The sequence below is a fragment of the Halorussus aquaticus genome, from assembly GCF_024218795.1.
GTDB classification, from domain to species: domain Archaea; phylum Halobacteriota; class Halobacteria; order Halobacteriales; family Haladaptataceae; genus Halorussus; species Halorussus aquaticus.
In genome coordinates this window covers 938,865-1,161,643 of sequence record NZ_CP100400.1, presented here as the reverse complement: position 1 = coordinate 1,161,643, position 222,779 = coordinate 938,865, and the positions used below count along the sequence as shown (strand labels likewise).

Sequence of the window (222,779 nt, the reverse complement as noted above, 5' to 3'; positions counted from 1 at the left end):
CAGCGTGAGCAACACGTCCTCGAAGGTCAGGATGGCGGTCAACACGGTCGCGCCGAAGACGGTGCCCGCGATGCCCGTCTCCGCCACGACGACGCCCGACCCCGTCTCCAACAGCATCGAGGCGAAGACGATTCCCCCGAGCGCCACGAGGGCCAGCGTCACCCAGAGCCACCCGGCCCCGGTGCGACCCGCGACCACGCGGTCCTCCGGAATCTCCGCCACCGAAGAGGGCACGGAAACCCCGCCGTCGGTCCGCTCCGCTTCCCGACGAGAATCGCGCTCGCTTCGCTCGCGCTCACCGCCATCAGTCCGCTCTGCTTCCTGATGAGTATCGCGCTCGCTTCGCTCGCGCTCACCCCCGTCGGAGCGTATCGACGCGCCGAGGTCGGTAGTGCGGAAGACGGGCGTGTCGCGCCGGTACTCCCGGACGAGGATGTAACCGAACGCCAGAGCGAACGCGCCGACGAGCAGGAGTCCGTGGACGAACGTCAGCGTGCCCGCGAAGACGAACGGCACGACGAACACCGGCGCGAGCGCGAACAGCACGAGGTAGTCGGTCGGCAGGTCGACGGAGAACGGTCGCACGACGGCGGCGACGGCGAGCGTGACGCCGACGATGGCGAGCGCCGTCCCGAGCGCGGTTCCGAGCGCCGCGCCTTCGAGGTTCCCGCCCGAGAGGACGAGCGCCAGCACCGTGTCGTCGAGTTCGACCCCGGTGAACAGGATGGCGAGACCGAACAGCGACACCCGCAGGCCGAACGCCGCGCGCATCAGGTAGCTGATGAGTCGGTTGACGCTGGCGGTCAGTAGGAGACCGCCCGCCGCGAGCACGAGTACCGCGCCGACCAGTCCGTGTCCCGCGACGGCGCTCTCGACGAGTCCCTCGATGCCGCCCTCGCCCTCGTCGCCGTCCGCGGCGTCGCTCGCCTGTCCGTCCTGTGCCAGCGCGGGCGCGACCGGACTCGCGACGACCACGACGAGCAACGCGACTACGGCCACCCCGACGCCGACCCCCCAGTGTGACATGTGCCGTTCTACCACGCGGAGCCTCATGTAGCTTCGAGTCCGCGTAGACGAGTCCGTTGAAAAGTTCTACACGCGTCCGGCGAGCGCGCCGGAGTCGTCCGCCTGCGTCTCGCCGACCGACACACAAAACATATCGCCGGGAAAGCCGAACTACCTCGTCATGACCGACGCTCACAGCGCCGAGGCGGAACCCGACGACGACTCCGAAGCCGAGGCGAGCGCCGTCGAACTCGACTTCGGCGAGACCGGTCGCATCCCCGCGATCGCACAGGACGCCGACACCGGCGAGGTGTTGATGCTCGCGTACGTCACCCCCGAGGCCGTCGAGCAGACCCGCGAGACGGGACTGGCTCACTACTACTCCCGGAGTCGCGAGGAGTTGTGGCAGAAGGGCGCGACCAGCGGGCACGTCCAGCACGTCCGGGAAGTCCGGGCCGACTGCGACGGCGACGCGCTGCTCTATCTCGTCGAACAGGAGGGCGGCGCGTGCCACACCGGCTACGAGTCGTGTTTCCACCGGACGCTCGACGGCGAGGTCGTCGGCGAGAAGGTCTTCGACCCGGACGACGTGTACGAATGACGGACTCACGAGCGCACAACTGACAACGATGAGCGAATCACAGACCGCGACGACCACGACCGACCTGCCCGCCGAGTTCGCCGACGCCGACGCCGCCTACCGCGACGTGGACGCCGAAATCGCCGACTACGGCGAGGAGACCGTCGAAACGGTTGCCGACGCCTACGACCGGGCGACCGACCTCCTCGACCGCTACGAAGGGCAGGCGACCGGCACGGGCAAGGAGAACTTCCGGAACTTCATCCAGTTTCAGGAGCAGTTCGCGTCGCTGGTCGAGGGCCTGCCCGACGACCTCCCCGAGCGCGGCGCCTTCGAGGCGGCCAACGACCGGTTCGACAAGCGCCGACTCAGCGACGAGGATTTCGAGCGCGCCCGCGCTGACCTCGAACCCGCGGGCGAGGTCGCCGGACTCCTCGCCGAGCGCGCAGCGGCCCTCGAACGCTACCACGAGGTCCGACGCGACGTGGGCCACGCCATCGCGGACCTCCGAGAGGAAATCGCCGAGCGCGAACGACTGGTGGAACTCGGCGACGCCGACCTCGACGCGCCGGTCGAGGAGATTCGGGACCCCATCGAGCGCTACGACGAGTCCGTGGACGAGGCGTTCGAGGCGTTCAAGTCGGCGGCCAGCGCCCGTGAGGTGCTGGAGTTCGTGGCTACGACCGACGACTACCCGCTGGTCGAGTTCCGGGACCCGCCCGAGAGCCTGCGGGAGTACGTCGAGAACCACGAGACCGGGACCGAACCTATCTCGGACCTGTTGAAGTACGCCCGGTACTCGAACTCGAAGCTCGACCACTACGTCGAGAGTCCCGCCGCGCTGAAGCGCGCGGTGGCGACCAACGAGACCTACCTCGAACGACTCGACGCCGAACCCCTGCAACTGGAGTGGCCGCCCCGGCCCGCCGCGGAACTGCGCTGGCGCGTCGAGGAACTAGTGTCGGTCGTCTCGCGGTTCGCGCCCGACGACGTCGTCGCGGACCTGCGCGAGGTCCTGTCGGTGGTCCACGACACCGAGCGGTTCGAGCGCCTGCGGACCGCCGCGGAGGCGAAGACCGAACTCTCGGACGCGGAGCGCGAGAAGGTGGCAAGCGGTGCGGTGGAGGACGAACTGGCCGACCTCCGCGAGCGGAAAGAGCGGTTAGAAGAGGCGCTGGCGGAGTATCCCGAGCGGTAGCCTCAGACCTCTGCTTTCGCCGCCCGCAACTGGCCTTCGAGTTCCTCGGCCAGTTCCTCGGCGCGGGCCTCGTCGCGGGCCTCGGCGTAGATGCGGACCATCGGTTCGGTGCCGCTGGGGCGAGCCAGCACCCACGCGTCGCCGTAATCGACGCGGTAGCCGTCGAGCGTCGTGGTTTCGGCCTCCGAGTTCCGGGCCTCGCGCTCGGCCGCGTCCAGCAGGGCCTCGCGCTCGGCGTCGTCGTCGTATTCGATGTTTATGCGGACGTTGTAGTAGCCGCCGTACGGCGCGACGACTTCGCTGGCCGGGCGGTCGGCGAGGAGTTCCAAGAACTGCGCGGCGGTGTACGCGCCGTCGCGCGCGAGTCGGTAGTCCGGGAAGAAGATGCCGCCGTTGCCCTCGCCCGCGACCGGGACCGACTTGCCCTGATTCTGGAGTTCGCGGATGCGGGTGATGATGTTAGTCGAACCGATGGGCGTGAGTTCGAGGTAGGCGTCCCGCTCGTCGGCCACGTCCACGAGGCGCTGGGAGACGTTGACCGCCGAGACGACCGAGTCGCCAGCGTCGAGTTTCGCGGCGGCGAGCGCCGCGAGCGTGGCGTCGCCCTCGACGTACTCGCCGTTCTCGTCGTAGAAGATGGCGCGGTCGGCGTCGCCGTCGTGGGCGATTCCCACGTCGGCGTCGGTCGCCTGTACGAGTCGGCCGAGGTCGCCGAGGTTCTCGGGGACGGGTTCGGGGTCCCGGCCGGGGAAGTGGCCGTCGGGTTGGCTGTTGGCGGTGACGACTCGACAGCCGAGTTTGCGGAAGAACTCCGGGGTGGTGAGCGAGCCAGCGCCGTGACCGGGGTCCAGCGCGACCGTGAGGTCGGCGTCGGCTATCTTCTCGCGGTCCACCGCGTCGAGCAGGCCGTCGACGTACGCTCGGCGAGCGCCCTCGACCTCACGGCTCTCGCCGGTCTCGCTCCAGCGGGCGGTGTCGAACTTCTCGGCGAGGAACTTCTGTTCGATGCGCTCTAGCTCCTCGACCGTGAGTTCCACCCCGTCGGCCCCGATTAGCTTGACGCCGTTGTACTGCGGCGGGTTGTGCGAGGCGGTTATCATCACGACCGGGGTCTCCTCGCGCTCGGCGTACGCCTGCGCGCCCGGCGTCGGGATGATTCCGAGTCTGTCCACGTCGGCACCGACGCTGGCGAGACCACTGGCGGCGGCGTCCGAGAGCATCTTCCCGGTGGCACGAGTGTCGCGTGCGACCGCTACTCGGTCGGCCCGCCACACCGTCCCCGCGGCCTTGGCGACTTTGAGTACGAACTCGGGGGTCAGCGCCTCGTTGGCGACCCCGCGAGTTCCGCTCGACCCGAAAACTTTCATGTCCGAGGGTGAGGACCCGCGGGCAAAAGTTATTCCGGAGCGCGCCGCGGTGAGGGAGTCGTTCACTACGTTAGACTGTTGACGGGTCGGCCGTGCGAGCGGACAGTCGAGCGAGGAAGTGAGCCGTCGATGACACCGACCGGCTGACGCGTCACTGACGGCGACTGTCCGACGCGTTGACGCCACGGCCACCCGGCGCGTGCGGCGCGGCCTCCGTGCCGCGTCCGACCGCGCGAGGGGGTGGCCGCGTTCGTGCGGCCGCCGAGGATGGGGAGGTCTGAGAGGTCTGCTGTAGCGGTGCTGTGCGGTCGCAGTGCGGGAGGCTCCTCGGTTCAAGCCCCGAAGCTAGCTCCGTACCGTCCACTGTGCTCCGTACCGTCCACTGCGCTCCCTACCACCCACTGTGCCCCCTACCGCCCGCTGTTGTTCTACTCCGGGTCTTCCCGCCAACTCCTCCGGCCACTTGTCGCCGTCCCACTCCGCCGGTTCGCCACTCCACGCCGACTTCCCCTCGAGGCAGGACCCAAAACCGACGCCGAGACGAGACCCGGAACCCGAACGTTTTCACGCCTCTCCGACCCTGTTTCGAGCATGGGCATCAGCATCGACGAGAAGCGGGTGTACGACGCCAGCGAGGGACCGACGCCGGTGTACGTCGTCGGCGAGTTCGGCGTGGCCCGCGTGGACACCTCTGACGACCTCGTGGGCGAGTTCGGACTGGCCCACCAGTGTTCGGCGCGCGACGCCGCGGGGGCGGGCGGTCGCCTCGCGGTCGCGACCGACGAGGACGTGCTGGTCGGCGTGTTCGGAGACGAAAGCGGAACTACGGGCGACGACGGAAGCGAGAGCCAGCGCGGGGGCGGCGCGGAGTTCCGCGGTCTCGGCGTCGGCCCGGCCGCGGCCGTCGGACTCGTCGAGGACGGCGGACTGCTCGTCGCCCGCGACGACGGGAGCGTCCTCCGCGGCGGCGAAGGCGACTGGACCGAACTCGGCGAACTGGCCGACGTGCGGGCCATCGACCGCGAGTTCGTCGCCGCGGCGTCGGGCGTCTACCGGGCGACCGGCGACGAACTGCGTCACGTCGGTCTCGAAGACGCCCGGGACGTGGCCGCGGGTGCGGTCCCGCTGGCGGCGACCGGCGAGGGTCTCTACCGACTCGGGAACGGGTGGCTGGACGAACTCGACGGCGAGTTCCGGGCGGTCAGCGCCGCGGACACCGAAATCGAGGACGCCGGAACTGGACCGCTCGACTGGGCACACGCCGCGGGCGAGGACGGTCTGTTCGCCCGCGAGGACGGCGAGTGGAGCGAGGCGGCGCTGCCGGTCGAGGAGCGCGTGGTCGCGGTGGACCACGGCGAGGGGGCCTACGCGGTCACCGCGACCGGGACGTTCCTGCTGTCGGTCGGCGACGGGTGGCGACACCAGATACTCGGCCTCCGCGGCGTGCGGGCCGTCGCCGCGCCGTAGAGAGAGCGACGGTCGGTTTCTGCGGACGCTCCGTCCGTGTCCGGCGACGAGAGCGGAACGGTCTCGGATTGAAAACCGATTTATCCGCCGACGTACACCCCTCGCACATGATTATCAGCGGGTCAACCTCGCAGGTCCTCGCGGCCGAACTCGCGGCCGAGTCGGACGAACCCCTCGCCAGCGTCGAGTACGACCGATTCCCCGACGGCGAACTGCTGGCGGCCGCGCCCGGGTTCGCCGAGTCCGACGACGACCGGGCCGTCGTCGTCGCGTCGACCGTCTCCGCGGACGCCCACGTCGAACTGCTCCAACTGCAGGACGCCGCCCGCGAGTGGGGCGCGTCGGAAGTCGTGACCGTCCTGCCGTACATGGGCTACGCCCGACAGGACGAGGCCTTCGAGTCGGGCCACCCGGTCTCGGCCCGGGCGGTCGCGCGGGCCATCTCCTCTGGCACCGACCGCGTGCTCACGGTCAACCCCCACGAGAACGCGGTCTGTGACTTCTTCGAGGTACCCGCCGAACCCGTGGACGCCGCCGGACGACTCGCCGACCCGCTCCCGGCCGACCTCTCGGACCCAGTGTTCCTCTCGCCCGACGAGGGCGCGCTGGGCATCGCCGAGTCTGCGCGGGACGCCTACGGTTCGGGGGACACCGACTACTTCGAGAAAACGCGCCACTCCGGCACCGAGGTGGAACTCACGCCGAGCGACACCGACGTGTCGGGCCGCGACGTGGTCGTGACCGACGACATCATCGCCACCGGGTCCACTATGTCCGGTGCGGTCGAGATTCTGGCGGAGAAGGGGGCCTCGCGGGTGTTCGTGACCTGCGTCCACCCGATGCTGGCGTCGAACGCGGTGACGAAGCTCTCGAAGGCGGGCGTCGAGGCGATTTACGGGACCGACACCATCGAGCGACCGGTGAGCGAGGTGTCCGTGGCGTCTGCAATCGCGGAGAAGTTGTAGGAGCGATTCGGCGGCAGTCTGGGAGATGCGGAGGACCGTGGCGGGATAGCGTGTTCGATTCTGACGGGATTCGAGTGCGGTTGTGCGGATACTCAGCAGTCGTCCAGAGGGTTGCGCGAGACGTGTAGGGTCAACAACTCCTTGTTCGTAGACCGAGTAACGGAGCTATGGGCATCTCGGACAACTTGGAGGAAGTGGAACCGACGATACTTATCGGAATCGGATTCGTCCTCTTTCTGATTCCCGAGCCTGCGACCTCAACGCTCGGTATCGGTTTGATGTTGTTAGGTATCGTCTGGTGGATTCAGTGGGCGTAATCGAGGGAACAGCCGTCGTCGAATATGCACCTGAAAGCTCGTCAGTTGCTGAACGAACGCTCTGAATTGAGCGAGAACTATGCCGATGATTCTGAATTAGGAAACCGTGTTACTACCTACGGGTGATAGTAGAACTACCGTTGTTCTATCCGGTTCAAGGACAGCGGCGGACTTATGCCTCGCTACGGCCGAGTACGTACATGAGTATTATCGGCAGTTTCAGCATCCCTACCGAGGCATTTGCGTTAGAAGAGGCTCTCTCAACTGTTCCGGAGATGACCATCGAGGCGGACCGATTGGCGTCGCACAGTCCGAAGGCGGTGTTCCCGTTTATTTGGGCAAAAGGTGGTGATTTCGACCGATTCTCTCGTGCACTGGAGAACGACCCGACGGTCACGGTGGCCGAGATCGTCGAGGAGACGGACGACGAAGTGCTGTACCGACTCGAATGGACCGACGCCTTTTGCGGCCTCGTCCACGAGATTATCGACCACCACGCGGCAATCGTGGAGGCGACCGCACGCGACGACCGATGGAGTCTCCGGTTACGGTTTGCCAAGGACGATATGGTGTCCTCGTTCCAGAGTCACTTTCGGGAAAGAGGCCACAGGTTCGAGGTCAATCAACTCACTCACCCGTCGCAACCGCGTCAACGCGAGTTCGGCCTGACCGCAGAACAGTACGAAGCCCTCGTTGCAGCAGTAAACGAGGGTTACTTCACCATCCCACGAACTGCCTCCGTGGAGGACGTGGGTGAGACGTTAGGTATCTCCGCTAATGCCGTCTCCCAGCGAATACGACGCGGTTGTGAGACACTGATTCGGTCCACGTTGACTATTCCCGACGGCGCCGAGCAGACGTAACCGAGCCGCCGGTACTTAAATGGCGTTACGTGTGAGACTATCGGCTGATTCCTGCACGGATCGTTTCAGTAAACGATGCCAAAAGCAGGTAATCAGCCGATACGTGATTCCGGTTTTTCACTATCGAACGACTCCAACGTAAGCACAGACGCCCTCCTCGACAGACTATCACACCCTGTTCGCCGGAACGTTCTGACATACCGTCACGACGAGGACGACGACGTGGGTGAATTGGCCGAACTCGCCGGTTGGGTGCTGGCGCGAGATACCAACGACTCTGACAATCAGCAGGAGGCCGTGGAGATTTCCTTCCATCATACTCGTCTCCCGAAGTTGGCTACGAGTGGAGCGATTGATTCTACTTCTCGAAGTAATCCCGTCCGTTCTCACGGTCAGACAGAACTCGGGCAACAAACTGCGCTCGTTGACGAGAGAGTTGGAGACGTCTCATGACCTCGGGCCAGGAGGGGATGGCGGCAGTCGAACAGTTGGAGGAGGCGCTACGGGCAGACGACGGAGACGTGAAGAACTTCCATATTCGAGAAGCAATTCAACTCCTGCACATTGCAGACAAGGCGGTTGCGGTGGACCCTGACAGCGCGAACGAGATGGCTGAGTGAGCAAGTCGGTCGCTCATAACCGGAATTAGACATCGGACTCTATCGAAATTATTCCACTCTGTCAGTAATTGAGATGCACGATGCGTGGTGCGTATCTCGCGCGCCGTGAAGCAACTATTGTTGAAGAAACGCTCTGTATTCAGCACGCCGCTCTAGAGAACCACTTGGTGGAGTGTCGAAAACTGTGAACACACCCTCGCTTGCTCGAACTTCACCCCCTCCGAGAACCGCCGGAGCCGAAACGGCGGGACTCCGTCGGCTCCTCCCCTACGCCTCGGCTTCCGCCAGCGGAGCCACGGCAATCTCCATCTCGACGCCTTCCACGTCCCACGTCTTCCGGTGGCCGTCCTCCACGTCGCCCACCTCGTCGGCGCGGACCTCGCCCTTCACGAGGTCCATGCGCTCGGCCACGAGGTCGGCCACGCGCTCGTCGCTTACGTCGAGTTCGACGCGGACGCGCTCCTCGATGTCGAGGTCCATCTGCTTGCGCATCTCTTGGACGCGCCGGATGACCTCGCGGGCGTAGCCCTCGCTCTCGATGTCCTCGGTGAGTTCGGTGTCCACGTAGACGACGCCGCGCCGGTCGCCGTCGGTGTCGAAGCCGACGCCGGTGACGCCCTCGGGCGTCTGGGTGACGAACTCGACCATCTCGTCGGTCAGGTCCACGTCCATGCCGGTCTCGGACTCGACCGCCGCTTCGAGCGCGTCGAGGCTGGGGTCATCGACGCGGGCGGCGTTGAGCGCCTGCATGACGCGTCCGGCGTCGTCGCCGAACGCCGGGCCGAGGACGCTCATGTCGGCCTCGGCGCTGTACTGGAGTTCGCCCCAGTCGTCCCCGGGCGCGACGACCTGAATCTCGCGGGCGTTGAGGCGGTCGGCGAGCAGGTCGCGGTGGCGCTCGACGGCTTCGACCGTGCGTTCGTCGTCGGCATTGACCACGACGCGCGTGACCGGCCAGCGGAGTTTGCGTTCGGCCTGCTGGCGGGCGTTCGACCCGGCCTCCTCGACGGCCCGCAGGAGCGCCACGTCGGTCTCCAACTGCTCGTCGGCCCAGTACTCGTCGGTCTCGGGCCAGTCGCACATGTGGACCGTGTCGTAGCCCGAGTCGCCGGTGAGGTTCTGGTAGACCTCCTCGGCGACGAAGGGAGCGTAGGGCGCGAACAGCGTGGCGAGGTTCGACAGCACCTCGTAGAAGGTGGCGTACGCGGCCTGCTTGCTCGCGCTGTCGTCCTCCTCCCACATGCGCTCGCGGACGACCTGAATGTAGAACCGCGACACGTCCTCGACGACGAACTCCAGCAGGACCTCCAGCGCCTTGTCCTGTCGGAACTCCTCCCAGTGGTCGGTCATCTCGCCGACGACCGACTGGAGGCGCGCCAGTACCCACTCGTCCACGAGTTCGAGGTCCTCGTCCACCGCGTCGAGGGTCGTCTCGTCCGGGTCGAACTCGTCGAGGCGCATGTACGGGAGCGGGAACCGGAACACGTTCCAGAAGATGTTGAGGTCCCGCTGCATGTTCTGCATCTCGTCCCACGAGAACCGCATGTCGTCGCCCTGCGGGTTCTGGTAGAGCAGGAACGTTCGCATCGGGTCCGCGCCGTGGCGCTCGATGGCCTCGTCGGGCGCGACGATGTTGCCGATGGACTTGGACATCTTCCGACCGTCCTCGGCGAGCGCCCACCCGTGCATCACGACGTCGTCGTAGGGGACTTCGCCGACGGCGGCGGTGCCCATGCCGAGTTGTGACCAGAACCACCCGCGGGTCTGGTCGTGGGCCTCCATGATGAGGTCGGCGGGCCAGAGTTCCTCGAACTGCTCCTGCTCGCTCGGGTAGTTGAGGGTGCCCCACGAGGCCACCGAGGAGTCGAGCCACACGTCGAACACGTCGTCGACGCGGGTGTAGGTCGTGCCGTCCTCGGTGATGGTGAGGTCGTCTACCGTCCCCTTGTGGAGGTCCACGTCCTCGGGGTCCACGTCCTGGTCGACGCGCTCGGCCAACTCCTCGCGGGTGCCCACGACGACCACGTCGTCCATCCCGCCGTCCCAGTTCTCGGGCGTCCAGATGGGGATGGGGATGCCCCAGTAGCGCTGACGCGAGACGTTCCAGTCGGGCGCGTCCTCCACGAAGTCGCGGAAGCGGTTGTCCCGCGCCCAGTCGGGGTGCCACTGGCTGTCCTCGACGTTGTCGAGCAGTTCGTCCTTGATGTCGGTGATAGTGATGAACCACTGGTCGGTGACTATCTGGATGATGCCGGTGTCACAGCGCCAACAGTGGCCGTAACTGTGGGTCACGGTGTCCGACGAGAGCATCAGGCCCGCGTCTTCGAGGTCACTGATAATCTCCTCGTCGGCGTCCTTGACGTACTGCCCGGCGTACTTCCCGGCGGCGTCGCCGTAGACCCCGTCGCTCCCGACCGGACAGAAGATGTCGAGACCGAGTTCCGTGCCGCGCTCGAAGTCCTCCTCACCGTGGCCCGGCGCGGAGTGGACGAGACCGGTGCGGTCGACCTCCACGTAGTCGGCCGTGTACACCTGTAGCGCGTCCTCGCCGGTGGCGTGGTCGGGGACCTCCTCGTCGAGCGGGTGGTCGTACTCCCAGCCGACCATCTCCTCGCCGGTGAACTCGTCTTCGACCTCGTAGTCGTCGTAGCGGCCCTTCTTCAGGACCTCCTCGACGCACCCGTCCGCAAGGTAGAGAACTTCCTCTTCGCCGTCTCTGGTTGCGCGGACCTGCTGGTAGGTCACGTCGCCGTCCACCGCGACGAAGGTGTTGGCGGGGATGGTCCACGGGGTCGTGGTCCAGATGACGAGGTGCCCCTCTCGCTCGCGGAGGGGGAACTTGACGTAGATGGAGGGGTCCTCCACGTCCTCGTACTCAACCTCGTTGTTGGCGATGGCGGTCTCACAGCGCGGGCACTGGGAGATGGAGCGCTGGCCCTGTTCGACCAGTCCGCGCTCGTGGGCCTGCTCGAAGCCCCACCACGCGGCCTCCATGTACTCGGGGTTGACCGTCTTGTAGGGGTCGTCCCAGTCCATCCAGACGCCGAAGGACTTGAAGTCCTCCTGAAGGCCCTCCAACTGTTCCTCGGCGAACTGCTTGCACTCTTGGATGAAGTTCTCCTCGCCGAACTCCTCGATGTCCTTCTTGTTCTCGAAGCCGAGTCGCTCCTCGACTTTCGTCTCGATGGGGAGACCGTGCATGTCGTAGCCCGGCCGGTCGGTCACGTCGTGGCCCTGCATCCGCAGGTAGCGGATGTACGCGTCCTTCAGCGTCTTGTTCCACGTCGTTCCCATGTGGGCCGCGCCGGAGGTGTACGGCGGCCCGTCCACGAAGAAGTACGGCTCCTCGTCGGCGCGATGCTCCTTTGCCTTTCGGTAGGCGTCCACGTCGTCCCAGTAGTCGAACACCCGGTCTTCGACCGTTTGGGGTTCGTACTGGTCCGCGACTTCGCCGAACCTGCTCATACCTGTTCTGTGCTCCCCCGAAGTTAAATCGGGTTCGGTTGTGCAGTTCGGTCTGCCCCCGCCCGCAGTGGAGAGAGAGACCGACTCTCGAACGACGTCGAGGAGTGGTTGGGCGACCGAAGCGAAGACCGGTCGGCGGGCGACGCCGAAGCCGACGAGTCCGCGGAGTCGGACAATCGCGGCGCGCTGGAGACGCTGCGAGAGCGATACGCCCGGGGCGAACTCACCGACGAGCAGTTCGAACGAAAGGTGGAGCGACTCCTCGATACGGAGTCGCTGGAGGACGTCGAAGACCGCGCCCGGGTCCGCGAAGAAGAGACCAACTCCGTCTAGCGGTCCTCGTGGACAGGCGGTCTCGGTTCGGTCCCACGAGAGACGACGGTTCAGTCTCGGTTCAGAGAACGTCGTCGAGTTGCCAGAGCGTAGATACCTCGTACGTCGGAGTGACGTGCGCCTCGCTCTCGAATCGGTCGGTCCGCCGCAAGAGCGCCGAGTCGATACCGGCGTTGTCGGCCGCCTCGACGTCCACCGAACGGTCGCCGACGTACAGGGCCGTCTCGGCGTCGAGCGTCTCCATCGCGGCCTCGATGTTCTGCGGGTCGGGTTTGCGGCGTTCGAGTCCCGACGGCGTGAACCGACAGCCCCGAACCGTCTCGAAGAAGTCCGTCAGGTCGAACTGGCGCAGCAGAAACGAGAGCACGCGGGGGTGGTTGTCGCTGACGATACCGAGCGAGTAGTTCAGGTCGCGAATCGCGGTGACGTCGTCGTAGCGCGACCGGACTCCCGACCGAATCTCGGACAGTTGCGCTCGAATCGCCTCCCGCGCGGCCTCCGCGCAGAAGGTGTCGCGCTCGATTCCGGCCGCACGACAGCGGTCGGTGATGGCCGAGAGGTTCCCCCCGAAGAAGTCGGCGACGACGTTCTCCGGCGGTGCGGACAGTTCGAATCGTCGCTGGACGCGGCGCATCGCGGCCGTCATGGTCTCTCGGTCGGGCATCTCCGCGATGACGCCGTCACAATCGAACAGTACCGCGTCGTAGGTCATCGTGATTCGATGGAATCGCGCCGGGGCATAAAACCCTGTCCGAAGCGATGCGCTCGGCGAGAGCGCAGTTCACCCGTCGAGTAGGGAAGCCTCAATCTTCTTACCCTGCGCTCACGAACCCTCAGACAGACCCATGAGCGACGACTGCATCTTCTGCCAGATAGTCGAGGGCGACATCCCGAGTCGAACCGTGTTCGAGGACGACACCGCGATGGCCTTCCTCGACGCGAATCCGCTCGCGCCGGGCCACACGCTGGTCATTCCGAAGGAACACCACGAGACGCTCGAAGAGACGCCCGAAGACGTGGCCGCCCACGTCTTCGGCGTGCTCCACCGCCTCAACACCGCGGTCGAACACGCCGTGGACGCCGACGGGACCAACGTCGCGTTCAACAACGGCGAGGCCGCCGGGCAGGAAGTTCCGCACGTCCACGGCCACATCATCCCGCGGTTCGAGGGCGACGGCGGGAACCCCATCCACGCCGTCGCGGGCCAGCGTCCGGACCTCACCGACGAGGAGTTGGACGAAATCGCCGACGAGATTCACACGCAGCGCGACTGAGAGACGCGAGTAGCCCGGTCCGAACGAACCGTCCGTCCGGAGTACCCGACCGAAGCGCAGCCTTTTGTATCATGACGGACAACTCCGAATCAATGACCTACTCGACTGCCGCGCTCGTCGGTGCGACCGGCGGCGCGGGCGCGACTCGGCTCGCCGTCGAACTCGGCGCGACCCTCGCCCGCGACGGCCGCGAGGTGGCGATTCTCGACGCCGCGTTCGCCACCGAGGGACTGGCCCGCCACGTCTCGGGCCGCATCGACACCGACGTGACCGCGCTCCTGACCGAGGACGAGTCGCTCGAAGCGGACCGACTGCTCTCGGAAGGTCTCCGGGAACATCCCGCGACCGCCGACCTCGCGGGCAGACTCGCGCTCTGTCCGGCCCACGCGCCCTTCGAGCGACTGGCTCGCGCGAAGACCCCCGACGCCGCCCGGCGGTTCGAGACCCTACTCGGCGAGGCCGCGGCGGCGTTCGACCACGTGTTGGTGGACGCGCCGCCCGTCGCGGCGAATCAGGCCGTCGCCGCGGTTACCGCGGCCGAACGAGTCACTGTCGTCGCGCCCGCGAGCGAGCGCGGGGTGGACGCGCTCCAGCGCGCTCGCGGCCGGGTCGCCGACGTGGGTGCGGACGTGGACGCCGTAGTGGCCAACCGCGCCGAACCCGAGCATCCGGTCCGGAGCGCGGACGCCGCGGTTCCGGAGAGCGACGCGCGGACCGTCGAGGGAGTTCCGGCCAGCGCGCCGGACCCGGAAACGGCCTTCGCGCCCGCCGTCGCTCGCGCCGCGGAGGTCGTCTTCGACGACGAGTTGGGACTGGAGTTCGAGGACAACGGACTGTTCGACTTCGACGCGAACGAACTGGTGCCGGACGCGCTCGACTGATTCCGGACGCGGGAACTGATTGCACAGGATTGCCGGACGAACTCGCTCGTTCTACGGCGAGGGTTCGACGACGGCCCGACCGAGACCCCTACAGCAGGTCGGTCGTGGACTCTCTCGTTCCGCGACCGACGATTCGTCGATACCCCCTACAGCAGGTCGCTCGCGGACTCTCTCGTTCCGCGACCGACGATTCGTCGATACCCCCTACAGCAGGTCGGTCGCGGAACTCATCGTCCCGGCCAGCGCGTCCCGCTTTCGGACCGCGGCGTCCCCGTCGCGGGCGAACGCCCCTTCCACGAGGTCGCTCGCGCCCGGAATCGGGTCGTGCGTCTCGACGAACGTCGCCAGCGCGAACTCCGTCTCGTTCGCGCCCGCAAGTTCGCGTGCCTCGGTCCGCGAGAGGTCGGCCGAGAGCCAGTCGCCGATGATACGGTGGGCCTCCGGAGTCAGCGGCGAGACGCCCTCGCATCCGAGTAGGTGGAGCGTCTTGGCCGCGGTCATCGGAGCGACCCCGGCCTCGTGGGCGCTATCGCCGACCGACCGGCCGGAGGTGTGACCCTCGACTATCGCGGCCGCGGAGGCGGCGTCGCAGGGCAGGTCGTCGGCGAACTCGGTGAGTCGCTCCCGGAGGTCGGCGTCGCCGTTCGCGGTGGCGTCCACCGACGCGACGCCGCGATCGCGCTGCTCGGTGGTGACTTCCAGTCCGTCGGCGATGTCCGAGAGCGGCATGCGAGTAGATTGTCACGTCATCGACTTAAATTCGGTCGTTGGAAACCGGAATCGAGACCGTCGCGGTCGGCAGAGCCTACCGATTACCGGTACGTTCTTCGGCGGGGTTCGGGGCGTTTCGCGGTGCATCGGCTTTCCTTTAAATAGGATATCGGGCGAAGTTTCGACTGTGATGAGCGAAGCACACGCGACGGCACGAACCTGTCCCGAATGCAACGGCCGACTGACTCCCGACAGCGACGAGACGGTCTGTGCGGACTGCGGTCTCGTCGTCTCGGAGGACCGTATCGACCGCGGCCCGGAGTGGCGGTCGTTCGAGGACGACGACACCTCCGAGAAGCGCACCGGCGCGCCGCTCACCCGGTCGCGCCACGACCGCGGACTGACGACCGAAATCGGCCACGACGGCGACTTGCGGTTGACGGGGCGCAAGCGACGGCGAGTCGCGCGGATGCGTAAGCACCACGAGCGCTCCCGAATCGGGTCGAAGACGGAGCGGAATCAGGTGTACGCGTTCACCGAGATTCGGCGACTCGTGAGCGCGCTCGACCTCTCGCGGAACGTCCGGGACCGGGCCTGCGTCCTGTTCGAGTCGGCCCAGTCGGAAGACCTGCTCCGGGGGCGGTCGCTGGAGGGCTTCACGGCCGCCGCGGTGTACGCGACCTGCCGGACCGCCTCGGTCTCGCGCACGCTCGACGAGGTGCTGGACGTGGCGCGAGCGAGACGGGACGAACTCAAGGCGGCGTACGGCGCGATGAACCGCGAACTCGGACTGCCGACCGGTCCCATCGACCCGAAGGAGTACCTGCCGCGGTTCGCCAGCAGACTCGACCTGCCGACCGACATCGAGCGCGAGGCGGCCGAACTGGTCGAACGCGGTTACGAGGAGAATCTGGTCTCGGGCCGGAACCCCGGCGGATTCGCCGCGGCGTGTCTGTACACCGTGGCTCGCGGGACGCGCCACCGAATGACCCAGAAGGAGGCCGCCGAGGTGGCCGACGTGACCGCCGTGACGCTCCGGTCGTCGTACCGAGACCTACGGGACTGACGACGGTTCCTCGGTCGCGAGACGCGTCTGTTCTGCGAGGTCAGCGAAGCACTTAGCGACGCGGCACCCGGGAGAAAACGCCGACACCGGCGAGCAGTTGCGCTGTGCCCGGCGAACGCGGTCGTCGTCGGGAATCGGCACGACCGGCGCACCAAGCGCCCGGCGGACGCAGTCGGTCGGCGGCCGGTCGCCGGTTCGGTTCAGCGCGACGGCGGCCAGTCCCGCGTCGAGTTCGCGGGCGAGTTCGCGCGTCCGGAGGGCGTCGGCCAGCGCGAACTCGCGGGGCGACGTGACGAGGACGGTCGCCGCTGCCGCGAGCAGGGGCATCCCCGCGTCGGCGGCCATCCCCGCGGGACAGTCGATGACGACGGTCCCGTAAGCGTCTTCGACTGTCTGGACCGCCGCGACGAGACCGGTCACGTCTCCGGCGCGCGCTCCGGCGAGCGTGCGACCGCACGGGAGCAGGCGCACGGGACCGCCCTCGCGGACCGCTTCGAGCGGGTCGGCCCGGTCGGCCAGCACGTCGTGGAGGTCCGGACCGCGACGCGCGGCGAGGTCGGCCATAGCGAGGTCGGCGTCCACGACCACGGCGTCCAGTTCCGCGCCGAGATTGAGCGCGACGGTGGACTTGCCGACGCCGCCTTTCCCGCCCGCGACGGCCAGTATCACGGCGACCTCCGCGAGCGCCGGGCGCGAAGACGCTCGACGCGACGAGCGACGGCCGCGAGCGCGGCCACGTGCTCGGGCGTCGGTTGCGAGGGCACGACCGAGTCGGTCTCGCCCTCGGCCCGCGCCTCGACGGCCGAGAGCCACGCTTCGACCGCGCCGGGTATCGGCGATTCCGGAGTCGCCGTCTCACGCTCGGGGTTCGACTCCGCGGCGGGCACGGCGTCGGCGGGCGGCCGGGGGTCTCCGAGCGCACGGACGACGCCCTCGGGAGTCGCGTCGTCCCCGAAGGTGTCGGAGTCGGCCTCGCCCTCGGATTCTCCGGCGCGCTCGGTCCAGACGAGTTCGGCCGGGGGACGGTCTTCGGCCGGACGTTCGACCTCGGTCGGGGGTTCGACTTCGACCGCTGACTCGGCGGACGCAGGAGTCGCGTATCCCAGCGCGCGCCGGTCCTCGGCCGCGACGACGCCCTCGAAACCGCCGTCGTCCCACCCCGCGGCGGGGACGCCTTCGCGGCGTGGCGGCCAGACCGGCCCGTCGAGGCGGTTCCCGACCCTGACCCGGCGGGCGGTGGTCGACGGGTTCCGGACGACGAGTTCCACGAGCGTGACTCCGGCGTGCGACTCGGCGCGACAGTCGAGTTCGACCATGGCCGGGGTTCGTCGCGTCTTCGGTGATAAAGTTGGGCGGGGGAGCATGCTAAAGCCGAATCACGGGGCCGTCCAGCCACTCGGCGACCTCGGCCGCGCTCTCGAAGGGGTCGGTCTCGCGGGCCAGCACGACCGGGGCGTCGTACGCCGCCACGCGGGCGACGGCGAGCGCCGCTTCGACCACCTCCCCGAGGTCGTCGTCCGGAACAGCGTCGCGGGCGTCGGCGAACGCGTCCCGCACCTCGTCGGCGAGGTGTTCGCGGGCGGCCCGCCGGAGGTTGTCCGCGCGGTCGGCGAGTCGGAGGCGCTCGCGTCTGCGCTGGCGGTTGGCCCGCGCTCGGTCGCGGGCCTCGGTCAGTGCCTGTTCGGCCGCGATGCGCTCGGTCCGGACCTCCGAGAGGCGGCGAGTCGCGTCGGCGAGTTCGGTCTCGGCGTCGGCGGGGTCCGCGTCGGCGTCGCGGAGCGCCTGCACCCGACCGCGGAGGGTAGCGACGCGCTCGCGCATCTCCTCGGTGGCGTCGCTGGCGTCCGCGACCCGGCGGCGGGCGCGTTCGAGGTCGGTTTCCGGCACGTCGAGCGCGTCACGACGCTCCCGAACCGCGGCGAGTTCGTCGGCCTGCGGAGCAGTGTAGCCCCGGGTTCGGGCGGCCGCCGCGAGCGCGGACCGGACCGAGAGGTCCATGTCGGCGCGAATCACGCCGACGTGGTCGTGGACGGGACCGGGGTCCGGGCAGTCGATAGCGAGCGCGCTATCTCGCTCGCCACCGCAGTCGCTCTCGACGGTACAGTCACGGTCGAAATCTCCGCCGCCATCGCCGCGAATCACACCGGCCACGTCGCGCAAAGAGAGGGCGTCGGACAGCGGTTCGCCGACGCCCTCCGCTCGACAGTCGGAGACGCGTCGGAGGTCGACCGCCCGACCGGTCCGAACTGCTCCGGCGACGCGCACCTTCATAGCTCGGCGTCGCGCATCGAGTCGGGGTCCGGATAGTCGGTTCCGACCGCGAACTTGGCGTACGACGTGCTCGGATGCTCGCGGTCCTCGTAGGCGGCGGCCGCGTTCCGAACTCGCTCGGAGACGGCCTCGAACTCGTTGAACGGCGCGGTCCGTTCGACCTGTACGTCCTCGGCGTGTTTGGCCCGGAGTCGGAGCGCTAAGAACGCACCCAGTTCGGTCGCTTCCAACAGCGCCGCTCGGCCGAACCGCTGGACGACGGTCTCCTCGTGGCCGTTGCAGACGTTTCGGAGGGTCTGTCGCGCGGCCTGCGAGTACGTGACGACCAACAACACGGCAATAGATTGTCCCCCGACTCGGTATAAAATTACGCTATCCGTCTTCGAGTATCAACCGACAGTTATCGACTTCGGACGCTCCACTCGCCGTCGTCGAACTCGACGACGGTGTCGAACAGGGACGTGAGCGTACTGACGGTCTGGGTGTCGCACGCGTCGGGGTCGAGGTGGAAGTGCGCGGTCACGTCGGCCGCGGCGAACCGGCCCGTCAGCACGTGAAGGAACTTGTAGACGGTCTGGAGGTCGGCGTACTGGAGCAGGGCGGTCAGCGAGTCGAAGCAAGCGACGGTCCGCCCGTCGAACGTGTCCCATCCTTGGAGAATCTCGCTCAGTTTGATTCCGAGACCCGTCAGGTCGCTCGGATTCGACAGCGTCTCGACGACCTCGTCGCCCGTCTCCGAAGTGGTGTCGCTACCGGCGTGGGCCGTCGCCGAGCGAGTCGTATCGCCGACACTGACTAACCGCATGTTCCGGGGACGCTCTCCCGTGCGTGTGAGCCAATCGCGGATACACGTGTCCGGCGACCGGGTGTACGTGACCCACAGGACGTTCTCTTCCGAAGTGTCGTCGAAGGCGAGGAGGTCGAGACACGCGTCCTCGGTCGCCGAGTGAATCGACGGTGCGAGTAGCAGGACGCAGTCTCCCTGCTCGACGTCGGATTCGAACGACTCGTCTTCGTCGTGGCCCTTCGTTTGCATCAGTATTCCCGTTGGTTTGCTCCGTTTCGACCGCGACGTAGCGGTCCGTCTGAACGAGTTTTTCTAAGGGAACCTAGTTTATTTATTTTCCCCTCTGAATTACCCGATTAGTGACCTATCAGCCGAGTTGCTCGACTTCGAACGTCACGTCGGCCGCGTCGATCCGCTCGTTCACGCGCTCTCGGGCCTGAGCGGGCGATTCGGCGACGACCACGAGTCCGTCGGCGCGCTCGGCACCCGAGGCGCGATAGGCTGACAGGTCCCCGTCCTCGAACTCGGTGGCGTAGGTCCGCAGCACGTTCACGACGCGACGCTCGGTCGCGCCGAGGTCGGCCTCGCCCGACTCGAAGTCGGCCAGCGCGTCCTCGACGTTCCGGAGGGCGGAGATTCGGTCCATGGTCCTCAGGTCGTCCGCAGGTGGTCGGTCGAGGGTTCGTACACCTCGCCCTTCTGTTTGAGTTTGTCTATCTCGTGTTCGGCCTTCGACTGCTCCATGCCGATCTCGTCGGCGCGAGCCATCACCTCGTCCACCGGCGCGCCCTCCTCGTAGTCCTCCTCGATTTCGCCGATGAGTTGTTTCAGGTTCTTGATGCGGTCGCGCTGGGACTTCGACTGGCCGGTCTCGACCACGTCGGCGTCGAACTGACCGGTCTCGGGGTCCACGCCGATGTCTTGGAGGCACGAGCGAGTGATTCGCACGGAGCGTTCGGCGTCCTCGATTTTCACCTCGTCCGAGAGGCGGACGCGGGCGCTGGCCTCCGCGAGTCGTACCAGCGCCTCCAGTTTCCGGGCTGTCACGGGGACGGGCGCGTCCTCGTCGGCCCCCTTCGTCCGGAGGTCCACGTAGAAGTCCCGGATGCGCTCCATCGCCTCGTCGGTCATCGTCGGGAAGCAGTTGCGCTTCGAGTAGGCGATGTACTTCCGGAGGAGGTCGGGTTCGATGGCGGGCGCGACCTCTTGGGTCTCGTTGTCCACCTCCGCCTGCGAGATGTTCGGCGCGCTCATCTCCGTGCGCTGGGTGTTCAACTGCCCCGCGTAGTTCGTCTGCAGGATGTGTTCGGCCAGTCGCTTGTCCTCCTCCTCGTCGGGTTGGTCGGTGACGGTGAAGATGAGGTCGAACCGGGAGATGAGCGCGGGTTCGAGGTCTATCTGCTCGCCGATGGGTTCGTACTGGTCGAACCGGCCGTACTTGGGGTTCGCGGCCCCGAGCAGCGAGCATCGGGACTTGAGGGTGGCGTTGATTCCGGCCTTCGACACCGAAATCTTCTGCTGTTCGAGCGCCTCGTGCATCGCGCTCCTGTCGTCCGGGGCCATCTTGTCGAGTTCGTCCACCGCGGCGATGCCCTTGTCCGCGAGGACGAGCGCGCCCGCTTCGAGGGTCCACTGCTGGCCGTCGCCGAAGTCGTCGCGGACCGCGGCGGCGGTGAGACCGGCGGACGAGGACCCCTTGCCGGAGGTGTACACCGACCGCGGCGCGATGTTCTGGACGTACGAAATCATCTGGCTCTTACCCGTACCGGGGTCACCTATCAACAGCATGTGGAGGTCACCCCGAATCCGGGACTCGTCGGGCAGATGCTTGGTCACACCCGAGAACAGTTGGAGAATCATCGCCAGTTTCTCCTCGTCGTAGCCGTAGATGGCCGGGGCCATCGAATCGACCATCTGCTCGTAGATGCCCTCTTCCTGCGAGAGTTCGACGATTTCCTTCTTGTCCTCGTCGGTGATGTCCATCTCCTCGAACTCCTCGTCCTCGATGGTCACCGAGATGCCGTCCATGTACACGTCGAACACCGCGGACTTGTCCTGCTCGCTCCCCTGCTGTTCGAGGTGGAGGATGCCCGTGACCTTCACGTGGTCGCCGGGGGTCACATCGCCGGTGATGTCGTCCTCGATGTGAACGTCGAGACTCTTCGGCGTCTCGCCGCCGCGGAGTCCCTCGGGACTCTCCTGAATGCGGAGTTTCTGGGAGTCCACGAACTCGGACTGGTCGAAGTTTATCTGGAACGGTCCCTGTCGCTCACAGCCCTGACACTCGTGGGGTTCCTGGAAGTCGCCGCTGCTCTGGGGGATGTACGTCAGCGTGCCGCAGCGCTGGCACTCGAAGGCGGCCTCCTGAATCTTGGGTCGCACGTCGGTCGCCTTCCGGACGATGCCCTGCACGCTGACCAGCGTGTTGACGTGCCGGGCGCGAATCTCGCGGATGTCGGTCTGCTGGTCCAGATTCTCGATTCGGACGTGGGCCTGCCCCAGACTCACGTCCACCGGGAGGTCGTAGAGGCGGAGCGCTTCCTCGGCGTACTCGCGCAACTGTTCGGGTTTCGAGACGAAGTCGTCTGCGAGGTCGGAGTCGTACCGATAGAGTTCGGTCCAATCGACGTGGAGCGAGCGCTGTTCGTTCGGATAGTTCTGGGCGAGTTCGCCGATTTCGTCGCTGTAGTACCGCCGGTAGAACTGCTCGAAGTTATCAATCAGCTCCGTGTTCTCCGCGCGAGCCATTCAAAGAACTCGTAGTTCCTCCTTCGATAAGAACCTTCGTAAAGCAGAGCGGAAGTGAAGCCGCCGTCTCTCCCACGGAGGGCGGCGCTACCCGCCGGAGAGGACGACGTTACCCGCCGAGATAGAGCTGCGACACTTCCTCGTTGTCGATGAGGTCGGCCGCGGCGTTCTCGAAGCGGACCGAACCTTGGTCGAGGACGTAGCCGCGGTCGGAGATACCGAGACCCTTCGTGGCGTTCTGCTCGACCATGAGAATCGCGGTGTCCATCTCGTTGACGGCCTGCACGTGTCCGAACACGTCGTCGGCGGTGTTCGGCGCGAGTCCGGCCGACGGTTCGTCGATGAGGAGGACGTCCGGTTCCATCACGAGCGCCCGAGCGAACGCCAGCACCTGTCGCTGTCCGCCCGAGAGGGTGTTGGCCTTCGCCGACCGCTTCTGGTCGAGGATGTCGAAGCGGTCGTACAGGTCCGCGATGACCTCCGAGAGACCGTCCTCGCGGGCGACGCCGCCCATTCGGAGGTTCTCGTCGATGGTGAGCGACCCGAACACGTTGTCGGTCTGGGGCACGTAGCCGATGCCCTCCCGGACGATGTCTTCGGGGGCCATCCCGCCGATTTCGCGGCCGTGATACTCGACGGTTCCCGCCCACGGCGTCAGCATGCCGAAGGCCGTCTTGAGGACGGTCGATTTGCCAGCGCCGTTCGGACCGATGAGACAGACGATTTCGTCGGCGTCGAGGTGTATCGAGCAGTCGTCGAGCACCTGCACCTCGCCGTAGCCGCTGTCCACGCCCGACAGTTCGAGAACGTGGTCGCTCACGTGCCACCTCCCAGATACGCCTCGACGACGCGGTCGTCGGACTGCACCTCGTCGGGGGTTCCCTCCATGAGAACGCTCCCGCGGTCTAACACCACCACCGGGTCTGCGAGATTCATGACGAACTCCATGTCGTGTTCGATGAGCAGGAACGTCGTCCCCTGCTCGTTGAGTCGGCGAACCTGCTCGGCGAGTTTGTTCCGGAGCGTCGGGTTGACGCCCGCGACCGGTTCGTCCAGCAGGAGGACCTCCGGTTCGGCCAGCATCGCGCGGGCCAGTTCGACCAGTTTCATCTGCCCGCCCGAGAGGTCCGTCGCCGGTTGCGTGGCGAGGTGATCGATCTCGAACTCCTCCAAGATTCGCTGGGCGTCGGCGAGGTTGCGCGACTCGCTCTCGGCGACTTCGCCCGGCGAGGTGAACAGTTTCACGAACGACTCGCCGGGTTGCTTTCGCGGTCCCACCAGCATCGCCTCGCGGACCGTCATTCCCTCCAGTTTCCGGGGGGTCTGGAACGTCCGAATCAGTCCGTGGTCGGCCACTTCGTACGGTTCCGCGCCGGTGACGTCGGTCCCGTTGACCTCGACGCGCCCGGCGTCGGGTTCGTAGAATCCCGAGATGAGGTTGAATATCGTGGACTTACCGGCACCGTTCGGACCGATGAGACCGGTGATGGTCCCGCGTTCGACCTCGAAGGTGGCGTGGTCGGTGGCGACCAGTCCGCCGAACGACTTCTGGAGGTCGTCCACGCGCAGGACGACGTTCTCCTTCGAGAGGTTCGCGCCCAGACGCGGGTCGGTCGCGGATTCGAGGTCACTCACCGTCGCCACCTCCCTTGGCGTCGCGGACGCCGGAGTCTGGCCGGGACGGCGCGCCGTCGACGGCGTCGGGCCAGATGAGTTCGCGCTGGGGCGGCAGGATGCCCTCCGGTCGGACCCGCATCAGCGCGATGATGAGGACGCCGATTATCAGTAGCCGCAGCGGCGCGGGGTCGAAGGGAACCTGAAGATGAACGAGATATCCGCCGAGTTCGAACATCAGTTCGAGTTCGTTGAGGAACCGGGTGCCCTCGCGGATGGCGACGATGACGAACCCGCCGAACAGCGCGCCGCGGTTCGAACCGCTGCCGCCGAGGATGACCGCGACCCAGACGTAGAACGTCGTCACGGGGTCGAGGTCGCCGGGGCTGACGAACAGGTTCAGGTGGGCGTAGAAGACGCCCGCCAGCGCCATTATCAGACTGCCGAGGACGAACGACTGCATCTTGAACGAGTAGGTGTTCTTCCCCAGCGCCCGCGCGAGGTCCTCGTCGGACCGAATCGTCCGCAGGACGCGACCCCACGGCGAGCGGTGGGCGCGCTTGAGGACCGCGTAGGTGACGCTGACGAACGTCACGACGAGCGCGACGTTCAACAGCGCGTTCCAGAACGGCGTTTCGAGGACGATTCGAGCGCCGGGGAGCGCGACCTCCAGTCCGGGCATCGCGCTCGGGAACGTGTCCAGCAGCGGCCACCCCTCGAAGAAACTCGGGATGCCGCGGACGCCCGCGCTCCCGTTGGTCCACTGGCGTTCGTTGAGGACGACGAGTCGGACGACCTCGGCCAGTCCGAGCGACGCGATGGCGAGGTAGTCCGCGCGGAGACGGAGCGTCGGCACGCCGATGAGGACCGCCAGCAGGCCCGCGACGACGAGCGCGACCACGAGTCCGACGAGCGGGCTGTACCCCCCGGCGATGGGGGACGTACTCGCGCTCATGAGCGCGGTGCCGTACGCGCCGATACCGAAGAACGCCGCGACGCTGAAGTTGATCAGTCCGGAGAACCCCCACTGGGAGTTCAGTCCGAACGACAGCAGCGAGTACATCCCCGCGAGACCGACGAGATACAGGAAGTACGTCGGCGCGAGTCCGCCCGAGAGCAGGCCGAACAGCAGCAGCGCTGCGAACCCGACGACGAAGGCGAGGACGCCCTGTTCGGGTCGCGTGAGGTCCGCCCAGTACTCGGTCGGGTCGGTGAGTGCGCCCATCTCAGGTCGCCTCCTGTGCGATTCCGTTGGGACGGACGAGCAGCACGGCCACCATGATGACGAACGCGATGGCGTTGGCGTACTCGATGCCGACGGGAAGCACCGGCGTCAACTGGTTTATCATGCCGATGAGGAGTCCGCCGAGCATCGCCCCGTAGACGGAGCCGATACCGCCGAGGATGACTGCCGCGAAGATGAGCAGCAGCAGGTCGAACCCCATCCGCGGCGCGAGCTGGTTGTAGAGACCGAGGAACACGCCGCCAGCACCGGCTAGTCCGGCGCCGATAATCCACGTCCACAGTTTGATGCGGTCGGTGCGGATACCGCTCACGCGGGCGAGGTCGGGGTTGTCCGCCATCGCGCGCATCTTCCGACCGAGGTCGCTGTGCTGGAGCAGGACGTGAAGCCCGCTCACCAGCACGAGCGCCGAGACGGCGATTGCCACGTCGTGTTGGGTGACGCGGATTCCGTAGGGGACGAGCCACTCGATGGGCCGGAGCGGTCGGATGTCGTACCGGGTGAAGTCCGCGCCGAACCCCATCTGAATCACCGCGCGGTAGACGAAGGCGACGCCGATGGACGTTATCAGCAGTCCGATGGAGCCGACGTCGAGCGGTTCGTAGACGACCTTCTCGGTGACGACGGCGACGACTGCCGCCACGGCGATACCGACCAGCAGCGCGACGAAGAAGCCCAGCGGAAGTCCGAACACGGCTCCGCCGAGGCCGCCGACGGCCCCGAAGGTGACCAGCGCCGAGTACGCCCCGATGGTCATCGTGTCGCCGTGGGCGAAGTTCGCGAAGTCGGCGATGCTGTAGACGAGCGACAGCCCGATACTCCCGAGGACGATGATGCTGCTGAATATCAGCCCGTTGACGAAGTGTTCTAGAAGGGCCATTGGGTGCTTACGACTCGATGAAGCCGGTTCCGACGTAGTCGTGGTTCTCGACGGTGAGAATCTGGAGATAGCCCACGGGGTCGCCGTTCTCGTCGAAGTCGATGGGACCGCTGACGCCCTGATAGTCCACGTCATCCACGCCACCGCCGTCGGAGAGAATCTTGCTCGCGGCCTCGAAGGAGGTCACCTTCTGGCCCTCCGGCCGAGTCACCTCGCGGACGGTCTTCTGGAGCGCCTTGCCGGTGAACTCGTCGGCGGCCTGAATCGACAGGGCTGCCGTGACGACGCAGTCGTAGGCGTAGGCCGACCACGCGGTCGGTTCCTCGCCGTACTCCTCTTTGAACGCGCTGGCGAACTCCTTGTAGTTGTCCTGGTCAACCGGGGCCGACGGCACCACGATTTTCATGCCGTCCATGCTCCCTTTCGGGGTGTTCTCGAGGACGTTGTCGCCCGAGACGGAGTCGGCACCGTAGAACTGCGCCTCGTAGCCGCTGGAGTAGGCCTCGTTCACCATCGTGGCGAACTCCGCCTGATAGGTGATGAACAGCCACGCGTCGGCACCGGAACTGTTCATCTCCGAGACGACGCCCGAGTAGGACTGCTGCTTCTGGTCGTGGGGGTTCTTGTAGGCTATCTCGCCGTCGTAGGACTGCTCGAACGCGTCGGCGAGGCTCTGCCCGTAGTCGTTGTTGACGTAGGTGACGGCGACTTCGTCGTAGCCGTCGTCCGCGATGATGTTCGACAGCGCGGTCGATTGGGTGCGACCGGTCGGCGACATCCGGAGCAGACCGGGGAAGTCGGTGAGACTCAGTCCCGTGGAGTTCTGGCTCAGTTGGACGACGTCGGTGCCCTGAACGACGCTCTCGTAGATGGCCAGCGAGACGCCGGACCCGACGGACCCGATGAGGAAGGGGACCTGATTCTGGTTCACCAGCTTCTGGGCGGCCGAGACGCCGCCCTGACTCTCCGACTCGGAGTCCTCGACGATTATCTTGAGGTCTCGTCCGTTGATGCCCACGTCGTTCACTCGCTTCAGTGCGAGGTCCTTCCCGCGCTGATTGCGCTCGCCGAACGCCGACAGCGAACCGGTGAGCGAATCCACCATCCCGATGGCGTAGGGGCCGCCGTTGCTTCCGCTTTCGGTCGTCCCGTCGGTTTCGGTCGTCCCGTCGGTTTCGGTCTCCGTCGTCTCCTCGGACCCGTCGTCCGTCGAACTCACGCAACCGGCCAACGCGGTGACGCCCGCGCCGCCCGCGGCCTTCAGCAGCGTCCGCCGGTCGATGATATCCACGATGTTTCGTGACATTACGTCTATGTGGAGTTGTACCACGAGGGGGTTAACCCCGGCCCGACCATGGTCGGGCATCCCGGTAGAGCAACTGAAAGTCGCGAAAACGCTGTTTTCGTGTATTCACGGGACTAGCACTTATACTCACCGGCCGTTCGCTGTAACTTATGGTCGGGTTCCCGTATAGGTGGGTCGCGTCTCTAGTGTGCGTCGTGATACCACCGATTGCCAACGACTTCGTCGCAGGCGAGACGCCCGAGTCGGCGCTGACCCACGTGGACGGCGTGAACGACCGAGGCGTGGCGGCCATCCTGAATCTGCTCGGCGAACACTACGAGGACCGCCCGCCCGCGGACGCCGACGCCGACGCGTACGTCGAACTCGCGGCGGCCATCGCCGACCGGGGGTCCGACGCCTGCATCTCCGTCAAGCCGAGCCAGATCGGACTCGGCGTCGGCGACTCCGTCTTCCGGGAGAACCTCGCGCGAATCGTGGACGCCGCCGACTGCTTCGTCTGGATAGACATGGAGGACCACGAGACGACGGACGTGACGCTGGACGCTTTCGAACGACACGCCCGCGAGACGGACGGCCGCGTCGGCGTCTGCGTGCAGGCGAATCTGAAGCGGACCCGCGACGACCTCGAACGACTCGCCGACGTGCCGGGCAAGGTGCGCCTCGTCAAGGGCGCGTACGACGAGTCGGCGGAAATCGCCTACAAGAAGAAAGCGCGCGTGGACGAGTCGTACCGAGACCTCCTCTCGTTCATGTTCCGCGAGTTCGACGACGGCGTCGCCGTCGGCAGTCACGACCCCGCGATGATAGACCTCGCGCGAGAACTCCACGACGAACACGGGACGCCCTACGAGGTGCAGATGCTGATGGGCGTCCGCGAGCGGGCGCAGTTCGACCTCGCCGAGGACGTCGAGGTCTACCAGTACGTCCCCTACGGGAGCAAGTGGTTCTCCTACTTCTACCGCCGCATCCGCGAGCGGAAATCGAACGCGCTGTTCGCGCTGCGGGCCATCGTCGGGCGCTGAACTGTGGTCGGGGGTATCTAGAGGAGGCTACGGGTCGAGAAGTTTCGACTCGGCTTTCCGGAGGTGTTCGAGCAGCGTCGTCTTCGAGACGTCGAGGTCGTCGGCCAGTTCGCGGGTCGAGGTCCCGCGGGGCCACTCGTAGTACCCCGTCTCGCGGGCGTGCTCGAAGACCTTCCGCTGGGTAGTCGTGAGCGTGTCGAGTCGCTGGTCGCGCGGGGACCGGCCGTTGGCGTCGGCGGCCGTGATGGAGTCGATGCTCACCTCGGCGCCCGCCTGCTCGCGGACGGTCTGCAGCGCGTCCTCGATGCCGGACCGTTCGCCCGCGAACCCGACGTGCCACTCCTCCCTGCCGTTCTCGATTCGGACCGGCGCGCTGTGGACGAATCCGTTCTCCAGTAACGTGGGACAGACCATGTCGTCGGGGTCGTACTCCAAGAAGAACTCCCGGACCACGTTGCCCGGCGCGTTGCGCGCGCGGCCGAAGCGCTCCTGCAGTTCCAGCAGTTCCCCGGCGCGGTCGGACGCGCGGATGGCGTCGAAGAGGCGTTCGACCTCTGCCTCCGTCTCGCCGAAGGCCGTGAAGAGACCGTTGACCGACGACGGTCGGTCCTCGGTCGTCGGGGAGTTGTAAATCGCGTGCGCCAACACGCCGCCGCCGGTCCGTTCGGTCGCCTCGATGGCCCAGCAGTTCGGATGCCACAAGTCGAGCGTCAGTCTCGTTCCCGGTATCTGTTCCGCGATAGTCATCCCTGATATAGGCCTCACGCACTATTGCGTGTGTCGGTCCAACGAGGATGCGCCCGACCATGGTCGGGGACGCGTCGGACGGGACTGTCGACCGGACTCGCGACGCGACGGGTCCGGACGCCTCGCCCGTCCATGGTCGGCGGGGGAATTTGGCGCTCTCCCACCAGACGAACACCACGAACACCGATGGCAGACGCACACCGACACTACATCGACGGCGAATGGGTCACCGGCGAGAGTTCCGACACGTTCACGAGTCAGAACCCCGCGACCGGCGAAGCGCTCGGCGAGTTCTACCACGGAACGCCCGGGGACGTAGAACGCGCCGTCGAGGCCGCCGACGAGGCGTTCGAGGAGTGGCGCGAACTCTCCCGCATCGACCGCGCGGAGTACCTCTGGGACGTGTATCACGCGCTCAAGGAGCGAACGGACGAACTCGGCAGAATCGTGAGCCAAGAGTGCGGCAAGGAGATTTCGGAGGGGCGCGCCGACGTGGTCGAGGCCGCCCACATGGTCGAGTGGGCCGCGGGCGACGCCCGCCACCCCAAGGGCGACATCGTCCCGTCGGAAATCGCCGCGAAGGACGCCTACATGCGCCGGAAGCCCCGCGGCGTCACGGGGTGCATCACGCCGTGGAACTTCCCGGTCGCGATTCCGTACTGGCACATGGCGGTCGCGCTGGTCGAGGGCAACACCGTCGTGTTCAAACCCGCCGAGCAGACGCCCGAGTGCGCCCACGTCGTCGCGGAACTGTTCGCCGAGGCGGGTCTCCCGGACGGCGTCTTCAACATGGTACAGGGCTTCGGCGACGTCGGCAACGCCATCGTCGAGTCCGACGACGTGGACACGGTGCTGTTCACCGGGTCGGCGGAGGTCGGCCACAGCATCGGGGAGTCGGTCGCCGCCGACCCCGGCAAGCGGGTGGCGTGCGAGATGGGCGGGAAGAACGCCGTCGTCGTCACCGACGAGGCGGACCTCGACGTCGCAGTCCACAGCGCGGTGATGTCCTCGTTCAAGACGACGGGCCAGCGCTGCGTCTCCAGCGAGCGCCTCGTCGTCCACACGGACGTGTACGACGAGTTCAAGGACCGTTTCGTCGAGGCCGCCTCCCGAGTCGCGGTCGGCGACCCGCTAGACGAGGACACCTTCATGGGGCCGCTGGTCGAGGCGGCCCACCGCCAGAAGGTGGCGAACTACAACGAACTCGCGAGAGAGGAGGGCGTGAACGTCCTCGTCGATAGGACGGACCTCGACGCCGACGAGATTCCCGACGGCCACGAGGACGGCCACTGGGTCGGTCCGTTCGTCTACGAGGCGGACCCCGACGCCGACCTGCGTTGCACCCACGAGGAGGTGTTCGGCCCGCACGTCGCGCTCCTCGAGTACGAGGGCGGTATCGAACGCGCCGTCGAAATCCAGAACGACACGGAGTACGGACTGGCGGGGGCGGTCATCTCGGAGAACTACCGGCAGATAAACTACTACCGCGACCACGCCGAAGTCGGTCTCGCGTACGGCAACCTGCCGTGCATCGGCGCGGAGGTCCAACTGCCGTTCGGCGGCGTCAAGAAGTCCGGCAACGGCTACCCCAGCGCCCGCGAGGTCATCGAAGCCGTCACCGACCGGACCGCGTGGACGCTGAACAACAGCACGGACATCGAGATGGCGCAAGGTCTCTCGGCCGAGGTCACGACCGATGACGACGAGTGAGTCCGCCGACGGGTCTCGGCCGCCCTGCCCGCAGTGCGACGCCGCGGTCCGATTCCGCACCGGAATCGAGACCTGCGAGCAGTGCGGATGGGTTCGGGTGCAGGGTGCCGACTGAAGCGGAGTAGTCGCGGCCGCGGCCCGACTCCGAATCCGCGGATCGGAGGTGTTTTGTGTCGATACGCGAAATGGACACGTAGACGGCACGGTCAGCAGTACCTTTCAGCCCGCGTGGTTTCCACGTGTGGTCACCGCTGACTGACCTACTCCGTCTGTTGAAAGACCACGAGCGGCGGCTATTGCTCTATCCGGAGTACTCCACACTGCCAGCATCAGGTGTTCACAGTATCGAAATTTCCGCAAAACAGTCGTGTTTAGACGGCATGGGACCGCCCGGATTTGAACCGGGGTTATCGGCACCCAAGGCCGAAAGGATACCAAGCTACCCCACGGTCCCGCACCAGTTAGTAGCGCGCCAGTGTATGTAAAGGATTTCGTTTGTGGCGTGTCGTCCCAGATACGTCACGGCGTCACGCCCCATATCGCGGCGATACCGAGCGTCGTGGTGATAGCGAACAGGATTTGGAGGGGTGCGCCCACCCGAACGTAGTCGGTGAACTTGTACCCGCCCGGCCCGTAGACGAAGAGATTCGTCTGGTAGCCGACCGGCGTCATGAACGCCGTCGAAGCCGCGAACGTGACCGCGAGGACGAACGCGAAGGCGTTGGCGTCGAGTTGGACGGCCGCCTCCGCGGCCACCGGAATCATCAGCACGACGCTGGCGTTGTTGCTGACGATGTTCGTCAACACCGCCGTCACGACGTAGAACAGGCCGAGGACCGCTATCGGCGGGAAGAAGTCGGCCGACAGCACGAGCAGGTCGGCGATCAGGTTGGCCGCGCCGGTCTCCTCCATGGCGATGCCGAGCGGGATGACGCCCGCGAGCAGGAAGATGACCTCCCACTCCACGGCGTCGTAGACCTCCGGCGGTTCGAGGACGCCCGTCACGACCATCACCAGCGCGCCCGCGAGCGCCGAGACCATGATGGGGAGCACGTCGAGGGCGGCCAGCGCGACCACGGCCGCGACGATACCCACCGCGAGCGGAATCTTCGATTCCCGGTAATCGGGTCGTTCGACCTCTTGGGCCACGATGAAGTCGCGGTTGACGTTCAGACGCGAGATGCTGTCGGGCGTCGCGTAGACGAGCAGGGTGTCGCCGACCTGCAACTCGGCGTGGTCCATGCGCTTGCGGATGAACTCGGGACCGCGCCGGAGCGCGAGGACCGTCGCGTCGTAGCGCTCGCGGAAGTTCGCAGTCGCGAGCGTCTTACCCATCAGCGACGACCGGGGCGCGACGACTACCTCCACCAGATTCCGTTCCTCGTTCGCGGTTTCGAGTTCCTCCTCGGTCACGTCGACGTTCGGGACCAGCGCCAACCCCTCGGCGTCGATGAGGTCGAGGAGCGTGTCGCGGTCGGTCCGGACCGCGAAGATGTCGTCGGCCTGAATCTCCTTGGGACCGAGCGGTTCGGCGAACGACTGCCCGCCGCGGACGAGTTGGACGAGGTCCACGTCGAAGTCGATGTCGGCGAGCGCGTCCCCGACGGTCCGACCGACCAGCGGCGAGTCGCCGCGGACGACCACTTCGGTCAGGTACTCCTCCAACTCGAACTCCTCGGTGAGGTCGTCCTCCGGCGGGATGCGAGCGGGCGTGAGCCACCGACCGAGGGTCATCAGGTACGCCGTGCCGACTATCGAGACGAGGACGCCGAGCGAGGTGAACTCGAACATCGAGAAGGCGTGGAGATCGCCGAACGCCGCCGGGTTCTGCTCGCCGAGGCGGGCCGCGAGGTCGCTGGCGAGGATGTTGGTCGAAGTCCCGATGAGCGTGAGCGTCCCGCCGAACATCGAGGCGTACGAGAGCGGGAGCAGCAGTTTCGAGGGAGAGGTGTTGCCCTCGTGGGCGAGGTCAGTCACCATCGGCATGAGGATGGCGACCGCCGCGGTGTTGTTGATGAACCCCGAGATGGAACCGACGACGCCGATGGTCGCGCCGAGTTGCCGGGTCTCGTCGTCTTTCGTGAACGCCGCTATCTTCCGGCCCAGAATCTGGACGACCCCGGTCCGTTGGACGCCGTAACTCAAGATGAACATCGCGAGGACGGTGATAGTCGCGGAACTGGCGAACCCCGAGACGCCTTCCGCGGGCGAGACCCGCGTCCACGGTTCCAGCACCATCAGCGCCACCATGATGCCGATAGCGGTGATGTCGATGGGGACGGGTTCGGTGGCGAACAGCACCAGCGCTACGAGGATGACGAGAAAGACGACAGCGATGCCCGGCGTCAGCGAGAGTACCACGTCGGAGTACAAGTCGCGGCGAGGTCAAAAAAGATACGACCGCCGACCGCGGCCTTCGCTACCGGTTTTCCCACACCGTGACGCGACCGTCGCCCGTGACAACGACTAGATAGTCGTCGATGGAGAACTCGAACTGCCAGTGGCCGTCCGACGACCGGCGCTCGAACAGCGCGTCGAGGGCTTCGAGGTCCACCGCGTCGTAGAGTTCGAGGTCACAGTCGGTCGGGTCCACGCCGTGAGCGGTGGCCACCGCGTCGATTACCGTCTCGCTGAGTGCCGCCGACCCGTCTGCGTCGTGGGTCGTCTCGTACGCCGCGGACCGTTCGCGACGCGACCGGTCGTCGTGTGCTGTCGCCATCGGTACGAAGTTGCATGTTCCGGTACATTAAAACCCGTCAGACTGGCGTCAGACGCTGACGGTAAAAGGGGCGACGCGTCGAGCGATAGGAGTCGAGGTCCGAAGTCGGAGGTTCGCGTCCGAGACGGTCGTCACGCGTCACCGGGAGGGGTCACTCCTCTTCGCCGTGGAGTTCGAGTTCGGCCACGATTTCGAAGGGATGGCTGTCCTTGCGAATCCCGTCGAGAATCTTGAACGCCTCGTCGGGCGCGAGGAAGTGGCTGGTGACGACCCGGCCGAGGTCGGTGGGTTCCAGTCCGTCGATGAACCCGTACTCCAGCAGTTTGCCGAGGGCGTGCTTGGTCGGGATTTCGCCGATCATTCGGTCGCCGAGTCGCTTGGCCTGGTTCCCGGCGACCGTGATGTTCGCCAGCGTCTCCTCGACCGCGGCGCTCTCGTCGTAGAGGGTCTGGACGTCCTCCATCTCGCCTTTCAGGAGTTTGAACGCCACTTCGTCCTCGCTCATCTCCATGCTGTTGTGGTACGCCGCGTCGGGTTCGACGAGGACGTACACCCTCCCGCGGTCGTGGTAGTCCGGACGACCCGCGCGCCCGAGCATCTGGTGGAACTCCTGCACGGAGAGCCACTCGATGCCCATGGCGAGCGTGTCGAAGATGACCTGCGAAGCGGGGAAGTCCACCCCGGCCGCGAGCGCCGCCGTCGTCACGACCGCCGCGAGGTCTTGGTCGGCGAACATCCGCTCGACCTTCTTCCGGCGACCGTAGTCGAGACCGGCGTGGTAGGGCGCGGAACTGTACTCCAACTGGCGGGACATCTCGTGACACCGCCGCCGGGAGTTGGTGAAGATGATGGTCTGGCCCCGGTAGCCCTGCGAGGACTTGGTGTCGTACTCGCGCTTGACCAGTTTGTTCTCGATGTCGGGTTTCTCCTTGCCGTCGGCGAAGGTGACGTGGCGTTCGAGCGGAACCGGACGCTCCTCGTACTCCACGAGGTTGGCCTCCAGCGACGCCGCGAGACTCGACGGGTTGCCGACCGTCGCAGAGAGGTAGACCCACTGCGCGCCGCCGTAGTCGTCGCGCCGACTGGCGCGCGTCTCGGCGTAGTGCTTGAGGCGCGCGATGAGACCGTCGAGGCGGTGGCCGCGCTCCTGTTCCTTGAGGGTGTGGACCTCGTCGATGACGACGGTCCCGATGTCGCCGAGGTCCCGGCCGGTCCGGAGCGCGTGGTCGACGCCCTCGTAGGTGCCGACGATGACGTCGGCGCTCGGGTCGAAGGCGTGGCCGTCGTCCCGGACTCGGCTCGCGCCCACGCGGATGGTCACGTCCACGAGGTCGCCGTACTCCTCCTCGAAGTCCTCGTGCTTCTGGTTGGCGAGCGCGACGAGCGGAACCAGAAAGAGCATCTTCCCCTTCCCGTTCAGCACGCGGTCGATGCCGGTCATCTCGCCGACCAGCGTCTTCCCGGTCGCGGTGGCGCTCACGACGAGTTGGTCATCGCCGTCGAGCAGGCCGTTCTGGACCGCGAGGCTCTGGACGGGAAGCAGTTCCTCGAACCGGGGTTCCAGCAGGTCTTGGATGCCCGGATGGAGGTTCAGCGAATCGACGCGGATGTTGTCCACGTCCTCGACGTTGGCGCTTATCTCGTCGAACTTGGTGAGGTCGGGGTCGAGTTGTCCCTTCAGCAGGTTCGTGATGCGTTCGAGGTCCTGCACGTCCAGCAGGAGGTCTTCGAGGCGGTCCTGCGCTTCGCGGGTCATGTCGCCGCGGAACGAGAGTTCGCGCTCCAACTCCTCTTTCGCGCAGTCGGGACAGATGTACTCGCTGCCCGCGTCGATAGCCGTCTCGCTCGTGATGGGCGAGTAGTGGCCGCTCGACGCGCAGAATCGGCACGTTCGGACGGCCTTGGCGTCAAGTTGGTAGGCGTCGAGCATCTCCTGTAGCTCCTCGCGGCCCGCCGCGGAGGTCTGCTGAGAGATGCGGATGCGGTCGGCTCTGCGTGCGATTTCCACGAACTCGTCGGGGCTTCGCGGTTCCTCGCTCGTCCCGCGCTTGATGCGGAACCGGCCGGGCCGCGGCCCGGCGCTCGTCTCCTGCAGTTCGAGTTTGGCTCGGAAGACGCGTTCGCCGTCCCGGTTCACGACCGCGGTGTAGTGACCGGACGACTCGTGGAGGAACAGCGCGTCCACCTGTGGGACCTGCTTCGACACGTTATCCGGTAATAGCTCGCGGTATTTGAGCAGTTCGGAACCGCGGATTCGGTCGTCCCTCGCGCGCCGTCCGCGACTCGTGTCGGGACTGTAGTTCGCGACGGGAGTTCGACCGTGGCGGGGGAAAGGCGAGGAAACGCGGCCATACCGGTGGTTAAGCTCGCAATAACGGACGGGACGTGGCCGTTATTCTCGCGATACTCCGCGGCAACCGGCAAATAACAAAGACTCCATCGTGGTAAGCCCCGACCGCGACCAGATGGACTAACTATGAGGGGGAGACACAACACGCGGTTACCTGAGCGGTTCGACGAGCAAGTGACGCTTGAGATAGACGACGCGGACGGCACGCCGACGGTCCGAATGCAGGACGAGTCGGCCGCCGACGCGTGGATTTCCGCTGACATTCAGGCCCTCGTCTCGCTTCCGGAGTACGAATAGCTTCTAAACGGTGGCGCTCACTCTACCAGTTCTATCTCGTCGTCGCCGTTCGGCACGGCGCAGATGAACGCGCCCGGTTCGTCGCCCTCGTTGCGGTACCAGTGGACGACGCCCGCGGGGATGAGCAGCGAATCGCCTTCGCTGACGGTATGTTCTTCGTCCCCGATTCCGACCGTGTACTCGCCCGAGAGGACGTACTGCTCGTGTTCGACCTCGTTCGTGTGTTCGGGTACCTCCGCGCCGGGGTCGAGTTCGAACCGCCGGATGGCGAAGTTGGGCGCGCCGCGACTCTCGTCGATGAGGACGCCCTTCCGCATACCGTCGGCCGCGCCGACCGCTTCGTACTCGACGTCCTCGCTTCGGCGAATCAGTGGCTTGGGTTGCTGGCTCATGTCCGAGGCTACGCGGGCGAGTGGTAAAAGGTTGCGTCGAAAGGCGAGACGAGAAGTAGGCGGACTTCCGTTGGTATTATTTTACTTTTCGAGCGATACGTATTCGACACGATGTTGGACGTGCGCATCGACGAACTGGAGACGGAAGACGAGTGGAAAGAGGCGTTTCCGGTAATGCGACAGCTCTGGAAAGACACGAGTCACGAGTTCACGCGTGATTCGTTCGTCGAACTCCTCCACGAGTTAACGGAGATAGAAGGGTACCGATTGTTCGGCCTGTTCGTCGACGAGACCATCGTCGCCCTCGCTGGCGCGTCTCTCCGCATGAGTGCGTGGTACGGGCGGTACCTGTGGGTATACGACCTCGTGACGGACGCGGACCATCGCTCGCGCGGCTACGGAAAACAGCTCCTCTCGCACCTGAAACGCTGGGCGGAGAACCGGCAGTGTGAGACCATAGCTCTTGCCTCCGGGCTCGACAGGGAGAACGCGCACCGATTCTACGAGAACGCGAACATGGAGAAGTCCAGCTACGTCTTCAAACAGACGTTGAATCGGTGATCAGCGGGGTCCCCGCAGAAATTTCGATGGCGATGTGAGGACACGCACGGTGGCGACTGCTATCCGAGATGAGGGATTTTCACGGAGTCGAACGAGAGTCTATCAGTCCGACCGCGGCGCTTCCGACAGTTCCGCGTACGGCGTGAACCCGTCGTCGGGAGTCACAAGTCCCGACTGGAGCGCGCACGCCGCCGCCCCGAGACCTCGCGACGAAAGCGGCCCGCGGCGCACGCACCGGAACGCGATGTTCTTGGCCGCGTTGTAGTCGTCGTGGGCCGACGCCTCGCACTTCAGGCACTCGAACTGGTTCTCGTCGAGATTCCGGTTCTGCGGATGCGTGAACCCGCACTCCATGCACCGCTGGCTGGTGTACTCCGGGTTCACTTCCACGACTGCGATGCCGCGCTCGGCCGCCCGGTACTCCACGAACGAGAGGAGTCGCTCGAACAGCCACTCCTGAAACGGCCCGGCCTCGGGGAGCATCTCGACGACCTCGTTCCGTTCGCCGAACGCGACGAGTTCGCAGTCGTACCGTTCGGCCTCGGCGACGATGCCGTTCGCCACCTCGTGGAGGCGCTGACGGACGAACCTGTCGAGGCGGTTGCCCGTCTGTCGCAGGGTCCGGGCCGCGCTCCTCGTGCCGGTCGCCTCCAGCGACGCCTGCACGCGCTCGAACTCCTCGCGGCGGTGGTTCAGTTCGCCCGCGTCGAAGAACTGGGCGGTGCTGGTGACCGCGAGGTTTTCGACGCCGAGGTCCACGCCGAGGACCGTCGCGCCCTCCGTCGGCGGGTCGATGGCGGGCTTGGGCGTCCGGAACCCGACGTGGAAGTCGAACTCCCCGTCGCGGTAGTGGAGCGTGCTCTTCGCCGGTTCCCACTCCTCGTCGTCGAGATACTGCGACTGATACCCGCCGTCTGCAGGGAGTTTCAGGTCGCACCGGACGCGCTCGCCGGTCGTGGTGAGGCTGACCGTCCGGTCGTCGAACACCGTCATCGTCCGGGTGTCGAACGCCACGGTCGGCGTCGTGAACTCGGGCTTCTGGCCCTCGCGCTTCCGGGCGCGCTTGATGGCCTCGGCCGCGCGGTGGGTCGCCAGTACCGCGTGTTGACTGCCGAGGGCGGTCTCCTCGCGCAGGCGGTCGTACGTGAGCTGTTGGACTTCGCTTCTCGTGTGACAGACACCCCACGCCTCGTTGACTGCGAGTTGACAACCGCGTTTCCACTCCGCGACCAACTCCCGAAGCCGTGTGGCGTCCGTCGGAGACACGGAAAGTCCGGTGACTGCCGTCCGTCTACAATACTCGGTGTCTGCCACGTTGTACGTCAGTGTCTCAGGGGGCCTCTTGAATACTTTGGCTTGGCCGTAAAGCCTAAGTTAAACGCGTTGATGGCTTCCGAAATCCGGCGGGGAGAGTCCTCCGGCCCCACTGTTAATAGTCTGCCACGGGTACTCACACGTATGAGAAGTTTCACCGTCGGTCGGGCGTTCGGCATCCCCATCAAACTCGACCTGACGTTTCTCCTCATCCTGCCGGTGTTCGCGTGGCTCATCGGCTCGCAGGTCGGACTCTGGGTGGAAAACCTGAACCTATTTCTCGACCCGAGTCTCAGCAGCGAGACGCTCACCGCGGGGAATCTGGAGTGGATACTCGGGGCCGTGGCCGCCGTCGGCCTGTTCGTCGGGGTGGTTCTCCACGAACTCGGCCACTCGCTGGTCGCCATGCGCTACGGCTTCCCCATCGAGTCCATCACGCTGTGGATATTCGGTGGTATCGCCAAACTCACGGAGCAACCAGAGGACTGGCGGGAGGAACTCCTCATCGCCATCGCGGGTCCCGCGGTCAGCATCGCGCTGGGCGTCGTCTCGTACCTCGCGGTCCTCGTGACTCCCGGCGGGTTCTCGACCGTCCGATTCCTCTTCGGCTACCTCGCGCTGATGAACTTCACGCTGGCGGCGTTCAACCTCCTCCCGGGGTTCCCGATGGACGGCGGCCGGGTCCTCCGCGCGCTCCTCGCTCGCAACCGGGGGTTCTCCGACGCGACCCAGACCGCCGCCGAGGTGGGGAAACTGTTCGCCATCCTGCTCGGACTCGTCGGCCTGTTCGGCGGTAACTGGGTCCTCATCGGCATCGCGTTCTTCATCTACATCGGCGCGACTAGCGAGGCCCAGCAGACCGTGATGAACGCGGCGTTTCGGGACGTGCGCGTCCGGGACGTGATGACCGACGCGGACGACCTGCGGACGGTCGAACCCGACACCTCCGTCGCCGACCTGATGGAGACGATGTTCCGCCAGCGCCACACCGGCTACCCGGTCGTCGAGAACGGCGAACTCGTCGGGATGGTCACGCTCGAAGACGCCCGGGAGGTGCCGGAAGTCGAGCGCGACGCCTTCACCGTCGAGGACGTGATGTCCACCGACCTGAAGACGATTCCGGCCTCGGACGACGCGATGTCGGCGTTCGAGCGGATTCAGGAACACGGCATCGGTCGCCTGCTGGTCATCGACGCCGACGGCGAACTCGCGGGACTGATATCCAGAACCGACCTCATGACCGCCTTCGACATCATCCAGAAGAGCGGTCGGGCCGACCGCATCACGCCGAGTGACCAGCCCGTTACCGAGCGCGAACAGCCTTCGCAGTAGCCGACGCGGCATCACGAACAGCACGGGCCAGAGATTCGGAATCGTATTCTTTTCTTAACATCTTCCCAATTTATAGTAGTTTTATTACATTTATGGTTCCGATAATTAGGGGCGAGTAAGAAACCTACCTAGGAAATTTTATATAACCTCGGTAGAAAGCCACCCGCTGTGACTGATACGCCCGGTGAGACACGTCGCGAGCGAGGCGACCGCTCGTGGCGATTGACCAGCATCGTAGCGGCGTTGTTGCTACTGACCGCCGGGTGCACTGCGGGTCCGTCGGCGACCTCGACGAGTACGGCCCCGCCAACTGCGGACTCGGCGACCGCGACGAGTACGGCCCCGGACGGACCACCGACGGACGACGGCGAGAACGCGACGAAGAGACACCCCTCCCTCGACTCCCGACTCGTCAGACTCCTGAACGCGACCGACAGGAGCGCGTACGCGGCGCGTAACGGCCTGACGTTCAGGAACGGGAGTGTCCTCGTTATCGTCGAACTCCGTCAGAATCGGACGCTACCCGCCGGGTTCACCGAGGACGTGCGAACGCGGCACGGCCGCCTCGTTCAGGCCAGCGTCCCCGCCTCGACGCTCCGCTCGCTCGCCGACCACGCGAACGTGAGTTACGTCCGCCCGCCCCGCCAGCCGGTGACCGAAGCCCCTTCTCAGGAGACCCCCGGAAATGACACGACCAACTCGTAGCTACGCGGCAGTCGCCGTGGTACTGTTGTTGATTACCGCGACGTTCGCGCCCGTCGTGACCGTCAGCGCGTTGCCGTCGGTCGGGTCCGGACCGCCGGTGACCCACGGCGTGGCCGCGTCGACCGCCGGTAACGACGCGACGACTACCCCGACGGAGACTACTTCGACCACGACGACGGCGACCACCACGGCCACCGGCGGGGACGGAACGACGACCGACGTCGCGGAGACGACCACTTCGACCGCAACGTCCGGTGGAGACGGCCTGCCCGGTATGGAGGACTCGCGGCGGTCGAACGAGTCGAAATCGAACGGCAAGGTGTCTTCCCGAGTCGCCGATATCGTGGCGAACGCCGGGTCGGGTTCGACGGACTCCGAACTCGTGGCCCAGAGCCGAGACGGAACGACGTTCGTCACCGTCGTCCTCGAAGCCGCGCCGGGTCGCGGCGACGACGCGGTTGCCGCGGCCCGCCGTTCCGGCGGCCGGGTCGAACAGCGATACGAGAATCTCGTCAGGGCGCGACTTCCGGCCCCGGCGGTCAAGGCGGTCGCAAACGCATCGGCGATTCAGTTCGTCCGCACGCCGCGACGCCCAAAAGTGACTGACGTGACCAGCGACGGGGGACTGGGCGACATGAACGTCGGAGGCGTCCACCAGAAGGGTTCACCGGGGAGAACACCACTGTCGCGGTCATCGACCTCGGGTTCAACTCGCAGAACTCCGAGATAGCCGACAACGTGGTGAAGACGATGGACACGTACGACGGGGACTTTCAGGACGTGTCCGACCAACACGGGACCGCCGTCTCCGAACTCATCGTCGATACGGCCCCGAACGTCTCGCTCGTCCTCATCGACGTCTCGACCGGGATGGGCATCATGGAGGCGGCGGACTACGTGGACAACCACCCCTCTATCGACGCGGTGTCGATGTCGCTCGGCTTCCGGAGCGGTCCCTTCGACGGGAGTTCGACGCTCGACCAGCGCATCGCCACCTCGGTGGACCGCGGGACCCCGTGGTTCATCTCGGCGGGGAACGCAGGCGGTGGGAAGCACCTCGACACCACGTGGAGCGACAGTGACGGGGACAGGTTCCTGAACTTCGCCGGGGGAGACGAGACGCTGAACGTCACGGCTCCGTGCACCGGGTGTAGCGTTAGCGTCTCGGTTAACTGGAACGACTACCCGGACAGCAATCAGGACTACGACGTGTTACTGTACGACGACAACGGAAACGTCCTCGACGAGAGTCAGACCTCGCAAACCGGGAGCCAACCCCCCGAAGAGTTCGTCTCCGGGTCCTCGTCTGCGGGACCGCTACACGTCGCAATCAGAAAGGAGAGCGCCAGCGGTACCGCCAGATTCCAGATATTCAGCAACGACGGCACGAACCTCGAGTACAGTTCGAGCGCCACCAGTCTCACCCGCCCGGCGACCGAGGAGAAGGCGGTCACGGTCGGCGCGATGTACTACTACGACGACAACCTCGAAGCCTTCTCGTCGCGCGGTCCCACGGTGGACGACCGGCGAGGCGTGGACATCACCGCACCCGACGGCGTCCAGACGACGGTCTACGACCAGTTCTTCGGCACGTCGGCGGCGGCCCCCTACACCGCGGGCGTGGCGGCGCTCGTCGAAGGCGCGACGAGGAGAGACCTCAGTCCGTTGGAGATAGAGAACGCGCTCACGAGTACGGCGGTCGAGATGAAGGGCGACGAACCCAACTCGCAGACCGGGTACGGACTGGTGAACGCCGAGGCGGCGGTCGAGGCGACCACCGAACCCGAGGCGTCCGCCCCCGACAAGTTCGACTTCGGCGCGTTCGACACCGGGAGCGTCGAGTCCGACAACGTGACTGTCGTGAACACCGGGATAGCACCGCTGAATCTGACCGACGTGTCGCTGTCGGCGTCGAGCGCGTTCACCGTGACGAGCGGCGGGTCGGGCGGCGTCGTTCGACCCGGCGAGTCCCACAACGTCACCGTGGAGTTCGCACCGAGTTCGTACGGCGAGAAGTCGGCGACGCTCAGCGTCTCGCACAACGACACCGACGCGTCCCCGACGGAAGTGACCGTCTCGGGAACCGGTCTCGCGCCGGTCGCAACCGTCGGCCAGACCAGTGTCGGCTACGGCGACGTCGGAGTCCTCGGCGAGGGTCGGTCCGCCGACGTGGTCCTCACGAACGACGGTAACGTTCCGCTGAACGTGACGACTCTGCAGGTGTCCGGAACCAACGCGAGCGAGTTCCGGATTAGCGGCGGTGACGCGACGCCCGTCGTCGCTCCGGGCGAGAGCCACGCGGTGACGGTCTCGTTCGACCCGGAGACGATGGGGGAGAAGTCCGCGACGCTCTCGTTCGAACACAACGACTCGGACACCTCGCCGACGACCGTCTCGCTCGCCGGGACGGGGGTGGACGCGAGCGGACCCGTGCTCGGGAACGCTACGGTCACCGACGCGACGGACGGTAACGGCGTCGTCGCCGACGGCGATACGGTGTCGGTCGCAGCGAACGCGTCCGACGTACTCGGCGACGTGAGTTCGGTGACCGTGAACGGGTCGGCGTTCGGAGTGGGGAACGTCTCCCTGACCGACGACGACGCGGACGGGCGGTACGACGCGACGGTCACCGTGAACGCGTCGGAGGGTGCCGCGGACGGCGAGTACGTCGTCGAGGTGGCCGCCAGCGACGGCGCCGGTAACTGGAACGCGACCGCGGCGGGGACCCTGACGCTCGACACGACGGGTCCCGAACTGACGATAGGAGACCCGGCGAACGGGAGCGCGACCAACGCCAGCGCGATATCGCTCGCCGGGACGGTCGGGGACGCTCACTCGGCGGTCGCCGGAGTCGAGTTCGAAGCGAACGGGACGTGGTACGACGCCGCGGTGGACGCGAACGGAACGTGGGAGAACACCACCGAGACCCTCGGGAGCGAAGGGACCTACGTCGTCCGCGTTCGAGCGACCGACGTCGCCGGGAACCTCGCCTCGGAGAACGTGACCGTGTTCGTGGACCGGACGGACCCGACGCTCACCGACGCGTCGCTCGGCCGAACCAGCCAGATTCGGCCGGAGGAGAGCATCACGGTGGCGACGAACGCGTCCGACTCGTTCACCGGAGTCGCTGAAGTCGTCACGGACGACGGCGCGCTCTCGGCGTCGAACGACGCAGGGAGCGACTGGGACGGGAGCGTCGAAGCGAACGCGAGTCTCGGGGACCACTCGGTCACCGTCACGGTCAGCGACGCCGCGGGGAACACCGTCGAGAAGACGCTCCCGTACGAGGTCGGCGTCCACGCGAATCTGACCCGGAGCGACGCCGCGAACGACAGCACGCTCGTCGCGCGTCCGGAACGGGGTGCCGTCGAGAACGTCACCATCGACGTGACCGGCGCGTCGGACAACGAGTCGCTGATAGCCGGGGCCGCGAGGACCAACCCCACCGGCGTCGCCGCGCCCGACGCGGCCGAACTCTCGTTCCCGCAGGTCGAGACCTCCGTCGCCAACGCGAACATCTCGAACGCCTCGTTCGCGGTGACGGTGCCGCGGTCCCGCGTCGAGTCGCAGTTCGCGCTGCTGGACACGGTGACGTTCTGGGTCCACGAGGACGGGACGTGGACCCGGACGAACGGGACGCTGGTCGAGCAGAACGGGACGAGTCTCACGTACGCGGTGGCGACGCGTCACTTCTCGACGTTCGCGGTCACCGCCGACGCGGACTCGACGAAGCCGACGATTTCGTCGGTCGGACCCGCGGGCGGTAGCACCGCCGACAGTCACGACGTGAGCGTGACCGCCGACTACGCCGACGACTACGCGGGCGTGGACCCCGCGAACGTCACCCTCTCGGTGGACGGCGAGGCGGCGACGAGCGAGGCGACCATCGACGCCGACGGACTGGCGTACGACGCGAACCTCTCGGACGGGACCCACAACGTGACGCTCAGCGTGCCGGACCGAAACGGTAACGTCCGGACGCGGAGTTGGTCGTTCGAGGTGGACACTTCCAGCGGTGGCGGCGGCGGTGGTGGTGGCGGCGGCGGCGGTGGCGGCGACCCGCCCGAACCCGTGGTGCAGGTGAAACTGACCGACGTGACCGCGAGCAGCGTCCGGGCCGAGGTCATCAGCGCCCGGGCGGGAGCGGCCGGAGAGGTGTCGGTAGACGGCGGCATCGGCGCGGGCGAGGTGACCGTGCGCTCGGTGTCCGTCCGACCGAAGAGCCGAGAAGCGACGTCGCGATTCCTCGTGGACGCCAGCGTCACCGAGACGCCGCCGGACGGCGCGAACGCGCCCGACGTCGCCACCCTCGGCTACCTCCGCGTGGGGACGACGTACATCTCCGACTCGGCGCTGTCGGCGGTCGGCGTCGAGTTCGCGGTGCCCGCCGACGCCACCGCAGTGCCCGAGAACGTCGCGCTCTACCGACTGTCGGACGGCAGTTGGACGCGGGTCGAGACGTCGGTCGCTGGCGAGCGTGACGGTCGGTATGTGCTGAAAGCGAGCGCGTCCGGAACCGGCCTGTTCGCGGTCGGCGTCGCGTCCGCGGAGACCGCCGTCACCGACGCGTCCGTGGACGCCGACAGCGTGGAATCTGGCGAGAGCGTGACCGTCACGGCCACCGTGGAGAACGCGGGGTCCGGGACGGGGACGACGACGGCGGAGTTGACCGTCGATGGCGAGACGGTTCGGACGAAGCAGGTATCGGTGTCGGCGGGCGGTTCCGAGACCGTCACGTTCGAGGTGGCGCTCGACTCGGCGGGCGACCACGAACTCGCTGTCAACGGCGTCTCGGCCGGGTCGGTTTCGGTCGCCGGAGCCACGACCGAGGCGGGTCTGAGCGAGTCTGACGAACGCGGGAGCGAGGCGGACGGAGTCGGCAGCGAAGGCGCTATCCCCGGGTTCGGTCCGGTTACTGCGCTCGTCGCGCTGCTCGCCGGACTGCTAGCGGTTCGGTGGGATGGGCGTTCCCCGTAGGCGATTCGCCTCGGGAGGGAACTTTATCCCCGCGACGAACTCAGTGGTCACCATGTGCGGCAGAACCTCCCTGTTCGCTCCGCCGGACCTCGTCGCCGACCGGTTCGGCGCCGAACCGGTCCGACCGCTAGAACCGAGGTACAACGTCGCTCCCGGACAGCGACATCCCGTCGTCCGAAACGACGACACCGACGCCATCCGGTTTCCGACGTGGGGGTTAGTTCCCGAGTGGGCCGACGGGTCGCCGTCCTCGGGCCACATGAACGCCCGCGCCGAGACGCTGGCCGAGAAGCCGAGTTTCCGCGAGGCGTTCGCCGAGCGCCGGTGTCTCGTCCTCGCGGACGGGTTCTACGACTGGAAGGAGACTCCGACCGGCACGCAACCCTACCGCATCGAGCGCGCCGACCGTGACCCGTTCGCCTTCGCGGGCCTGTGGGAACCCCGGAGCGACGGGAGCGGAACCGACGCCACGTTCACCGTCGTCACGACAGAACCGAACGCCACGGTCGAACCGATACACCACCGGATGCCGGTTATCCTGAACCGCGAGGAGGAGCGTCGGTGGCTCCGGGGCGGCGACGATGGGACCGATACCGAGGACCTCGCGGACCTGCTCGACCCCTACCCCGCTTCGGAGATGCGCGCCTACCCGGTCTCGTCGGCGGTCAACGACCCGGACAACGACGACCCGTCGATAATCGAGGAAGTCGCCGCCGAGGAGGACGTGCAGACCGGACTCGACGAGTTCTGAAAACGGGCGCACGACGGTCCCCCTTCGTTTCGAGTGGAGGTTCCTGTGCGCCGTGCAGTCGAGAATGGAGTCGTCCGCGTCGCGGAACCGAAAGAGGATAGCGAGACTGTACGGCCTCCCGGAACGAGAACTTTCGTGGGAGGGTTGGTGACACGACGGCGGGAAGCCAACCCGCCACCAGAGCCTCCGGCGTCGCCGGGTCGAGCCGTAACCTTGCACGCTCTGCGCCCAAATCGCCGGGCGCATCTCCGTCTAATGCCCGGTTCGGACTTTGTTATGGGCCGTGTTCGCGCCCGAAGGAGGTGGTTGTAAAGAGTGTAGCAGGTGGCTGAAACGCAGTCCGGTCTCTTCAGAGGACTGGTCCGCCCGCGGTAGAGCAAGCACACGCTACGCGGTACTCGAAGTGTTGCTCGCGGAAGAAGGTCCAGGTGCGAGAATCGAACCGGAGCGAGACGTGCTCGCTTCGCTGCGCGCGACTCGCAGAGTTCGATTCTCTCCGGAGGACTGCTCCGCTCGCGGTAGAGCAAGCACACGCTACGCGGTACTCGAAGTGTTGCTCGCGGAAGAAGGTCCAGGTGCGAGAATCGAACCCGCGTCTCAGCCTCCACAAGGCTGAAGGATGGTCCACTACCCCAACCCGGACACGCAGGTGGTGGTAATGTCCTGCGATTAAAATACGTTACGACTCTGCGCGATACTGCCAGACGGTGACAGAGTCGGGTCGGAATCGGGGCGTCGGCGTCGCTCGGGCGACGACACGCTTTTCAGCGCCAGCGCCCTATCCACGCCCAAGCGTGGCCGTCACCGACAAAATCTACGTCAAGAACCACCGCCAGATCGGCTCCCAGTTGGAGACCAACATCCCCAAGGGGGCCTTCAAAGGGGCGACCCTCGACATGCTGTTTCAGGGCGAGAACCTCGCGCAGTTGGACGACACGACGCAGGAACGCGTCCTCGACTTCGCGGAGGACTTCCTCGACTGCGACTGCCAGAGCAACCCCTACTGCGGATGCGCCGAGCGGAAGTTCATGCGCTACCTCCTCGGTCTGCGCGAGCAGGGGTTAGGTCCCGAGAGCATCGTGGACGTGATGACCGACGACTACATGGTCTACGCCTACCCCGGCGACATCCTCTCGTTCCTCGACAACTCGGTCCGGACCCTCGAAGCGGTCGAGGAGTTGGCCGACGTGGAGGGCGACGGCGAGATGGCGGAACAGGCGCGACGGAAGAAGCAGAATCTGTCGGGATAGACGGGCTACCCGAGGCGGTACGTCTCGTCGGTGTCGAGTTCGTCGTCGAGTTCTTCGAGGTGGACGACTTCCTCGGCGTCGTCGCTGGCTTCGAGTTCTCGCTGGAGTCTGCTGACGTACTCCTTGTACTCCTGTAACTGCTCGCGGAGGTGTTCGGCTTCGAGTTCGAGTCGCTCGTGTTCCCTGACGAAGCTCTTGGGCACCTCCACCTTCGGCGGGAACTCGTCGCCGACCTCCTCGCCGAGTTCGCTCTCGGGGACGACTTTCACCCGGCCGTCGTGGGCCACCAGCAGGTCCACGTAGTCGCGGAACACCGCCGACAGCGAGAGGTCGCGCTCCTCGGCTATCTCCCGGAGCGTCTCGAAGGAGTCCTCGTTGACCCGGAAGGAGATAGTTTTGTTCTTGTTGCCCATCTTGGTGAGAAGTCGCACGCGATACCACTTAAGGATTGGTCAGACGGCGGAGCGTCGAAAGTTCGGCCGAACTCTCTATCTTGGCGTCGAACACACTTGAATTCGACCCCGATTCTGTTCGGCCGAGAACGAGGTTGCTCGTCTTGAGTACCCGGTCCGTACCCGCGAACGTGATGACTCACGAGCGACGTGTCCGTCCCCTCGACCGACTCGGCGAACCGCCGAACTCGGAGGTAGAACGGTGGTAGATCCCGCGACCGCGAGCAGACTCCAGTTCGCGGTGACGACTATCGTTCACATCGTCTTCCCGGTGATGAGCATGGGTCTCGCGCCGTTCCTCGTCTACTTCACGTGGAAGGAGATTCGGACCGGCGAGACCCTCTACGAGCGACTCCGTCGGTTCTGGACCAAGATATTCGCGGTGAGCTTCGCGGTCGGGACCGTCACCGGACTCGTCCTCGAATTCGAGTTCGGCACCAACTTCGCGGCGTTCTCGGCCGCGGCCGGGGAACTGTTCGGCGGCCCGCTGGCGGTCGAGGGGATGATGGCGTTCTTCCTCGAAGCCACGTTCCTCGGGGTGTTCGTCTTCGGCCGCGAGCGCGTGAGCGACAGGCTCTACTTCCTGTCCTCGCTCATGGTCGGTCTCGGGACGTGGCTGTCGGCGGTCTGGATTCTGGTCGCCAACTCGTGGATGCAGACCCCTCGCGGCTTCGAGGTCGCCCGCCGGAGCGGCGAGATGACGATTCTGCTGACCGACCCGATAGCCGCGTACGCCAACCCGCGGTTCCCGTGGATGTTCGTCCACATGCAGAACGCGGCGGTCCTCTCGGTGGCGCTGTTCATGGCGGGCGTCGCGGCCTACCATGTCTACCGGCGCGAACACCTCGGCGTGGTGGACGGCGGGAATCTGGACGCCGAGTTCTGGCGCGCGACGCTCAAAATCGCGCTCGCGGTGCTCGTCCTCTCCGCACCCCTCCAAGTTATCCACGGCGACGCGTACGGCCGCCACGTCGCCGAGACCCAGCCCCAGAAGTTCGCGGCGATGGAGGCGGTCTGGGAGACCGACAGCTACGTCCCCGAGTACATCGTCGCGTTCCCGACCAGCGTGGACGACCTGCTGAACCCGCGGGCCAAGGACATCTTCGGCATCGGCATCCCCGGCGGGGCCTCGTGGCTCGCCTCGGGCGGGGACGCGCAGGCCGAGATAACCGGACTGAACGAGTTCGAGGGGTCGCCTCCGGTCGCCATCGTCTTCTGGGCGTTCCGGGCGATGGTCGCAATGGGCTTCTGGTTCGTCCTGCTGGCGTTCTGGGCGGGCTATCGCTGGTGGACCGGCGAACTGTTCGAGGACCGCCTGCTCCAGAAGGCGCTGATGGCGTCGTCGGTGCTGGGTATCGTCTGCGTCGAACTCGGCTGGATAGTCACCGAGGTCGGCAGACAGCCGTGGGTGATTCAGGGCGTGATGAAGACCACCGAAGGCGTCTCGCCCGGTCTCACGGCCACCGAAGCGACGCTCACGCTGGCGGGGTTCGTCGGGGGGTACGCCGTCCTGCTCTCGCTGTACACCTACGTCGTCGGGCGACTGATTCGGCGGGGACCGGAGCGACCAGAACCGGGCGAGAGCGAAGCGACGTCCGACGGCGCGCGAGCGCCAACGCCGACCCCGACGGGGGCGGGTGACGATGAGTAGCCCGCTCCTCCTCCAGACGGTGTGGTTCGGGGTCGCGCTCTCGGACCTCTGGTTCGGCGTCGTGTTCGCGTTCCTCGCGATTTTCCTGTTCCTCGACGGGTGGGACTTCGGCGTCGGGGTCGTCTTCGCCACGCGAGAGGACCACCACCAGCGCGAGCAGTGTCTCGCGGCTATCGGCCCGTTCTGGGACGGCAACGAGGTCTGGCTGGTCGTGTTCGGCGGCGGCCTGTTCGCGGCCTTCCCGCCGGTGTACGCCGCGCTGTTCAGTCGCCACTACCTCCTGCTGTTCGGGGTCTTGGCGGCGCTGGTCCTGCGCGGGATGGCCCCGGAGTTCTACGAGCAGCGCGAGGACCGGCGGTGGCGGACGTGGTGGGGCCGAGCGTTCGTCGCCGGGAGCGTCGGCGCACCGTTCCTGCTCGGAGTGTTCGCCGGGAACTGGTTGCTGGGCGTCGAGGGCGTCGCACCCGCCTCGATAATCGTGGGTCTCGCGGTCGTCGCGCTCAACGTCGCGTCCGGCGCGGCGTTCCTCCGACTGAAGACCACCGGTCCGCTGGCCGAGGAGATGGCCGACGACGGCGCTCGCGCGATGGCGGCCTACCTCGGACTGGTCACGCTGGCGCTCGGTTTGCTGGCGCTCCGTCCCGGACTCAGCGGCGCGCTCCTGTCGCCGCTTCCGGTCGCGCTCGTCGTCGGGTCGGTCCTGCTCGGTGTCGGGTACGTCGTCGCGGCTCGCCGGGACCGCCCCTACGTCGCGCTCGGCGCGTCGGGCGTCGTGACCGGTGGACTCGTCGCACTCGTCGCGGTGCTGATGTACCCCGTCGTGGAACCGGCGACCGGACTGACCGTCGAGGAGGCCGTCGTCGGGTCGCCCGCGGTCGAGTTGCTGACCGTCGGGGCCGCCGTCCTGATTCCGCTGGTGCTGACCTACTTCGGAGTGCTGTACTCGGCGTTCAGCGGCCCCATCGACCCCGAGGAGTCGTACTGACCGGCCGGAACGTTCAGGGCCGTTCCGGCCGTGGCTCCGGGGGTGACTGGTCTGGGTCTGCAGGTGGGGCTTCCGGACGTACCGGAGACCGGATACCTCGGCGTGGCCTGGAGCGTGCTGGAGTTTCTGGTCACGTTCGCGGTGGCGTACGCGGTCGGCAGGTGGGTCGTCGAACCGGGACTCGACCGCGCGCTCGACGGTTGGCGCGTCCCGAAGACCGCCGCGAACGCGTTTCTGAAGGTTCTCCACGTCGCAGTGGTCGTCGTCGCGTTCCGCCTCGCGCTCGACGTGGCCGACTACGGCTACCTGCTGTCGGTTCCGCCGACGGTGGTCGCCGCGCTGACCGTCGCAATCGGGTTCGCCAGTCGAGACATCGCCGCGAACCTCGTCGGCGGCGTCTTCATCGTGACCGACCCGGAGTTCAACATCGGTGACTGGATTCGCTGGCAGGACCGGGAGGGCGTCATCGAGGACATCAGTTTCCGGGTGACGCGCGTCCGCACGTTCGACAACGAACTCCTGACCGTCCCGAACTCCCAACTCGCCACCAGCGCCGTGGTCAACGCTGTCGCCAAGTCGCCCCGGCGCATCTCCCACACCTTCCACGTCGGCGACGACGAAGACCTCGGCGAAGTGGCGTCCATCCTCGTCGCCGAGGCGAGGGCACACGCCGACGTACTCAATCGGCCGACGCCGACAGTCCGCGTGGTCGAACTCGACGACGGTCGGGCGGGCGTGCAGGCCCGCTACTGGATATCCGAACCGTCGCGCGAGGCGTTCGTCACCATCAGGTCGGAGTATCTCGAACGAGTCAGTCGCCGGTTGAACGAGGCGGGCATCGAACTCCCGGAGAACTGGTAGGGCGGGCAGGTTCGCGGACGAGTCGTTCTCCATCTGCGGAATCACAGTCACAGAGTTCGGAGAGGGAAGTCACCGGGTTCGGAGAGAGAAGTCACAGGGTTTCCGCGAACGACCGCAGGAGTTTGTTCTCGGCGCGCCGGAGGTGTTCCTCGGCCGTCCGGCGTTCGACGCCCACCGCGGCCGCGATTTCGGCGGTCGTCGCGTCCCGAGGAATCCGGTAGTAGCCCATCTCGGTGGCGGTCACCAGCACCTCGCGCTGGCGGTCGGAGAGGTCCGGCAGGGCCGAGTCGAACGTGAGCAGCGGTCTGTCGGCCCTGACCGACCGCACCTCGCGCTTCGACTCCACGACGACCGGGAACTCCGCCGCCACGTCCCGGTAGAACGCGGTGAGGTTCGCCGGGTCGAGCGCCAGCACCCGACACCACTTCCGGCCCTCGGCGTACCTGAGCGGCGGGACGAGGAGGCAGTCGTGGACGGCCAGCGTCGCCTCGATGGGGTCGTCGCCGCGCTCTTTCAGGCAGTCGTCGGTGATGAGCAGTCGCTCGTCGCCCTCTACGATTCGCTCGCGGACCCCCACGGCGTCCTCGACGTGTGCGACGACCGCCTCGCCGCCCGCACCGCCGACGTGCAGGAGGTCGCAGTGGTCGTTGCACCAGAGTTCGACCGTCGTGTCGGTGCCCGCGGTAGCGTCGGCGTACGCGCCGGGATGTTCGATTCCGATGACCGCTTCGTGCATCTACCGGAGAAGCGGTCGCGATAGCACTTAAAGTACCCTCCTTGAGGCGGTATTCAGCTATTTGCGTCTCGCGCCCGAACACTGGAGTATGAGCGAAGGCCAACCGGAACAGACCGACGAAGAACGGGGCGATACCGAGCAAGCCACCGAAGAAGCGAACGAGGGGGCCGAGTGGAGCGTCGGCGAACCCAGCGACCAGTGGAAGGAGTACCGGGGCGCGCCGACCGGGACCGACATCGAGTGCGAGGGGTGGCGACAGGAGGCCGCGCTCCGGATGCTGAACAACAACCTCGACCCGGAAGTCGCGGAGAAACCGGAGGAATTGGTCGTCTACGGCGGCACCGGCCGGGCCGCGCGGTCGTGGGACGCCTACGACGCGATTCTGGCGGAGTTACGCGAGTTGGACGACGAGGAGACCCTGTTGGTCCAGTCCGGGAAGCCAGTCGGGCGGTTCCGGACCCACGAGCGAGCGCCCCGCGTCCTCATCGCCAACTCCAACCTCGTCGGCAAGTGGGACAACTGGGACCACTTCCACGAGTTGGAGGCGAAGGGACTCATCATGTACGGTCAGATGACCGCGGGGTCGTGGGCCTACATCGGCACGCAGGGCATCATTCAGGGCACCTACGAGACGCTGGCCGAACTCGCCGAACAGCACTACCCCGACGACGACGGTCTCCGCGGCAAAATCGTCGTGACGGGCGGACTCGGCGGGATGGGCGGGGCGCAACCCCTCGCAGTCACGATGAACCACGGGGTCTGCATCGCGGCGGAGGTAGACGAGGAGCGCATCGACCGCCGCATCGAGACGGGGTACTGTCAGGAGAAGACCGACGACCTCGACGAGGCCATCGAGAAGGCCCAAGCGGCCGCCGAGGCGGGCGAACCCTATTCGGTCGGCGTCCACGTCAACGCCGCCGACATGCTGGAGGGGATGCTCGAACGCGATTTCGTCCCCGACGTGGTCACCGACCAGACCAGCGCCCACGACGAGTTGGAGGGCTACTACCCCTCGGGCTACACGGTCGCGGAGGCCGACGAACTCCGCGAGGAGGACCCCGAGACGTACGTCGAGGAGAGCCTCGACACGATGGAGCGCCACGTGCAGGGAATCCTCGACATGCAGGACGAGGGCGCAGTCGCCTTCGAGTACGGCAACAACATCCGCGGACAGGTCGAGGACCACCGCGGGATGGACGAGGCGTTCGACTACCCCGGGTTCGTCCCGGCGTACATCCGCCCGCTGTTCTGCCGCGGGAAGGGACCGTTCAGGTGGGCCGCGCTGTCGGGCGACGAGGAGGACATCCACCGGACCGACGAGGCGGTGAAGGAGTTGTTCCCCGAGAAGGAGAACCTCCACCGCTGGATAGACCTCGCACAGGAGCAGGTCGAGTTTCAGGGGCTCCCCTCCAGAGTCTGCTGGTTGGGCTATCAAGCGGGCGATGCTCCGGAGGAGCATCGAGACGGAGGCGGTACGACCGCCGGAGCGGGCGACGACCCCGACGGCCTCACCGAGCGCGCCCGGTTCGCCCTCCGAATCAACGAACTGGTCGCCGAGGGCGACATCTCGGCCCCGGTGGTCGTCACGCGCGACCACCTCGACGCGGGGAGCGTCGCCAGCCCCAACCGCGAGACGGAGGCCATGCGCGACGGCTCAGACGCGGTCGCCGACTGGCCCATCCTGAACGCCCTGCTGAACTGCGCGGCCGGGGCCGACATCGTGTCGGTCCACGACGGCGGCGGGGTCGGCATCGGCAACGCGCTCCACGCCAACAACCACGTCGTGCTCGACGGGTCGGACCTCGCGGCCGAGAAGGCCCGGCGGGTGTTCACCACCGACCCCGGAACGGGGGTGATCCGCCACGCCGACGCGGGGTACGACGAGGCGCTCGCGGAGGCCGACGAGTCGAACGTCGCGGTACCGATGCGGGACAGAGAATGACCGAACTCCGACGAACTCACGACTGGATGGGACCCTCAAACGACTCCAACGACGAACAGTTCGGCCACGTGGTCGAACTCGCGAGCATCGCCGACGCCGACCGCTTCGACGCCGCACTGGTCGGCGAACCGTTCGACCGGGCGGTCATCGGCCGGAAGGGCGCGAGCGAGGGACCGGCCGCGCTCCGCCAGCACCTCGCGGGCACGAAGACCCACCACTTCGACGCCGGACCGGTCGGGTCGGTCGCGGACCTCGGCGACGTGACGCTGGGAGACGGACAGTCCGACTCCGGGTCGGTCGCCGACCTGCAGGAGCGCGTCCGGACCGTCACCGAGCGAGTCCACGACACCGGCGCCTTCCCGGTGTTCCTCGGCGGCGACAACTCGATGACCTACCCGAACGCCGCGCCCCTGCTCGACGAGGGAACGCTCGGCGTAATCAACTTCGACGCTCACCTCGACGTGCGGGAGGTCCGCGAGGACCGGGGACCGACCAGCGGGACGCCCTACCGCCAACTCTACGAGGACGGACTCGACGCCTACGCCTGCGTCGGCGCGCGTCACTTCGAGACCTCGACCGGATACGCGGAGTACGTCCGCGAACGGGGCGGCGAAGTCGTCACCGCCGAGGAGGTCGGCGACGACGAGGTGGCGGCCATCGACCGCGCGCTCGACGCGATGGGCGACGTGGACCGCCTCTACGTCAGCGTGGACCTCGACGTGCTGGACGCCTCGGCCGCGCCCGGCGTGAGCGCGCCCACGCCCGGCGGCATCACGACCCGGGAACTGTTCCGGACCCTGCGACTGCTCGCTAGCGGGGCGCAACGCGCCTCGGACAGTCGAGCGGGGAACCCGCGAGACAACGAGGACCGCCTCGCCGGGTTCGAGGTCGTGGAGTGCGCGCCGCCGCTCGAATCGGGCGCGACGAACCTGACCGCGACCGCCGGGGCGCGAGCCATCGCGCACCTGCTGAGCGCCCGACCGGGCGAGTCCGACGGCGCTCGCGGCACGGAGGGACGACGATGACGCTGACAGCAGTCGTCCACGACGCGGCCGAAATCGTGACGCTCGAATCCGCCGAGGACGCCGGAGACGGCGAAATCGACGAGGACGAACTCGGCATCTACACCGACGCCGCCGTCGCGGTGGAGGACGGCGAAGTCGCTCGCGTGGGGGCGACCGGTCCGGTCACCCGCGAGTTCCCGCCCGAGAACGCCGAGCACGCCATCGACGCCAGCGGGAAGTCGGTGATTCCGGGGTTCGTGGACCCCCACACCCACGCGCTGTTCGCGGGCGACCGCTCCGACGAGTTCGAAGCCAAACTGCGGGGCAAGACGTACCAAGACATCATGGAGGAGGGCGGCGGCATCCTCCGGACGGTCAGGGCGACCCGCGAGGCCGGAGACGAGGAACTGCTCGACAACCTGCTGGGCCACCTCGACACGATGCTCGCCCACGGGACCACCACGGTCGAGGTGAAGTCGGGGTACGGTCTCGACACCGAGACGGAACTCCGGATGCTGGAGGTCATCGACCGGGCCGACGACCGCCACCCCGTGGACGTGGTCCCGACGTTCATGGGCGCTCACGCCGTGCCGGAGGGCCGAGAGACCGACGAGTACGTCGAGGAGGTCGTGGACGATCAGATTCCCGCGGTCGAGTCGCAGGGCATCGCGGAGTTCTGCGACGTGTTCTGCGAGGAGGGCGTCTTCGACGTGGCGCAGTCCCGTCGCGTCTTGGAGGCCGGAACGGACGCGGGCATGACGCCGAAAGTCCACGCCGAGGAACTCGCCCACATCGGCGGGACCCAGTTGGCCGCGGAGGTCGGGGCCGCCAGCGCCGACCACCTGCTCCACTCGACCGAGGAGGACGTCGCGGCGCTCGTGGAGAGCGACGTAGTGCCGGTCCTGCTTCCCGGCACGGCGTTCGGTCTCGGCGCGGCGTACGCCGACGCGCGGGCCTTCCTCGACGCCGGGGCCGACGTGGCGATAGCGACCGACTTCAACCCCAACTGCTACAGTCAGAGCATGGGGTTCGCCGCCTCCCTCTCGTGCGTCGAGATGGGACTGACCCCCGCCGAGTCGCTCGTCGCCTCGACTACGAACGCGGCCGCCGCGCTCGACTTACCGGAGAACGTCGGCACCCTCCAAGCGGGGTCGCCCGGCGACTTGGCGGTCCTCGACGCCCCGACGTACGTCCACGTGCCGTACAACTTCGGCGTGAACGCGGTCGAGGCGGTCCTGAAGGACGGGGAGGTGGTCCACCGTGCCTGAGTCGAGTTTCGACTCCGAATCGGAACCGGTACGCGCCGACGGCGAGACCCTCGTGCCCGAGGACGTCGCTCGGGTCGCCCGCCACGACGCGCCGGTCGTGGTGACCGAGGAGACCCGAGAGAAGGTCAGAGTCGCCCGCGAGCGCGTCGAAGAAGTAGTCGAGAGCGGGGAGGTCGTCTACGGACTCAACACCGGTTTCGGCGAACTCGTGGACCAGCGCATCCCCCGCGAGGACATCGAACAGTTGCAGTTGAACCTCGTCAGGAGCCACGCCGCGGGCGCGGGCCGCGAACTGACCACCGAGGAAGTCCGTGCGATGCTGCTCGGTCGGGTCAACGCCCTCGCCAAGGGCCACTCGGGCGTCCGGGAAGTCGTGGTGGACCACCTCGTGACGATGCTCAACGAGCGCGTCCACCCGGTGGTGAAGTCACGCGGAAGCCTCGGCGCGAGCGGCGACCTCGCGCCGCTGGCGCACCTCGCGCTCGTCCTCGTCGGGGAGGGCGAGGCGGAGGTGGAAACCGAGACGGAGGACGGCGAATCGCAGACCGAGCGACTGCCCGGCGACGAAGCGCTCGCCGCCGCCGACCTCGAACCGCTCACGCTCCGCGCGAAGGAGGGTCTCGCGCTCATCAACGGGACGCAACTCTCGGCGGGACTGGCCGCGCTCGCAGTCGTGGACGCCGAGCGCGCCGTCCGGGCCGCCGACGCCGCGGGCGCGCTCACGACCGAGGTGACGATGGGCACCACCGCGTCCGCCGACGACTCCATCGCCCGCGTCCGCCCCCATCGGGGTCACGCCGAGAGCGCGCGGAACGTCAAGCGCCTCACGGCCGACTCCGAAATCGTGGAGTCCCACCGGAACTGCGACCGGGTGCAGGACGCCTACTCGATTCGGTGCCTGCCGCAGGTCCACGGCGCGGTCCGAGACGCGATACGGCACCTCCGGGAGGCCGTGGAAGTCGAGTTGAACAGCGCGACCGACAACCCGCTCATCTTCGACGCGGCGGAGGCCGACGACCGTGCGTCGGGCACCGAGAACGCCGCCGTCCTCTCGGGCGGGAACTTCCACGGCGACCCGCTGGCGCTCCCGCTGGACTACCTCACCAACGCGGTCACCGAACTGGCCGCCATCTGCGAGCGCCGCGTGGACCGGATGCTCAACCCGAACGTGCAGGAGTCCCACCTGCCGCCGTTCCTGACCGAGGGCAGCGGCCTGCGCTCGGGCTACATGATAGCCCAGTACACCGCGGCCGCGCTCCTGAACGAGAACCGCGCGACCGGGCGGCCCTCGATGGACAACACGCCGGTCAGCGGGAATCAGGAGGACCACGTGAGCATGAGCGCCCAGAGCGCCTTCGACGCCCGTGGTGCGGTCGAGAACGCGATTACGGTGGTCGGAATCGAACTGCTCTGCGGCGCGCAGGCCGCGGAGTTCGTCGGCGACGACCTCGCCCACGGCGTCGGCACCGAGGCGACCTACGAGGCGGTCAGGGACGCCGTCCCCCCGCTCGCGGAGGACCGGCCGCTCCACGAGGAGATACAGACCGCCGACGCGCTCGTCGCGTCGGGGTTGCTGGAGGAGCGCGTCGAGGACGCGCTCGGCGAGTCGCTGGCGTAGCGCCGCGGCCAGCGGGTCAGCCCAGCAGGTACTTGAGCCATCCGTTCCGTTTCACGAACTCCGTGTCTTCGAGGTACTGGTCGAGACCGAAGATGCGGCCCGCGCCGAACGCCCCGAGGCCGAACAGGAGCATTGCGTAGACGACGTGGTCGTCCACGACGAGAGCGTGAGAGAGCGGCAAGCTGGCCGCCCAGTAGAACGCCATCATCACCGCGCCCCAGAACGCGCTCCACCGGACGAACGCCCCGGCGAGCAGCGCGAGACCGACCAGCGTCAGCCCCCACTGGTTGAGCGGGTCCACGAGCCACAACCAGTCGTTGGCCAGCGCGGTCCAGAGACCGCCGAAGGGGTTCGCCTCCGGAATCCCGTGGAGCAGGAACCCCTTCGCGGACCAGGACGGGTCCAACACCTTCGTGATTCCGGCGTAGAACAGCGTCCAGCCCATCACCAGTCGGAGGCCGAACAGCGCGTAGCCGACCCACGTCTCGGAGTACCGAAAGTTGGTGTGGCGCCCGAACAGTTCCGCTTCGAGTTCACGAGTGGACATCGGTCGTCACCTCACACGTGCTAGTTGACCGGGAAACACCTTCAAAACGGGAAACGAGTCTCAGAACCTGAAAATCGGAGACCGGCTTATCCGCGACGAAGGAGAAGGCGGAGATATGTACCGGGTCTTGGCCGCGATCGGCACCGACGAGGAGCGCGCGAGAGAACAAGCCGAAACCATCGTCGATCTGCCCCGAAACGGCGACGTGGCGGTGACGCTGTTCCACGACTTCGACGGCGACAATCCCGAGGGAGCGTCGGTACAGCAGGTCGCCGCGGTCCGGCGGGCCGCCGAACGCCTCGAAGACCAGGCCATCGACGTCGGCTACGCCGAATCGAGCGGCGACGCCGCCCGGGCCGTCCTCGAAACCGCCGACGACGTCGGGGCAGACCTGCTCTGTCTCGCGCCGCGCAAGCGTACCCCGACCGGCAAGGCACTGTTCGGGAGCGTCACCCAGCAGGTGATTCTGGAGAGCGACCGGCCGGTCCTCGTTGTCGGGGCCGAGAGCGCGGGCGAATAGCCGGGCGGACGCGAAGCTACCCGACCCTGCTCGGGACCGACGACTGACGGTAGCGGCCGACCGCCGGGGTACTCACACCGATTCGGCCGACCAGCGCGCGCGGTTGGTCGTCTCGTCGTCGTCCGCTCTGTCGCGCTCGTCTCCGTCGGACTCCCCGGCGCGAGACCGCTCGGTCCCGTCGTCTCGCGCGTCGGCTCGAAAGAGACCGTGTTTCTCGCAGTCGTACACGTCTCTGGCGACGTTCTCGGCCGTCCGACCGCAGTCCGGACACGGGTGGGTGGCGTCCTCGACGTCGGCGCTGGCCTCCATCTCGTGGTACACCTCGCGCCATCCGGCGCTCGGGGACTCGCGCTCGTCAGGCATCCGGTCCTCCCTCGGTCTCGCCGACTCCGTCGGTCTCCCCCACGCCCCCGGCTTCGTCGCCGGTTCGGGCTTCGACCTCCGGCGCCGGGGCACATCGGAAGCATCCCTCGCGGAGTCGCGGGTCGGTCGTTTCGAGACCGCACCGCTCGCACCGCCAGTAGCGGTGGTCGAGTTCGCCGTCGCTGTTCCTCCCGTCGTGCGGTCCGGTGACGCTCCCGGTACTTTCTTGTAATCGTGGCGTATCCGTGGACATTGGGCTGCTCGAACTACGGGGCACGCCCAGCGTCCGGGTGCTGGTACCACCCGACGCGTTTCGAAGCGCGGTCGCTGGGCTGTTCGTTCTGCGATGCTGGCGTGATTACGGTAGTCCTGTCTCTGGTTCCCCTCCCCCGAAGGTCGGTCGCGTGTCGATTCGTCTGCCGCCTCGTCGTCTCGCCGCCTACGCCTGTGGCTCGGCTTCCGGTTCGGTCTCGGCGTCGTCGGCACCGCCTGCGTCGTCAGCCTCGTCGTCGGTCACGGCGTCGTCCGCGTCGGACTCCCCGTCCGACTCGCCTTCGAGGCTTTCGAGCGCCGAGATGACCAGTTCGTGGTAGCGGTCGAGCGGCAGGTCGTACTGCGTCTCGGCCATCCGAGCGTACTCGTTGGTCTCGTCGTCGAAGCTCTCGATTCGGTCGAGCGTCTGCTCGGCCGTCTCGACCACCCATCGGTCGCGAGTGGCCGCATCGACCAGCGTGATGGACTCGGGCCGCACGGAGACGTTGGTGTTGCCGTCGTCGGTCTCGTAGGTCCGCGGCTTGCCGGTGATGGCGACGTACGCGGGCGGTTCGAGTTCCCGAAGCATGCTCGCGGCCTCCGGCTGGTACTGCCCGGCGTAGACGAAGAACGGGTCGCCGTTCGGGTCCACGACCCGGCCCTGCCAGTACTCGCTGTCCTCGCCCACGTCCTCGGTCTCGGTCAGCGTGCCGACGACGAAGATGCGGTTCGCCCGCACTCCCGTCGGCAACAGGACGTACACCGGGGCGCGCTCTTCGTCAGATTCCTTGAACGTGTGGGTCGCGTCGTTGAACTCGCCAGCGAACACGCGGCGGGCGACCTCTCGGGTGGGTGTCTCGCTCATATCACATCGACCTCGCTTTGATGAGAACGTCCTCGGCGTCCGTCGGCCCGGCGAGTTTCTCCATCTCGTCCACGAGGAGATACCGGCCCATCGTCGGTCCGGCGACGCGGTAGTACAGTCCGAGGGTCTTCTCGCGCATCTCTTCGGCGACGACGGTCGTGTCGAGCGCGTCCATCGCCATGTCCTGTGCTTCCTGCAGACCGATACCCGTCAGGTTCTCGGTGGCTTCCTTGTCGAAGATGACCTTGTGAACCTCGGTGCCGTCGTCGATGACGCCCTTGATTCGGAGGTCGAACTCGCCTTCGACTTCGCCGTGTTCGGAACACCGTCCGTTCTGGAGGACGCGCGTGCAATCCTCCTCGGGACAGCGTTTGATGAGACCCGACCCGCTCTGGATGTCCACCAGCGCGCCTTCGACTTCGGCGGTGTCGTCGCCGACTTCGATGTCCTCGTCGGTCTCCTCGACCGTCGTCGTCCGGTTGAGTTTCACCGAGTAGTCGCCCTGATACTCGTCGGAGACGAGATTTCCGAGGTGGTAGACCGTCCCCTCCTCCAGTTCGGGGAGGTCGGAGTCGGCCCACTTGGTGAACTTGATGGTGCCCGTCTCGTCGCCGAGCAGACCGACCTGTCCGACGGCGTCGCTTCGAGGGTCCCAGAGGTCGACGACCTTGGCGGTGAGGCTGAGCCACTGCTCGTCCTCGTTCACGTCTTCGACGTTGACCTTCTCGGAGCCACCGCCGCCGCTACGGATGTCGTCTCGTTCGAGTCCCGCCTCGTCGAGGTAGTGGCTGACGACGCTGCGTCGCGCCTCTTCGAGAGGGACCCGGTACTCGTTGACGAGGTTGTCGAGGCGCTTCTCGACCTCCTCGACTGTCAGGTCCAAGTGTTCGGAGAACTGTTCGCGTACCTCTTCGGCGTGCTGGCGCACATCGCTCATGGTTGTATCCGTCTCCGCGTCGTTTTCTTCGGGAGACATGCGACGGGTTAGTGCCCTATAGTATAAAAACCTCGGTGTCCCCGGAGTGAAAGTGAAACTGAAGCCGTCACGGACGCTCCCGCGCGTTCGCCGCCGGGCGCGCGGACCGCACTCGCCTCATCGAGAGTCGAGCGCCAGCGCCGCACCGAGGGCCACCAGAACCGACCCGGAGACCCAGCGCAGACCGTCGGCGAGTCTGGGCCGAGCGCGGAACGCCGACCGCACGGTCCCCGAGAGCAGGCCGACCGTGCCGAGATAGAGCGCGGTCAGCACGGCGTAGGTCCCGCCGAGCGCCAGCATGTCGGCGGTCGGGGTGGCCCCGGAACCCGCGGCCGACCCGACGAACTGCGGGAGGAAGGCGAGGAAGAACAGGGCGACCTTCGGATTGAGGACGTTGACGGTCACGCCGCGGAGGAATCCGCTTCTGAGGTCGGGACCGGAGGCGGTGCTGGCGTCGTTGGTGGCGCTGGCGGCGCTGGTGGTCCCGGCGGCGCTGGCCGTCTCGTCGGAAGTAGCGTCGGAGAAGTCCAGTTCGTCGCCGCGCCGGAGCGTCTTCGCGCCGAGGTAGAGGAGGTAGGCCGCCCCGGCGTACTTGACCGCCGCGTAGGCGAGCGCGGACGCACGCAGGAGCGCGGCGAGACCGAGCGTGGCCGCGGTCGTGTGGACGAGGACGCCCGTGCTGACCCCGAGTGCGGAGGCGAGACCGCCGCGCCTGCCAGTCGAGACGCCCTGCGTCAGGACGAAGACCGTGTCCGGTCCCGGGGTGAGGACGAGCGCCATCGCCGCGGTGACGAACAGGAGGTAGCTGTGGAGGTCGATGCTCGGGAACATTCGGCTGACGGAAGATAGACCGTGCGAACGGTAAAGCTACCGTCTCCCGCGACCGAGCGAAAGCGACCGGACCGACTATCCCTCTCGCCCCGCTAGGTGTGACCGATGTTCTTCGGTCCGGAGTCCGCGGAGGACGAGCAAGCCGACCGCGACCTCCGAAAGGGACTCAGCGAGGGGTCGGCGGAGACGCTCAGAGCGTTCGCCCTGCTGGCGGTTCTGATTCAGGCGGCCGTCTTCGCGGTCGCGCTCGGAGCGATGCTCCTCGGGTTCCGCGGCCAGCGACTGGTCGGCGGCGCGCTGATAGGCGGCGGACTCGTCGGATTGGTGGTCGCCGGAGTTGTCTATCGCCGGGTCGAGCGCCGGACCGCGGACTGACGAACAAGCCTATCTTTCCTGACCCCCAACAGCCACGCAAATGGACGACCGCCTCGAAAGCTTCCTCCGCGCCAAAATCCGGTCCGCCGGGCGGCAGTACGCCGACGCGAAGCAGGCTTACGCCAACGCCCGCCGAGCCACGCTCGCGGACCTTCCGCAGGACGACGACGGGAGGGCTAGAATCGTCTGCCGACGGTACGCCGAGCGCCGGGCAGTCGAGTTGGACTCCGAGGCCCGACCCGCCTGCTTCGACCCGGACCACCCCGACTGCGAGGGGTGTCTCCGAGACGTGCGCGACGGCCGCATCGAGACGTGGTGAGATGGCCGGGAACACCGACGCCCTCGACCGGCCGGTCGTCGCACTCGTGATGGCAGGCGGCACCGGGACACGCCTCTACCCCGCCAGTAGGTCGGACCGACCCAAGCAGTTCCTCTCGCTCGGCGGCGTGAGCGGTGACGACTCACTCCTCCAGCAGACCGTCTCGCGGGTCGGGTTCGCGGACGAGGTGTACGTCTCGACCGGGGCGGACCACGCCGAGCGCGTTCGAAGGGACGTGCCGGAGGCGGGCGTGCTCGTGGAACCCGCGGCGAAGGACACCGGCCCGGCGCTGGTCTACGCCGCCCACCGAATCCGTGAGCAGGTCGGCGAGTGCGTCCTGCTCTGCGTGCCGAGCGACCACCTCGTCGCCGGGGCGTTCGAGTCGGCCGCCGAGACCGCACTCCGGGGTGCAGTCGAAACGGAGGGGCTGGTCGCGTTCGGCGTCGAACCCTCTCGGCCCGCGACGGGATACGGCTACATCGAGCCGACGGATACGGAGTCCGAGTGGGCAGAAATCGAGCAGTTCCGAGAGAAACCCGACGCCGAGACCGCACGCCGGTTCGTGGAGCAAGGTTTCTACTGGAACGCCGGACTGTTCGCGTGGACGCCAGAGAGTCTGCTACGGGAGGCCCGCGACTCGCCGCTCGCTCCGCTCGTCGAGGCGCTGGACGAGAGCGACCCCGAGCGCGGGTTCCGGGCGGTAGAGGCGGTCAGCATCGACTACGCCGTGATGGAACGCACCGACGACGCCTACGTCGTGCCCGCCGACTTCGAGTGGGACGACGTGGGCGCGTGGGACGCCATCGAGCGCGTGGTCGAACGCGACGACGACGGGAACGCGGTTCTGGGCGACGCCCTCCTCCTCGACGCCGAGGACAACGTTGTCGCCGCCGACGAGGAGACGCACGTCAGCACCGTCGGCGTCGAGGGGTTGGTCGTCGCGGCGTACGACGACCGGGTGCTGGTCGTGCCGAAAGACGACGCACAGCGCGTCCGCGAAGTCGTGGCGAAACTGCGCGAGCGAGGCCTGTTCTGACGGCCGGTCGAACTTTACGCGAGTCCGTGGTAGTCGCGCTGTTATGCCAGACGCACCCGACGGTGAGATAGTCGAGGAGACCGACGAGTACGTCCACGTCCGGTTCCGCGACCCGGACGAGTTCGCCGCGATTCGGACGCCCGACTGGGCCGAGAACGCGGCAGGCGACGTGGCCGAGGGGGCCGAGGTCCGGACCGGCAAACTGACCGACGAGGACGACTGGCTGGTCGAGAGCGTTCTGATTCCGGCCGGGACCGACCACGGAGAGGCCGAACGACAGGCCGAGGAGATAGTCGAGAAAATCGAGTCCTGAGTCAACTCCGGAGGCGGCCGCCGTCCACGGGGACGGCCGCGCCGTTGACGAAACTCGCGCGCTCGCTGGAGAGGAAGGCCACGGTGTCGCCGAGTTCGCGCGGGTCGCCCACGCGGTCGAGCGGGATGTCGTCGGCCCACGCGGCCAGTCCCTCGTCGTAGGTGTCGTACTCGCCGCGTTCGACCGCGGCCTCGACGAGTTCCTGAATCCGGGGCGTCTCGTGGGCACCGGGGAGGACCGCGTTGACCCGAATTTCAGGCGCGAACTCGCGGGCCTGCGTCTTCATCAGACCGATGACGCCACGCCGGACCGCGTTCGAGAGGACCAGTCCGTCGATGGCCTCCCGGACGCTGGTCGAGGTGACGTTGACGATAGTCCCAGCGTCGCTCTCGGCGAGGTGCGGATGGGCGGCCTTGGTCAACCAGACCGCGCTCATGACCAGCAGGTCGTAGGCCTCGTACCAGTCGCGCTCGGTCGTGTCGAGGAACGGACCGCTGGGCGGGCCGCCCGCCGACGTGACGACGTGGTCCAACCCGCCGAACTCCGAGACGGTGGCGTCGACCAGTGCTTCGATTTCGTCGGGGTCTGTGATGTCGGTCTGGACCGCTACCACGTCGCCGTCGCCCGCCGCGTCGATCTCCGCTTTGGCGTCCTCCAACTGCTCCTCGCCGCGAGCGCAGATGGCGACGTTCGCGCCTTCGGCCGCGAGTGCCTTCGCGGAGGCGCGACCCAGACCGCTCGAACTCGCCGTTACCAGTGCCGAGTTACCGTCTAATCCGAGGTCCATATCCGGTGTTCGGAGGCCGCGCTAAAAGGTCTCGGGGTGGCGGCCATTCGTTCGGGACGGCGAACACGTCGCTGCGGTCGCTCTCGTCGGGAAGAGAACTGAAGCGCAGGAGTATCCGGACTACCCTTCTCGTCCGACTTCCCGCGACTTTCGGACCGTCACCCTCCCGTCCGTGGTCACGCCGATGAGCAAGTCCTCGTGCACTTCTCGACCCTCCACGGCGTCCCCGGCCTCGTCGCTCACGCGCTTCATCAGCTCCGGCGCGGCGTGGTTGACCTTGACGCCCGCCTCGTCGCAGGCGTCGTAGACCCGGGACGGGACGTCGTAGAGGTCGGTGCTCGCAGACACGACCACGCGGACGGGAGCCTGTAACGCCTCGGCGAAGGCGACCGTCTCGCTCGCCTTTCGGACGTTCTCGCGGGCGCTGGCCTCGACGCTGGAGACGTTGGCGCGGGAGGTGCCCAGCGACTCGGCGATGGTCGCCTGCGCGACCCCGCGCTCACGCAGGGCCAGCACCTCGGCCTGTCGGCGGGTTAGGACGCTGGTCTCGGCGTCGAACCCCGCGCGGTCGAGTATCTCGTCCACGTCGTACTCCTCGCTCACGGCCGACCACCTCGGGTCGCGGGCCGACTCTCGGCGCGGCGTTCGGTCATACCTCTATCTACGCGCTCGTCAGGAAAAAACCCGCGACGACCGACGCCGAGACTGCGACGTGACCGCGATACTCGCAGAGAAGAACGCTGTTGGGACTGTCCATCCCGCCGTGACTGACCGACCGACCGGACGTTAGCTCCCCCAGAAGTTGTCGCGGCTCCCGAGCTGGGGTCGCGACGGCCCGTCGTCGGAGTCGTCGCCGTCGCTCTCGTCCGTCTCGTCGGTCTCCTCGACGGATTCGGCGTCCGCGTCGGTCGTTTCGTCCTCGTCCTCGTCGCCCATCGGCAGGCGTTCGAGTTCCTCACCCTGTGCGTGGTTGCCGTGGACGTTTGTAATCTTCACCTTCGCGCGAGCGTCGGGCAAGACGCCGTCTACCATGACGATGAACCCGTCGTCGGTCCGGCCGACGCCCGCGCCGCTCTCGTGGATGTCCTCTACGTCCACGACGACTTCCTCGCCCGGTTGGACTGGCGCGGTCTTGAGTTCGGAAATCGGCTGGCTGTAGTGCTGACACCACTCGGCCCCGCCGCGGTCGCCGTAGTGTTGGCAACCCATTCCCTCGATACGTTCCTGAAAACTCGGGCATTCTTCGGCGAGTGGACAGTCCGGCATGGGTGTGGGTACTGGCCGGTCTACCTAAACCTTTACGTACCGACCCAACCTTGTATAGCGTCTTCGGGAGCGGAACGACCGAAAGCTCGGACGAGCGATTCTCTTCCGGCGGTTGGACCGCTGAAGCGGCTAACTGTACTACGAGCGGACCTACTGCGCCGGAACGGGGCCTACTGCTCTAGAAACGGGACTACTCCCCGGCCACGAGGAACGTCTTGCCGCCCTTGCGTTCGAGGTAGACGTCGCCCACGTCGGCTAGCCACTCGCCGACGTACTCGTTCACGCGGTCTGTCTCGACCCCCGACACGTCGAGAATCGTCCTATCGTCGGCGTCGGCCGTGCGTTCCGCGCGAGCGAACTCGGGTATCATACCAGAGACGTATCACGGGGAGAGTATCAAGGTGAGCCACCCGGAGTGAAAGTGAAACTAACGGACGGGATCGGTGTGGAGCGCGATTCCGCGCGACGAGTCCCACGGCAGTGGAACCCATCGACAGTCGGCCGAGCGGTTCGTCGGACGCTCGTTCAGATGTAGTGGGCGGCGACGTACGTGAGCAGGGCGAGTCCGACGAACGGGATGACGTGCAACATGAGGGCGGTCACCTGAATGAGGAAGTCCGGGGGGTACGGCGACGTGAGGAGGAACAGGAAGACGAAGAACGCGATGATGACCATCGGGATGATGTTCACCGAGATGTCCAGCAACGTCTCGCGGTCGAATACGGAGTCGGCCATTGTGCCTCCTAGGGAGGTCACGGAGGCGTATAACGGCATTGGCCCTGCGTCCGCGGTTCGGCTCCGTACCCTCACTCGTAGAGCAACTGTTCGGCCTGCGTCCGCCTCCGGTCGAGGTCGAAGGCCGGGTCGATTTCGGGGTCGGCGGCCAACCGATCCAACACAAGTAGAGGGTCGGTCCCCCCGCGCTCGACGCGCTCCAGTAGGTCCGCAATCTCGCTCCGGTAGAGCGCCAGCGAGTCGAGGAGACCGACCGCGAGCGCCATCGCCACCCCCGCGTCGCCACCGGGGAACGCGTCACCGATGGCCGAGAAATCGGGGTCGTCCGTCGGCGCGGCGTCGGTCGGGTCGAGACGCAGACAGTGAGTGCAGAGCGTCGCGGACGCGCTCTCCTCTGGCAGGAACTCCCGGAGGTCTCTCGGGACGCCGAACGTCACTCGCTCGCTTCCGCAGTCCGGACAGGTCATACCGTAGAATGTTCGCGGGCCGTGAAAAACGTCCGTGACGCGACGAAGTCGCCGCCGGTACGCAGTGACTGTCTCGTGAACGAACGAAACGAGCGAGCGGGATAGGCGAGCGAGTGAGAGAGGCTGTCGTCGTCAGTCGTCTGCGGTGACGACTTCCTCTTCGGCGGCGGCCTCGGCGGCGGCCGCGGCGCGTTCCTCCTTCTCCTCTTCTTCCTTCTTGGCCTTGATCTTCTTGAGGCGGAATATCTCCTCGCGCTCCTGCTCTTCGAGTTTCTGCTCGATGTACTCCTGATTGTCCTTGAGTTCGGGCAGCAACTTGAACTCCAGCGCGTTCACGCGGCGCTTGGTGGTCTCGATTTCGGTCAGCATCTTCTTCATCGCCGTCTCGACTTCGGCCGCGAGGATGATGCTCTCCAGCAGTTCCTCGTAGGCCTCGGCGGCCTCGTCGATGCGAGCGCTGGTCCCGAGAACGCCGTACCCGCGCTCGTCGAGACCCTTGCGAACCTTGCTGGACTCGATCTGGGGCACGACGACGCCCATGATGTTCTTCGACTCGGTGGTGATTTCGGGGTGCTCTTGGAGTGCGGCCGCCGCCCCGCGGACCGCCACGTCGCCCTCCATCGCACGTGCCATGTTGATCTTCTGCTGGGCGAGTTCGTAGTTCTCCTCGAGACCCGAGCGCACGTCCTGCGCCTGATCGAGAATGTCCATGAACTCCATGATGAGACCGTCACGCTTCTTCTCCAGCGTGTCGTGGCCCCGCTCGGAGAGTTCGATGCGGTCCTCTATCTGCATCAAATTCTTCCGAGTGGGCTTGACGTCCTTGGCCATCTTAGGGGGAGTTTGTGGCTCGAAGGGGTTAACCTTTTACAGTCGGCATTACCACAGCGGACGATAGAATCCGGAGAGACATCGTTTACGAGAGGTAGTACAGATGATGAGTATCGGACAGAAATGCTTTAATTCAATTCGCCCCTATACTGTTTAATGGCAGTTCTGTTGGTCGAATCCAGTGAACAAGCGGAGATGACGCTGTTGGCCGACGCCATCGAGGAGCGAGGGCACGAGGCCGTCAGATGCGACGTGCTGGAGTGGCCGGGCGACTCGCCCATCACCGTCGCGCCGGGAACGGACGACGCCGTCTTCGGGACGACCCTCGACTACGAGGACGTGACGGGCATGTACGTCAACTGCCACCGACTCTTTCGGCCGGCAGAGCCACGGTTCAACGACCGATTGGACGAGGACTTCGCCGCGGCGCTCAACCAGATACGGGAGTATCGCGGGCTGTTCGAGAGTCTCTGTCTGACACTGCAACGGCACGGTGCCGAGGTGGTCCCGAAGGTCCGAAAGCAGAACTGGCAGGACTGGAAACCGTGGCAGTTGCACCTGTACGAGAACACCGACCTTCCCGTCCCCGACACCGTGTTTACGAACGACCCCGACGAGGTCCGGTCGTTCGCCGAGGCACACGACCGCGTGGTCTTCAAGGCGGTTACCCGAGGCGGGTCACCCCACGTCATGACCGACGACGACCTCACGGAGGAGCGCCTCGACAAACTCGCCACCGCGCCCGTTCAGTTTCAGGAGTACGTCGAGGGCGAGGACGTCCGCGTCTACGTCGTGGACGGCGAAGTCGTCGGAGCGATTCGCTACGAGAGCGACACCGACAACTTCTCGTTCAAAATCGACATCAAGGAGGGCCACAGCATCGAGACGGAGGCCGCGACGCTGTCGAACGACGTCGTAGACACCGTCACTCGGGCGGCCGAAGCGGCAGGGCTGACGTACACGGCGGCGGACGTCCGCCAGCGTCCGGACGGCTCGCACGTACTGCTCGAGTTGAACGAAGCACCGAAGTTCAGCGCCGCGGACCGCCAAGCGGACCAAGACGTCGCCGGGGCGGTCGCGGAGTTCCTGATACCGTAACTGCTCGCGACTCCGAACGATCGCCGTAAAAAACTGCGTCGAAACTATCGACGGATAGTGCGGATACTTACGTCGGACAGGCGCCGTCGCAGGTGTGTTGTATGTTTTCTCGGTGCTCGTCTTCGTCGTTGAGGTCGTTGATGTAGTGGTCCATAGTAGAACCGTCTATGCATAATATTACCACACATAAATTCTTTTTGACCGAATAGAGGCTCCAATATTTATCCCCGATTCTGTCGAGACGAAGCTGATAGAGAAATGCGACTGTGGAGGACGGGACGCGACGGCATTACGAGGTACTACGAAGACGGTACGGAGGCGAGCCTCGGCGTCGAACGGTCGGCGACTCCCCGAGACAAAGAGTGAGCGGAAAAACGACCGGGGTCAGTCCGCAGCGACTTCTTCGGCTTCTTCGTCCGCGTCTTCGGGGTAGTACTTCTCGATGAGTTCCTCGTCGATGCGGTTGAGCGCCTCCTTGGGGAGCATCCCGAGGAGGTCCCAACCGAGGTCGAGCGTCTCCTCGATGTCGCGGTTCGTGTCGAAGCCCTGATCGACGAACTCCGTCTCGAACCGGTCGGCGAAGTCGAGGTACTTGTTGTCGCGCTCGGAGAGCGCCTCGCGGCCGACGATGTTCACGAGGTCGCGCAGGTCCTCACCCTCCGCGTACGCGGCGTACATCTGGTCGGAGACGTCGCCGTGGTCCTCGCGGGTCAGGCCCTCGCCGATACCGTCGTCCATCAGGCGCGAGAGGCTCGGCAGGACGTTGATCGGCGGCGTGATGCCCTGCGAGTTGAGGTCGCGGTCGATGTAGATCTGACCCTCGGTGATGTATCCGGTCAGGTCCGGAATTGGGTGGGTGTCGTCGTCGCCGGGCATCGTGAGGATGGGAATCTGGGTGACAGATCCCTCGCGGCCCTCGATACGACCCGCACGCTCGTAGAGCTGGGCGAGGTCGGTGTACATGTACCCGGGGTAGCCACGGCGGCCCGGCACCTCTTCGCGGGCCGCACCGATTTCGCGCAGGGCCTCACAGTAGTTGGTCATGTCCGTGAGGATGACCAACACGTGGTAGCCCTTGTCGAACGCGAGGTACTCCGCAGTCGTCAGCGCGAGGCGCGGCGTGACCGTCCGCTCGACGGCGGGGTCGTCCGCGAGGTTCATGAAGACGACCGAGCGTTCGAGCGCGCCCGTGCGCTCGAAGTCCTCCATGAACTCGTTGGCCTCTTCGGCCGTGATGCCCATCGCGCCGAACACCACTGCGAACTCGGAGCCTTCGTCGTCCTCGCTCGCTTCGTCTTCTTCGGGCACGGTCGCCTGTCGCGCGATCTGGAGCGCGAGTTCGTTGTGCGGAAGCCCGGACCCGGAGAAGATGGGGAGCTTCTGGCCGCGGACCAGCGTGTTCATGCCGTCGATGGCGGAGACGCCGGTCTGGATGAACTCCTCGGGGTACTCGCGGGCGGTCGGGTTGATGGCCGCACCGACGATGTCGCGTCGGTCGTCCGGGACGATCTCCGGACCGCCGTCGATGGGGTTGCCGGAACCGTCGAGGACGCGACCGAGGAGGTCCTCGGTGACGGGCATCTTCATCGTCTCGCCGAGGAATCGGACCGACGACTTCCGGTCGATACCCTCGGTTCCCTCGAACACCTGAATCGAGACGAGTCCGTCGCTCGATTCCAGGACCTGTCCGCGCTTGGTGTCGCCGTTCGGCGTCTCGATCTCGACGATCTCGTCGTACCCGATGGGTTCGTCTACCTCCGCGAACACCAGCGGACCGCTGATCTCCGTGATTGTTTGGTACTCTTTCATGGTTTAGTAGAGGTCTCGAAGCTGTTCTTTGATGTCGTCTTCGAGGTCGGCGACGAACTCGTCGGCCTCGTCGTCGGGCGTCGTCGCAATACGGTTCAGCCGCGGGGCGGCGTCGATGTCCGTGATCTCGTCCACCGGGACGCCAGCGTCGAGTGCGTCGAACGCCTCGTCGTTGTACGTCCGGATCGCACCCATGATGAGGTAGGACTTCTCGGGCGGACAGTTGGTGTCCACGTCGTGGAGCGCGTTCTGCTGGAGGAACGCCTCGCGGATGTACCGCGCGACGTCCAGCGTCAGCTGCTGGTCCTCCGGCAGGGCGTCCTTACCGACGAGCTGGACGATCTCCTGCAGTTCGTCCTCCTCGTCGAGCACGTCCACCGCCCACTGGCGCTGTTCGGGCCAGTCCTCGGCGACGTTCTCCACGAACCACGGGTCGAGCTGCTCCTTGTAGAGCGAGTACGACTCGTTCCAGTTGATGGACGGGAAGTGACGACGCTCGGCGAGGTCCGCGTCGAGCGCCCAGAACGTCTTGACGATACGCAGCGTGTTCTGGGTGACGGGTTCCGAGAAGTCGCCGCCCGGCGGCGAAACTGCGCCGACCACGGTCACCGAGCCTTCGGTGTCGTTGATGTTGTCGAAGTAGCCTGCACGCTCGTAGAACTCCGAGAGGCGCGCGGCGAGGTAGGCGGGGTAGCCCTCTTCGCCGGGCATCTCTTCGAGGCGCGAGGAGATCTCGCGCATCGCCTCGGCCCACCGCGAGGTGGAGTCTGCCATCAGCGCCACGTCGTACCCCATGTCGCGGTAGAACTCCGCGATGGTGATCCCCGTGTACACGCAGGATTCGCGCGCCGCGACGGGCATGTTCGACGTGTTGGCGATGAGGCACGTCCGGGACATCAGCGGCTTCCCGGTGACGGGGTCTTCGAGGTTCGGGAAGTCGTCGATGACCTCGGTCATCTCGTTACCGCGCTCGCCGCATCCGATGTAGACGACGATGTCGGCGTCGGCCCACTTCGCCAACTGCTGCTGGGTCACGGTCTTACCGGACCCGAACGGACCCGGAATCGCCGCGGTACCGCCCTTCGCCAGCGGGAACAGACCGTCCTGGACGCGCTGGCCCGTCACGAGCGGCGTTCGGGGCGTCTTCTTGTCCTCGGCGGGTCGGGCCTCGCGGACCGGCCACTCCTGACGCATCGAGATCTCTTCGCCGTTGTCGAGTTCGACGATGGTCTCCTCGACGTTGTAGTCGCCGCTCTCGACGGTGACGACTTCGCCGCCCTCGGAGTCGGGCGGGACCATCACTTTGTGGTCGATGCTCTCGGTCTCGGGCACGATGCCGAGGATGTCGCCGGGTTCGACGTGGTCGCCGGGTGCGACCTCGGGCGTGAACTCCCACGTCTTTTCGAGGTCGATACCGGGGGCGTCCACACCGCGGTCGAGGAACGCGCCCATCTTGTCTTCGAGGACCGTCAGCGGGCGCTGAACGCCGTCGTAGATGGAGTCCAGCATGCCCGGACCGAGGTCCACGGACAGGGGTTCGCCGGTGTTCTCGACCGGTTCGCCCGGTGCGACGTTCGAGGTCTCCTCGTAGACCTGAATCGTCGTCAGATTCCCTTCGATCTCGATGACCTCACCCATCAGCCCTTCGTTGCCGACGTACACCACGTCGTTCATCCGGGCGTCGAGGTCAGTGGCGGTCACGACCGGTCCACTTACGCTCTCGATGACGCCGTCCTCTCGAACGGTGTCGGATTCAGTTGCTTGGCTCATTCGTTGTCACCTTGTTCGTCTTCGTCCATAAGGTCGATACCGATCGCACGCTTGATTTTGTCGCGCAGTCCGCCGCTCCCCGCGCCGCCGCCGATGGAGACCATCGTCGGTTCGACGCTCGTCTCGACCTCCTGTCGGACCTGCCGGGACAGGTAGTCGAGGTCCTCGTCGTGCATCACGACGATGCCGACGTCGTCGTCGTCGAGAACGCGGGTCACCGCGTCGTCGAGTTCCGTCTGCTTCTCGTCCTCCGGGACGTTCTCGAACTTCCGGACGCCCGCCAGACGGAACCCGGTGGTGAACTCGGGACTGCCGACGACTGCGATTTCCTGGCTCATAGCATCACCAGTTCATTTTCGATCTCGTCCTCGCTCAGTCCGGCCTCGCGGCCACGAGCGATGGCGCGGATGTTGTCCACTTCGCGCTCCTTCGCCAGCACGTAGGCCAGTACCGGACAGATCGACAGCGGGAAGACGTGCGAAAGGTGGTCCGAGTACTCCAAGAGTGCAGCGTCTAGAGCGTGCTCGAAACCGATGAGGCTGTCGGCTCGCTCCAGTTCGTCGAGCGCCGCCGAGAGGTCGTCACCGTACGTGCTGTCACGGACGAACGTGACGAGTTCGCCCACGTCGGCCGAGAGCTGGGAGAGTTCCGACGCGCGGAACAGCTCTCCGCCCTCGATGAAGTAGTCGGCGGGGTCGAGGTCCGCACCACTTCGCGCGATTCGGAGCGCGTTGCGTGCGTTTCGGAAGTCGATTTCGGCCTGCAGGAACTCGACGTACAACTGGGTCGCACGGTTGTCCGTCTGGGTTACTCCGCCGATGAGACCTTCGTAGTACGTGCGATCGACCGCGTTCTCCAGCGGAATCAGCACGCCGGTCTCCTCGTAGTCGGCGTACGCGTCGGCGAGTGCATCGCCGTAGCGCGTACGGTCGAGCATCTCCACGACGTCCTCGATGGACCCGGCTTCGGTAAGCCGGTCGAGGAACCGCCGGTCGAGTTCACCCGCGTATATCAGGTCCTCCTCGATGGCTTCACTGTCGGAGTCGGAGTAAATACCCCGGATGACCGTCTTGATGTTCCACGCGTCGAACTTCCGGAGGTATCGAGCGATGAACTCGTACAACTGACCGTCCGCCCACCGGAGCAGGTCGTTGAAGTGCTTCCCGAGGTTGCGATTGAGCGCGTGTTCGATGAGGTCTACGCCGCCGTACTTGGAGCCGAGTTCGTTGACTTCGGTTTCGTACTCGGTCTCCTCCATGTAACGAGCGATCTCACCGGGACCCATCCGAACGAGTTTCCGGTAGTCCTCGTCGTCGAACAGCGCCGCTCGCCGGGCCTGTACCCGAGCAGTGACGTATTCGTAGTTCGAGGTTCCGTTCTTCTTTTCTACGCTCATTGCTCGAAGAGACGTTTACTGATGTCCTGAAGGTTGTCCTCCCAGACGTCCTCCAGCACCGAATCGAACGTGTTGTTCACGCGCAGTCGAGACTGCTCGCTCTCGACCACGACGCCGCCGAGGCAGTCGTACTCTCCGGCGTACTCGTAGCCGTCGTAATCGGTCACGATGTCGGTGAGCAACTCGTCGTCTCCGGACTTGCCGTAAACGTGGACGGTGTCGCCCTCGTCGAACTCCTCGCTGGCAGCGTCCAGCAGTTCGCGCGTCAGTTCTTCGCGTTCGTCGCCTTCGAGGGTAGCGATACGGTCTTCGACCGTCGCTCGAACGTCCTGTAGCACGTCACGGCGGGCTTCGAGGCGCTTCTGCTTGGCCTCCAGCTTGGCGCTGGAGAGCTTCTGCTCGCGCTCTTGGGCGATTGTCTGCTCGGTTTCCCGTTCTTGCTCCGCGAGAATCTCCTCGGCATCGCTCTCGGCCTCGGAGACGATTTCGTCTGCGCGCTCATCGCCTTCCGAACGAATCTCCTTCGCGCGCTCGCGGGCTTCGTTTCGAATATCCTCAACTACCGTGTCCAAGCTCATTGATGAAGAGGGAAAGGGGGGTGCGTTTAACCGACGAAGAACGTGACCAGCGCCAGAATAACGAGCGTCTCGGGAAGGACCGTCATGATGAGGCCCGTACCGAAGAGACTCTCGTCCTCCGCGATGGCACCGATAGCCGCGCTACCGATACCGCGCTCGGCGTATCCAGCACCGATGGCCGCGAGACCGACTGCGAGCGCGGCCATACCATTTTTGGTGATGGTCGGGCCGGCAGCGGCACCGGTTTCCTGTGCAAGCAATACCGCGTCGACGAATGCAGGTGCAATTTCGAGCATAGTTTCTGCTTCTCCTGTGGCTCTCGTAACCGGACAGTCGTATTTCCCGCTACGGGAGTCATAAAGCTTCCCAAAAGAGTTCGACACCGACGCCGTTTTCGGCGGCTCAATCCGGGGTTTATGCTACCGGTTGTCAATGAATAGTAGCTAGAGCAGGTCACCGCCGAATCGAAAAAAGGGGGAAACGCGGTCAGTCCTGAGTCGTGTAGTTCCGGTCGTAGCCGAACGGCTCGTACTCCTCGCCGCCGCCTTCGTAGAACTTGCCGAAGAACTCGACGTACTCGAGACGCACCGCCTGTAGACCGGCACTGGTAATACCGAGCGCCAGCACGAGGAGGTGCCCGAAGACGAGGACGAGCAGGCCGACGAGCAGGCCGACGATACCGGAGTGAACCAGTCCGCCGAACATGTGGCTCGTCACCTCGTGACCGTGGTACATCGTTCCGACCTCGGGCATGTGGCCGATGCCGAAGTGCCACTCGGCGTGGCTACCCTCGCCCGTAACGAAGACGCCGAAGAACAGGAGGTTGACCACGAAGGCCATCCCTGCCTTGGCGAGCAGCACGGCCGCGATCCGGGTGTACGAGAGCGCGTCAGACAGGACGCTCAGGCTCTCCAGCGCGCCGATGAGGATACCGGGACCGCCGAAGTGCCGGACTTCACCCGCGATGTAGAGCACCAGTCCCAGTCCACCGAGCGCCAGACCGAGCGTGCCAACCTGCGGCGAGAAGCCGCTGAAGCCGAGCGCGAACGGCTCGCCGGCGAAGATGGTGTACAGGAAGTCGGGCTTCTGGTTGCTGGCCTGCGTGCTGAGAATCCACGTCCAGACACCTGCGAACAGCAGGACCCACGAACCGCTCTCCAGAACGGCGTCGACGGGGTCGTGGTTCAGCTCCTCGACGAAGCCGAACAGGTAGCCGACCGTCATGTGGAGGAGTCCCGCGAGTATCGAGACGACCAGCCACGTCAGCGCGTAGTCGGCGTTGACCGGCTGGAGACCCTTCTTGATCGGCGGGTGGCCGCCCCAGACGACATCCCCGAGCATGTGCAGGCCGAATATCTCACCGTACAGCACGCCGAACAGCGCCGTGAAGCCGCCCGCCCACAGCGCGATGCCGCCGAGACTCTTGATTGCGTCGTTGTCGAAGCTACTGAACAGCCAGAAGCCGATGCCCATGTACAGGAGTCCGTATCCGAGGTCCCCGATCATGAACCCGAAGAACAGCGGGAACGTCAGGAACAGGATGACCGTCGGGTCGAACTCGAAGTACTTCGGCCGGTTGATGGTCTCGACCAGCAGTTCGAACGGCTTGAACGCGCCGGGGTTGTCCTGCACGACCGGCGGTTGGTCGTCGTCCATCGTCGTGCCGCCGTCCGCGGCGACCTCGTTCGCGTCGGGGTCTTCCGGACCGTGGGCCTCGTGGGCGTCGTACGAGGCGCGTTCGAGTTCGTCCACTTCGACGTGGTCGCCGACGGTGTCGCCGAGCGCGCTCGCCAACTCGGTGTAGCGCTTGGACGGAATCCAGCCTTCGGCGACGAAAGCGTTCTCGGTGGTTGCGAAGTTGAGCGGCGCTTCGGCCTTCTGCACGTCGATGCTCAGCTTCTCCTCGGCCGCGAGCAGGAAGCCCGCGGTGTCGAATTTGACGTTTTCGAGTTCGTTCTCGACGTCGTCGAGTTCGGACTCGAGTTGCTGGCGCTCGTGTTCGAGTTCCTCGGCGTACTCTCCGGGACTTCCCTCGGCATCGGGGATTTCCAGCGCCGCGAAGTCGACGCCGACCAGCGCATCGTCGAGGGCGTCTTCGTCGGCGGCGTCTGCTGGGTACGCGAAGACGGCGACGGTGCCGTCGGCGGTGAACGTCTCGAACTCGCGGATACCGTTCGCGGTTTCGAGCGTGTCGTGGACCTCGTCGGCATCGCCCTCACCGACTGCGACCTGTAGGGTCTGGTACCCCGACAGCAGGTCGAGGTCGATACCGAGGTCGGCGAACGGCTTCACCGAGTCGAGTCGCTCCTCCACCTCGCGGAGGTCATCGTCGAGTTCGCTGCGTCGGTCTTCGAGTCGGTTGACCTCCGTCCGGACGGATTCGAGTTCGTCTTCGAGCGCTTCGTCGGTGACGATACGACTCGGCCCGGCGTCCTCCTCGTCCACGTCGAGGATGCTCTCGAGCGAACGGATGGTGACGAGTTTCTCGGATGCCTCGTCGGCCCCCTCGACCGGGTCGCCCGGTTCGAAGCCCTCCCACGAACCGTCGTAGTCCGAGAGGTGGACCAAGTTTAGTTCGTGGACAGTCTCGATGACGTCGTCCATGACGGCCCGCGAACCCGTCACGGACACCTTACTCATTCGTTCAGGTCTGAGCATGCACCGCCTCCTCGAAGAGGTCTACCACGTAGTCAGTTACTTCCTCCTCGTTCTCGCGCGCTCGCGATTCGAGTGCCTCACGCTCTTGCTCGCCCTCGGCGAGAATCTCTTCGCGCTCGGCCTCGATTTCCTCGCGAGCCTCGGCGAGACGGTCGTCGTGAAGCTCGGACGCCTCCGCCTCGGCTTCACGGCGGACTTGTTCCGCCTCTTCCCGAGCGTCGGAGATGCGCTGCTCGCGCTCCTCCTCGGCCTCGGCGACGATGTCGTCGGCCTCTTGCTCGGCCTCCTTGATTCGTTCGAGAACCTCTGGCCTCGGCATACTAATCACGCGAAACTTGCAGAACCGCGTATATACTACTTGCGAACTTTCTCCCCCACGTCACGCCAAGTGGGTTATGTTTTCACAGAACAACCACGGCTTTTACCGGAGAAAACCCGCCGGGAACCGACCCGCCAGCGAAGTAACCCGCGACGGGAATAGCAGGATTATTTGGCCAGCGGTCCGAACTGTCGGGGTAATGGGTATCCTCGAAGACAAGAGTCGCGCTCGGCTCTTCTACAAGTACCTCTCGAAGGTGTACGACACCGTCAACCCCTTCATCTGGAACGAACAGATGCGCGACGAGGCGCTGGCGATGCTGGACATTCAGGAGGGCGACCGGGTGCTGGACGTCGGTTGTGGCACCGGGTTCGCCACGGAAGGACTCCTCGAACACACCCAGAACGTCCACGGACTCGACCAGAGCGTCCACCAACTGGAGAAGGCGTGGGCCAAACTCGGCAAGCACGACCCAGTGAGTTTCTACCGCGGCGACGCCGAGCGACTGCCGTTCGAGGACGACTCCTTCGACGTCGTGTGGTCGTCGGGGTCCATCGAGTACTGGCCCGACCCGGTCGCCACGCTCCGAGATATGCGCCGGGTCGTCAAGCCCGGCGGGCAGGTCCTCGTGGTCGGCCCGAACAATCCGAAATCGTCGGTCATGCAGAAGGTGGCGAACGCCATCATGCTGTTCTACGACCGCGAGGAGGCCGACCGGATGTTCCGCGAAGCGGGGTACGTGGACGTCGAACACCGCGAGATGGGCCCCACCTACGACCCCGACGTCGCCATCACGACCGTCGCGCGCGACCCGGAAGGCGAGTAGCTACGCCTCGGTACCTTCGGGCGCGAGAATCTCCGGGCACTCACGCTGTTCCCTCGACTTCTGCGACGACGGTCGCGTTCACCGAGAACGTGACGACGACCGAGGACTCCGACGATAGCGACGGATCGTTCGTTTCAGCGAGTCGGACGCTCGCGGTTTCGCCCGCCGACCACTCCGGGTCCGTCGCGCTGTTGAACGGGCCGGTCGGACCCGAGCGGAACCCCGTCGCCGAGAAGAACGGAATCGGTGGCTGAGTATCGAGAGCGGCGTCGTCGATTCGAATCCTGACCGTCAGGTCTCGCGCGTCGAGTACGTCACCTCCGCGGTGGACGAACGTCAGTCGGTTCGCGTCGGCGTCGATTCGGAGGTCGATTGCGGCGCTCGGGACGTCCGACGGTATCGTCGTTCCGAACGCGAGACTGCCGACGGTGCCCGCGAGCGCGACCGTGACGACGAGTAGGAGGACGATACCGAGAACGGGGGAGGTGGCGCGTCCCGACACGGGGAGAGTTCGTTCCGGCTTCGGCCTTCAATCTTCGGCCGTGACGGACCGTTCGGCCTTCGACCGCCCGGAGCGGAAGGCTGGCACGACGCTACAGAGAGTCGTGTCGAGCGAAGAATACACGGAATTGGAAAGTCTGGAGATATCTTCGTAACGGAGACACCTTCAGACGAAGGGAGACGAACGATTCGGCGCTACGACGATTCGACCGGGGCGGCCGTCACGTTGACCGTCGTGAAGTCGTAGGTCGCACTCACGCGGGACGGTTCGGCCGGGCCGAGCGTCCAGAGGACGCCGTCGGAGTTGGTCCGTCCGACGGGGTCGCCAGCGATCGTTACGTCGCCCTGAACGGGTGCGCCCGTGGCGTTAGTGAGTTTCACACGGAGCGGTCCACCGGCGAACGTGCGATTGACCGTGAGGGTGACGTTCTCCGAGGTATTGCTCACCGACGGTCCCGTCGGGAGCGGCGTTTGGCCGTTCAGTTGCTTGTATTGCATCTCCCGGAAGACCGACTCCGTACCGCCGTCGTAGTATATGACGAGTTTGCCGTGCGTGTGCCTCATCTGCATCCGATAGATGTTGTTAGTGCCGTACAGCGCGTTCGTCGCAGTACTCTTCCTATGTTCGAAGGCCCAGCTATATTCGTTCACGATGCTCTTACGCGCAGACCCCATGGTCGAATTACCGGAAACAGCGGGGTTACGCCGGTCGTGGCGAACGATTTCGCGGACATACTTCCCATCAATGATAGTAGAGAGGACGATTCCACTCGGTCCGGTCGCCACGTACACCTGCGTGGCAGATTTCTGACCTCGTATCGCTGCCGCGATTCGATTCCGGACTGGACCTTCGACGGTGGTGAGTTTTCCCCGCAGCGTGTTCGCCTCGGTCTCCATCTCGAACCTCGGGACGGAGTTCGCACGTGTCCGCATCGCGGTTATCAGTTTCTGAATGTCGGCTACTTCTGCGTCGATGCTGCCTAGCGTACGAGTGTACTCACTTTTCGAGATCGTTCCGTTCGAGAACGCCCGCGTAGCCTGTTGTTCGTTCGCTTTCAGGGATATGATTCGGTTCTCGATACGGTATCTGAACCGATTCAGCGCTTGCTTCTTCTTTTCCGCACTGTTGGCGGTCTGTAGTTGCCGGTCGAGCGACTTCACGGTGAGTTTCGTCCGGAACTCGCCGCGGTCCATCGTGAGCGAACTACCGAGTGCGAGCGACGGGGAGTCGAACGCGGTACGCGCCGGGGAGGTCCCGAGCGTCAAGACGTTAGTCGTGTTTTCGCCACCGCTGGACTGTACGGTGTCGCTCCCTGTCTGCCCAGATACGGCACTCTCGGTCGAGGCGAATGGGGAGGTGTTCGGGGCGGACGCTGGTGCGGTCGGGGCCGTCGCCTGTACCGCGACTGCTCCGGGGGAGAGGGCGAGCAGTAATGCCAGCATAACGGGGGTGAATCGCATACGTACGCCTACTCGAAGGCCCATCATTAAAATATTCCCGGAACTATGAAACGCCGGACGAGCTTTCGAGAACGGACGAGACGTTTTACGGAGCGTTCTGACGTTTTATCTACGGATGGAAAGTATTTTCTTGTCGGCGCATTCACGCGATTGTATGCGGTCACTCGCCGCCCTCCTCGTCGTCCTCCTCGTCGTCAGCTCCGTCGCGGGAGTCGGAGAGAGTCGCTCGGCCGAGGACCGAGCGGTCGCCCCGCACACCGTCTCGGAGTCCGCGTCAGCCCTCGGCGCGACCAACGCCACGCAAGCGAACGCGACGGTAAGCGACACTACCGAGATGTACGTCTCCCTCCGAGAGAACGGAGACGCCCGATGGAACGTCACGCAACGTTACGTCCTCCACGGCGACCAAGAGACCGAATCGTTCCGCCAACTCGCAGAGAGGTACGAAAACGGGGGCACGAACGTCGGCCTCACGAAAGCGACGTTCCAGCGCGTGGTCGAGCGCGTGAACGCCGACTCCGACCGCCCGATGGAACTCCAGCGCGTGAGTCGGTCGGCGCAGGTCCGTAACAACGGGACCGTGGGCATCGTCTCGCTGTCGTTCACGTGGACGAACTTCACGCAGGTAAGCGAGAGTCAAATCGCCCTCGGCGACGCGTTCTGGATCGGGTCGGAGACGTGGCTTCCGGCGCTGAGCGAGGACCAGACGCTGGTGATATCGGTCCCCGACAACTACTACATCTCCGGAGCGAGTCCGTCCGGTGGCGTCATCTCCAACGGGACCGTCCTTCGGTACGAGGGTCCTCAGCAATTCGAGCGCGGTGACTTCAGGGTGACCTACTCGGCGAAAGATACGGAGAACCCTGCGAATTCACCGTGGTTGCCCGACATCTCCAGCACGTGGGGACTGCTCGTCGTGTTCCTCTTGTTCGGTGGCGGTTTCGGGGCGTACGCACTGTCACAGCGTCGCGGCGCCGACCCCGAACCGGTCGCGGACGCCGACGACCGGACGCAGTCACCGCCGACAGTCTCGGCCACCGACGACGGAGACGGAACACCGTCCGAGTCCCACGAAGACGAAGGGCCGTCTATGGAACTGTTGAGCGACGAAGAGCGCGTCCTCCACCTGCTGGAGGAGAACGACGGCCGGATGAAGCAGGGCCAAATCGTCACCGAGACCAACTGGTCGAACGCGAAGGTCTCGCAGTTACTGTCGAAGATGGACGAGAACGACGACGTGGACAAACTCCGAATCGGCCGAGAGAACCTCATCACGCTCCCCGACGAAGACGTTGCCGACGTGGAGTGACCCCGGCGGACGGAGACTGTACGGCCCTCGACGAGGACGACACTGTCGGGGAACGACACTGGCGACGTACGAAGCGGAAACGCGTGACCCGATGTCGCGCGTTTCGTAAACGTTTACCCCTGCGCCGGAGACGTATTTATTATGAAGGTCCTGGTGACTGTGAAGGAGGTCGCCGAAGTCGCTGACGACTTCGAGATAGAGGGGACCGAGGTAGACGAGCGCTACCTCGAGTACGACCTGAACGAGTGGGACGACTACGCCGTCGAGGAGGCCGTCCAGTTGAAGGAGGACGGCCCGGCCGACGAGGTCGTGACCGTTACCATCGGTCCCGAGCGCTCCGAGGAGACCATCCGGATGGCGTTAGCGAAGGGAGCGGACCGCGCGGTCCGCGTCTGGGACGACGCGCTGGAGGACGTGGACCTGCTCGACGTGGAGACCAAGACGAACCTGCTGAAGGCCGTCGTCGAGGAGGAGGACCCCGACCTCGTACTGACCGGCGTCCAGTCGGGCGACGACACGTTCGGTGCGACCGGCGTCTCGCTGGCCGACGAAATCGGCTTCCAGTGGGGCGCGGTCGTCAACGCGCTCGACTACGACGCCGACGAGAACGTCGCGCACGTCCACCGCGAACTGGAGGGCGGCGTCGAGGAACTCACCGACATCGACCTACCCGCGGTGCTGACGATTCAGACGGGTATCAACGAACCGCGCTACGCCAGTCTGCGCGGCATTCGGCAGGCCCAGAGCAAGGAAATCGCACCCAAGAGCCTCGACGACATCGGTCTCGACGCCGACGCCGTCGAGAGCGACCTCACGCTGACTTCGATGTACGAACCCGAGAGCGAGAGCGACGCCGAGATATTCGAGGGTGACGCCAGCGAGACGGCCGGACGACTCGCTGAAGTCCTCCGCGAGAAGGGGGTGGCAGAATGAGTTCGGACGTTCTCGCCGTCGCCGAACACCGCCGCGGCGAACTCCGCGACGTGAGCTACGAACTGCTGACCGCCGGACGACAGCTCGCCGACGCGACCGGCGGCGACCTCCACGTCGCCGTGGTCGGCGGCGACACCGAGTCGTTCGCCGAGGAACTCGACCGCGACGGCGTGGACGCCATCCACACCGTCTCTGAGGGCGAGGAGTTCAATCACGACGTGTACGTGCAGGCGGTCGAGGCGCTCCACGGCGAACTCGACCCGCAGGTCGTGCTGATGCCTAACAGCGTCAACGGACTCGACTACGCGCCCGCGGTGGCCAACCGACTCGACCTCCCGCTGGCGACCGACGCCGTGGACTTCGAGTACGACGACGGCCTGACCGTGACCCGCGAGATGTACGGGTCGAAGGTCGAGACGACCGTGGACGTCGGCGGCGATCAGTACGCCGTCACCATCCGCGGCGCGGAGTGGCCCGGCGCGGAGGGCGTCGGCGACGCCGACGTCGCGGAGTTCGACGCCGACATCGACACCAACACCGGTTCGACCGTCACCGGCTTCGAGGAAGTCGGCGGCGGCGACGTCGACATCAGCGAGGCCGACTTCATCGTCTCCATCGGTCGCGGTATCGAGGAGGAGGACAACCTCCCGCTCATCGAAGACCTCGTGGAGGCAACCGACGCGACGCTGGCCTCCTCGCGGCCCATCGTGGACAGCGGGTGGCTCCCGAAGAACCGGCAGGTCGGACAGTCCGGGAAGGTCGTGACGCCGGACGTCTACCTCGCCATCGGTATCTCCGGCGCGGTCCAGCACGTCGCCGGGATGAAGGGGAGCGACACCATCATCGCGGTCAACACCGACCCGAACGCGCCCATCTTCGACATCGCCGACTACGGTATCGTCGGCGACCTGTTCGACGTCGTGCCGGAACTCATCGAAGAGTTCGAGTAGATTTTCGGTCCGGATTTTCGCGCGCAACACGGATTCGGCGTAGCGTAGTATCGCCTCGTCACGTATTTGTCGTGTCAGGCCAGAGTACTTCCCGATGGCCTCTCCAGAGTCCCGGCGGGCGCTGGCGGTCGCGGCCCTCGGCGTTCTGCTACTCGCCGGTAGCCTCGCCCTCCTCGCGACGTCGCTGTCGGCCAGCACGGCCGGGAGTCAGACGGCCTCGACACCGGCGACTGCCGTCGGTCCCGAGGTCGCGGCGCTCCACGACGCAGGAGCGACCGGCGAGAACGTGACCGTCGGCGTCGTGGACGTGACCGGGTTCGACACCGACGCGACCGCACTCGACGGCAGCGTCGTGGACGCGAGGGCGTTCGGTTCCGGCGGGACGGTTCGGAACGACGGCCGAAACGCCCACGGGACCGCGGCGGCCGAGACGGTCGCCCGCGTCGCGCCCGATGCCGACCTCTATCTGGCGACGTTCGACTCGCCCGACGGGTTCCGACGAGCGGTCGAGTGGCTAGTCACCGAAGAGGTAGACGTCGTGGTCGCCCCGGTGTCGTTCTACGGGATGCCCGGCGACGGCACGTCGCCCGTCGCCGACGTCGCCCAGCGAGCGACCGACGAGGGAGTCGTCTTCGTCTCGCCGACGGGCAACCTCGCCCGGAGTCACTGGACCGGCCGGTACCGCGGCGTCGAGAACGGCACCCTCACCTTCGGCGACAGCGCGCGGAACTACGTCCGGGGAGACGGACGCGACGTGACAATCTGGCTGTCGTGGGACGACGCCCACCGCGAGCAGGACTACACCGCCGAACTCCACTGGACCGACGGCAGTCGAAGCAAACTCGTCGCGCGCTCGTCGCCGTATCCCGGCGACGGAGTGCCGAACGAGCGCATCGTCGCCCGCGTCCGGTCGGGGACGTACTACGTCACGGTCCGCGGACCGGCGAACGCGACCGGCGCACGCCTCGAACTCTCCTCGCCGACGCACGACTTCCAACACGTTCGGTCCGCGGAGAGTCTCGTCGCGCCCGCGAGCGCCCCGTCGGTCGTCACGGTCGGAGCGTACGACGCTAGCGCCCGTCGAGTCGAACCGTTCAGTTCTCGCGGGCCGACGCCCGACGGGCGCGACGGAGTGGACCTCGTCGCCCCCAGCCACCCCGACGCGGCCGACACCGACCGGTTCGTCGGTTCCTCGGCCGCTGCATCGTACGCAGGCGGCGTCGCCGCGCTGGTCCTCGACGAGCGGCCCGACCTCACCCCGCGAGCGGTCGAGCGACGACTCGAGACGACCGCGGTCGATGCGGGGCGACCCGGCGCGGACCCCGTCACGGGGCACGGGCGACTCCGGCCCGTCCGAGCGGTCGGGACGCGAAACGCGACGGGTTAAACCCGGATTTAAGCTATGAACAGGTCTTAGTGGTCGCTTTACGGAGGCTTCGACAACGACGGGATGTCACCATGCCGGGACTCATCGAACGATTGCAAGACGGGACCGCGAGCGCCGACGAGCAGTTGCGCGTCCTCGACGTGGAGGGCGAGGAGACCGACGACGTGCTCGACGCACTCGGTCCCGACACCCGCCGGGAGGTGTACCGGACCCTGTTCGACTCACCGGGCACGCCCTCCGAACTCGCCGAGCGCGTCGATACCTCGGTCCAGAACCTCCACTACCACCTCTCGACGCTGGAGGAGGCCGGACTGATAGCGCCGGTGGATACCCGCTACTCCGAGAAAGGCAACGAGATGACGGTGTACGCGCCCGCCACCGACCCCCTCGTGCTGGTCGGCGACAGCGACGTCCGACCGCAGGTCCGCCACTCGCTGGCCGACGTCGTCGGGGGTCTCGGCATCCTCGGGGCCGCCAGCCTGCTGGTCCAGTGGGGCGTCGAGCGACTCGCCAGTCCGGTAGTCGGTCGGGGGAACGTGGTGGGACCGGCGAGTCCGACCGCCGACCCGACCACGGCCCGCGAGACGCTGGCGTGGGTCGTGTTCGACCTCGCGGAACCGGGCGTCGTCTTCTTCTGCGGTTGTCTGGCCGTCGTCGCCGTCGCGGCAGTCGTGATGAATCGGTAGAGAAAAGAGGAGTCGAGCGACCGGGCGGTTCAGTTGCGGAAGAGACCGAGGACGACGCCGATTCCGACGACCGCCAGCACGCCGCCTGCCGCTATCATCCCGACGCCGCCGAGGAACTGGTCTCCGGAATCGCCGGTTTCGGAACCGTTCGCGTCGTCGCCCGCGACGGTTCCGAGCGTCGTCGAAGTAGTACTCGTCGACGCACCGGCCTGACCGTCCGACTCGGTCGCCTCCTCGAAGACGATGACGGTCCCCACGGCCGCTGCATCACCGCTGGCGTTCGGTCCGGCGAACAGTCTCACGTCGTACGAAGCGGGAGCGAGCGGCGAGTCGAGCGAGGTCTCGGCGCTCGTCTCGACGACGCGGGTTCCTCCGTCGTCGACGACGCCGAGCGTGGGCGCGTCGGTTCCCGCACGGTTGGTGTGAAACAGCACCGTCGCGTGCCCGTCGCCGTCTCGGTCGGTGACGGTCCCGTTGACGACGTAGTTGACATCCGGACCGCCGATCGAGATTGTGACGGTTTCGGCCTCGCCGAACAGCACCTTTATCGAGGCGGTCCGGTTCTGGTTCACCTCCGTGATGGCCTGTACGGCGGGTCCGTCGCCGGAGTCCAGATTCCCGCCGTCCGAGTCCGTCGCCTCCGTTTCGCAACCGCCGGAACACGTCACCCGTCCGGCGGTCTCCGCCAACACGGTCTCGTCGCGGTAGACCCTGATTTCGACGTTCTGTTCGCCCACGTCGCTCATGTCGAAGGTCGCGTTGAACGTCCCGCGGTCGGTGACCGTGGTCCGCTGGGACTTCAGGAACGTATCGCCTTCGACGTTGAGGTGGAGTTCGGTTCCGGGTTCCAGCCTCGTCTCTCCGCGAATCGTCTGATTCGGCGCGACGTCGAGGACCAGTTCTTCGCCGTCGGTGACGATGGTGGTTCCGTTTCCATCGACCGGCCCGGTCGCTTCCGGCGTCGGCGCGGTCGCGGCGGCGTCCGGGAGAGCGCCGGAGGAGAGTTGGTCCGCAGACGGTGAGACCGAGGCGGTTCCCGACGCGAACGCGGCGGTACCTGACGTGGCTACGAGGAGCGAGACCACGGCGGCGGTCAGTAATCGCGCGCTTCGGCCCGTCATCGGGTCACCTCCGTCGGCCCGAGACGTGGCGTTCTGGAAGGCGGTCCGTCGTCGGTCGTCAAGTCAGTCGGGGACATACGCGTGGATAGACGAACCGGACCGAAAAAGCTGTCACGTTATCTTAACTTGGGATTTAACCCACGGGGACGACGAATCCGAGAACCGTTCGGGTCCCACGGACTTCGTCACGTACTTGTTCTGCCGGTCCTGATTCCCGGCCAATGGATTACCCCGAGTCCCGGAGGGCACTGGTCGAGGAGCGCCTCGAAGTCGTCCTCGACCGCGTCGAACCGACGGAACTCGCCGAAGAGGTCCGCCACGTCGCGCTGTCGGGGGGCAAGCGCGTCCGGCCGACCGTCACGGTGTTGTCGTGCGAGGCCGCCGGGGGCCAAGCCGACGACGCCGTGGACTTCGCTGTCGGGGTCGAACTCGTCCACGACGCCTCGCTGGTCGTGGACGACATCATCGACCGGTCGGACACCCGCCGCGGGAGCGCGAGCGCGTGGGCCGAGTACGGCTACTCGCCCGCCATCGTCGCCAGCGACGGACTCATCGGCGAGGCCTTCGAGTTGTTCTCGCCGGACCCGCGGGCGATGGAGGCCGTCGCCGACGCGATGGTGGAACTCGGCGAGGGCGAGGCGACCGAACTCGTCGCCCGGCCGACCGACCGCGAGGGGTACATGGAACTGGCCCGCCGGAAGACGGGAGCGCTGTTCCGCGCCGCGGCCGAGTTGGGCGCTATCGCGGCCGACGCCGACCCCGCCACCGTCGAGGCGTTCGGCGAGTACGCCGAGAAGGTCGGCGTCGCGTTCCAGATTCGCGACGACGTTCTCGACACCACCGCCGACGCCGACGAACTCGGCAAGCCCACCGGCCACGACGCCGAGATGGGTCGGCCGTCTATCGTCCGCGTGACCGACTTGGACGCCGACGAGGCGGCCGCGCTGGCCCATCAGAAGTCCGACGAGGCGCTGGCCGCGCTCGACCGGGCGGCCACGCCCGACCTCGCCGCGACCGACTACCTCCGTGACCTCGCGGGGTTCGTCGTGACTCGCGAACGCTGATTCCGTTCGATGGCGAGTCCCGGACCCTCGCCGCGCGACGGTCGGTCCGCGATTTTTCCCGCCAGAATAGCGGTCAGAGAGTCACCGTTAACTCGGTTCGACTCGACCCGACTGCCGTGATTCGGCGATAGCGAACGCGAGCGTACTCGTCAGTCCGAGTAGGGTCCCGGCGGTCAGCATCACCGCGAGGTACGTCAGCGGAACCTCGTCGAGGAAGAAGGCGCTCACCGCGTGCAACACGACGGCGATGGCGAGGACGTAGAACGGCGCGTTGAGGTAGCGCCACCGGAAGCGGTCGGCCAGATACTCGTCGGTGATCTGGCCGAGACTCGTCGTGATTCCCGCGGCAGTGAACCACGTCACGGCCCCGTTGACGAGCGCCGCCAGCACTTTGAGCGGACTCATCGGACCGTTGGTCGTCGTCTCGACCGCTTTCAGCGTCTCGGCACCGCGGACGCCGCCGATGACCAGCAGGGCGGCCGCGACGACGTACGTGATGAGCGTGACCCGACCGGCGTAGAGGCTGTTTCTGGCCTTCTCGGCCGCGCGGTCGAGGACGCGCTCGACGCCGAGTCCCCGTCCGAGGACGTAGAGACCGAGCAGTCCCGAGGTGACGCCGAACACGGCCGCGCCCGGGAGACCGAACATGTCCGAGAGGATGGCCAGCGGATAGATGAGCAGCAGGATGCCCAGCGGGACGAGGATGGTCCCGCGGGTCTCGGGGTCGTCCAGCACCTGCTTGATGGTGTAGTACATCGATTCGAGGTCCTGCGCCTGCCGGACGACCACGCGGCGCACCCCGTCGATGGGCACTCGCGAGCGGATGACCGGAATCACGCTCTCGTCCTGCGCGCCGTCGGTGACGATGACCGCCTGAATCTCCTCGCTGGTCGAGAGACTGGCCAGCACCTCGTCCACCTCGTCGCCGACCGCCCGATTCGCGGCGATGTCGCCGCCCTCGGTGCCCGTGACGATTGCGACTTCGACGGTCTCGTCTTCGATTCGGTCCGCGAGGTGGACGCCCTCGAACATGACGTTCACGTCGCTGTCCTCGGGGTCAGCGGTCGCTAACGACACCGCGGCGGCTTCGACGTCGTCGCGGCCGATGACCGGCGTGTCGAAGTCGGTCTTGCGACCGAGGTCGTCGTCGAGGTCCACACACAGGACCAGCAGCATCGTTCGGGGCTATGCGTCCGGGGTTTAACTCTTTTCGGGGACGGTCTCCGGAAACTGGAACTCGGCGTCGGGCCACAGTGACGCCGGTCGATACCGTGGGAAAAGCTATCACCGGCCGAGTGGGACCCTGACGGAGCCGTTCGGCGACGAGCGAACGGAAAGTTAATATACCGACAGTTTGAGGTTGGGTTTAACAGGTTTCCGCTCAGCAATGCCCCCCACAATCGCAGTCGCCCACTATCCGGAAGGTGCCGGTCACGCCACGCGCATGCTGGCCATCGCCAACGCGATCCGGGACAGCGGTGCCGAAGTGCTGATGGCTGGCGGCGGCGCTGGCACCGAGTTCGTGTCGCTCAACGGGTACGACGAGTTCGAACCGACGACCGTCGATTACATCGACACCTATCAGGACGGGTCGCTCGGGAAGGTCCTCACACAGAGCGTCCCCGCGAGCGCTCGCCGGGTGGTCGAGTACGTGGACTGGCTCGACGAGACGGACCCGGACGCGCTGGTCACGGACGACATGTTCGCCGCGATGGCCGCGTCTCGGACGGACGTGCCGCTCTACGTCCTGAAACACGACGTTCCGGGACTGTACCGCGACCCCGTCGAGCGGAGCGGGGCACGGTTCCACACCGCGTTCCAGTCGGCGGTGACACGGGAGTTCTTCTACCCGGCCGTCTGGCCGCCCGCCGACATCGACCCCGACGGCGCGACGCGGATTCCGCCGGTCTCGCTGGAGGGCGACGGCCGCGTTCGAGACGCCGCCGACGTGGTCCTCGTGCCCAGCTACTACTCGGATTTCGACGGCGTCGCGGCGCGACTCGAACGCCGGGGTCACGACGTGCTGAACGTCGGCGGCGACGACTGGGAACCCGTCGCGTCGCTGCTGCCCCACATCAGGGACGCCGACGTGGTCGTCTGCTCGGGGTACTCCACCATCATGGACGCCGCAGTCGCCGGAACGCCCTGCGTCGTCGCCCCCGAGACCGACGAACAGGAGGCCGTCGCCGAGCAGTTGAGTCGAGGCGACGTCGAAGGATTCACCGTGGCCGAGGACACCCTCGACGTGCTGGACGCGGTGGAGTCGCCGCCCGCGGCGACCCCCTCGGACAACGGGGCCGACGTCGTCGCCGAGACGGTGGTCGGCGACGTCCGGGCGGAGTCGGCCGACAGGTCGTCCGTGTCCACCGACGAACCGGACACATCGACCGACGAACCGACCGCGTCCACCGACGGCGGGCGGTCGGCGGCCCGCGGGCGCACGCCTGCGCTCGACGCCCGAAGCGGACTGTCGGTGACCGTCCGCGCACTGCTCGGCGTCGGACTGTCGATGCGGAACGCCCGGTCCCGAATCGTCGGTCCGGCCGAACGCGCCGCGGCGGCCACGCTGAGCGCCGTCCTGCTGACGATACTGGTCGCCCAGCAGGTGGCGGCGCGGGGGACGTACACGGCCATCGAACACTCGCTGCCGACGTACGCGGGCGGCGTGTCCGGACTCTTCGTCGTCGCCGGGGCGACGCTCGTCGGACTGGCGGCGCTGGGCGCGGCCCTCGACGCCGGTCTGGTGCCGTCGGTGTTACTCGCCAGCGCCCCGGTAGTGGGGTGGGCGGTCAACCACTGGGCGACGCCGCTCGTCCCGCACTACGCGCCGACGTTCGCCGTCGAGATGGCGCTGCTCTACGGCGGTGCGTTCGGCCTCCTCGGCTATCTGCTCGGCGTCCGCGCCCGGAAACTGCGCGGTACCCTCGGTTCGATTCCCGAACACGGGTGAGTCCGGGCGTCCACCCTCGTTTCGCACGCTTTTTGAGTCTCGGCCCGTTATCCGCACCTAACGAATGATTTCGAAGGGATGCGAACAGTGCGCCAAAGGAGGCAAGATGGTACTCTTCGTCTACGGCTACTGCGACCAGCGGGACTGCTTCTACTGCCCCCTCGGCGAGAACCGCAAGAACGTCACCGACGTGTACGCCAACGAGCGGAAAGTCGAGTCCGACGAGGACGTGATTCGGGAGGCCGAGCGCATGGACGCGCTGGGCACCTCCATCACCGGCGGCGAACCGCAGGAGGCCATGGAGAAGACGTGTCGGTACCTCTCGCTGTTGAAAGACGAGTTCGGCGAGGACCACCACACTCACCTCTACACCGGCATCACGGGCGGGCGCGAGAACATGCGCCGCCTCTCGGAGGCCGGACTCGACGAGATTCGGTTCCACCCGCCGCTGGACCTCTGGGGCGACATGCACGGCACCGAGTGGGAGGAGATTCTGTACATCGCTCGCGAAGAGGGCCTGACCCCCGCCTTCGAGATTCCCGGTATCCGCGCCGAGGAGGAGTTCCTCGAATTCCTCGACGAGGGCGCGGCCGAGTTCTGCAACGTCAACGAGTTCGAGATGAGCGACGGTAACTTCCGTCGGATGCAGGAGGAAGGCTACGAACTGCAGGACGGCCACATGAGTGCCGTCGAAGGCTCCAAGGAGATTCTGGAGACGATGGGCGACCACGAGCGCGTCTACTTCTGCACCTCCGTCTTCAAGGACGCCGCTCAGCACCGCAACCGGATGAAGCGCATGGCCCGGAACATCCGCCGGGAGTTCGACGACGTGACCGACGACGGGACGCTGGTCTACGGCAAGACGTGGGAACCCGAGCGCCGCCTCGAAGAACTCGGCGTGCCCGAGGAGTTCTACACCGTCAAGTCCGACCACGTCGAACTGGCGTGGTGGCTCCTCGAAGAGATGGTCGAAGAGGGCGACGTGGAGGAGGGCGAAATCGTCGAGCAGTACCCGACCGTTGACGGGCAGGTCGTCGAGCGGACGCCGCTGGCGTGATTTTCGCGCGAACAGTTCCGTCGGTGTCTCTCGTCTCTGACATCCGTTGAAAGGCCAGCAGAGTGATGCGTGCTGGCAGAGAACATTTACTGCCGCAGAGGCGACAGCGGTCAGAATACACGGAGATTTCCGATCATGAGTCACCAACCACCGGAAGACGAGCATCACCAGCAGTCCCAGCGAGGCGGTCAGGGTGCCGACACGGCGTCCCGGGACCGCCGTCGCTCCCCGGAGTTCAGCCAGATGCAACGGGAGAAGGCCCAGCACCAGCTACGAGACCCAGAAACGGGGCGGTTCCGTTCGAAGAGCCAACAGCCGCCCCAGCCCTCCACTCACGACTCCGCGCCGCGCGACTCCGCGCTCCACGAACCCCAACCGAGTCAGACCCAACGAGAACAACACCGAGGGGAATCACCGCCGGAGGGACGACAACAACCCCGACAGCAATCGCCGGAGCCTCCGCAGCAGAGCCAGCAGGGTGGCCAGCACCAGCCTCCGCAGCAGAATCCTCGACAGCAACCCGAGCAGAGCCGCCAGTCCCGACAGAGATTTCGACAGCCTCGACAGCGACAGCCCCAGAGTGAGCAACGGGAGCGGCTGTCTCAGCAGCGGAGGCGACGGCAGTCGCGGGAGCAATCCCAGCAGCCTCGCCGACAGAGCCAGCAGCCCCAACGACAGCAGGGGCGGCCGGGACAACAGGGAACCGAACGACAGCAACCGCAGCAGCAGCCTCGACAGCGACCCCAGAAGCAACAGCCTCCACGACAGCAAGGCCAACAGCCTCGACAGCAACCACAACAGTCTCGACAACAACCGGAGCAGACCCGACAGCAACCGCGACAACAGCAAGGCTCGCAGGGCCAACAGGGTTCCCGACAGCCCCGACAGCAGTCGCATCGGTACTACAGACGATACAGACGATACTACTGGGAGTAGCAGAAGCTCCGCCGTCGAGACCGACCGAGGAGTTCGACACCGCCGCGAAGGAGCCAACGACCGGCACGAATCGTCTACAGCGGTCACGAACCGGCGTGTAAACGGCGAGCACGCGGCCGAAATCGAGCGCGGGGTTCGTGACCGCGGCGGTCCTCATCCGGGCGAGAGCAGGACCGGTGACGAGCGGCGGAATCGCGGCTTGACCCGCGTCTGCCCGGATTATCTCGTCGTTGAAAGCGTGAACGAAGCGCCGGAGCGACCGCAACAGTGCGAACCGTCAACGGGTTGTTCACGTCGGTTCTCGAACGGGGCCTACGATGGTAACGAAACGAACGGCGATAGTCGCGGCGGCACTGATTGTCGCAGTAGCCACTGCGGGGTGTTTCGGACCCGAAGAGGACGCAGCGACCACGACGGAAGCAGAGACTGAGACCACGCCAGGAGAGACAGTCGAAGCAGGCGGCGAACCCACCGCCGAACCCGCGCAGACGCCGACGGTGTTCGGAACGACGACCGGGCAGACGACGGGCGGAAATTCGACCGGCGAAACGACTACGGGAGCGAGCGAGGCATAGACGTGAGCTGAAAGGAGTCGTCGAGTTTAGACGCCGGTCGAGTAGCGCAGAATCCCGGCGACGCCGCCGAACGCGGACTGCAGCTGCTCGCCCTTCTCGAAGTCGGTCGAGATGAACTTCGTCTCGGTGCCGCGCTGTTCGGCGATGGTCATCAGGTACTCGATGGCGTCCTCGCGCTCCTGAACCTCGGCCTCGCCACCGTTCTCGCAGGTGTGGGTCGGCGTGTCCTCCCGGCGGTCGATGAACTCGAACTCCTCCTTGTCGCCGCAGTCGTAGACCACCACGTCCTTGCGGAGGTCCTCGGACAGCAGGAGACGGTCGACGGACCCCATCACGAGGTTCTGGCGAGTCGGCTCGAACCCGTAGGTGGCCTTGTTGCCGTCGTGGAGCTGCTTGAAGAACTCCTCCATCTCGTTCTTGTCCTTCATCACCTCGGCGTCCGCGAGGGCGTCCTCGGCGCTGTCCACGAGGTCGTAGAGACCCGACTCGTCGGTGTAGGCGACGTCGAACTTGCCGAGGACTTGGTCCTGAAGCTCGTGGTGGAGGTAGTCGCCGTCGAGGAACTCGTCTTTGGTCGGCGAGGGACCGCCGACGAGGAGGCCGTCCAGTTCGCCCCGCTTGGGGACGAACAGGTCGTTGGCCATCTCGGCGACCTCCTGATAGAAGTTGTCGATGGCTTCGAGGCGGAGGCGGGCGAAACGCTGGGCGGACTGACCACCTTTGCGCTGTTTACCCGGCACCAGCGAGGAGGCCGACTTGACGGGTTCGACGCGCTTGCCCTTCAGCCACCCGACGTTGGCCTCGCGCCGGTCGAGGACGATGAGACCGTAGAGGCCCTTGTCGGCCAGCATGTGTTCCAGCGGTTCGGTCAGGAACGCCGAGTCGCAGTGATAGCGGAACGACTGGATGGGTTCGGGCGGGTCCTCCAGCACCTTCGTGACCATCTCGGTCCGACCGCCGCCGGAGTCGATGGCACCGCTGAAGATGACCAGTCCGTTGTCCGGCGGATACACGTCGTAGTAACGCAGGCGGTCCTTGATGGAGGTCAGCGCGTCCTGCACGTTCGTCCGCGTCTGCTTCGACTTGATGTTAGACGCTTCGCTGTGCTCCTGAGTGACGTGACCGACCACGTCGCTGATCTGCTTGTCCGGCGGAATGTAGATAGTGACGAGTTGAGTCCCGGACCCTTCGTAGTCCCTGAGGTCCTCGATGACCTTCTGGAACTCGTACTTTTTCCTGTCGGACTGCTCGCCTTCCTGCTCGCTCATTACTTCGTTCTAGACCGGCCAGAGGGTAAGTAACCTTTGCATACAACCGTCGTATACCCCACTTTGACTGAATATACCGTCGCGTAGCCATCTCAGATTGCATCTATCATCGGGGGGCCAACTTGGACTACACGTACCGTCGCGGGAGTGGACTCGGTCGTATACGTGGACGTTCATATCCTTCGGAGAGACCCCCTCGTTCTGTGGAGTTGTCGCCGACAGGACTGGTCGAACGCTTCGGCCAACCGACCAGAATACCGCCGATGTGTCGTCTCCGACGGACTAAATTTATATGCGTGACACGGTTCGGTTGGGACAACGAGTATCATGTCCGGCACGGTATACGCGATAGCGAGCGGCAAAGGAGGTGTCGGCAAGACGACGACGGCCATCAATCTCGGCGCGATGCTGGCCGACCGGGACCACTCGGTGGTCGTCGTGGACACCGACCTCGGGATGGCGAATCTCGCGGACTTCCTCGACTTCGAGATAGAGACGCCCACGCTTCACGAGGTGTTGGCGGGCGAGGCGGCCTTCGAGGACGCCATCTACCGCGCGCCCGGTGACATCGACGTGTTGCCGAGCGCGACGGACATCGAGGCGTTCGTCAAGTCCGACCCCGCCAACCTAGAGGCGGTCGTCGCCGACCTCCGCGAGAAGTACGACTACGTCCTGCTCGACACCGGCGCGGGCGTGAGCTACGACACGCTCGTCCCGCTGGCGCTCGCGGACGCCGTGCTGCTGGTCGCCACGCCCGACGTGGCGTCGGTCCGGGACACGGCCAAGACCGGCGAACTCGCCGAGCGCGTCGAGAGCGAGGTCCGAGGTGCGGTCCTGACCCAGCGCAGCAGCGACATCCTCAACGCCGACGACGTGGAGGAGACCCTCGGGACGGACGTTCTCGCAGTCGTCCCGCAGGACGAGGCGGTTCCAATGGGCATCGACGCCGGGCGTCCGCTCGCCGCGTTCGCACCCAACGCGCCCGCCGGACAGGCCTACCGCGAACTGGCGGCGGTGCTGACCGGCGACGCCGACCCCGACCCGGAACTGGACCTCGCCGACGATACCGACGGCGAGGACGACCCCGAATCGGCCGACGAGGACGGCGCGTCCGAACCGACCGACTCGGACGACGAACTCGACGCCGACCCGTTCACCGGCGCGGAGTTGGCCGGGAACGTCCGCGACGCCATCGGCGAGGGCGACGGGACGGAGCAACTCCTCGGCGGCGAACTGGCGAACGCGGCCGACGAGATTCGGGAGCAGACGAAGGCGGGGGCGGCGACGTCGCCGGACTCCGAGACCGAACGCGGGACGGGAATCGACGCAGGCGACAGCGTAGACGAGGACGCGAGCGCAGAACGGCGCGACAGGACGAACGAGGACGGAATCGCAAGCGAGGAGAACGACGACAACGCGGGCGAAGACGACAGCGCGGGCGAAGACGGAGGTGCAGGCGAGGGCGGAAACCGAGGCGAAGACGTAAACGGAGACGAGGACGAGAGCGCGTCGTTCGGCACGAGCGAGGCCCGGAGCGTGGACGACCTCATCGACGAACACATCAGTGACGAACGTCTCGCCGACTCGAACTCTCGGGGCGGAGACGACGACCCGCTGGCACAGATGGGCGGCGACTCCTCGTCCGGCGGCGAGTCGGACACCGACTTCCTCGACGAGGACGACGACCCGCTCGCGGCCGGGGAAAGCGACGCCGCCGAGGACGGGGAGCGAGACCCCTTCGCCGACGAGGACGACCCGCTGGCCGCGGGGTCCTCGGCCGACCGGGCGGAGTCACCGACCGCGGCGGACGCGACCGAACCGGAATCGAGCGAGTCGCAGGGAGCCCCCGCGACACCCGAGAATTCGGACGAGCCGAACCCCGACCTCGGGGGGTCCGACGACCCGACGGCGGACGCGGTCCCGTTCGAAGAGAACGAACACACGGCCCCCGACGACCGCCGGGGCGAACGCGACGCGAGCGAATCCCCGCAGGGAGACGGTGAGTCCGACGAACGTGTCCCGAAAGGAGACAGTTCTGAGGACGACGAGTCGAAGGAGAGCGACGGCGTTCTGGGCCGTCTCGGGTCGCTATTCAAGTAGCACCGCCAACTTCTAAGGAGCTTCGCGGTCGCACGTATCACCATGGCAGACGATAGCTCGGTCTCGCTCTGGTGGGTGCTACTGTTCGTGTTGCTGACGCTCGCAGTCGCCGCCGGGGCGGTCCTGTTCGTCGGCGGGAACCTCGTCGTCCCGCCGGAGTTCGTGGTTCCGGTCTGACTACATTGACCGGGGCGCGGCGACGCCCAGCACCTGAAGCGCGTTGCCGACCGCGTGCTTCGACGCCGCGACCAGCGCGAGGCGGGCGTCTCGCAGGTCGTCGTCCACGTCGTCGGCCAGCACCGGGCACTCGCGGTAGAACGTGTTGAACGTATCGGCAATCTCTCGGGTGTAGGTGGCGACCACGTGCGGTTCGAGGTCCTCGGCGGCCTCCTCGATTACCGCGGGGAAGCGCGCGACGACCGCCAGCAGTTCGCGCTCGGCCTCGGTCTCCAGCAGTGAGGCGTCGAAGCCCTCGGCGACCGGGGCGGTGCTAGCGGGGTCGATTCCGGCCTCTTCTAGAATCCCGCAGCAGCGAGCGTGGACGTACTGGACGTAAGGCGCGCTCTGGGCCTCGAAGTCGAGCGCGCGGTCCCACTCGAAGGTGATGGCCTTCGTCGGTTGCTTGGAGACGATGTCGTACCGGACCGCGCCGACGCCGACCTGTTCGGCGATGCGCTCTACGTCCTCGTCGGTCAGGTCGTCGTCGCGGATGCGGTCGTCGAGTCGGGTCTCGACCTCCTCGCGGGCGCGGTCGATGGCCTCGTCGAGCAGGTCGTCCAAGTCGATGCCGGTGCCCGCGCGGGTGGACATCTTGCCCTCGGGGAGGTTGACGTAGGAGTAGATGACCTGCTGGAGGTCGTCGGTGTCGTTGCCCAGCAGTTCGAGCGTCGCGTTCATCTGGCGGGCCTGTAACTTGTGGTCCTCGCCGAGGACCGTCACGGCGCGGTCGTAGTTGTCGAACTTCCACTCGTGGTGGGCGAGGTCCCGGGTCGCGTAGAGCGTGGTGCCGTCCGACCGGAGGAACACGAAGTTCTTCTCGATGCCGAACTCCTCCAAGTCGAGTTGCCACGCGTCTTCCTCGTAGACGGCCTCGTCGAGTTCCTTCAGGCGTGAGACCACGTCGTCGGCCGACCCGTCGCGGAGGAACCGCGTCTCCTTGACGAACTCGTCGAACTCGGCGGGCAGGCGGTCCAGACTCTCACGCATCCCGCCGAGGACGGTGTCCACGACTTCCTGCACGCGCTCGTAGGTCTCCTCGTCGCCGGACTCCAGCCCCTGCATGATGGCCCGAATCTCGTCCTCGGCTTCCTCGACGTCGTCGGGGTCGCCCTCCTCCAAGAATTCGTTGCCCGTCCGGTAGTAGCGCACGAGGTCGTAGTCGGCCTTGTCGCGCTCCGGTTCCGGCAGGTCGTCCTCCTCGAAGGTCTCGTAGGCCCACGTGAAGACGGCCATCTGGCGGCCCGCGTCGTTGACGTAGTAGTGGCGGTCCACGTCGTGGCCCGCGAACGCGAGGACCCGCGCCACGGCGTCGCCGACGATGGGGTTGCGCGCCCGCCCGACGTGGACCGGACCGGTCGGGTTCGCGGAGGTGTGTTCGACCACCACGTCCTCGCCGGTCGGTTCGAGGTGGCCGAAGTCCTCTCGCTGGGCCGCCTCGGCGGTGGCCTCGTAGTAGGCGTCGCTCGGCGCGAAGTTGACGTACGGTCCTTGTGCGGTGGCGTCGGCGACGAGTTCGGACTCGCTCGCGTCGATCGCGTCGGCGAGGTCGGTCGCGACCTCCGGCGGGGGTGCGCCGACTTCCCCGGCGAGTCGGAACGCCGCGCTGGAGGCCAGCACGGCGTCCACGCCCTCGGGCGGGTCCTCGACGCCGAGGTCGTCTGTCGGGAGGTCGAGCGTGTCGAGTGCGGAGGTCAGAAGCGCCTCCACGTCGTCCCGGAACTGGAGATACATGTTACTCGTTGGTTTTCGACCGGCGGATAAATGGGTTTCTGAAGCGTGACAGTCGGTCCGCGCGGTCGGACCAGTCGGTGCCCTCGGTTCGGTACTCTCGGACGCCGTTCCCGTTACTCCCGGACGGCCCACCGAAGCGCATCGGCGAACCGGAGCGGCGAGTCGTAGCCCTCGGCGGGGTCGGCCGCGAGCGCCCGCGAGAGGACGGCGTCGAGTTCGCCGGGTCGGTCGCGGTCGGTCGCTGAGTCTCCGAGTAGGTCGGCGGCGAGTGCCGCCAGACGGTCGCTGTCGGCTGTCTCCGGGTCGTTCGGTTCCGTCGGCCCAGCGGGCGACTCGTCGCGGCGCACCGCGGCGAGTCGCCAACCGCCGACTCGAACCTCGCCGTCAGACAACCAGATGGTTCCGGGGCCGAGTGCGCCGTGCGTGACGCCGACGCGGTGAGCGCGGTGAACCGTCTCGGCCGCATCGGCGAGCGCGTGGGCGAGGTCGGCGATCGGCAGGTCCTCGGCGCGGTCGGCGAGGGACGCGTCCACCGGGTCGGTGGCGACCCACGGCGACGGTTCGGTACCCCACGTCCGGACGCCGAGAACGCCCCGAACGTCGAGGTCTACCCACGTCTCGACGGCCGCTTCGAAGGCGTCGTCCGCTATCGCGCCGGGAGTGATTCGCGTCAGCGCGACGCGGTCGCCCGCCGGGGTCCGGGCCGCGAAGACCGCTGCGGAGTCGGACTTGGCGAGGCGGTCGCCGAGTTCGAAGTCCGCGAATCCGGTCGGGGCGGCCGAGTCGTCGCGGGCGTCGCAGTCGAGGCCGCGGTGGCGGTACGCTCGCGCGAGAACCGCCGCACCGACGAGACCGCCGACCGCGAGAGCGACGGGCGAGGTGACGGTCCGGTAGGCGTCGTAGAGCGGCGTCGAACCGGGCGACGAGAGGGCGTAGATGGTGCCGGACTCGGTGACGAAGTAGACTCCGCCGTCTGTGACCTGCGTCAACCACCGCGAGCGGCCGGGATGGTCGAATCGCCACCGGAGACGGCCGCGTTTCGCGTCCAGTCCGTAGACGACCTCCGACTCACTGTCCACGACGACTGTCCCGTCAGTGACGCCGATGACGGACGCTCGCGCGTCCGCGTCCGTCGAGAAGCGCCATCGTCCGGTTCCGTCTGCGGTCGAGACAGCGTGGACGCCGCCGCGCGTACCGAAGTACGCGGTCCGGTCGTCGATTCGGGGCCAACCGACGACCGGACCGCCCGCGTCGTATCGCCAGCGTTCGGTCCCGCCAGCGGTCGAAATCGCGCGGAGTCGCCGACCGCCACCGAGGTACGCCGCGTCCTCCAGAACGACCCCGGGAAACCCCCTCTCGTCCGCGTCGGCGTCGAATCGCCACCGGAGCGCCCCGTCGTCCCGGTCGAAACCGCACAGTCGCCCGGTCTCGTAGTCCCACGCGAGCACGACGTCGTCGGTCACGTCGACGACGGAGAACCGCGGCGTCCCCTCCGCCGAGCGGTCGGCGTGCCAGCGGACGCTCCCGTCCGCGGCGGAGAGGGCGTACAGATGTCCGTGCGTCGTCCCGGCATAGAGGGTGTCGCCGCCGAGGTGCGGGTTGAACCAGAACGAGTCGTCCGGTCGGAATCGCCAACGCTCGCGTCCGTCCGACGCCGCGACCGCCGCGATGCCGTCTTCGTGGACGAAGACCGTCTCCGAAGTGACGAGCGAGACGTCCACGTGTCTCTCGGCGACGCCGCCCTCTCCGGAGTACTGCCACCGGGTGTGACCGTCGGCGGCGTCGAGCGCGTGGAGACCCGCCTCGCCTTCGGCGTAGACCACGCCCGTTCCGGGGTGTATATCGACCGGATAGTCCGCGTCGTCCCTCGCTATCCGGCGACGCCACAGTTCGGTTCCGTCCGGCGAGAACCCGCGCACGCCGGTCTCGGTCGTGAGGTAGACCGCGTCGTCGGCCGCCGACCGGCGGAGTAACGCCTCTTCGGCGTCGGTATCGACGGACCACTCGACGTCGGGGGTCGGCGCGAACGGATGGTCGGGCACGGCGTCGGTCGCGTTCCCGAGAGAGACGTTTCCGAGACTCGCCCGACGGTCGGCGGCGACCGACGGCGCGACGCCTCCCGGACCGGCGACCGTGAGAAACTCCCGTCTACTCGGCGACCAGTTCATGGTCTCGTTCGTTCAGTCGTCTCAGCGTTCCCACATGTATCTTTCTCCGAAAGCTACCTGCGGACCGTCTGGTGCCACGCCTCGTCGCGGCTTGCTGGACCGTGACGCGAGAACCAAGGCGCAACGCGAAAGCGGACGAAGAAAGAGCGTCGGCCGAGGTCGTCAGTCGGCGTCCGAACCGAAGACCGTCGGCATCGTGACCGTCGTGTGCTGAGACAGGCCGTACGCGGCCGCGACGAGTGCGAAGACACCCGCGGCGAGCAGCGGCGGCGGCGAGACGCCGTAGCCGCTGGCGAGGAACAGGCCCGTCGCCACGACCCCGCAGAGGACGGCGTACGGAATCTGCGTGTTCACGTGGTCGACGTGGTCGGCCCCGGCGAACATCGACGACAGCACCGTCGTGTCGCTGATGGGCGAACAGTGGTCGCCGAACAGCGACCCGGTGAGGATTGCGCCGATAGCGCCCGGGAGCGGTGCGCCGAGGTTGAACGCGAGGGGCACGGCCACGGGGAACATGATGCCCATCGTCCCCCACGAGGTACCGATGCTGAACGAGATGATGGCCGCGGCGAGGAAGACGACCGCGGGGAGGAGTTCGGGGGTGATGACGCCCTCCGCCACCGAGACGACGTAGGGACCGACGCCGAGCGCCTCACTGACCGACCCGATGGTCCACGCCAGCGAGAGGACGGCGACCGGGAACATCACCATCTTGAACCCCTCGAAGATGGAGTCGCTGATGTCTTCGAGTTCGACGCGAGCGTGGCCGACGAGGATGGCCAACAGGAGGGCGCAGGCCGAGAAGACGCCCCAGAGGATGGCGTCGGCCGTCGCGGCGCCCTTCAGCGCCTCGACCGGCGCGACGCCCGGCCATCCGCCGGAGGTGAGGAGTCCGAGACCCGTGACGGTCACGAGCGCCACGATGGGGGCCGCGAAGTACCACCAGCGCGAATCGACGTGGTCGGGCGTCACGATGTCCTCCTCGCGGGTCTCCAACAGCGGGTCCGCGTCGTCGCGGAGGACCTTCCCCGTCTCCTTCGCGCGCTTCTCCGCCTGCTTCATCGGGCCGAAGTTCCACCCGGTGATGACGACGATGAACACGAGCGCCACCGCGAGCAGACTGTAGAACCGGAACGGGATGCTCTGGAGGAACACCACGAACGCGCTCCGTTCGATGCCGAGCGCCGCGAACTGCTCTTTGATGAGACCGACCTCGAAGCCGACCCACGTCGAGACGACGGCGACGCTGACGACGGGAGAAGTGGTCGAGTCGAGCAGGTACGCGAGTTTCTCGCGGCTGATGTCGAACTTGTCGGTGATGGGTCGCATCACGGACCCGGTAATCATCGTACTCGCGTACGAATCCACGAAGATGAGCATCCCGAGGATGCTCGTCCCGAGTTCCGCCTGACGTCGGGTCCGAATCCGCGAGATGATGCGGTCTGCGAGGGCCTTCATGCCCCCGGAGAGGAATATCATCCCGAGCATCGCGCCCGAGAGGAACGTGAACAACAGGAGTTTGCTGTTGAACGATGCGGTGATGTTGTCGATGACCAACTGGAGGGAGTGAGCCGCCCCGACGACCGGGTTCCACCCCATCAGGATGGTCGCACCTATCCAGATGCCCGAGAACAGTGAGAGTAACACCTGTCTGCTCACCAGCGTCAGCACGATGGCGAGGAGTGCCGGAAGCAGACTGATGATACCGTACGTTTCAGATGCCATTACGGTCAAGGGATTTTTAGAGCGGTAGGTTAAATCTTGTCCAATTATCCCGGCAGGAATAGTGTTATTTATCCACCATTTTCGGGATTTCTGTAGTATAGTTTTAGTTCGAGGGGCCGCCAGACGTTCGGATCGGTCGCGAACAGACGCGGCCCGGCGGGACCGCCGGAGGAAAGAACGTTTTAGCCTCGGCCCACATCTCTCTCACAATGAGCGAATCGGACACCGTCGAGGAGACCTCGACGAGCAATCGAGACTCGCGGAGTTCGGACGACGGTCCCAAACAGGTGGACTCCCCGGACTACCACAGCGAGAACCACACCGCGGCCCAGACCTGCGGATGGACCGCCAACGCCCTGCGCGGAGAGGGGAAGTGTTACAAGAACATTTTCTACGGGATAGAGTCCCACCGGTGCATCCAGATGACGCCCGTGGTCAAGTGCAACGAGCGGTGCGTCTTCTGCTGGCGGGACCACGCGGGCCACGCGTACGAACTCGGGGACGTGGAGTGGGACGACCCGGAGGCGGTCGTGGACGCCAGCATCGAACTCCAGAAGAAACTCCTCTCGGGGTTCGGCGGCAACGACGAGGTGCCCCGCGAGCGATTCGAGGAGAGCATGGAACCCCGCCACGTCGCCATCAGCCTCGACGGCGAACCGACGCTCTACCCCTACCTGCCCGAACTCATCGAGGCGTTCCACGACCGCGACATCACCACGTTCCTCGTGAGCAACGGGACTCGGCCCGAAGTCATCCGGGAGTGTGACCCGACGCAACTCTACGTCAGCGTGGACGCTCCCGAGCGCCACACCTTCGACGAGGTGGTGAAGGCGATGGAGGACGACGCGTGGGAGAAGTTGGTCGAGACGATGGACGTACTGGCCGAGAAGGACGAGACCCGGACCGTCCTCCGGACGACGCTGGTCGGCGGGGAGAACGTCCACCACCCCGACTGGTACGCCGGGTTCTACCGGCGCGCCGACCCCGACTTCGTGGAACTCAAGTCCTACATGCACGTCGGGGAGTCGCGTGACCGAGTGGCCAGAGAGTCGATGCTCGACCACGAGGACGTGATGGCGTTCGCCGAGCAGATTCAGGAACACATGCCCGACCACGAGTACCTGAAGGAGGTGCCCGTCTCGCGGGTCGCCCTGCTGTCGAAGACCGACGACACGTGGGTTCCGAAACTCGAGAAGGACAGCGAGTTCTGGGCGCGGGACGCGTTTGCCGGGGACTAATTAGCTTTTAGCAAGTTTGACCGCTTTCTCGGTCAGGCGGTATCGGTAAGCTTGTCTTCTAAAGATGATTTTATCGTATTCCTCTCGCTTGGTTATAGATTCGCTTCGTTCTATTGCTTCGATAGCTGCGTTTAGCTTTTCAAGAGAGTTCCCTTTCCGGAGATATGGTTCCACTTTCTCTGGCATAATGCTAAATTCTTCTGCAAGGATACTGCGAAGCGTTCTTCCTGCACCGTCTGTTACAGCAATCGCTCCTTCTTCAGAGAACTGTGACTTTCTAGCGAAGTGGGGTTCTTCATCGATGTGGGCGATTAGACCTTCGAGATTTTGCTTGACTTCCTCTTCAATTCGACCATTAACAATTTCATCAGTCCGTTCACTAATTACATAGAAATCCGGTCCCGGCGGTGAAACCCTTTGAACGAGGTCGATTTCCGAAAGATGGTTTAGTATCGTCCCAAGAGTAAATTCGAGTTCGACATCTAAATGCGATTCCATTTCACTCCTTTTTAGGCCCTCGTGATCTGGTCCGGTTTCTGCTTCGAATAATGCCATTACCAACTTCACTTGGTCATCGACGCTTCGTGTCTTTCCTTTTCTATCCCGAATTTCTTCTTCTACCTTTGGTATCTGCTTACTGTCGTTCGAAAATGGTTCTCTAACAGCTTTCGGGAGTTCAGGCCGGGGTGCGTTCTCGTGACGTTTTATTTTCTCCGACTTCCGGGTATTCTTGTACAACGCTTGGGCTACAGGAACACCTCGGAGATAGTTGTACTCGTGGAGAATCTCAACGCCGCGTTCAGTGAAGCCGTAGAACTTCGAGGGAAGGTCTCGCTTGTTCACACTCGGCTCGTAGCGATACACGTCTAGAACCCCTGCCTCGACGAGATTATCGAGTTGGTCACCGATAGCCGCCTTGCTCTTCGGAATCATGTAATCTAGCTCGTCGAGTGATGGGAGATGTTCCGGGTGGCCGAGGACGTACTGAACGATGAGGTGGCGTGTCTCCTGCGAGAGGAGGTCGAAGATACGCCGTTGCTCCTCGAACGGCCCGGACTGATTAGCCGACGAGCTATCGCTCATGCAACACACTTCGAAGGGACAGTGAATAATACTTTGGGTCAACCAATTTGGTTTTCCGCACGATAGGCAAACTAGTTGGAAAAGTATAAGCAGATGCGGTGCGGGATTTAATCCGATGGCGGACCCTTCGGTACCACCGAACGCAGACGAAATCGAGGCCGCCGTAGACCAAGCCCTCCACGGTCTCGAATTAGAACCGCACGAGACTGCGGACATTCTCGGGTTCGCAAACGAGGAACTCCCGCACTTGCAGACGCCGGAAACGTCCTACTTCGTCCTCGGGAGCTACAAGAAACCGTACATCCGTCGTCTTCGGAAAGTCGAGAACGAACTGAACAAGCGACTGAGCGCCTACGCCTTCGTGATGGGTGACCTCCGGCAAATCGGACTCGACCGACTCCCCGAGTTCCGAATACGGTTCCACCTCTTGGCGGCGTACGCGGACTACGTCGTCGGCGTGTACGAACAGGACGCCGGAGGCGAAGTGACGGAGTTAGGAAAGATCAGCGAGACGCCCTACTTCGACAGATCGTACGTCCTCCCCCGAGACTACCGCTGGATGACCGGCGAGAACTTCGACGGGAAAGCGGATGTCGTCGCCGCCGCGATGGACATCTACTACAGCGACGACCTCACAGACGACGAGAAGGAGGAGAAACTTGGAGCCTTGGCCGCGGAAGCGCAGGAGTACGGAATCGACATTACGAAGGAGAATCTCACTGACGCGACAGATGAACGCGGGGACGACGACACCGTGTCGTACAGTTGGGTCCACCTCAACGAGTTTCGGCTTTTCGAACTACACGACCGGTGTCAGCCGTGGGTAGAAGAATCCGAACTACGCGACTCGGTAGACATCGTACCTACCCCCGGTCGCCATCCCCAGTGGGAAGAGTAGACAGACGTACGAATCAGAGACGCTCCAGTTCCTCCTCGGTCTCCTCGCTCTCGACGTTCCCCGTGTTCTTCGTCTCTGTCGGTTCGAAGAGTAGCACCTCGGCTACGCCGTCGTCCGCGACCGGTCGGTGTTCGACGCCCGCCGGGACGACTACCATCTCGCCCTCGTCGAGAGTCACGTTCTCGTCGTCTCGGAGTTCGATGCGCAGTCGCCCGTCCCGAACCAGAAAGAGTTCGTCGGCGTCGTCGTGGCGGTGCCAGACGAACTCCCCCTCCAGTTTGGCGAGTTTGACCGCCTGTCCGTCGAGTTCGGCCGCGAGGCGGGGCGACCACGTCTCGTCGAACGAGTCGAAGCCAGCGTCGAGGTTCACCTTCTCCATGCTCGTCCTGTGGAGTCCCAATCGAGAAAGGCCTGTGGTCGTTGGCCAGAGAGGCCTGCGGTCGCCGTCGAGTGCCGGACCGTCGAACCGAGCAGTCGCGGGCCTAGTTTCCGGCGACGATGGACGCGACCTTCTCGCGGTCGAACAACTGCTCGCCCTCGGGAATCTCGGGATAGTGCTCGCCGTCCTTGTAAGTGGGCCACTCGCCGAACAGGTCGGGGTAGAGCTGTTTGGCGGTCATCTCTATCTGGAACAGGTTCATGATGGGACCCTGATACCGCATCCCGGAGGCGTACACGCGGTCGTTCTTCACCGCGGTCAGTTGACTCCCGACCGGGTGGTCCTTCAGCGAGGCGCGCGTGTCGGCCATGCTGTAGTTCGGCGTCGCGCCCCAGAGGTGGAGAATCACGTCGGGGTCGGCCTCCAGCATCGTCTCGTAATCGACGGTCCCCCAGAGGTTGCTCCAGTCCTGTTCCGCGAACGCGTCGTTCGCGCCGAGCGGCCGGGTGTCGGCCAGCCAGTAACCCGGCTTGTTGAGGTGGTACGTGTAGAACGACTCGCCGTCGCCCGAGAGCGTGGCGCGCACGGCCGTCGGGCGCTCGTCCTCGGGCGGGAGTTGCTCTTGAATGGAGGCGACGAGGTCGTCGTGGACCGCGGCCAGCGCCTCGTAGCGCTCGCGCTCTTTGAACACCTCGGCGACCTTGCCGAAGAGTTGCCAGAGGTCGTAGTACTCGTAGTTCTGGTAGCCGTCCGGCGGCGCGGCCTGCGTCCCGCTGTAGAAGTTGCCGAACCACGGTGCCACCTGCGAGTCGATGTCCTCGGTGTCCGACTCGTCCCAGTTCTCCTGCGTCGAGACCCACGCGGGGTCGGCGAGGTGAACGTCGCTGTCGAGTTCGAAGAGGAGTTCCTTCGTGAGTCCGCCGTTCAGGGGGTCCGAAAGCCCCTCCCACTCGAACGAGACGCCGTCGAGGTGGTGGTAGTAGTGGTTCATCGTGGTCCCGGACATCTTCGGGACGTACACCGAGTTCACCGCGTCGCCGTGACCGAGCGCGACGGCCATGTCGGCGTACTGCGGGAACACCGTGAACACGTTCTCGGGGACGGCGTCGAACTCGACCGTCCCCACCGGCGACATCGACACCGAGTACGACTCCGCGCCCGTCGTCGTCTCGGTCTGTGTCTGCGTTTCCGTCTCGGCTTGCGTCTCCGTCTCGGCCGAGGACGACTCACCCCCGCCGGTACAACCGGCGAGCATCCCGCCGAGCGCGACGCTCGTTCCGGCCGCGATGAAGCGCCGCCGCGTCGAACCAACCTGCGAAGAACCGACCTGCGAATCACGAGCCATGGTTTTTGGCTCGCCTAAACGGTAATAGTGGTTTCGGATTTTAGGCGAGCCTAAAGGACAATATATAGTCTAATTGGGATTTATGGCCGGAGTTCGTCAGCTCCGGACGCCCCGCGTTCCAATTGTGGGAACCGTACCGCATCCGTTATCCTTAAATTGCGAGCGGCCGGAGTGACGACCATGTCAGCGACACGGCCGCGCGCAGTCGGGTACGACGAACTCGCGGCACTCAAGCTTCTCGCACTCGACGGCGGGCTGGACGGGGAGGTCAAGGTCTCGTGTTCCGGTCTCGCGGACCGCCTCGACGCCTCCAACCAGACCGCCTCTCGGCGACTCCAGCAACTCGACGACGCGGGGCTCGTGGAGCGCGAGATGGTCAGCGACGGCCAGTGGGTCTCGATTACCGAGGACGGCAAGTGGGCGCTCAAGCGCGAGTACGAGGACTACCGGCGCATCTTCGAGACGCCCGCGGGAATCGACCTGACGGGCACCGTCACCAGCGGGATGGGCGAGGGACGCCACTACATCTCCCTCCCGGGGTACATGGAGCAGTTCGAGGACCGGCTCGGTTACGAACCGTTCCTCGGCACGCTCAACGTCGAACTCACCGACGAGAGCATCCGCGCCCGGTCGGCGATGGAGGCGTTGGAACCGGTCCACATCGACGGCTGGGAGGACGACGAGCGCACCTACGGCCCGGCGGTCTGCTACCCCGCCGTGGTCGAGACGCAGGACGGGGAAGTGTACGAGCAGGCCCACACCATCGCTCCCGAGCGCACCCACCACGACGAGGACCAGTTGGAGGTCATCGCGCCCGAGAAGCTCCGCGAGGAACTGGAACTCGAAGACGGCGACCACGTCACCGTCCACGTCGAGGAGACAGCATGAAACAGGCTGTCGTCGGTGTCGAGGCCGCGATAGAAGCGTTCCGCGAGGGGTCGCCGGTGCTCGTCCACGACGCCGCCGACCGCGAGGGCGAGACCGACCTCGTCTACCCGGCGGGCGCGGTCACCCCGGAGGCCGTCGCGCGGATGCGAAACGACGCCGGGGGACTCATCTGCGTCGCGCTCTCGAACGAGGTGGCCGAGGCGTTCGGCCTGCCGTTCTTGGAGGAAGCGCTGGACCACCCCGCGAGCGCGGACCACGACCTCGGCTACGACGAGCGGTCGTCGTTCTCGCTCCCGGTGAACCACCGCGACACCTTCACGGGCATCACCGACGAGGACCGCGCGAAGACGATTACCGAACTCGCGGCGGCCGCGAGCGACCCCGACGCCACGGCGTTCGCCGACGAGTTCCGCGCGCCGGGCCACGTCCACCTCCTTCGGGCCGCGCCGAACCTGCTGGCCGACCGCGAGGGCCACACCGAACTCGGCATCGCGCTGGCCGAGGCCGCGGGTCTAGCGCCGGCGGTCGTGGTCTGTGAGATGCTGGACGAGGAGACCGGCGGGGCGCTCGCGCCCGCCGACGCGAAGGCCTACGCCGAGCGCCACGGACTCGCCTACGTGGAAGGCTCAGACATCATCGACCGACTCGGATAGCTTCGACCGGTCGTCGACTCGGACAGCGCCGACCGCTCGCCGACCGCGTAGTTCCGAACTCTTACTCTCGATACTTCCGCGCGGGCTCCGGGTGTAGCGCTCGCTGGCGGCGAATCGAGTTGTTGCGCAACAGCGCCCAGACGAGCAGAACGTCGATGACGAGCAGGAACGTGGCGATACCGGCCGCCAGCCGAGCGGAGTAGACGCTCGAAGCGCGGACCGCCACACCGCCGGTCGCCGCGACTAGCACGAGGGCGGTTATCCACTCCGACGGGCGAACGTGCGAGGGGAGACCGAACACGCGCGGCGGGTTTCGAGGCCACCTATTTATCGGCGTCGAACGCCGACCGCGCGACGACTCAGCGACCGCTCCGCTCGGCCGCCTGACCGGTCTCGGTCGCGCGGCGCTCGCGGTCGGGGAGCGCGAACCCGACGCCGCCGAACGCGAGCGCCAGACCGACGTGGAGCCAGAGGTCCGCGAGGTCGGCGTTCAGCAGCGCGGCGGCCGCATCCGGTGCGACGAGTTGGAAGATGACCAGCAGGCCGTAGACGACGCCCGCGGTCTTGTTGAACTCGTCGGCGTACACGCCGTCGGCGTACAGGCCCGCAGTGATGGCCAGCGCCCCCGTCAGCAGGTGGAAGACGTTGTGGAAGGGGTTGACGCCGAAGACGAGCAGTTGGCCGCCCGAGGCGAACCCGACGATGCCCATGACGAGCAGGACGCCCCCGAGCACCACGGTCACGGATATCTGGGTCCCGCCGCGAATCCGGTCGTCGCCCGAGAGGTCTGAGTCGGCCATGCGTCCGCTTCGGTTCGCGTTCTGAAGTGGCTTTTCGCCGCGAAGCAGCGCCGACGGTGGCGATTCCGCCGGTGTTTCGAGTTCCCCGGCGTTCCCGACTCTACCAGCAGGTGCTCCCGAGTCCACCGGCGTCTCGTCGGCGCGCAGACACGCGAGAAAGAGTACGAAGGGGAACCGTCGAAGCGGAGTCGTCGGTCAGGAGTCGCCTTCGGTCCCGGCGACCATTCCGGCGACGTTGCCGACGTTCATCGCCACCGCCAGCACCGCCGCGATGACGAACACGATGAACGACGAGATGGCGTTCATCTTCGGCGCGGTCCCGTACTTTATCATCGAGTACATCGACGTGGTCAGCACGTCCATCGTCCCCTTCACGAAGTAGACGCGGATGAAGTCCTCGAACGACCGAATCCACGCGAACAGGAACCCGGCCCCGATGGCGGGTGCGACGATGGGAAGCGTGATGTCCCGGAACACCGTCATCGGGTCGGCACCGAGGTCACGCGCCGCCTCCTCCAGCGACTCGTCGAACGTGTAGAGTCGGGACGTGACCATCAGCAGGACGAACGGGAACCCGTAGACGCTGTGGGTCAGCACCACGGTCAGGAACCCGGGAGTCATCCCGAGCAGCGTCCGGAAGTAGATGAGCAGCGCGATGCCCATCACCACGCCCGGAATCACCATCGGCAGGATGCCGAACGTCCGGTAGAGTTCCTTGAACGGGAAGTCGTACCGGGCCAGCGCGAAACTCGCCAGCACGCCGAGCACCGTGGCGATACACGCCGAGATGGTGGCTATCTGGATGCTGTTCCAGAGCGCGAACATCAGCGTCTCGTCCGCGAACGTCGCGGTGTAGTGGGCCAGCGTGAACCCCTCGAACGGGAAGAACGTGCTGGCGTTCACCGCGAACGAGAGGAACATCATCACGAGCAGCGGAATCCAGAGGAACACCAGCAGCGCGCCCGCGACCAACCAGAGGCTACGGTTCAGCAGCCACTCCTTGCGCTCGTGGTCCAGCAGGCGCGACGGCGACGTGGACTCTCTGGCGTCCTCGGTCGAGGTGCCGGTTTCGGTCGCCATCTCAGGCACCCCCGAGGTCTTCGATGCTGACGTACCGGAACGAGAGGACGAACGCGAGGACGATGCTCAGGACGATGAACATCGACGCCGCGCTCCCGAATCCGATGGCGTACAGCGAGTTGATTCGACTCTCGATGAGTTGGCCGACCATCAGCACCTTCCCCTGTCCGAGGAACCGCGGCGTGATGAACGCGCCCAGCGCGGGCACGAACACGAACAGACTCCCGCTTATCATGCCGGGCAGGACGAGCGGAAGGATGACGTCCTTCAGCGCCTCGGACCGACTCGCGCCGAGGTCCCGCGCCGCCTCGACCAGCGAGAAGTCCAGCCCTTCGAGGCTGGCGTACAGCGACAGCAGCATGTACGGGAAGTACGCGTGGGTCAGGCCGACGACGATGGCCGGGATGCCGTAGTTGAGCAGGCCCACCGGCTCGCTCACCAGCCCGATGCGCATCAGCGCGCTGTTGATGACGCCGCTCTGGCCGAACATGAGGTACCACGAGTACGCCCGCACGAGGTACATCGTGAAGAACGGCAGCAGCACGAGGAAGATGATTACCTTGAACGTCGTGCCGCCGCGGCGCGCCAGCAGGTACGCCAGCGGGAACGCCAGCACCAGACAGAGGACCGTCGTCACCGCCGCGATGAAGTACGACAGGAACAGCGACTTGAAGAACGAACTGTTCCAGAACGCGCCGTCGCCGGTCCCCAGTTGGGCGTAGTTGTCCAGCGTCGGCTGCCACACTATCTGGTAGGCGTCGTTGACGTTCAGGAAGCTAACCGTCACCATGAACGTGAGCGGTGCGAGCAGCAGCAGCGCCAGCCAAATCAGCCCCGGACCGGCGGTTATCGACAGCCGCGTTCCCGGTGACGAGAACGCGCCGACGAACCGCTCGCGGAGCGTCTCCGACCGACGAGGTGAGTCTACAGACATGAGAGCCAGAGCCGATTACGCGGTCTTGATCTCCTCCCACGCCTTGATCCAGGCATCCTCGTTCTCGACGGCCTTGAACGGAATCATCTGCTGGAGGCGCGAGGGGTCGACCGAGCCGTACATCTCGTTCTCCTCGTCGCTGAGGTGGTCCTGCGTGTTGGGGTTGACGCTGGGCGAGTAGCCGACCTTCGCGAGTTTCGCGCCGAGTTCGGGGGCGATGAACTCGTTGACGACCTTCCACGCCGTCTCCTTGTTCTCGGACTTCTTCGAGACGACGGCCGACTCGAACCACGCCAGCGACCCCTCCTTCGGTGCGGCCATCTCGGGCCAGTCGGTGCCGTTGGCCCACATCTCGACGATCTCGTTCCGGCCGGACTGGCCGATGACGAAGTTCCCCTGCTTGAGCGACTTGATGTAGGTCGGGTCCGCGGCGATGTAGCCCTGCAGCATGGGCTTCTGGTCTATCATCGTCTGCTTGACCTCGGATATCTGGTCCTCCGAGAGCGTGATCTTGTCGCCCTCGAACGCGTCGCGGTGACCCAGATAGAGCGCCGCGGCGCTCATCGCCTTGAAGTGGTTGTCGTACATGACGATGTTGCCGTCGTACTCGTCGGAGAACAGTTTCGCGTAGGTGGGTTCGTGGTCGTCCACCTTCCGGGAGTCGTAGGAGTAGCCGTACCAACCGAACCGAATCGGGACGCCGTACATGTTCCCGCCGTCCGTGAACTGGTTGTCGGCGAACCCTTTGAACACGTCGTAGGTGTCGCTGTAGTTCGAGACCACGTCCTCGGGCACCGAGTCCACGAGACCGGCGTCCATCATCTTCGGGACGTAGTTGTTGTTGGGAACCGCGATGTCGTACTGCGAGTTCTGGCCCGAGTTCCACGACGAGAACATCTTCGACGAGGAGGTCGATTTCGTGAACTTGACCTCGACGTCGAGACGACTCTCGATGTCCTTCTTGAGGTCGGCGTACTCCTCCCACGTCAGGATGTTGATGGTGGTCGTTCCGCCGCTCCCGCCGCCGAAGCCGCCGATACACCCCGCAGTCAGGCCGAGGGTACCGGCGGCACCCGTCGCCTTGAGGAACGTCCGGCGGTCGTTACCGCGTCCGTTCGCCGTCTCCGATTCGTCGCCACTATCGTCCCAGCTCTTGGGCATGTCATGACACCTCAAAGAGGTGCACCTTAGTTCTTACTCCATACGAGCATATAGATTTCTGACAATACGGCGGTTTTTTGAACCGAATGGCAAAATTCCACCGCCAAGTTGTAGAGTATTTACGACTACTGCCGAGTGTTCCGAAACAGTTTATGCGGAGTAGTGTGCTACGATGCCGTATGACAACAGGTGTCGATGAGCTGATAGCCCTCGACGGCGTCCGCAAAGAGTTCGGCGACGTGATTGCCGTCGAAGAGGTCGATCTGTCGGTGAACGAGGGCGAGTTCTTCTCGCTAGTCGGACCGTCCGGTTGCGGGAAGACCACCACGCTCCGGATGATAAGCGGGTTCGAGACGCCGACCAGAGGGTCGGTCCACATCGACAGCCGGGACATGGCGGGCGTGCCGCCGGACGCTCGGGACACCAACCTCGTCTTCCAGCACCACTCGCTGTTCCCGCACATGACCGTCGGCGACAACGTCGCCTACGGTCTGGAGAAGTCCGGCGTCGAGCAGTCCGAGCGCGAGCGGTACGTCAAGGAATACCTCGAACTCGTGGACCTCGACGGCTACGAGGACCGGAATCCCGACGACCTCTCGGGCGGCCAGCAACAGCGCGTCGCGCTGGCGCGGGCGCTCGTCAACGAACCCAGCGTCCTGCTGTTCGACGAACCGCTGTCGAGCCTCGACCGGAAACTCCGCAAGCAGATGCAGGTCGAACTGCGCGAGATTCACGAGAAGACGCAGGGCGCGTTCTTCTACGTCACTCACGACCAAGAGGTCGCCATGACCCTCTCGGACCGACTCGCGGTGATGAACGAGGGCCGCATCGAACAGGTCGGGACGCCCGAGGAGATATACCGGGAACCCGCCAGCGAGTTCGTGGCGGACTTCATCGGCGACACCAACCTGCTCGACGGCCGCGCGACGAAAGAGAACGGCCGGACCACGGTCGAAGTCGGCGGCGAAGACGGCTTCTCGTTCACCCCCGCCGAGAGCGTGGGCGACGGCGACGTGACCGTCTCCATCCGACCGGAGGACTTCCGACTCGCGGAGAACGGCGACGCGACCTTCGAGGGCGAAATCGTCGAACGGTACTTCCAGGGCGACCAGACCAACTACGTCGTGGACGCGGGTGCGGACGGTCTCTCGGACGTGCAGGTCGTCATGCAGGGCCGCGACAGTCCCGTCTCCCGAGGTGAACGCGCGGGATTCGCCGTCGCCGCGGACGCCCCGGTCGTCTTCGAGAAGTAACGGGCGTCGCGGTGGGCGTCGATACATCTCTCGTTCTCAGGTACGACTCGACGCCTCGACCCGGGTAATCGTCCGTGACGAACCGTGAAGACTCTTAAAGGAGGCCTCCGAACGTCTGCACGTATGAGCTTCGACGAGATGGACGTGGACACGATCTGGATGGACGGCGAGTTCGTCGATTGGGACGAGGCACAGATCCACGTCCTCACGCACGGCCTGCACTACGGGAGCGGCGTGTTCGAGGGCGTCCGCTGTTACGACACCGAGAACGGACCGGCTATCTTCCGATGGGACGAACACCTCGACCGACTCTACGAGTCGTGCAAGCCCTACGACCTCGAAATCGACCACGACCCCGAGGAACTGACGGCGGCGACCAAGGAACTCATCCGCCGACAGGACCTCGCGTCGTGCTACGTCCGACCCATCGCGTTCTACGGGTACGGCAGTCTCGGCGTCAGTCCCGGCGACAACCCGACGCGGACCGCCATCGCGGCGTGGCCGTGGGGCGCGTACCTCGGGGACGAGGCGCTCGAGAACGGCGTCGAAGTGATGGTGTCGTCGTGGCGCAAGCACGCCTCTAGCCAGATTCCGACCAACGCCAAGACCACGGGCCTCTACGTCAACAGCATGCTCGCGGGCGAGGAGGCCCGCCGGAACGGCTACGCCGAGGCCATCGTCCTCAACAAGGAGGGCAACGTCGCCGAGGGTCCGGGCGAGAACCTCTTCCTCGTCCGCGACGACGAGATATACACGCCCGGTCTCGCCGAGAGCATCCTCGACGGCATCACCCGCGATTCGGTCATCACGCTGGCCGAGGACATGGGCTACGAGGTCCACGACGGCGCGACCATCTCGCGTGGCGAACTCAACACCGCCGACGAACTGTTCTTCACCGGGTCGGCCGCCGAGGTCACGCCCATCCGGCAGGTGGACAACGTCGAAATCGGAGACGGCGGTCGCGGTCCCGTCACCGAGGAGATTCAGTCGCGGTTCTTCGACGTGGTGAACCGCCGCACCGACGACTACGAAGAGTGGTTCGACTACGTCGAAGCGTAACGAAGCGACGCGATTTTTCGTAGAGTCAGTTCACTGCGGCGGCGGCGACTGCGTCTCCTTCTCGTCCTCGACGTCGATGGGGATTCCGGCCTCGCTAGTCTCGCCGAATCCGGCGCTGAGGATGCGAGTCAGCGCGTCCTCGACGCTTTCGTCGGTCTCCTGAAAGTCGCTGGGTTCGACTTCGACGACGAATCCGGTGGTGATGTTGGGTGCGGTCGGGAGGAAGAGGAGTTCCCGGCCGTCGTCGGTCGTCTTGCCCGTCTTGAACGCGGTCATCCGCATCCCCGACCACACCTCCACTTTTACCGGGGCCTGCAGGTCGGTCGTGTCCGAGAGCGCGGTCTCGGCCGCCATCTTCGAGGCGTTGTAGACGACCCGGAGACCGGGGACCCGATTCATCACGCCGTCGATGGCACCCTCGACGAGCGACCCGACCGCGGTCCGCATCATGTACCCGACGCTGAGGACCAGCATCGAGAAGACGACCAGCACCGTCAGTACGCGGAGCGGGGGCCGGATGTCTTGGAGGACGGGAATCCCGGCGATGGCCAGATACAGGTACGCGATGATGTACGCCGACACCAGGAGCGGCAGGATGACGATGAGTCCACTTGCGACGTCGCGTTTCCACGAGGACATTTATCGGGAGTATCCGACCGCAGGTCCATAAACTAGATGCTATCCGTCCGGCGAAGGCAACGGAACCCAGTCGGTTCAGGTCGCTATCAAGGCGTCAGACTCCGAGGGCCGGACAGTCGGTTCCCGTCCTACCGCCCGACGATTGCCCGAACTGCGAACAGCAGGTTCTCCTTGCGCTCCATCACGCGCCGGTAGAAGTACGACAGCCACTTGTCGCCGTAGGGGACGTACTGCCAGACCTCGTACTCCCCGGCGAGGTCGTACTGTGCGTCCTCGCGCACGCCCATCAGCATCTGAATCTCGAAGTCGGTCCCGTACTCCTCGTAGAGGTCCTCGGCGTAGGCTATCATCTCTGGGTCGTGGCTCCCGACCGCGATGCCGCCGTCGAAGTTGCTGAACATGTACTCGAGTTGGCGTTCGTACGCCGCGTTGACCGCCGACTTCTCCTCGTACGCGACTTCGGCGGGCGGGTCGTAGGCCCCCTTCACCAGTCGGACCTTACCGGGGAGGTCCGCGAGGCGTTCGAGGTCGTCGTCGGTCCGCTTGAGGTTCGCCTGCACGCAGACGCCGACGCCGCCCTCGTGCTTCTGCGCGAGTTTCTCGTAGATGTCGAGGGTCGCGTCGGTCGTGTCGTGGTCCTCCATGTCTATCCAGACGAACACGCCGCGCTCGGCGGCGTGGTCGGCGATGCGTTCGACGTTCTCGTGGAACACCTCGGTTCCCACGTCGAGACCCACCTGCGAGGGCTTGACCGAGATACAGGCCTCGGCGTCCGCGCTCTCGATGTCCTCGACCATGCGGAGGTACGCCTCGGCGTCCTCGTCGGCGGGCCGCCGCTCGTCGTAGTGTTCGCCGAGCAGGTTCAGGATGGCCTTCACGTTCCGGTCGTTCAACTGCCGGGCGTGGTCGAGCGCCTCGGCGGGCGACTCCCCGGCGACGAACCGACTGGCGATAGGGGGTATCATGGTCGGGAGTTTGCACCCCCTCGTCTTATAAAGTAGGCATCCGCGATACGGTCGGCGAAAAATGAGCGCTCCGCTCGTCCGAATCGGCTCGGCGGTCAGTTCCCGGCGTCAGTCGCGTTACCGTCGGTCTCGTTGCCGTCGGTCTGGTTGCCGCCACCGCCCTGCTGGCCGCCGCCACCGCCACCTTGGACCGGCGAGAACTCGACGGTGACCATGCCGAGTTCGTTGCCGCCGTTCTCGGTGAACAGTTCGTCGTTGACGCTCTGGTCGATGCCGAACTGCTGGAAGTCGTCGGTCCCGAACGGGTTGAAGGCGGGGCTCAGTTCGTACACCTGGTCCTGCTGAACGTTCGCGTCCTGCTGGACGAACAGCAGCGCCCAGGACTGACGGCCGATCTGGTAGTTGATGACCCTGGTGTTGAAGTTGGCGAACACCTCGGGATTGTCGAACAGCAGTTCGTCGTTCGCCTCGTTGAGGAAGTTGTCGCCCTCCTCGTCGGTCTCGACCGGGGCCCAGTCGATCTGCTGGGAGGCGATCGTGAACTGCGCGCGCGGATGGAACTGCGTGTTGAACATCAGTCCGCGCATGACGTTTTCCTGATTGTTGCCGTCCTGTGCCGAGACCGCGTTCGTCCCGGACAGCCCCATGGCGAGGCCGCCCGACGCGATAGCGCTCTTCTTCATGAACGACCGGCGCGATTCGTCCGTGAGTCCGTCGAGTATACTTTCGTTGTCCGTCATTCTTGTGTGATATGAGTCGAATCGGTTAGCGAACTGTTCGCCGTCTCAGACGTCGTCACGGTCGAACCAGCCGTCGCCGTCGTCCTGGTCGCTCACTGGCGTGAACGTCACGTTGATGAGATTCGACGTCGGCGTGTCACCGCCGCCGTTGTTCCCCTCGCCGATGTCCTCCCAGTCGCCCCCGAGGCGGTAGAGGACGCCCTGCTCTATCTCGGCGTCCTGGTACGGGAAGAAGAACGCGAACGTGTTGCGCGCGTTCGTGTATTGGATGAGCCGGTTCGTGAAACTCGACAGGAACTGGCCCTCACCCGCCCCGGCAGGGGTCGACATCCCCTCGAGTTGGGAGGAGACGACGTGGAACTGCCCTTCCGGGAAGAACTGGTTCTGGAACATGTACGCCTCCCTCGTTTCGTTGTCCTGCAACGCCGCTTCGCTCGCCGTGCTGTCGCTGTTCTGGTTCCCCATCATTGTCTTAGAGAGTCTCTGTCCCGCGTCAGGACATCCGTACTAACCCCATCCACCCGGTTAATATCGTCGGCCAGTTACCGAGTTAAGCCGGTCTTAGCCGGTTGTAACGCCGTTTTACTTAAGATAGGATAGCGGCGGTCACCGGCGATTCTGTCGGGGGATATCCTCCGGACATCGTGTTACCAATCGAGTTCCGCGCTCCCAGCGACCGCCTACTCGTAGTAAAAGACGAGAGCGTGAGCAGTGAGTCCGAACGCCATCAGCCCGAGATTTCGGAGGGGAGCGCCGAGCGGGAGGGCCTCGATGTGGATTTTCCGACTGAGCACCGGCCAGAACGGACTCACTGGTTCCCGACCGGGAAGCAAGACGAGGACGTCGGCGACGACGTGGCTGGCGACGCCGAGGAACGCGCCGGTAGTCGCCCAGACGAAGACGCGTCGCGTCGTGAGTCGCGACGACCGAGGCGGACCCGTCAGCGCGACGTAGACGAGGAACACCGCGACGGCCATCACCCCGACGACGAGTCCACCGACGACGCCGAACAGGAACGTGTGGGTCACCCCGTGATGAATCACGCCCGGGATGTGTAAGTCGAGGTCGGGGAGCAGGGCCACGAAGAGGACGAACGTGGTGAACACCGTTCCGGACTTTCGACCGAGCAGGACCACGAACGGGACGGCGAACAGCAGGGCGACGCCGTAGTGACCGGTTGGATACATGGAACAGAGCGTCGTGGCCGGGCTACGTCGTTGACCTAATTAACTGTTATCGCGGGGCGTCACGGGCGGCGCAGGAGGTCGAGACGGTGGAACCCCCACGTTATCAGTCCGAGTCCCGCGGCGGCACCGAGCGCGAGGGCGACGTACGGGAGCCACCGCCCCGGAATCGGTCCCCGAACGGGGTCGAAGGCCAACTGCCAGAGGCAGTACGAGAGCAGAATCGACCCGACGAGCGGCGACATCGGTTCGAGCACGCGAATCACGGCGGGCGTACGGGACGGTCCCACCTAAATCTCGTCGCCGAGCGGGAGCGAACCTCAAGTTCTTAAGGGCCGCCGGTTCGCGTGTCGTCACATGGGCGTCTTCGATATCGTCGCGGTCGCGCTGTGGGCGATGTTGCCCGCTTACGTGCCGAACAACGCCGCGGTACTGGCGGGCGGCGGGAGACCCATCGACGGCGGGCGAACGTGGAACGGGCGGCGACTGCTCGGCGACGGGAAGACGTGGCGGGGTACCGCGGCCGGAATCGCCGCGGGCGCGGCGCTGGCGCTGGTCCTCAACGCCGTCGAACCGGGCGTCTCGGACCTGCTCGGCGTCGGCCTGCCGACGTTCCCGCTCTCGGTGGTGGTCGCGCTCCCGGCGGGCGCGATGCTGGGCGACGTCGCCGCCTCGTTCGTCAAGCGCCGGACCGGCCGCCAGCGCGGCGCGTCGTTCCCCGGCGTGGACCAACTCGACTTCGTGGCATTCGCGTTCCTGCTCTCGTTTCTGGCCGCGCCTGACTGGTTCGGCGACGTGTTCACGCTCCCGGTGCTGGCGGTGGTCCTCGTGGTGACGCCGCTGCTGCATCTGGTGACGAACGCCATCGCCTACGCGCTCGGCCTGAAAGACGAACCGTGGTGACCGACCGCTTCGGTGACTTCGACCCTGTTGTAGCAGAGCGGTTCCGTTCGAAAGTGATACAGGAGTTTTCGGAAAAGCGAGTCGAGTGTTCCGCTTCAGATACCGACAGAGAACGGCCACGACCCGCCGCTGATAGCCAGTAGGACGAGCGCTCCGCCGACGAGTGCGACGTTCTTCAGGAAGTCGGTCATCTCCTGCTGTTTCTGCTGGGGGTCCTCGACCGACCAGAAGTCGTGGAACATCGGCGTGGCGACCACGAGGAACGCGACGAGCGCGGCCGCGCCGAACAGCGGGAGGATACCGAGGAGGACGGAGAGTCCGCCGCCGACGAGGAGAGCGCCCGAAGCGTACACCGAGAGGGTCGGCGCGGGTGCCCCCTTCGCCTCGGCGTACCCCGACATCTGGTCCGCTTGCAGGAAGTGGTTCAGGCCCATGAACGCGAGGACACCGCCGAAGAGGACCCGACCCACGAGAAACGCGACGGAACTGACGGTTTCGACCGCCATCAGACCGTCACCTCCGCAGAGAGAGCAGTCGTCGCGCGGGTCTGTGCTGGAACTTCGATAGTAGGTTTCATCACGTAACCTACTTCGCATCGGAACCTACTTGTGCGTTTGGCGATGATACAGTTAGTAGCTATCAGCTATGTCGTCCATCCGTACCAAATCTGACAGTGTCGAGGAGAAGAACAGCGACGCGTGCCCGATGGTCGAGGCCATCGAGCAAATCGGTTCGCAGTGGCGACTCGTCGTCCTCTCGGACCTGCACGGCGAAGGCGAGAAACGATTCAACGAACTCGAACGCTCGACCGGCGCGAGTTCCCGGACGCTCTCGCGGGTCCTCGACGACTTGGAGGAGGCCGGACTCGTGAACCGTCGCGTCGAGGACAGGCCCATCGCCACCTACTACAGCCTGACCGAGAAGAGCCGCGGCCTCTGCCCGGTCTTCGAGGAACTCCAAGGCTGGGCCGACGAGTGGCTCGACGTCGCGCAGACCGACGACTGAGTCGCTGCCACCGCACTCGCCCCCGGCCCAAACGAAACTGCTTATCACTCCCGCCGCCCCGACTCTCCGACGATGACGAACGAGGAACTCATCGCGGCGCTCCGGGACGCGGACGCGGTCAAGTACGGCGAGTTCGAACTCTCCCACGGCGGCACGAGCGACTACTACGTGGACAAGTACCTCTTCGAGACCGACCCCCACTGCCTCGAACTGATAGCCCGCGCGTTCGCCGAGCGAGTCGGGGAGAAGAAACTCGCGGGCGTCGCGCTCGGCGGGGTCCCACTCGTGGCGGTCACGAGCGTCGAGACCGGCAACCCCTACGTCATCGCCCGGAAACAGCAGAAGGACTACGGCACGGCCAACCTCGTCGAGGGACGACTGGCCGAGGGCGAGGAGGTCGTCGTCCTCGAAGACATCGCGACGACCGGCCAGAGCGCCGCCGACGCCGTGGAGGCCCTGCGAGACGCGGGCGCGACGGTGAACCGCGTCCTCGTCGTGGTGGACCGCGAGGAGGGCGCGACCGAGAACCTCGCGGAGTACGACGTGGAACTCGAATCGCTGCTGACCGCGACCGAACTGCTCGACGCCGAGTAGCCGCCTCCGCTCGTCACGCAGTACCGTCTTCGCTCGACACCGAACGACCGCGACGGCGTGCTGCCGTCGCCCGGAGTTGCACGAAGACGCACAACCACGATTGCGCAGTCCTGCCGTGATTCTCCCGCCCGACTATCGGGTTATTCAAGTTCGTGGAATACATCGGACGGAGATATGAACCGCGCAGAGAAGGCGACCCTCCAGTTGCAGGCGGTCGCCGTGCTACGGATGCTGAAGGAGACCCGGACCTACGACGAACTCGCCGAGGTGACGGGTCTCCCGGCGGGCGACCTGAACCGCTACGTCAACGGTCACGTCCTGCCGAGCGTCGATAGGGCGCGAGACATCGTCGGCGGCGTCGGCCGGGACGAACTCGCCGCGGAACTGGAGGCCCGGATTCGGGTGGACGAGGAAGGCTACGTGGACAACTCCGACGTGGTCTTCGACCAGTCGTTCCTCGACCTCGTGGCCCCCGTCGCCGCAGAGACCTTCGACTTCGAACGACCCGACGTGGTGCTGACCGCTGCCACCGACGGCATCACCCTCGGCGCGGCGATGGCGGGGTACTTCGACGCCCGCGTCGCCTACGCCAAGAAGTCCAAGGAGACCGCAGTCGAGGAGTTCATCGAGTCGCGCCAGCGCCTCCAGTCGGGCATCGAACTCACGTACTACCTCCCGGCGTCCGCCATCGGTTCGGGAGAGACCGTGTTGGTCGTGGACGACCTCATTCGGTCGGGCGAGACCCAAGAACTATTGCTCGACATCGTGGACCGCGCCGACGCCCGCGTGGGTGGGGTGTTCGCCCTCATCGCGGCCGGGGACGAGGGACTGGACCGCGCGAAGGGCCGGACCGACGCCCCGGTCGGCGCGCTGACGACGTTCGAGGAGTAGCGTCGGCGAGTTGAGAACTGGGGACGGCGATTCGACACGGTTAAATTCGCGATACCGCTGGTCAACTGGTGGTAATGGGAGTCACCGAGTTCGTCGCCGAGTACTTCGAGTTCGAGCGCTGGAACACCGACGTTCGAACGGAGGTGATGGCGGGACTGACTACGTTTCTGACGATGAGTTACATCGTCGTCGTCAACCCAGCCGTGTTAGCCGACAATCCACAGAGTGCCGTGCGAGACGGAATCAGCATCGCGGGCCACTCGACCGCGGAGGTGCGCGCGATGCTGGCAGTCGTCACGATTCTCGCGGCCGCGACCGGGACGTTCGTGATGGCCGTCCACGCCAAGCGACCGTTCGCGCAGGCACCGGGGATGGGACTGAACGCCTTCTTCGCGTTCACCGTCGTGGGGTCGATGGGCGTCCCGTGGCAGACCGCGCTCGCCGCGGTGTTCGTCGAGGGAGTTCTGTTCGCGGCGCTGACCGTCGTCGGCGCGCGGACGTTCATCATGCGCCTGTTCCCCGAACCGGTCAAGTTCTCGGTGGGGACCGGTATCGGTCTGTTCCTCGCGCTCATCGGCCTGAAAGAGATGCACGTCGTGGTCGCCGACTCCGCGACGCTCGTGACGCTCGGCGGCGTCGCTTCCGACCCGGTCGCGATGGTCTCGGTCGTCGGACTGTTGGGGACGTTCGGACTCTACGCCCGCGACGTGCCCGGGTCGGTCGTCTTGGGAATCGTCGGGACGACGGTGCTGGGATGGCTCGTCACCGCGGCCGGACTAGTTCCCGAGAACGCCGGACTCGTCGCCGGGAGCGTCTCGCCGACGTACGACATCTCGCCGCTGGCCGGGTCGTTCGTCGGCGGGTTCGCTACGGTGGACGTGTCGGCGTTCGCGCTAATCGTGTTCATGCTCTTCTTCGTGGACTTCTTCAACACCGCGGGGGCGCTGACCGGCGTGTCGCAAGTCGCGGGGTTCCTCGACGACGACGGGAACCTGCCAGAGGCCGAGAAACCGCTGCTGGCGGACGCCGTGGCGACGACGGTGGGCGGGATGCTCGGCACCTCGACGGTCACGACGTACATCGAGTCCGCGACCGGCATCGAGGAGGGCGGGCGCACGGGACTGACCGCGCTGGTCGTCTGTCTCCTCTTCCTGACCGCGCTCGCGGTCGTACCGCTCGCGGCCGCGGTTCCGCTGTACGCCTCCCACATCGCGGTGGTCGTCATCGGTGTCGTCATGCTGCGGAACGTGGTCGATATCGACTGGGACGACATCACACACGTCGTCCCCGCAGGCATGACTATCTTGATTATGCCGTTCACCTACTCCATCGCCTACGGCATCGCAGCGGGCATCGTCTCCTATCCGCTCGTGAAACTCGCGGCCGGTGAGCGCCGCGACGTCACCGCGGGCCAGTGGCTGCTCGGGGCCGCCTTCGTCCTGTACTTCCTCGTGCGGACCGGCGGCGTGGCGACGTCGTTGACGTAGGCACGTCCGTGCAGAATCCCCGGGCCCCTCACGGTTTCCGGGGGTGAATTAATGCATATTTGTGCATCACTGCTGAGATTCGATGGGAATAGTTAAGTACGCTTTCGAGACTATGCCCACTCGTGCAACATGGGGATTGAAGAAACAAGCGACTCCCACTCCGACTCGGGCAACTCCGGCGCGCTCGCGGAGTACTTCGGCTTCTCGGAACACGGCACAGACCTTCGGACGGAGATTCTGGCGGGCCTGACCACCTTCCTGACGATGAGTTACATCGTCGTGGTCAACCCCCAGATTCTCGCACAGGCGATTCAACTACAGGGGTACTCGACGAGTCAGACGACTTCGATGCTGGCCGTCGTCACCATCATCGCGGCGGCGGTGGCGACGCTGACGATGGCGTTGTACGCGAACAGACCGTTCGCGCAGGCCCCGGGACTCGGACTGAACGCCTTCTTCGCGTTCACCGTCGTGGGGTCGATGGGTATCTCGTGGCAGACCGCGCTGGCGGCCGTCTTCGTGGAAGGCATCGTCTTCATCGCGCTCACCGCCGTCGGCGCGCGCGAGTACGTCATCCGAATCTTCCCCGAACCGGTGAAACTGGCGGTCGGGACGGGTATCGGTCTCTTCCTCGCCATCATCGGACTCGAAGCGATGGGCATCATCACCGGCGACGCGGGAACCATCGTCGCGCTCGCGCAAGTCGGCCAGAGTCCTGTCGCAATCGTCTCCATCGTGGGACTGTTCGTCACGTTCGCGCTCTACGCCCGCGGGATTCCGGGGTCCATCGTCCTCGGTATCGTCCTCACGAGCGCGCTGGGTTACGGTGCGGAGTGGTTCGGTCTCGTGCCCGGCGGGACGCTGACCCCCAGTTCGACGCAGGTGACGTACAACATCGCGCCGGTCGCCGGGGCGTTCCTCGAAGGCCTCGGAGACGTCGAGGCCTTCTCGTTCGCGCTCGTCGTCTTCACGTTCTTCTTCGTGGACTTCTTCGACACTGCGGGCACCCTCACCGGCGTCTCGCAAATCGCGGGGTTCCTCGACGAGAACGGGAACCTGCCGGACATCGACAAGCCGCTGATGGCCGACGCGATAGGGACTACCGTCGGCGGAATGCTCGGCACTTCGACCGTCACGACGTACATCGAGTCGGCCTCGGGCGTCGAGGAAGGCGGCCGAACCGGAATGACGGCGCTGACGGTCGCGCTCCTCTTCCTGCTCTCGCTGGCGTTCATCCCGATAGCGGCCGCGATTCCGCTGTACGCCTCCCACATCGCGCTGGTCGTCATCGGCGTCGTGATGTTCCAGAACGTGGTCGATATCGACTGGAGCGACATCACGAACGTCATCCCCGCGGGCATGACCATCCTCATCATGCCGTTCGCGTTCTCCATCGCCTACGGCATCGCGGCGGGCATCGTCTCCTACCCCATCGTGAAACTCGCCGCGGGCGAAGTCGAGGACACCCGACCCGGCCACTGGGTGCTGGCGGCCGCGTTCGTCGTCTACTTCTTCGTCCGGACGAGCGGACTGCTCCAAGGGAACCTCTGAGTCCCGCGGGTCGCCGCGTCTAACTGTTTCTCACTCTCCTCGCAGTTCTCACTCGCCGTTCTCTCACTCGTAGTCACTCGCCGTTTTCCTCGCCGGTCCACCGTCGTTGTCGGGTTACAGGGCCTCTCTCACCGTAGAAACGCTTATCTCGACAGATGTCGATTATATTATCCGACGATGGACGAGCCAGAGATCACCGGACCGGGGGAGGAACCGATAGCGAGCATCTACTACGCCGACGAGGAGGCGACGAAAGTCGACGCCGCGTTCGTCATCGAGGACTGGGACTGGGTGGTCGGGTTCGACCAAGTCGCCACCGACGAGTACGACTACGTCTCGATTCCGGTCGAGAGGGTCATCGGCGTGATGTCCCCGGAGTACACCACGTTCATGCGCAACGGACGTCGGGTGACGGGATACGGGGTCGGCGACGAGGGCGTCGAAGCGTTCGCCGACCGACTCCCGGTCTGAGACCGTCGGACTCCGTTCGGCGAACGACAGGCGGGACAGGCCCCCACTTTTAATCGGGTCGCTTTCGTCGGAGACGACATGAACCGCCCCAGTCGTCCGATTCCCCGCCGGTGGTTGGTCCGAGGCGCGGTCGCACTCGTCGTCCTCGCACTGGTCGCGCCCGCGGCGATTTCGGGCGCGACGTACCTCGCCACGACCGACGACCCGACGAACCTCCGGGCGTCGGTGGACGACTCCGCGAACGGCACGACGGTCATCTCGATTCAGGGGTTCCACTTTCAGGGGATGGCCAACGCCAACAAGCCCGCGCGCCTCGTCGCGGTCGGTCCGCGCGGGGGCGTGAAGTGGGTCCACAACGGGTCGGGATTCGACGCCCGGTGGTTCTACGACGTGGACCCGCTCGAGAACCGCAACCTGCTCGTGACGGCGACGACGCCGAACGCGACGCTCGTCTACGAACTGAATCCCGAGACCCAAGAGCGCGTCTGGACCGAGCGCCTCCCCATCCACGACACCCACGACGTAGACCGAATCAACGGCGACCAGTTGCTCGTCGCCAACATGCGCGCCCCGGACTTCGGCGACCGCATCTTCGTCTACAACACGACGACCGACGAGACGGTCTGGGAGTGGAAGTTCGAGAACCACGGCTACACCCCGTCGGGCGGCGGCGGGGAGAACGACTGGACGCACGTCAACGACGTGGACAAAATCGGCGAGGGCGAGTATCTGGTCTCGCCGCGGAACTTCGACCAAGTGATCGTCGTGAATCGCTCGACGGACAGCGTCACGATGCGATTGGGCAGCGACGGCGACCACGCCACCCTGTACGAACAGCACAACCCCCAGTACCTCGAGAGCGAGAACGGGACGCCCACGGTTCTCGTGGCCGACAGCGAGAACGACCGCGTCGTGGAGTACGCGCGAAACGACTCCGGCGGGTGGACTCGAACGTGGAGCGTCGGGACGAGGGGACTCAACTGGCCGCGGGACGCCGACCGCCTGCCGAACGGCAACACGCTGGTCGTAGACACCATGCATCACCGGGTCTTCGAGACGACGCCGACGGGCGAGGTGGTCTGGGAGTTCCACGCGCCGTGGGCACCCTACGACGCCGAGCGCATCACCTACGGCGACGAACCGGGCGGCCCGACCGCGCGGGACATGGGAGAGACGGGCGAGTACAACCTCAGCGGAAGCGGTCTGAAGGTCGGCGGCGACACCAAGACGGTGTCGTTCTGGCTGGCCGAGGCGTTCGAGGGGACGCCGGTGGCCGGACAGGCCAACCACTTCGCTCGCGTCTGGGCGCACGTCACGCCGTGGATTCGCCCCGTCTGGATGACCAGTTGGGAGTTCCTCGGCGCGATTCTGGCGGGCGGGACGGTACTCGCGTGGGGTCTCGGCGAGGCGGTGTATCAGCGCCACCGCATCCGACGCGGAATCTCGACGGTCGTGAGTCGGGTGCGGCGGCCGGTCGAGTGAAGGGTTTCGTCTTTTTCGCGTTCGGCAACGACGCTACACGTCCGGCGCTGTGAGAACTCTGGGTCCGGCGCTGTGAGAACTCTGGGTCCGGCGCGTGCGGGCGCGGCCCTCGTGGCCGCGTCTATCCGCGTGAGGGATGAGTAGCGCAACGAAGTGAGCAACGCAAGAGGTTGGGGAGGCGTGAGGTCCGCGGTCGCGGTGCGGGGCGGTTGCGGTACTCATCGGCGTCGGCAGTAGCTAGCGCTGGCGGTCTTCCCCCATCTGGTCTCGTCATCCCGTCCCGACACCAGCAGCAGTAGCTCCCTCAAGACGAGTCCAGCATTCCCGGTTCGCGTCACACGCTTCCGGCACCACCACGCTCTTCCCGGTAAAGCGACTAGCCACACACATGGCGAACCTCGAACTGTACGAACTCGACGGCTGTCCGTACTGCGCGAAAGTCGTAGACAAACTCGACGAACTCGACCTCGACTACGAGTCCCACATGGTCCCGAGCGCGCACTCCGAGCGCGACGAGGTCGAGGAGGTCAGCGGCCAGACGGGCGTGCCCGTGCTGGTAGACAAGGAGAACGGCGTCGAAGGGATGCCCGAGAGCGACGACATCGTGGAGTACCTCGAAGAGACGTACGGCGACGGCGCGGCCTGAGTCGCGGGTCGCATCGGAGCGGACGCCACACCTGCGCTTTTTCGCCACAGAATCAGTTCGACAGTAGAGCATCGGCTCCGGCATCGAATCGACTCCCGCCGCAGACGTACTCCGCGTGAGAATTGAATCGAGGATGCGACCGCGGACCGTTCAGGCCGGTTTCTCGCCGCGCTCCCGAATCAGCTTCCGCAGTTCGTCGGGGTCGTCGATGTCCTCCAGTTCCTCGCGCTCGACCAGTCCGGTGCCGTCCACGCTGTCGCGCTTGGCCTCGTCCACGAAGTAGACCGAGCGCGTCCGGGCGACTTCGCCGATGGAGGACATGATGCGGGCGCGCTTCTCGGCGGCCTTGGTGAACGCCGAGTGGCCCGTCAGGACGTTCTCGTGGCTGTCCTCGTCCTCGCTAACCGTCTTGAACGGCGCGCGAATCGTCGGGTGGACCTCGAACCCGGCGCGGGTCAGCACCGTGACGATGCGCTCGTCGTCGCTCTCGGGTTCGGGGTCCTCCGGCGTCGGGTCGCCCTCGCGGACCTCGTCGGCCCCGTCGAGGACGTCTACGGGGCTGGTGAGGTCGCCCTCGAACATCTCTTCGAGTTCGAGCGCCACCTCCACGGTGGCGTTCATGCCGTCCTCGTACTTCGAGACGGTGCGCCGCGAGACGCCGAGTTCGGAGGCCAGACGGCCGAGGCTCCAGTCGCGGTCCTCGCGCTCGTCGCGCAGTACGTCGCCGTCGATGTTGACGTAGAGACCGCCGGGTGCGGCGTAGACCAGCGGAGGCATTCCTTCGACGAACAGTTCTAACGCGGTGTCGGGGTTCAGGACCGGAACGCCGTGTCGGAAGTAAACGACACCCGGCTCTAAGTCCTCGTCGCGGGTCCGGAGACCGACGACGACGGGGGTCGCGTTGAGGTAATCCCCGAGTCGCCGCATCTCCAGACCTGTCTCGTCGTCGAATGCGTCTACGTTCGCCAGGATTTTCAGCAAGAGCAGGTCGCGACCGCGCCGCGCGGCCACGTCGAAGCTCTTGGGTCGAATCGCGCACCGGTCGCTTACGAGAAACCCCGCGTCTTCCAGCATCGCGGTCACGTTCCCGACCAGTGCAGACCGGGACATACCCCAATGTAAGTGATTCCCCTATAAATGCGTTGTGCTGAGGCTAACCCGCCGACTGCTTGCGATTGGCCGGGTAGCGAGCGATAGCTTGATAAAGGAAGACGCGGCGCTCCGAAAGTCGTTAATCCGACACGCCCCAACGTCCGGCAGTGACAGTCATCGGCGTCGACGATACCGATTCGCGGGAGCGCGGAATGTGTACGACCTACCTCGCGGCCCGAATCGGCGAGCGCGTGGCGGAGTTCGCGGCCGTAGAGCGCAAGCTACTGGTACGGCTCAACCCCGCCGTCGAACACAAGACGCGCGGGAACGCCGCGCTCGCCATCCACACCGACGCCGACCCGGACGAGGCCTTCGAAATCGCCCGCGAGGAGGTCGCCGCCGTCGCCGAGACCGACGACCCGAGGACGAACCCCGGACTCGTCGTCGCGCCGGGCGACCCGGCCGACGTTCCGGAAGCGGTCGCCGAGTTCGCCCGCGACGCGGTCCGAGACCACCTCTCGGTCGAGACCGCCGAAGAGCGAATCGAGGCCGCGGGCTACCGCGCCGCCGGGTGGAAGATGGGGCGCGGGAAGATCGGTGCGTTGGCGGCGGTCGGCGCGTGGTCGGCCTTCGGCGGACCCGACGGCGCGGACGACGAACCGAGCGGCGACTGGACCTACGAGTGCATCTCGTACCGCGACCCCGAACGCGTCGGGACGCCCCGGGACGTGGACGCCGAATCGGTCTTCGAGGCCGCGACTGCGGCTTACCCCGAGGCGTGGGACACCGTGGACCGCGAGACGGGCGAACTCGTCTGCGTCCCGCACACACCGGGTCCCATCCTCCACGGCATCCGGGGTGACGACCCCGTGGTCGTCCGGGAAGTCGCCGAAGCCATCGAGAGCGAACCGGTCTCTCGCCGGGCGCTGTTCGTGACGAATCAGGGCACCGACGCGCACCTCCGAGACGGGGACCTCTCGGCGGTCGAGGACGGCCGGGCATACCGCGTGACGGGGACGGTCGCCGAGGAACCCGAGACCCGGCGCGGCGGCCACGTCTTCCTCTCGCTGGAAGACGAAGGGGAGACGTTGAGATGCGCCGCCTTCGAACCGACCAAGCGCTTCCGCGACCGGGTGCGCGACCTCCGACCCGGCGACCGAATCACGGCCTGCGGGGAGGTCTCGGACGGGACCCTCAAACTGGAGAAGTTCGCCGTGCGCGACCTGAACGCCACCGAACTCGTCACGCCGGACTGCCCGGACTGCGGCCGGTCGATGGAGAGCGCCGGGGCCGGACAGGGCTACCGGTGTCGGGACTGCAAGACGGCGGCGGACGGGAAAGTCGAGCGCGAGGTGGACCGAGAGTTGGAAATCGGTTGGTACGAGGTGCCGCCGGAGGCCCGCAGGCACATCGCCAAACCGCTGATTCGGGGCGAGTTCGACGCGCCGATTCACCCCGAGAAGTGACTCCGGAAGCGCGAGGTTCCAAGACGACTGTGACGCGGTTTTTCATCGACGTTTTGCAAGCGAGCGCCGTCGGCCGCTCGCGCAGCAAAAGGTCGGGGTTCGGCGCGCCGATTCACCCCGAGAAGTGAGTTCTCACGACTTCAGTCCGCTCCCGGTGAGGGGCACCACTACCTCGTCGTCCGGGTCGAGAACCCCGCGCTCGCGGTACGCGTCGAGCGCGGCGGGCGCGACGGCCGAGGTCGGTTCGACGTAGAACCCGCCGCGGTGCAGGCGGTCCAGTGCGTCCGCCACGGGGTCGGCGTCGAGGGCGATAGCGTCGCCGTCCGTGGCGTCGATGGCGTCGAGAATCTGGTCCTCTCGGGCGGGGTCGAGAATCTGGATACCGTCGGCCACGTCGTTGCTCGCGCCCGTCTCGCTGTCTCGCGGGTCGTTCCTCCCCGCTCGACTGTTCGAGGCGCTTTGCGCCTCGCTTCCGTGCAGTTGCTCGGCGACGGGCGCGTACCCGGCGGCCTGCGCTCCGAGCAGGCGCGGCATCCGGTCGGTCCACCCCGCCTCCTTCAGGGCGGAGAAGCCGCGATAGGCACCGAGGAAGAGCGTGCCGTGGCCCAGCGGCGTGACCACGGCGTCCGGGACCTCCCAGTCGCGCTGGGCCGCGACTTCGAAGGCGAACGTCGCGGTGCCAGCGAAGAAGGCCGGGTTCCACGCGTGGCTGGCGTACCAGCCCGCTTCGTCGTCAGATTCGACGGCTTCGACGCAGGCGTCGGTCACGTCCTGTCGCGTGCCCTCGACGCGGACGGGGGTCGCGCCGACGCGCTCGATGGCCGCGAGTTTCGACTCCTTGACCCCGTCCGGGACGTAGATGTCCGCGTCGATACCGGCGCGGGCGGCGTACTGCGCGATGGCGGCCCCGGCGTTGCCCGACGAGTCCTCGACGACTCTCTCGACGCCCAACTCGGCGGCCCGCGAGAGAGTGGCGGTCGCGCCGCGGTCCTTGAAACTCCCCGAGGGGAAGACGTACTCCAGTTTGAACTCGACGTTCTCGCCCCAGTCGGCAGAGTCGGCGTCCTCCGACCTCGAACCGGAGGCGTCCCGTAGCGGCGTGAACCCCTCTCCGAGCGTGACCTGCCGGGAGACCGGCAGGAACTCCTCGAAGGCCCAGAGTCCCTTTCGAGTGTCTAGCTCGCCGAAATTGGGCGCAGGGCCATCGGGAAGCGGTCGGTCGGCGAACTCCAGCGGGTGCCCGCAGTCGCATCGCCACGGTTCGTCCGGTCCGGCGCCGTAGGTCCGGCCGCAGTCGGGGCAGATGAGGTCGGACGGCGAATCACCGGCCATGGCTCAGAACTCGTCTACGTTGGTGCCGACCGAACAGACGTACTCGCCCGTCGCGACCTGCGGCAGTCGGCGCGAGCGCCAGAAGAGACCGGAGTCGTCGGCGGTCACCTCGGCCTTCAACTGGCCGAAGGGGTCGGTCACCTCGAATATCACGTCGCCGACCGCCACCGCGTCGCCGAGGTCCTTCCGGAACCGGACGAGACCGCCGCAGGGCGACCCGTAGCGGTCGAATCCGGTGGCGCGGGTCTGGCGTTCGAGGTCCACGTCGCCGTCGAGGAACCCGTAGTAGCGCAGGACGTTGAACACGCCCTCGACGCCGTACTGGATGCTCTCCTCGTCCCACCCGATGCAACCGCCGAGTTCGGGGTCCACGGTCGGGATGCCCTCGTCCGGGCCGACGCGGGCGAGTTGGCCCTCGGGTCCCTTCTGGTCGAGGACGTGGCCGCACCCGAACACCTTGGCGAGTTCGAGGCACTCGTCGTGGAGGCGGTGGCGCTGGCCGCACCGCACCCGGACCTCGTTGAGCATCTGACTCGTCGAACCCTGATGCAGGTCCAGAATCAGGTCCGCGCGCGACGCCGCCTCGAAGGTGGCCGCCGAGATGCGCTCGCTGGACGTCCCCGACTCGTCGCCGGGGTAAGTGCGATTCATCTTGGTGTCGTCGATGGGGTTGCGGTGTTCGGCCACTTGGAACGCGTGGTAGTTGACGATGCCGACCACGAGAACCGTCCCCGAGAGGTCCTCCGGCGGAATCTGGGGGACCGCCCGCTGAATCACGCCGAGTCCGTTCAGTTCGTCGCCGTCGCTGACCGCCTGAACGTACAGCGTCGGGCCGTCCTCCGCTCCGTTTACGACCGCGACGGGGAGACCGAAGTCGCTTCCGTCGCGCGTTTCACCCACCTGCAACCGCCCGGTGTCTATCTCCCCGGGGGCCGCACTCGCCGTTCCGAGCGCCTTCATTACCCATAACGGACGGCTACACGCCCTTTAGCGGTTCGGTCTCGGCGAACGCGTAGTAGTCCCCCGAACGTTTCGACGGCGGTTTCCGACCACGCTCTGGCGACCGGCCGCTGTCGGACCGGTCGAAAACGGCTCTCTCCCGGAGGCGGGAAAGGAGTCGCCGCGGATCGGTAAGCGACCAGTTATTCCCAAGAACTTATGTATCCAGAACGAACCGTCCGATTATGGACAGACGTGGCTTCCTCCGTGCGAGCGGTGTCGTCAGCGCGTCGGCGTTGGCCGGTTGTGCCGGTGTGCTAAACGGTGCCCAGCCCGAGAAAGCAGGGAAACGAATCACGGCCGCCGAAGAGAAGATATCGAAGAACACGGAGGCGTTGGACGAGATCCAGTCGAAGGTAGAGAGCGACGACGAGGAGGTCCCGGACGAGTTCGACCCCTCGTCGGTCACGGCCCGCGTCGAGAAAGCGAACGTGAAACTGGACGAGGCCGAGGAGTACGCCACCGACGAACAGCAGTCGTACGTCGATACGCTGCGACAGGTCGGCGAGTATCAGAAGAAGCGGGCCAAGTTGTACGAGGACTACGTTTCACTCAGCAACAAGATTACGACCGTCAATACGTACGTACAGAGCGACCGATACGACACGGCGCTGGAGAAGGTAACCGAAGCGAAGTCCCTGCTAGACGAGGTGCGGACGCACACCGACGAGATGGAGAGCGCGCTCGGCGACATCGACAGTGACGCGCTGAGCGAGAGCGACCAGATAACCTACGACGCCATCGAGACCGACCTCTCGACGTTCCGCGACCGCCTCGACCTCGTCGAGACGATGCTCGACGGGTTCGCGCCGATGATAAAGGGAATACAGGACTTCATGCCCGCGCTCGAAGTGTACAAGAACGGGCAGTACGCCGACGCCGCCGAGCAACTCGCCGAGGCCGAGAAACACTTCGAGACGGCCGACGCGAAGTTCCGAGAACTCGAAAACGCCGACACCGACCTCGGTGGCGTCGAGACCGACGTCGCCAAGATAACGTGTTACACTGGCGTGCTGACGGACGGGGCGCGACTGTTCAAGGAGAGCGCGACGGCCGCCAAGAACGGCGACAAGGAACTCGCCCGACAGAAGGCCAAGGAGGCACAGACCGAACTGAACAAATGTAGTTTCGACTCCTCGTCCTGACCGCCCCTCGCGCTCTCGGTCGTATTCGCTGCGGAACGTGCTTCCGTCCGATGTGGTGAACGGCCGTCTCCCCGTCGGCAAACGGGCGAAGAGACGTACTGAAATGAAAGTTCTGCGGAGTCGATGGTGCTAGTACGTCCGAATTGGTTCGTATCACTCCTGCTGATTTCGGAGGTAGTAGACGGTTCCCGCAATTGCAGGGACGACTACCGCAACGAGGTAATGTGATACCGAGAGACCGTCCGCTTCTCTGGCGTGGGTTCGCATAAAGAACAACAGTAAGCCTCCGAGAATTATGTTTGCGACAATTATGTCGGCGAGTCTGTCAGTAGAATAGTTGGCGATTATCGTAACTATGAGAGTGTATAAAACAACAGTGATTAGAACTCCACGAAGGGCGTTACTTTCTTTCCGGGGTTTTTGTGGACTCTCGCACTCATTCGCGCTCATAGCGTAGGTCTCTTCGGAGATATTTTAAATAGTGAATTTCTTCCCCCTTGTCCATGGTATAGTGATTTCCCCTTACACCATACCTTTTCTACTGAACCTATATTAATTTCTCCATCATGTCCACAGTCTATTTACTCTGTTTAATACGGTGGGGATAAGTAAAACAGGATGCCAGACGAGGTGCCGGGACAACCGTTGCAAACCGCTATGCCTTTCATTCGGCCGACCCAATCTCCGAACGTGTCCGGAAACGTCCCCGAGCGCCCGCGAGCCAACTTCGTGGCGGCGCTGAACGTCCGGCGGAACGCCGTCCGCGGGTTCGCCTTCAGCCTGCTGTTCACGGTGGCGGTCCTCGCGCTGTTCGTCTTCCTGCCGGGGACGCGTCGGCCGACGCCGTACTATCTGGCGCTCGCGTTCGTCCTCGTCACGTCGCTGGGAGCGCTGGCGACGACGGTGCTGACGCTGGTCTCGGCGTACCGACTGGCGAAAGAGGAAGGGCCGCGTGACGGACCGCGACTGGACGACCGTCAGTAGGGCCCTCCTCGGCGTGAGGCCTCGACAGCACGCAGTCGCCGGAGCAGTCCCTCATCGGCGGCGTCCTCGTCCGGAACCCCTCTCGGAGTCGTACCGGCCGGGCGTACTACTGATCGTTCGCGGCGAGGCGCAATACGGGTACTCGGAGGCCGACGAAGTCCTCACTCCACCGAGTACTCGGTCCCGGTCAGTTCACCCAGACGTTCCGCGCCCGACCGAGTGCCCTTGGCGATGAACACGTCGCCAGCCTCGAGTTTCGTCGTCGGGCCGGGTTGGATGACCCACTCGCGTTCGCCGTCTCTGGAACGCCGGACGGCGATGACTCGCATCCCCGTCTCGGTCTTGACCTCTCGGTCGCCCAGCGTCACGCCGTCGAACTCGCTACCGGGGGCGACCGTCTGGCGGACGATGACCTCGTCGCTCTCCTCGACGGCCTGTTCCACGACGGGATGGGTGCCGAGTCCGCGCAGGACGCCCTCGCTGATTTCGACCGCGGCGTCGCTGATGACCTCCGTCGCGTTGGCGAGGTGGACGAGACCCCGGAGCGAGATGGGGTCCTCGACGCGGGCCGCCGCGCGGAAGGTCCACGCCTCGAATCTGGACTGGAGGGCGTCCACCTCGGCTTCGAGTTCGACCACTTCCTCGGCGACTTCGGCGCTGTCGAAGAGGACGCTCCCGTAGGCGAGGTCCACAGCGAGTTCGCTGATGTTCTTCATCAGCACGATGGAGTCCACGGCGCGTTCGAGGTCCTCGATGCTTGGTTCGGGGGGTTGTGGGGGTTCGTATCGCTCGCCGGTCGCGCGTAGGTACACGTCGGCGATGCCCTCGTCGGGACCGCGGAGGAGGACGGTGTCCCCGACGTCGAGCGCGGTGGCTCGGTCGGGGTTGGTTATCCAGTCGTCCGCGCGCCGGATGGCGATGACGCGCACGCCGGTCTCGGTTTCCACGTTGAGGTCGCCGAGCGTCCGGCCCGCCAGTTCGGAGTCTGCGGCGACTTCGGCGCGGACGAGCGTCTCGACCGCTTCGGGGAGCGCGGCCCGCATCGCGTCGGGCAGGCCGATGTCCTCCAGCACGACCTTGGCGATGTCGCCCGCGGCGTCGCTTATCTTCTCGGCCGCGCCGACCACCCCGAGGACCGGAGCCAACTGCTCGGCGTCCTCCGGACTTCTGGCGGCCATCAGCAGGCTCATCCGGGCCTGTAGCTGGAGCACGTCCATCCGGGCTTCGAGTTCCAGCACCTCGCGAGCGATGTCGTCGCTCCCGTTGAGGACCGCGGAGAACGAGAGGTCGATGAGGAGTTCGGCGGTGTCTTTCATCTCCGACAGCACCGCTTTGACGCTGACGGGTTCGTACTCGACATCGCCGCCGGACGGTTCCATACGACGACGTTGTGCGCCTCCAGATAAAAACGTTCGTAGGGTTTTGGATGGGAATCCGGCGAGACCGAAACGAAAGATAATCCTTTTCCGGTCTTGCCGAGAAGTATCAGGGTATGTCAGAAGAGGTCAAGAGAGGGCTGGAGGGCGTCGTCGTCGCAGAATCAGGACTCAGCTTCATCAATGGCGACGAAGGTCGCCTCATCTACCGCGGATACGAAATCGAAGATCTCGCCCGGAACGCGAGCTACGAGGAGGTACTTTACCTGCTCTGGCACGGCGAACTCCCCACACGTGACGAACTCGCCGACTTCTCCGAGTCGATGGCCGAGGAGCGAGAACTCGACGAGGACGTGCTCGACACCGTCCGAAAGCTCGCCGAGGCCGACGAACAGCCGATGGCCGCGGTCCGGACCGCGGTGTCGATGCTCTCGGCTTACGACCCCGAGGACGCCGACGCCGAACCGACCGACCGCGAGGTCAACCTCCGGAAGGGACGGCGCATCACCGCGAAGGTCCCGACCCTCGTCGCGGCGTTCAAGCGCATCCGGAACGGGAACGACCCCGTCGAACCGCGTAAGGACCTCGGCCACGCCGAGAACTTCCTCTACATGCTCAACGACGAGGAACCCGACGAGGTGCTGGCCGAGACGTTCGACATGGCGCTGGTTCTCCACGCCGACCACGGTCTGAACGCCTCGACGTTCTCCTCGATGGTCACGTCCTCCACGCTGTCGGACCTGCACAGCGCCATCACGAGCGCGGTCGGTACCCTCGCCGGACCGCTCCACGGCGGCGCGAACGCGAACGTGATGAAGATGCTGAAGGAGATAGACGAGAGCGGCAAGGGCACCAAGACGTGGGTGGACGACGCCCTCGACCGCGGCGACCGCATCATGGGCTTCGGCCACCGCGTCTACAACGTCAAGGACCCCCGCGCCAAGATTCTCGGCGAGAAGAGCGAGGAACTCGGCGAGGCCGCGGGCGACACCAAGTGGTACGAGATGTCGGTCGAAATCGAGGAGTACATGCGAGACGAGAAGGGTCTCGCGCCGAACGTGGACTTCTACTCGGCCTCGACCTACTACCAGATGGGCATCCCCATCGACCTCTACACCCCCATCTTCGCCATGTCGCGGGTCGGCGGGTGGATCGGCCACGTGCTGGAGCAGTACGACGACAACCGCCTGATTCGGCCTCGCGCGAAGTACACCGGGTCGAAGCAGGAGGACTGGGTTCCCATCGACGAGCGGTAGAATCGTAACTGTCGCCGCCTTTTCTTTCGCGGTTATCGAGTCGTCTAACTCCGGCACTCCAGAGCGATTCAGTTCCCTTCACGACGCTTCCTCCACGCTCCCTCGTTCCTCCATCATCGCGGCCGCCTTCGCGGCCCACCCGCCCCAGCGGAATCCCGCCGCCACGACGAGGAGCGACCAGACGAAGTAGAGGACGATGCCCGCGTAGACCGCCTCGACGCCGTAGCCGAGTCGGACGCCGAACAGCCACGAGAACCCGACCATGAAGCCGAACATCCCCGTGGTCCGCGCGACGAAGGGCGTTCGGGTGTCGCTCCCGCCCTGCAAGGCCCCCGAGAGGACGACGTAGACGACGAGGAACGGCGAGGCGAGACCGTAGACGCGGGCGAAGTCCGCCGCGTATTCGAGGGTCGCGGGGTCGTCGGTGAACAGGCGGACGAACTGCTCGGCACCGAAGAACAGCGCGAGACCGATGGTGCCGACCGTCACGAGACCGAGCGCCGAACTCGCCCACCCGTCGAACCGGGCGCGGTCGGGGTCGCCCGCGCCGAGCGCCTGCCCGACGACCACGCTCGCGGCGACGTGGTACCCCCGCGAGAGCGGACTCGTCACTTGCTGGTGCATCCGGCGGCCGATCTGGTAGGCGGCGTTGACCTCGGTGCCGAACGACAGCAGGATGGCGTTGAACGGGAACTCCGCGACGGTCGCAGCGAGACCCTCCGCGATTCTGGGCGCGCTGACTTCGAGCAGTTGCTTGGCGATGGTGGTGTCGGTCGGCCGGGCGAACGACGCGGCGGCCCACGGGCCGCGGATGGCCGCGAGCAGTGCGACCGCGGTGAACAGGTTGCCGAACGCGGTGGCGACGCCGACGCCGACGATTTCGAGTCGAGGCGCAGGACCGACGCCCAGTCCCAGCGCGACAGTGCCGACGATGTTGAGGAGGTTCGAGACGACGTTGACGTACATCGGCGTCCGGGTGTCTCCGGTGCCCTGCAGCGAGCGCGCGGCGATGAGCGCCACGTGGCGCGCCGGTGCGGTGGCGAAGATAATCGCGAGGTAGGTGCCGCCCATCTCGGCGACGCCCGGCGGTGCCCCAAGCGCGGCGATGGCCGCCTCGCCCGCGAACAGGCCGAAGAGGATGAAGGGGAGTCCGGCCAGAATCCCGACGACGATGGCCTGCGTGATGGCCTCGTCGCGGTTCGCCGTGGCGTCGCTGCCGGTGTCTCCGTCGGCATCGGCGTCGGAGGCTCGGTTCGTCTTCGACGCACCGGTGTCCTGACTCGACAGCGCGATGGCTCCGCTCCCGAGTCCGAGACCGATGCGGAGGGGCAGTCGAGCGAAGAGGTCCGCGAGTCCGATGGCCGCGACCGCGGCGGGCGAGAACAGGCCCGTGACCACGATGTCGGTCGTCCGCATCAGCGTCCGGAGCGTCTGCTCGGCCATGACGGGCCACGATAGCGAGAGGACGCGCCGCCAGACGGCGAACAGGCGAGTGCGGACGGACTCGACCATGCATCTCTCGTCCGCCGGTGACGGTTTGAGTGTACCGGAACGAGCGAATCCGAGGGTCCGTTGAGAAAACGTTAGGCGGTCACCGCCGGAGGACAGTACATGGACGTCTTCGTCTACGGAACGCTGACCCACCCCGAACGAGTCGCGAGCGTCGTCTCGGCGCACGAGTTCCTCGGTGAAGCGACCCTCCACGGTCTCCACCGCGTCGACGGGAGGTACCCCACGCTCGCGCCCGGCGGGACAGTGTCCGGGCGCGTCCTCCGCACGAAGGAAATCGAAGCGCTGGACGCGTACGAGGGTGTCGAGACCGGACTGTACGTCCGGGTGTCGGTTCCGCGCGACGCCCCCGAGAGCGACGCGGCGGTCGCCGTCTACGTCGGCGACCCGGACTCGCTCGGAGCGGACACCGAGTGGCCCGGACGGGGGTCGTTCCCGGAGCGAGTCCGACGCTTCGTCCGCGAGAACGGGGTCGTCCTCCGCTCGCGCGAGTGAGCAAACGGCCGTCAGCTTTACGTCTGACAATCGCGTGTGCCGCCCGTCAGACATCAGGGGTATGGCGACGCCTTCTTTCGGTTTTTACTTTCACTCCGTCCACCGGGGCTTTAAGTGTCTGCCGTGACACGCATCAACTGCGCGTCACACGCTTCGCGCCTACTTCCCCCCTTTCCCCCTGTTCCAACTCCGAAGAGTACCGTCCGTCGGCGTCCAGCGGTCTCGATTGGAGACGAGAGGCAGACCGCCAGCGTCCGGTAGTCCGGGGTGGAGTTGATAAAGGGTTAAAGAGATACCGAGAGTAGTTCACGGTATGATTGACCTCTCGGACGTTCTCGACGCCCGGGCGCGGGTCGAGGAGACCGACCGGCGGACGCCGCTGGACTACTCGCACACGTTCTCGGACATGACCGGCGCGGAGGTCCACCTGAAACTGGAGACGTTCCAGCGCACTGGGTCGTTCAAGATTCGGGGCGCGACCAACCGCATCGCGACTCTCTCCGACGAGGAGAAGGCCGCGGGCGTCGTCACCGCCAGTGCGGGCAACCACGCGCAGGGCGTCGCACTGGCCGCGACCAAGAGCGGCGTGGACTCGACCATCGTGATGCCCGAGAACGCGCCCATCTCGAAGATAAAGGCGACCCGCGACTACGGCGCGACGGTCGTCCTCCACGGCGACGACTACGACGAGGCGTCCGAGAAGGCCCACGAGATAGAGCGCGAGGAGGGACGTACGTACGTCCACGCCTTCGACGACGAGATGGTGATGGCCGGACAGGGGACCATCGGTCTCGAAATCGTCGAAGACCTCCCGGAACTGGACACGGTGGTCGTCCCCATCGGCGGCGGCGGGCTAATCGCGGGCGTCGCGACCGCCATCAAGCAGCAGAAACCCGAGGCCAGAATCGTCGGCGTGCAGGCCGACGGCGCGTCGAGTGCGGCCCAGTCGCTCCGGAAAGGCGAGGTCCACACGCTCGCCTCCGTGGACACCATCGCGGACGGCATCGCCACCCGGAGCGTCGGCGGGAAGACGTTCGAGGTCATCGACGAACGCGTGGACGAGGTCGTCACGGTCTCGGACTCCGAAATCGCCGTGGCGGTCACGCACCTGCTCGAACGCGCCAAGACGCTCGTGGAGGGCGCTGGCGCGGTGCCGCTGGCGGCGCTCCTCTCGGACGCTATCGAGTACGACGAGGACGAGGTCATCGTCCCGGTCCTCTCGGGCGGCAACATCGACATGAACACTCTCACGACGGTCGTCATGCGCGGACTGGTCGAGACCGGCCGGTACGTGAAGATTCGGACCGTCCTCAAGGACCGACCGGGCGCGCTCGACGACCTCATCGACGTCATCTCAGAGCAGCGGGCGAACATCTACGGCATCCAGCACGACCGCACCTCCAGAGACATCGCGATGAACGCCGCGGAGGTCGAGTTAGACCTCGAAACCCGCGGTCCCGACCACGTCGAGACTCTGCTCTCGGCGCTCCGGGAAGAAGGGTTCGACGTCGAGGTACTGGCGTAGGACGCTCTCGCCCACACTTAAGTTACCGGACCCGAACAAACTGGTATGAAGCGAATCATCAGCACGCAGGACGCGCCGGAGGCGGTCGGCGCGTACAGTCAGGCGACGACCAACGGCGACATGGTGTTCACGGCGGGCCAGATTCCGATGACGCCCGACGGCGACCTGCTAGACGACGAGGAGATAGCGGTCCAGACCCGCCAGAGTCTGGAGAACGTCAAGGCCATCCTCGAAGAGGAGGGTCTGACGATGCAGAACGTGCTGAAGGTCACGGTGTTCCTCGACGACATCGACGACTTCGACGAGATGAACGAGGCCTACAAGGAGTACTTCCAAGACAATCCGCCCGCCCGGAGCGCGGTGGAAGCGGGCAACCTCCCGAAGGGCGTCGGCGTCGAAATCGAAGCCATCGCCACCAACGACTGAGGCGGGTCGCCGAGTACCCGTGTCCCTCCGAGAAATCGTCGTACGACCTCGCGTGAAAGCCAGCGTCCTCTGGGGACTGGTCGGCGTCCTCGCCTTTCTGGTCGCGCTTCAGGGGTACGAACTGGCGACGGGGTATCGCTACTCCCCGGCGGTCAAAGCGGGCGCGGCCCTCGCCGTCGGCGTCGGCGCGACGGGACTGTCGTATCTGGCCGAGGGACGCCTGTTCGGGTAGGACGGCGCTCCGAGCGCGGACGGCAGAGAGGCGTGACACGCACAGGGGATGCCGACGACCGGGTCGGGCGTGGGCGTCGGCAGTCGCCCGACGTGAAGGGAAGGGTTTAAGCGCCGGACGGAACTACGTTCGGCCGGGCCGGGATGGCCGAATGGCAAAGCGCACGCCTGGAAAGCGTGTCCCCTTACGGGGTTCTGGGTTCAAATCCCAGTCCCGGCGTTTTCGAGCGAGTTACCGACGCCCAGTCTCATCTTCGGTAGTGCCGGGAGGCTCTTTTGCGGCGACCGAACAGCGGTCGCGCGCAGAGATGCGGTCGGTCGAGTACGTCGCGGACACTTCGAGTCGTCGTGGGACCGCGTGACGCTCGGCGGCGAGGTAGGCAACTGTGCCGTGAACCATTCGTGCCGACGAGTGGTTCGAGCGGTTGGTAGTGTCCTATCGCTGTTCGGCCGACGTAAGCGTGAGATTCTGAACGCCGAGAGTGAACTAAGAGCCGCTTCGTGTGTCTGCACCCACAAACTCCACCACCCACAAAGCCTATTATCAATACGTCAAACTACCAACATGCTGCCGCCCTGACGCAGGCGGCAGGTCGAACCGTCCGACAACTGCATCAGAATGGTCCCCAACCATGGCAGAGAACTACCGACACAACTCCACCATCGCGACGACCGGCGAAAGCGTATCGGTCAAAGACTACAGCCAGTTCCTCTGGTTCGAGGAGAGCGACGACGAAATCCAGTACCTCAAGAACCTCGATAGTAGCGGTTCGTCTAGCTGGCAGTTCAAGTCCGACACCGTTGCGTACGGTGATACCGTCGAGTTGCCGAGCAAATTGAACGGCATCGACGGCCACTACGTCGACGGTGACACTATCGGATTCCGCTACTTGGCAGACGGAGGAATGGGACAGGTCTTCGAACACGACTCCGTAATCGTCCAGTCCGGCGACCAGTTCTCCATCCCGTCGGAAACGCTCCCCCTGTTTTACGAGGACAGCGAGGACCGCTTCCACTATCTCGGAGCCTACAACAGTGGCTCGACGACGTACACGTTCAAATCTGACACCGTCGGATACGGTGACACGATTACGCTACCGTTCGACGCCGGATGCGTGGACGGTAACCTCGTCAACAACGGTGACTCCGTGGAACTCTACTACGTCGAACAGTAGGTAGCGGAGTCGCAATACTCGGTGAACACCGGTCTCCGGGGTTCACTCGTCTCTCCAATATTTGGTGCCCGCAAGGAGAAGTAGAGCGCCCCCGAGAAGGAACCCCCACGGTGTGAATCGGTCCGTCGCATCGAAGGGGAGAGCGACCTCCGTTCCGTCTCCGAACACGTCCCTATCGGTGTCACTCGCCGTCGGGTCGAGGTTCAGCGTTAGTTCGCGGGCATCGCGAACACCGTCGTCGTCAGTGTCTCCGGTCGTCGGATTCGTCCCCAAAGTCAGTTCTCGCTGGTCGGTCAACCCGTCCGCATCGGTATCGCGCTCGCTCGCGTTCGTCGGGAGCGCCATCTCGTGGCCATCGAGGAGTCCGTCGTTGTCCGTGTCGGCGAGTCCGGGGTCTGTGCCGTGGCGTTCGAGTTCGGCTCTGTCCGTGAGTCCGTCACCGTCGTCGTCGGCCTCGTCAGGATTCGTATGGAACTCGTGGACCTCACGGCCGTCGCTGAGACCGTCTCCGTCGGTGTCCCGTTCGTTCGGGTTCGTCTGGTAGTCGCGTTCTGACTCGTCGCTCAGCCCATCTCCGTCACTATCGGTGGCCGTCGACGTGCCGGGAACCGCCAGCAGAACGAGCAGACACATCCCCAAAGCGAGAATCCTGTCAATCATACGCTACGAATCGGTGAGCGCGTATAAAAAGCATTGTGGCCCCTTTAGAGCGCAGAGACCACAGTAGGGAGCCAGTATTGAGAGAGACGCAGACGGTCCGAGCGCGTTCAGAGCAGCGTCACCAGCGCGGCGACGCCGAACCCGACCAGTCCGATGGCGTAGAACAGCAGACCCGCCCCGAGCGGTTCGTCGGATTCCCGGGGAGCGAACACGCCGTCGCTACCCCCGCTCAGTCCGTACGCGGACCCGGCCGGACTGCCGCCCGACATCGGGGCACCGCCGCCGCCGTCGAGGGCGGACCGCCCGATGAGGAGCAGACCGACAGCGATAGTTGCCAGTATCGCGTACGGTCCCACCGGGTTCGGGAGGAGGTACGCGACGCCAACCGTTCCGCCCCCGAACAGAATCGTGTACTGTCCGAGGAATCGAGCGAGGAACGCCCAATCCATACCTGTGGTTCGTCAGACACTTACATAATCCTTTCTCCGGACGTGTCGCGGCGGAACTCTATCGGGAACGCCCAATCGTATCGAGACCGGCCGAACGGCGTGAAAACGAGACGGTGCTACGGCGTGCGGAGTCCCATCTTGAGCGCACGCCGGGCGACCGTAGCGCCGTGGTCGGCCGTCCGGTCCAGCGCCTCCAGTACCAGCGCCGCGTAGTAGGGGTCCGCCTCGCTCGCGTCGAACGAGGGTCGCGCCAACAGGTCGAACTCCTCGGCGAGCGTCTCGCGCTGGTCGAGCGCGTCGTACGCGGTCTCGGGCGCGCGGCCGTCGATGGTCGCCTCGACCGCTCGCTCGACCACCCGCCGGGAGCGGCGGGCGTAGTCGGACAGGCGGGCCTCGGCCGCTCCGGTCGGCGGGTCGTCCAGTTCCAGCGCGACGGTCGCCACGCGCTCGGCGGCCGACGCGACGCCTTCGAGTTCGCGGGCGATGGCGTAGTAATCCAGCGCGGTCCGGCGGTCAACGTCCGGGCGGTTCGGGCCTCGCGGCAGGCCGACGCGGCGCTCGACGCACCGATTGACGAACGCGAACTGGCGGTCCACGTCGTCGGGTTGCCGGAGGACCTCGCGGGCCCGGTCGTCGTCGCCGTCGAGGAGGGCGCTCGTCGCGTTGCGGTGCATCGAGAGCGCGACGTAGCGCAGGTTCAACACCGTCTGGCCGATGGAGAGACTCCCGGAGCGTCGCATGCTTCGGAAGGTGACGCTGTCGGTCGATTCGTCGGCGACCTCCAGTCCGATGAGGTCGTTCCCGGCGGTGGTCATCGCCCGGCGCTCGGCCGACGTGAATCGGTCGTCCGTGCGGAGCGTGAAGCGGTCCCCGCCCGCGACGTAGAGGGCGTACACCACCCACTGGAGTCGGTCCCCCGAGAGGTGCCCGACCGACACGTCGGGGGCGTCGGTTCCGTCGCCGCGTTCGCACGTCCGGAGTATCAGCGTCCCGTCCTCGTGGGGGTAGAGGTACACCTCGTTTCCGGCTTCGAGACCGTGGTCGGTCGCCCACGCTTTCGGGAGCGACACCGTGAACGACGACCCGCCGACCGACTGCACCTTCCGGGAGATTTCGGTGTCAGTTGTCGAACTGCTCATCGGGATCACCCGAACTTCCCGGTGATGTAGTCCTCGACGCGCTGGCTGTTGGGGTTCTCGAATATCCGGTCGGTCTCGCCGTACTCGACCAGTTCGCCGCCGGTGAGGAAGACGGCGGTCTGGTCGGAGATGCGGGCGGCCTGCTGCATGTTGTGCGTGACGATGACGACCGTGTAGTCCTCCGAGAGGTCGTCGATGAGGTCCTCGATTTTGGCGGTGGCGATGGGGTCCAAGGCGGAGGCGGGTTCGTCCATCAGGATGACTTCCGGGTCCACCGCGAGGCAACGCGCGATGCAGAGGCGCTGCTGTTGGCCACCGGAGAGGCCGAGCGCGTTGTCGTCGAGTCGATCGCTGACCTCGTCCCAGAGCGCGGCCTGTCGGAGCGACCGCTCGACTAGTTCGTCCTCCTTGTCGGGGTCGGCCCGGCCGAGGAGTCTGTCGAGCAGTCCGTCGTCGATGTCGCCGTGCTTGCGCGGTCCGTAGGCGATGTTGTCCCGGATGGACTTCGGGAATGGATTGGGTGCCTGAAACACCATGCCGACGCGCTTGCGGAGTTCCACGAGGTTCACGCCGTCTTGGTAAATCTCTTCGCCGTCGATTTCGACCGACCCCTCGACCCGCGCCGAGTTGATGCGGTCGTTCATCCGATTCAGACACCGCAGGAACGTCGATTTCCCACAGCCTGACGGGCCGACGAGCGCCGTGACGCTGTCCTCGGGAACGTCGATGGAGACGCCTTCGAGCGCGTGGTCGTCGCCGTAGAACACGTCGAGGTCCTCGACCGAGAGTTTCGGCGCGCCGTCGAACTCGTAGTCCGACCACGCCTCGCGGACCCGCTCCTCGGACTCGCCCGTCGTGGTAGTCGAGGCGGAATCGGAGGCCGAGGTCGAGGCTGACGCTGACGCCGACGTCGAGGCCGACGCCGGAGCCGAGGCAGACGCCGAGACGTCGTCGTCGGTCCGTGGCGACTCTTCGGTACTGCTGTCGGTTCGGGAGGTGGATGTCGTGGTGGTTTCTGTCATTGTTCGAGCTTTCTGCGGAAGTAGTATCGAGTGGCGATGCCGACCGCGTAGAACGACAGCACGACCGCGAGCAACACCAGCACCAGCCCCCACGCGAAGTTGTCGGGGTTGTCGAGCGACGGCCCCTGCACGCCCGCCGTGACGAGCGCGTACACCTGATAGGGGAGCGCGCTCGTCGCCTGCAGGAGTTCCGGATTCGTCACGAACGGCGGGGTGGCGGTGAACTCGAAGCCGCCGATAACGTCGGCGGTCTGGCTGCCGGGGACGAACGTGCCGCCCGCCATCGTCAGCAGGATGGGTGCCGTCTCGCCCGCGATGCGGCCGACGCCGAGGATGACGCCCGTGACGACGCCGGGGAGCGCGGCAGGGAGGACGACGCTCCGGATGGTCTGCCACTTGGTGACGCCCAGCGCGGCGCTGGCGTCGCGGTACTCGTCGGGCACCGAGAGCATCGCCTCTCGACCCGTGATGACGACCAGCGGGAGGAGCATGAACCCCAGCGTGAGCATGCCCGAGAGCAGCGACTTCTGGCCGCCGAACCGCGGGACGAGGAACGCGTAGCCGAACAGTCCGAAGACGATGCTGGGCGTGCTCCACAGTCCGTTCGTCGCGATTTCGATGACCTCGGTGAACCGGCCCTCGTCGGCGTACTCGCTCAGGAATATCGCCGCGCCGACGCCCAGCGGGACCGCGAACAGCACCGCGCCGACGACCAACCAGACCGTGCCGACGATTGCGGGGAGGACGCCGTCCACGTCGGCCAACAGCGAGACGCCGTTGGTGAGGAACGGCCACGAGACCGGCCAGACGATGGTGAATCTACTGCCGAAGAGCGCTATCGTCGTCGCCGGGCCAGCGCCGAGCGCGACCGTGACGCCCTCGAACAGCCCCGGCAGTCCCTTGACCGTCACGAAGGCGACCAGTCCGACGAGGACGGCGACGATGGCGAGCGCGTTGAGATAGAGGAGGACGTGAGCGCCGACGTGACGGCCGCGCGCACCGAAGCCGCCGTACGCTTTCGCGGCCGACCAACCGGTGACCAGCGCGCAGAACTGGACGACGGTCGGGACGACGAAGGCGGGGAACAGCGTCGCCCGGAGCGACCCCAGCGGCCACGACCAGTCTAGACCGATAGTCCCCGTGAGGAAGACGAGACCCGCGAGTATCGCCAGCGCGCCCGCCGGGAGCGTCGAGCCGACGTCCTCGCGCGGAATCACCGTCGTCGCGAACGCGACCCCGGCGGCGAGGAGCGCGACCGCCAGCCAGCCCGCGGGACCGAGACCGAGCGTCTGGGAGCCGACCAGTCCGCCGACGACGAACCAGATTCCGGCGAACGCCGTCGCAGCGACCAGTCCGGCGTCGGCCTGCGGGTCCGTCGCGACAACGCCGACGCGGGAACCGAGGCCGAAGCCGACCACCGAGACGCCGAGGAGCGCGAGCAGCGCCCCGAGTACCGTCGGCACCGGGACGCCGCCGACCGAGTCGGTTATCGCGAGTATCTCGAACTGCGCCGTCAGTCCCAGTGCGAACAGCAGCGCCGAGAGACCGACCGCGGCGGCCGCGACCCCCTCCAGCGTGGAGGTCCCCTCGCGGACGAGGGTACCGCGATCGTCCTGCGTGAGGCTGCTCATCGGTCGCCACCTCCGAGTTTCCGGCGCATGCGTTTCTCTATCAGTTGCGAGCCGACGCTGAGGAACAGGACGGTGACGAACAGGACGACGCCAGCCGCGAACAGTGCGTTGAACTGGAGACCGTGAGCGTTGCCGTACCGGGCGGCGATGAGCGACGTGAGGGTCTCGTACCCGTAGAAGACGTTGTAAATCGGGTCGGGGAGCGCCGGACTGTTGCGGAGCATCACCGTCGCGGCCATCGTCTCGCCGATGGCCCGGCCGACGCCCAGCAGGACGGCGGCCGAGACGCCGGAGAACGCGGCCGGGAGGGTTATCGACGACATCGTCTGCCAGTCGGTCGTCCCGAGCGCGAGCGACCCGCTCTTCATCGACTCGGGCACGCTGTTGAGGGCGTCCTCGGCCACCGAGACGACCGTCGGGAGCGACATCAGGCCGACCACGATGCCGACGAAGAGGTACGTCCCCTGTCCGACGAGTTCGAACTGGTCGCTCGCCCACGGACTGAGAATCGTGAACCCGATGAAGCCGTAGACGATGGAGGGAATCCCGGCCAGAATCTCGACGCCGGGTTTGACGAGTTCGCGGACCGTCGGCGGGGCGACCTCGCTGATGAACAGCGCGGCCGCGACGCCGAGCGGTCCGGCCACGAGCGTCGCGATGAGGGTCACCACAACCGTCCCGTGAATCATCGGGACCAGCGAGAACTGTTCGGTCGTCACCGGGTCCCAGACGGTCTGGGTGAACAGACCCAGACCGGGGACGCCCACGCCGTACACCTCCACGGTCGCGTACTCGAAGGCGGGCCACGCTTCCGCGAAGATGAACACCGTGATGAGTCCCAAGATGAGGAGCGTCGAGACGGTCATCGTCAGCGTGAGCGCGTGTGCGGTCGTCGCTTGGTGGCGCAACCAGCCGTAGCCGACGGCGAGCAGGAACGTGAGGAACGCCACCACCGTCAGGGGCGAGGTCACGATGAATCCGACGAACGTGGCCAGCAGCGCCAGCGACCCCACGGCACCGGCCGCGAGCGCGGTTCTCTCGGTGTCTTCGACGAACGTGCGGGCCTCGGTCAGCTTTCGCTGGAACGCCTCGCGTACGCCAGTCCAGTCAGCTTCAGTCACGGATGCCATTTTGTGTAGTGTCGGTAGTGTAATCGAAAACGGAACGCGGAACGCCACACCGGCGGCGAGTCACCCTGTCGGCCGTCGTTTCGTGAGACTCGTCCACGAACTGGCAACCTGCGTCGCGGGACGCCTCGCGCGTTCCGGAACGTCGGTTCTCGTCGAGCGACGGCCGACGGTGTCCCCTACGCCTGATCGGGGAGTTTCGCCTTCTCCTTCTCGATGTCCTTCGTCGGGAGCGGGATGTAGTTGTTCGACTCCACGAACACCTTCTGCCCGAACGTCGTCAGGAACATGTTGATGAACGCGGCCTCGCGCTTGTCCACTCCGTTGGGGTGTTCGTCGGTCTTCTTCGTGTACATGTGGAGGTCCCGGTTGAGCGGGTAGTCGCTGTCGAAGATGGTGTGACTCGCGCTCTTGTCCGGTTTGTACGTGGTTCCGTCGAACTCGATGGCGATCGGCTTGACCTGCTTGCCGGTGAACGCGAGCGCCATGTACGCGATAGCACCTTCGTTCTGCTGGACGACGGTCTTGACCTGCTGGTTCTGACCCTTCCGAGTGTCCACGCCCTGCATCGGTGCCTCGGCGTCGCCGAGCATGTTGAGGCGGAACGCGGTGTCGGTCCCCGACCCTTCGGCGCGGCCGACGCAGTAGATCTCCTTGTCGGGACCGCCGACCTCCTTCCAGTTGGTGATCTCGTTCTGGTAGATCTTCTTGATCTGCTCGCCGGTGAGTTTCTGGACGCCAGCGTCCCAGATGTCCTTGCTCACGACGACCGGTTGGCCGTCGCGGCCGACGACGTGGTCGACGTAGTTCTCCTTCGCTTTCTTCTCGCTGATGCCGAGTTCGGCCGTGATGGGACCCGAGGAGTTGCCGATGTCCACGAGACCGTCGCGGACCGACTTACACCCGGTCCCGGAGTGGCTCAGGCCGACCGTCGTGGGGAACGGCGGGTTCGCCTGCTTACCGGTGGATTCGAAGCCGTAGAGGCCCGCGAAGTAGTCGGCGAGACGCTTGTCGGTCTTAATCTCGTCCCACCCGGGGACGGTGCCCTCGCTGGACGACCCCCAGTACTCGCCGTCGCTCGGCGGCGCGTTGGAGTTCCAGTACGAACTGCCCTTGTTCGAGATGGGGTACACCGTCGAGGACCCCTCGGCGCTGAGCATCGACGTGTCCATCCCGCCGGACTGCTGGGTCTCCTCGCTCTGAGTGGTCGCGTTTCCGGAGTCTTCGTTCCCGGAGTCGTCGGTACCCGACGTGGTCGTTTCGGCGCTGTCGTTCGAACTCCCCGAGCAACCAGCGAGCGCGGTCGTCGCACCTGCACCAGACGCGAGCAGGAACATCCGGCGCGATACGTCCTCGGACTGTCGGCCTTGGTCAGACGTCATCAGGTAATGAGACCTCGAACTAGATTAAGTAGCCTTATAATTTCAGAATATATCGACACGGGCCGGTAATAGCCGACATATCGAAGGCCATGTGAACAGGACCCATGGAGAGTCTACATAGCTCTTCGGACATGTCCCTACTCCGGGCCGACGAGACGGCGAGTGTTCTCGAATCGGACGCCGAGTCGTTCCGCCGGACTTCTCCCGTATCGAGGAAGTTCGCGGTCGAATCGACCGCGTGAGTCGGAGTCTTAGCGTATAAACCCCCGCGGAGTAACCGGTCGTCCCGGCGGCGGTTCTTTGCGAACTATTCCCAGATGTTCGCGGGGTACCGAGTTTCTGCGCGTCGATTTCCGAACCGGCGGCACAACGTTACTCCGTGTTACCAATTGGCTTGGAAGAAAGGGTTTATATAGAAGCACAATCATATCTTCGGACGTACTATGAGTCAGCGAGGACAGCGAATGCAAGGCCAGCCGATGATCGTAATGTCCGAGGAGTCCCAGCGCGTCAAGGACAAAGACGCTCAGGAACACAACATCACCGCCGCCCGCGCAGTCGCGGACGCGGTGCGTTCGACACTCGGACCGAAAGGGATGGACAAGATGCTCGTCGACTCGATGGGCGACGTGACCATCACCAACGACGGCGTGACCATCCTCAAGGAGATGGACATCGACAACCCGACGGCCGAGATGATCATCGAGGTCGCCGAGACCCAAGAGGACGAAGCGGGTGACGGCACCACGACGGCCGTCGCGGTCACGGGCGAACTCCTCAAGAACGCCGAGGACCTCCTCGAACAGGACATCCACCCGACCGCCATCATCAAGGGCTTCCACCTCGCCAGCGAGAAGGCCCGCGAGGAGATCGACAACGTCTCCGAGAACGTCGACACCGAGGACGAGGAACTCCTCCGGAAGGTCGCCGAGACCTCGATGACCGGCAAGGGCGCCGAACTCAACAAGGAGCGCCTCAGCCAGATTATCGTCGACGCGGTCCAGCAGGTCACCGTCGACGGCACGGTGGACCTCGAATACCTCAAGACCGAGACCCAGACCGGTCGCTCGGCCGGTGACTCGGAACTGCTCAAGGGCGCAGTCATCAGCAAGGACCCCGTCCACGACAACATGCCCAAGAGCGTGGCCGACGCCGACGTTCTCCTGCTCAACGAGGCCATCGAAATCGAGGAGACCGACGTCGACACCAGCGTCAACATCGAGAACCCCGACCAACTCCAGAACTTCCTCGACCAAGAGGAACAGCAGCTCCGCGAGAAGGTCGATAAGATCGTCGAGACGGGCGCGGACGTCGTCTTCTGCCAGAAGGGCATCGACGACATGGCCCAGCACTACCTCGCCAAGGAAGGCATCCTCGCGGTCCGCCGCGTGAAGAAGAGCGACGTCGGCTTCCTCAAGGAAGTCCTCGGCGCGAACGTCGTCTCGGACCTCGACAGCGCGACTGCCGAGGACCTCGGCCACGGCGACGTGAGCCGCGACGACGACGACGAACTGTTCTACGTCGAAGGCGAGAACAGTCACGGCGTCACGCTCCTGCTCCGCGGTTCGACCGACCACGTGGTCGACGAACTCGAACGCGGCGTCACCGACGCCCTCGACGTCGTGGCCCAGACCGTCTCGGACGGCCGCGTCGTCTCCGGCGGCGGTGCCATCGAAGTCGAAGTCGCCCGTCGCCTCCGCGACTACGCCGACTCCGTCTCCGGCCGCGAACAGCTGGCCGTCGAAGCCTTCGCTGACTCCCTCGAACTCGTCCCGCGCGTCCTCGCCGAGAACGCGGGTCTCGACTCCATCGACACGCTCGTGGACCTGCGCTCGGCCCACGAGAACGGCGACGAGCGCGCCGGGCTGAACGTCCACAGCGGCGACGTGGTCGACACGCTCGACGCGGGCGTCGTCGAGCCTGCTCACGCCAAGGAGCAGGCCGTCTCCAGTGCCACCGAGGCCGCGAACCTCGTCCTCAAGATCGACGACATCATCTCCGCCGGTGACCTGTCCACCGACAAGGGTGACGACGAGGCAGGCGGCCCCGGCGGTGGCATGGGCGGCATGGGCGGTATGGGCGGCATGGGCGGCGCGATGTAAGTTCGGCCACTACCGAACTCCGTAGACCGTCGAGCTACGCTCGACGCCTCCCGCTGACCACTCCCGCGCACCGTCCGACGCTACGTCGAACTGCTCGTGTATTTTCGACCGAGTTCCTGCTTCTTCCGAGCCGATTCCACCGTTCTCGTTTCGCACAGCAATCTTGCGCGATTCGATGGTTTTAGGTACTTTATAGTGCGGGCGGTCGAATCTCTCTCGTATGGAGACGCTCCTGCTCAATCGGGACGCCGTAGACGAGAACACGCAGATGGAGGAGGTCATCCGGGCCGTCGAGGACGCGTTCGCCGCGTACGCTCGCGGAGACGCCCAGATGCCCGCGAAGTCCTACATCGACCTGCCGCAGTACAACGGGGACTTCCGGTCGATGCCCGCCTACCTCGAAGCCGAGGACTGGGACGCGGCCGGAATCAAGTGGGTCAACGTCCACCCGGACAACCCCGAGGACTACGACCTGCCGACCGTGATGGGCACGATGGTCTACTCGAACCCCGAGAACGCCTTCCCGCTGGCCATCATGGACGGCACCGAGTTGACGATGAAGCGGACCGGCGCGGCCGCCGCCGTCGCCACCGACCACCTCGCGGTCGAAGACGCCACCACGATGGGCATCATCGGCGCGGGCGTCCAGTCGTACACCCAACTGGAGGCCATCTCGAAGGTCCGCCCCATCGAGGAGGTCGTCGTCAGCGACCTCGACGAGGAGCGCGTCGCGGACTTCATCGCGTACTTCGAGGACGAGTTCGACGTTCGCGCCGGGTCCATCGAGGAGGCCGCACAGTGTGACGTGCTCTCGACGGTGACGCCGGTCGAGGACCCCATCGTCTCGCGCGAGGCCATCGGCGAACACACCCACGTCAACGCCATGGGTGCCGACGCCGAGGGCAAGCACGAACTCGCCGACGAGATTCTGCTCGACTCGAAACTGGTCATCGACGACCACGCCCAGACCACTCACTCGGGAGAAATCAACGTCCCGTACCACGAGGGCGTCCTGACCGACGACGACATCTACGGCGAACTCGGCGACATCGTGGTCGGTGACGTCGAGGGTCGAACCGGCGAGGACGGCATCACGGTGTTCGACTCCACCGGTCTCGCCATTCAGGACGTGGCGGCCGCTCACGTCGTCTACGAACACGCCGACGACAACGACAACGGCTACCCCTTCGACCTCATCGGCACCGAGACCGAGACCAAGTAATCGGCGTCAGCGAACTCGTAATCGGCGTCAGCGAACTCGGTCGGTCGGCGCTTTGCGAGCGAAGTACCCCGTGATTTTCGAGACGACCCAGACGATGACGATGAACGGGAGAAACGGAATCAACAGCACCACGAGACCCAGAAAGTACGCGATGCCGATGGTCGTCATCTCGGCGTCCGGTCGGCCGCGGTAACTCGGCGTGACCGTCCGCACGACTTTCTTCACCGGTTCGGGCACTGCACCCTCGCCTCCCGCCTCGTCGGAGGACCCCTCACTCATGGCTGACGTATCGGCGACCGGCGGGATAAGCGTTTGTGCCCGCCGAATCCGGTTCCGGGCCGACCGGAGTCACATCAGGTCGTCCCGGAGGGACGCCTCGTCGTCCTTCAGGCCGGAGAACGCCGACGCCGGAATCGTGTACTGGTCGTCGCTGCGGTCCCAGTCGAGTCGCCGCATCGCGTCCTCCGGGACGTCGCTCCAGTTCGGGTCCACGTAGGCGGTGTCGCCGACGAGTCGGTGACGGTGGCGATGCGCTGGTTGCTGTTGACGACGGCCTTCCCCTCGTCGTCGTCGGAGAGTTCCGCAGTCATGCCAGCGAGCAGTTCGGTCGCTCCGGTCGAAGTCCCGGTAGCCGACCGCCGTCTCCGTCGGGCGGTTCCGGGCCGAAAAGGGTCCAGCGGACGACGGGAGTCGTCCGGTTCAGGTCGTCGCACTACGCCGCCTTCGGTTCGTCCCGCGTCCGGACTTCGGGCGACATCTCGTGGGGGAGCGACATCAGGTTGAACACCGGGGAGCGGCGCACCCCCTCGCGGAGCGTCTCGGCGTCCGCTTCGGTGAGGTCCGGACCGCTCACGTCGATGTCGATCTCGAAGTTGTCGTAGGTCTCGTCGGACCGCTCGGTCCCGTGGACGCCGAAGAGAACCCGCGGGTCGAGGTCTAGCCCGACCGTGGTTTCGAGTCCGTCGAGGTCGATGTCGTTCTCCATCGCGACGATGCCGACGGTGGCGTTGATGCAACCGGTGAGTCCGGCCAGCGCGACTTCGACGGGTTCCGGCCGGTCGGCCGGGTCCACGAACCCCGCGTCGGCCTCTACCTCCTTGTGCGCGCCGAGTTGGAACGTGAACTCGCGGGTCTCGCGCCGGATGTCTTCGCCGCCGTACCTGTACGCGTCGAGTTTCGCCAGCGTGTGCATCGCTCGTCCCTCGGCGACGCCGCGCGCACCGAGTCCGAGCATCGCTTCCTCGGGCTTTTCGGTCATGTTCTCGACGAACGCGCCGTACTGTTCTAGGTTCACTCCGTGTTCGATGGTCTCTTGGGCCATGAGAGACGGTACACCGCCAGAATTCTTAATAATTTTTCATTATGTGCTAGGAGGTCCGCGAGTAACCCTCTCGCTTTCGCGACCTGAACGATGACACGACCGCGAGGGGAAGGCACTCGGGCGGTCAGTGAGCGAGTAGCACGTCGGCGACGTGTCTTCGGGCCGACGAAGCGGCCGACGGAATCGCGTCGCTACTGTGAGAGGACCGAGAGGAGGCATCACTCCCCGAAGTCCGGTCGGTCCGACCGTCTCGGACCGAGGAACGGCCGCACGCCGAGACCGTAGACGAGGCCGTACGAGAGTGTGAGCGCCAGTACGTACGCGAGACCGAACCCGAGAGTCGGGTCCGAGAGCGTCACGCCGAACAGGTCCAACAGACGCGGCACGCCGAACGGGAGCAGGAAGCCGAGGACTAGCATCGTGACGACCACCTCGATACGCCGGTCGTGGGCGTCCCGCGAGTCGGCAGTGCCCGGTGCGGGCGAGCGCGCTCGGACCCACAGCGACCCGACGACGAACGCCGCGGCGACGAAGCCAGCGAACGCCCACGAGAGGTCGAGCGACACCGGGGTCCGGGTGGTTCGGAAGTGCCACGCGACTACCAAGAAACCGAGCAGGAAGACGTACGCGCCGGTTATCGCCCACTGGAATCCGCCGACGAGCGCGACCGCGAGCGCCGACCGGTCGGTCGCCTCGACCGGCGACCGCTCCCCGTCGGAGTCGGACATACCGGCCCAACGGCGTCGCAGAGAAAAGTGCTGTCGGCGCGGCGCTATCGGGACGGCTATTCGAGCGCGACCAGACCGTCGTCGAGCATGTCGCCCAACACGTCGCGTGCGTGACCGTCGGGGTCCACGCCGTCGTAGACCGCCTTCACCTCGCCGTCGGCGAGGACGAAGGTGGTGCGCGCGGCCGCACCGCTCGACGTATCGACGCCGAAGGCGTCGGCGACGTCGCTCTCGGGGTCGGCCAACAGGTCGAACCGTATCTCGTACTTCTCGGCGAACTCCTCGTGGCTCTCGACGTCGTCGGTCGAGACGCCGAAGACCGAGACCCCGGCGTCGTGGTAGCTCTCCAGTTCCCGGTCGAACTGCTCGGCCTCGGTCGTGCAACCCGGCGTGTCGTCCCGCGGGTAGAAGTACAGTACCGTGGGTTCCGAAAAGTCGAGTTCGACGGTCTCGCCGCGCTGGTTCCGGGCCTCGACCGTCGGTGCCTCGTCGCCTGTTTCGAGCGTCATGCCAGTGAATTACGAGTGGGACCGGAAGGCGTTTGCGCTTAACTGATGTCGATGCGGTGAGACTCCCCCTCTTGCGCTCCCATCTTCGGTAGCGTCACCGTCAGCACGCCGTTCTGGAACTCGGCGGAGACGTTGTCCTCGTCCACCTCCTCGGGGAGCGTCACCGACCGGTTCACCGACTGGTGGCGGCGCTCTTTCCGGATGTACCGGCCGTCTTCACCGTCGCCCTCCTCGGACTCTTGGGACTTCTCGGCCTGAATCTGGAGCATCTCGCCCCTGAGCACGACGTCGATGTCCTCCTTGGTGTATCCGGGGAGGTCCGCGGTGACGACCAACTCGTCGCCGCGGTCGGCCACGTCCACGGCCGCACCGCCCTGCCCGCCGGTCAACTCGCTCATCCCCGAACCGCCCATCGACTCCTCGACCTGACGGCTCATGCGGTTCATCATCTCCTCTATCTCCTTGAACGGATTCCTACGTCCTGACATTGTGTCCCCCGGGCGTTCGGTCGCCCGGTCGGAACTGCGACGCCGTCTCCCTTAAAAATTCAGTCGCCGCCGCTCGGTTGGCAGGCGTATGTCCGTGCGGAAATCGGGAGAAGAGCGCGACACGGTTTTTCGAGGGTCTCGGAACGCCCGTCAGAATCGTACCGCCTCGGCCTCAGACGACGTGCTCCGTGTCGTAGGACCCCAGCTTCCGGACCCAGCCCTTCTCCGCGATATCCTCGACGTCGGCGATGGCCGCCTGCGCGCGGTCCTCGTAGAGTCCGGCCTCGAAGTCCACGTGGAACACGTAGTCGCCCAGTCGCTCGCCGCTCGGCCGCGACTCGACCCGCGTCAGGTTGATGTCCCGGTCGGCGAACGGTTCGAGAAGTTCGAGCAGGAGTCCGGGGTAGTTGGCGTTCGGATAGACCACCAGCGAGGACTTGCCGCCCGCGTCCGACCGCTCGTCGGTGGGCGCGATGACGAGGAATCGCGTGGCGTTCGAGGTCCGGTCCTGAATCCCCTCGGCGATAACTCGGAGGTCGTCGGCCTCGTTCTCGTGGGCGTTGGCAGGGTGGCCGATACCGGCCACGTCCGGGTTCTCGCGGGCGTGTTCGACACCGCGCGCGGTGCTGGCGACCGCTTCGAGTTCGGCGTCGGGGTACTCGGATTCGAGGTAGCTACGGCACTGCGCGAGCGCCTGCGAGTGACTGGCGACGACCGAGAAGTCCTCGCCCCGAGCGAGCAAGGCGTGCCGGATGGGGGTGACGATTTCCTGCACGGCGGCGACCTCTCGGTCGGTCAGCGCGTCGAGCGTCTCGGTGACGCTCCCCTCGATGCTGTTCTCGATGGGGACGACGCCGCGGTCGAACTCGCCGTCGGCTACCGCCTCCACGATGGCGGTGACCGACTCGCGGAAGTCCACGTCGTCGGTGACTGCGCTGGCCGCCCGATGGGAGTACGTGCCCTCTGGACCGAGCGTGACTGCTTGCATATGCTCGCCTTTTCGCGGTGGCGACTAAAAGGGCGTCGGGTGTGACAGATTTCCGTGAGCGACGAGTGTTAGCCCGGAGGACCGCGGCCGAGGACCCGGATGACTCCGGGAGTTCGATGCTGTGGCGGTCGAGACCTATCGCATTCCGGACTCGAAACCGGGGGGTCGGCGGGTCACTCTCCGCCGAGTCTGAACGTCCGCCGCCGGACGTACCCGCAACTCGGACAGAGGTGGCGGTACTGGATGCGGTCGCCCGTGGTCTCGGCCAGCCATCGGCCGTCGGCGTCGTCGTACCGGCACTTCGGACAGACGAGGTCAGTCTCCTCGAAGCGCGACCGGAGTCGCTCGAACGGGGACCGTCCGCCGTTTGTGGAGCGAGACATGGTATGTGGTACGGTATCGACTAACATATTTCCTTGGTAGGTAACGGACCCCGGACACTCTCGTGAGGTAGTTGTGAGAGACAGAAGGAAACGGCGAACGACCGGCCGGTTTCAGCAGTTCACCGATTCAGCGTGTGAATCGCGTGCCCGAGCGCGTTCTCGGCGGCCTCCATCACGGCCTCCGAGAGCGTCGGGTGGGTGTGAATCGTCGCGGCGACGTCCTCCAGCGTCGCGCCCATCTCGATAGCCAGACCGAGTTCGGCAATCAGTTCCGAGGCCTCCGGGCCGACGATTTGGGCACCGAGCAGGAAGCCGCTCGGTTCGTCCGCGACGATGCGGACGAACCCGTCGGCGTGGCCGGTCGTGAGCGCACGACCCGACGCGTTGAACGGGAACTTGCCGACGACCGGCTCGAAGCCCTCCTCCTCGGCTTCGGTCTCGGTCATCCCCACGGTACCTATCTCGGGGTCGGTGAAGACGGCGGCGGGGACCGCCTGATAGTCCAGCGCCGAGGGTTCGCCCGCGATGACCTCCGCGGCGACCTGCCCCTCCTTGCTGGCCACGTGCGCGAGCATCGGTTCGCCGGACACGTCGCCGATGGCGTGGATGTGCTCGACGTTCGTCCGCGCGCGGTCGTCGGTCGGAATGAAGCCGTCCTCGTCGGTCTCGACGCCCGCGTTGTCGAGTTCGAGCGTGTCGGTGACGGGTTCGCGGCCGACCGCGACCATCACCTTCTCCGCGCCGAACTCCGAGACGGTGCCCTCCTCGTTCTCGGTCGTGACGGTGATGCCGTCGCCCGACTCCTCCCACCCGCTGGCGGCTTCGCCGAAGTGGAAGTCGACGCCGAGTTCCTCGGCCTTCTTCTTGACGGGGCGCGCGAGGTCGTCCTCGTAGCCCGGCAGCACGGAGTCGAGCATCTCGACTATCGTCACGTCGGTGCCCAACTTGGCGAAGACGCCCGCGAGTTCCATGCCGATGTAGCCCGCGCCGACGATGACGAGGCTCTCGGGAATCTCGTCCAGCGCGAGCGCCTGCCGGGAGTCCAGCACGGGGTCGTCGCCGAAGTCGAAGCCCGGCACCTCGATGGGGCGACTTCCAGTCGAAACGATGGCGTGTTCGAACTCGACGGTCTCCGAGCCCTGTCCGCCGCCGCTGTGGACGACGCGGGCCTTGTTCTCGTCGGCGAACTCCGCGCGGCCCTCCATCAGTTCGACGCCGTTGGCCTTGGCGAGTTTCTCGACGCCGCCGGTCAACTGGTCCACGACGCCGTCCTTCCAGCCGACCATCTCGTCCATCTCCACCTCGGGGTCGGCGTAGATGCCCATCTCCTCGGCGTGGCCCGCCTCGTGGGCGAGGTCCGAGGCCGTGATCATCGCCTTCGAGGGGATGCAGCCGTAGTTGAGGCAGGTCCCGCCGTAGGCGTCTTTCTCCACGAGGGTCACGTCGAGGTCCAACTGGCCCGCGCGAATCGCGGCGACGTAACCGCCCGGTCCCGCGCCGATTACCAACACGTCCGTTCCCGTCGAGATGTCTCCGACGACCATATGTTCGGTAAGTCGGGCTTGGTGGTGAAAAATCAGGTGGATTTTGCGGCGAGATTGGCGTGCTAGCGTTTCACTCGGAGGCCGCGTACACCGCGTCGGCCAGCGAATTGCGGTGAAGTTCGTTCGGCCCGCCCGCAATCGTCAGCAGGCGCGCGTCCCGGAGGTAGCGCTCGACGTGATGCTCGGTCGTGTACCCCTTCCCGCCGTGGAGTTGCATCGCGTCGTTGGCGTTCTCGACCGCGGCCTCGGTCGCGTGCACCTTCGCCATCGCCAGTTCTCGGGTCGGGTCCGCGCCCCGGTCGGCGCGGTCGGCGGCCCGGAGCGTCAGCAGGCGGGCCGCGTCGGCGCGCTGGGCCATCTCCGCCACGTTCCACCGGACGCCCTGAAACTCCCCGATGGACCGGTCGAACTGCTCGCGCTCGTCGGTGTACGCCACAGTATCTTCGAGCGCGGCCCGAGCGATGCCGACCCCGCGGGCCGGGACGTTCACGCCGGTGTGGACCTCACCGCGCTGGACGTACGCCTCGCCCTCCTCGCCGACGAGGTTCTCGGCGGGCACGCGCACGTCCGACAGCCGAACTCGGGGCGACTTCACGTTACGCGCGCCGAGGGTCTCCCACACCTCCTCGACCTCGAACTCCTCGGTCGGGACGAGGAACGCGCTGACGTTGTGGGGCGCGTCGGCGTCGGGACCCGTCTTCGCGTAGGTGAGGACGACGTCGGCGTGCTGGAAGTTGGTGACCCACTGCTTGTGGCCGTCGATGACCCACTCGTCACCTGCTCGCTCGGCGGTCGTCTCCATCTCCAGTTTGTTCGCGCCCGCGTTCGCCTCGCTGAGGCCGAGCGCGCCCACCGTCTCGAAGGTCGCCATCTCGGGCAGGTACTCCTCGCGCTGGGCGTCGGTCCCGAATCGTTTGATTATCGTCGCGACGCCCAGATTGAGCGCGAGCGCGCTGGCGACGGTCATCATCGCCGCCGCGAGTTCCTCCGTGAGGACGACGAGTTCGACCAGTCCCTCGCCGCGGCCGCCGTACTCCTCTGGGAGCGTGATGCCCGCGTACCCCCGGTCGCCCAGTTCGGCCAAGACGCCGCCGGGGTACTCCTCGTTTCGGTCGAGTTCGATGGCTCGCGGGCGAATCTCGGACTCGGCGAACTCGCGCACGTCCTCGCGGAGCGCTCGCTGGTCTTCGGTCAGACGAAACGGCATGCGACGACCGACGACGGGGAACAAGAAATAGGTTCGTCGGCAGAACTCTGCGGCTACACCGGAATCGGTCACGCCACGCGTTCGACTTCGTACCCGGCGTCTCTGACCTTCTCGATGATCTTCTCGGCGTGGCCGGTCCCGCTCGTGACGACCTGAAACACGAGGTAGGCCTCGCCGACCCGGAGGTCGTCCACCGCGCGGTCGTGGCGGACCGTCCGGATGTTCGCGCCGGTGTCGGCGATGATGCCCGAGAGCGTCGTCATCTCGCCGGGTTCGTCCTCGATGCGGACCCTGAGACGCATCAGTTGGCTCCGCTCGGTGAGCGCCTGCGTGAGGACGGTCTGGAGCATCGAGATGTCGATGTTACCCCCCGAAAGGACGGGAACGACCGTCTCACCCGTCACGTCGAGGTCCTCGGAGAGGACCGCGGCAACGGAGGAGGCACCCGCCGCCTCGACCAACTGCTTGGCGCGTTCGAGCAGGAGGAGTTCCGCGCGGGCGATTTCGTCGTCCGTGACGGTGACGACCTCGTCCACGTGTTCTTCGATGAGACCGAGCGTCAGCTCCGAGATGCCGCCCGTGGCGATGCCGTCCGCGATGGTCTTGGGCGAGTCGATGGACGCCGGGATGCCCTTGTCGAGGCTCTCGGGCACCGTCGCGGCCTGCTCGGCCTGCACGCCCACGACCCGGACCGCCGGGTCGAGTTCCGCCAGCGCGGCGCTGACGCCGCCGATTAACCCGCCGCCACCGATAGGGACGACCACCGTGTCCGCGTCCGGCATCTGTTCGTGAACCTCGACGCCGATGGTTCCCTGTCCGGCGACGATGGCCGGGTCGTCGTACGCGTGGACGAACTCGGTGTCGTCGGCCTCGGTCAGCGACCGGGCGTACTCCATCGCGGCCCGGAAGTCCTCGCCCCGCAACTCCACGTCCGCGCCGTAGCCGCGAGTGGCCTCGACCTTCGCCTGCGGCGCGTTCTCGGGCATCACGATGGTCGAGTCGATGCCGGTCTTCGTCGCGGCCAGCGCGACGCCCTGCGCGTGGTTGCCCGCGCTCGCGGCCACGACCCGGTTCGCGGTGCCGCGCTCGGCGACCTGCTGGAGTTTGTTGTACGCGCCGCGGGTCTTGAACGACCCCGTGCGCTGGAGGTGCTCCATCTTCAGGTGGACCTCCGCGCCGGTCATCTCGCTCAGCGACCGACTTCGCTCGATGTCGGTCCGCTGGACGACCGTCTCGTCGAAGCGCTCGCGCGCCGTTTCGATGTCGGACAGCGTGACGTCTGTCATTGTGGTAGTGTTCGAAAAGCGGTGTGTCAGTGTCTCGGTGCCGCGAAGAGCGGGAGAGTCGCTACTCCAGCAGCAGGAGTTCGGGGTTCTCGACGTACTCGATGAACGTGTTGGCGAACGCCGCGGCGTCGGCCCCGTCCACGATGCGGTGGTCGATGGTCAGCGAGATGGGCAGCGTGTGCTTGGCCACGACCTCGCCGTCCTCGACGACCGGGCGCTGTTTCAGTTCGCCGATGCCGAGGATGGCCGCCTCGGGGTAGTTGAGGATGGGCGTGGCGTACTCGCCGCCGATAGCGCCGAAGTTGGTGACGCTGAACGTCGACCCTTGGAGTTCGTCCCGGGAGATGGAGCGGTCGCGGGCCTTCTGGACCAGTTCGTTGACCTCGCTGGATATCTGGAGCAGGCCCTTCCCGTCCACGTCGTCCACGACCGGGACCATCAGTCCGGCGTCGGTCGCGGTCGCCACGCCGACGTTGTAGTAGTTCTTGCGCAGGATTTCGCCCGCCTCCTCGTCGAGTTCGGCGTTCAGTTTGGGGTGTTGCTTGAGCGACGCGACGACCGCCTTCATGACGAACGGCATGTACGTCAGGCGGATGCCCCGCTCGTCGGCCCGGGGCTTGAGTCGCTCGCGCGTCTCGACGAGGGCGTCCACGACCGCGGTGTCGTGGTGGGTGACGTGGGGCGCGGTGTACTTCGACCGCGACATCGCGTCGCCGATGGTCTTGCGGACGCCTTTGTACTGCACGCGCTCGACTCGCTCGCCCGCGGGCGTCTGGGCGGCGGTCTCGGCCTGCGACTGCTGGGCCTGCCGCTGGGCCTCGGCGTACTGCATCACGGCCTCGCTGGTGACGAACGCCTCGCCGTCGCGCTGTTCGGTCGCGGGCACCGCGTTCAGGTCGACGCCCTGTTCCTCGGCGACGCGCCGGGTTGCGGGCGCGGCCAGCGTCCGGTCGCGGTCGGCCGACTCGACGGGGGACGGCGACCCGCCCGCGCCGCCAGCGGGCGAGCCGGGCGACGGAGCGCCGCTGTCGACGGGGCCTTCCGTCATCTCGGGACCGCCGGTGCTGGCGGACCCGTCCATGGGCGAGGACACGTCCAGTTCTCCGGATTCGCCCTCCGTGTCGGCCGACTCCGCGGCGCGTCGCACGTCCTGTTCGGTCACGCGACCGCTCGGACCGGACCCGTCCACGGCGGCGATGTCCACGCCGAGTTCGCGGGCGACGCGGCGCGCGCTCGGAGCGGCGAACACGCGGCCCTCGCCGGTCGAGACCTCCTCGGCCACCGTCTCCTCGGTCGCATCGCCCTGCGTCGTCGCCTGCTCGGCCTCGCCGGGCGAGTCGGCTTCCGCGGCGGTCCCGGCGTCGGATTCGGCGGCTCTCCGCGCTTCGCCCTCCGTCTGGCCCTCTTCGACCGGTTCGCCCTCGACGTCGAAGGTGATGATGACGGACCCGACTGCGACGACTTCGCCCTCCTCGGGGATGATTTCCCGGACCGTCCCGTCGACCGGCGAGGGGACCTCCACGATGGCCTTGTCGGTCTCGACTTCGGCGACCGCTTGGTCCTCCGTGACCGTGTCGCCCTCCTCGACCAGCCAACTGACGATTTCGCCCTCGGCGACGCCTTCGCCGACGTCAGGCAGTTTGAATTCTCGTACCATGATTCAGAAGTTCACGGCGTCCCGGATGCCTTCCTTGATGCGGGCGGGTTCGGGCAGATAGTAGTCTTCGAGCGCGTACAGCGGGAACGGCGTGTCGAACCCGGTGATGCGCTCGACCGGGGCCTCCTGATACAGTAGGGCTTCCTCCTGAATGATGGAGCTGATTTCGGCCCCGAGTCCGCCGGACTTCGGTGCTTCGTGGACGACCGCCGCCCGGCCGGTCTTCTTGAACGACTCCACGATGGTCTCCTCGTCGAGCGGGGAGACGGTCCGGAGGTCCACGACTTCCACGTCGATTTCGCCCTCCAACTGCTCGGCGGCCTCGACGGTCGGTCGGGTCATCGCGCCCCACGTGAACACCGAGATGTCCGAGCCTTCCTCGCGGACGGCGGCCTCGCCGATTGGCACCTCGTAGGACTCGGTCGGCACGTCGCCGCGGAACGCCCGGTAGATGAGTTTCGGTTCGAGGAACATCACCGGGTCGGGGTCGCGGATGGCCGACGTGAGCAGGCCCTTGGTGTCGTAGGGCGTGCTGGGGATGACGACCTTCAGGCCCGGTTGGTGGGCGAAGAACGCCTCGGTCGATTCGGAGTGGTGTTCCGGCGCGCGGATGCCGCCGCCGTAGGGCGCGCGGATGACCATCGGACAGGTGAACCGGCCGCGGCTACGGGTCCGCATGCGCGCGGCGTGGCTCACTATCTGGTCGAAACCGGGGTAGATGAACCCCATGAACTGGATCTCCGGCACCGGCTTCAGGCCGTAGGCCGCCATGCCGACGGCGGTGCCGATGATGCCCGACTCGGCCAGCGGCGTGTCGATGACGCGGTCCCCGCCGAACTCGTCGTAGAGGCCTTCGGTCGCGCGGAACACGCCGCCGTTCCGGCCCACGTCCTCGCCCATGACGAGGACGTCGTCGTCCTGCTGCATTTCGGTGTACAGTCCGTCTCGAACAGCCTGCACCAGCGTGAGGTTCTCGGTCTCTTGCTCTGGTTGTGCTTGTTGACTCATTTGTCAGTCCTCCAGAAGTGCGTCGTCGCCGTACTGTTCTCGAATCCCCTCGAACCAGTCGCGCTGTTCGCGGAGGTGCCGGGGCATGTCGGCGTAGACGTGCGCGAATATCTCCTCGGGGTCGGGTCGCTCGACCGCTTCCGCCGCGTCGATGGCGTCCGCGACCTCTTCTTCGACCTCCTCCTCGATGGTCTCGACCGTCTCGTCGTCGAGGAGGCCGCGGTCGCGCAGGAACGATTCGAGTCGCGGGATGGGGTCTTTCTGCTTCCAGCGCTCGACCTCGTCGTCGTCTCGATAGACGGAGGGGTCGTCGGCCGTGGTGTGGGCACCGTAGCGGTACTGGACGGCCTCGATGAGGGTCGGCCGGAGGTCGTCCTCGTCGGGGTTCTTGGCCTTCTCGACGGCGTCCTTCGTCGCTTTGTACACCGCGAGGGGGTCCATTCCATCGACCTGCACGCCCTCGAAGCCGTACGCCTGCGCTTTCTGGGCGATGGTCTTCGAGGCTGTCTGGCGCTCGCGCGGCACCGAGATGGCCCACTGGTTGTTGTTACAGAAGAAGACGGTGGGCGTGTCGAAGACGCCGGCGAAGTTCAGTCCCTCGTGGAAGTCGCCCTCGCTGGTCGCACCGTCGCCGAAGTAGCAGAGGAAGGCCTTCTCCTCGCCCTTCAGCTTCGAAGCCCACGCCGCGCCGGTCGCGTGAGGAATCTGAGTGGCGATGGGGACGGCGACGGTGAAGATGTTGGTGTCGTCGGGGATGGCGTTGCCCTGCTCGTGGCCCATCCAGTACAACAGGGTCTGCTCCAGCGACAGTCCGCGGACGAGCGCCGCGCCGTGTTCGCGGTAGCTCGGGAACAGCCAGTCGTCGTCCGCCAACGCGTGAGCGCTGCCGATTTGCGCACCCTCCTGTCCGGAGAGCGGCGGGTAGGTCCCCATCCGTCCCTGCCGGTTGAGCGAGACCGCTCGCTCGTCGAAATGGCGGATGAGTTTCATCTCGTGGTACATGTCCAACAGCTCCTCGTCGGAGATGTCGGGCACGTCCACGCCTTCTACCACGTTACCGTCCTCGTCGAGGACCTGTACGCGGTCCGTCGGGTCTTGGTGTACAATGCTCACGGTCGAACCCATCCTAACATATCGAATAGGTCACGGGCACGCATTATAGGGTTTTCGTAACTAACTTTCCATAGGTACGATTCTTCCGCCACTTTCCCATCAGAATCCTCATTTCCCCCGACCTAAATCGCCGATTTCTACATTTTCTCCGAAAGTAATAGACGTTCGTCTGTTAACGTCCCGATTTTAGGGGACTGGATGGACGAACGGCAATTCTTGCGCGAACCGACGTTCGTTCGAGTTTCGGCAGAGACCGTACTCCGAGAACACAGGCCCGAGACGCTACGGAATCGGTCTTCGCGGGGAGAAGAACGGTTTTAAACGGACGCCCGCCGGGCCTCGCGGCTCACGGCTCCGCCGTTCGCTACACAGAGGCTCTCCGAGCCTCTCTGCGTGCCTGCTCGACGGTCTTGCCGTCCCGGAGGAGGGCGTCCACGAACAGTTCGCCAGCCTTGTACGACGACCGGACCATCGGCCCGCTGGCGCAGTAGAGGAAGTCGAGTTCGTCCTCGGCGACCCGCCGCCACGTCTCGAACTTCGAGGGATGGACGTACGTCTCCACGTCGAGGTGGGTCCGCGACGGTTGGAGGTACTGGCCGAGCGTGACGATGTCCACGTCTGTCTCCCGGAGGTCGCTGAGCGTCTGGTAGACTTCGTGGTCGTACTCGCCGACGCCGAGCATGAGACTGGTCTTGGTGTAGATGTCCGACTCGCGTTCGACCTGTTCGAGGACCGCGAGGCTCTGGTCGTAGCCCGCGCGGGGGTCTCGAACCGGTTGCTGGAGTCGTTCGACTGTCTCGACGTTGTGGGCGATGACGTCGGGTTCGGCGTCGATAATCTTCCGGACGAGGTCCGCTTCGCCCCGGAAGTCGGGGATGAGAACCTCCACGAGGATGGAGGGGTCGCGCTCCTTTATCTCTCGAATCGTCTGGGCGAAGTGGGCCGCGCCCTGTCCCTCCAAGTCGTCGCGGTCCACGGAGGTGAGGACGACGTAGTCGAGGCCGATTTCGGCGACGGCGCTCGCCACGTTCGCGGGTTCGTCGGGGTCCAAGGGCTGTCCGCCCCCGGTGTCCACGTCGCAGAACCCGCAGTTACGGGTACACTGGTCGCCCATCAGCATGAACGTCGCTGTGCCTCCGGAGTCGGAGTTCTTCCCGCTCCAGCACTCGCCGAGGTTCGGGCAGTTGGCCTCCTCGCAGACGGTGTTGAGGTCGTGGTCTCGGAGGGTCTGCTTGATACCCGTGAACTCCCGGCCGGATGGCGGTTGCATCTTGAGCCAGTCGGGTTTCCGGCGGCGACTCATTGGCCGTGTGTTGGACGCGGGTGGTGAAAAGGGTGAGGTATTCCCGGTTGGCGGTGGGCATTCGGTCGGTTTCGACCCGTTCGGCGTCCGGTTCTCACGTCGGGCCAATCGACGCGGCGTTCCGGCGCGTGAACACAGCAGCCATCACTCACGAAGTTCTGTCGGCGACCACGATGCCTCGATACCGGCGATACGGTGGCTCGCGGTTCCTCGGTAACCGACCAATTCGACTTCGAAGCTGGCCGAATCAGGGCCGAGACCCACCCACTGAACTCGGCGGAACGGTTGGGAACACAGACACGACACCGTTCCGTCGAACTAAGCCCCGAATAACAAAGCACGTCAGGTACTTACCACCGAGCATGAAGACGAACGGACTCGACTGGCTCGCCATCGTTTTGGTCGTGGTCGGGGCGATAACGTGGGGTATCCTCGGCGTTACCGGACTCACGGGCGAGACCATCAACGTCGTCTCGCTGATACTCGAACCCATCTTCAGGCCCGGCCCGGCACAGACCGTCGAGTACCTCATCTACGTTCTCGTCGGCGTCTCGGGCATCTACCTCCTCTACACTGCCTACAAGATGGGGCGGGCGAGTCGCCGGGCCGCTCGCGAACGGCGGCGGCGCGACGCGACGACCAGAACCGACACGACCGCCGATTACACCGACACGGACACCGACAACACGAACACCGAGTCCTGAGTCCCGCTCCGAGCGTTTTCGCGGAGGAGGACAGAGCGTCGCTGTTCGCGGAGGGCATTTCTTCGGGAGGAACTATTTACAGGTGTCACGGCCCGCGAGACGGGAGGTGCGTCACTCCTCGTCCTGTCCGTAGCCCTCGAACTTCTCGGCCACCTCGGCCATCTCGTCGGCGCCGAGTTGGACGGGGTCGCCCATCGCCTTGGCCTGACAGTATATTCTGGCCGTGTACTCGACGTTGACCGCGGTTTCGAGCGCGTCGTCGGCGTCCTCGCCCGTCGCGAGCAGGCCGTGGTTAGCGAGCAGACACGCCTCGGCGTCGGCGTCCTCCATCGCGGCCACCGCGTTCGCGGCGAGGTCGGCCGTACCGTACGTGGCGTAGTCGGCGACTGGAACCGTGGTTCCGGCCAGCGCGAGCATGTAGTGGACCGGCGGAATCGGTTCGTGCAGAATCGCCAGCGTCGAGGCCCACGGCGAGTGCGTGTGGACGATTGCGCCCGCGTCGAACTCCCGGTAGACCGCGCTGTGCATCGGCGTCTCGCTCGACGGGGCCGTCCCGCCCGCGACCTGTTCGCCGTCCAGTGAGACCACCGGGACGTCTTCGGCGTGGATACGGTCGTAGGCGACGCCCGTCGGCGTGACTGCGAATCGGTCGTCCCGCCGAACGCTCAGGTTTCCGGTTCGGCCGGGCGTGAGACTCGCGAGGTCCGGTGCGCGGGTAGCGACCGCGCGGCGTTCCGCTCCAAGCATCTCTATTTAGACCGAAGAGGGGTAACTATATATTCTACCGGATAGGAAATTCGACACGTTCACAAGGAAGTGCCGTGCCACCACGAAACGTAGACCGCCGATACATCGGAAAATTTATCAATGTAAACGGTATGTTATTAGTATCGGATAAGAGGAAACGATGGTAGACGTTTCGCGAGAGGAAATCACCGACGGTTCGCTCGTTCGCTCTCTGTTGGTTCTCGCAGCGCCGTTAGTCGTTCAGAATTTGGTCATAGTCGTCCAACAGGTTATCGACACGTTCTGGGTCGGCCGCCTCGGCGAGAACGCCGTCGCGGCAGTCGGAGTGGTGTTCCCAGTGACAGCATTGCTATTCAGCGTGACTATCGTCCTGATGACCGGGACGCAAGTCGTCGTCTCCCAGCGGGTAGGTGCGGACGACCTCTCCGGCGGGCGGCGGACGATGTTCCACGGAGTGACGGCCGCGCTCGCCGTCGGCATCGTCGTCGGCGTGGTCGTCTTCGCCGGGGCAGACGAGATCGTCTCGGTCCTCCTCTCCGGTGAAACGGTGGCCCCGCTCGCGGCCACCTACATCGCGTGGCTCGCCGTCCTGTTCCCGTTCGCGAGCATGAGCGACGCTCTGGAGGGAGGGTTCATCGGATGGGGCGACTCGCGGGCGTCGATGTACGGTAACGTCTCCGCCGTCGTCGTCAACGTCGTCCTCGACCCGTTCCTGATTCTCGGTTGGAACCCGTTTCCGCGACTGGGGGTGCAGGGCGCTGCGCTGGCCACCGGCATCGGATACACCGCCGGGTTCCTCGTCATGTTCGGCCTGTACCTGCGGGGTCGGGACGGGTTCACGCTCACCCGGGACGCCGTCGGGTTCGACCTCGACGAGTACCGCGAAATCGTCGATATCGGTCTCCCGCGCGGCGCGCAGACCGCGGCCAGTCAGTCGGTTCGCGTGGTCATCATCGCCATCATCTCCGCGGTCGGCGGGGCCGCCGGACTCGCGGCGTACAACATCGGCGCGCAGGTCGCCACCGTGGCGTTCGTCCCCGCGCAGGGTCTCATGAGCGCGGCCCAGAGCGTCGTCGGCCAGAACCTCGGTGCCGACCGACCCGACCGAGCGCGCCGGACCACGTGGGTCGGTGCGGCCATCGCGGCGGTCGGCCTGACGGCCCTCGGCACGATTCAGTGGGCCGCACCGGAACTCATCGTCACTACGTTCGTGCCGGACATGTCCGCCGAGGCCGTCGCGCTGAGCGTGGACTACCTCAACATCCTCGTGCTCGGGTACTGGGGCATCGGGGCGATGTACCTGTTCGAGGCCGGGTTCAACGGCGCGGGACGGACCAAGGTCAGCTTGGTCGCCGGACTCCTGAAGTACTGGGCGCTCAGACTCCCCATCGCGGCCGTCGGTGCCTACTGGCTCGACTACGGCGTCCACGCGGTGTTCTGGGCGGTCACTATCTCGAACGTCGTGGCGGCCGTCGTTGCCGGAGCGTACTACTACTACACTACGAACAACGGGATGTTACAGCGGGCCGCGGAGCAGGCGGCCACGAGTGCGGACTGAGTGAATCGGTCTGTGAAAACTGACTACTCTACCTGCACCGTCCGCGAGTCGGTCGCCGGAAGCAGGGGGAGTTCCGGGAACGCGACTTCTACGACGTACTCCATCTCGTCGTCGGTGCCGCCGAAGACGCCCACCGGCACGGTCTCCTCGCCGTCGAGGTACGTGGCCGTCTCGGTCATCTCGACCCCGTTGACCGTCACGCGGACGCCGACCTTCGTGCCGTCCCCCGTGTTCCGGACCGTCACCTCGCGCATGTCGTTCTCGCCGCGGGGGACCGAGTCGGGGAACGACCCCCACTCGACTTCGACGCGCGGCAGGTCGCGGGCGCTCTCGAGAACCGCCTCCGCGACGCCCGCGGTGAGACCGGCGTCTATCAGACCGTCCTCGCCCGCCTCGCGCACGTCGGCGGGCGTGGCGATACCCTCCTTCGCCAGCTTACTCGCCCGGCCCGACCCCACGCCGTCGATGGCGGTCAGGCCGACCGCGTCGGAACTCACGCCGTGTTCGATGCGGGCCTCGACGCGACTCGCGAGGTTTGCGGCCCTCGGGCGGTCGAACCGTTCGAGGAACGCCCGGAGCGCAGCGAGCAGTCGGAGCGCGTTCTGGGTGATGACCCACGCGTCGCTCCGGAGTTCGGCGGGCGTCGTGCCCGTCATGGTCGAGCGCAGGATGGCGAGAATCTTGCGCGCGCCGGGGTCGAGGTCGCCCGCGTTCTGGCCCACCAGCACCGAATCGACCGCCTCGCGCTCGGACTGGCGGGCGCTCACGCTGTCGAACTCCGCGGCGTCCGCGACGGTCCGGAGAACGTCCGCCGTCTCGATGTCGTCCCGTTCGGAGAGGTCGCGGAACTCCCCGGCGGTTTCGAGGCGGAGGTAGAACTTCGAGGCGAGTCTGCCCAGCGGCGTGGCCGCGACGCCGAGGTCGTCGCCGATGTCCACGAACCCGCGGCGGTCGAGTCGTTCGAGCGCGTCCCGGACGCGCGTCCGGAGGTCCTCGCGGAAGTCGTCCAGTCCGTAGGCGTCCGGATTCGACTCGGCGCGGACGTAGTAGAAGGTGGTTTCGAGCCAGTCGATGACGTCGCCGAGGTCCCGGATGGTCCCCATGGCGATTTCGGCGTTGAGGTGCGCGTCCAAGTCCTCCGCCAGTCGGGACTCTATCTCCTTGCCCTCGCGGAGGAGACGCCGGTACTTGTCGGCCTCCGACCGGTCACAGACCACCCAGCCGTAGCCCACGTCGTCGTACTCGGGACGTCCGGCCCGGCCGAGCATCTGGAGGATGTCGAGGGGACTCATGTCCACCTCGCCTTCGAGGGGGTCGTGGAGCTTCGTGTCGCGGAGGACGACGCATCTGGCGGGGAGGTTGACGCCCCACGCCAGCGTGGAGGTCGAGAACAGGAGCTGGACCTTCCCCTGCTTGAACCACTCCTCGACGCGGTCCTTGTCGCCCTTCGAGAGGCCCGCGTGGTGGAAGGCCACGCCGTCGAGCACCGACTTCCGGAGCGTGTCGTTCTGGAGGTCGTCGGCCTCGTTGTGGAAGTCGTAGTCGCCGCGCGCGCCCATCGGGATGTCGCGCTCGCCGATCTCGTCGCGGGCCTTCTTGGCGGCCTGCACGGTGTCCTGCCGGGAGGAGACGAAGACGAGCGCCTGCCCGTCGTCGCGGATGTGGGGTTCGGCGAGGTCCAGTGCGCGGTAGAGTCGCCGGTACTTGTCGGCGAAGGAGTTGTCGCCGTGAGTGTACGTCTCGACGCCCGAGTGGAGGTCCACCGGCCGGTAGTCGTCGCCGAACTCGAAAGTGGTCTCGGGCGGTGCGTCGAGCCAATCGGCCACGTCTTCGACGTTGGGCATCGTGGCCGAGAGCGCGACCACGCGGGGGTCGGTGAGTCGCCGGAGGCGGGAGACCGTAACTTCGAGGACGCTCCCGCGCTTCTCGGAGTCGAGCAGGTGGACCTCGTCGATGACCACGCAGTCCACGTCTCGGATGAACGCGTAGCGCCGCGAGTCGTGCTTGCGCGTCGCCGAGTCGGTCTTCTCGGGAGTCATCACGAGGATGTCTGCGCGCTCGGCCCGTCGGGGATTGAGGTCGCGCTCGCCCGTGACGACGTACACCGAGTAGCCCAGTTCCTCGAATCGCTCCCACTCGCTCTCCTTCTCGTTGGTCAGCGCGCGCATCGGCGCGACGAACAGCGCGGTGCCGCCCGCTTCGAGCGTCCGGCAGATGGCGAGTTCGGCCAGCGCGGTCTTGCCGCTGGCAGTCGGCGCGCTCGCCACCACGTTCTCGTCGGTTTCGAGGAGCGCGTCGATCACCTCTCGCTGCATGTCGTTGAACTCCTCGAACGGGAACACCTCGGCGAACTCGGGGTCGGGGACTGCCTCGGCGACTTCCATCGTTCGTCTCAGGGGGACGGGGGAGGAAAGGCGTTTCTCTATCGGAACGAACAGGACGCGAGTGGGAATCGACTGCTCCCAGCGCTCCCGCTCGCGACCTGAAACCGCCGGGCGAGCGCACTACTCGCCCAGCAGTATCTCGCGCAGCTCCGCGGGCGACGCCGCGACGGCGTCGGCCGCCGAGAGGTCCAACTCCTCGTCGGACTGGTTCCGATACCCCACGGCTCGCATCCCCGCCGCCTTCGCCGACTGCACGCCGTTCGTGGAGTCCTCGACCGCGACGCAGTCCTCCGGACCCACGCCGACCTGCTCGGCGGCGTACTCGTACACGTCGGGTTCGGGCTTGCTCTTCCCGTCTATCTCCTCGGCGCTGATTACCCGGTCGAACGCCTCGCGGAGGTCGAATCGGTCGAGCACGCGGTCTATCCAGTCGTGGGGCGACGACGAGACCAGCGCGAGCGTTCGGCCGTCCTCGCGGAGGTCGGCGAGCAGTTCTTCGAAGCCCTCCTGCAGCGCGACCTGCTCGCCGTAGATGTCGCGGGCCGCCTCCTCGTAACTGGCGACGAACTCGTCCTTGCTGGCGGTCATCTCGTTGCGCTCTTCGAGGTAGTCGTATATCTCCCGGAAGTTCATCCCGGTCGTCTCGCTCGCGTCGGGCGTCCCCTCGACTGCGGAGGGGAGAATCTCCTCCTGTTCGGTTTCGACCCAGTAGCGTTCGGAGTTCACGATGACGCCGTCCATGTCGAACAGCACAGCCTTCGATTGCACGGGCGGAGCGACGACCCGGACGGGGAAAGGTTTTCCGCGGCCGATAGCGCGGTGGTACCGTGACGCCACTATCCAGGACGTTCACCGACGGATACGCGCGCCCGGTCGCGGGGAGGGTGAGCGACCGTCAGGCGTCCTGCCGACGACGCCACTCGTCGCGGACGGTGGGACCGACGCCGCCGACTCCGATGAGGATAGCCCAAGCCACGGCGCTCGGCGCGCCGAGCGCATTGGCGGCGAGGAACCCGACGACGGCGACCGTGACCAGTAACGCGGTTTCCTTCGTATCTCGGGAGACCATGTGCGATACTCGTCAGTTCGGAACAAAAAGGAACCGCTGCCGGGTCCCGCCACGCGAGAGTTTAAGGCCGGAAACGGGACGAACCCCGCTCGTGACCGAGACCATCCACGTCTACGCCGGAGAATGTACCACGACCTACGCCGCGAGTGGCGACACCGATGAGGAACGGACGCGTCAGCGCGGTCGAGTCGTGGTCGTCCACAAACCCGACGGTACCGTCCTCGTCCACGACGCCGAGGGGTATCAGCCGGTCGCGTGGCTCACCCGCGCGAACGCGGTCCACCGCGAGACCGACGGCGAAGGCGGGTTCGCGCTCGTCGCGGTCAAAGACCGGGAGCGCCTCCGCGTCGAGAGCCACGGCGACCCGGACCACGCGCGCCACGGCGCGACCCCGGCGGGCGTCCGCGTCGGGACCTGCCCGGACTGCGACGGCGCGCTGATCCGCGCCCGCGGCGCGGTCACCTGCCTCGACTGTGCCACCGAGTACGGCCTGCCGCGAGACGCCGCGACGCTCGACTCGACCTGCGACTGCGGCCTGCCTCGGATGGCGGTCGAACGTGGGGCGCGATTCGAACTCTGCGTGGACCGGGAGTGCGAGGACCTCGACGCCGCGGTCCGCGAGCGGTTCGACCGGGAGTGGTCGTGCCCCGACTGCGACGGCGACCTCAGGGTCCTGCGCGAGCGCACGCTGTTCCTCGGTTGCGAGAACTACCCCGACTGCGAGGTGACGTTCGCGCTCCCCGACCGCGAGGTGGTGGGAGCCTGTGAGTGCGGTCTCCCTCTCGTCCGCAGTGCCACCGACGAGTCGGAGTGCCTCGACCACGAGTGCGGCGCGGGAGAGAATCGCGATTCGGAACGGAGCGTGACAGAGAACGGGGAGTGACGGAACGGCGGTATACCGGAGTCAGTTCCGCGTCGAGTCGGTCCGGAAGCCGCGGACCCTGTCGGTCCCGGTCCAGACGACTAGACCGACCGCCGCGGCCGAGAGCGCGAGTCCGGACTTCAACGTTCCCGCCGTCGCGAACGCGACACCGCCGAGGACCGTCGAGAGCGCCAGCGCTCGCGTCGGCCGCTGGTCCGTGAGCCGAACCGCCGCGGCCAGAAACAGGACGCCGACGGCCACGCCGACCGCCACGTCCACCGCGTAGTGAACGCCGAGGACGACCCTCGACGCCGCGACCAGAACGGTCAGTACCCCTGCGGCGGCGAGTCTGCGGTTCCGGTCCCAGACGTCGAGTGCGAGCGCCGCACCCCCGTAGACCGCGGTCGTCTTCAGCGCGTGACCGCTCGGGAAGCCGTAGCCGTCGCCGGTCACCATGGACTCGTACGCGGCGTGGCCGAGCGCCGGAATCCACGTCGGCGGCGTCGCCGTCGCGGCCCCCGGCGGTCGGGGAAGGCCGAACGCGTGTTTGAGGGCCGCCGTCAGCGAGTACGCGCCGACGGTCAACGCGAGCAGGTAGACGCAGTCGCGCGTGGGTGAGTCCGTGAGCGACGCGTCTCTCGTTCCCAACACGAAGAGCGCGCAGACGCCGAGCAACACGAACCACATGTCGCCGAGTTGCGTGACGAGTCCGGCGACTGCCGTCGCTACTTCCGGAAGCCCAGAAGCGAACTCGACTTCTCCGAGTCCCCGAGACATACGTACCACCAGTTTGTTCCACAATATTTATTATTTTTGGAAATATCGGTGTTCAGAGTGAACCGGCGTAGTTTCGTGATATCGGCGGGAGCCTCCGGGGTAGCGGCGCTGAGCGGTTGTACAGGGCGTGAAAATCGAACGAGTGGAGCGGAGGGCGACGGCGGAACCGAGACCGCAGCGGAGGACGCGACGACGACCGGAACGGTGGATTTCGAGTATCCGGACGGACTGTCCGAGGAGGGCGTCTCTGACTTCGAACGACTGAACGAACAGGTGAAGAACAACTTCGAGACCACCGACTTCACCTTCGAGGCGACGAGGAAATCGACGGGCGAGCGTAACTACGAAATCGACGAAACCGTCTACTACGACCTCGAATCGGAGGTAGGGCTAGTGCGGGCGGAAGCGACCGTCGACGGAACGCCGATCGACGTCATCACCTACAACTCCGCCAGTAAGGTGTACACGAGAGAGAAGCGGGGCGACGGAGTCCAGTACGATTCGTTCGACTTGAGTACCGACGAGAATCGGTTCTCCGGACGGACCGCGCGAGACACCGTCCGGGAGGATTTGGACTTCGTAGACACCTTCACGTACGACGGAGACGGGACGGACGTGCGTGACGGACGAGCGGTCGCTGTGTTCAGCATCGAGGGCGTGGTAAACGAGGACCCGTGGATGAACGACCCGAGCGGTGAACTACTCGTGAGCGAGGACGCGTGGCCGCTCGCGTTCCAGTTCGAGGGGACCGCGGACGGGAACTCCCTCCGGGCGAGCGGCGAGTTCAGCGACATCGGAGACACGACCGTCGAGAAGCCCGACTGGATACAGCAGGCCAAAAGCTCGTAACTCGCTCGGCGACCACCGAACTGCGGGAGGACACCGGAAGCCGTTTGACGCCGCGAACCGGAACGACGACCATGAACGGACGCCTGCGCGACGACGAGGTGGTGGTCGGCGGCGACGCCCGCCAGCGCTACTACGACTCCAGCGGGTACGGCCGTCCGCTCGGGGGGCAGGAAATCGCGCTCTCGCGAGTCGAAGCCGCCTACCTGCTGTTCAAGGGCGACATCGACAGCGTCGTTCGAGACGGGTCGGCGAGTCGGGGCGAGTCCGACGACGAGGAGATGGGCTTCCGGGCGTTCCTCGCCGACGCTGGCGGGGAAATCGTCGCCCGATTTCTGGTGTACGCCGACCTGCGCGACCGGGGGTTCTACCTCTCGCCCGACCGCGAGGGGTGGGTAGACGCCCCGCGGTCGAACGACGACTTCGTGGTCTACCCCCGCGGCAAGGGACCGTGGGACGACGCGGTCCTCTACCGCATCCGGGTCGTGGGCGAACGCGCGGACGTATCCGCCGAGGAGTTGGGCGACGCGGTACTGGCGGTCGTGGACGAGGAGAGCGAGATCACCTACCTCGAAACCGACGAGGCCGACCTCCGCGGGAGTTCCGGCACCGACCACCCGCACGGCGTCGCCGCCGACCTGCTCGACGACCGGGTACTCGTCTGGGACCCGCCCGCGGCCCTCCACGAGCGAGGGTTCTACGGCCAACCGCTCGACGCGCGCGACGGGGACCGGAATCGGTCGGGAGTCCTCCAGTTGTCGCTGGTCGAGGCGGCCTATCTCGCCCGCGAGGGAGTCCTCTCGCTTGACGCCGAGACGGTGCGCGAGCGCGGTCGGGAAGTCGAGAGAGGACGGTTCGACCGCCGACTCCGAGTCTACCGGGCGCTCCGCGAGCGCGGCATCGTGCCCAAGACCGGGTTCAAGTTCGGCGCGGACTTCCGGACGTACGCCGACGTGGAGTCGGTGGACGACCTCGGTCACTCGGAGTGTCTGGTACGGGTGCTCCCGGCCGACCACGTCTTCTCGCCCCGGGACCTCTCGCTCGACGTGCGACTCGCTCACGGGGTCCGAAAACGGATGATTTTTGCGCTCGTAGGACCCAACGAACAGATAACCGATTGGATCTCCGTGAGTCGATTGACACCATGACACGACACACAGACAGCGGTCGCGAGGACGGAACGGACAGCACGACGGCGGAACCACTGCCGGGCGAGATTTCCGAGTCGGACGACTCGGAGGTTCCTCGGACCCTTCCCGACGGCGGGACCGCGACGGACGACGGCGAGACGACGCTCGACCCGTGGGGGTCGGCGACGGTCGCCGACTACCGGAAACTGTTCGAGGAGTTCGGCATCGAGGAGTTCGACGAGATGCTCGCGGAGGTCCCCGACCCCCACTACCTGATGCGCCGCGGGGTCATCTTCGGCCACCGCGACTACCGGCGAGTCGCCCGCGCGATGCAGAACGACGAACCGTTCGCGGCGCTCTCGGGGTTCATGCCGACCGGCGACCCTCACATCGGTCACAAGTTGGTGTTCGACGAGCTAATCTGGCACCAGCAGCAGGGCGGCGACGCCTACGCGCTCATCGCAGACCTCGAAGCCAACAGCGCTCGCGGGATGACGTGGGACGAAATCGACGAGCACGCCCGCGACTACCTGCTGAGTCTGCTGGCGCTCGGGTTCGACCCCGAGGAGGGCGAACTGTACCGCCAGTCGGACAACCGCGAGCTACAGGACCTGGCCTTCGAACTCGGCGCGAGCGCCAACTTCTCCGAACTGGAGAACATCTACGGCTTCTCGGGTGAGACCGACGTCTCGCACATGCAGAGCGTCGTGACCCAGATGGCCGACATTCTGTACCCCCAACTCGACGAACCCAAGCCTACCGTCATTCCGGTCGGTCCCGACCAAGACCCCCACGTCCGTCTGGCGCGGGACCTCGCGGCCCGGACCCAGTTCTTCGGCGTCACGAAGGCGTACGCGAGTTTCGAGGCCGACGAAGAAGAGCGGGAACTGCTCGCGGCGGCCTACGCCGCGCTCTCGGAGGAGGTCGGCGAGGAGGAGACGGTCCGCTGTGAGGACGCCGCCGACTGGCTGGAAGCGGAGATGGCTCCCGACGACGCCCGCGACAGCGTAATCGCGAAACTCGGCGAGGCCGGGAAGGAACCGCTCCGACCCCGCGTTCGGTTCCTCGACCGGAACGCGACCGACGAGGCCTTCGAGGCGCTCATCGACGCAATCGAGGGCGAGAAGCGCGTGTTCGACGAGCACATCGACACCTTCGAACTCTCGCGGGAGGACGCCGAGGACCTCGCTCGCGAGGTCGAGATGGACCACGGCGGCTACGGCTTCGTCGCGCCCTCCTCGATTTACCACCGGTTCATGACCGGCCTGACCGGCGGGAAGATGTCCTCGTCGGTTCCGGCCAGCCACATCAGCCTGCTCGACGACCCGGAGGACGGCTACGACAAGGTGAAGGCCGCGACCACGGGCGGACGCGAGACGGCCGAGAAGCAGCGCGAACTCGGCGGTCGGGCCGACGAGTGCCCGGTGTACGAACTCTACGCCTACCTGCTCGCGGGCGACGACGACGAGTTCGCCAAGGAGGTGTACGACGAGTGCGTCGGCGGCGAGCGACTCTGCGGCGACTGCAAGGAGCAGGCCGCCCAACTGATGCGGGAGTTCCTCGCGGAGCACCAAGAGAAGCGCGAAGAAGTCGAGGACTTGCTGGAGCAGGCCGACATCGAGTTGGACAGCGACCGCAAGCGAGACTGACGCCTCCTCGCGCACGGCTTCGCCTTTCGTCGCCTCCCCTTCGTCTGTTCTTCTATCTCCCCGTCATCTATCTCGACTCTCTGGTCCACCTTCGCTCTCCGATCCGTCTTCGACCGCCGTCCTCGTCTCCGGCGTCGTTCGTTTCAACAACAGTTAACCCGCCGCGGACGGACTCAGGACACATGGCGACTGCGAACGCGGACAAACTCGAACCGCTCGGCATCGGTTTCGGCGCACTGCTCGTCCTCGTCGGACTCGCGACCATCGTCGGAACGCCGTGGGCGTACAAGTCCGGCGGGATGCTGCTGATGGTCGGACAGGGTCTCGGCGCGGTGGCGGCCATCGCCATCGGCGCGGGACTGGCGTGGCTGGCGCGGAAGTGACCGGCTCGGCGAATTCGACGTGACGGATAGACACCACCTCCGGGCAAATCGGGTGTGAGTTCGACAGGAAGTTCTCGTTCTGGAGAGCCTCGGAGCGCGACGGGAGAACAGGACGGCTGTATCAGCAGTCGGCAGACGACGAACCGAAACCGCGGAGAAACGGCGGACGGCGATTACTTGTTCGGCAGGAAGGCGAGTCCGAACAGCAGGACGACCGTGAGGCCGCTCAGGATGGTGACGCCCCACAGGCCCGCGATTCGCTCGTTGAAGTGGTCGATGTCGTCCACCTGCGACTGGTACCCTTCGACGTTCTGCGAGAGTTGGACGACGCCCTCCTGTCCCTCCGGGAAGTGAGCGACGAACGTCTGGTTGTTGTTCTCCGGGCCGAGGTCGACGGTCCCGCCATCGCTCAGCGACGTCTCCAGCGTGCGCGGCGCGGTCCAAGCCAGCGTCGCGGCGTCCGCAGTGACGTTGGTTACGGTCGTCTGATTACCCTCGAACTGGAAGGTCTGGCCCTCCGAATACTGACGGGTGTCGGGTTGGCCGAACTGCTGGCGCTTGTACTCGTCGACCGGAACGAGCGACTTGTTCTGGCCGTCGTCGACGACGACGTACTCAGTATCGTTCTGCGTGACGGTGGTGGTGTTGTCACTCAGGTTGAACTGCTGGCGGAGCGTGACCTGACTCGGGTCGGACGTGTTGGGGATGGAGACCAAGTACGTGTTGTTCTCCAACTGGACGGTCGAGTTGTTCGACCACGTGGCGGTGTAGCGCGCCGACTCGTTGACGCGCGTCAGCGTTCCCTCGCCGTCACCGACCGACGAGACCGTGTACTCGTAGCCGTTGACGGTTAGCGTATCGTTCTGGGCGTACGTCTCCCCTTGAACGTCGATCCCCGGCTCCTGGGCCACTCCGATGAGCGAGTAGGACCCCGCGGCAATCACGAGGAAGAGGACGGCGTACACCGTCGCGGCTCGTCGTTGCATGTTCGAACCGTTTCGACGCGCGCCGTTTAATGATTACTTTTCAGCGGCGGTAGCGGGTTCGGTCGGTTCTCGGTCCGGTCTCGGTCCGGACCAGAGGCATCTCACCGGCCGCCGTCGTGATGCCGGAGACGGTACACTACTTTCGCGTAGACGACCGCAGATGAAACTGGTCGAGAGAATCGAGCGACGCCGCGACTACACGGAGTGTTTGGAGTATCGGAATGCGTGGTATGATTTTTCCGACGGGCGTACGACCTGTCGAGTATGAAATTCGGCGTCATCAGCACCGCCAACATCGGTCGGTCGGCAGTCGTTCCGGCGATTCGAGACACCGACCACGAAGTCCTCGCTGTCGCCTCTCGCGACTCCGAGCGCGCAGCCGCCTTCGCCGAGGAGTTCGGAATCGCGCGCAGTTACGACTCCTACGAGGGCTTGCTCGAAGACGACGACCTCGACGCGGTGTACAACCCGCTCCCGAACGCGCTCCACGCCGAGTGGACGAAGAAGGCCACGGACGCAGGTCTGCACGTCCTCTGTGAGAAACCGCTCGCGGTAGACGCCCCGGAGGCGCGCGCGGTCGGCGACTACTGCGAGGAGCGCGGCGTCACCCTCATGGAGGCGTTCATGTACCGATATCATCCCCGGACCGAACGCGCGGTGGAGATCGTCCGCGAGCAGTTGGGCGACGTGCGTTCGGTGAAAGCCACGTTCCAGTTCCCGATGGCCGACTCCGGGAACGTCCGACTCGACCCGGACCTCGCCGGTGGGAGCCTGATGGACGTGGGCTGTTACGCGGTCAGCGCGGCCCGACTCTTCCTCGGGGAACCTGACCGCGCCTACGCGACGACCTACGACGCGGGCGGGCACGGCGTAGACACGAAACTGGCCGGTGTGTTGGAGTACGACCGAGACGGAGCGACCGCCGAGCTCTCCTGCGGGTTCGAGACTGCGGATACCCAACGGTACCGCGTCGAAGCCGAGGACGGGTGGCTCGAGGCGCGAGACGCGTTCGTCCCGCGCGACGGCGGCGTCGAAATCGAGTACGCGGTCGATGGTCGCCACGTCGTCGAGCAGTTCGACCCGACCGACCAGTACCGACTGGAGGTCGAACACTTCGCCGAGTGCGTCGCGTCGGGAGACGCTCCGCACACCGACGCCGACGAGGCGGTCCGGAACATGGCGACAATCGACGCGCTGTACGAGAGCGCGCAGACCGGCGAGGCCGTCGCGGTGTCGGAGGTGTGACCGTGCGCAAACAGCGACTCCGCGAGCGAATCTGGGACCACCTCGAAGCCGAGGGCATCGCGCGCTTCCCGTTCCCGCCTCACGACCGCATCCCGAACTTCGACGGAGCCGACGACGCCGCCGACCGTCTCGCCGAGACGAGAGCGTGGCGGGACGCCGCGGCTATCAAGGCGAACCCCGACGCGCCGCAGTTGCCCGTCCGACGGCGCGCGCTGCGCGAGGGCAAGACCGTCTACATGGCAGTTCCGCGTCTCCGAGACGAGGAGCCATTCTACGAACTCGACCCCGAGGAGATTCCGACCGACGAGTACGACAGCGCTCCGACCATCTCCCACGTCGAATCGTACGCACGACAAGTGCCGCCCGAGGACGTCGAACCCATCGACCTCGTCGTGTCGGGGAGCGTCGCAGTCACCGAGGGCGGCGCACGCGTCGGGAAAGGCGAAGGATACAGTGACCTCGAGTACGCGGTCCTCCGAGAGTTGGGACTGGTCGATGCGGAGACACCGATTGCGACGACCGTCCACGACTCGCAGGTCGTCGACGAGGAGATACGAGTCGAAGCCCACGACGTGCCGATGGACCTCGTGGTCACGCCGACCGAGACTATCCGGACGGAGACGGAGTACGAGAAACCGGAGGGCGTGTTCTGGGACCAACTCTCCGAGGAACGCATCGCGGAGATTCCAACCTTGGAGCGACGGCGACCCTAACGTCGGTTGCTGTTCTCCCGGGTGCTCGTCTCGGTGCATTCCAACAGTCGACCGACAGCTCGTGTACCGGCAGGGGTTGGATGCGAGCGACGGAGCGAAGCGACTGAGCGAGCAGAGTCTCTCGGAGACGCCGATTGACGTCGAGGCGAAGCGCTGGAGGTCACGCCCATCCTCTGCGTAAGCGGGTTGCGTTACGTCCGACTCGTCGTCGAGTATAACTGTGGAAAGCCAAGGGCCGGATTTGAACCGGCGGTGGGCGGCTCTGCAGGCCTTGCTCGCGCTTGACTCTGGGGCTGAGCGCCTGCTGTTGCGGTTTGCGGGGGCTTGAGTGCCCGCGTGCTTGCAGAGTAGTAGTCGTTTTGTCGCCGGTTCAAACCCGGCCCTCGGCTTCTCTCGCGCTGTGCTGCCTGTTCCGGGTGTTCTCCCTTGCTGGGGTTGCCAGCCTGTGCGAGCGTCTCTTGGGGTTTCGATGTCCTGTCTCGGCTTGGGTTCCCGGTTGATCGTCGCATCGTTAGCGGCGGGTGTGCGTCCGGTTCAACGGACTCTCATGTGATAAAACCAGGCGGCGAGCGGCGTCACACCGTTCGTGGTAAGACGGACTCGAAGGGGTAGAACACGGATAAGAGAGGTAACACTGCGCGGTCACTGTGGGCGGTAACATTTCTTGGTCACTGTGGGTGATCGCAGTGGGTGCTCATAGTGGGTGGAAGGGGAGAACACGATTCCTGACCGCAGTTGTTGAGGGTACAGTGCCATCACTCGTCGTTACAGGGTAGTATGGTCGTGCTGGCAGGACACCCTGACTACTGGCAGTGCGGTCGTTGACAGTTTCGCGCGTGTCGATCGGTCAGTCGTCACCTAGGTCGTGTTCGTCGTACAGTTCTGTAAGGCGCTCGTACACGTCCTCTGATGGCAGGCCCGTCAGCGTAGCGATTTGCCGGATTGTGACGTCTCCCTCGCTGTGTGCCCGGGCGAGTTCTGGGAGGTCGCCCTCGTCAAAATCGTCGTTTGACATCGTTTGGTACTAGCTCCTGTTCGGTTCTGGAGGTACATGGTTGCTACCCTGTGACCGCGCGCGGGATGGTCGTGCTGGCAGGACACCCCGGCGGTTGTTAGCGTGACCGTTGACAGGGTGTTCTGTGTTCGCGGCCCGATCTGTGACCGCACGGATATACACCGTCACCGTCAGATACTGTGTGTATGGGCGATATCCCGCAACCTTCTCTGGACCCCTACGCGCCTGGTGACACTGTCCGAGTGTACCTGTCGCCCGACGACAGGGATTCGTCGTTACACGACGTGACCGTTGAGATTATCGATGTGTTCACAGATTCCCTCGATAAAGAGACCGGGCGGGAGATGGATCGATATTCCTACCGCGTTCGTCGCGTTGACAATCAAGAGGTTGTCGGCGTGCAGTTCCGACATAGGGACTTAGTGCCTGCTAACGCTGAGTGAGCTGTCGTCTCACCCGTCGATCATTCCATTCTCCGCCATGAACTCCCAGCACTCCTCACCGCGGTCAGTCAACGCGTACAGTCGCCCTTTCGTCTGTTCCTCCGGGACAAGCAACTCAACTAACCCTTGCTCTCGAAGGTCATCCACGGCGTCACTCACACGGGAATACGGGCGGTCAGTGTCGGTCTTAATCTCTTTCGGGATCGCTGGTGACTGCGCTAATCGCCGTAACACCGCCACGCGGTGCTTCGACCCTTTCACATATCCAGCGTCTGCCGGTGCTGTTCCGCCCACGTTGGTACGTCGGTTTACCCCGGCGTGGCTTATCACTGACTACATGATAACTCGATAAGATTCGATATACTTACACCCCCACGGAAGAGCATAGAGACTAAGATGGGTCAAGAGAATCCACGAGTAATGGGCTACGATCTGATTAACGGGAATTCCTTCGAAGTTCTCGAAGAGGAGTTCCCCGATAATCATTTTCACGCTGTCGTGACGGACCCGCCGTACGGAGTGATCGAGTTCGCTGAGGAGAACGTCGAAAAGATGCGCGACGGCGTCGGTGGTGTCTGGCGCATCCCACCGGAACTGGACGGGAATGAACGAAAGCCACTGCCGCGATTCACCGTGCTTGATGACGACGATTTAGAGATGCTGCAGGAATTCTTCCACAAGCTCGGTGATGTGCTGTACGACAAGCTGCGGCCGGGAGGACACGTGTTCATCGCTTCCACGCAGCTCCTGATGCACTACGTGAGCAACGGGTTCGATGACGCGGGGCTTGAACGCCGGGACGTGCTCGTACGGGAGACGAAAACACTTCGCGGTGGTGACCGGCCGAAAGGCGCGCACGACCACCCCGAGTTCAAAGACGTGTCCTCGATGCCGCGCGTGTACTGGGAACCGTGGCTCCTATACCGGAAACCGCTCGAAGGAAAACTTACTGAGAACCTCGAAGAGTGGCAGACCGGAGGGCTCCGACGTGAATCTGACGATCGTCCCTTCACCGATCTCCTCGAAGACGGGAAAACACCGAAACACGAGACTGAGATCGTCCGTGACGCGCACCCGGCGGGAGCTGATGAGGAGAAAGAAGCGCACCCGAACTTGAAGCCACAGTACCTGATGCGCGAATTGGTGCATGCGTCCCTCCCGCTTCAAGAAGGAACGATTCTTGACCCGTTCATGGGGAGCGGTTCGACGATCGCTGCAGCGCATGCACTCGGGTACGATGCTGTGGGTATCGAGTTAGATGAGACGTTCTACGGAATGGCTGAGAACGCCATTCCGCGTCTCGCAGACGTCGACACGCCCGTTGAGGACCGCCCGGACTTCGAACACATCCAGAAGGACTCGGCGTCCCTGACTGATTTCAGCTAATCACTGCATCCGGCGCGTGTCTGGTGCGATGACACGCCCCGGTCGTTTTTGAAGAACCGTCCACACCCGTCGCACACGTTCGACCCGTCCTGGTTAGGGAAGAGTGTCGGGTTCTCCTTCCGGTACTCGGAATCAAACAGCCCGTGGATCCGCTTGTACAGTGTATTCCAGTCACCGTCACGTGACTGCGGGATCCCGTCTCGCGTCTGATAGACAGGGTTCTTCCGCATCTCATGCAGGGCTTCGGTCGGGAGTGTCGTTGTGTTCGTTCGGTTCGAATCCTCCCCGCTCGGTTGCTCTTCCCAGTCATCCTCGTTCATCGAAGCGATACGGACACTGAGAATCGAGATTGGGACGACGTCGTCTGGCGTTCGGCCACGGGCGTTGATGTTGTAATGGATCCCCAGAACCCACCCTTCGACGTTGTGATGGGCGGTGATCGTGCCGTCACGGGAGGCTTTCACTTCGACTCCAGGCACAGCTTCGTCCTTCGCTTTCTCCGGGAAATCGTCCGGCCATGTCCGGTCCCCTCTCGTGTAATGGATGTCCGGATATCCGTCGTCTGCCGGGTTGAGCTCAAGCCCGTCGTTCGGGTCCACCAAGGCGCGCGTGATGCGGTCGCTAACGAATCCGCCGATCGCGTTGTTCGCCCGGAACTGTTCGTGGAACCGTCCGTACCCGTTTTCGATGTGCCACTCGTTGACTTCGTACCAGTAATCGTAGACCGACTGGATTGCGTCCGCGACTTCCGTAGCTGTTAGGCTGTACGGGAGCGTGGCTTTGTCTTCGTTAACAAATTCGGGGTCCACGCACGGCCGTTCCATCAATCGTCCCCCAGCTCGGTCTGCTCGGTCACGTACTCCGGGTGCTCATCGGCGAATACCGGGTCGAATTCAGCGTGGTTCTCCCGGTACCGCTCTCGCGGTGAGGCGCGTCCGGTGATGTACTCGGGGTCTTCGTAGATCGGGTTCGACCGGAGCTTGTCCATCCCGCTCTTGATGATCGAAGAGGTGATTGTCCGGCGAGAGTCACCCGACCGGCCGCTATGACTCCAGTCATCTTCGGTGAGGTTCGCAGCGAGAACCTGAACGAACCGGATCGGGGCCATGTCCTCGATGTCGTCTTCAGGGTCACCGCGTTCGTACCGGAAAACCACGAACCAGGCTTCCTCGTTGTTATGCGCTTGCCACCCACCGTTCGATTTCGAGCATTTCGTCTCAATGCCGTGTTCGCCGTGGTGTACCTCGAAGTCTTGTTCGGCGTACGCGTCGTGATTCGTGGGGAGGAGGTCGGGGAACCCGTCCGGTTTCTGATTGACGATGAGGGCGTCGCTGGCGTTCGCCAGCTCCTCAGTGGCGGCGTTTCCGATGAAGTCTGAGAGGGCGTTGTTGGCGCGGAGAACGGTTTCAATGCGACCGTGGTCCTCTCGCATCAGGAACCTGTTCAGGTCATCATAGAAGTCGTAGAAGCCTTTGATAGCGGCTCGAACTTCGCCGGGGGTTACGCCGTAGGGGAGTTCCGCATCCTCGTTGAAGAAGCGTTCCTTGAATTCCGGTGTTTGCATCTACATATCTGTCCGACGCACAGTTGATATACGTAGATTAATACAGGATACACCGGTTTGACACGGCTTAGAACGGTTTACTTACACACCGTGCCGCGAACCTACTCGTGGTTAGGAGAACACCGTTGACAAGTTACGCGGTCTCGGGTTCGACGATCGTCAACTCGAACCCGAGTCGTGCGCCGTCCGCAACAGCTTCGTACCGCTCGCGCCGGTCAATTAGCTTTCCGATTGTCGGTAAGCTCCACGGAACTTCCTTTTCGATGTCACGGTACGTTGCACCGTCGTCTCGCAACTCATACACGCGCAGCACCGTGTCGATCTCGTCTTCGTTCGCCTGCAGGTACTGCTTGTTCGGAGTGTACTCCAGTGCGGTCGGCGGTTCACCGATGAACCACCCGTTTTCACGTCGCTTCTCCATCTCTGCTTCCAGCCGTTCAACCTCACCGCGCTTCCCATGGTCATCGCTCATCGCTTTGAACACTTCCATCAAGAAGTCGCTCGGGTCCTCCGGGTCAACGTACCCGCGACTGACGGTGTGGAGCTGCACACCCCAGTCATCGAGGTCGAAGAAACGGCGGATCCGCTCGCGCTTATCTCGTCCGAACCGGGACCCGTCACGAACGATGAGCGCATCGAACTCTCCACCTTCAGCAGCTTCGAGCATTTGACCGTACTCGTCTCGCGTATCGTCCCATCCGGACTGCCCCTGCCCTTCGTTGTGGATGTGTTCCACTTCGAATCCTTGACGGTCGGCGTATTCGCGGCAGTCTTCGATTTGCCCTTGGATGCTGCGGTTGCTGTGGTCTGAGAGTCGAACGTAGATGCGGGCGGTATCAGTCATTCTTGTGGACGGTGACTTCCATCTTGTTCGATGCGGATCCCGATGACCATTCGAGTTCGTCCCCTTGTTCGAGGGAGAAGAACTCGGCCATTTGTTTCGGGATGGTGACTCGGTACTGTTTGGTTTCGCGGGTATCCCCGTCGCTGGTTTCGACGGTGGATTCAGTGACTTGGACGGTTGTTTTGGGCATTTCTCAGTTAGTGTTACGTGTTGCACTAAGTATAGTGTTACGGGTACAGGGTGGTTGCTTGTTAGCGCCTGACTCCGAGCGCTAACACGAATCGTCTTTCGTCGGGTCGGGTTCCGTCTCGATGGTCGCCCATTCTCCCTCGAAGTCGATGTGCGCGGTCAACAGTTGATTGCAGTCCTCACAGTGAGCGACTACCTGCTTCTCACGGCCTTTCAACTCGGTGTACACTACCTCTGCCCCGCGGTGCCGGCAGTCCTGGGTCATATCTGATCGTAGGAAGGAGAGAGGGATAAGAGAGGTAACACGGAGAACACGCATCCTGACCACGGTCGTTGACAGGATCGATGGGCACGACGGGATTCGAACCCGCGCACCCCCGGGTTGGGCTCCCGAAGGTGTCCTCGGCACGTTGATCCTCCGTGCGTCGTCGGGTGTCTTTAGCCGGGCTAGAGCGTACGTGCCCTGAGTGCGGTGGAGGGATTCGAACCCTCTTCTCCTCGCAGGGACCCGTCACCGGGTGTGGTCGTTGGCGGGCTTCCACTTTGCCTACACCGCAGTGACCGGGCGCGACCCGGTGCGATTAATCGTAGGGACGAAAGGAGGATAAGAGAGGGTACATCCCTCAACGCCACGGAAAAGATTAGTTTTCCTTGTTCAACTCGGCCAGTTCTCTCCGGTCCTCAAAGACCTCGTCAATCTGCGGTCGCACCAATAGATAGTACCATGCCAGGATCGATACCGTGAATCCTACAAACCATACGATGAACCCCACTGCCCACTCGTTGCCTGACATTGTACCGAGTAATACTTCCTCCACGGGGTATTCTGATGGGTCTTGCATACTCGATACTCGGGGTTACACCCATTTAGGAGAGGTAACACCGGTAGGGGAGACGGGGGGTGTCCGGAACTCCTCACGGGTTGCGTAACACGAACCCGGACCGCGGTCATGATGCGTGTTACGCGCCTCACTGCAGGCTCACGTAGTCCCCCTGCCGTTCCACCGTTCCAGCGTCGGTCATGCGGGGAAGAATCGAGTGTAACGTGAGCTTGCCGATTGGGAGGTCATCAACGATATCGTCCGTCGTCGCTCCCCCGCCCGCGGTCTGCAGATACAGTGTTATGAGCGCTTCAGTCGTCGCCATTGCCCTGCAGTTCGTCCTCGATCTCCTCGCGCCCCCGTCGGAACTCCCCCATCGATTCACCGACACTGCGAGCGAGCTGTGGGATTTTGTTCGCACCGAACAGTAACACTGCGAGGAGTAACACTACAATCATCTCCGGACCGCCTGGAACACCGATGAACCCTGGTTGCATACTCTCAGGTAGGGGGATTACACGGATAAGAGAGGTAACACTGACCGTGGATACCAAATGAAAAACCGGCGTACGTAGACGCGTACGTCATCGAGTGTCTGTGTGCGTAGTCGTGTACACCGCGGTGTACGTGCTTGTGTACGTACTTACGTACGGACTTGTGTGCGTCTGTCCGTCCGGGTGTATGGACCGCGGCGTGGGCGGACCCACCACAGTCCGCCCGAACCGGGGGAACACACTCTCTCAGGACCGCCCGGAAGCTTCCGGGCGGCATTCAGTCTACGTGTTATACCCACTTCATCCGTCGGGATCTCACCCGCGTCCCGGTCGTTCGATCGCGCTCGCGCACACTATACACCAACACTCGTTCTGAGTGATCCATGCCGGTGTTCTGCATCGAGGACACACTACGCTCGCGTTCGTGTCTTCGTCGTGCGCCTCGATGCCAGCTGCACCTGTCCACTTCTCTGTTGTGCTCATGTGAATCCCTAACAGCCTCACCCATTTAGGAGAGGTAACACGGTCGGGAGGGGGGAGGGGGTACACCCGGGGCTATGCGCGCACGCGTCGCGCGCACGCGTCGCGCGCACGCGAGCACAGACCGTTGACAGGGTCGCTCCTGTCGTGCCCTACCCCTACCCTTCGCGCCCATATCAGCCGCTCCTCGCCCCTGCAGAAAAGAAGGTGTTACTGGTGGTCGCGTCGCCACCGAACTTCATCCGCGACAGCCCGAGCGAACCCGGTGAACGTCATTGAGCGTTCGAGCGTTTCGATGTCGTCATCGTCCCACCCGTGGTCCGCAAGTCGCGCCCGGGTCTCCTGGTGTCCTCGAAGACACGCTAATTCCTGATCGATACGATCGCCGTCGTCCGCGGTCGTGTTCCGTGTCATGGGTCTGTGTTATGCTGGCACCGGCGTGTTCTCAATGCGTTCCTCTGTCCATCCTGCCTCGTTGAGGAGGTAGTCACGCGCGTCGTCGTCACCCTCCTCCTTCGCGTATTTGAGGGCGCTTTCCTCTTGCTGTGAGCGGAACTCCGCGTTCGACGTCCCGCCACCCATGTCCTCGTTCTCATCCGTCCTGTCACCCACAATCGACTCCCTGTTGCGTTTCGCAGCTTCACGCGCTTCTCCCGTGGTTGTGAGGTCGTCACTCCACACGTCCATCCAGCTGCTCTCAGGGATCCCTTCATCCAACACGGCGGCCTTCGCGCGCCTCGCGGTGAACGTGTCCATGTTGTCCTGCGTAAAGTCGATCTCATCCCTCTCACTGTCACTGAGGGGGACTTGGCCTGCGCTCGAATCGAGTTCCGCCTGCATGTCGGTCGAACGCTCCGAGAGTAACTGTTTGACTGTCGCTGGGGCGTCCTCAGCGAGCTCAACCGTGGTCGTGCGCTTGTCGTCTGAGGGGGCGAACACGTTCCTATTGGGGAACCGTTCCTCCATGTCCTCACGGAACGAGTTCGCTAACTCCTTCTTGTACAGATCCGCCTCTGCGCTCTCTCTGTACCGCGCGAACCCGAAATTCTCCTCACGGAGTTGCGCGATCTCACTGTCGGTGAGCGGGTCACCGTTCGCCGGTGCCTCAGGGTCTAAACTGCCTGCAGGCCCGAGGTACGTCCAATCATGATCCTCGCCGTTCCATTCGACCCGGTACGCGTAGGGACCACTCCCATCTGGACCGGGAACGCGGTGTGTTTGAATTGATGCCATTTGTGTCGTGTCGTGTTTTCGTTTACAATTCGGTCGTGTTCGATGCCGTCTTGCGGACGTGAACCCCGGGGTTGACGCCTATGTTTCGGGGTCCTCCGCGTCTGATTCCATCAGCATCTCAGCCATTCGCTGAGCGTCGTCGTCACTCAGGTCTTCAGGGTGCTCGCGCTGCAGTGCTGCAGCGATTAGGTAACGATCGGCGTCGTCACCCTCCCGGTCACCCGTGGCGACTTGGAGTGCGCTGAGCGCGTCCTTCGCGCCCGTGGCGGCGTCCCGCGCCTCGCCCCCACCGTCACTCCCCGCGCCCGCACTGCCGGTGTCACGCCCCTCACGCGCCGTGTCACCGTCGCCGGAGAGTTCATCGAGTTTGTCGCGGTGCCCGTGGCAAACGACCGGGTCATCCCCCCGCGGGAAGACCGCGCCCTGCGGACACTGCCCCCCGCCCTTCTTCTCTGCTTGGCACCGCGGGTCCTCGCCCGAACTACCGGGGTCATCGGTCTCCTGGTACTGCTCCCAGTCCTCGATGAGCTTCCCACGCTGAATCTGGTTCCTCGGGTCATCCAGATCGGGCTCGAAGTACGCGAAGTAGTTGGTGTCCGCGCCCCACACAGAGTCCTCAGGGACGTCCTGCAGCCCGCGGAGCGTGAACGCGTAGTCTTGCTGGACGTAATCATTCCACCCATCATACACCGCAGCCTGATCCGCTAAGCCTTCATCTGCCTTCCCAGCCTTCTCAATAACCACGTCAGACTGTTTGCGGAGGATCGCGGCGATGTCCGTGTCGTGCTCGTGCCCGACAATCATGAGGCGCGTCGAACCTCCCTCCCCTTTCCGTAACGCGTTCACGAACCTGCTGACGGTCGTGCGGACGTCTCCGCCGGGGTGAGCGTGCGCGTTCATCGTCGTACTCCACTCGTCCCCGATAACGAGCTTCTCACCGGGAGTGTCACGCACCCACTCCAGCATCTCACTCATCGTTTCGATGAACGTGACTGCCTCGTGCTCATCCGGCCCTTTGATGTTCGTAGCGATGCTCAATTCGCCGTCGAACTCCGCGTAGAGACGCTTCGCTAAGTCAAGGACAAACACCGTCTTCCCGCTGCCCTTCGGGCCTTTCACCATGCTCTGCTGCGCTGCAGGTGTGAGGCGTTTGATGAGCATGTCGTACCCTGTCGCCTCCTCGCTGCTTTCAGCGAGCCCGGTCGCCATGTTCATCGACGTCGCCTGCCCGGTCTGCCGGGCTTCACGGAGGACACGCGACCGTTCTTCACGGCCGAGTGACGCTACTAACGGCGAATCCTCGCTGAGGCCCGCGCGCTCAGCGGCGAGCATGATGTTCCCAATCGCTTCGTCATCAGTGAGGATCGCATCGATGGACGCATCCACTTCACCGGAACGGACGTCGTCGGCAGTCCTCGCGGGCTGCCAGCCTCCGTCGCTCATTCGCTGTCACCCCCGTCACCGTCGTCGTTGACAGTGTCACCCGCGTCGTCGTCCTCGTAGTCGTCCTCACCGCCTTCCCCATCATCCGGCTTGTAGAACCGCTCGAACCGTGTCCCGGACACTGCGGAGTCCATGATATCGTCAACTGGTTCCGGGTTCACAGTCGCGTTCTGCCCGAACTTCCGGTCTACAGACGCAACTGCGGCCGTGTCTGACCCGGCACGAATCGCGGGAATCGCACTGATGACACGGCGACCGACCGTCGCCCAGTCCTCCAGGATTTCTTTGTTAGCGTCGATCTTCGACCGTTCCTTTGCGAGCTCGAAGTCATCAGCGAGCCCCGGCCACGTCCCGTCAGCAGTGTTCCTTTTCGGATCGAAGTCCTGAACGAGGTGCCCGGGACCGCCTGCTGTCTGGATTTCTGCTGGCGCGCCGTCAACACGCATCTGCGCGACCCTGTCGGGGCTGCCACTGTACACGGCTGCGACAGTGATATCCTGGTCTTCAAGGTCTTCTTTCGCCTCTGCAGCGTCTTCCTCGCTCTCGATGTCTTCCAACGATGCGAGCCCGCCTTTCGACCCGATCGCGTCATCGAGGACATCACGCGCATCGAGGTCGAATACGAATTCCTTCGCCGGCTCCCATACACGCGTCACGAGCCCGTACGCGGGCAGGAATCCGAGTATCACCCAAACGCCTGCGGCGGCGGAGAGGACACGCTGGGCGTCGTTCATGTCCGCCCACACGTCTCCGAGAGAGGGGAGGACACCTAATCTGACCGCGACTAGGTACGCTACGATACTCGCAGCTGCGAGGAGGGCGTACCGGTGGTGACTCACGAACCGCTTCACCTTCCCGAGGAGACCTTCAACCGGGTTTTCTTCAACCCTGACGCGCTCCTCAGAGAGGAGTTCCTTGTAGGTGTTCTCGTGTTTTCGCTTGATGAACCCGACCGCGAGTCCCGTGGCGATTAGAACGCCAATGGCACCGCCTGCGGTCCCCCACCGGACGACGTCCGCGGTGGGTTGCGCTGCCATGACGTCGACAGTCCCACGGTCACCTGAGGCGGCCATCATTTCTCCGCCTTCTTGAATCGTTATGAGCGCGTCGTCACTCGCTAAGTGGAATCGAAGGACGTGCGTCCCATCACCCGGCCGGTAGACTTCGAACGGAACACTCGCACGCTCATTGGATCCGATATCGACAGCCCCGCTGTCGGTCACCGCAATCGGTGCGGAGTGTTCCGTGGCAGTGACGGTGATCTTGACAAGCCCAGAGTCTTCGAACTCGACTTGGTGAACCGTGACGGTCCCGAGCTCCTGCACGATTTGAGACGTGTCGATATCGCTGGCGTTGACAGGTTCACTCCCCGTCGTCGTCTCATTCCCAGCCTGATCCTGCGTCTGTGCCTGTGCGGCTGCAGGCGCAACTGCAGTGACTGACAGTAACACTACGACTGCGAGCGTGAGGAGGGCCGCTCGTCTCACTCCCCACCACCCTCCCCATCATCATCCGCCACTAACCCCAGCCCGATCAGACCCGCAATCCCCCATGGAATCCACTTCGCTACGGAATCCTGCGACGACGTGACACCGCCACCCGGGGGTACCGGTTCCTCCGTCGTCGTCTCATCCCCGGTGCCATCGTCAGTTGACGGGAGGTTCGCGCCGGTACACCCGACCGACTGAATCGACTCAACAACAGGATAATCCCCGTCACGGACACCCCACACGGTCTCGAAGTCCAACGCGGGCATGTTACTCGTCGCAGTGTCACCCGTCGCCTCAGGCGTCGTTAACTCGTACATCTGCCCCGTAGCCGCCCGGTCAAGGTCAGCGATAGTGTCACCGACCGTCCCAATCTCACCAGTAACACCTGCCACATCACCGTCCCAGAACACGCTCACCGCCGGGTCCGTGGACCGACCACTATTACTATACGACCGATTCCCGGTTACAGCGCCCGCTGAACTCGCGGTGGAATCCACACTCGCGGCAACGACGACGGAATGCAGGTTCGTCGAATTGGACGACAGGTGACCGATAAGCCCGCCTGTCGCCGACCCGCCCGTAACCGTTGACCGCGCGGACGCGTCCGTCACGATCGGGGCGATTGCCTCCCCAACCAAGCCGCCGACCTGACTGTCACCGGTAACACTTCCGCGTGACGTGGCGAGCTCGATCTTGGCTGGCGTCTCAGCGAACCCAGCAACACCGCCAACGTACTGCGACCCGTTGACGGTCGCGTCCACGAATACACCGCGGATCGTTCCAAGACAATCGCCAACAGCACCGCCAGCCATGTTCCCGCCAGTCGCCACGGTCCCTTCGACGTCAATCGCTTCGATCGCCCCGGATTCTCCGTTGATGCCAGCCACCCCGCCTACGTCATGGGAGTCGCTCCCCATGTCGATATCCGCTGTAACACAGCAGCCTCGGATAGTGCCGTAATTCCCGCCTACGACTCCACCAACACCGGTTGCTCCGCCTGTAACCGACCCGTTGACAATGCAGTCATCCATGGTGCCGTCGAACGCTCCTGCAACTAACCCGACTGCACCGTTTTCGGACTGGGCCGAAACGTCGATTGTGCATCGTTTGACCGTTTCAACCCCGCGCATTGCGGTGATTGCACCGACTTGCGTGCCTCCTGATATTGTGCCGGTCAGTGTTACGTCGCGTACTGTGAGCGAGCCCGCGGCAAGGTGCTGCGCGGCGATGATCGCGGCTTTATAGCCTTGACTGGTGATGTCCGCGTTGATTGTGACGTTCTCAACGACTGCGGTGGCTTTCCGGAACAGTGCGCACTGGGCACTCCGGTCGATGTACAGCCCGTCAATCGTGTACCCGCGGCCGTTGAGGCTGCCGGTGAACTCCTGGATTGGATCCCATCCGGCACCGGAATCCCAGGTTTCTGTGGGGGTTGCATCGATGTTGCTGGTGAGCGCGTAGTGCGCTCCTGGGGCATCACGCATCTTATCGAGGTCATCGATAGTCCCTATCTGGTACGGGTCGTCCTGGGTCCCCGATCCTGCCAGCCCGTCCGTGGTCGTACTGGTTTGCGCGGCCACGCCACCAGTCACGTACTTCCCTGCGAGCGCTGCCGCTGACAGTGACGCGCCCGCTTTCAGCGCATCACGACGTGTGATGCCGCCTTCGTTGACAATCCGTCCGTCCCCGTCGTGGTCTGTGTTTTCAGATACCATAGAATCTCACACCCCGATTGCGTCCGCGCCGAGCGCCTTCACGATCGCTGCGAGGAGGTCCATAACGAACTCCCCAGCCGCACCACCGAGGTCAGTCACGACCCACTCAACCAGGCTAACAACCAACTCAATCAGCATCCCGGCCTGCGACAAGGCCATCAGTGCAAGCGCTGCAGCTGCTACGAGGATGATTATCTGACCGATGTTCCCCGCCAACGCCTTCGCAGCGAGCAGCGGTATCATCGATCGTCACCTCCCTGCAGGCCCAGCGCAGCGAGCGCGCCAGCGCCAATCGCTGCACCCCACATCCACAGGCCACTCCCACCGTCGTCACCGCCCGCACCGCCACCGCCCGCACCGCCACCGCCCGGCGGGTCATACTTGCGCCTGTGACGCGTCCGCTCAGCTGCCGTGTAGATCTGCTGGCGCATCAGCTCCTCCGCGCCGTCAGTACTCAACTCAGTCTGACGCCCGTCTCGCATGTGTAACGCACCGACTTCCTCACCGGCTGCGTTCACCACAGAGTGGATATGGATCCCCTCGCCAGGCTCAGTGAGAGACCGCCACAGTGAATCGTAGTCTGCGACGATGATTTCCTCGTTATTCGCACGCGGATCCGGGATCCGGTACGTCTCCCCGACCCGGAGCGCTTCGTCAACGCTCGCACTGACCGACTCGATGTCACTGAGAGAGTACCCGTCCGAATCAAGTCTCAAGTAGAACGATGCTGTCCAATCTGCAGCATCGCTACTCTGCATCCACTCGCCAGAGGTCATGACTTGCCCGTACTGGTACGTCTCCGAGGTCCCGTCCGCGTACGTGACCGTGTGCTGGCCATTCGCTGGCTGCCCTTTGATGTGTAACTCAGTCCCGTCAATCACCGCGGTTTCCTCTGTGAGGTCGTACGAGACGGTTTCAGCCGCGCCAGGCGTCCACCCTTCAGCTCCTCCGAGGAGGACGATCGTCTCATCAATCCGTTCACCCTCACCCTGCGACTCTGACGGCCCCAAGATCTCAACGTCTACGTGGAACTCCGTGTTCGTCCGCTTCCCACGTCGAAGAGCCTCGATGATTGCGAAACCGGTCGAACCGGTCTGGTACCAGTCCATCCCTAACTCGCGTCGGATCGCAGCGTTCGACAGGTCGCTCATCGGGATTTTCCCGCGGCCAGCGTACGAGGAGTACATCGTGTCCACGTACGCGTCGATCTCCTGATCGAACGTCCTGACAAGACTCCACAACTTGTTATACATCTCTGACGCGAGGGCTGAGAGGTCCTGATTGTACGACAACAGTTGGTATTCGCTGTCGCTCAGGAAGTCCGGCGGTGCGTAGTTGATCGGCGGAATCGGGTACGTTTTGCTGTCAGTCGTCGTCGGAACCCACTCCCACCGGCCGTCCGCTGCAATCGTGTCGTACAGTGGGTGAACGAGCATCTCGTCAGTGTCCTGCTCAGGGAGTAACTGCATGACTCCCGTTTCCAGGATCCGACCATCCATCAGAGACACTCGCGCCGGGTGCATCGAGGGTTGATGCAAGGTGAAATTGTCGTGTGTGAGCTTCGCGCCCGAGTTGAACGACCAGTAGTCCTTCAGAGACGTGTTATCGAGCTCGCTGGCGACTCTGAAGAACACGCCGTTGATTCGAATTAGGATCTCCTCGATGAGGATTAACAGGTTCTGCTCGCTCGAAGCGAGCAGGTCTCGGACCGCGGTGCGCGCATCAGACTTCGCCTGCGACACCGTACGTCCGGAATTGAATGCTGCTCTCGTAGCGAGTTCGATTTCCGCGTGCGCTAACTCCTCGTTCTCACCCATGTCAGACTGCCACTGCGTGATTCCACGCTCCAAGAGCTGGTGAGCCTCGACGATGTCGTACCACGCTTGCTGCAGTACAGTCCCTGACGCGACGTCTCCAGGGTTATACGGGTCGTAGTACACGTCAGCGAGCGAGCCGCGAACTGCGTCGAACAGTTCGCCGGGGGAGTATCCGTCCGCGCGTTGGATCGTCTCCATTGCGAGGGCGGTCTGACCGAGCGCGGGGGTTTGGAGCATGAACATGCTCGCTACTTCGCGCCCGGAGGGGAGGGTGTACAGGCGTTTCGCGTCGTCTTGAGCGACGTAGTCACTGTAGTTCTGTTCCATCCAGTACTTGTCTGGCGGGGTGTCACCCGGGACGGTGTCACCGTCCGTCGTCGTGCTCGTGGTCGTGGTGTTCGTCTGCGCGGCCACAGACCCGGTAAGCGATGACCCTGCAGCGGCAGTTACACCTGCAGCCCCGAGTGCCTGCATTAGTTGGCGTCTCGATACCGTCACCCCGCCAGATTCGTCGTTGACAGGTTCGTCGTCGCCGTCCTCTGTATCCTTCATGTGTGTATCAAAAATTGGTTGAAAGTGTTACTCAGCGCGCGCTGCCAACGCAATCAGGAGCACCACTACGAGCACCCCACCGATCGTAACTGGATCCCCGGCGGCGTCCTCGATTACACCACCTGCAACCGGGGCATCCTCACTGCCTTCAACGGTCAGTGGCGCGGACGTGCTGACTCCAGCGTACACGACTTCAACCGTGTAATTCCCCGAATCAGGGACGTCTGCAGGCGCGATGGTGAACGACTCCGTGGCAGTCGTCGATGCACTCAGAGTGTAGTTCTCCATCACCTCAGAGTGCACGACATCACCACTGTCGTTCAGTACCACGAACTCGACTGGCCCAACACGATCCTGCCCGCCAGCCCCGAGCGTCGCGTTCACCGTGGTCTCACTACCGTTCACAGTGTATTCGCTCTGATCGAGCGATACGGACTGGTCAGCGACAGCGTTGACCGTCAGCGTAGACGACGTCGTCACGCCATCGATGTTCGCTTCAAGCGTGTACTCGCCGACAGCAATCCCGTGCTGCTCGGGTGAGACGTTGATTGTGACCGTCTTAGTCTGATTCGCACTCACGTCCACATCGCGTGTGAACGTCGCCTCTGTAGTCCCGTCACCAGGGTCCACGACTGCGACGCTCAGCGTCTGATTAGAGATCCCAGCTGAGTCAGCAGTGACGTTGATTGCGACGTCTGCTGACGTCGTCTCGTCAATGACGTAGTCTGTCGCTTCGATACTGACGTTCCCCGCTGCAGCGGCCGCTGGCGCGGCGGCGAACGCGCTTACGAGGCTCATGAGGAGCATCGCTGCGAGCGCCAGCGACCCTGTTTTGCGTGTAACTCCTCGCATGATTCAGTCCCAGGCGTCGAACTGCTCGCCCAAATCATAGGCTCCCGCGAGCGCTACGATCGTCCCGATCATGATTGCGATATTCGACCCGACAGCGGCGAGCGGGTCCATCCCGAGTGTGTAGCCCAGCACAGTGATTGAGCTGAGGCTTGTGATCGTGTTCGTCGCCAACGCGGGCATATCAAAACTTGCCATGCCCGTATCTAAGGGGCACAGGCCCGTTACCCCTAGTTTTTGAAACGCGAGAAACGCGTGAATCACAGAACAGTGTTACCTCTCTCTTACCCCTCCACCCCATACCCTCCACTGATGACAACCGTAGGAGACAAACACACCGCGACAATCAGCGTTAAACCAAGCGGCAGCGGGTCGATGAACGTCCCTCAAGACGTTCTCGAAGCACTAACTGGCGGCGAAGGCACCACGGTCGTCTTCATCGTCCGCGACGACGGGACTGCCCGGCTCGTCCCACTCGAAAAAGTGTTACTCGGCGATCGTTAACAACACCGACCGGGTCGCGGTCAGGATTCGTGTAACGGGTCAGTACACGTTCCCGGCCGGAACCGTCACGGCACTGTCTCGGAACCACGGAACCGTCACGCTCCATAAATCGAGGTCGTAATCCTCGAACGTGGACAGGCGCGACTGCCCTGGATGTTCTGCAGCGTCCTCACGCCCACCTTCGCCGTGCATGCCCTTCCGAGCGTTCACATTGACAAGCGCGGATTCGCCGCGGCGGTCACGCCGAACCTCGGTGAGTTTCTTCTTCTCGCCCGTGAGCGTCGCCTGCCGTCGCCTCCGCGACAGGCGCGGCGACGACGACGTGCCCGCCAACACTCGCGTGTCCAACTTGTCCGGGTCACGCGGGTCGAGACCGGTCGGCAGCAACTCTTGCGCGTGTGCTGCTGCCCCCACTGTCTCCTCATCACCTGCGCGGCCGGTCACGTGACACCACAGTCGCATCGAAGACCGCCACAGGCGGTCTCGTTCGTTCACGCACTCTATCAGCCCTGCATGCTTCCAGCGGTGCAGGACTCGTTGCGGGATGCCCGTCTCACCCCACCGCCACACCGCCCGTGGGTGCGGGAGCGCGCGCCGGATTGTGGTCCAGTGAGAGCTGATGAACGCAGCTTCTGACCGTGTGAGATCGCTACTGTTCGACTGCCACGCCGCCGACGTCGTCGTTGAGTTTTGAGTTGACAATCTTGGTCACCCCGTTTAGACTGCCCGCAGCCTGTCCTCCGCTGGCTCGTACACCTTCCCCTGTTTCTTCAACTTCATCAACTCGTGGTCGAACTTGTCCTCGCTCAACCCAGCTTCAACAGCCCGCTCACGGACTTCCGCGAGCGGCGCGCCTTCATCATGCTCGTGTTCGACGGACTCGATGATGTCCCTGAGACCGCGTACGCGGTCACGCTGAACGTCTGCATCGATGGACAGCCCATCACCCTCAGTGTCACCGCCATCCGCCATCACGCCGTCCTGTGACTCTTGACCGCCTTCTGACGCACCGGGACTTTCCACGTCGGTGTCAGCCGTAGTACCGTCGTCGCTGGATCCGTTAACAACTTCATCACCGTCGTCGTCACCATCATCGTCGTCAGCGTCCGGGAGACCCTGCTGGTCACCCGAATGATTCGGACCGAGCTCAACGATATCGACCGACCCGAAGTCCCCGATCTGCAACTGCTGGGACCCCTTGTCGTTCCTCAACAGCGTCCCGTTATCGGTCCGGATCTTATCACCAACCCGGACACCGGCCAACTCGTTCTCAACCCCATCATCGTCCCACGCAATAACGTCCAGCCGACCCGAGTCGTCCTGAATCCTGACTAATACCCCGGAACCACCATCACCCTGCAGGTGCCGGCGACCAATCACACGACCCTCCACAGGCCCGAGCGGACCGAAGTTCAAGTCTTCAATCGGTGCCACACGGTCTAACGGATTCGTCTTAATCCCCGTCTCAATCTCCGACTCGTACTCTTCAACAACCCACTCCGGCGCGATCTTCACCGCTTCTTCGCTGAGCATGATGTGCTCAACCGCGCGCTTATCACCAATCCACGACCCGCCTTCGAACGATATCTCCGCCGACTTCCGCATCGACGTCCAGAACTGCGACTCCGCCATCGGTTCGATACCGTCCTGCTGGCACATCGCGGAGTACACCTCGTACACCGCCTGCTTCTTCATCTTCGCACCAGTCTTCGCCTGTAAGTGGTCGCGCTGGAATCGAAGGGACGCGTCACTGTACCAGTGGTACAGCTCCCAGCGCTCAGTTTCTGTGCGTTCCGATCCGGGCTTCCCGGTGTCAGCCATCTCCTGCGCTTTCTCCACTGCAGCGACAAGCAACGCTTCAATCTCTTCTTCCGCGTAGATCCGATCTTCCAGCTCTGCGGCGTCAATCGCCATCTTGTGCCCGTCGTCCTCGTCCTCAGTGTGACGGTGCGGCATCACGATCGGGTACAGCCGCGACTTCACACCCGAGTTCCGCTCACCGAGCACCGCCGGGTCGTTACTGAGCCAACTGACCGTGGCGTACGGCTGGAAGTCAGCGAGCTTCTCGTACTTCCGATTCACCGAGACTTCTTCGCCACCAGTGACCTTCTTGAGGTAGTTCAGGTCGTTGATCTTCTTCCCGGACGCGTCGTCGTCCAGCACCGCGTGAGCGTTCATGATCTTCCCCGTCTCGAAGCCTTCGCCAGCTGCGAACGAGTCGAAGTTGATCGTAGCGACGTTGTCGTACCCGACTAACCGCTTCACGATACCGTGCCACTTCGTCTTCCCCGTGTCTGCAGGCCCGAGGATGGGGAATGAGGACTTGATGTTGTGGTGCCGCATCAGCGAGTGCGCGGCCATTGCGATGCACATCCGGCGATCCTCTTCATCTCGGCATACGTCGTCAAGGAACCAGTCGATGCCGTCACCGAGCCCGTCGTACTCGCCCGGCTTGTACTCAGTCGGGAGTTTCGAGCGGAGCCTCCAGTGCGGCGCGTGGTCGTGTAACTCGCCGGTCTTCAGATCGATAACACCGTTCTCTACACCGACCATCCACTTCAGGTCAGCATCGTCCGGGACGCCTTCGGCGAACGCGTCAGCTTCCACGCGCGCCCGGTTCTTGACGTTCTTCAGGATTTCACGCCGGTCGTGCGACTTGTTATCCTTCGATGGGAGGTGGTCGTCAAGCACCGTTTCTAACCGTTCGAGCCCGTCCGGCACCCACACGCCGTAGTCAGCGCGTGACTGGTCTGCAACGTACAGCCACGCCTTCTCCGACCCGTACGGGACCTTAACCTGGTACTCTTCGAGTACTGCGTCAGCGATCTCACTCCACGCTTCTGCCTTCGTCTCCGCTAACGCATACATCGACCCGACGTCCTCAAGCGGCGACGGGGCATCGAGGTAGTACCCTGCCGGGTAGTCGTCTGACTGGAGCTCGATGACGCCCGTCGCATCGGTCGTGATGTACTCAACACCGCGTCGTTCACGGGAGTCACCGACCGCAGTCACCAGTACCTCATCACCAACCTGTCCATCGAACGCGTCGATGGTATCCTCGTCATGCACGCGGATTGTGGCTGCACCGGAGTAGTCTGCGACGACGACATTCGCGTATGTGTCGTACTTATTTCCTCCACGGTCAACGCGCACTACACGGCAGTGTAACGCGACGACGTTCGTTACGGTGCCACCATTCTCGGGTTCACCGTCCATCACGGGCTGCAACTCATCACTCAGGTCAACGGTTTCAACGTCGTCTGCAGCGCCTTCGACGTCTTCCTGGTCCGTTAACAACTCCGCCTGCACCGTCGAATCGGTGGAACCGGTCAACGTGACGGACTCCGGATCGATGTCCGGGTCAACCTCTGCCGGGTCCTCGCCACCGGAGAGACGACGATCGTCAACGTCCACCTCGGTATCGTCAGTGTCGTCTTGAGCTCCGTGCACGTGTTCGCGGAGTTCCGCGGTCGTCCACACATCGATCGAGTCGCTGAGCCACGGCGGGACGTCGTCGCCGTCAGTCACAACCAGCGTGCATTTCCCGGCGTGCATGTCGTCTAACACGCCTGTAATCGCGTCCGTGTTCGATTCGATGAGCGCGATTTCGCGGATTGCGCTCCCGCTCCCGTCACGCGCGGTGAGGACTGTGATGCCGTACTCCTGGCGTTCCTCAACGCGTTCAACGCTGGCGGAGGATTCCGTGTAGTCAGTGACGAGGTCGATGAGGTCGTCGTCAGCCCCGTCAAGAGTGAAGAACTCTTCTGCCGGGTCAGCGTCACCGTCGTCTCCGTCGTCAATCGGGTCCCCTGGCATTACTCGTCACCACCGTTGACAGTCCCATCTCGCCCGCCGTCAGTCACGAGCCGTGGTCCCTCAGTCATGTTCAGCACTTCACGCCCGTGTTCGGACGTCGCGTACGCGGGCTTGTCACTGCACAGCGGCACGACGACGTCTGCCCCGCCTTCGCGCTCCTCAACACACAGGAACAAGAGCGTATCGCGCTCGTTCCGGTAGTGGTGTGCTGCGTCGATTGTGATTTGTTCGTCGTCCTGTTCGACCGTCACAGTCGCGGGCTTAAGAGAGTACCCGCCTGTTTTATCCGTGTTTGACTCGTATTCTGTCATGGGTTGCTACCATTGTTGCACCCACGGGGCGACGCGTTCCAGCGCGTCGCCCCACTCGTTTCCTGTACGGTTACAGTGATCTGAGAGGGACGAGTGCCCCGCGTGTGCTTATCATGTCGTAAGGCAGGGTGACGGATAAACGCTCGCGCTAACGTTCAAATGGGTAAAGGATTCAGGCGTTACAAGCCCCCTACCCGATGACTACAATCCCGCTGCGGGTAGTCATCGGAACCTATAACAACAAGTTCTCGAAGATCCACCCAGCAACCCCGCGATTCTCGAAATTCCATAACATGACACCGGTTGGGGGCGATGCCGATCGCCACTCAACCACACCCACATTGACAATACACCACCAGCACAGGCACCACCACACCCATTTCAGCCTGCTCAGATGGGGGTGTGGCGGCAAAACACCAGTTTCACGCCCTGACAGCGGGATCGATGGGGTAGCACCACACCCCCCCGACCGGAAACCCTACTTATCATTTTGCCGTTTACCCCGTTCCAATATTTCGACTTTCAGTAAGAGGGGGTGTGGTGGGTTGCTGTTTTCGACGTATAGGAGCGCTGTCGCTCCTGTTTTGTTACCACACCCGGGGTGTAGCTGTGTTCTTAGGGTGTGGTAGAATCGTGAAAAGAAAGATTGTGGGTGTGGTGCCCGTGTCGGTCCCCGTCGTCAGTGGTGGGTGTGGTGCTGGTAGGGAGGGCGCGGCGACTGCCGCGCTCGCCTGTGGACGTTCTGGCTGGTGCGTCTGGATCGATGGTCACGGTGCTCCTGGTGGCGCGTGCGCGCGTTGTGGGGGGTGTGCTGCCTCGATGAGTGGCGTGGCACGTGTGCTGCCGCGGTAGTGTTACGCGGCGTGTGAGCGGCCTCTGAGGCGCATCGTCGTTCGTGTTACTGGGGAAGGGTGAGCCGGTGGCGGCGTGTGAGCGTTGACAGTGTCGCTGGTGTCGTGTCGATCGTGACTGTCGTCGTCCCTGCACCCCGGGCGGGTTGCGTGACACTGTGACTGACCGCGGGTTCGCGTGACATTGTCCTCGAAGCCCAGCGGCGCATGAGTGACTGCCGGGACAACCACTCCCTCAGAAACAGATTAGAGTCGGTTACGGAGCTGCTGGAACGTCAGTACCCTATCAATCCCTGGTGCATCGAACGCATCGAGTTCGTCGTTGAACTCACCAATCTTCACCCTCCCGCTCTCAATCCCTCTGATAGTCTCCCGATCGAGGTTCACGGGAATCGTCTCGCCAGCAGTCAACGCCCTGAGGACGGTCCCTGCGACTTCATGATTCCGAACGACCCACACAGACTCCCCATCAGCATCCGCCAGAACGCGGTAATCGTGTCGCAGGCTCGAATAGTCGTTAATCCCGCTGCTCACGTCGTCAGGCACCCCCGGGTCAGCGCTGACGCGCCCTCCTTCCACCTCGATTGTAGCGATGCGTTTCGGGTCAGTGTCAACTACTACTAAGTCAGTTCTACTCCCGCCCTCGCGCGGTGAGACTTCCACTCGTCTGACGTCATCACGCGATTCGTAGTACTGCCGGGTGAGCTCAACACCGACTCGGTGCGGAGTGTTATCGCCAGCATCACCGACGTTGAATCCGTGTTTCTTCGTCATTCTACACGCTCGCTGCCCGTCTGCCGTGACGGTGTAATACCGTCTTCGCGCGACTCCTGTATGGAGTTTCAGATACCCCAGCTCTTGGAGTTTGTCGTCGTCGATGTCGTACAGTGTTTTGATTGTGGATGACATCGACTCTGTGAGGTTGTACCCTTCTAAGTCACCGTTCATCGCTTTCACGACAGCTTTCATGAATGCGGCTTCATCGCTCGTGATTCCGTATTTCTCTAAGTGGCGATTGGTGAACCCGCCGGTATCAACTCGGGTGAGCGGGGCAGGCGCGTTGTTACTGGATTGTCGTCTCGGGTCGTGCGGGTCGCGTGGATCTGGAGGGTGCTCGCGCATATGTTATTTTCTGGTTCTGGTATAATGTCTCCTTGCCGTGGGGTTCTTCGTGTGGTTTTCAGCGGGGGTTACACGGATCCTGACCGCGGGTTGCGTGACACGTCGAAGCCTAGCGGCGTCTGAGTGTCCTGTACCCCCAGTGGTCAACGTCTCAGACTCTTGGGAGGTAAATCCTCCACCCCCTCTACATCAACACACATATCCGGGCGCGAGAGGCGATATTGAACCCTAGCGAATGCCGTTTCACGTACTTAGGTTCCTTTATAGCCCCTCATATCTTCTTAGCTACCGCGCGGTGTTTTCAACCCTCAACTATCTGAGATGGGGGTTCTGCGTGGGTTTCTGCGGCGATTATTTTCGTTCCGCGGGTGGTTCTGCAACCAGTAATTTCCTTTCGCAGGTGGTTCTGCAGCGGTGTTTTCCTTCTGTCAGGGTATTCTGCGAGTGGTTTTCAGAACAGCCCGCAGAATACCCCGCGAAATCTTATACCACACGGCGCAGAACCTCTAACCAGAGGATCATGACACAGGTAGACATCACAGAATTCGGCACTGACGACGTTAGCGAAGACATGCAGAGTGATGAGGAAGACACTGGTGAGACCTTCGCTGCGGTTGTCACCGTGGCAACGTGGGGCGAGTTGGCTGACTCCCTCAGACAAGTCCTCGCAGCAACTCGCGTGGTCGCGGGCAGTGGGCTCGGGGCAGCAGAGCGCGACAAGTTCGTCCGACGTGTTGTCAACCGTGAGGTCGGTTTGGTTGCCCCGGTTGGGGAAGAGAATACCGGGTACGTCGGGGCTGGCGAATCACCGTCTGACGCGGATCTTGACAGCGCGATCGACTTCATTGTGGGTCACGACATCCCTCACTTCTTCGTTGACACCTTCGATACTCTCGGTGCGTCGCACGGTGCGATTGCCGATCGGGTCCGCGAGTTGGTTGCTGATGGTGTTGAGGTGCACGTAGTTGCGCAGGGATTCGATATCGACAGTGAGAATTGCGAGTCAGTGCTGGGGGTGCTAGACGGGCTCGATGCCGCCGGACTGGAGTTGCAGCGGCGGGCAGACGTCCGCGACATTCAGCATTGGTTGCCCGAGACTGACCGTGCGGGGCGGCCGGCTCTGGGGTTCGAAAAGATCGATGGGGAGTTAACTCGCGGTGAGAACTTCGATGAGGTTCGCGCGGTGGTTTCGATGCGGTTGAGCGAGGATATCACGAAGCAGAAGGCTGCTGACCGGTTAGGTGTGTCACCGAGAACGATTACTCGTGCTGAGGAGAATGCGGGTCGTTACGGGCTCGAAGAAGAGGGAGAGGACACTGAGGCGTGAACGCGGGTCGGGGGTGCCTGCCCCTCGCCTGCGGCGTTCTCAGAGTTTCCGGAGCGCGTCTCTACGTTCTCCGATCGGCGCGTTATCGTACTTCATTGTGGTTTTCGCGCTTCGATGCCGGAGCTGGGACTGCGCTGACGCCAGGGACGACGTGTGAGCTAAAAAAGTCCCCGTGCTGTGTCTCAGTGCGTACCACGTCATGTCCCGCCCGTCAGTGTCGATTCCTGCTTCCTCGCACGCTCTGTGTAACACTCCTTTCAAACTACTCGAAGAGTAGGGGTTGGCTCTACGGGTGAGCCACAGCGCGTCGTTGTCGTCGTACTTCTCGTACTGACCTCGCTCAGTTAGCCACCGGTCGAGAGTGTTCGTTGTCTCTGTCGTTAGTGCGACGACCCAGTTGTCACGGTTCTTGCTGGATTCGTCTTTCGGGATGCGCAGCACCTCGTTATCGAGATCCACCCAGCTGGTCCGTGCACGGCGAACCTCAACCGGTCGTAGCCCGGCATCAAGCGCGGTGTGTATGAGACTCGTTTCTTTCCACCCGTTAATCTCCTCCCAGTCGCTCTTTGCGATGTCTCCGAGCGGTTTTTCGAGTATAACAGCGATGTACTTCTTCCACTCCTGCCGTTTCTCCGGTGTGACGGACTTGTAGTGCGGGACCGAGCCCATTGACAAACTGGCTTCACGGACACGGCGTCGTTCATCGAGGGTGAGATATTCACGTGGCTGCGTGCTCGATGGCTCGCTGAATGTGATTTCCGGGTCCCACGGGTTGCCGTCACGTTCGTGTTCAAGCCACTTCCACAGCATCTTCACGGACTTCTGGTACTTGGCCTTCGTACTCGCAGCGAGGTCCTCTTTGAAGGCTAAGTGGTCCATGTAGGCGTCCGCGTCATCCTGCGTGACGTACACGGTGTACCCGTCACGTTCCTCCCAACACCACCGGTAGAATCGATCGATGTGTCCGGCGCGGACACGGATCGTGTCTTCACTGTACCCTTCCGCCTTTGCGGGGTTCTTGCCCTTCGCTAAACACCAGCGGATTAGATCGCGGCGATGGCTACGGTAATCGAGTTCTTGTTTCTCGTTGAGGTACTGTGTTGCTGGTTCGGGGACGAGAGTGATGCCTCTAACTGTGTTCTGTTGATCGTTGTTGGGTTGCATGATCAGGTGCGCTGTGTCGGGGTTCCGAGTCGGTCGTGTCGGTACGTCGTACCGGGACGGAGGTGCACACCCGCTAACACCAGAGTCAGGATTCGGTGTTAGAAGCGTTGAGCGCGTAAAATTCAAGCCAAGGGCCGGATTTGAACCGGCGGTGGGCGGCTCTGCAGGCCGCTGCGTTCGGCCGGACTCTGCCACCTTGGCGCTGATTTTCGATACTCTCTCGTCGCGCTTAAATATAGCGGTCTCCGGCAGTAGTGGTCTGGTTCGAAATAAGGAAACCCGCTTTGGGCGCGGTGCCTGAAGCGGGTGTGGTATGAGTGGGTGGCGGCGAACCGGGGTTTCCAGAGGCTCGCGCACTCCAGTACTTGCCGGAACGCAGGCGGGCTTAACTACCGTGTTCGGGATGGGTACGGGTGGTTCCCCGCCGCTATGGCCGCCTTAACGCCGACTCGCGGAATCGAACCGCGAACAGTGTGTCCAACGTCGGTGGTTCGATCGACTCAACGATCAACCGTATGATTTCGTGCAATCCAGTTTGCGCCTGGACCCGTGTTGAACGGGCGCAGTGCGGTATGAGTGTGTGGCATTGACCTGTTAGTGCTCGCGGACTGAACGCCTCGTTGCCTCGGCGCGTACATCCCGAGTCTATCGAACTCGTCTTCTACGAGTGGTCTCGGTGGTATCTCTTTTCCAGGTGGGTTTCGAGCTTAGATGCGTTCAGCTCTTACCCCGTGTCACGTGGCTGCCCGGCACGCGCCCTTTCGGACGACCGGTACACCAGTGGTGACCAATCGTAGTTCCTCTCGTACTATACGATCGTTCCCGTCAGATACCGTAACACCCCCAATAGATAGCAGCCGACCTGTCTCACGACGGTCTAAACCCAGCTCACGACCTCCTTTAATAGGCGAACAACCTCACCCTTGCCCGCTTCTGCACGGGCAGGATGGAGGGAACCGACATCGAGGTAGCAAGCCACTCGGTCGATATGTGCTCTTGCGAGTGACGACTCTGTTATCCCTAAGGTAGCTTTTCTGTCATCTATCGCCCGCATCAAGCAGGCTGATAGGTTCGCTGACCACGCTTTCGCGTCAGCGTCCCTTGTTGTGCAGGACACTGTCAGACTTCCTTTTGCTCTTGCGCTCTATTCCGCGTTTCCGACACGGATGAGGAAATCTTGGGGCACGCTCGATATCTTTTCGAGCGTGTACCGCCCCAGTCAAACTGCCCGGCTACCGGTGTCCTCCTCCCGGAGTGAGAGTCACAGTCACTAACGGGTAGTATTTCAATGCTGCCTCGGTGGCCCGCTGGCGCGGGTACCTGTGTAATGGCTCCTACCTATGCTGCACATTAGCGACCGTGTCTCAGCGACAGCCTGCAGTAAAGCTCTATAGGGTCTTCGCTTCCCCTTGGGGGTCTCCAGACTCCGCACTGGAACGTACAGTTCACCGGGCCCAACGTTGGGACAGTGACGCTCTCGTTGATCCATTCATGCAAGCCGCTACTGAAGCGGCAAGGTACTACGCTACCTTAAGAGGGTCATAGTTACCCCCGCCGTTAACGGGTCCTTCGCCCCATTGTACTGGGTGTTCAGATACCCGCACTGGGCAGGATTCAGTGACCGTACGAGTCCTTGCGGATTTGCGGTCACCTATGTTGTTACTAGACAGTCGGAGCGTCCGAGTCACTGCGACCTGCCCCTATCCGGGGCAGGCATCCCTTATCGCGAACTTACGGGACTAACTTGCCGAATTCCCTAACGTCGGTTGCTCCCGACAGGCCTTGGCTTTCACCGCCAGAGCACCTGTGTCGGATCTCGGTACGGACGCTATGCTCCCTTTTCACGGGCCCTAGGTAACATCAACTTGCGCTATCTCTGGCTTCGTTCGCTTCGTGCCATTACGGCTTCCACGAAGTTCCCAGATTTGACCGGGCGAGTGCCCGGCTTGATGGTTCCCAAGGCGTCGGTTTTGTTGCATAGCGGCACAGGAATATTAACCTGTTTCCCTTTTGTCTCATTCGAGTTGCGGTGAGACTTAGGACCGGCTAACCCTCGGCTGTTCAGCATTGCCGAGGAACCCTTGCTCGTAAGGCCGTCGGGGGTCTAACCCGACTAACGCTGCTACTATGACCAGGATTTTCGTTCCCATTCGGTCCACGTGAATTCTCATCCATGCTTCCATCCGAACGGAATGCCGACCTACTCGATCACCGTGTTACGGGTGCGGCCAGGTCTCGGTGGTAGACTTGAGCCCCGATCATTTTGGGCGCCTCAAACCTCGGCCGGTAAGCTGTTACGCTTTTCTTAGAGGGTAGCTGCTTCTAAGCTCACCTCCCGGCTGTCTAGGGCTTGAGACCACCTTCGATCGCACTTAGTCTACACTTTGGGACCTTAACCCAGCTCTGGGTTGTCTCCCTCACGGTGCACAGGCTTACCCCGCACACCGGATTCCCTGCGTCGATGGTGTCCGTAAGTTTGGAGTTTGACAAGGGGGCCGACTTCTCTCGAAGTCGGCGCCCCTAATCGGTCGCTCTACCTCACGGACGACCTCGGCAGAGGTCATGCTTCGACATGTTTCGGTCGGAACCAGCTGTTGCCAGATTCGATGGGCCTTTCACCCCTATACGTAGATCACGAGAGGGTATTGTAGGACACCAACTCTAACAGGCCTCCACGTGCCTTTCGGCACGCTTCGCCTTGTCCACGCATAGATCATCTGGTTTCGGGTCGCATCCGATTGACTCCCCGCCCTTGAAGACGGCGGCCCTCGCCCGTAAGGGCTGCGGCCATGTCGCTTTCGCTGTGCCTTCCCCGATGCACGGGTTAGGCTTGCCAATCAAATGCACTCCCTGGTTCGTTTTTCAAAACGTACGACAGAACACCGGCTTCCTCTAAGTCCTACTGCAGATTCGCATCTGTGTCGTTTGTTAGAGGACCTTGTGTGCTCTGTCGCTCTATCGCCAACTGATTTCAGGCTCTATTGCATCTCCCTTTGTGGGATGCTTTTCAGCGTTCGCTCACGCTACTTGTTCGCTATCGGTCTCGAGACGTGTTTAGTCTTCGCGGTCGATGCCCGCGATATTCACGAGGGATATCCAACCCCCGATACTCTGGAACTGACGCACGCTTTACTTGGTCATGTTACGGGGCTTTCACCCTGTGTCGCGCTCCGTTTCAGGAGACTTCACATGATCGTTCGAGCGCTGAGAGTCAGTCCGAACACCACATTGCCCGTGAGGGCTTCGGTTTGGACTGTGTCGCGTTCACTCGCGGTTACTGACGACATCTCTTGCGGTTTCTCTTCCTGTCGATACTAAGATGTTTCAATTCTCGACGTTCCCCATTGCGCGAAGCAATTGCGGTGGGGATTCCCATTCGGAAATCCTGAGTTCTTAGCCTCCGTGCGGCTCCCTCAGGCTTATCGCAGCTTGGCACGTCCTTCATCGGCGCTCGAGCCGAGCCATCCACCAGCTGGCACAGTAGCCACGCTGTTGGAATCGCACTGTGACCCGGTTCAACTCGGATCCAGTGGACGCCTGGATTGCACGTACATACGGTTGTCATCGTCACGTCCTGGTAGTATCAGGAGCGTACGTCGAACCCTTCCTACACGCGCTTTCACGGTGTAGTGCATCGGTTAGTGTGGATTGAATCGTTGCGCCGTCTCCCACTTAAGGGACACGGTTCGATTCGCCCCACGACATGGACCCACTGGGATTTGAACCCAGGGCATCCTCCTTGCAAAGGAGGCACTCTACCACTGAGCTATGGGCCCACCTCCCCGGCAGGGGAGGTGTAATCGTTAGCCCTGGCAGTTCTAAGGTGCCCGACCACCGAAGTGGTCGAGGTCGTCGAGGAACCCTCGTCAGTGTTCGTCGTGTGAGGACGAACGGTGTGGGCCAAGTCGTGTCGACTTGGTCCCGTGTGTTAGGAGGTGATCCAGCCGCAGATTCCCCTACGGCTACCTTGTTACGACTTAAGCCCCCTTGCGAAGCCCAGATTCGACCCGGGAACCGGGCCTCATCCGGACCTCACTCGGGTGCTTTGACGGGCGGTGTGTGCAAGGAGCAGGGACGTATTCACCGCGCTCTTCTGAAGCGCGATTACTACCGAATCCAGCTTCATGAGGGCGAGTTTCAGCCCTCAATCCGAACTACGACCAGGTTTAAGAGATTACCGTCCTCTTTCGGGGTTGGAACCCGTTGTCCTGGCCATTGTAGCCCGCGTGTAGCCCAGCTCATTCGGGGCATGCTGACCTACCGTTGCCCGTTCCTTCCTCCACTTTAGCAGTGGCAGTCTCCGTAATGTACCCAGCCACCACGAGGGTGCTGCTGGCAATTAGGGATGCGGGTCTCGCTCGTTGCCTGACTTAACAGGATGCCTCACGGTACGAGCTGACGGCGGCCATGCACCTCCTCTCAGCAGGTCAGGTAAGCTCATCACACTGACCGTCACTCCTGCTGTCGGGCTGGTGAGATGTCCGGCGTTGAGTCCAATTAAACCGCAGGCTCCTCCGGTTGTAGTGCTCCCCCGCCAATTCCTTTAAGTTTCATCCTTGCGGACGTACTTCCCAGGCGGCTCGCTTCTCGTCTTCACTACAGCACAGCACACACTCGTAGTGTGTGCCATACTTAGCGAGCATCGTTTACAGCTAGGACTACCCGGGTATCTAATCCGGTTCGTGACCCCAGCTTTCGTCCCTCACCGTCGGGTCCGTCTTCTCGAGGCGCTTTCGCCACCGGTGGTCCGTCCAGGATTACGGGATTTCACTCCTACCCCGGACGTACCCCTCGAGTCTTCCGGCCCCAAGCCAGCTGGTTTCCGCCGGACGCCCACGCGTTGAGCGCGTGGATTTCCCGACGGACCTGTCTGGCTGGCTACGGACGCTTTAGGCCCAATAATAGCGGCCATCACTTGGACTGCCGGTATTACCGCGGCGGCTGGCACCGGTCTTGCCCAGTCCTTATTCGTACACCTCCCTACGGTGTACAAAAGCGAGGACTATATGCCCTCGCACTCGGAATCCCCTTATCGCACTGTCGTGCAGTGTAAAGTTTTCGCGCCTGCTGCGCCCCGTAGGGCCCGGAATCTTGTCTCAGATTCCGTCTCCAGGCTCTTGCTCTCACAACCTGTACCGATTATCGGCACGGTGGGCCGTTACCCCACCGTCTACCTAATCGGCCGCAGCCACATCCTATAGCGCCGGAGCGTTTGTGGCTCTCGACACTCCAGTCTGAGAGCCGTATCCAGCATTAGCCTCAGTTTCCCGAGGTTATACTGGTCTATAGGGTAGTTTGGCCACGTGTTACTGAGCTATCTGCTACGGGTCTGACCCGTGCAACTAGCATGGCTAAATCGGATTCCGATAGCAATGGCCTCCGGCAGGATCAACCGGAATGGTTGCCGAGCGCGTGATGGCTCGGTGGGTTTCTGGCGGAGACACATCTATCGTGTCTATCTTCTAGGTCCGTCAGTTCGACGACCCCGGACCGAATCGTTGGTCGGGTGTCACCGAACTGCCAGGGCTAACATCAGATCCCATCGTGTACGGCGGACCGCAGGGGTGGAATCCTCATTTCCTTCGGACCTGAACGTTGGCTGCGATGGGCCATAAACCCATCGAACCTCGGTCGGTCCGAGACTGCGAGACGAGTTGAACGCCTCGCGAATCGCACTGTGTCTTTTGCTGCAGTTGGTTCGAGGCGCCCGTATCATTTAAGGGCGTCGAACCGTGGTCGGCCTTCGGTGGGAAGACCCCCGAAGGCTCGGTCACGTCCAATCCGAGTGGCCTTGTACACTTAAGGGCACCGGATCGGACGTGTGGTCGTCGTCCCGAATCGGGGGACGGCGAGGACATCCAATCCGAGTCGCCACATACAGTTAAGGGCACCGGATCGGGGCGTCGTACGAGAGGCGGCCGAGACGTCGTATAAAGACGCCGATTCTCGCCACCTCTCGGAGGCCCAAACCACCGGACCTCGTTCGCATTCAAACGAATGGCCGGGTTACACTTAAGGCCGTCGAACCAGAACGCCAACGGGGAGAGTTTCCAAGGGAATCGTTCTGGGCGTCGTGAGACGGGTGCTTCTACCGAGCGACGGAACCTCACACGTTGCCGATTACCTTGTCGATGCATGCGTGTGGTGGCTTCGAGATTCGACACCTCGTCGGAGACGGTACGGTTCCATACCAACGACAGCTAAGTAGTGAGTGGACACAAGTTTCGACGAGGAGACACGTTATGGCTCGAAACAGGTCCCTCGTTACCCGCCGTCGAGCGCTAGCAGTCGGGGCAGGTGCGGCTCTCGGCGCTTCCACACTCCCCTCGCGGTGGTTCCGAAGCTCTCCCCGATCCGCTCCGAAGATAGTTGACGGGACGTGGCCGATGCAACGGCGAGATCCGGCACGAACGGGTTACGCTCCGGACGTGGACGGACCGAGGAAGCAGCCGGAAGTCCGCTGGCGGGCCACGTTATCGGACGACCGCGCGACGCGGACGTGGCTGGTCTGCTCGGCCGGGACGGTCTACGCCGCCTCGGACCGCACGATACACGCGTTCGACGCGACCACGGGTGAACTGAACTGGCAGACGAGTCGCCTCGGGACGCTACCGTGGGGGGATCGACCGACGCGCGTAGAGACCGGTCCCGTCCTCGACGGGGAACGCCTGCTCGTCGGGTCGTCTGTCAGTCTGTATGCGCTCGACCGGACGCGCGGGCGCACACGGTGGGAGTACAAGACGAACAGTAGCCTCGACGAGACGCTTCGCGCCGGAGATACGGTCTACGTCTCGTCCTTCGTTGGGACAGGTGACCGCCTTGTCGCCATCGACACCCGGTCCGGTCTCGAACGCTGGAGAACATCACCGGGAGAGGGTGTCCACCCGAACGCGTACGCGGAGGGATACGTCGTCGGACCGGTTATAGAGGGAGACGGATCGCTCAGTGCCGTTGACGCGACCACCGGCGCGACGGAGTGGGTACGCAACCTGCACCTCGACAGTAGTCGCCGGGGTGGTCCGTGCGTTGTAAACGACACCGTCTACTGTGGGACCGAACCTGTGTACGCACTGAATCTCGACGATGGAACGACTCGGTGGTCGACGTCGCTGGGTGCTGCAGGTGAGGAGGTCCGACCTATTTCTGACGGGTCTAGGGTCTACCTCTCGTTCGGTGATACGGGCCGCGTCGTCGCACTTGACGCGGACACCGGCGACACGTCTTGGAGTGCCGAACTCGGGAGCGGAGTCGAAGAGAGCGCACCCGCACTCGCAAGTGATACGCTCTACGTCGGTCTCGAACACGGCGTCGCGGCCCTCGACGCGTCGTCGGGCGAGCAGCGATTCCGTGTGAGCTACCCCGAGAGCGCGAATCGAACGGATTCCCCGATAATCGCTGGCGGTACGTTGTACGTGCTTCTCGACCGGACGCTGTACGCCCTCGGAGAACCATGAGTGACGGAGGAACCCTCCGCGACGGCGTCGCTGGCTTCGCCGGATACGTCTCGCTCTGGTTCGCGTTCGGTCTCGCGACGAACGGTCTGAGCGTCGTGTTCGATGCGGCACTCGTCGGCGAACCGTTCGGATGGACGCTACAGGCGAGCAATCTCGTCGCAGTCGGTGCCGCGTTCGTCGTCCACACGTGGTACCCGGACGCCCGGTCGGGCACCGTCTGGCGGTTCGGTGCCGCGACGTTCCTCGCCTTCGTCACTCTAGGCACGGTCACGGGGGCGATGGACGTGCGTACGAACGGGTCGCTGTACTACGTCCTGAAATCACTCCTCGTGTGGGTCGCAGCGGTGTCCGTCGGGGCAGTCGTCGCGTGGACCGACGACTGGCGGACGTTGTTGACTGGAGAGTAACGTCCACTCTACACCCCTCAGAGCCGGGAATCGTAGAGTGATGGTTCGAGGAGGAAGGTACGCGACCTCGCGGATGTAATCGCAGATGAAACCCGCAAATATATGTAGATTGAGTAACCAAAAGAACACATGGCCCTCCAACAATCGTTGCCGTCGTTCCCCGCCCTCGCAGTCGCACTCCTCGTCGTGTTCAGCGGCTGCGCCGGGATGCAGTTCGGTGAGACGGACATGTCGGCCGACGAAATCGGAGAGAAAGTCGAACAGAAGTACGAGAACATCGGTACTTTCACCGGAACGGTCACCACGAAGATCGTGACCGGCAACGAGACGCGGACGACCAAGGCGAACGTCTGGATCAACCAGTCGGCTAGCGAGATGCGGTACGAGTACGTCGCGCCCGAGTCACAGAACGGGACGATTCTCGTCAAGAACGAATCCGCGATGTGGACGTACAACGAGACGACGAACACCGTTCGCAAGACGAACATCTCGAGTCTCGGTACGCAGGGGATGTCCCAGAACTACCAGCAACTCGTGGAGACCGTCCTCGAGAACTACAACGTCTCGTATCGCGGGACGGAGACCGTCGGAAATCGGAGTACGTACGTCCTCTCGCTGGTCCCGAAGAGCGGGAGTTCGCTCGCGAACATCACTCAGAACTACACGTTGTGGATCGACAAGGATAGTTGGTTCCCCGTCAAGCGCCACATGGTCTCGTCGTTCGGCAATCAGACCTACGAGACGACCACGACGTACTCCAACCTGACGCTCGACGCGAACGTCTCGGACGACACGTTCGAGTTCCGGCCGCCGGAGGACGCCGAAGTCGTCGAGACCGAGATGCCGGACACCCAGAAGTACGACACCGTCGATGTAGCGGAGACCGACGTCTCGTTCGACGTCACCGAACCCCGAGAGGTCCCCGAGGATTACGAACTCGGTAACGTCACCGTCACGGCCGCGAACAATTACACCGTAGTGTCGTTGTCGTACCAGAACGACACGGACCACCTGTACGTGCGGCAGTCGAACCGGACCGACGCGTCGCGTGCAACGAACGACGACGCGGAAAACGTCACCATCGACGGGCGGGAAGGGACGTACGCAGAGTACAGTTCGACCGGCATCGTCCGGTGGACGTGCGGCGACGAATCGTACAGCGTCTCGGGGTCGCTCCCGAAGTCGGAACTGCTCGCGGTCGCCGAGTCTATCGACTGCACGTAGTCGCCGGTAGATGCGTTTCTGACGGGTGGAAATCCCGATTCAGTCGCTCGGACCGCGTCTGGCGGTTGCCGGAACGTCCGGAAGAGAAGAGACGGAGAAGTCGGTCCCTCGGAGGAACTGTGTATTGCTGGCGACGATGACTCACCTCGTCGACAGCAGTATCGCGCCGACCGCTTGCGAGAGGAGAACGCCGAAAGGTGCCAGTTCCCGGGCGGCCAGTGAGTTGGCGAACACGTTGTAACCTCTTTCCTATTTTCCGATAGCTCTCGCGACACAGTTCGACGAGGGAACCACGTCGAGTGAATCGTTCCGCACGAGGACCACGTCCGCTGACTGAACCGCCACGTCCGTCCTACCCCGATAAGTATAAGTCAATCTTCGCGCGCGAGCGCGTGCGAGTAGTTCAATGATTATCGCCGGTTCCGTCGTCGGTCGGGGGTAGCCGTCCACGGCGTTCCGTCGTAGCACGGCACGGAAAGTGAGGACGTGTTGGACCACCCGTGGGTTCTCGGTCCCGACGTCCGTCGCGGCAGTCTCGAACGGGTCAGTAATCTCCGAGGACGCCGAGTCGTCGGGCGCGGCGCGTGGCGTACTCGAAGACTGCGTACCCGAGCAGTACGTAGCCGACTGCGGTTCCGACGAGAATCGCCACGTCGCCGGGCGGGAACTCCCAGAGGCGGGTCCCATCGACCATCGCGCGCTGGAGCAGCGAACTGCCGAGCGCCAGCGGGAGGAACTTCGTCCAACCGACTTCGAAGGCCGGGGCGGAGATGAGTATCACGAACCCGAACTGGAGGAGGTTGAGCCAGTTGCCGATGCGCTTGTAGAGGACCGTGACGCCCCCGGCCGCGAACCCGAGTCCCAGCACCGAGGCGACACTGAGGACGGCGACGGGGACCACGGTCAGCACGTCGATTCGGAGGGTCGTTCGGGTCACCAGCAGCATTACGGCGAGGATGACCGACGACGTGACGAACGTCCGGAGCAGTTTCGCGACCCCCTTGACGAAGGCGACGGGCGCGAACCCGAACGGCGTCATGACGTGGCGTTCGAGCGTGCCCCACTGGACCTCCGCGCCGATGTCGTTGGAGATAGCCGAGTAGGCACCCACCGAGAGCGTCCACAGGAAGTAGCCGACGATGATTCCCTCGATGGAGTCGGTCAGCGCCCGTCCGGCTATCATCCGACCGCCGTAGAACAGCAGTCCGAAGAAGAACAGCGAGACCACGATGCCCCCGACCGCGTTGGCGGGGTAGCGAACGAAGACGAGATACTCCCGGTAGAGGACCGCGCGGGCGAGTTGAAGGTACCCTGCCCGCCGCGGCGCGTCCTCGGACCCGTGAGACGCGTCGGCGGAGTTCCAGTCGGTCATCGTTCCTCACCGCCCGTCATCTCCACGAAGACGTCTTCCAAGCTCGCCTCGACCGTGTCGACCGCATCGAGTGTCACGTCGCGGCGGCGGAGAGACGCCGCCAGCGCGTAGAACCCGTCGCTGTCGGTCGCCACCTCGACGCGCGTCCGGTCGTCGAACCGTTCGACGTCTGTGACTTCGAATCGCTCGCCGATTTCGGCCAACAGTGACTCGTCGAAGTCCGGACTGGTGATTCGGTACCCTCGCGTGTCGAAGTTGCGGAGGAGATTCTCGACGGTGTCGTCGGCGACGACTCGCCCGTCGTTCATGATGACCACCCGGTCGCAGATGTCCTCGATGACGTCCATGTCGTGACTGCTCACGACCACGGTCAGGTTGCGCCGCTCGACGATTCGACGGAGTTCCCGTCGCAGCGTCAGCGAACTCTCGACGTCGAGACCGAGGGTGGGTTCGTCGAGAAAGACCACGTCCGCCTCGCTCGCCAAGACGCTGGCCAGCGACACCTTCTGTTTCATCCCTCGTGAGAGACTCCGCACGGGTTCGTCGGCTTTCGACGCGAGGTCGAGTTTCTCGAGCAGTTGGTCGTGACGGTCGGCTATCGAGTCGGGGTCGACGCCACTGATGGTGGCGAAGTACCGGAGGTTCTCCCGGACGGTCAACCGCCAGTAGTCGTTGCGGGCACCCTCGAGCATCGCATCGATGTGGGCGTAGGCCGCGCGCGGATTCGCGGCGACGTCGATACCGTGAATCCGGACGGCCCCCTCGTCCGGCAGCACCATCCCCAGAATCGACTTGATGGTGGTCGTCTTCCCCGCGCCGTTCGGTCCCAGCAGGCCGACGACCGACCCCGGTTCGACCGCGAACGAGACGTCCTCGACCGCCGTGACCGCGTCCGCACCGCTTCCGAACTGCTTGCGGAGTCCCTCGACGGCGAGTGCGGCCGACGAGTCGTCGCTGGCCGCGACGCGGGGCGTCTCGACGGCCCGCTCTTGGTCCACTCGGTTCGTCTGGAGAGTCATTACGAGTGGTAGGGGCCTGAAGAGTAAAAGCGCAGTTACCTCCGCAGTCGAAGCGTCGAGTCGGTCGAAGACGAGCCAGTCCGAGAATTCGGACCGGTTTTTCACCTGTGTTCGAACACGAGAGAGTCCTACGGGAGACTAGCAGCATCCGGTTTCAGAATCCGGGAGTAAAGAGTGATTAACCGTCCATAGCAGGACTAGAAACCTTTATTCGTTCAAAACCCTTGTTCCTGTACGATGAATCACAGACCAGCAGCGACTCAACTTCAGCCTCTCCTTCCGCTGCTCGCAGGTCTCTTAGGGCTCTCGTCTCTGGTGTTCTTTCCGCTGAGTGCCGGTTCTCTACTCGCCGACTTGCCAGAGGTAATCGTTCCACTCGGGGTCTCGCTCGGTATCGCTCTGTACTCCGTTCAGTTGCTACGGGCCGAGGACGACGTCGACCGAGTCCAGCGGATAGCTATGTACGGGTGGACCGGAGCTATCGTTGCGTCCGTCGGCATCTGGCTTCTCAGTCAGCAACTCCTGCGTGAATTAGCGGTCACTCTCTTGTTCGACGAGGCGCTCACTGTCGTGAGCGTCGGCAGCGGTATCGGTATCTTTCTCGGTACTCACGTCGTACACGACCGCCGACCGATAGACCAGACCGACCGAGACCGAGTCGTCGCAGAGACCGTCTGGACCGACGAACCGGGACCGAACCCGATTCTTACGGCAGTCACCTCACAGATCGCTGAACTCGAAGGGGTCGATGCACTCGAACTGGAACCCCTCCACAGACGTGTCGATCCAGACGCGTTTACCGAACTCCAGACCCAAGGCGACTCCCCGTGGCAACTCCTCTTCTACACCGACAACTACGAGATTCGAGTGAGTAGTCAAGGCACCGTGACGATATACGACACCAACAGGCCACGTCAACGAGACGAGAGTACCGTCTCACGAAATCCGCAATGGTAACGAACCCAGTCCGGCGCGAGATTCTGGCGATTCTCGCTCGCGAGGAGACGATGACCCGGACTGAACTCGCAGCGGTGCTCGCTTCCGACGACAATATCCCCGGACAGGACGCTCGCTCCTTCGAGATAAGTCTTCACCACAACCACCTCCCCAAACTCGAGGACGGACAGTACATCGAATACGATGCTCGAACCGAGGACATCGTCCTCTGGAAGGACCCACAGCAGATACGGTCTCAACTCCACGACTAGTAGTCCAACCTTCGAAGATACTCCTATCCGCGTGGGAGAGTAATAGACGGTTCGTCACTGTAAGCGGTAGCGGACGCAAAATGTCGCCCGGAACACTAACCTCCAGCGTCATTCCGTGGCGGCGTGCCGAGTCTGCTGGCAAACCCTCGTGCCGGGCGGGCGCTGTCACCAGCGCCGAGTTTCGAGCCGGTGAAACCGGCGAACGAGTGCCGTGCGGTGGCACCAGACACTGTCTGTCGCGTACCCGGGTTCTCCGCGCTGTCATCGCTCCCGTGTGGGACTGCTCGGGCGGGGACTTGAGGTACGCACTCGTCGATAGGCGCTCGTGGGGATTAAGGGTTTCCGACGGCGGTCGGCCGACAGTTTGTGCATTGGGTGCACGTAACGTAGTATTTCGGTCGTTTTGCGCAGGTTTCTCGGTGTAAAGTGAAGACTAGTCTACAGTACGAACCACTCCCTAATCGTTTAGGTACCGTGCTTTTTGTCCCGGAGTATCCAGTAGACACTGTATGATGAACACGGACGCTCCGGACGTGACCGACAGCCACGTCGGAGGGGGCCGGGGTATCTCCCCGACGCTCGACGCCACGCTCGACCTGCTCTCGAACCGCCGCCGCCGGTACGTGCTGTACTACCTCCGAGAACAGGGTCACTCGGTAACGCTCGAAGAACTGGCCGAACAGGTCGCCTCGTGGGAGCGCGACATCGGCGACTCCCCGGACGAAGAACGCGTCCTCGCGGACCTCTACCACAGCCAGCTCCCCCGTCTGGCGGACGCCGACGCGGTCACCTTCGACGCCGAGGACGGGTACGTATCGCTCGACGACGACGACGCGCCGCTCGTGGAGTACCTCGATCTCGCCGCCCGCGAGGAGAACGTCGTCTAAATACGTACGAATCGTCGCTGTCGTCCTCTATCCGGAACTCGGCGCTGCCGAGGCGTTCCGTGCGAACCGCGACACTCCGTACTGACCTTCGGCCCTCCGCTGGACCGCTTCGGGGATGGGGGCACTTCGGACGGGAGATTCGTTCGCGGAAACGCAACTTCTTCGAGAACAGAACTGATTCGAGAGCGAGCGACGTTTTCGCGGACGAGACTCAGTGGGACCGCTACAGGGGAGTCACTTCGCCGACGCTATCGGTGATGTCCTCGTCGGCACGCCAGAGGTAGAGGCTGGCGTAACTCCGGTAAGGCGCCCACCGTTCGGCGGCCTCGACCATCTCGGTTCGGGTCATCTCGGCGTCGAACAGCGCCTCCATTCCCTTTCGGATACCGAGGTCGCCGACGGGAAACACGTCCGGGCGGCCGAGCGAGAACATGAGTTGCATGTTCGCGGTCCACGCCCCGACGCCCTTGATGGACGTGAGTTCGGCCAGAACTTCCTCGTCGGTCGTGTCGGCGAAGTACGCCTGCGAGTACCCCTCCTCGACGAACGCCTCGGCGATGTTTCGGACGTACTCGGTCTTCTGGCGCGAGAGTCCGACGTCGCGGAGCGTCTGGGGGTCGGCGGCGAGGATTCCCTCGGGCGTCACCGCCACCGCCTCGAAGAGGCGCTCGCGCGTCGCCGCGGCCGAGGCCATCGACACCTGCTGGCGCAGGACGGAGGTCACGAATCGCTGAAAGAAGTCGTCCGCGGGTTCGATGGTCAGCGGGCCGTACTCGGCGACCAGCGGTCCGAGGAGCTCGTCTTCCCGAAGTGCGGTGATAGCTTCGTCGGTCATTCGACAGGGCGTAGGGACTGGAGATAGATTAGCGTGTGGCTCGTGCATCACTACTCGATTCGGCGCTCGGCGACGAGAGGCGTAGAATCACTCGGCGCGACCCCGTAACGTCACTCGGCGCCGACACCGTAGAACGAGTCACCGACGCGCGGAAACAGCGCCGCCGAGAGTGCGCCGACGACGAGAGCGAACCCGGCGGCCGCGAGCGGTGACCACCGTCCGGCGAGCGCGCGCCCGCCGTAGGCCGCCAGCGCCAGCGTCGCGTTGTAGTAGACGAGTCGGAGCGCGACCAGCCGCGGCGTCATCGCCACCCAGCCGAGCGCGTCGGTTGCCAACGGGGAGACCCAGCCGCCGCGAATCAGCGCCCCGCCGCCGACCATCGTCAGCCACGCCACCAGTCCGAACGCCTTGAGACCGAACCACTCGGAGGCGTCGGCCATCAGCAGGACGGACAGCATCGGGAGTCCCAGCGCCGATACGTCGCCGAACGTGTACGCGACGTCGTCGAGGAACACCCCCACGCCGTCCTTCTCGTCCACACTTCCTTCACCCCATCCCGACCACGACTGTCGCCGTCGAGTCGTCGCGGCGCGGGTCT

At 64.8% G+C, this 222,779-nt stretch carries 223 protein-coding genes, 6 tRNA genes, 3 rRNA genes and 2 pseudogenes (2 of these 234 cut by a window edge); 94 read left to right on the top strand and 140 right to left on the bottom strand.

Going from position 1 to position 222,779, the window contains the following annotated elements:
- Nucleotides 1-1,026, bottom strand: partial view of a sodium:calcium antiporter gene (locus NGM06_RS06035; RefSeq protein ID WP_254269409.1) — the 5' portion only. 291 nt of this gene lie to the left of the window's left edge; 1,026 of the gene's 1,317 nt are visible here — the first part of the coding sequence; the start codon lies at nt 1,024-1,026; the stop codon falls past the left edge of the window.
- Nucleotides 1,027-1,186: 160 nt separating this feature from the next.
- On the opposite strand from NGM06_RS06035, the gene hisI reads away from it, so the two are divergent.
- Together hisI and NGM06_RS06025 are read left to right on the top strand one after the other, a co-directional pair.
- Nucleotides 1,187-1,606 carry a phosphoribosyl-AMP cyclohydrolase gene (gene hisI, locus NGM06_RS06030; protein ID WP_254269408.1) on the top strand — a complete coding sequence of 140 codons (420 nt, stop codon included), beginning with the start codon at nt 1,187-1,189 and terminating at the stop codon, nt 1,604-1,606.
- A 28-nt stretch (nt 1,607-1,634) separates the two neighbouring features.
- Nucleotides 1,635-2,783, top strand: coding sequence for a DUF7118 family protein (locus NGM06_RS06025; RefSeq protein WP_254269407.1), 1,149 nt, complete (start codon nt 1,635-1,637; stop codon nt 2,781-2,783).
- A gap of 2 nt (nt 2,784-2,785) precedes the next feature.
- Here the strand turns inward: NGM06_RS06025 and glmM are convergent, their stop codons facing one another.
- Nucleotides 2,786-4,150: a phosphoglucosamine mutase gene (gene glmM, locus NGM06_RS06020; RefSeq protein WP_254269406.1), complete on the bottom strand. Its 1,365-nt coding sequence runs from the start codon at nt 4,148-4,150 to the stop codon at nt 2,786-2,788.
- A gap of 591 nt (nt 4,151-4,741) precedes the next feature.
- Here glmM and NGM06_RS06015 point away from each other — a divergent pair.
- The 6 genes from NGM06_RS06015 (at nt 4,742) to NGM06_RS05990 (ending at nt 8,382) form a co-directional block, all read left to right on the top strand.
- On the top strand, nt 4,742-5,617 hold the full coding sequence (locus NGM06_RS06015; protein WP_254269405.1) for an HVO_0234 family beta-propeller protein: 876 nt from the start codon (nt 4,742-4,744) through the stop codon (nt 5,615-5,617).
- A 107-nt stretch (nt 5,618-5,724) separates the two neighbouring features.
- The gene (locus NGM06_RS06010; protein ID WP_254269404.1) at nt 5,725-6,582 is read left to right on the top strand and encodes a ribose-phosphate diphosphokinase; all 858 of its coding nucleotides are present in this window, start codon (nt 5,725-5,727) and stop codon (nt 6,580-6,582) included.
- Between the two features lie 167 nt (nt 6,583-6,749).
- Nucleotides 6,750-6,899: a hypothetical protein gene (locus NGM06_RS06005; protein WP_254269403.1), complete on the top strand. Its 150-nt coding sequence runs from the start codon at nt 6,750-6,752 to the stop codon at nt 6,897-6,899.
- A 200-nt stretch (nt 6,900-7,099) separates the two neighbouring features.
- Nucleotides 7,100-7,762, top strand: coding sequence for a helix-turn-helix domain-containing protein (locus tag NGM06_RS06000; RefSeq protein WP_254269402.1), 663 nt, complete (start codon nt 7,100-7,102; stop codon nt 7,760-7,762).
- 75 nt (nt 7,763-7,837) lie between these two features.
- Nucleotides 7,838-8,215, top strand: a complete 378-nt coding sequence (locus NGM06_RS24450; RefSeq protein WP_438267631.1) for a DUF7344 domain-containing protein — start codon at nt 7,838-7,840, stop codon at nt 8,213-8,215.
- The gene (locus NGM06_RS05990; protein ID WP_254269400.1) at nt 8,212-8,382 is read left to right on the top strand and encodes a hypothetical protein; all 171 of its coding nucleotides are present in this window, start codon (nt 8,212-8,214) and stop codon (nt 8,380-8,382) included. Before NGM06_RS24450 ends, NGM06_RS05990 begins: the two co-directional genes overlap by 4 nt.
- A gap of 267 nt (nt 8,383-8,649) precedes the next feature.
- On the opposite strand, the gene ileS is transcribed toward NGM06_RS05990, so the two are convergent.
- Complete coding sequence (ileS, locus tag NGM06_RS05985) at nt 8,650-11,847, bottom strand: isoleucine--tRNA ligase (protein WP_254269399.1); 3,198 nt, start codon at nt 11,845-11,847, stop codon at nt 8,650-8,652.
- 108 nt (nt 11,848-11,955) lie between these two features.
- Between ileS and NGM06_RS05980 the strand changes: the two genes are divergently transcribed.
- A complete protein-coding gene (locus NGM06_RS05980; protein ID WP_379793285.1) occupies nt 11,956-12,180 on the top strand; it encodes an SHOCT domain-containing protein in 225 nt (74 codons plus the stop codon).
- 61 nt (nt 12,181-12,241) lie between these two features.
- On the opposite strand, the gene NGM06_RS05975 is transcribed toward NGM06_RS05980, so the two are convergent.
- Entirely contained in the window at nt 12,242-12,892 is a 651-nt protein-coding gene (locus NGM06_RS05975) for an HAD family hydrolase (RefSeq protein WP_254269398.1), read from the bottom strand.
- 133 nt (nt 12,893-13,025) lie between these two features.
- On the opposite strand from NGM06_RS05975, the gene NGM06_RS05970 reads away from it, so the two are divergent.
- Together NGM06_RS05970 and NGM06_RS05965 are read left to right on the top strand one after the other, a co-directional pair.
- On the top strand, nt 13,026-13,454 hold the full coding sequence (locus NGM06_RS05970; RefSeq protein WP_254269397.1) for an HIT family protein: 429 nt from the start codon (nt 13,026-13,028) through the stop codon (nt 13,452-13,454).
- A 92-nt stretch (nt 13,455-13,546) separates the two neighbouring features.
- Nucleotides 13,547-14,335 (top strand): AAA family ATPase, encoded by a 789-nt coding sequence (locus NGM06_RS05965; protein WP_254269396.1) that lies wholly within the window; start codon nt 13,547-13,549, stop codon nt 14,333-14,335.
- A 204-nt stretch (nt 14,336-14,539) separates the two neighbouring features.
- On the opposite strand, the gene NGM06_RS05960 is transcribed toward NGM06_RS05965, so the two are convergent.
- Nucleotides 14,540-15,064, bottom strand: a complete 525-nt coding sequence (locus tag NGM06_RS05960; RefSeq protein WP_254269395.1) for a DUF7858 family protein — start codon at nt 15,062-15,064, stop codon at nt 14,540-14,542.
- A gap of 172 nt (nt 15,065-15,236) precedes the next feature.
- On the opposite strand from NGM06_RS05960, the gene NGM06_RS05955 reads away from it, so the two are divergent.
- On the top strand, nt 15,237-16,112 hold the full coding sequence (locus NGM06_RS05955; protein WP_254269394.1) for a transcription initiation factor IIB: 876 nt from the start codon (nt 15,237-15,239) through the stop codon (nt 16,110-16,112).
- Here the strand turns inward: NGM06_RS05955 and NGM06_RS05950 are convergent.
- From NGM06_RS05950 to NGM06_RS05895, 12 genes are all read right to left on the bottom strand, one after another.
- Nucleotides 16,101-16,781 carry a MinD/ParA family ATP-binding protein gene (locus NGM06_RS05950; RefSeq protein ID WP_254269393.1) on the bottom strand — a complete coding sequence of 227 codons (681 nt, stop codon included), beginning with the start codon at nt 16,779-16,781 and terminating at the stop codon, nt 16,101-16,103. The genes NGM06_RS05955 and NGM06_RS05950 overlap by 12 nt on opposite strands.
- Nucleotides 16,778-17,428: a DUF7857 domain-containing protein gene (locus tag NGM06_RS05945; RefSeq protein ID WP_254269392.1), complete on the bottom strand. Its 651-nt coding sequence runs from the start codon at nt 17,426-17,428 to the stop codon at nt 16,778-16,780. The genes NGM06_RS05950 and NGM06_RS05945 overlap by 4 nt, the downstream gene beginning before the upstream one ends.
- Before the next feature lie 49 nt (nt 17,429-17,477).
- Nucleotides 17,478-18,383: a DUF7856 family protein gene (locus NGM06_RS05940; RefSeq protein WP_254269391.1), complete on the bottom strand. Its 906-nt coding sequence runs from the start codon at nt 18,381-18,383 to the stop codon at nt 17,478-17,480.
- On the bottom strand, nt 18,380-18,718 hold the full coding sequence (locus NGM06_RS05935; protein ID WP_254269390.1) for a DUF7855 family protein: 339 nt from the start codon (nt 18,716-18,718) through the stop codon (nt 18,380-18,382). The genes NGM06_RS05940 and NGM06_RS05935 overlap by 4 nt, the downstream gene beginning before the upstream one ends.
- Before the next feature lie 65 nt (nt 18,719-18,783).
- Complete coding sequence (locus NGM06_RS05930) at nt 18,784-19,419, bottom strand: DUF7504 family protein (protein ID WP_254269389.1); 636 nt, start codon at nt 19,417-19,419, stop codon at nt 18,784-18,786.
- Between the two features lie 118 nt (nt 19,420-19,537).
- Nucleotides 19,538-19,816, bottom strand: coding sequence for a DUF7854 family protein (locus NGM06_RS05925; protein WP_254269388.1), 279 nt, complete (start codon nt 19,814-19,816; stop codon nt 19,538-19,540).
- A 5-nt stretch (nt 19,817-19,821) separates the two neighbouring features.
- On the bottom strand, nt 19,822-21,918 hold the full coding sequence (locus NGM06_RS05920; protein WP_254269387.1) for a minichromosome maintenance protein MCM: 2,097 nt from the start codon (nt 21,916-21,918) through the stop codon (nt 19,822-19,824).
- Between the two features lie 109 nt (nt 21,919-22,027).
- Complete coding sequence (locus NGM06_RS05915; RefSeq protein ID WP_254269386.1) at nt 22,028-22,738, bottom strand: ABC transporter ATP-binding protein; 711 nt, start codon at nt 22,736-22,738, stop codon at nt 22,028-22,030.
- Complete coding sequence (locus NGM06_RS05910; RefSeq protein ID WP_254269385.1) at nt 22,735-23,553, bottom strand: ABC transporter ATP-binding protein; 819 nt, start codon at nt 23,551-23,553, stop codon at nt 22,735-22,737. The genes NGM06_RS05915 and NGM06_RS05910 overlap by 4 nt, the downstream gene beginning before the upstream one ends.
- Nucleotides 23,546-24,757, bottom strand: coding sequence for a branched-chain amino acid ABC transporter permease (locus tag NGM06_RS05905; protein ID WP_254269384.1), 1,212 nt, complete (start codon nt 24,755-24,757; stop codon nt 23,546-23,548). The genes NGM06_RS05910 and NGM06_RS05905 overlap by 8 nt, the downstream gene beginning before the upstream one ends.
- 1 nt (nt 24,758) lies before the next feature.
- On the bottom strand, nt 24,759-25,655 hold the full coding sequence (locus tag NGM06_RS05900) for a branched-chain amino acid ABC transporter permease (RefSeq protein ID WP_254269383.1): 897 nt from the start codon (nt 25,653-25,655) through the stop codon (nt 24,759-24,761).
- A gap of 7 nt (nt 25,656-25,662) precedes the next feature.
- A complete protein-coding gene (locus NGM06_RS05895; protein WP_254269382.1) occupies nt 25,663-26,961 on the bottom strand; it encodes an ABC transporter substrate-binding protein in 1,299 nt (432 codons plus the stop codon).
- Nucleotides 26,962-27,155: 194 nt separating this feature from the next.
- Here NGM06_RS05895 and NGM06_RS05890 point away from each other — a divergent pair, with 194 nt between their 5' ends.
- On the top strand, nt 27,156-27,983 hold the full coding sequence (locus NGM06_RS05890; protein ID WP_254269381.1) for a proline dehydrogenase family protein: 828 nt from the start codon (nt 27,156-27,158) through the stop codon (nt 27,981-27,983).
- A gap of 27 nt (nt 27,984-28,010) precedes the next feature.
- Here the strand turns inward: NGM06_RS05890 and NGM06_RS05885 are convergent, their stop codons facing one another.
- A complete protein-coding gene (locus NGM06_RS05885; RefSeq protein ID WP_254269380.1) occupies nt 28,011-28,730 on the bottom strand; it encodes a helix-turn-helix domain-containing protein in 720 nt (239 codons plus the stop codon).
- Between the two features lie 186 nt (nt 28,731-28,916).
- On the opposite strand from NGM06_RS05885, the gene NGM06_RS05880 reads away from it, so the two are divergent.
- Together NGM06_RS05880 and NGM06_RS24120 are read left to right on the top strand one after the other, a co-directional pair.
- Nucleotides 28,917-30,440 carry an aldehyde dehydrogenase family protein gene (locus NGM06_RS05880; protein WP_254269379.1) on the top strand — a complete coding sequence of 508 codons (1,524 nt, stop codon included), beginning with the start codon at nt 28,917-28,919 and terminating at the stop codon, nt 30,438-30,440.
- A complete protein-coding gene (locus tag NGM06_RS24120; RefSeq protein WP_256567999.1) occupies nt 30,427-30,555 on the top strand; it encodes a hypothetical protein in 129 nt (42 codons plus the stop codon). The genes NGM06_RS05880 and NGM06_RS24120 overlap by 14 nt, the downstream gene beginning before the upstream one ends.
- A 266-nt stretch (nt 30,556-30,821) precedes the next feature.
- Here NGM06_RS24120 and NGM06_RS05875 read toward each other — a convergent pair.
- The 4 genes from NGM06_RS05875 to NGM06_RS05860 form a co-directional block, all read right to left on the bottom strand.
- Nucleotides 30,822-30,894: transfer RNA gene (locus NGM06_RS05875), tRNA-Pro, on the bottom strand.
- Nucleotides 30,895-30,959: 65 nt separating this feature from the next.
- Nucleotides 30,960-32,801: an SLC13 family permease gene (locus NGM06_RS05870; RefSeq protein WP_379793277.1), complete on the bottom strand. Its 1,842-nt coding sequence runs from the start codon at nt 32,799-32,801 to the stop codon at nt 30,960-30,962.
- 58 nt (nt 32,802-32,859) lie between these two features.
- Nucleotides 32,860-33,159, bottom strand: a complete 300-nt coding sequence (locus tag NGM06_RS05865; RefSeq protein ID WP_254269378.1) for a HalOD1 output domain-containing protein — start codon at nt 33,157-33,159, stop codon at nt 32,860-32,862.
- Nucleotides 33,160-33,310: 151 nt separating this feature from the next.
- Nucleotides 33,311-35,365, bottom strand: a complete 2,055-nt coding sequence (locus NGM06_RS05860; RefSeq protein ID WP_254269377.1) for a DEAD/DEAH box helicase — start codon at nt 35,363-35,365, stop codon at nt 33,311-33,313.
- Between the two features lie 270 nt (nt 35,366-35,635).
- On the opposite strand from NGM06_RS05860, the gene NGM06_RS05855 reads away from it, so the two are divergent.
- Nucleotides 35,636-35,806: a hypothetical protein gene (locus NGM06_RS05855; RefSeq protein WP_163523098.1), complete on the top strand. Its 171-nt coding sequence runs from the start codon at nt 35,636-35,638 to the stop codon at nt 35,804-35,806.
- Between the two features lie 17 nt (nt 35,807-35,823).
- On the opposite strand, the gene NGM06_RS05850 is transcribed toward NGM06_RS05855, so the two are convergent.
- Nucleotides 35,824-36,198, bottom strand: coding sequence for a cupin domain-containing protein (locus NGM06_RS05850; RefSeq protein WP_254269376.1), 375 nt, complete (start codon nt 36,196-36,198; stop codon nt 35,824-35,826).
- 111 nt (nt 36,199-36,309) lie between these two features.
- Between NGM06_RS05850 and NGM06_RS05845 the strand changes: the two genes are divergently transcribed.
- Nucleotides 36,310-36,759: a GNAT family N-acetyltransferase gene (locus tag NGM06_RS05845; RefSeq protein ID WP_254269375.1), complete on the top strand. Its 450-nt coding sequence runs from the start codon at nt 36,310-36,312 to the stop codon at nt 36,757-36,759.
- A gap of 102 nt (nt 36,760-36,861) precedes the next feature.
- Here the strand turns inward: NGM06_RS05845 and NGM06_RS05840 are convergent, their stop codons facing one another.
- Nucleotides 36,862-38,073, bottom strand: coding sequence for an RNA-guided endonuclease InsQ/TnpB family protein (locus tag NGM06_RS05840; RefSeq protein WP_254269374.1), 1,212 nt, complete (start codon nt 38,071-38,073; stop codon nt 36,862-36,864).
- Nucleotides 38,074-38,217: 144 nt separating this feature from the next.
- On the opposite strand from NGM06_RS05840, the gene NGM06_RS05835 reads away from it, so the two are divergent.
- From NGM06_RS05835 to NGM06_RS05815, 5 genes are all read left to right on the top strand, one after another.
- Entirely contained in the window at nt 38,218-39,405 is a 1,188-nt protein-coding gene (locus NGM06_RS05835; RefSeq protein ID WP_254269373.1) for a CBS domain-containing protein, read from the top strand.
- A gap of 168 nt (nt 39,406-39,573) precedes the next feature.
- Nucleotides 39,574-40,110: a hypothetical protein gene (locus tag NGM06_RS05830; protein ID WP_254269372.1), complete on the top strand. Its 537-nt coding sequence runs from the start codon at nt 39,574-39,576 to the stop codon at nt 40,108-40,110.
- Nucleotides 40,091-40,840, top strand: a complete 750-nt coding sequence (locus NGM06_RS05825; RefSeq protein WP_254269371.1) for a hypothetical protein — start codon at nt 40,091-40,093, stop codon at nt 40,838-40,840. The genes NGM06_RS05830 and NGM06_RS05825 overlap by 20 nt, the downstream gene beginning before the upstream one ends.
- Nucleotides 40,841-40,860: 20 nt before the next feature.
- Entirely contained in the window at nt 40,861-45,087 is a 4,227-nt protein-coding gene (locus tag NGM06_RS05820) for a choice-of-anchor D domain-containing protein (RefSeq protein WP_465260985.1), read from the top strand.
- Between the two features lie 52 nt (nt 45,088-45,139).
- Entirely contained in the window at nt 45,140-45,838 is a 699-nt protein-coding gene (locus tag NGM06_RS05815) for an SOS response-associated peptidase (protein WP_254269370.1), read from the top strand.
- A 569-nt stretch (nt 45,839-46,407) separates the two neighbouring features.
- Here the strand turns inward: NGM06_RS05815 and NGM06_RS05810 are convergent.
- Nucleotides 46,408-46,480 (bottom strand) — tRNA-His (locus tag NGM06_RS05810).
- A 152-nt stretch (nt 46,481-46,632) separates the two neighbouring features.
- Here NGM06_RS05810 and NGM06_RS05805 point away from each other — a divergent pair.
- On the top strand, nt 46,633-47,088 hold the full coding sequence (locus NGM06_RS05805; RefSeq protein ID WP_254269369.1) for a DUF5814 domain-containing protein: 456 nt from the start codon (nt 46,633-46,635) through the stop codon (nt 47,086-47,088).
- 5 nt (nt 47,089-47,093) lie between these two features.
- Here NGM06_RS05805 and NGM06_RS05800 read toward each other — a convergent pair whose 3' ends face one another.
- Nucleotides 47,094-47,501, bottom strand: coding sequence for a DUF8146 domain-containing protein (locus NGM06_RS05800; RefSeq protein ID WP_254269368.1), 408 nt, complete (start codon nt 47,499-47,501; stop codon nt 47,094-47,096).
- Between the two features lie 241 nt (nt 47,502-47,742).
- Between NGM06_RS05800 and NGM06_RS05795 the strand changes: the two genes are divergently transcribed.
- From NGM06_RS05795 to NGM06_RS05785, 3 genes are read left to right on the top strand one after another with little or no spacing between them, the layout of a single operon-like run.
- Nucleotides 47,743-49,191, top strand: a complete 1,449-nt coding sequence (locus NGM06_RS05795) for a cytochrome ubiquinol oxidase subunit I (RefSeq protein WP_254269367.1) — start codon at nt 47,743-47,745, stop codon at nt 49,189-49,191.
- Nucleotides 49,184-50,176 carry a cytochrome d ubiquinol oxidase subunit II gene (locus NGM06_RS05790; RefSeq protein ID WP_254269366.1) on the top strand — a complete coding sequence of 331 codons (993 nt, stop codon included), beginning with the start codon at nt 49,184-49,186 and terminating at the stop codon, nt 50,174-50,176. The genes NGM06_RS05795 and NGM06_RS05790 overlap by 8 nt, the downstream gene beginning before the upstream one ends.
- Before the next feature lie 42 nt (nt 50,177-50,218).
- Complete coding sequence (locus tag NGM06_RS05785) at nt 50,219-51,037, top strand: mechanosensitive ion channel family protein (protein WP_254269365.1); 819 nt, start codon at nt 50,219-50,221, stop codon at nt 51,035-51,037.
- A 91-nt stretch (nt 51,038-51,128) separates the two neighbouring features.
- Here NGM06_RS05785 and NGM06_RS05780 read toward each other — a convergent pair whose 3' ends face one another.
- Nucleotides 51,129-51,773, bottom strand: a complete 645-nt coding sequence (locus tag NGM06_RS05780; protein ID WP_254269364.1) for a helix-turn-helix domain-containing protein — start codon at nt 51,771-51,773, stop codon at nt 51,129-51,131.
- A gap of 88 nt (nt 51,774-51,861) precedes the next feature.
- On the opposite strand from NGM06_RS05780, the gene hutU reads away from it, so the two are divergent.
- From hutU to hutH, 4 genes are read left to right on the top strand one after another with little or no spacing between them, the layout of a single operon-like run.
- Nucleotides 51,862-53,715: a urocanate hydratase gene (gene hutU, locus NGM06_RS05775; protein WP_254269363.1), complete on the top strand. Its 1,854-nt coding sequence runs from the start codon at nt 51,862-51,864 to the stop codon at nt 53,713-53,715.
- A complete protein-coding gene (gene hutG / locus NGM06_RS05770; protein ID WP_254269362.1) occupies nt 53,712-54,740 on the top strand; it encodes a formimidoylglutamase in 1,029 nt (342 codons plus the stop codon). The genes hutU and hutG overlap by 4 nt, the downstream gene beginning before the upstream one ends.
- On the top strand, nt 54,737-55,987 hold the full coding sequence (hutI, locus tag NGM06_RS05765; protein WP_254269361.1) for an imidazolonepropionase: 1,251 nt from the start codon (nt 54,737-54,739) through the stop codon (nt 55,985-55,987). Before hutG ends, hutI begins: the two co-directional genes overlap by 4 nt.
- Nucleotides 55,980-57,605 carry a histidine ammonia-lyase gene (gene hutH, locus NGM06_RS05760; protein ID WP_254269360.1) on the top strand — a complete coding sequence of 542 codons (1,626 nt, stop codon included), beginning with the start codon at nt 55,980-55,982 and terminating at the stop codon, nt 57,603-57,605. Before hutI ends, hutH begins: the two co-directional genes overlap by 8 nt.
- Nucleotides 57,606-57,621: 16 nt before the next feature.
- Here the strand turns inward: hutH and NGM06_RS05755 are convergent, their stop codons facing one another.
- Nucleotides 57,622-58,152, bottom strand: coding sequence for a DoxX family protein (locus tag NGM06_RS05755; RefSeq protein ID WP_254269359.1), 531 nt, complete (start codon nt 58,150-58,152; stop codon nt 57,622-57,624).
- Between the two features lie 115 nt (nt 58,153-58,267).
- On the opposite strand from NGM06_RS05755, the gene NGM06_RS05750 reads away from it, so the two are divergent.
- Nucleotides 58,268-58,672, top strand: a complete 405-nt coding sequence (locus NGM06_RS05750) for a universal stress protein (RefSeq protein ID WP_254269358.1) — start codon at nt 58,268-58,270, stop codon at nt 58,670-58,672.
- A gap of 72 nt (nt 58,673-58,744) precedes the next feature.
- On the opposite strand, the gene NGM06_RS05745 is transcribed toward NGM06_RS05750, so the two are convergent.
- The 5 genes from NGM06_RS05745 to NGM06_RS05725 form a co-directional block, all read right to left on the bottom strand.
- Nucleotides 58,745-59,035 carry a hypothetical protein gene (locus NGM06_RS05745; protein ID WP_254269357.1) on the bottom strand — a complete coding sequence of 97 codons (291 nt, stop codon included), beginning with the start codon at nt 59,033-59,035 and terminating at the stop codon, nt 58,745-58,747.
- Complete coding sequence (locus tag NGM06_RS05740) at nt 59,028-59,288, bottom strand: DUF8118 domain-containing protein (RefSeq protein WP_254269356.1); 261 nt, start codon at nt 59,286-59,288, stop codon at nt 59,028-59,030. Before NGM06_RS05740 ends, NGM06_RS05745 begins: the two co-directional genes overlap by 8 nt.
- Nucleotides 59,289-59,474: 186 nt before the next feature.
- Nucleotides 59,475-60,152, bottom strand: a complete 678-nt coding sequence (locus NGM06_RS05735; protein WP_254269355.1) for an RPA family protein — start codon at nt 60,150-60,152, stop codon at nt 59,475-59,477.
- Nucleotide 60,153: 1 nt separating this feature from the next.
- Nucleotides 60,154-61,089, bottom strand: a complete 936-nt coding sequence (locus NGM06_RS05730; RefSeq protein WP_254269994.1) for a replication factor A — start codon at nt 61,087-61,089, stop codon at nt 60,154-60,156.
- Nucleotides 61,090-61,245: 156 nt separating this feature from the next.
- Complete coding sequence (locus tag NGM06_RS05725; RefSeq protein ID WP_254269354.1) at nt 61,246-61,959, bottom strand: LysE family translocator; 714 nt, start codon at nt 61,957-61,959, stop codon at nt 61,246-61,248.
- 105 nt (nt 61,960-62,064) lie between these two features.
- On the opposite strand from NGM06_RS05725, the gene NGM06_RS05720 reads away from it, so the two are divergent.
- From NGM06_RS05720 to NGM06_RS05705, 4 genes are read left to right on the top strand one after another with little or no spacing between them, the layout of a single operon-like run.
- Complete coding sequence (locus NGM06_RS05720; protein ID WP_254269353.1) at nt 62,065-62,334, top strand: DUF7322 domain-containing protein; 270 nt, start codon at nt 62,065-62,067, stop codon at nt 62,332-62,334.
- Nucleotides 62,335-62,374: 40 nt separating this feature from the next.
- Complete coding sequence (locus NGM06_RS05715; RefSeq protein WP_254269352.1) at nt 62,375-62,653, top strand: DUF7091 family protein; 279 nt, start codon at nt 62,375-62,377, stop codon at nt 62,651-62,653.
- 1 nt (nt 62,654) lies between these two features.
- Complete coding sequence (locus NGM06_RS05710) at nt 62,655-63,689, top strand: mannose-1-phosphate guanylyltransferase (protein ID WP_254269351.1); 1,035 nt, start codon at nt 62,655-62,657, stop codon at nt 63,687-63,689.
- Between the two features lie 43 nt (nt 63,690-63,732).
- The gene (locus NGM06_RS05705) at nt 63,733-64,002 is read left to right on the top strand and encodes a hypothetical protein (RefSeq protein ID WP_254269350.1); all 270 of its coding nucleotides are present in this window, start codon (nt 63,733-63,735) and stop codon (nt 64,000-64,002) included.
- A 1-nt stretch (nt 64,003) separates the two neighbouring features.
- Here NGM06_RS05705 and NGM06_RS05700 read toward each other — a convergent pair whose 3' ends face one another.
- From NGM06_RS05700 to NGM06_RS05670, 7 genes and pseudogenes are all read right to left on the bottom strand, one after another.
- Entirely contained in the window at nt 64,004-64,789 is a 786-nt protein-coding gene (locus NGM06_RS05700) for an SDR family oxidoreductase (protein ID WP_254269349.1), read from the bottom strand.
- Nucleotides 64,790-64,909: 120 nt separating this feature from the next.
- A pseudogene (locus tag NGM06_RS05695) lies at nt 64,910-65,398 on the bottom strand (Tfx family DNA-binding protein); the annotation flags it as partial.
- Nucleotides 65,399-65,575: 177 nt separating this feature from the next.
- Nucleotides 65,576-66,055, bottom strand: a complete 480-nt coding sequence (locus NGM06_RS05690) for a TRAM domain-containing protein (protein WP_254269347.1) — start codon at nt 66,053-66,055, stop codon at nt 65,576-65,578.
- Nucleotides 66,056-66,245: 190 nt separating this feature from the next.
- Complete coding sequence (locus tag NGM06_RS05685; protein ID WP_163523131.1) at nt 66,246-66,425, bottom strand: hypothetical protein; 180 nt, start codon at nt 66,423-66,425, stop codon at nt 66,246-66,248.
- A 155-nt stretch (nt 66,426-66,580) separates the two neighbouring features.
- On the bottom strand, nt 66,581-66,790 hold the full coding sequence (locus NGM06_RS05680) for a DUF6684 family protein (protein ID WP_254269346.1): 210 nt from the start codon (nt 66,788-66,790) through the stop codon (nt 66,581-66,583).
- 71 nt (nt 66,791-66,861) lie between these two features.
- On the bottom strand, nt 66,862-67,257 hold the full coding sequence (locus tag NGM06_RS05675) for a DUF6276 family protein (RefSeq protein WP_254269345.1): 396 nt from the start codon (nt 67,255-67,257) through the stop codon (nt 66,862-66,864).
- 132 nt (nt 67,258-67,389) lie between these two features.
- Nucleotides 67,390-68,088: a V-type ATP synthase subunit D gene (locus NGM06_RS05670; protein WP_254269344.1), complete on the bottom strand. Its 699-nt coding sequence runs from the start codon at nt 68,086-68,088 to the stop codon at nt 67,390-67,392.
- Nucleotides 68,089-68,244: 156 nt separating this feature from the next.
- Here NGM06_RS05670 and NGM06_RS05665 point away from each other — a divergent pair, with 156 nt between their 5' ends.
- Entirely contained in the window at nt 68,245-69,186 is a 942-nt protein-coding gene (locus tag NGM06_RS05665; RefSeq protein ID WP_254269343.1) for an ATP-grasp domain-containing protein, read from the top strand.
- 384 nt (nt 69,187-69,570) lie between these two features.
- Here NGM06_RS05665 and NGM06_RS05660 read toward each other — a convergent pair whose 3' ends face one another.
- From NGM06_RS05660 to ahaH, 8 genes are all read right to left on the bottom strand, one after another.
- Nucleotides 69,571-70,995 carry an ATP synthase subunit B gene (locus tag NGM06_RS05660; RefSeq protein WP_254269342.1) on the bottom strand — a complete coding sequence of 475 codons (1,425 nt, stop codon included), beginning with the start codon at nt 70,993-70,995 and terminating at the stop codon, nt 69,571-69,573.
- 3 nt (nt 70,996-70,998) lie between these two features.
- Nucleotides 70,999-72,765 carry an ATP synthase subunit A gene (locus NGM06_RS05655; protein ID WP_254269341.1) on the bottom strand — a complete coding sequence of 589 codons (1,767 nt, stop codon included), beginning with the start codon at nt 72,763-72,765 and terminating at the stop codon, nt 70,999-71,001.
- Nucleotides 72,762-73,103 (bottom strand): V-type ATP synthase subunit F, encoded by a 342-nt coding sequence (locus tag NGM06_RS05650; RefSeq protein WP_254269340.1) that lies wholly within the window; start codon nt 73,101-73,103, stop codon nt 72,762-72,764. The genes NGM06_RS05655 and NGM06_RS05650 overlap by 4 nt, the downstream gene beginning before the upstream one ends.
- Complete coding sequence (locus NGM06_RS05645; RefSeq protein WP_254269339.1) at nt 73,100-74,161, bottom strand: V-type ATP synthase subunit C; 1,062 nt, start codon at nt 74,159-74,161, stop codon at nt 73,100-73,102. Before NGM06_RS05645 ends, NGM06_RS05650 begins: the two co-directional genes overlap by 4 nt.
- A complete protein-coding gene (locus tag NGM06_RS05640; protein WP_254269338.1) occupies nt 74,158-74,739 on the bottom strand; it encodes a V-type ATP synthase subunit E in 582 nt (193 codons plus the stop codon). Before NGM06_RS05640 ends, NGM06_RS05645 begins: the two co-directional genes overlap by 4 nt.
- A gap of 26 nt (nt 74,740-74,765) precedes the next feature.
- Nucleotides 74,766-75,035: an ATP synthase subunit C-like protein gene (locus NGM06_RS05635; protein WP_163523143.1), complete on the bottom strand. Its 270-nt coding sequence runs from the start codon at nt 75,033-75,035 to the stop codon at nt 74,766-74,768.
- A 190-nt stretch (nt 75,036-75,225) separates the two neighbouring features.
- Nucleotides 75,226-77,397 carry a V-type ATP synthase subunit I gene (locus NGM06_RS05630; protein ID WP_254269337.1) on the bottom strand — a complete coding sequence of 724 codons (2,172 nt, stop codon included), beginning with the start codon at nt 77,395-77,397 and terminating at the stop codon, nt 75,226-75,228.
- Nucleotides 77,384-77,716, bottom strand: coding sequence for an ATP synthase archaeal subunit H (gene ahaH / locus NGM06_RS05625; RefSeq protein ID WP_254269336.1), 333 nt, complete (start codon nt 77,714-77,716; stop codon nt 77,384-77,386). Before ahaH ends, NGM06_RS05630 begins: the two co-directional genes overlap by 14 nt.
- Nucleotides 77,717-77,915: 199 nt before the next feature.
- On the opposite strand from ahaH, the gene NGM06_RS05620 reads away from it, so the two are divergent.
- On the top strand, nt 77,916-78,542 hold the full coding sequence (locus NGM06_RS05620) for a methyltransferase domain-containing protein (protein WP_254269335.1): 627 nt from the start codon (nt 77,916-77,918) through the stop codon (nt 78,540-78,542).
- A gap of 40 nt (nt 78,543-78,582) precedes the next feature.
- Here NGM06_RS05620 and NGM06_RS05615 read toward each other — a convergent pair whose 3' ends face one another.
- Nucleotides 78,583-79,044 carry a type IV pilin domain-containing protein gene (locus tag NGM06_RS05615; protein ID WP_254269334.1) on the bottom strand — a complete coding sequence of 154 codons (462 nt, stop codon included), beginning with the start codon at nt 79,042-79,044 and terminating at the stop codon, nt 78,583-78,585.
- A gap of 194 nt (nt 79,045-79,238) precedes the next feature.
- Entirely contained in the window at nt 79,239-80,504 is a 1,266-nt protein-coding gene (locus NGM06_RS05610) for a DUF7096 domain-containing protein (protein ID WP_254269333.1), read from the bottom strand.
- A gap of 154 nt (nt 80,505-80,658) precedes the next feature.
- Between NGM06_RS05610 and NGM06_RS05605 the strand changes: the two genes are divergently transcribed.
- The 5 genes from NGM06_RS05605 (at nt 80,659) to NGM06_RS05585 (ending at nt 85,769) form a co-directional block, all read left to right on the top strand.
- Nucleotides 80,659-81,813 carry a helix-turn-helix transcriptional regulator gene (locus tag NGM06_RS05605; RefSeq protein ID WP_254269332.1) on the top strand — a complete coding sequence of 385 codons (1,155 nt, stop codon included), beginning with the start codon at nt 80,659-80,661 and terminating at the stop codon, nt 81,811-81,813.
- A gap of 141 nt (nt 81,814-81,954) precedes the next feature.
- The gene (locus NGM06_RS05600; protein WP_254269331.1) at nt 81,955-82,746 is read left to right on the top strand and encodes an electron transfer flavoprotein subunit beta/FixA family protein; all 792 of its coding nucleotides are present in this window, start codon (nt 81,955-81,957) and stop codon (nt 82,744-82,746) included.
- Nucleotides 82,743-83,696 (top strand): electron transfer flavoprotein subunit alpha/FixB family protein, encoded by a 954-nt coding sequence (locus tag NGM06_RS05595; protein WP_254269330.1) that lies wholly within the window; start codon nt 82,743-82,745, stop codon nt 83,694-83,696. Before NGM06_RS05600 ends, NGM06_RS05595 begins: the two co-directional genes overlap by 4 nt.
- A gap of 94 nt (nt 83,697-83,790) precedes the next feature.
- Nucleotides 83,791-85,083 carry a S8 family serine peptidase gene (locus NGM06_RS05590; RefSeq protein WP_254269329.1) on the top strand — a complete coding sequence of 431 codons (1,293 nt, stop codon included), beginning with the start codon at nt 83,791-83,793 and terminating at the stop codon, nt 85,081-85,083.
- A 71-nt stretch (nt 85,084-85,154) separates the two neighbouring features.
- On the top strand, nt 85,155-85,769 hold the full coding sequence (locus NGM06_RS05585; protein ID WP_254269328.1) for an ArsR/SmtB family transcription factor: 615 nt from the start codon (nt 85,155-85,157) through the stop codon (nt 85,767-85,769).
- Between the two features lie 29 nt (nt 85,770-85,798).
- On the opposite strand, the gene NGM06_RS05580 is transcribed toward NGM06_RS05585, so the two are convergent.
- Entirely contained in the window at nt 85,799-86,890 is a 1,092-nt protein-coding gene (locus NGM06_RS05580; RefSeq protein ID WP_254269327.1) for a BGTF surface domain-containing protein, read from the bottom strand.
- Between the two features lie 221 nt (nt 86,891-87,111).
- On the opposite strand from NGM06_RS05580, the gene NGM06_RS05575 reads away from it, so the two are divergent.
- Entirely contained in the window at nt 87,112-87,954 is an 843-nt protein-coding gene (locus NGM06_RS05575; protein ID WP_254269326.1) for a polyprenyl synthetase family protein, read from the top strand.
- An 87-nt stretch (nt 87,955-88,041) separates the two neighbouring features.
- On the opposite strand, the gene NGM06_RS05570 is transcribed toward NGM06_RS05575, so the two are convergent.
- Nucleotides 88,042-89,130 carry a DUF373 family protein gene (locus tag NGM06_RS05570; RefSeq protein WP_254269325.1) on the bottom strand — a complete coding sequence of 363 codons (1,089 nt, stop codon included), beginning with the start codon at nt 89,128-89,130 and terminating at the stop codon, nt 88,042-88,044.
- A 211-nt stretch (nt 89,131-89,341) separates the two neighbouring features.
- Here NGM06_RS05570 and NGM06_RS05565 point away from each other — a divergent pair, with 211 nt between their 5' ends.
- Nucleotides 89,342-90,904, top strand: coding sequence for a DUF8071 domain-containing protein (locus NGM06_RS05565; protein WP_254269324.1), 1,563 nt, complete (start codon nt 89,342-89,344; stop codon nt 90,902-90,904).
- A 64-nt stretch (nt 90,905-90,968) separates the two neighbouring features.
- On the top strand, nt 90,969-91,961 hold the full coding sequence (locus NGM06_RS05560) for a radical SAM protein (RefSeq protein ID WP_163523155.1): 993 nt from the start codon (nt 90,969-90,971) through the stop codon (nt 91,959-91,961).
- Between the two features lie 411 nt (nt 91,962-92,372).
- On the opposite strand, the gene NGM06_RS05555 is transcribed toward NGM06_RS05560, so the two are convergent.
- A complete protein-coding gene (locus NGM06_RS05555) occupies nt 92,373-92,858 on the bottom strand; it encodes a hypothetical protein (RefSeq protein WP_254269323.1) in 486 nt (161 codons plus the stop codon).
- A gap of 356 nt (nt 92,859-93,214) precedes the next feature.
- On the opposite strand from NGM06_RS05555, the gene NGM06_RS05550 reads away from it, so the two are divergent.
- A complete protein-coding gene (locus NGM06_RS05550) occupies nt 93,215-93,472 on the top strand; it encodes a hypothetical protein (RefSeq protein ID WP_254269322.1) in 258 nt (85 codons plus the stop codon).
- 26 nt (nt 93,473-93,498) lie between these two features.
- On the opposite strand, the gene prf1 is transcribed toward NGM06_RS05550, so the two are convergent.
- A complete protein-coding gene (gene prf1, locus NGM06_RS05545) occupies nt 93,499-94,740 on the bottom strand; it encodes a peptide chain release factor aRF-1 (RefSeq protein ID WP_254269321.1) in 1,242 nt (413 codons plus the stop codon).
- Between the two features lie 327 nt (nt 94,741-95,067).
- Here prf1 and minD point away from each other — a divergent pair, with 327 nt between their 5' ends.
- Nucleotides 95,068-96,840, top strand: a complete 1,773-nt coding sequence (minD, locus tag NGM06_RS05540; protein WP_254269320.1) for a cell division ATPase MinD — start codon at nt 95,068-95,070, stop codon at nt 96,838-96,840.
- A gap of 42 nt (nt 96,841-96,882) precedes the next feature.
- Nucleotides 96,883-97,017, top strand: coding sequence for a hypothetical protein (locus NGM06_RS24115; RefSeq protein WP_256567998.1), 135 nt, complete (start codon nt 96,883-96,885; stop codon nt 97,015-97,017).
- On the opposite strand, the gene argS is transcribed toward NGM06_RS24115, so the two are convergent.
- From argS to NGM06_RS05525, 3 genes are all read right to left on the bottom strand, one after another.
- Entirely contained in the window at nt 97,018-98,790 is a 1,773-nt protein-coding gene (gene argS, locus NGM06_RS05535; protein ID WP_254269319.1) for an arginine--tRNA ligase, read from the bottom strand. It abuts the gene before it with no gap.
- Between the two features lie 113 nt (nt 98,791-98,903).
- A complete protein-coding gene (locus NGM06_RS05530; protein WP_254269318.1) occupies nt 98,904-100,958 on the bottom strand; it encodes an outer membrane protein assembly factor BamB family protein in 2,055 nt (684 codons plus the stop codon).
- 162 nt (nt 100,959-101,120) lie between these two features.
- Nucleotides 101,121-102,683, bottom strand: coding sequence for a Na+/H+ antiporter NhaC family protein (locus NGM06_RS05525; RefSeq protein WP_254269317.1), 1,563 nt, complete (start codon nt 102,681-102,683; stop codon nt 101,121-101,123).
- A 209-nt stretch (nt 102,684-102,892) separates the two neighbouring features.
- On the opposite strand from NGM06_RS05525, the gene twy1 reads away from it, so the two are divergent.
- On the top strand, nt 102,893-103,921 hold the full coding sequence (twy1, locus tag NGM06_RS05520) for a 4-demethylwyosine synthase TYW1 (protein WP_254269316.1): 1,029 nt from the start codon (nt 102,893-102,895) through the stop codon (nt 103,919-103,921).
- Here the strand turns inward: twy1 and NGM06_RS05515 are convergent, their stop codons facing one another.
- On the bottom strand, nt 103,922-105,004 hold the full coding sequence (locus tag NGM06_RS05515; RefSeq protein ID WP_254269315.1) for a hypothetical protein: 1,083 nt from the start codon (nt 105,002-105,004) through the stop codon (nt 103,922-103,924). It lies immediately after the preceding gene.
- Nucleotides 105,005-105,119: 115 nt separating this feature from the next.
- On the opposite strand from NGM06_RS05515, the gene NGM06_RS05510 reads away from it, so the two are divergent.
- Complete coding sequence (locus NGM06_RS05510) at nt 105,120-105,902, top strand: DUF8170 family protein (protein WP_254269314.1); 783 nt, start codon at nt 105,120-105,122, stop codon at nt 105,900-105,902.
- A gap of 13 nt (nt 105,903-105,915) precedes the next feature.
- On the opposite strand, the gene NGM06_RS05505 is transcribed toward NGM06_RS05510, so the two are convergent.
- The gene (locus NGM06_RS05505) at nt 105,916-106,281 is read right to left on the bottom strand and encodes a cupin domain-containing protein (protein WP_254269313.1); all 366 of its coding nucleotides are present in this window, start codon (nt 106,279-106,281) and stop codon (nt 105,916-105,918) included.
- A gap of 103 nt (nt 106,282-106,384) precedes the next feature.
- Nucleotides 106,385-107,626 (bottom strand): ABC transporter substrate-binding protein, encoded by a 1,242-nt coding sequence (locus tag NGM06_RS05500; RefSeq protein WP_254269312.1) that lies wholly within the window; start codon nt 107,624-107,626, stop codon nt 106,385-106,387.
- Between the two features lie 180 nt (nt 107,627-107,806).
- On the opposite strand from NGM06_RS05500, the gene NGM06_RS05495 reads away from it, so the two are divergent.
- Together NGM06_RS05495 and ribB are read left to right on the top strand one after the other, a co-directional pair.
- Nucleotides 107,807-108,514, top strand: a complete 708-nt coding sequence (locus NGM06_RS05495) for a DUF120 domain-containing protein (protein ID WP_254269311.1) — start codon at nt 107,807-107,809, stop codon at nt 108,512-108,514.
- Nucleotides 108,511-109,167: a 3,4-dihydroxy-2-butanone-4-phosphate synthase gene (gene ribB / locus NGM06_RS05490; protein WP_254269310.1), complete on the top strand. Its 657-nt coding sequence runs from the start codon at nt 108,511-108,513 to the stop codon at nt 109,165-109,167. Before NGM06_RS05495 ends, ribB begins: the two co-directional genes overlap by 4 nt.
- Nucleotides 109,168-109,228: 61 nt before the next feature.
- Here ribB and NGM06_RS05485 read toward each other — a convergent pair whose 3' ends face one another.
- The 5 genes from NGM06_RS05485 to NGM06_RS05465 form a co-directional block, all read right to left on the bottom strand.
- Nucleotides 109,229-109,468, bottom strand: coding sequence for a hypothetical protein (locus NGM06_RS05485; RefSeq protein WP_254269309.1), 240 nt, complete (start codon nt 109,466-109,468; stop codon nt 109,229-109,231).
- Nucleotides 109,469-109,526: 58 nt separating this feature from the next.
- A complete protein-coding gene (locus tag NGM06_RS05480) occupies nt 109,527-109,967 on the bottom strand; it encodes a DUF4383 domain-containing protein (RefSeq protein WP_254269308.1) in 441 nt (146 codons plus the stop codon).
- A gap of 195 nt (nt 109,968-110,162) precedes the next feature.
- The gene (locus NGM06_RS05475; RefSeq protein WP_254269307.1) at nt 110,163-111,047 is read right to left on the bottom strand and encodes an ABC transporter permease; all 885 of its coding nucleotides are present in this window, start codon (nt 111,045-111,047) and stop codon (nt 110,163-110,165) included.
- Between the two features lies 1 nt (nt 111,048).
- Nucleotides 111,049-111,981 (bottom strand): ABC transporter permease, encoded by a 933-nt coding sequence (locus NGM06_RS05470; RefSeq protein ID WP_254269306.1) that lies wholly within the window; start codon nt 111,979-111,981, stop codon nt 111,049-111,051.
- 15 nt (nt 111,982-111,996) lie between these two features.
- On the bottom strand, nt 111,997-113,142 hold the full coding sequence (locus NGM06_RS05465; RefSeq protein WP_254269305.1) for an ABC transporter substrate-binding protein: 1,146 nt from the start codon (nt 113,140-113,142) through the stop codon (nt 111,997-111,999).
- A 179-nt stretch (nt 113,143-113,321) separates the two neighbouring features.
- Between NGM06_RS05465 and NGM06_RS05460 the strand changes: the two genes are divergently transcribed.
- Together NGM06_RS05460 and NGM06_RS05455 are read left to right on the top strand one after the other, a co-directional pair.
- The gene (locus tag NGM06_RS05460) at nt 113,322-114,395 is read left to right on the top strand and encodes an ABC transporter ATP-binding protein (protein WP_254269304.1); all 1,074 of its coding nucleotides are present in this window, start codon (nt 113,322-113,324) and stop codon (nt 114,393-114,395) included.
- Nucleotides 114,396-114,518: 123 nt separating this feature from the next.
- The gene (locus NGM06_RS05455) at nt 114,519-115,454 is read left to right on the top strand and encodes a branched-chain amino acid transaminase (RefSeq protein ID WP_254269303.1); all 936 of its coding nucleotides are present in this window, start codon (nt 114,519-114,521) and stop codon (nt 115,452-115,454) included.
- Nucleotides 115,455-115,484: 30 nt separating this feature from the next.
- Here the strand turns inward: NGM06_RS05455 and NGM06_RS05450 are convergent, their stop codons facing one another.
- From NGM06_RS05450 to NGM06_RS05425, 6 genes are all read right to left on the bottom strand, one after another.
- Complete coding sequence (locus NGM06_RS05450) at nt 115,485-116,093, bottom strand: DUF502 domain-containing protein (RefSeq protein WP_254269302.1); 609 nt, start codon at nt 116,091-116,093, stop codon at nt 115,485-115,487.
- 128 nt (nt 116,094-116,221) lie between these two features.
- On the bottom strand, nt 116,222-117,058 hold the full coding sequence (locus NGM06_RS05445; protein WP_254269301.1) for a proline dehydrogenase family protein: 837 nt from the start codon (nt 117,056-117,058) through the stop codon (nt 116,222-116,224).
- 95 nt (nt 117,059-117,153) lie between these two features.
- On the bottom strand, nt 117,154-117,798 hold the full coding sequence (locus NGM06_RS05440) for a twin-arginine translocation signal domain-containing protein (protein WP_254269300.1): 645 nt from the start codon (nt 117,796-117,798) through the stop codon (nt 117,154-117,156).
- Between the two features lie 45 nt (nt 117,799-117,843).
- Nucleotides 117,844-118,266, bottom strand: coding sequence for a hypothetical protein (locus NGM06_RS05435; protein WP_254269299.1), 423 nt, complete (start codon nt 118,264-118,266; stop codon nt 117,844-117,846).
- A 212-nt stretch (nt 118,267-118,478) separates the two neighbouring features.
- On the bottom strand, nt 118,479-118,985 hold the full coding sequence (locus NGM06_RS05430; RefSeq protein WP_254269298.1) for a metal-dependent hydrolase: 507 nt from the start codon (nt 118,983-118,985) through the stop codon (nt 118,479-118,481).
- A gap of 59 nt (nt 118,986-119,044) precedes the next feature.
- Nucleotides 119,045-119,272, bottom strand: coding sequence for a hypothetical protein (locus NGM06_RS05425; RefSeq protein ID WP_254269297.1), 228 nt, complete (start codon nt 119,270-119,272; stop codon nt 119,045-119,047).
- Nucleotides 119,273-119,339: 67 nt separating this feature from the next.
- Here NGM06_RS05425 and NGM06_RS05420 point away from each other — a divergent pair, with 67 nt between their 5' ends.
- Nucleotides 119,340-119,885, top strand: a complete 546-nt coding sequence (locus NGM06_RS05420) for a CDP-2,3-bis-(O-geranylgeranyl)-sn-glycerol synthase (protein WP_254269296.1) — start codon at nt 119,340-119,342, stop codon at nt 119,883-119,885.
- 95 nt (nt 119,886-119,980) lie between these two features.
- Here NGM06_RS05420 and NGM06_RS05415 read toward each other — a convergent pair whose 3' ends face one another.
- Nucleotides 119,981-120,391, bottom strand: a complete 411-nt coding sequence (locus NGM06_RS05415) for a DoxX family protein (RefSeq protein WP_254269295.1) — start codon at nt 120,389-120,391, stop codon at nt 119,981-119,983.
- A 139-nt stretch (nt 120,392-120,530) separates the two neighbouring features.
- Between NGM06_RS05415 and NGM06_RS05410 the strand changes: the two genes are divergently transcribed.
- From NGM06_RS05410 to NGM06_RS05375, 8 genes are all read left to right on the top strand, one after another.
- Nucleotides 120,531-120,890 (top strand): winged helix-turn-helix transcriptional regulator, encoded by a 360-nt coding sequence (locus NGM06_RS05410; protein ID WP_254269294.1) that lies wholly within the window; start codon nt 120,531-120,533, stop codon nt 120,888-120,890.
- A 72-nt stretch (nt 120,891-120,962) separates the two neighbouring features.
- Nucleotides 120,963-121,484: an orotate phosphoribosyltransferase gene (gene pyrE, locus NGM06_RS05405; RefSeq protein ID WP_254269293.1), complete on the top strand. Its 522-nt coding sequence runs from the start codon at nt 120,963-120,965 to the stop codon at nt 121,482-121,484.
- A 174-nt stretch (nt 121,485-121,658) separates the two neighbouring features.
- Entirely contained in the window at nt 121,659-122,375 is a 717-nt protein-coding gene (locus NGM06_RS05400) for a phosphoribosyltransferase family protein (RefSeq protein WP_254269292.1), read from the top strand.
- A gap of 74 nt (nt 122,376-122,449) precedes the next feature.
- Nucleotides 122,450-123,862: an NCS2 family permease gene (locus tag NGM06_RS05395; protein WP_254269291.1), complete on the top strand. Its 1,413-nt coding sequence runs from the start codon at nt 122,450-122,452 to the stop codon at nt 123,860-123,862.
- 129 nt (nt 123,863-123,991) lie between these two features.
- Nucleotides 123,992-125,413: an NCS2 family permease gene (locus tag NGM06_RS05390; RefSeq protein ID WP_254269290.1), complete on the top strand. Its 1,422-nt coding sequence runs from the start codon at nt 123,992-123,994 to the stop codon at nt 125,411-125,413.
- A gap of 177 nt (nt 125,414-125,590) precedes the next feature.
- A complete protein-coding gene (locus NGM06_RS05385) occupies nt 125,591-125,884 on the top strand; it encodes a hypothetical protein (RefSeq protein WP_254269289.1) in 294 nt (97 codons plus the stop codon).
- 78 nt (nt 125,885-125,962) lie between these two features.
- Nucleotides 125,963-127,366 carry an arylsulfotransferase family protein gene (locus NGM06_RS05380; RefSeq protein WP_254269288.1) on the top strand — a complete coding sequence of 468 codons (1,404 nt, stop codon included), beginning with the start codon at nt 125,963-125,965 and terminating at the stop codon, nt 127,364-127,366.
- Nucleotides 127,367-127,754: 388 nt separating this feature from the next.
- Nucleotides 127,755-128,012 carry a glutathione S-transferase N-terminal domain-containing protein gene (locus tag NGM06_RS05375; RefSeq protein WP_254269287.1) on the top strand — a complete coding sequence of 86 codons (258 nt, stop codon included), beginning with the start codon at nt 127,755-127,757 and terminating at the stop codon, nt 128,010-128,012.
- A 150-nt stretch (nt 128,013-128,162) separates the two neighbouring features.
- Here NGM06_RS05375 and NGM06_RS05370 read toward each other — a convergent pair whose 3' ends face one another.
- The gene (locus NGM06_RS05370) at nt 128,163-129,122 is read right to left on the bottom strand and encodes a transcriptional regulator (RefSeq protein WP_254269286.1); all 960 of its coding nucleotides are present in this window, start codon (nt 129,120-129,122) and stop codon (nt 128,163-128,165) included.
- A gap of 149 nt (nt 129,123-129,271) precedes the next feature.
- Here NGM06_RS05370 and NGM06_RS05365 point away from each other — a divergent pair, with 149 nt between their 5' ends.
- The gene (locus NGM06_RS05365; protein ID WP_254269285.1) at nt 129,272-130,570 is read left to right on the top strand and encodes a tRNA(Ile)(2)-agmatinylcytidine synthase; all 1,299 of its coding nucleotides are present in this window, start codon (nt 129,272-129,274) and stop codon (nt 130,568-130,570) included.
- 132 nt (nt 130,571-130,702) lie between these two features.
- On the opposite strand, the gene NGM06_RS05360 is transcribed toward NGM06_RS05365, so the two are convergent.
- Nucleotides 130,703-131,902 (bottom strand): pyridoxal-phosphate dependent enzyme, encoded by a 1,200-nt coding sequence (locus tag NGM06_RS05360; RefSeq protein WP_254269284.1) that lies wholly within the window; start codon nt 131,900-131,902, stop codon nt 130,703-130,705.
- A 3-nt stretch (nt 131,903-131,905) separates the two neighbouring features.
- Nucleotides 131,906-132,862 (bottom strand): succinylglutamate desuccinylase/aspartoacylase family protein, encoded by a 957-nt coding sequence (locus NGM06_RS05355; RefSeq protein WP_254269283.1) that lies wholly within the window; start codon nt 132,860-132,862, stop codon nt 131,906-131,908.
- A 224-nt stretch (nt 132,863-133,086) separates the two neighbouring features.
- Here NGM06_RS05355 and NGM06_RS05350 point away from each other — a divergent pair, with 224 nt between their 5' ends.
- The gene (locus NGM06_RS05350) at nt 133,087-134,046 is read left to right on the top strand and encodes a twin-arginine translocation signal domain-containing protein (RefSeq protein WP_254269282.1); all 960 of its coding nucleotides are present in this window, start codon (nt 133,087-133,089) and stop codon (nt 134,044-134,046) included.
- A gap of 153 nt (nt 134,047-134,199) precedes the next feature.
- Here the strand turns inward: NGM06_RS05350 and NGM06_RS05345 are convergent, their stop codons facing one another.
- A complete protein-coding gene (locus tag NGM06_RS05345; RefSeq protein WP_254269281.1) occupies nt 134,200-134,496 on the bottom strand; it encodes a hypothetical protein in 297 nt (98 codons plus the stop codon).
- 240 nt (nt 134,497-134,736) lie between these two features.
- Here NGM06_RS05345 and NGM06_RS05340 point away from each other — a divergent pair, with 240 nt between their 5' ends.
- On the top strand, nt 134,737-135,030 hold the full coding sequence (locus NGM06_RS05340) for a DUF7536 family protein (RefSeq protein ID WP_254269280.1): 294 nt from the start codon (nt 134,737-134,739) through the stop codon (nt 135,028-135,030).
- Between the two features lie 161 nt (nt 135,031-135,191).
- Here the strand turns inward: NGM06_RS05340 and NGM06_RS05335 are convergent, their stop codons facing one another.
- Complete coding sequence (locus NGM06_RS05335; RefSeq protein ID WP_254269279.1) at nt 135,192-136,409, bottom strand: potassium channel family protein; 1,218 nt, start codon at nt 136,407-136,409, stop codon at nt 135,192-135,194.
- A 113-nt stretch (nt 136,410-136,522) separates the two neighbouring features.
- On the opposite strand from NGM06_RS05335, the gene citZ reads away from it, so the two are divergent.
- Nucleotides 136,523-137,662, top strand: coding sequence for a citrate synthase (gene citZ / locus NGM06_RS05330; RefSeq protein WP_254269278.1), 1,140 nt, complete (start codon nt 136,523-136,525; stop codon nt 137,660-137,662).
- Nucleotides 137,663-137,740: 78 nt separating this feature from the next.
- On the opposite strand, the gene NGM06_RS05325 is transcribed toward citZ, so the two are convergent.
- A complete protein-coding gene (locus NGM06_RS05325; RefSeq protein WP_254269993.1) occupies nt 137,741-139,105 on the bottom strand; it encodes an MATE family efflux transporter in 1,365 nt (454 codons plus the stop codon).
- A 168-nt stretch (nt 139,106-139,273) separates the two neighbouring features.
- Between NGM06_RS05325 and NGM06_RS05320 the strand changes: the two genes are divergently transcribed.
- From NGM06_RS05320 to NGM06_RS05295, 6 genes are all read left to right on the top strand, one after another.
- The gene (locus NGM06_RS05320) at nt 139,274-139,666 is read left to right on the top strand and encodes a gamma-glutamylcyclotransferase family protein (protein ID WP_254269277.1); all 393 of its coding nucleotides are present in this window, start codon (nt 139,274-139,276) and stop codon (nt 139,664-139,666) included.
- A gap of 313 nt (nt 139,667-139,979) precedes the next feature.
- Nucleotides 139,980-141,191, top strand: a complete 1,212-nt coding sequence (gene ilvA / locus NGM06_RS05315) for a threonine ammonia-lyase (protein ID WP_254269276.1) — start codon at nt 139,980-139,982, stop codon at nt 141,189-141,191.
- Nucleotides 141,192-141,236: 45 nt separating this feature from the next.
- A complete protein-coding gene (locus NGM06_RS05310; protein ID WP_163523201.1) occupies nt 141,237-141,617 on the top strand; it encodes a Rid family detoxifying hydrolase in 381 nt (126 codons plus the stop codon).
- A 52-nt stretch (nt 141,618-141,669) separates the two neighbouring features.
- Nucleotides 141,670-141,849, top strand: a complete 180-nt coding sequence (locus NGM06_RS05305; protein ID WP_254269275.1) for a DUF7981 family protein — start codon at nt 141,670-141,672, stop codon at nt 141,847-141,849.
- Between the two features lie 137 nt (nt 141,850-141,986).
- A tRNA-Ser gene (locus NGM06_RS05300) sits at nt 141,987-142,068 on the top strand.
- 412 nt (nt 142,069-142,480) lie between these two features.
- Entirely contained in the window at nt 142,481-143,023 is a 543-nt protein-coding gene (locus NGM06_RS05295; RefSeq protein WP_254269274.1) for a hypothetical protein, read from the top strand.
- Between the two features lie 42 nt (nt 143,024-143,065).
- Here the strand turns inward: NGM06_RS05295 and NGM06_RS05290 are convergent, their stop codons facing one another.
- From NGM06_RS05290 to NGM06_RS05260, 7 genes are all read right to left on the bottom strand, one after another.
- Nucleotides 143,066-143,683 (bottom strand): hypothetical protein, encoded by a 618-nt coding sequence (locus tag NGM06_RS05290; RefSeq protein ID WP_254269273.1) that lies wholly within the window; start codon nt 143,681-143,683, stop codon nt 143,066-143,068.
- A gap of 107 nt (nt 143,684-143,790) precedes the next feature.
- Complete coding sequence (locus tag NGM06_RS05285) at nt 143,791-144,132, bottom strand: DUF8070 family membrane protein (protein WP_254269272.1); 342 nt, start codon at nt 144,130-144,132, stop codon at nt 143,791-143,793.
- Between the two features lie 116 nt (nt 144,133-144,248).
- On the bottom strand, nt 144,249-145,271 hold the full coding sequence (locus NGM06_RS05280; RefSeq protein WP_254269271.1) for a phosphate signaling complex PhoU family protein: 1,023 nt from the start codon (nt 145,269-145,271) through the stop codon (nt 144,249-144,251).
- A 5-nt stretch (nt 145,272-145,276) separates the two neighbouring features.
- Complete coding sequence (gene pstB, locus NGM06_RS05275) at nt 145,277-146,293, bottom strand: phosphate ABC transporter ATP-binding protein PstB (RefSeq protein ID WP_254269270.1); 1,017 nt, start codon at nt 146,291-146,293, stop codon at nt 145,277-145,279.
- Nucleotides 146,290-147,924, bottom strand: a complete 1,635-nt coding sequence (pstA, locus tag NGM06_RS05270) for a phosphate ABC transporter permease PstA (RefSeq protein WP_254269269.1) — start codon at nt 147,922-147,924, stop codon at nt 146,290-146,292. Before pstA ends, pstB begins: the two co-directional genes overlap by 4 nt.
- On the bottom strand, nt 147,921-149,054 hold the full coding sequence (gene pstC / locus NGM06_RS05265) for a phosphate ABC transporter permease subunit PstC (RefSeq protein WP_254269268.1): 1,134 nt from the start codon (nt 149,052-149,054) through the stop codon (nt 147,921-147,923). Before pstC ends, pstA begins: the two co-directional genes overlap by 4 nt.
- Before the next feature lie 176 nt (nt 149,055-149,230).
- Nucleotides 149,231-150,433 carry a substrate-binding domain-containing protein gene (locus NGM06_RS05260; protein WP_254269267.1) on the bottom strand — a complete coding sequence of 401 codons (1,203 nt, stop codon included), beginning with the start codon at nt 150,431-150,433 and terminating at the stop codon, nt 149,231-149,233.
- 443 nt (nt 150,434-150,876) lie between these two features.
- Between NGM06_RS05260 and thsB the strand changes: the two genes are divergently transcribed.
- Nucleotides 150,877-152,535 carry a thermosome subunit beta gene (gene thsB, locus NGM06_RS05255; RefSeq protein WP_368410462.1) on the top strand — a complete coding sequence of 553 codons (1,659 nt, stop codon included), beginning with the start codon at nt 150,877-150,879 and terminating at the stop codon, nt 152,533-152,535.
- A gap of 220 nt (nt 152,536-152,755) precedes the next feature.
- Nucleotides 152,756-153,757, top strand: a complete 1,002-nt coding sequence (locus NGM06_RS05250) for an ornithine cyclodeaminase family protein (RefSeq protein WP_254269265.1) — start codon at nt 152,756-152,758, stop codon at nt 153,755-153,757.
- A gap of 27 nt (nt 153,758-153,784) precedes the next feature.
- On the opposite strand, the gene NGM06_RS05245 is transcribed toward NGM06_RS05250, so the two are convergent.
- From NGM06_RS05245 to lipA, 15 genes are all read right to left on the bottom strand, one after another.
- Nucleotides 153,785-154,036 (bottom strand): DUF7535 family protein, encoded by a 252-nt coding sequence (locus NGM06_RS05245; protein WP_254269264.1) that lies wholly within the window; start codon nt 154,034-154,036, stop codon nt 153,785-153,787.
- Nucleotides 154,037-154,105: 69 nt separating this feature from the next.
- Nucleotides 154,106-154,249: a hypothetical protein gene (locus NGM06_RS05240; protein ID WP_254269263.1), complete on the bottom strand. Its 144-nt coding sequence runs from the start codon at nt 154,247-154,249 to the stop codon at nt 154,106-154,108.
- Nucleotides 154,250-154,469: 220 nt separating this feature from the next.
- Nucleotides 154,470-155,078 carry an OsmC family protein gene (locus NGM06_RS05235; RefSeq protein ID WP_254269262.1) on the bottom strand — a complete coding sequence of 203 codons (609 nt, stop codon included), beginning with the start codon at nt 155,076-155,078 and terminating at the stop codon, nt 154,470-154,472.
- 218 nt (nt 155,079-155,296) lie between these two features.
- A complete protein-coding gene (locus tag NGM06_RS05230) occupies nt 155,297-155,806 on the bottom strand; it encodes a hypothetical protein (protein ID WP_254269261.1) in 510 nt (169 codons plus the stop codon).
- 56 nt (nt 155,807-155,862) lie between these two features.
- Complete coding sequence (locus NGM06_RS05225; protein WP_254269260.1) at nt 155,863-156,315, bottom strand: peroxiredoxin; 453 nt, start codon at nt 156,313-156,315, stop codon at nt 155,863-155,865.
- Between the two features lie 38 nt (nt 156,316-156,353).
- Nucleotides 156,354-156,803 carry an Hsp20/alpha crystallin family protein gene (locus NGM06_RS05220; RefSeq protein WP_254269259.1) on the bottom strand — a complete coding sequence of 150 codons (450 nt, stop codon included), beginning with the start codon at nt 156,801-156,803 and terminating at the stop codon, nt 156,354-156,356.
- Nucleotides 156,804-156,975: 172 nt separating this feature from the next.
- Complete coding sequence (pheA, locus tag NGM06_RS05215) at nt 156,976-157,791, bottom strand: prephenate dehydratase (RefSeq protein ID WP_254269258.1); 816 nt, start codon at nt 157,789-157,791, stop codon at nt 156,976-156,978.
- Between the two features lie 173 nt (nt 157,792-157,964).
- A complete protein-coding gene (locus NGM06_RS05210) occupies nt 157,965-158,174 on the bottom strand; it encodes an HVO_0649 family zinc finger protein (RefSeq protein WP_254269257.1) in 210 nt (69 codons plus the stop codon).
- 119 nt (nt 158,175-158,293) lie between these two features.
- Nucleotides 158,294-159,718 (bottom strand): dihydrolipoyl dehydrogenase, encoded by a 1,425-nt coding sequence (gene lpdA, locus NGM06_RS05205; RefSeq protein WP_254269256.1) that lies wholly within the window; start codon nt 159,716-159,718, stop codon nt 158,294-158,296.
- 70 nt (nt 159,719-159,788) lie between these two features.
- Nucleotides 159,789-160,925, bottom strand: a complete 1,137-nt coding sequence (locus tag NGM06_RS05200) for an acyl-CoA dehydrogenase family protein (RefSeq protein ID WP_254269255.1) — start codon at nt 160,923-160,925, stop codon at nt 159,789-159,791.
- A 68-nt stretch (nt 160,926-160,993) separates the two neighbouring features.
- Nucleotides 160,994-162,211, bottom strand: coding sequence for a threonine ammonia-lyase (gene ilvA / locus NGM06_RS05195; RefSeq protein WP_254269254.1), 1,218 nt, complete (start codon nt 162,209-162,211; stop codon nt 160,994-160,996).
- Between the two features lie 61 nt (nt 162,212-162,272).
- Complete coding sequence (locus NGM06_RS05190) at nt 162,273-163,868, bottom strand: dihydrolipoamide acetyltransferase family protein (RefSeq protein ID WP_254269253.1); 1,596 nt, start codon at nt 163,866-163,868, stop codon at nt 162,273-162,275.
- A gap of 3 nt (nt 163,869-163,871) precedes the next feature.
- A complete protein-coding gene (locus tag NGM06_RS05185) occupies nt 163,872-164,876 on the bottom strand; it encodes an alpha-ketoacid dehydrogenase subunit beta (protein ID WP_254269252.1) in 1,005 nt (334 codons plus the stop codon).
- A gap of 3 nt (nt 164,877-164,879) precedes the next feature.
- Nucleotides 164,880-166,001 carry a pyruvate dehydrogenase (acetyl-transferring) E1 component subunit alpha gene (gene pdhA / locus NGM06_RS05180; RefSeq protein WP_379793235.1) on the bottom strand — a complete coding sequence of 374 codons (1,122 nt, stop codon included), beginning with the start codon at nt 165,999-166,001 and terminating at the stop codon, nt 164,880-164,882.
- Nucleotides 166,002-166,353: 352 nt separating this feature from the next.
- A complete protein-coding gene (gene lipA / locus NGM06_RS05175) occupies nt 166,354-167,292 on the bottom strand; it encodes a lipoyl synthase (RefSeq protein ID WP_254269250.1) in 939 nt (312 codons plus the stop codon).
- Nucleotides 167,293-167,654: 362 nt separating this feature from the next.
- Here lipA and NGM06_RS05170 point away from each other — a divergent pair, with 362 nt between their 5' ends.
- Nucleotides 167,655-167,996, top strand: coding sequence for a DUF378 domain-containing protein (locus NGM06_RS05170; RefSeq protein WP_254269249.1), 342 nt, complete (start codon nt 167,655-167,657; stop codon nt 167,994-167,996).
- Between the two features lie 111 nt (nt 167,997-168,107).
- Here the strand turns inward: NGM06_RS05170 and NGM06_RS05165 are convergent, their stop codons facing one another.
- Entirely contained in the window at nt 168,108-168,743 is a 636-nt protein-coding gene (locus tag NGM06_RS05165; RefSeq protein ID WP_254269248.1) for a ribulose-1-phosphate aldolase, read from the bottom strand.
- A 160-nt stretch (nt 168,744-168,903) separates the two neighbouring features.
- Between NGM06_RS05165 and NGM06_RS05160 the strand changes: the two genes are divergently transcribed.
- Entirely contained in the window at nt 168,904-170,301 is a 1,398-nt protein-coding gene (locus tag NGM06_RS05160; protein WP_254269247.1) for an MATE family efflux transporter, read from the top strand.
- Nucleotides 170,302-170,324: 23 nt separating this feature from the next.
- On the opposite strand, the gene NGM06_RS05155 is transcribed toward NGM06_RS05160, so the two are convergent.
- The 3 genes from NGM06_RS05155 to NGM06_RS05145 form a co-directional block, all read right to left on the bottom strand.
- A complete protein-coding gene (locus NGM06_RS05155) occupies nt 170,325-172,685 on the bottom strand; it encodes a DEAD/DEAH box helicase (protein ID WP_254269246.1) in 2,361 nt (786 codons plus the stop codon).
- Nucleotides 172,686-172,805: 120 nt separating this feature from the next.
- A complete protein-coding gene (locus tag NGM06_RS05150; RefSeq protein WP_254269245.1) occupies nt 172,806-173,453 on the bottom strand; it encodes an HAD family hydrolase in 648 nt (215 codons plus the stop codon).
- Nucleotides 173,454-173,580: 127 nt separating this feature from the next.
- Nucleotides 173,581-173,754, bottom strand: a complete 174-nt coding sequence (locus NGM06_RS05145) for a DUF7987 family protein (RefSeq protein WP_254269244.1) — start codon at nt 173,752-173,754, stop codon at nt 173,581-173,583.
- Nucleotides 173,755-173,845: 91 nt separating this feature from the next.
- On the opposite strand from NGM06_RS05145, the gene NGM06_RS05140 reads away from it, so the two are divergent.
- Nucleotides 173,846-174,637: a topoisomerase DNA-binding C4 zinc finger domain-containing protein gene (locus tag NGM06_RS05140; RefSeq protein WP_254269243.1), complete on the top strand. Its 792-nt coding sequence runs from the start codon at nt 173,846-173,848 to the stop codon at nt 174,635-174,637.
- A gap of 21 nt (nt 174,638-174,658) precedes the next feature.
- Here NGM06_RS05140 and NGM06_RS05135 read toward each other — a convergent pair whose 3' ends face one another.
- Nucleotides 174,659-175,393 carry a phosphatase PAP2 family protein gene (locus tag NGM06_RS05135; protein ID WP_254269242.1) on the bottom strand — a complete coding sequence of 245 codons (735 nt, stop codon included), beginning with the start codon at nt 175,391-175,393 and terminating at the stop codon, nt 174,659-174,661.
- Nucleotides 175,394-175,450: 57 nt separating this feature from the next.
- Here NGM06_RS05135 and NGM06_RS05130 point away from each other — a divergent pair, with 57 nt between their 5' ends.
- From NGM06_RS05130 to NGM06_RS05115, 4 genes are all read left to right on the top strand, one after another.
- Entirely contained in the window at nt 175,451-176,242 is a 792-nt protein-coding gene (locus NGM06_RS05130) for a DUF7537 family lipoprotein (protein WP_254269241.1), read from the top strand.
- 71 nt (nt 176,243-176,313) lie between these two features.
- Nucleotides 176,314-177,387 carry a tRNA-intron lyase gene (gene endA, locus NGM06_RS05125; protein ID WP_254269240.1) on the top strand — a complete coding sequence of 358 codons (1,074 nt, stop codon included), beginning with the start codon at nt 176,314-176,316 and terminating at the stop codon, nt 177,385-177,387.
- A complete protein-coding gene (locus tag NGM06_RS05120) occupies nt 177,384-179,018 on the top strand; it encodes a tryptophan--tRNA ligase (RefSeq protein WP_254269239.1) in 1,635 nt (544 codons plus the stop codon). The genes endA and NGM06_RS05120 overlap by 4 nt, the downstream gene beginning before the upstream one ends.
- 182 nt (nt 179,019-179,200) lie before the next feature.
- A complete protein-coding gene (locus NGM06_RS05115; RefSeq protein ID WP_254269238.1) occupies nt 179,201-179,401 on the top strand; it encodes a DUF8123 family protein in 201 nt (66 codons plus the stop codon).
- 173 nt (nt 179,402-179,574) lie between these two features.
- On the opposite strand, the gene NGM06_RS05110 is transcribed toward NGM06_RS05115, so the two are convergent.
- Nucleotides 179,575-180,387 (bottom strand): DUF8231 family protein, encoded by an 813-nt coding sequence (locus tag NGM06_RS05110; RefSeq protein ID WP_254269237.1) that lies wholly within the window; start codon nt 180,385-180,387, stop codon nt 179,575-179,577.
- Between the two features lie 264 nt (nt 180,388-180,651).
- On the opposite strand from NGM06_RS05110, the gene NGM06_RS05105 reads away from it, so the two are divergent.
- The gene (locus NGM06_RS05105) at nt 180,652-181,632 is read left to right on the top strand and encodes a Gfo/Idh/MocA family protein (protein WP_254269236.1); all 981 of its coding nucleotides are present in this window, start codon (nt 180,652-180,654) and stop codon (nt 181,630-181,632) included.
- A gap of 2 nt (nt 181,633-181,634) precedes the next feature.
- Nucleotides 181,635-182,345, top strand: coding sequence for a 5-formyltetrahydrofolate cyclo-ligase (locus NGM06_RS05100; protein ID WP_254269235.1), 711 nt, complete (start codon nt 181,635-181,637; stop codon nt 182,343-182,345).
- Between the two features lie 847 nt (nt 182,346-183,192).
- Here NGM06_RS05100 and NGM06_RS05095 read toward each other — a convergent pair.
- Nucleotides 183,193-183,360, bottom strand: a complete 168-nt coding sequence (locus NGM06_RS05095; RefSeq protein WP_254269234.1) for a hypothetical protein — start codon at nt 183,358-183,360, stop codon at nt 183,193-183,195.
- Nucleotides 183,361-183,545: 185 nt separating this feature from the next.
- Here NGM06_RS05095 and NGM06_RS05090 point away from each other — a divergent pair, with 185 nt between their 5' ends.
- Nucleotides 183,546-183,803 (top strand): DUF8139 family protein, encoded by a 258-nt coding sequence (locus NGM06_RS05090; RefSeq protein ID WP_254269233.1) that lies wholly within the window; start codon nt 183,546-183,548, stop codon nt 183,801-183,803.
- 9 nt (nt 183,804-183,812) lie between these two features.
- Here NGM06_RS05090 and NGM06_RS05085 read toward each other — a convergent pair whose 3' ends face one another.
- Complete coding sequence (locus NGM06_RS05085) at nt 183,813-184,097, bottom strand: winged helix-turn-helix domain-containing protein (protein ID WP_254269232.1); 285 nt, start codon at nt 184,095-184,097, stop codon at nt 183,813-183,815.
- Nucleotides 184,098-184,223: 126 nt separating this feature from the next.
- Between NGM06_RS05085 and NGM06_RS05080 the strand changes: the two genes are divergently transcribed.
- Complete coding sequence (locus tag NGM06_RS05080; RefSeq protein ID WP_254269231.1) at nt 184,224-185,189, top strand: DNA-methyltransferase; 966 nt, start codon at nt 184,224-184,226, stop codon at nt 185,187-185,189.
- Here NGM06_RS05080 and NGM06_RS05075 read toward each other — a convergent pair.
- From NGM06_RS05075 to NGM06_RS04995, 17 genes are all read right to left on the bottom strand, one after another.
- Nucleotides 185,186-186,013, bottom strand: coding sequence for a hypothetical protein (locus NGM06_RS05075; protein WP_254269230.1), 828 nt, complete (start codon nt 186,011-186,013; stop codon nt 185,186-185,188). The two genes, NGM06_RS05080 and NGM06_RS05075, sit on opposite strands and share 4 nt — an antisense overlap.
- Nucleotides 186,013-186,753, bottom strand: a complete 741-nt coding sequence (locus NGM06_RS05070) for a hypothetical protein (protein ID WP_254269229.1) — start codon at nt 186,751-186,753, stop codon at nt 186,013-186,015. Before NGM06_RS05070 ends, NGM06_RS05075 begins: the two co-directional genes overlap by 1 nt.
- A 133-nt stretch (nt 186,754-186,886) precedes the next feature.
- On the bottom strand, nt 186,887-187,597 hold the full coding sequence (locus NGM06_RS05065) for a recombinase family protein (RefSeq protein WP_254269228.1): 711 nt from the start codon (nt 187,595-187,597) through the stop codon (nt 186,887-186,889).
- Nucleotides 187,590-187,787, bottom strand: coding sequence for an AbrB/MazE/SpoVT family DNA-binding domain-containing protein (locus tag NGM06_RS05060; protein ID WP_254269227.1), 198 nt, complete (start codon nt 187,785-187,787; stop codon nt 187,590-187,592). The genes NGM06_RS05065 and NGM06_RS05060 overlap by 8 nt, the downstream gene beginning before the upstream one ends.
- A gap of 81 nt (nt 187,788-187,868) precedes the next feature.
- Entirely contained in the window at nt 187,869-188,051 is a 183-nt protein-coding gene (locus NGM06_RS05055) for a hypothetical protein (protein ID WP_254269226.1), read from the bottom strand.
- Between the two features lie 81 nt (nt 188,052-188,132).
- A tRNA-OTHER gene (locus NGM06_RS05050) sits at nt 188,133-188,250 on the bottom strand.
- Nucleotides 188,251-188,427: 177 nt separating this feature from the next.
- Complete coding sequence (locus tag NGM06_RS05045; RefSeq protein WP_254269225.1) at nt 188,428-188,628, bottom strand: hypothetical protein; 201 nt, start codon at nt 188,626-188,628, stop codon at nt 188,428-188,430.
- Between the two features lie 127 nt (nt 188,629-188,755).
- Complete coding sequence (locus NGM06_RS05040) at nt 188,756-188,932, bottom strand: hypothetical protein (protein WP_254269224.1); 177 nt, start codon at nt 188,930-188,932, stop codon at nt 188,756-188,758.
- Nucleotides 188,919-189,104, bottom strand: coding sequence for a twin-arginine translocase TatA/TatE family subunit (locus tag NGM06_RS05035; RefSeq protein WP_254269223.1), 186 nt, complete (start codon nt 189,102-189,104; stop codon nt 188,919-188,921). The genes NGM06_RS05040 and NGM06_RS05035 overlap by 14 nt, the downstream gene beginning before the upstream one ends.
- Nucleotides 189,105-190,004: 900 nt before the next feature.
- Nucleotides 190,005-190,814, bottom strand: a complete 810-nt coding sequence (locus NGM06_RS05030; RefSeq protein ID WP_254269222.1) for a hypothetical protein — start codon at nt 190,812-190,814, stop codon at nt 190,005-190,007.
- Between the two features lie 78 nt (nt 190,815-190,892).
- On the bottom strand, nt 190,893-192,257 hold the full coding sequence (locus NGM06_RS05025; protein WP_254269221.1) for a hypothetical protein: 1,365 nt from the start codon (nt 192,255-192,257) through the stop codon (nt 190,893-190,895).
- Complete coding sequence (locus NGM06_RS05020; RefSeq protein WP_254269220.1) at nt 192,254-193,744, bottom strand: DUF8063 family protein; 1,491 nt, start codon at nt 193,742-193,744, stop codon at nt 192,254-192,256. Before NGM06_RS05020 ends, NGM06_RS05025 begins: the two co-directional genes overlap by 4 nt.
- Nucleotides 193,741-195,462, bottom strand: a complete 1,722-nt coding sequence (locus tag NGM06_RS05015; protein WP_254269219.1) for a hypothetical protein — start codon at nt 195,460-195,462, stop codon at nt 193,741-193,743. The genes NGM06_RS05020 and NGM06_RS05015 overlap by 4 nt, the downstream gene beginning before the upstream one ends.
- Nucleotides 195,463-195,468: 6 nt before the next feature.
- Nucleotides 195,469-195,705, bottom strand: a complete 237-nt coding sequence (locus tag NGM06_RS05010) for a hypothetical protein (protein ID WP_254269218.1) — start codon at nt 195,703-195,705, stop codon at nt 195,469-195,471.
- Nucleotides 195,702-197,831, bottom strand: a complete 2,130-nt coding sequence (locus tag NGM06_RS05005; RefSeq protein WP_254269217.1) for an Env/VP5 family phage fusion protein — start codon at nt 197,829-197,831, stop codon at nt 195,702-195,704. Before NGM06_RS05005 ends, NGM06_RS05010 begins: the two co-directional genes overlap by 4 nt.
- Before the next feature lie 27 nt (nt 197,832-197,858).
- Nucleotides 197,859-198,638, bottom strand: a complete 780-nt coding sequence (locus tag NGM06_RS05000; protein ID WP_254269216.1) for a hypothetical protein — start codon at nt 198,636-198,638, stop codon at nt 197,859-197,861.
- A gap of 48 nt (nt 198,639-198,686) precedes the next feature.
- Nucleotides 198,687-198,878, bottom strand: coding sequence for a hypothetical protein (locus NGM06_RS04995; protein WP_254269215.1), 192 nt, complete (start codon nt 198,876-198,878; stop codon nt 198,687-198,689).
- Between the two features lie 114 nt (nt 198,879-198,992).
- Here NGM06_RS04995 and NGM06_RS04990 point away from each other — a divergent pair, with 114 nt between their 5' ends.
- Complete coding sequence (locus NGM06_RS04990; protein WP_254269214.1) at nt 198,993-199,184, top strand: hypothetical protein; 192 nt, start codon at nt 198,993-198,995, stop codon at nt 199,182-199,184.
- A gap of 39 nt (nt 199,185-199,223) precedes the next feature.
- Here the strand turns inward: NGM06_RS04990 and NGM06_RS04985 are convergent, their stop codons facing one another.
- The 4 genes from NGM06_RS04985 to NGM06_RS04970 form a co-directional block, all read right to left on the bottom strand.
- Complete coding sequence (locus tag NGM06_RS04985) at nt 199,224-199,598, bottom strand: hypothetical protein (RefSeq protein ID WP_254269213.1); 375 nt, start codon at nt 199,596-199,598, stop codon at nt 199,224-199,226.
- Nucleotides 199,599-199,901: 303 nt separating this feature from the next.
- Complete coding sequence (locus NGM06_RS04980; protein ID WP_254269212.1) at nt 199,902-203,000, bottom strand: phage/plasmid primase, P4 family; 3,099 nt, start codon at nt 202,998-203,000, stop codon at nt 199,902-199,904.
- The gene (locus tag NGM06_RS04975; protein ID WP_254269211.1) at nt 203,000-203,311 is read right to left on the bottom strand and encodes a hypothetical protein; all 312 of its coding nucleotides are present in this window, start codon (nt 203,309-203,311) and stop codon (nt 203,000-203,002) included. The genes NGM06_RS04980 and NGM06_RS04975 overlap by 1 nt, the downstream gene beginning before the upstream one ends.
- Before the next feature lie 1,097 nt (nt 203,312-204,408).
- On the bottom strand, nt 204,409-205,131 hold the full coding sequence (locus NGM06_RS04970) for a hypothetical protein (RefSeq protein WP_254269210.1): 723 nt from the start codon (nt 205,129-205,131) through the stop codon (nt 204,409-204,411).
- Nucleotides 205,132-205,804: 673 nt separating this feature from the next.
- On the opposite strand from NGM06_RS04970, the gene NGM06_RS04965 reads away from it, so the two are divergent.
- Nucleotides 205,805-206,611, top strand: coding sequence for a helix-turn-helix domain-containing protein (locus NGM06_RS04965; protein ID WP_254269209.1), 807 nt, complete (start codon nt 205,805-205,807; stop codon nt 206,609-206,611).
- 39 nt (nt 206,612-206,650) lie between these two features.
- Here NGM06_RS04965 and NGM06_RS04960 read toward each other — a convergent pair whose 3' ends face one another.
- From NGM06_RS04960 to NGM06_RS04935, 6 genes are all read right to left on the bottom strand, one after another.
- A complete protein-coding gene (locus NGM06_RS04960) occupies nt 206,651-207,775 on the bottom strand; it encodes a tyrosine-type recombinase/integrase (RefSeq protein ID WP_254269208.1) in 1,125 nt (374 codons plus the stop codon).
- Between the two features lie 125 nt (nt 207,776-207,900).
- Nucleotides 207,901-207,976 (bottom strand) — tRNA-Cys (locus NGM06_RS04955).
- A gap of 118 nt (nt 207,977-208,094) precedes the next feature.
- Nucleotides 208,095-208,216: ribosomal RNA gene (gene rrf / locus NGM06_RS04950) — 5S ribosomal RNA — on the bottom strand.
- A gap of 134 nt (nt 208,217-208,350) precedes the next feature.
- Nucleotides 208,351-211,268: ribosomal RNA gene (locus NGM06_RS04945) — 23S ribosomal RNA — on the bottom strand.
- 211 nt (nt 211,269-211,479) lie between these two features.
- Nucleotides 211,480-211,551 (bottom strand) — tRNA-Ala (locus tag NGM06_RS04940).
- A 154-nt stretch (nt 211,552-211,705) separates the two neighbouring features.
- Nucleotides 211,706-213,174 (bottom strand): 16S ribosomal RNA (locus NGM06_RS04935).
- The 16S, 23S and 5S rRNA genes sit together here with 2 tRNA genes alongside, the layout of an rRNA operon.
- A 987-nt stretch (nt 213,175-214,161) precedes the next feature.
- On the opposite strand from NGM06_RS04935, the gene NGM06_RS04930 reads away from it, so the two are divergent.
- The 3 genes from NGM06_RS04930 to NGM06_RS04920 all read left to right on the top strand — a co-directional run bounded on the left by NGM06_RS04930 (nt 214,162) and on the right by NGM06_RS04920 (nt 216,860).
- Nucleotides 214,162-215,229: an outer membrane protein assembly factor BamB family protein gene (locus NGM06_RS04930; protein ID WP_254269207.1), complete on the top strand. Its 1,068-nt coding sequence runs from the start codon at nt 214,162-214,164 to the stop codon at nt 215,227-215,229.
- Nucleotides 215,226-215,636 (top strand): hypothetical protein, encoded by a 411-nt coding sequence (locus NGM06_RS04925; protein ID WP_254269206.1) that lies wholly within the window; start codon nt 215,226-215,228, stop codon nt 215,634-215,636. The genes NGM06_RS04930 and NGM06_RS04925 overlap by 4 nt, the downstream gene beginning before the upstream one ends.
- Before the next feature lie 129 nt (nt 215,637-215,765).
- Complete coding sequence (locus tag NGM06_RS04920; protein ID WP_254269205.1) at nt 215,766-216,860, top strand: outer membrane lipoprotein-sorting protein; 1,095 nt, start codon at nt 215,766-215,768, stop codon at nt 216,858-216,860.
- A 39-nt stretch (nt 216,861-216,899) separates the two neighbouring features.
- On the opposite strand, the pseudogene NGM06_RS24445 reads toward NGM06_RS04920, so the two are convergent.
- The 3 genes and pseudogenes from NGM06_RS24445 to NGM06_RS04910 form a co-directional block, all read right to left on the bottom strand.
- Nucleotides 216,900-217,211, bottom strand: a pseudogene (locus NGM06_RS24445) (hypothetical protein); the annotation flags it as partial.
- A 193-nt stretch (nt 217,212-217,404) separates the two neighbouring features.
- Entirely contained in the window at nt 217,405-218,232 is an 828-nt protein-coding gene (locus NGM06_RS04915; protein WP_254269204.1) for an ABC transporter permease, read from the bottom strand.
- Nucleotides 218,229-219,251 carry an ABC transporter ATP-binding protein gene (locus tag NGM06_RS04910; protein ID WP_254269203.1) on the bottom strand — a complete coding sequence of 341 codons (1,023 nt, stop codon included), beginning with the start codon at nt 219,249-219,251 and terminating at the stop codon, nt 218,229-218,231. The genes NGM06_RS04915 and NGM06_RS04910 overlap by 4 nt, the downstream gene beginning before the upstream one ends.
- Nucleotides 219,252-219,710: 459 nt before the next feature.
- On the opposite strand from NGM06_RS04910, the gene NGM06_RS04905 reads away from it, so the two are divergent.
- The 3 genes from NGM06_RS04905 (at nt 219,711) to NGM06_RS04895 (ending at nt 221,346) form a co-directional block, all read left to right on the top strand.
- The gene (locus NGM06_RS04905; protein WP_254269202.1) at nt 219,711-220,208 is read left to right on the top strand and encodes a HalOD1 output domain-containing protein; all 498 of its coding nucleotides are present in this window, start codon (nt 219,711-219,713) and stop codon (nt 220,206-220,208) included.
- The gene (locus tag NGM06_RS04900) at nt 220,202-220,459 is read left to right on the top strand and encodes a DUF7344 domain-containing protein (protein WP_254269201.1); all 258 of its coding nucleotides are present in this window, start codon (nt 220,202-220,204) and stop codon (nt 220,457-220,459) included. Before NGM06_RS04905 ends, NGM06_RS04900 begins: the two co-directional genes overlap by 7 nt.
- 509 nt (nt 220,460-220,968) lie before the next feature.
- On the top strand, nt 220,969-221,346 hold the full coding sequence (locus tag NGM06_RS04895; RefSeq protein ID WP_254269200.1) for a DUF7344 domain-containing protein: 378 nt from the start codon (nt 220,969-220,971) through the stop codon (nt 221,344-221,346).
- Between the two features lie 223 nt (nt 221,347-221,569).
- On the opposite strand, the gene NGM06_RS04890 is transcribed toward NGM06_RS04895, so the two are convergent.
- Together NGM06_RS04890 and NGM06_RS04885 are read right to left on the bottom strand one after the other, a co-directional pair.
- Nucleotides 221,570-222,181, bottom strand: coding sequence for a DNA-3-methyladenine glycosylase family protein (locus NGM06_RS04890; protein ID WP_254269199.1), 612 nt, complete (start codon nt 222,179-222,181; stop codon nt 221,570-221,572).
- A 110-nt stretch (nt 222,182-222,291) separates the two neighbouring features.
- Nucleotides 222,292-222,779: the 3' portion of a DUF8215 family protein gene (locus NGM06_RS04885; protein ID WP_254269198.1), read on the bottom strand. The gene runs 22 nt beyond the window's last position; 488 of the gene's 510 nt are visible here — the last part of the coding sequence; its start codon lies beyond the right edge, outside the window — the gene reads right to left on this strand; the stop codon is at nt 222,292-222,294.

What these genes read in the sequence shown, in the direction of transcription:
- NGM06_RS05110 (WP_254269237.1), bottom strand. Translation starts at nt 180,387, where the DNA reads ATGCAACGACGAGCCGCGACGGTGTACGCCGTCCTCTTCCTCGTGATT.
- twy1 (WP_254269316.1), top strand. Translation starts at nt 102,893, where the DNA reads ATGAGCGAATCGGACACCGTCGAGGAGACCTCGACGAGCAATCGAGAC.
- NGM06_RS05725 (WP_254269354.1), bottom strand. Translation starts at nt 61,959, where the DNA reads ATGTTCCCGAGCATCGACCTCCACAGCTACCTCCTGTTCGTCACCGCG.
- NGM06_RS06000 (WP_254269402.1), top strand. Translation starts at nt 7,100, where the DNA reads ATGAGTATTATCGGCAGTTTCAGCATCCCTACCGAGGCATTTGCGTTA.
- NGM06_RS05105 (WP_254269236.1), top strand. Translation starts at nt 180,652, where the DNA reads ATGAAATTCGGCGTCATCAGCACCGCCAACATCGGTCGGTCGGCAGTC.
- NGM06_RS05975 (WP_254269398.1), bottom strand. Translation starts at nt 12,892, where the DNA reads ATGACCTACGACGCGGTACTGTTCGATTGTGACGGCGTCATCGCGGAG.
- NGM06_RS05025 (WP_254269221.1), bottom strand. Translation starts at nt 192,257, where the DNA reads ATGAGCGACGGAGGCTGGCAGCCCGCGAGGACTGCCGACGACGTCCGT.
- NGM06_RS05310 (WP_163523201.1), top strand. Translation starts at nt 141,237, where the DNA reads ATGAAGCGAATCATCAGCACGCAGGACGCGCCGGAGGCGGTCGGCGCG.
- NGM06_RS05715 (WP_254269352.1), top strand. Translation starts at nt 62,375, where the DNA reads ATGGACGACCGCCTCGAAAGCTTCCTCCGCGCCAAAATCCGGTCCGCC.
- pstA (WP_254269269.1), bottom strand. Translation starts at nt 147,924, where the DNA reads ATGAGCAGCCTCACGCAGGACGATCGCGGTACCCTCGTCCGCGAGGGG.
- NGM06_RS05060 (WP_254269227.1), bottom strand. Translation starts at nt 187,787, where the DNA reads ATGCCCAAAACAACCGTCCAAGTCACTGAATCCACCGTCGAAACCAGC.
- NGM06_RS05455 (WP_254269303.1), top strand. Translation starts at nt 114,519, where the DNA reads ATGAGCTTCGACGAGATGGACGTGGACACGATCTGGATGGACGGCGAG.
- lipA (WP_254269250.1), bottom strand. Translation starts at nt 167,292, where the DNA reads ATGAGTCGCCGCCGGAAACCCGACTGGCTCAAGATGCAACCGCCATCC.
- NGM06_RS05375 (WP_254269287.1), top strand. Translation starts at nt 127,755, where the DNA reads ATGGCGAACCTCGAACTGTACGAACTCGACGGCTGTCCGTACTGCGCG.
- NGM06_RS05660 (WP_254269342.1), bottom strand. Translation starts at nt 70,995, where the DNA reads ATGAAAGAGTACCAAACAATCACGGAGATCAGCGGTCCGCTGGTGTTC.
- minD (WP_254269320.1), top strand. Translation starts at nt 95,068, where the DNA reads ATGTCCGGCACGGTATACGCGATAGCGAGCGGCAAAGGAGGTGTCGGC.
- NGM06_RS05940 (WP_254269391.1), bottom strand. Translation starts at nt 18,383, where the DNA reads ATGAAGGTGCGCGTCGCCGGAGCAGTTCGGACCGGTCGGGCGGTCGAC.
- NGM06_RS05605 (WP_254269332.1), top strand. Translation starts at nt 80,659, where the DNA reads ATGCGGTCACTCGCCGCCCTCCTCGTCGTCCTCCTCGTCGTCAGCTCC.
- NGM06_RS05065 (WP_254269228.1), bottom strand. Translation starts at nt 187,597, where the DNA reads ATGACTGATACCGCCCGCATCTACGTTCGACTCTCAGACCACAGCAAC.
- NGM06_RS05440 (WP_254269300.1), bottom strand. Translation starts at nt 117,798, where the DNA reads ATGACGGACAACGAAAGTATACTCGACGGACTCACGGACGAATCGCGC.
- NGM06_RS05670 (WP_254269344.1), bottom strand. Translation starts at nt 68,088, where the DNA reads ATGGCCAAGGACGTCAAGCCCACTCGGAAGAATTTGATGCAGATAGAG.
- NGM06_RS05230 (WP_254269261.1), bottom strand. Translation starts at nt 155,806, where the DNA reads ATGTCCGACTCCGACGGGGAGCGGTCGCCGGTCGAGGCGACCGACCGG.
- NGM06_RS05825 (WP_254269371.1), top strand. Translation starts at nt 40,091, where the DNA reads ATGACACGACCAACTCGTAGCTACGCGGCAGTCGCCGTGGTACTGTTG.
- hisI (WP_254269408.1), top strand. Translation starts at nt 1,187, where the DNA reads ATGACCGACGCTCACAGCGCCGAGGCGGAACCCGACGACGACTCCGAA.
- NGM06_RS05850 (WP_254269376.1), bottom strand. Translation starts at nt 36,198, where the DNA reads ATGAGCCAGCAACCCAAGCCACTGATTCGCCGAAGCGAGGACGTCGAG.
- NGM06_RS05560 (WP_163523155.1), top strand. Translation starts at nt 90,969, where the DNA reads ATGATTTCGAAGGGATGCGAACAGTGCGCCAAAGGAGGCAAGATGGTA.
- NGM06_RS05360 (WP_254269284.1), bottom strand. Translation starts at nt 131,902, where the DNA reads ATGGCCGGTGATTCGCCGTCCGACCTCATCTGCCCCGACTGCGGCCGG.
- NGM06_RS05575 (WP_254269326.1), top strand. Translation starts at nt 87,112, where the DNA reads ATGGATTACCCCGAGTCCCGGAGGGCACTGGTCGAGGAGCGCCTCGAA.
- NGM06_RS05355 (WP_254269283.1), bottom strand. Translation starts at nt 132,862, where the DNA reads ATGAAGGCGCTCGGAACGGCGAGTGCGGCCCCCGGGGAGATAGACACC.
- NGM06_RS05640 (WP_254269338.1), bottom strand. Translation starts at nt 74,739, where the DNA reads ATGAGCTTGGACACGGTAGTTGAGGATATTCGAAACGAAGCCCGCGAG.
- NGM06_RS05285 (WP_254269272.1), bottom strand. Translation starts at nt 144,132, where the DNA reads ATGGATTGGGCGTTCCTCGCTCGATTCCTCGGACAGTACACGATTCTG.
- NGM06_RS05410 (WP_254269294.1), top strand. Translation starts at nt 120,531, where the DNA reads ATGTCGTCCATCCGTACCAAATCTGACAGTGTCGAGGAGAAGAACAGC.
- NGM06_RS06005 (WP_254269403.1), top strand. Translation starts at nt 6,750, where the DNA reads ATGGGCATCTCGGACAACTTGGAGGAAGTGGAACCGACGATACTTATC.
- NGM06_RS05710 (WP_254269351.1), top strand. Translation starts at nt 62,655, where the DNA reads ATGGCCGGGAACACCGACGCCCTCGACCGGCCGGTCGTCGCACTCGTG.
- NGM06_RS05505 (WP_254269313.1), bottom strand. Translation starts at nt 106,281, where the DNA reads ATGGAGAAGGTGAACCTCGACGCTGGCTTCGACTCGTTCGACGAGACG.
- NGM06_RS04930 (WP_254269207.1), top strand. Translation starts at nt 214,162, where the DNA reads ATGCAACGGCGAGATCCGGCACGAACGGGTTACGCTCCGGACGTGGAC.
- NGM06_RS05200 (WP_254269255.1), bottom strand. Translation starts at nt 160,925, where the DNA reads ATGCCGTTTCGTCTGACCGAAGACCAGCGAGCGCTCCGCGAGGACGTG.
- NGM06_RS05690 (WP_254269347.1), bottom strand. Translation starts at nt 66,055, where the DNA reads ATGCCGGACTGTCCACTCGCCGAAGAATGCCCGAGTTTTCAGGAACGT.
- NGM06_RS05235 (WP_254269262.1), bottom strand. Translation starts at nt 155,078, where the DNA reads ATGGCCCAAGAGACCATCGAACACGGAGTGAACCTAGAACAGTACGGC.
- NGM06_RS05445 (WP_254269301.1), bottom strand. Translation starts at nt 117,058, where the DNA reads ATGATACCCCCTATCGCCAGTCGGTTCGTCGCCGGGGAGTCGCCCGCC.
- NGM06_RS05095 (WP_254269234.1), bottom strand. Translation starts at nt 183,360, where the DNA reads ATGTCAAACGACGATTTTGACGAGGGCGACCTCCCAGAACTCGCCCGG.
- NGM06_RS05905 (WP_254269384.1), bottom strand. Translation starts at nt 24,757, where the DNA reads ATGGGCGCACTCACCGACCCGACCGAGTACTGGGCGGACCTCACGCGA.
- citZ (WP_254269278.1), top strand. Translation starts at nt 136,523, where the DNA reads ATGTCAGAAGAGGTCAAGAGAGGGCTGGAGGGCGTCGTCGTCGCAGAA.
- NGM06_RS05685 (WP_163523131.1), bottom strand. Translation starts at nt 66,425, where the DNA reads ATGATACCCGAGTTCGCTCGCGCGGAACGCACGGCCGACGCCGACGAT.
- NGM06_RS05030 (WP_254269222.1), bottom strand. Translation starts at nt 190,814, where the DNA reads ATGGCATCAATTCAAACACACCGCGTTCCCGGTCCAGATGGGAGTGGT.
- NGM06_RS05465 (WP_254269305.1), bottom strand. Translation starts at nt 113,142, where the DNA reads ATGCCCAAGAGCTGGGACGATAGTGGCGACGAATCGGAGACGGCGAAC.
- NGM06_RS05075 (WP_254269230.1), bottom strand. Translation starts at nt 186,013, where the DNA reads ATGGAACGGCCGTGCGTGGACCCCGAATTTGTTAACGAAGACAAAGCC.
- hutU (WP_254269363.1), top strand. Translation starts at nt 51,862, where the DNA reads ATGAGCGAAGGCCAACCGGAACAGACCGACGAAGAACGGGGCGATACC.
- NGM06_RS05210 (WP_254269257.1), bottom strand. Translation starts at nt 158,174, where the DNA reads ATGTCTCGCTCCACAAACGGCGGACGGTCCCCGTTCGAGCGACTCCGG.
- NGM06_RS05295 (WP_254269274.1), top strand. Translation starts at nt 142,481, where the DNA reads ATGGCAGAGAACTACCGACACAACTCCACCATCGCGACGACCGGCGAA.
- NGM06_RS06025 (WP_254269407.1), top strand. Translation starts at nt 1,635, where the DNA reads ATGAGCGAATCACAGACCGCGACGACCACGACCGACCTGCCCGCCGAG.
- NGM06_RS04960 (WP_254269208.1), bottom strand. Translation starts at nt 207,775, where the DNA reads ATGCAACCCAACAACGATCAACAGAACACAGTTAGAGGCATCACTCTC.
- ahaH (WP_254269336.1), bottom strand. Translation starts at nt 77,716, where the DNA reads ATGCCGAGGCCAGAGGTTCTCGAACGAATCAAGGAGGCCGAGCAAGAG.
- NGM06_RS05420 (WP_254269296.1), top strand. Translation starts at nt 119,340, where the DNA reads ATGGGCGTCTTCGATATCGTCGCGGTCGCGCTGTGGGCGATGTTGCCC.
- NGM06_RS05745 (WP_254269357.1), bottom strand. Translation starts at nt 59,035, where the DNA reads ATGCCTGACGAGCGCGAGTCCCCGAGCGCCGGATGGCGCGAGGTGTAC.
- ilvA (WP_254269254.1), bottom strand. Translation starts at nt 162,211, where the DNA reads ATGACAGACGTCACGCTGTCCGACATCGAAACGGCGCGCGAGCGCTTC.
- NGM06_RS05740 (WP_254269356.1), bottom strand. Translation starts at nt 59,288, where the DNA reads ATGTCCACGGATACGCCACGATTACAAGAAAGTACCGGGAGCGTCACC.
- NGM06_RS05590 (WP_254269329.1), top strand. Translation starts at nt 83,791, where the DNA reads ATGGCCTCTCCAGAGTCCCGGCGGGCGCTGGCGGTCGCGGCCCTCGGC.
- NGM06_RS05145 (WP_254269244.1), bottom strand. Translation starts at nt 173,754, where the DNA reads ATGGTCTCCCGAGATACGAAGGAAACCGCGTTACTGGTCACGGTCGCC.
- NGM06_RS05010 (WP_254269218.1), bottom strand. Translation starts at nt 195,705, where the DNA reads ATGATACCGCTGCTCGCTGCGAAGGCGTTGGCGGGGAACATCGGTCAG.
- NGM06_RS04910 (WP_254269203.1), bottom strand. Translation starts at nt 219,251, where the DNA reads ATGACTCTCCAGACGAACCGAGTGGACCAAGAGCGGGCCGTCGAGACG.
- NGM06_RS05390 (WP_254269290.1), top strand. Translation starts at nt 123,992, where the DNA reads ATGGGGATTGAAGAAACAAGCGACTCCCACTCCGACTCGGGCAACTCC.
- NGM06_RS05720 (WP_254269353.1), top strand. Translation starts at nt 62,065, where the DNA reads ATGTTCTTCGGTCCGGAGTCCGCGGAGGACGAGCAAGCCGACCGCGAC.
- pdhA (WP_379793235.1), bottom strand. Translation starts at nt 166,001, where the DNA reads ATGGGTTCGACCGTGAGCATTGTACACCAAGACCCGACGGACCGCGTA.
- ilvA (WP_254269276.1), top strand. Translation starts at nt 139,980, where the DNA reads ATGATTGACCTCTCGGACGTTCTCGACGCCCGGGCGCGGGTCGAGGAG.
- NGM06_RS05705 (WP_254269350.1), top strand. Translation starts at nt 63,733, where the DNA reads ATGCCAGACGCACCCGACGGTGAGATAGTCGAGGAGACCGACGAGTAC.
- NGM06_RS05820 (WP_465260985.1), top strand. Translation starts at nt 40,861, where the DNA reads ATGGACACGTACGACGGGGACTTTCAGGACGTGTCCGACCAACACGGG.
- NGM06_RS04895 (WP_254269200.1), top strand. Translation starts at nt 220,969, where the DNA reads ATGATGAACACGGACGCTCCGGACGTGACCGACAGCCACGTCGGAGGG.
- NGM06_RS05620 (WP_254269335.1), top strand. Translation starts at nt 77,916, where the DNA reads ATGGGTATCCTCGAAGACAAGAGTCGCGCTCGGCTCTTCTACAAGTAC.
- NGM06_RS05080 (WP_254269231.1), top strand. Translation starts at nt 184,224, where the DNA reads ATGGGCTACGATCTGATTAACGGGAATTCCTTCGAAGTTCTCGAAGAG.
- NGM06_RS05475 (WP_254269307.1), bottom strand. Translation starts at nt 111,047, where the DNA reads ATGGCGACCGAAACCGGCACCTCGACCGAGGACGCCAGAGAGTCCACG.
- NGM06_RS05750 (WP_254269358.1), top strand. Translation starts at nt 58,268, where the DNA reads ATGTACCGGGTCTTGGCCGCGATCGGCACCGACGAGGAGCGCGCGAGA.
- NGM06_RS24120 (WP_256567999.1), top strand. Translation starts at nt 30,427, where the DNA reads ATGACGACGAGTGAGTCCGCCGACGGGTCTCGGCCGCCCTGCCCGCAG.
- NGM06_RS05325 (WP_254269993.1), bottom strand. Translation starts at nt 139,105, where the DNA reads ATGGCCGAGCAGACGCTCCGGACGCTGATGCGGACGACCGACATCGTG.
- NGM06_RS04915 (WP_254269204.1), bottom strand. Translation starts at nt 218,232, where the DNA reads ATGACCGACTGGAACTCCGCCGACGCGTCTCACGGGTCCGAGGACGCG.
- NGM06_RS05400 (WP_254269292.1), top strand. Translation starts at nt 121,659, where the DNA reads ATGAACCGCGCAGAGAAGGCGACCCTCCAGTTGCAGGCGGTCGCCGTG.
- NGM06_RS05260 (WP_254269267.1), bottom strand. Translation starts at nt 150,433, where the DNA reads ATGACGTCTGACCAAGGCCGACAGTCCGAGGACGTATCGCGCCGGATG.
- NGM06_RS05415 (WP_254269295.1), bottom strand. Translation starts at nt 120,391, where the DNA reads ATGGCGGTCGAAACCGTCAGTTCCGTCGCGTTTCTCGTGGGTCGGGTC.
- NGM06_RS05480 (WP_254269308.1), bottom strand. Translation starts at nt 109,967, where the DNA reads ATGGCCGACTCAGACCTCTCGGGCGACGACCGGATTCGCGGCGGGACC.
- NGM06_RS05700 (WP_254269349.1), bottom strand. Translation starts at nt 64,789, where the DNA reads ATGGACCTCGGATTAGACGGTAACTCGGCACTGGTAACGGCGAGTTCG.
- NGM06_RS05220 (WP_254269259.1), bottom strand. Translation starts at nt 156,803, where the DNA reads ATGTCAGGACGTAGGAATCCGTTCAAGGAGATAGAGGAGATGATGAAC.
- NGM06_RS05835 (WP_254269373.1), top strand. Translation starts at nt 38,218, where the DNA reads ATGAGAAGTTTCACCGTCGGTCGGGCGTTCGGCATCCCCATCAAACTC.
- NGM06_RS05530 (WP_254269318.1), bottom strand. Translation starts at nt 100,958, where the DNA reads ATGAACTGGTCGCCGAGTAGACGGGAGTTTCTCACGGTCGCCGGTCCG.
- NGM06_RS05280 (WP_254269271.1), bottom strand. Translation starts at nt 145,271, where the DNA reads ATGAGCAGTTCGACAACTGACACCGAAATCTCCCGGAAGGTGCAGTCG.
- NGM06_RS05245 (WP_254269264.1), bottom strand. Translation starts at nt 154,036, where the DNA reads ATGAGTGAGGGGTCCTCCGACGAGGCGGGAGGCGAGGGTGCAGTGCCC.
- NGM06_RS24115 (WP_256567998.1), top strand. Translation starts at nt 96,883, where the DNA reads ATGGCAGACGATAGCTCGGTCTCGCTCTGGTGGGTGCTACTGTTCGTG.
- NGM06_RS05430 (WP_254269298.1), bottom strand. Translation starts at nt 118,985, where the DNA reads ATGTATCCAACCGGTCACTACGGCGTCGCCCTGCTGTTCGCCGTCCCG.
- NGM06_RS05000 (WP_254269216.1), bottom strand. Translation starts at nt 198,638, where the DNA reads ATGCTCCTCATGAGCCTCGTAAGCGCGTTCGCCGCCGCGCCAGCGGCC.
- NGM06_RS05960 (WP_254269395.1), bottom strand. Translation starts at nt 15,064, where the DNA reads ATGCCGCTCTCGGACATCGCCGACGGACTGGAAGTCACCACCGAGCAG.
- NGM06_RS05655 (WP_254269341.1), bottom strand. Translation starts at nt 72,765, where the DNA reads ATGAGCCAAGCAACTGAATCCGACACCGTTCGAGAGGACGGCGTCATC.
- NGM06_RS05585 (WP_254269328.1), top strand. Translation starts at nt 85,155, where the DNA reads ATGCCGGGACTCATCGAACGATTGCAAGACGGGACCGCGAGCGCCGAC.
- NGM06_RS05680 (WP_254269346.1), bottom strand. Translation starts at nt 66,790, where the DNA reads ATGGCCGACTCCGTATTCGACCGCGAGACGTTGCTGGACATCTCGGTG.
- NGM06_RS05290 (WP_254269273.1), bottom strand. Translation starts at nt 143,683, where the DNA reads ATGATTGACAGGATTCTCGCTTTGGGGATGTGTCTGCTCGTTCTGCTG.
- NGM06_RS05320 (WP_254269277.1), top strand. Translation starts at nt 139,274, where the DNA reads ATGGACGTCTTCGTCTACGGAACGCTGACCCACCCCGAACGAGTCGCG.
- NGM06_RS04925 (WP_254269206.1), top strand. Translation starts at nt 215,226, where the DNA reads ATGAGTGACGGAGGAACCCTCCGCGACGGCGTCGCTGGCTTCGCCGGA.
- NGM06_RS05435 (WP_254269299.1), bottom strand. Translation starts at nt 118,266, where the DNA reads ATGATGGGGAACCAGAACAGCGACAGCACGGCGAGCGAAGCGGCGTTG.
- NGM06_RS05160 (WP_254269247.1), top strand. Translation starts at nt 168,904, where the DNA reads ATGGTAGACGTTTCGCGAGAGGAAATCACCGACGGTTCGCTCGTTCGC.
- NGM06_RS05515 (WP_254269315.1), bottom strand. Translation starts at nt 105,004, where the DNA reads ATGAGCGATAGCTCGTCGGCTAATCAGTCCGGGCCGTTCGAGGAGCAA.
- NGM06_RS05730 (WP_254269994.1), bottom strand. Translation starts at nt 61,089, where the DNA reads ATGAGCGATGTGCGCCAGCACGCCGAAGAGGTACGCGAACAGTTCTCC.
- NGM06_RS05460 (WP_254269304.1), top strand. Translation starts at nt 113,322, where the DNA reads ATGACAACAGGTGTCGATGAGCTGATAGCCCTCGACGGCGTCCGCAAA.
- NGM06_RS05165 (WP_254269248.1), bottom strand. Translation starts at nt 168,743, where the DNA reads ATGCTTGGAGCGGAACGCCGCGCGGTCGCTACCCGCGCACCGGACCTC.
- NGM06_RS04900 (WP_254269201.1), top strand. Translation starts at nt 220,202, where the DNA reads ATGGTAACGAACCCAGTCCGGCGCGAGATTCTGGCGATTCTCGCTCGC.
- NGM06_RS05385 (WP_254269289.1), top strand. Translation starts at nt 125,591, where the DNA reads ATGGACGAGCCAGAGATCACCGGACCGGGGGAGGAACCGATAGCGAGC.
- NGM06_RS05115 (WP_254269238.1), top strand. Translation starts at nt 179,201, where the DNA reads ATGGCGACTGCGAACGCGGACAAACTCGAACCGCTCGGCATCGGTTTC.
- ileS (WP_254269399.1), bottom strand. Translation starts at nt 11,847, where the DNA reads ATGAGCAGGTTCGGCGAAGTCGCGGACCAGTACGAACCCCAAACGGTC.
- NGM06_RS05780 (WP_254269364.1), bottom strand. Translation starts at nt 51,773, where the DNA reads ATGCACGAAGCGGTCATCGGAATCGAACATCCCGGCGCGTACGCCGAC.
- NGM06_RS05965 (WP_254269396.1), top strand. Translation starts at nt 13,547, where the DNA reads ATGACCTACTCGACTGCCGCGCTCGTCGGTGCGACCGGCGGCGCGGGC.
- NGM06_RS05755 (WP_254269359.1), bottom strand. Translation starts at nt 58,152, where the DNA reads ATGTCCACTCGTGAACTCGAAGCGGAACTGTTCGGGCGCCACACCAAC.
- NGM06_RS05045 (WP_254269225.1), bottom strand. Translation starts at nt 188,628, where the DNA reads ATGCAAGACCCATCAGAATACCCCGTGGAGGAAGTATTACTCGGTACA.
- NGM06_RS04975 (WP_254269211.1), bottom strand. Translation starts at nt 203,311, where the DNA reads ATGACAGAATACGAGTCAAACACGGATAAAACAGGCGGGTACTCTCTT.
- NGM06_RS05090 (WP_254269233.1), top strand. Translation starts at nt 183,546, where the DNA reads ATGGGCGATATCCCGCAACCTTCTCTGGACCCCTACGCGCCTGGTGAC.
- NGM06_RS05930 (WP_254269389.1), bottom strand. Translation starts at nt 19,419, where the DNA reads ATGCAAACGAAGGGCCACGACGAAGACGAGTCGTTCGAATCCGACGTC.
- NGM06_RS05370 (WP_254269286.1), bottom strand. Translation starts at nt 129,122, where the DNA reads ATGTCCCGGTCTGCACTGGTCGGGAACGTGACCGCGATGCTGGAAGAC.
- NGM06_RS05600 (WP_254269331.1), top strand. Translation starts at nt 81,955, where the DNA reads ATGAAGGTCCTGGTGACTGTGAAGGAGGTCGCCGAAGTCGCTGACGAC.
- NGM06_RS05450 (WP_254269302.1), bottom strand. Translation starts at nt 116,093, where the DNA reads ATGTCCTCGTGGAAACGCGACGTCGCAAGTGGACTCATCGTCATCCTG.
- NGM06_RS04920 (WP_254269205.1), top strand. Translation starts at nt 215,766, where the DNA reads ATGGCCCTCCAACAATCGTTGCCGTCGTTCCCCGCCCTCGCAGTCGCA.
- NGM06_RS05955 (WP_254269394.1), top strand. Translation starts at nt 15,237, where the DNA reads ATGAGCGAAGCACACGCGACGGCACGAACCTGTCCCGAATGCAACGGC.
- lpdA (WP_254269256.1), bottom strand. Translation starts at nt 159,718, where the DNA reads ATGGTCGTCGGAGACATCTCGACGGGAACGGACGTGTTGGTAATCGGC.
- NGM06_RS05470 (WP_254269306.1), bottom strand. Translation starts at nt 111,981, where the DNA reads ATGTCTGTAGACTCACCTCGTCGGTCGGAGACGCTCCGCGAGCGGTTC.
- NGM06_RS05945 (WP_254269392.1), bottom strand. Translation starts at nt 17,428, where the DNA reads ATGGTCGAACTCGACTGTCGCGCCGAGTCGCACGCCGGAGTCACGCTC.
- NGM06_RS05555 (WP_254269323.1), bottom strand. Translation starts at nt 92,858, where the DNA reads ATGCGACTGCTGTCGGGGCTGTCGGGAACCCTGTTGGCCCTGCGAGCC.
- NGM06_RS05645 (WP_254269339.1), bottom strand. Translation starts at nt 74,161, where the DNA reads ATGAGCGTAGAAAAGAAGAACGGAACCTCGAACTACGAATACGTCACT.
- NGM06_RS05665 (WP_254269343.1), top strand. Translation starts at nt 68,245, where the DNA reads ATGGCAGTTCTGTTGGTCGAATCCAGTGAACAAGCGGAGATGACGCTG.
- NGM06_RS05380 (WP_254269288.1), top strand. Translation starts at nt 125,963, where the DNA reads ATGAACCGCCCCAGTCGTCCGATTCCCCGCCGGTGGTTGGTCCGAGGC.
- NGM06_RS05250 (WP_254269265.1), top strand. Translation starts at nt 152,756, where the DNA reads ATGGAGACGCTCCTGCTCAATCGGGACGCCGTAGACGAGAACACGCAG.
- NGM06_RS05900 (WP_254269383.1), bottom strand. Translation starts at nt 25,655, where the DNA reads ATGGCCCTTCTAGAACACTTCGTCAACGGGCTGATATTCAGCAGCATC.
- NGM06_RS05790 (WP_254269366.1), top strand. Translation starts at nt 49,184, where the DNA reads ATGAGTAGCCCGCTCCTCCTCCAGACGGTGTGGTTCGGGGTCGCGCTC.
- NGM06_RS04890 (WP_254269199.1), bottom strand. Translation starts at nt 222,181, where the DNA reads ATGACCGACGAAGCTATCACCGCACTTCGGGAAGACGAGCTCCTCGGA.
- NGM06_RS05630 (WP_254269337.1), bottom strand. Translation starts at nt 77,397, where the DNA reads ATGCTCAGACCTGAACGAATGAGTAAGGTGTCCGTGACGGGTTCGCGG.
- NGM06_RS05565 (WP_254269324.1), top strand. Translation starts at nt 89,342, where the DNA reads ATGCCCCCCACAATCGCAGTCGCCCACTATCCGGAAGGTGCCGGTCAC.
- NGM06_RS05135 (WP_254269242.1), bottom strand. Translation starts at nt 175,393, where the DNA reads ATGTCTCGGGGACTCGGAGAAGTCGAGTTCGCTTCTGGGCTTCCGGAA.
- pstB (WP_254269270.1), bottom strand. Translation starts at nt 146,293, where the DNA reads ATGACAGAAACCACCACGACATCCACCTCCCGAACCGACAGCAGTACC.
- hutG (WP_254269362.1), top strand. Translation starts at nt 53,712, where the DNA reads ATGACCGAACTCCGACGAACTCACGACTGGATGGGACCCTCAAACGAC.
- NGM06_RS05335 (WP_254269279.1), bottom strand. Translation starts at nt 136,409, where the DNA reads ATGGAACCGTCCGGCGGCGATGTCGAGTACGAACCCGTCAGCGTCAAA.
- NGM06_RS05035 (WP_254269223.1), bottom strand. Translation starts at nt 189,104, where the DNA reads ATGCAACCAGGGTTCATCGGTGTTCCAGGCGGTCCGGAGATGATTGTA.
- pyrE (WP_254269293.1), top strand. Translation starts at nt 120,963, where the DNA reads ATGACGAACGAGGAACTCATCGCGGCGCTCCGGGACGCGGACGCGGTC.
- NGM06_RS05350 (WP_254269282.1), top strand. Translation starts at nt 133,087, where the DNA reads ATGGACAGACGTGGCTTCCTCCGTGCGAGCGGTGTCGTCAGCGCGTCG.
- NGM06_RS05345 (WP_254269281.1), bottom strand. Translation starts at nt 134,496, where the DNA reads ATGAGCGCGAATGAGTGCGAGAGTCCACAAAAACCCCGGAAAGAAAGT.
- NGM06_RS05580 (WP_254269327.1), bottom strand. Translation starts at nt 86,890, where the DNA reads ATGACGGGCCGAAGCGCGCGATTACTGACCGCCGCCGTGGTCTCGCTC.
- NGM06_RS05040 (WP_254269224.1), bottom strand. Translation starts at nt 188,932, where the DNA reads ATGGCGACGACTGAAGCGCTCATAACACTGTATCTGCAGACCGCGGGC.
- NGM06_RS05495 (WP_254269311.1), top strand. Translation starts at nt 107,807, where the DNA reads ATGTCAGCGACACGGCCGCGCGCAGTCGGGTACGACGAACTCGCGGCA.
- NGM06_RS05815 (WP_254269370.1), top strand. Translation starts at nt 45,140, where the DNA reads ATGTGCGGCAGAACCTCCCTGTTCGCTCCGCCGGACCTCGTCGCCGAC.
- endA (WP_254269240.1), top strand. Translation starts at nt 176,314, where the DNA reads ATGAACGGACGCCTGCGCGACGACGAGGTGGTGGTCGGCGGCGACGCC.
- NGM06_RS05120 (WP_254269239.1), top strand. Translation starts at nt 177,384, where the DNA reads ATGACACGACACACAGACAGCGGTCGCGAGGACGGAACGGACAGCACG.
- NGM06_RS05510 (WP_254269314.1), top strand. Translation starts at nt 105,120, where the DNA reads ATGGCGGACCCTTCGGTACCACCGAACGCAGACGAAATCGAGGCCGCC.
- prf1 (WP_254269321.1), bottom strand. Translation starts at nt 94,740, where the DNA reads ATGAGCGAGCAGGAAGGCGAGCAGTCCGACAGGAAAAAGTACGAGTTC.
- NGM06_RS05885 (WP_254269380.1), bottom strand. Translation starts at nt 28,730, where the DNA reads ATGACTATCGCGGAACAGATACCGGGAACGAGACTGACGCTCGACTTG.
- NGM06_RS05170 (WP_254269249.1), top strand. Translation starts at nt 167,655, where the DNA reads ATGAAGACGAACGGACTCGACTGGCTCGCCATCGTTTTGGTCGTGGTC.
- NGM06_RS04995 (WP_254269215.1), bottom strand. Translation starts at nt 198,878, where the DNA reads ATGGCAAGTTTTGATATGCCCGCGTTGGCGACGAACACGATCACAAGC.
- pstC (WP_254269268.1), bottom strand. Translation starts at nt 149,054, where the DNA reads ATGGCATCCGTGACTGAAGCTGACTGGACTGGCGTACGCGAGGCGTTC.
- NGM06_RS05190 (WP_254269253.1), bottom strand. Translation starts at nt 163,868, where the DNA reads ATGGTACGAGAATTCAAACTGCCTGACGTCGGCGAAGGCGTCGCCGAG.
- NGM06_RS05070 (WP_254269229.1), bottom strand. Translation starts at nt 186,753, where the DNA reads ATGCAAACACCGGAATTCAAGGAACGCTTCTTCAACGAGGATGCGGAA.
- hutI (WP_254269361.1), top strand. Translation starts at nt 54,737, where the DNA reads ATGACGCTGACAGCAGTCGTCCACGACGCGGCCGAAATCGTGACGCTC.
- NGM06_RS05990 (WP_254269400.1), top strand. Translation starts at nt 8,212, where the DNA reads ATGACCTCGGGCCAGGAGGGGATGGCGGCAGTCGAACAGTTGGAGGAG.
- NGM06_RS05055 (WP_254269226.1), bottom strand. Translation starts at nt 188,051, where the DNA reads ATGACCCAGGACTGCCGGCACCGCGGGGCAGAGGTAGTGTACACCGAG.
- NGM06_RS05880 (WP_254269379.1), top strand. Translation starts at nt 28,917, where the DNA reads ATGGCAGACGCACACCGACACTACATCGACGGCGAATGGGTCACCGGC.
- NGM06_RS05855 (WP_163523098.1), top strand. Translation starts at nt 35,636, where the DNA reads ATGAGGGGGAGACACAACACGCGGTTACCTGAGCGGTTCGACGAGCAA.
- NGM06_RS04965 (WP_254269209.1), top strand. Translation starts at nt 205,805, where the DNA reads ATGACACAGGTAGACATCACAGAATTCGGCACTGACGACGTTAGCGAA.
- NGM06_RS05800 (WP_254269368.1), bottom strand. Translation starts at nt 47,501, where the DNA reads ATGGGCAACAAGAACAAAACTATCTCCTTCCGGGTCAACGAGGACTCC.
- NGM06_RS04905 (WP_254269202.1), top strand. Translation starts at nt 219,711, where the DNA reads ATGTACGGGTGGACCGGAGCTATCGTTGCGTCCGTCGGCATCTGGCTT.
- NGM06_RS05395 (WP_254269291.1), top strand. Translation starts at nt 122,450, where the DNA reads ATGGGAGTCACCGAGTTCGTCGCCGAGTACTTCGAGTTCGAGCGCTGG.
- NGM06_RS04970 (WP_254269210.1), bottom strand. Translation starts at nt 205,131, where the DNA reads ATGAAAGCTGTCGTGAAAGCGATGAACGGTGACTTAGAAGGGTACAAC.
- NGM06_RS05610 (WP_254269333.1), bottom strand. Translation starts at nt 80,504, where the DNA reads ATGCGATTCACCCCCGTTATGCTGGCATTACTGCTCGCCCTCTCCCCC.
- NGM06_RS05500 (WP_254269312.1), bottom strand. Translation starts at nt 107,626, where the DNA reads ATGGCTCGTGATTCGCAGGTCGGTTCTTCGCAGGTTGGTTCGACGCGG.
- NGM06_RS06010 (WP_254269404.1), top strand. Translation starts at nt 5,725, where the DNA reads ATGATTATCAGCGGGTCAACCTCGCAGGTCCTCGCGGCCGAACTCGCG.
- NGM06_RS05865 (WP_254269378.1), bottom strand. Translation starts at nt 33,159, where the DNA reads ATGGCGACAGCACACGACGACCGGTCGCGTCGCGAACGGTCCGCGGCG.
- NGM06_RS05675 (WP_254269345.1), bottom strand. Translation starts at nt 67,257, where the DNA reads ATGACCTGTCCGGACTGCGGAAGCGAGCGAGTGACGTTCGGCGTCCCG.
- NGM06_RS05185 (WP_254269252.1), bottom strand. Translation starts at nt 164,876, where the DNA reads ATGAGTCAACAAGCACAACCAGAGCAAGAGACCGAGAACCTCACGCTG.
- NGM06_RS05895 (WP_254269382.1), bottom strand. Translation starts at nt 26,961, where the DNA reads ATGTCACGAAACATCGTGGATATCATCGACCGGCGGACGCTGCTGAAG.
- NGM06_RS05650 (WP_254269340.1), bottom strand. Translation starts at nt 73,103, where the DNA reads ATGAGCCAGGAAATCGCAGTCGTCGGCAGTCCCGAGTTCACCACCGGG.
- NGM06_RS04990 (WP_254269214.1), top strand. Translation starts at nt 198,993, where the DNA reads ATGACAACCGTAGGAGACAAACACACCGCGACAATCAGCGTTAAACCA.
- NGM06_RS06015 (WP_254269405.1), top strand. Translation starts at nt 4,742, where the DNA reads ATGGGCATCAGCATCGACGAGAAGCGGGTGTACGACGCCAGCGAGGGA.
- pheA (WP_254269258.1), bottom strand. Translation starts at nt 157,791, where the DNA reads ATGCAAGCAGTCACGCTCGGTCCAGAGGGCACGTACTCCCATCGGGCG.
- NGM06_RS05635 (WP_163523143.1), bottom strand. Translation starts at nt 75,035, where the DNA reads ATGCTCGAAATTGCACCTGCATTCGTCGACGCGGTATTGCTTGCACAG.
- thsB (WP_368410462.1), top strand. Translation starts at nt 150,877, where the DNA reads ATGAGTCAGCGAGGACAGCGAATGCAAGGCCAGCCGATGATCGTAATG.
- NGM06_RS05925 (WP_254269388.1), bottom strand. Translation starts at nt 19,816, where the DNA reads ATGGACCGAATCTCCGCCCTCCGGAACGTCGAGGACGCGCTGGCCGAC.
- NGM06_RS04980 (WP_254269212.1), bottom strand. Translation starts at nt 203,000, where the DNA reads ATGCCAGGGGACCCGATTGACGACGGAGACGACGGTGACGCTGACCCG.
- NGM06_RS05550 (WP_254269322.1), top strand. Translation starts at nt 93,215, where the DNA reads ATGGTAACGAAACGAACGGCGATAGTCGCGGCGGCACTGATTGTCGCA.
- NGM06_RS05005 (WP_254269217.1), bottom strand. Translation starts at nt 197,831, where the DNA reads ATGAAGGATACAGAGGACGGCGACGACGAACCTGTCAACGACGAATCT.
- NGM06_RS05570 (WP_254269325.1), bottom strand. Translation starts at nt 89,130, where the DNA reads ATGCTGCTGGTCCTGTGTGTGGACCTCGACGACGACCTCGGTCGCAAG.
- NGM06_RS05845 (WP_254269375.1), top strand. Translation starts at nt 36,310, where the DNA reads ATGTTGGACGTGCGCATCGACGAACTGGAGACGGAAGACGAGTGGAAA.
- glmM (WP_254269406.1), bottom strand. Translation starts at nt 4,150, where the DNA reads ATGAAAGTTTTCGGGTCGAGCGGAACTCGCGGGGTCGCCAACGAGGCG.
- NGM06_RS05225 (WP_254269260.1), bottom strand. Translation starts at nt 156,315, where the DNA reads ATGACGCTCGAAACAGGCGACGAGGCACCGACGGTCGAGGCCCGGAAC.
- NGM06_RS05970 (WP_254269397.1), top strand. Translation starts at nt 13,026, where the DNA reads ATGAGCGACGACTGCATCTTCTGCCAGATAGTCGAGGGCGACATCCCG.
- NGM06_RS05735 (WP_254269355.1), bottom strand. Translation starts at nt 60,152, where the DNA reads ATGAGCGAGACACCCACCCGAGAGGTCGCCCGCCGCGTGTTCGCTGGC.
- NGM06_RS24450 (WP_438267631.1), top strand. Translation starts at nt 7,838, where the DNA reads ATGCCAAAAGCAGGTAATCAGCCGATACGTGATTCCGGTTTTTCACTA.
- argS (WP_254269319.1), bottom strand. Translation starts at nt 98,790, where the DNA reads ATGTATCTCCAGTTCCGGGACGACGTGGAGGCGCTTCTGACCTCCGCA.
- NGM06_RS05920 (WP_254269387.1), bottom strand. Translation starts at nt 21,918, where the DNA reads ATGGCTCGCGCGGAGAACACGGAGCTGATTGATAACTTCGAGCAGTTC.
- ribB (WP_254269310.1), top strand. Translation starts at nt 108,511, where the DNA reads ATGAAACAGGCTGTCGTCGGTGTCGAGGCCGCGATAGAAGCGTTCCGC.
- NGM06_RS05525 (WP_254269317.1), bottom strand. Translation starts at nt 102,683, where the DNA reads ATGGCATCTGAAACGTACGGTATCATCAGTCTGCTTCCGGCACTCCTC.
- NGM06_RS05015 (WP_254269219.1), bottom strand. Translation starts at nt 195,462, where the DNA reads ATGGTATCTGAAAACACAGACCACGACGGGGACGGACGGATTGTCAAC.
- NGM06_RS05595 (WP_254269330.1), top strand. Translation starts at nt 82,743, where the DNA reads ATGAGTTCGGACGTTCTCGCCGTCGCCGAACACCGCCGCGGCGAACTC.
- NGM06_RS05155 (WP_254269246.1), bottom strand. Translation starts at nt 172,685, where the DNA reads ATGGAAGTCGCCGAGGCAGTCCCCGACCCCGAGTTCGCCGAGGTGTTC.